Annotated in this window: 197 protein-coding genes, 3 pseudogenes and 2 riboswitches (2 of these 202 only partly in view); of the genes and pseudogenes, 93 read left to right on the top strand and 107 right to left on the bottom strand. The window is 58.3% G+C overall.

What is annotated here, in order from left to right:
- On the top strand, nucleotides 1-838 hold the end of the coding sequence (gene ptsP, locus E8L22_RS12320) for a phosphoenolpyruvate--protein phosphotransferase (protein ID WP_136525457.1). The gene continues 1505 nt to the left of window position 1, outside the view; the window shows 838 of its 2343 coding nt (coding positions 1506-2343); the start codon falls outside the window, past its left edge; it ends in the stop codon at nucleotides 836-838.
- Nucleotides 839-881: 43 nt separating this feature from the next.
- Here ptsP and E8L22_RS12325 read toward each other — a convergent pair whose 3' ends face one another.
- Nucleotides 882-1112, bottom strand: a complete 231-nt coding sequence (locus E8L22_RS12325) for a YtxH domain-containing protein (RefSeq protein WP_129128280.1) — start codon at nucleotides 1110-1112, stop codon at nucleotides 882-884.
- Between the two features lie 190 nt (nucleotides 1113-1302).
- Between E8L22_RS12325 and E8L22_RS12330 the strand changes: the two genes are divergently transcribed.
- On the top strand, nucleotides 1303-2334 hold the full coding sequence (locus E8L22_RS12330) for a peptidylprolyl isomerase (RefSeq protein WP_136525458.1): 1032 nt from the start codon (nucleotides 1303-1305) through the stop codon (nucleotides 2332-2334).
- Nucleotides 2335-2443: 109 nt separating this feature from the next.
- Here E8L22_RS12330 and E8L22_RS12335 read toward each other — a convergent pair whose 3' ends face one another.
- From E8L22_RS12335 to E8L22_RS12345, 3 genes are all read right to left on the bottom strand, one after another.
- Nucleotides 2444-2959 (bottom strand): ferritin, encoded by a 516-nt coding sequence (locus tag E8L22_RS12335; protein ID WP_136525459.1) that lies wholly within the window; start codon nucleotides 2957-2959, stop codon nucleotides 2444-2446.
- Nucleotides 2960-3117: 158 nt separating this feature from the next.
- On the bottom strand, nucleotides 3118-3936 hold the full coding sequence (locus tag E8L22_RS12340; protein WP_136525460.1) for a glycosyltransferase: 819 nt from the start codon (nucleotides 3934-3936) through the stop codon (nucleotides 3118-3120).
- Nucleotides 3937-4021: 85 nt separating this feature from the next.
- Nucleotides 4022-4789, bottom strand: a complete 768-nt coding sequence (locus E8L22_RS12345) for a slipin family protein (RefSeq protein WP_198420154.1) — start codon at nucleotides 4787-4789, stop codon at nucleotides 4022-4024.
- A gap of 142 nt (nucleotides 4790-4931) precedes the next feature.
- Between E8L22_RS12345 and E8L22_RS12350 the strand changes: the two genes are divergently transcribed.
- On the top strand, nucleotides 4932-6308 hold the full coding sequence (locus E8L22_RS12350) for a sigma-54-dependent transcriptional regulator (protein WP_136525462.1): 1377 nt from the start codon (nucleotides 4932-4934) through the stop codon (nucleotides 6306-6308).
- Nucleotides 6309-6973: 665 nt separating this feature from the next.
- Here the strand turns inward: E8L22_RS12350 and E8L22_RS12355 are convergent.
- On the bottom strand, nucleotides 6974-8524 hold the full coding sequence (locus E8L22_RS12355; RefSeq protein WP_162604823.1) for a recombinase family protein: 1551 nt from the start codon (nucleotides 8522-8524) through the stop codon (nucleotides 6974-6976).
- Between the two features lie 163 nt (nucleotides 8525-8687).
- Nucleotides 8688-9356, bottom strand: a complete 669-nt coding sequence (locus E8L22_RS12360; protein WP_136525464.1) for a response regulator transcription factor — start codon at nucleotides 9354-9356, stop codon at nucleotides 8688-8690.
- A gap of 124 nt (nucleotides 9357-9480) precedes the next feature.
- Between E8L22_RS12360 and E8L22_RS12365 the strand changes: the two genes are divergently transcribed.
- From E8L22_RS12365 to E8L22_RS22065, 3 genes are all read left to right on the top strand, one after another.
- Entirely contained in the window at nucleotides 9481-9792 is a 312-nt protein-coding gene (locus tag E8L22_RS12365; RefSeq protein WP_136525465.1) for a type I restriction-modification system subunit M, read from the top strand.
- An 84-nt stretch (nucleotides 9793-9876) separates the two neighbouring features.
- On the top strand, nucleotides 9877-10008 hold the full coding sequence (locus tag E8L22_RS22060; RefSeq protein WP_246044630.1) for a sigma 54-interacting transcriptional regulator: 132 nt from the start codon (nucleotides 9877-9879) through the stop codon (nucleotides 10006-10008).
- A gap of 58 nt (nucleotides 10009-10066) precedes the next feature.
- Entirely contained in the window at nucleotides 10067-10357 is a 291-nt protein-coding gene (locus tag E8L22_RS22065; RefSeq protein ID WP_456237324.1) for an AAA-type ATPase lid domain-containing protein, read from the top strand.
- Nucleotides 10358-10585: 228 nt separating this feature from the next.
- Here the strand turns inward: E8L22_RS22065 and E8L22_RS12375 are convergent, their stop codons facing one another.
- From E8L22_RS12375 to E8L22_RS12430, 12 genes are all read right to left on the bottom strand, one after another.
- Complete coding sequence (locus E8L22_RS12375) at nucleotides 10586-11155, bottom strand: SDR family NAD(P)-dependent oxidoreductase (RefSeq protein ID WP_162604824.1); 570 nt, start codon at nucleotides 11153-11155, stop codon at nucleotides 10586-10588.
- 90 nt (nucleotides 11156-11245) lie between these two features.
- Nucleotides 11246-12862, bottom strand: a complete 1617-nt coding sequence (locus tag E8L22_RS12380; protein WP_136525467.1) for a hypothetical protein — start codon at nucleotides 12860-12862, stop codon at nucleotides 11246-11248.
- A 23-nt stretch (nucleotides 12863-12885) separates the two neighbouring features.
- Nucleotides 12886-13581, bottom strand: coding sequence for a cytochrome c3 family protein (locus tag E8L22_RS12385; RefSeq protein WP_136525468.1), 696 nt, complete (start codon nucleotides 13579-13581; stop codon nucleotides 12886-12888).
- 14 nt (nucleotides 13582-13595) lie between these two features.
- The gene (locus E8L22_RS12390; RefSeq protein WP_136526101.1) at nucleotides 13596-14810 is read right to left on the bottom strand and encodes a hypothetical protein; all 1215 of its coding nucleotides are present in this window, start codon (nucleotides 14808-14810) and stop codon (nucleotides 13596-13598) included.
- A 342-nt stretch (nucleotides 14811-15152) separates the two neighbouring features.
- On the bottom strand, nucleotides 15153-15506 hold the full coding sequence (locus tag E8L22_RS12395) for a hemerythrin domain-containing protein (RefSeq protein ID WP_136525469.1): 354 nt from the start codon (nucleotides 15504-15506) through the stop codon (nucleotides 15153-15155).
- A 96-nt stretch (nucleotides 15507-15602) separates the two neighbouring features.
- On the bottom strand, nucleotides 15603-16235 hold the full coding sequence (locus E8L22_RS12400) for an FMN-dependent NADH-azoreductase (protein ID WP_136513156.1): 633 nt from the start codon (nucleotides 16233-16235) through the stop codon (nucleotides 15603-15605).
- Nucleotides 16236-16385: 150 nt separating this feature from the next.
- Nucleotides 16386-17462, bottom strand: coding sequence for an HlyD family secretion protein (locus E8L22_RS12405; RefSeq protein WP_136513155.1), 1077 nt, complete (start codon nucleotides 17460-17462; stop codon nucleotides 16386-16388).
- A gap of 4 nt (nucleotides 17463-17466) precedes the next feature.
- Entirely contained in the window at nucleotides 17467-19035 is a 1569-nt protein-coding gene (locus E8L22_RS12410; RefSeq protein WP_136525470.1) for an MFS transporter, read from the bottom strand.
- The gene (locus E8L22_RS12415) at nucleotides 19032-20519 is read right to left on the bottom strand and encodes an efflux transporter outer membrane subunit (protein ID WP_246044631.1); all 1488 of its coding nucleotides are present in this window, start codon (nucleotides 20517-20519) and stop codon (nucleotides 19032-19034) included. Before E8L22_RS12415 ends, E8L22_RS12410 begins: the two co-directional genes overlap by 4 nt.
- An 80-nt stretch (nucleotides 20520-20599) precedes the next feature.
- Nucleotides 20600-20917: a DUF190 domain-containing protein gene (locus E8L22_RS12420; RefSeq protein ID WP_136513152.1), complete on the bottom strand. Its 318-nt coding sequence runs from the start codon at nucleotides 20915-20917 to the stop codon at nucleotides 20600-20602.
- Nucleotides 20918-21401: 484 nt separating this feature from the next.
- A complete protein-coding gene (locus E8L22_RS12425) occupies nucleotides 21402-22007 on the bottom strand; it encodes an isochorismatase family protein (RefSeq protein WP_136513151.1) in 606 nt (201 codons plus the stop codon).
- Nucleotides 22008-22093: 86 nt separating this feature from the next.
- Entirely contained in the window at nucleotides 22094-22996 is a 903-nt protein-coding gene (locus tag E8L22_RS12430; protein ID WP_136525472.1) for a DsbA family oxidoreductase, read from the bottom strand.
- A 444-nt stretch (nucleotides 22997-23440) separates the two neighbouring features.
- Here E8L22_RS12430 and E8L22_RS12435 point away from each other — a divergent pair, with 444 nt between their 5' ends.
- Together E8L22_RS12435 and E8L22_RS12440 are read left to right on the top strand one after the other, a co-directional pair.
- Nucleotides 23441-24970, top strand: coding sequence for a sigma 54-interacting transcriptional regulator (locus E8L22_RS12435; protein WP_136513149.1), 1530 nt, complete (start codon nucleotides 23441-23443; stop codon nucleotides 24968-24970).
- A gap of 444 nt (nucleotides 24971-25414) precedes the next feature.
- Nucleotides 25415-25798: pseudogene (locus tag E8L22_RS12440) on the top strand (tyrosine-type recombinase/integrase); the annotation flags it as partial.
- Between the two features lie 98 nt (nucleotides 25799-25896).
- On the opposite strand, the gene E8L22_RS12445 reads toward E8L22_RS12440, so the two are convergent.
- The 9 genes from E8L22_RS12445 to E8L22_RS12485 all read right to left on the bottom strand — a co-directional run bounded on the left by E8L22_RS12445 (nucleotide 25897) and on the right by E8L22_RS12485 (nucleotide 35695).
- Complete coding sequence (locus tag E8L22_RS12445) at nucleotides 25897-27024, bottom strand: carboxymuconolactone decarboxylase family protein (RefSeq protein ID WP_136525474.1); 1128 nt, start codon at nucleotides 27022-27024, stop codon at nucleotides 25897-25899.
- Between the two features lie 115 nt (nucleotides 27025-27139).
- Nucleotides 27140-28123, bottom strand: a complete 984-nt coding sequence (locus E8L22_RS12450; protein WP_136525475.1) for an aldo/keto reductase — start codon at nucleotides 28121-28123, stop codon at nucleotides 27140-27142.
- A gap of 82 nt (nucleotides 28124-28205) precedes the next feature.
- On the bottom strand, nucleotides 28206-29057 hold the full coding sequence (locus tag E8L22_RS12455) for an aldo/keto reductase (RefSeq protein WP_136525476.1): 852 nt from the start codon (nucleotides 29055-29057) through the stop codon (nucleotides 28206-28208).
- A 31-nt stretch (nucleotides 29058-29088) separates the two neighbouring features.
- Complete coding sequence (locus E8L22_RS12460) at nucleotides 29089-30324, bottom strand: multidrug effflux MFS transporter (RefSeq protein ID WP_136525477.1); 1236 nt, start codon at nucleotides 30322-30324, stop codon at nucleotides 29089-29091.
- A gap of 138 nt (nucleotides 30325-30462) precedes the next feature.
- Nucleotides 30463-31083: a flavodoxin family protein gene (locus E8L22_RS12465; protein ID WP_136513143.1), complete on the bottom strand. Its 621-nt coding sequence runs from the start codon at nucleotides 31081-31083 to the stop codon at nucleotides 30463-30465.
- Nucleotides 31084-31106: 23 nt separating this feature from the next.
- Nucleotides 31107-32294 (bottom strand): iron-containing alcohol dehydrogenase, encoded by a 1188-nt coding sequence (locus E8L22_RS12470; protein WP_136525478.1) that lies wholly within the window; start codon nucleotides 32292-32294, stop codon nucleotides 31107-31109.
- Between the two features lie 66 nt (nucleotides 32295-32360).
- The gene (locus tag E8L22_RS12475; protein WP_136525479.1) at nucleotides 32361-33188 is read right to left on the bottom strand and encodes an SDR family oxidoreductase; all 828 of its coding nucleotides are present in this window, start codon (nucleotides 33186-33188) and stop codon (nucleotides 32361-32363) included.
- 34 nt (nucleotides 33189-33222) lie between these two features.
- The gene (locus E8L22_RS12480; protein ID WP_136525480.1) at nucleotides 33223-34203 is read right to left on the bottom strand and encodes an aldo/keto reductase; all 981 of its coding nucleotides are present in this window, start codon (nucleotides 34201-34203) and stop codon (nucleotides 33223-33225) included.
- A 595-nt stretch (nucleotides 34204-34798) separates the two neighbouring features.
- Nucleotides 34799-35695 carry an AraC family transcriptional regulator gene (locus E8L22_RS12485; protein WP_136525481.1) on the bottom strand — a complete coding sequence of 299 codons (897 nt, stop codon included), beginning with the start codon at nucleotides 35693-35695 and terminating at the stop codon, nucleotides 34799-34801.
- 247 nt (nucleotides 35696-35942) lie between these two features.
- Between E8L22_RS12485 and E8L22_RS12490 the strand changes: the two genes are divergently transcribed.
- The 16 genes and pseudogenes from E8L22_RS12490 to E8L22_RS12560 all read left to right on the top strand — a co-directional run bounded on the left by E8L22_RS12490 (nucleotide 35943) and on the right by E8L22_RS12560 (nucleotide 53219).
- Nucleotides 35943-36467, top strand: coding sequence for a flavodoxin (locus E8L22_RS12490; RefSeq protein ID WP_136525482.1), 525 nt, complete (start codon nucleotides 35943-35945; stop codon nucleotides 36465-36467).
- 30 nt (nucleotides 36468-36497) lie between these two features.
- On the top strand, nucleotides 36498-37304 hold the full coding sequence (larE, locus tag E8L22_RS12495; RefSeq protein WP_136525483.1) for an ATP-dependent sacrificial sulfur transferase LarE: 807 nt from the start codon (nucleotides 36498-36500) through the stop codon (nucleotides 37302-37304).
- Between the two features lie 167 nt (nucleotides 37305-37471).
- The gene (locus E8L22_RS12500; protein WP_136525484.1) at nucleotides 37472-38452 is read left to right on the top strand and encodes a DUF362 domain-containing protein; all 981 of its coding nucleotides are present in this window, start codon (nucleotides 37472-37474) and stop codon (nucleotides 38450-38452) included.
- Nucleotides 38453-38455: 3 nt separating this feature from the next.
- Nucleotides 38456-39106 carry a nickel pincer cofactor biosynthesis protein LarB gene (gene larB / locus E8L22_RS12505; protein ID WP_136525485.1) on the top strand — a complete coding sequence of 217 codons (651 nt, stop codon included), beginning with the start codon at nucleotides 38456-38458 and terminating at the stop codon, nucleotides 39104-39106.
- Between the two features lie 23 nt (nucleotides 39107-39129).
- A complete protein-coding gene (larC, locus tag E8L22_RS12510) occupies nucleotides 39130-39921 on the top strand; it encodes a nickel pincer cofactor biosynthesis protein LarC (RefSeq protein WP_281282964.1) in 792 nt (263 codons plus the stop codon).
- Between the two features lie 559 nt (nucleotides 39922-40480).
- Nucleotides 40481-41383 carry a TnsA endonuclease N-terminal domain-containing protein gene (locus E8L22_RS12515; protein WP_136525487.1) on the top strand — a complete coding sequence of 301 codons (903 nt, stop codon included), beginning with the start codon at nucleotides 40481-40483 and terminating at the stop codon, nucleotides 41381-41383.
- Nucleotides 41362-43518: a DDE-type integrase/transposase/recombinase gene (locus E8L22_RS12520; RefSeq protein ID WP_136525488.1), complete on the top strand. Its 2157-nt coding sequence runs from the start codon at nucleotides 41362-41364 to the stop codon at nucleotides 43516-43518. The genes E8L22_RS12515 and E8L22_RS12520 overlap by 22 nt, the downstream gene beginning before the upstream one ends.
- On the top strand, nucleotides 43496-44167 hold the full coding sequence (locus tag E8L22_RS12525; protein WP_136525489.1) for a hypothetical protein: 672 nt from the start codon (nucleotides 43496-43498) through the stop codon (nucleotides 44165-44167). The genes E8L22_RS12520 and E8L22_RS12525 overlap by 23 nt, the downstream gene beginning before the upstream one ends.
- 14 nt (nucleotides 44168-44181) lie before the next feature.
- Nucleotides 44182-44319: pseudogene (locus E8L22_RS22020) on the top strand (TniB family NTP-binding protein); the annotation flags it as partial.
- 189 nt (nucleotides 44320-44508) lie between these two features.
- Nucleotides 44509-45078: a hypothetical protein gene (locus E8L22_RS12530; RefSeq protein ID WP_246044632.1), complete on the top strand. Its 570-nt coding sequence runs from the start codon at nucleotides 44509-44511 to the stop codon at nucleotides 45076-45078.
- Nucleotides 45079-45099: 21 nt separating this feature from the next.
- A complete protein-coding gene (locus E8L22_RS12535) occupies nucleotides 45100-46896 on the top strand; it encodes a TnsD family Tn7-like transposition protein (protein ID WP_136525491.1) in 1797 nt (598 codons plus the stop codon).
- Nucleotides 46893-48527: a TnsD family Tn7-like transposition protein gene (locus E8L22_RS12540; protein ID WP_136525492.1), complete on the top strand. Its 1635-nt coding sequence runs from the start codon at nucleotides 46893-46895 to the stop codon at nucleotides 48525-48527. Before E8L22_RS12535 ends, E8L22_RS12540 begins: the two co-directional genes overlap by 4 nt.
- On the top strand, nucleotides 48517-48882 hold the full coding sequence (locus tag E8L22_RS12545; RefSeq protein WP_136525493.1) for an SANTA domain-containing protein: 366 nt from the start codon (nucleotides 48517-48519) through the stop codon (nucleotides 48880-48882). The genes E8L22_RS12540 and E8L22_RS12545 overlap by 11 nt, the downstream gene beginning before the upstream one ends.
- A gap of 65 nt (nucleotides 48883-48947) precedes the next feature.
- Entirely contained in the window at nucleotides 48948-49214 is a 267-nt protein-coding gene (locus tag E8L22_RS12550) for a hypothetical protein (RefSeq protein WP_136525494.1), read from the top strand.
- A 136-nt stretch (nucleotides 49215-49350) separates the two neighbouring features.
- A complete protein-coding gene (locus E8L22_RS12555) occupies nucleotides 49351-51300 on the top strand; it encodes an ATP-dependent nuclease (RefSeq protein ID WP_136525495.1) in 1950 nt (649 codons plus the stop codon).
- Entirely contained in the window at nucleotides 51297-53219 is a 1923-nt protein-coding gene (locus tag E8L22_RS12560) for a UvrD-helicase domain-containing protein (protein WP_136525496.1), read from the top strand. Before E8L22_RS12555 ends, E8L22_RS12560 begins: the two co-directional genes overlap by 4 nt.
- A 215-nt stretch (nucleotides 53220-53434) precedes the next feature.
- Here E8L22_RS12560 and E8L22_RS12565 read toward each other — a convergent pair.
- Nucleotides 53435-53653: pseudogene (locus E8L22_RS12565) on the bottom strand (IS3 family transposase); the annotation flags it as partial.
- 255 nt (nucleotides 53654-53908) lie between these two features.
- Here E8L22_RS12565 and E8L22_RS12570 point away from each other — a divergent pair.
- From E8L22_RS12570 to murJ, 6 genes are all read left to right on the top strand, one after another.
- Complete coding sequence (locus E8L22_RS12570; protein ID WP_136525497.1) at nucleotides 53909-57736, top strand: SIR2 family protein; 3828 nt, start codon at nucleotides 53909-53911, stop codon at nucleotides 57734-57736.
- A gap of 560 nt (nucleotides 57737-58296) precedes the next feature.
- Nucleotides 58297-59754, top strand: a complete 1458-nt coding sequence (locus tag E8L22_RS12575) for a GumC family protein (RefSeq protein ID WP_162604826.1) — start codon at nucleotides 58297-58299, stop codon at nucleotides 59752-59754.
- 33 nt (nucleotides 59755-59787) lie between these two features.
- Entirely contained in the window at nucleotides 59788-60525 is a 738-nt protein-coding gene (locus E8L22_RS12580) for a tyrosine-protein kinase family protein (RefSeq protein ID WP_246044682.1), read from the top strand.
- A gap of 31 nt (nucleotides 60526-60556) precedes the next feature.
- On the top strand, nucleotides 60557-61663 hold the full coding sequence (locus tag E8L22_RS12585) for a glycosyltransferase (protein WP_162604827.1): 1107 nt from the start codon (nucleotides 60557-60559) through the stop codon (nucleotides 61661-61663).
- Nucleotides 61664-61687: 24 nt separating this feature from the next.
- Nucleotides 61688-62944 (top strand): O-antigen ligase family protein, encoded by a 1257-nt coding sequence (locus tag E8L22_RS12590; protein WP_136525501.1) that lies wholly within the window; start codon nucleotides 61688-61690, stop codon nucleotides 62942-62944.
- 2 nt (nucleotides 62945-62946) lie between these two features.
- Nucleotides 62947-64527, top strand: coding sequence for a murein biosynthesis integral membrane protein MurJ (murJ, locus tag E8L22_RS12595; protein ID WP_136525502.1), 1581 nt, complete (start codon nucleotides 62947-62949; stop codon nucleotides 64525-64527).
- 110 nt (nucleotides 64528-64637) lie between these two features.
- Here murJ and E8L22_RS12600 read toward each other — a convergent pair whose 3' ends face one another.
- Nucleotides 64638-66362, bottom strand: a complete 1725-nt coding sequence (locus E8L22_RS12600) for a right-handed parallel beta-helix repeat-containing protein (RefSeq protein WP_162604828.1) — start codon at nucleotides 66360-66362, stop codon at nucleotides 64638-64640.
- A 72-nt stretch (nucleotides 66363-66434) separates the two neighbouring features.
- On the bottom strand, nucleotides 66435-67544 hold the full coding sequence (locus E8L22_RS12605; RefSeq protein WP_162604829.1) for a fibronectin type III domain-containing protein: 1110 nt from the start codon (nucleotides 67542-67544) through the stop codon (nucleotides 66435-66437).
- Between the two features lie 179 nt (nucleotides 67545-67723).
- A riboswitch (cyclic di-GMP riboswitch) is annotated at nucleotides 67724-67800 on the bottom strand.
- A gap of 299 nt (nucleotides 67801-68099) precedes the next feature.
- Between E8L22_RS12605 and E8L22_RS12610 the strand changes: the two genes are divergently transcribed.
- The 4 genes from E8L22_RS12610 to E8L22_RS12625 are packed head-to-tail and all read left to right on the top strand — an operon-like array spanning nucleotide 68100 to nucleotide 72507.
- Entirely contained in the window at nucleotides 68100-69314 is a 1215-nt protein-coding gene (locus E8L22_RS12610; protein WP_162604830.1) for a glycosyltransferase family 4 protein, read from the top strand.
- Nucleotides 69315-69317: 3 nt separating this feature from the next.
- Complete coding sequence (locus E8L22_RS12615) at nucleotides 69318-70172, top strand: polysaccharide deacetylase family protein (RefSeq protein ID WP_136525505.1); 855 nt, start codon at nucleotides 69318-69320, stop codon at nucleotides 70170-70172.
- Between the two features lie 60 nt (nucleotides 70173-70232).
- A complete protein-coding gene (locus tag E8L22_RS12620) occupies nucleotides 70233-71489 on the top strand; it encodes a glycosyltransferase family 4 protein (RefSeq protein ID WP_136525506.1) in 1257 nt (418 codons plus the stop codon).
- Entirely contained in the window at nucleotides 71479-72507 is a 1029-nt protein-coding gene (locus E8L22_RS12625; protein ID WP_136525507.1) for a glycosyltransferase, read from the top strand. The genes E8L22_RS12620 and E8L22_RS12625 overlap by 11 nt, the downstream gene beginning before the upstream one ends.
- Here E8L22_RS12625 and E8L22_RS12630 read toward each other — a convergent pair.
- The 17 genes from E8L22_RS12630 to E8L22_RS12715 form a co-directional block, all read right to left on the bottom strand.
- The gene (locus tag E8L22_RS12630; protein WP_136525508.1) at nucleotides 72504-74414 is read right to left on the bottom strand and encodes a hypothetical protein; all 1911 of its coding nucleotides are present in this window, start codon (nucleotides 74412-74414) and stop codon (nucleotides 72504-72506) included. The two genes, E8L22_RS12625 and E8L22_RS12630, sit on opposite strands and share 4 nt — an antisense overlap.
- Nucleotides 74415-74898: 484 nt before the next feature.
- Nucleotides 74899-76389 carry a hypothetical protein gene (locus E8L22_RS12635; RefSeq protein ID WP_246044633.1) on the bottom strand — a complete coding sequence of 497 codons (1491 nt, stop codon included), beginning with the start codon at nucleotides 76387-76389 and terminating at the stop codon, nucleotides 74899-74901.
- A 127-nt stretch (nucleotides 76390-76516) separates the two neighbouring features.
- Entirely contained in the window at nucleotides 76517-77479 is a 963-nt protein-coding gene (locus tag E8L22_RS12640) for a glycosyltransferase family 2 protein (RefSeq protein WP_246044634.1), read from the bottom strand.
- An 86-nt stretch (nucleotides 77480-77565) separates the two neighbouring features.
- Nucleotides 77566-79179, bottom strand: coding sequence for a hypothetical protein (locus E8L22_RS12645; protein ID WP_136525511.1), 1614 nt, complete (start codon nucleotides 79177-79179; stop codon nucleotides 77566-77568).
- Between the two features lie 26 nt (nucleotides 79180-79205).
- Nucleotides 79206-79586, bottom strand: coding sequence for a DUF192 domain-containing protein (locus E8L22_RS12650; RefSeq protein WP_246044635.1), 381 nt, complete (start codon nucleotides 79584-79586; stop codon nucleotides 79206-79208).
- Nucleotides 79549-80097 (bottom strand): porin family protein, encoded by a 549-nt coding sequence (locus tag E8L22_RS12655; protein WP_162604831.1) that lies wholly within the window; start codon nucleotides 80095-80097, stop codon nucleotides 79549-79551. Before E8L22_RS12655 ends, E8L22_RS12650 begins: the two co-directional genes overlap by 38 nt.
- Before the next feature lie 91 nt (nucleotides 80098-80188).
- A complete protein-coding gene (locus E8L22_RS12660; protein ID WP_162604832.1) occupies nucleotides 80189-81907 on the bottom strand; it encodes an Ig-like domain-containing protein in 1719 nt (572 codons plus the stop codon).
- 346 nt (nucleotides 81908-82253) lie between these two features.
- Nucleotides 82254-83165 carry a type II secretion system F family protein gene (locus tag E8L22_RS12665; protein ID WP_136525514.1) on the bottom strand — a complete coding sequence of 304 codons (912 nt, stop codon included), beginning with the start codon at nucleotides 83163-83165 and terminating at the stop codon, nucleotides 82254-82256.
- 10 nt (nucleotides 83166-83175) lie between these two features.
- Nucleotides 83176-84141, bottom strand: coding sequence for a type II secretion system F family protein (locus tag E8L22_RS12670; protein ID WP_136525515.1), 966 nt, complete (start codon nucleotides 84139-84141; stop codon nucleotides 83176-83178).
- A 12-nt stretch (nucleotides 84142-84153) separates the two neighbouring features.
- A complete protein-coding gene (locus tag E8L22_RS12675; protein ID WP_136525516.1) occupies nucleotides 84154-85458 on the bottom strand; it encodes a CpaF family protein in 1305 nt (434 codons plus the stop codon).
- Between the two features lie 61 nt (nucleotides 85459-85519).
- Entirely contained in the window at nucleotides 85520-86647 is a 1128-nt protein-coding gene (locus E8L22_RS12680) for a response regulator (RefSeq protein ID WP_136525517.1), read from the bottom strand.
- A gap of 24 nt (nucleotides 86648-86671) precedes the next feature.
- Nucleotides 86672-87730: a pilus assembly protein TadG-related protein gene (locus E8L22_RS12685; protein ID WP_136525518.1), complete on the bottom strand. Its 1059-nt coding sequence runs from the start codon at nucleotides 87728-87730 to the stop codon at nucleotides 86672-86674.
- Nucleotides 87709-89163 carry a type II and III secretion system protein family protein gene (locus tag E8L22_RS12690; protein WP_136525519.1) on the bottom strand — a complete coding sequence of 485 codons (1455 nt, stop codon included), beginning with the start codon at nucleotides 89161-89163 and terminating at the stop codon, nucleotides 87709-87711. The genes E8L22_RS12685 and E8L22_RS12690 overlap by 22 nt, the downstream gene beginning before the upstream one ends.
- Before the next feature lie 34 nt (nucleotides 89164-89197).
- Nucleotides 89198-90124, bottom strand: a complete 927-nt coding sequence (cpaB, locus tag E8L22_RS12695) for a Flp pilus assembly protein CpaB (protein ID WP_136525520.1) — start codon at nucleotides 90122-90124, stop codon at nucleotides 89198-89200.
- Between the two features lie 23 nt (nucleotides 90125-90147).
- Nucleotides 90148-90630 (bottom strand): TadE/TadG family type IV pilus assembly protein, encoded by a 483-nt coding sequence (locus tag E8L22_RS12700; protein ID WP_136525521.1) that lies wholly within the window; start codon nucleotides 90628-90630, stop codon nucleotides 90148-90150.
- A gap of 191 nt (nucleotides 90631-90821) precedes the next feature.
- Nucleotides 90822-91022 (bottom strand): Flp family type IVb pilin, encoded by a 201-nt coding sequence (locus E8L22_RS12705; protein WP_136525522.1) that lies wholly within the window; start codon nucleotides 91020-91022, stop codon nucleotides 90822-90824.
- 621 nt (nucleotides 91023-91643) lie between these two features.
- Entirely contained in the window at nucleotides 91644-93128 is a 1485-nt protein-coding gene (locus tag E8L22_RS12715; protein ID WP_136525524.1) for a sigma-54 interaction domain-containing protein, read from the bottom strand.
- A 189-nt stretch (nucleotides 93129-93317) separates the two neighbouring features.
- Between E8L22_RS12715 and E8L22_RS12720 the strand changes: the two genes are divergently transcribed.
- From E8L22_RS12720 to E8L22_RS12810, 20 genes are all read left to right on the top strand, one after another.
- The gene (locus E8L22_RS12720) at nucleotides 93318-94730 is read left to right on the top strand and encodes an ATP-binding protein (protein WP_136525525.1); all 1413 of its coding nucleotides are present in this window, start codon (nucleotides 93318-93320) and stop codon (nucleotides 94728-94730) included.
- A gap of 154 nt (nucleotides 94731-94884) precedes the next feature.
- The gene (locus E8L22_RS12725; protein ID WP_136525526.1) at nucleotides 94885-95202 is read left to right on the top strand and encodes a hypothetical protein; all 318 of its coding nucleotides are present in this window, start codon (nucleotides 94885-94887) and stop codon (nucleotides 95200-95202) included.
- Between the two features lie 2 nt (nucleotides 95203-95204).
- Nucleotides 95205-97082 (top strand): V-type ATP synthase subunit I, encoded by a 1878-nt coding sequence (locus E8L22_RS12730; RefSeq protein ID WP_136525527.1) that lies wholly within the window; start codon nucleotides 95205-95207, stop codon nucleotides 97080-97082.
- A gap of 26 nt (nucleotides 97083-97108) precedes the next feature.
- Nucleotides 97109-97321 (top strand): ATPase, encoded by a 213-nt coding sequence (locus E8L22_RS12735; RefSeq protein ID WP_136525528.1) that lies wholly within the window; start codon nucleotides 97109-97111, stop codon nucleotides 97319-97321.
- 11 nt (nucleotides 97322-97332) lie between these two features.
- Nucleotides 97333-97896 carry a V-type ATP synthase subunit E gene (locus tag E8L22_RS12740; protein ID WP_136525529.1) on the top strand — a complete coding sequence of 188 codons (564 nt, stop codon included), beginning with the start codon at nucleotides 97333-97335 and terminating at the stop codon, nucleotides 97894-97896.
- Nucleotides 97889-98830, top strand: a complete 942-nt coding sequence (locus E8L22_RS12745) for a hypothetical protein (RefSeq protein WP_136525530.1) — start codon at nucleotides 97889-97891, stop codon at nucleotides 98828-98830. Before E8L22_RS12740 ends, E8L22_RS12745 begins: the two co-directional genes overlap by 8 nt.
- Nucleotides 98827-99144, top strand: coding sequence for a V-type ATP synthase subunit F (locus tag E8L22_RS12750; RefSeq protein ID WP_136525531.1), 318 nt, complete (start codon nucleotides 98827-98829; stop codon nucleotides 99142-99144). The genes E8L22_RS12745 and E8L22_RS12750 overlap by 4 nt, the downstream gene beginning before the upstream one ends.
- The gene (locus E8L22_RS12755; protein WP_136525532.1) at nucleotides 99141-100760 is read left to right on the top strand and encodes a V-type ATP synthase subunit A; all 1620 of its coding nucleotides are present in this window, start codon (nucleotides 99141-99143) and stop codon (nucleotides 100758-100760) included. The genes E8L22_RS12750 and E8L22_RS12755 overlap by 4 nt, the downstream gene beginning before the upstream one ends.
- Before the next feature lie 3 nt (nucleotides 100761-100763).
- Nucleotides 100764-102086 (top strand): V-type ATP synthase subunit B, encoded by a 1323-nt coding sequence (locus E8L22_RS12760; RefSeq protein ID WP_136525533.1) that lies wholly within the window; start codon nucleotides 100764-100766, stop codon nucleotides 102084-102086.
- Nucleotides 102083-102751: a V-type ATP synthase subunit D gene (locus E8L22_RS12765; protein WP_136525534.1), complete on the top strand. Its 669-nt coding sequence runs from the start codon at nucleotides 102083-102085 to the stop codon at nucleotides 102749-102751. The genes E8L22_RS12760 and E8L22_RS12765 overlap by 4 nt, the downstream gene beginning before the upstream one ends.
- A gap of 23 nt (nucleotides 102752-102774) precedes the next feature.
- Nucleotides 102775-103095: a hypothetical protein gene (locus E8L22_RS12770; RefSeq protein WP_136525535.1), complete on the top strand. Its 321-nt coding sequence runs from the start codon at nucleotides 102775-102777 to the stop codon at nucleotides 103093-103095.
- 336 nt (nucleotides 103096-103431) lie between these two features.
- Nucleotides 103432-104067: a DUF4255 domain-containing protein gene (locus E8L22_RS12775; protein ID WP_136525536.1), complete on the top strand. Its 636-nt coding sequence runs from the start codon at nucleotides 103432-103434 to the stop codon at nucleotides 104065-104067.
- A 51-nt stretch (nucleotides 104068-104118) separates the two neighbouring features.
- A complete protein-coding gene (locus E8L22_RS12780; RefSeq protein WP_136525537.1) occupies nucleotides 104119-105555 on the top strand; it encodes a phage tail sheath family protein in 1437 nt (478 codons plus the stop codon).
- A gap of 127 nt (nucleotides 105556-105682) precedes the next feature.
- Nucleotides 105683-106120: a phage tail protein gene (locus E8L22_RS12785; protein ID WP_136525538.1), complete on the top strand. Its 438-nt coding sequence runs from the start codon at nucleotides 105683-105685 to the stop codon at nucleotides 106118-106120.
- A 10-nt stretch (nucleotides 106121-106130) separates the two neighbouring features.
- Entirely contained in the window at nucleotides 106131-106568 is a 438-nt protein-coding gene (locus tag E8L22_RS12790) for a phage tail protein (protein ID WP_136525539.1), read from the top strand.
- Between the two features lie 168 nt (nucleotides 106569-106736).
- Entirely contained in the window at nucleotides 106737-106892 is a 156-nt protein-coding gene (locus E8L22_RS21550; protein ID WP_198420156.1) for a DUF5908 family protein, read from the top strand.
- Nucleotides 106892-107599 (top strand): CIS tube protein, encoded by a 708-nt coding sequence (locus tag E8L22_RS12795; RefSeq protein WP_136525540.1) that lies wholly within the window; start codon nucleotides 106892-106894, stop codon nucleotides 107597-107599. Before E8L22_RS21550 ends, E8L22_RS12795 begins: the two co-directional genes overlap by 1 nt.
- Entirely contained in the window at nucleotides 107596-109365 is a 1770-nt protein-coding gene (vgrG, locus tag E8L22_RS12800) for a type VI secretion system tip protein VgrG (protein ID WP_136525541.1), read from the top strand. Before E8L22_RS12795 ends, vgrG begins: the two co-directional genes overlap by 4 nt.
- Before the next feature lie 134 nt (nucleotides 109366-109499).
- Nucleotides 109500-109769, top strand: a complete 270-nt coding sequence (locus tag E8L22_RS12805) for a PAAR domain-containing protein (RefSeq protein WP_136525542.1) — start codon at nucleotides 109500-109502, stop codon at nucleotides 109767-109769.
- A gap of 2 nt (nucleotides 109770-109771) precedes the next feature.
- Entirely contained in the window at nucleotides 109772-110215 is a 444-nt protein-coding gene (locus E8L22_RS12810; RefSeq protein WP_136525543.1) for a GPW/gp25 family protein, read from the top strand.
- A gap of 564 nt (nucleotides 110216-110779) precedes the next feature.
- Here the strand turns inward: E8L22_RS12810 and E8L22_RS21735 are convergent.
- Complete coding sequence (locus E8L22_RS21735; RefSeq protein ID WP_246044636.1) at nucleotides 110780-111394, bottom strand: helix-turn-helix domain-containing protein; 615 nt, start codon at nucleotides 111392-111394, stop codon at nucleotides 110780-110782.
- A gap of 160 nt (nucleotides 111395-111554) precedes the next feature.
- On the opposite strand from E8L22_RS21735, the gene E8L22_RS21740 reads away from it, so the two are divergent.
- From E8L22_RS21740 to E8L22_RS12845, 7 genes are all read left to right on the top strand, one after another.
- Nucleotides 111555-113939, top strand: coding sequence for a baseplate J/gp47 family protein (locus E8L22_RS21740; RefSeq protein ID WP_246044637.1), 2385 nt, complete (start codon nucleotides 111555-111557; stop codon nucleotides 113937-113939).
- On the top strand, nucleotides 113936-117343 hold the full coding sequence (locus E8L22_RS12820) for a hypothetical protein (RefSeq protein ID WP_136525544.1): 3408 nt from the start codon (nucleotides 113936-113938) through the stop codon (nucleotides 117341-117343). Before E8L22_RS21740 ends, E8L22_RS12820 begins: the two co-directional genes overlap by 4 nt.
- A 15-nt stretch (nucleotides 117344-117358) precedes the next feature.
- The gene (locus E8L22_RS12825; RefSeq protein ID WP_136525545.1) at nucleotides 117359-121771 is read left to right on the top strand and encodes a hypothetical protein; all 4413 of its coding nucleotides are present in this window, start codon (nucleotides 117359-117361) and stop codon (nucleotides 121769-121771) included.
- A 78-nt stretch (nucleotides 121772-121849) separates the two neighbouring features.
- Nucleotides 121850-123265, top strand: coding sequence for a contractile injection system tape measure protein (locus E8L22_RS12830; RefSeq protein ID WP_136525546.1), 1416 nt, complete (start codon nucleotides 121850-121852; stop codon nucleotides 123263-123265).
- A gap of 10 nt (nucleotides 123266-123275) precedes the next feature.
- Nucleotides 123276-126926, top strand: a complete 3651-nt coding sequence (locus E8L22_RS12835) for an eCIS core domain-containing protein (RefSeq protein ID WP_136525547.1) — start codon at nucleotides 123276-123278, stop codon at nucleotides 126924-126926.
- Nucleotides 126923-127552: a hypothetical protein gene (locus tag E8L22_RS12840; RefSeq protein ID WP_136525548.1), complete on the top strand. Its 630-nt coding sequence runs from the start codon at nucleotides 126923-126925 to the stop codon at nucleotides 127550-127552. The genes E8L22_RS12835 and E8L22_RS12840 overlap by 4 nt, the downstream gene beginning before the upstream one ends.
- Nucleotides 127539-128891, top strand: coding sequence for an ATP-binding protein (locus tag E8L22_RS12845; protein WP_136525549.1), 1353 nt, complete (start codon nucleotides 127539-127541; stop codon nucleotides 128889-128891). Before E8L22_RS12840 ends, E8L22_RS12845 begins: the two co-directional genes overlap by 14 nt.
- Before the next feature lie 95 nt (nucleotides 128892-128986).
- On the opposite strand, the gene E8L22_RS12850 is transcribed toward E8L22_RS12845, so the two are convergent.
- Nucleotides 128987-129463: a hypothetical protein gene (locus E8L22_RS12850; RefSeq protein ID WP_246044638.1), complete on the bottom strand. Its 477-nt coding sequence runs from the start codon at nucleotides 129461-129463 to the stop codon at nucleotides 128987-128989.
- Between the two features lie 146 nt (nucleotides 129464-129609).
- On the opposite strand from E8L22_RS12850, the gene E8L22_RS12855 reads away from it, so the two are divergent.
- The 8 genes from E8L22_RS12855 to E8L22_RS12890 all read left to right on the top strand — a co-directional run bounded on the left by E8L22_RS12855 (nucleotide 129610) and on the right by E8L22_RS12890 (nucleotide 140542).
- Nucleotides 129610-130824, top strand: coding sequence for a molybdopterin molybdotransferase MoeA (locus E8L22_RS12855; protein WP_136525551.1), 1215 nt, complete (start codon nucleotides 129610-129612; stop codon nucleotides 130822-130824).
- A gap of 426 nt (nucleotides 130825-131250) precedes the next feature.
- Nucleotides 131251-132033, top strand: coding sequence for a c-type cytochrome (locus E8L22_RS12860; protein WP_246044639.1), 783 nt, complete (start codon nucleotides 131251-131253; stop codon nucleotides 132031-132033).
- On the top strand, nucleotides 132033-135605 hold the full coding sequence (locus tag E8L22_RS12865; protein ID WP_136525553.1) for a nitrate reductase subunit alpha: 3573 nt from the start codon (nucleotides 132033-132035) through the stop codon (nucleotides 135603-135605). Before E8L22_RS12860 ends, E8L22_RS12865 begins: the two co-directional genes overlap by 1 nt.
- A 16-nt stretch (nucleotides 135606-135621) precedes the next feature.
- The gene (gene narH / locus E8L22_RS12870; protein WP_136525554.1) at nucleotides 135622-137076 is read left to right on the top strand and encodes a nitrate reductase subunit beta; all 1455 of its coding nucleotides are present in this window, start codon (nucleotides 135622-135624) and stop codon (nucleotides 137074-137076) included.
- Nucleotides 137073-137618, top strand: coding sequence for a nitrate reductase molybdenum cofactor assembly chaperone (gene narJ, locus E8L22_RS12875; RefSeq protein ID WP_136525555.1), 546 nt, complete (start codon nucleotides 137073-137075; stop codon nucleotides 137616-137618). Before narH ends, narJ begins: the two co-directional genes overlap by 4 nt.
- A complete protein-coding gene (locus E8L22_RS12880; RefSeq protein WP_136525556.1) occupies nucleotides 137612-138277 on the top strand; it encodes a respiratory nitrate reductase subunit gamma in 666 nt (221 codons plus the stop codon). Before narJ ends, E8L22_RS12880 begins: the two co-directional genes overlap by 7 nt.
- A 26-nt stretch (nucleotides 138278-138303) precedes the next feature.
- Complete coding sequence (locus tag E8L22_RS12885) at nucleotides 138304-139689, top strand: NarK family nitrate/nitrite MFS transporter (RefSeq protein WP_136525557.1); 1386 nt, start codon at nucleotides 138304-138306, stop codon at nucleotides 139687-139689.
- A 115-nt stretch (nucleotides 139690-139804) separates the two neighbouring features.
- Complete coding sequence (locus tag E8L22_RS12890; RefSeq protein ID WP_135869774.1) at nucleotides 139805-140542, top strand: sulfite exporter TauE/SafE family protein; 738 nt, start codon at nucleotides 139805-139807, stop codon at nucleotides 140540-140542.
- A gap of 9 nt (nucleotides 140543-140551) precedes the next feature.
- On the opposite strand, the gene E8L22_RS12895 is transcribed toward E8L22_RS12890, so the two are convergent.
- From E8L22_RS12895 to rnr, 39 genes are all read right to left on the bottom strand, one after another.
- Nucleotides 140552-141316, bottom strand: a complete 765-nt coding sequence (locus tag E8L22_RS12895) for an undecaprenyl-diphosphate phosphatase (RefSeq protein WP_136525558.1) — start codon at nucleotides 141314-141316, stop codon at nucleotides 140552-140554.
- A 244-nt stretch (nucleotides 141317-141560) separates the two neighbouring features.
- Nucleotides 141561-141971 carry a hemerythrin domain-containing protein gene (locus tag E8L22_RS12900; RefSeq protein ID WP_136525559.1) on the bottom strand — a complete coding sequence of 137 codons (411 nt, stop codon included), beginning with the start codon at nucleotides 141969-141971 and terminating at the stop codon, nucleotides 141561-141563.
- Between the two features lie 148 nt (nucleotides 141972-142119).
- Nucleotides 142120-143559, bottom strand: coding sequence for a hypothetical protein (locus tag E8L22_RS12905; protein ID WP_246044640.1), 1440 nt, complete (start codon nucleotides 143557-143559; stop codon nucleotides 142120-142122).
- Between the two features lie 320 nt (nucleotides 143560-143879).
- The gene (locus tag E8L22_RS12915; protein ID WP_136525562.1) at nucleotides 143880-144563 is read right to left on the bottom strand and encodes a glycosyltransferase family 2 protein; all 684 of its coding nucleotides are present in this window, start codon (nucleotides 144561-144563) and stop codon (nucleotides 143880-143882) included.
- A gap of 222 nt (nucleotides 144564-144785) precedes the next feature.
- Nucleotides 144786-145838, bottom strand: a complete 1053-nt coding sequence (locus tag E8L22_RS12920; RefSeq protein WP_136525563.1) for a hypothetical protein — start codon at nucleotides 145836-145838, stop codon at nucleotides 144786-144788.
- A complete protein-coding gene (locus E8L22_RS12925; protein WP_136525564.1) occupies nucleotides 145835-147046 on the bottom strand; it encodes a glycosyltransferase family 4 protein in 1212 nt (403 codons plus the stop codon). The genes E8L22_RS12920 and E8L22_RS12925 overlap by 4 nt, the downstream gene beginning before the upstream one ends.
- A 58-nt stretch (nucleotides 147047-147104) precedes the next feature.
- Entirely contained in the window at nucleotides 147105-148262 is a 1158-nt protein-coding gene (locus E8L22_RS12930) for a DegT/DnrJ/EryC1/StrS family aminotransferase (RefSeq protein WP_136525565.1), read from the bottom strand.
- Nucleotides 148255-148695: a cupin domain-containing protein gene (locus E8L22_RS12935; RefSeq protein WP_136525566.1), complete on the bottom strand. Its 441-nt coding sequence runs from the start codon at nucleotides 148693-148695 to the stop codon at nucleotides 148255-148257. Before E8L22_RS12935 ends, E8L22_RS12930 begins: the two co-directional genes overlap by 8 nt.
- An 11-nt stretch (nucleotides 148696-148706) precedes the next feature.
- On the bottom strand, nucleotides 148707-149636 hold the full coding sequence (locus tag E8L22_RS12940; RefSeq protein WP_136525567.1) for a glycosyltransferase family 2 protein: 930 nt from the start codon (nucleotides 149634-149636) through the stop codon (nucleotides 148707-148709).
- 65 nt (nucleotides 149637-149701) lie between these two features.
- Nucleotides 149702-150847, bottom strand: a complete 1146-nt coding sequence (gene wecB / locus E8L22_RS12945; protein ID WP_136525568.1) for a non-hydrolyzing UDP-N-acetylglucosamine 2-epimerase — start codon at nucleotides 150845-150847, stop codon at nucleotides 149702-149704.
- A 121-nt stretch (nucleotides 150848-150968) separates the two neighbouring features.
- Nucleotides 150969-152207 (bottom strand): glycosyltransferase family 4 protein, encoded by a 1239-nt coding sequence (locus E8L22_RS12950; RefSeq protein ID WP_136525569.1) that lies wholly within the window; start codon nucleotides 152205-152207, stop codon nucleotides 150969-150971.
- A gap of 69 nt (nucleotides 152208-152276) precedes the next feature.
- Nucleotides 152277-153059: a methyltransferase domain-containing protein gene (locus E8L22_RS12955; RefSeq protein WP_136525570.1), complete on the bottom strand. Its 783-nt coding sequence runs from the start codon at nucleotides 153057-153059 to the stop codon at nucleotides 152277-152279.
- Nucleotides 153056-154138, bottom strand: a complete 1083-nt coding sequence (locus tag E8L22_RS12960; protein WP_136525571.1) for a glycosyltransferase family protein — start codon at nucleotides 154136-154138, stop codon at nucleotides 153056-153058. Before E8L22_RS12960 ends, E8L22_RS12955 begins: the two co-directional genes overlap by 4 nt.
- Nucleotides 154135-155745 (bottom strand): class I SAM-dependent methyltransferase, encoded by a 1611-nt coding sequence (locus E8L22_RS12965; protein ID WP_136525572.1) that lies wholly within the window; start codon nucleotides 155743-155745, stop codon nucleotides 154135-154137. Before E8L22_RS12965 ends, E8L22_RS12960 begins: the two co-directional genes overlap by 4 nt.
- Nucleotides 155732-156520 (bottom strand): glycosyltransferase family 2 protein, encoded by a 789-nt coding sequence (locus E8L22_RS12970; protein WP_162604833.1) that lies wholly within the window; start codon nucleotides 156518-156520, stop codon nucleotides 155732-155734. Before E8L22_RS12970 ends, E8L22_RS12965 begins: the two co-directional genes overlap by 14 nt.
- A 59-nt stretch (nucleotides 156521-156579) precedes the next feature.
- Nucleotides 156580-157851, bottom strand: coding sequence for an ABC transporter ATP-binding protein (locus E8L22_RS12975; protein WP_136525574.1), 1272 nt, complete (start codon nucleotides 157849-157851; stop codon nucleotides 156580-156582).
- Nucleotides 157852-158682: an ABC transporter permease gene (locus tag E8L22_RS12980; protein WP_136525575.1), complete on the bottom strand. Its 831-nt coding sequence runs from the start codon at nucleotides 158680-158682 to the stop codon at nucleotides 157852-157854.
- 42 nt (nucleotides 158683-158724) lie between these two features.
- Nucleotides 158725-159492, bottom strand: a complete 768-nt coding sequence (locus E8L22_RS12985; RefSeq protein ID WP_136525576.1) for a glycosyltransferase family 2 protein — start codon at nucleotides 159490-159492, stop codon at nucleotides 158725-158727.
- Nucleotides 159489-160286, bottom strand: coding sequence for a glycosyltransferase family 2 protein (locus tag E8L22_RS12990; RefSeq protein ID WP_136525577.1), 798 nt, complete (start codon nucleotides 160284-160286; stop codon nucleotides 159489-159491). Before E8L22_RS12990 ends, E8L22_RS12985 begins: the two co-directional genes overlap by 4 nt.
- 7 nt (nucleotides 160287-160293) lie before the next feature.
- Entirely contained in the window at nucleotides 160294-161271 is a 978-nt protein-coding gene (locus tag E8L22_RS12995; protein ID WP_198420157.1) for a class I SAM-dependent methyltransferase, read from the bottom strand.
- 10 nt (nucleotides 161272-161281) lie between these two features.
- The gene (locus E8L22_RS13000; RefSeq protein WP_136525578.1) at nucleotides 161282-162262 is read right to left on the bottom strand and encodes a glycosyltransferase family 2 protein; all 981 of its coding nucleotides are present in this window, start codon (nucleotides 162260-162262) and stop codon (nucleotides 161282-161284) included.
- Nucleotides 162259-163098: a decaprenyl-phosphate phosphoribosyltransferase gene (locus tag E8L22_RS13005; protein WP_136525579.1), complete on the bottom strand. Its 840-nt coding sequence runs from the start codon at nucleotides 163096-163098 to the stop codon at nucleotides 162259-162261. The genes E8L22_RS13000 and E8L22_RS13005 overlap by 4 nt, the downstream gene beginning before the upstream one ends.
- Nucleotides 163095-164843, bottom strand: a complete 1749-nt coding sequence (locus tag E8L22_RS13010) for a glycosyltransferase family 39 protein (protein ID WP_136525580.1) — start codon at nucleotides 164841-164843, stop codon at nucleotides 163095-163097. The genes E8L22_RS13005 and E8L22_RS13010 overlap by 4 nt, the downstream gene beginning before the upstream one ends.
- Nucleotides 164806-165684, bottom strand: coding sequence for an ABC transporter ATP-binding protein (locus tag E8L22_RS13015; protein ID WP_136525581.1), 879 nt, complete (start codon nucleotides 165682-165684; stop codon nucleotides 164806-164808). Before E8L22_RS13015 ends, E8L22_RS13010 begins: the two co-directional genes overlap by 38 nt.
- Before the next feature lie 18 nt (nucleotides 165685-165702).
- The gene (locus tag E8L22_RS13020; protein WP_136525582.1) at nucleotides 165703-166566 is read right to left on the bottom strand and encodes a hypothetical protein; all 864 of its coding nucleotides are present in this window, start codon (nucleotides 166564-166566) and stop codon (nucleotides 165703-165705) included.
- The gene (locus E8L22_RS13025) at nucleotides 166563-167366 is read right to left on the bottom strand and encodes an ABC transporter permease (protein ID WP_136525583.1); all 804 of its coding nucleotides are present in this window, start codon (nucleotides 167364-167366) and stop codon (nucleotides 166563-166565) included. The genes E8L22_RS13020 and E8L22_RS13025 overlap by 4 nt, the downstream gene beginning before the upstream one ends.
- A 78-nt stretch (nucleotides 167367-167444) precedes the next feature.
- Nucleotides 167445-167822, bottom strand: coding sequence for a hypothetical protein (locus E8L22_RS13030; protein WP_136525584.1), 378 nt, complete (start codon nucleotides 167820-167822; stop codon nucleotides 167445-167447).
- A gap of 28 nt (nucleotides 167823-167850) precedes the next feature.
- The gene (locus E8L22_RS21895) at nucleotides 167851-168060 is read right to left on the bottom strand and encodes a type IV pilin protein (RefSeq protein WP_136525585.1); all 210 of its coding nucleotides are present in this window, start codon (nucleotides 168058-168060) and stop codon (nucleotides 167851-167853) included.
- Between the two features lie 216 nt (nucleotides 168061-168276).
- The gene (locus E8L22_RS13040) at nucleotides 168277-169650 is read right to left on the bottom strand and encodes a sigma-54-dependent transcriptional regulator (RefSeq protein ID WP_136525586.1); all 1374 of its coding nucleotides are present in this window, start codon (nucleotides 169648-169650) and stop codon (nucleotides 168277-168279) included.
- Between the two features lie 62 nt (nucleotides 169651-169712).
- Entirely contained in the window at nucleotides 169713-171338 is a 1626-nt protein-coding gene (locus tag E8L22_RS13045) for a two-component system sensor histidine kinase NtrB (protein ID WP_136525587.1), read from the bottom strand.
- A gap of 4 nt (nucleotides 171339-171342) precedes the next feature.
- Nucleotides 171343-172566 (bottom strand): type II secretion system F family protein, encoded by a 1224-nt coding sequence (locus tag E8L22_RS13050; protein WP_136525588.1) that lies wholly within the window; start codon nucleotides 172564-172566, stop codon nucleotides 171343-171345.
- A gap of 39 nt (nucleotides 172567-172605) precedes the next feature.
- Nucleotides 172606-173706, bottom strand: a complete 1101-nt coding sequence (locus E8L22_RS13055) for a type IV pilus twitching motility protein PilT (RefSeq protein WP_136525589.1) — start codon at nucleotides 173704-173706, stop codon at nucleotides 172606-172608.
- 35 nt (nucleotides 173707-173741) lie between these two features.
- The gene (gene pilB / locus E8L22_RS13060; RefSeq protein ID WP_136525590.1) at nucleotides 173742-175448 is read right to left on the bottom strand and encodes a type IV-A pilus assembly ATPase PilB; all 1707 of its coding nucleotides are present in this window, start codon (nucleotides 175446-175448) and stop codon (nucleotides 173742-173744) included.
- A gap of 57 nt (nucleotides 175449-175505) precedes the next feature.
- Nucleotides 175506-176378, bottom strand: a complete 873-nt coding sequence (gene aroE / locus E8L22_RS13065; RefSeq protein ID WP_136525591.1) for a shikimate dehydrogenase — start codon at nucleotides 176376-176378, stop codon at nucleotides 175506-175508.
- Complete coding sequence (locus E8L22_RS13070) at nucleotides 176375-178234, bottom strand: glycosyltransferase family 117 protein (RefSeq protein ID WP_136525592.1); 1860 nt, start codon at nucleotides 178232-178234, stop codon at nucleotides 176375-176377. Before E8L22_RS13070 ends, aroE begins: the two co-directional genes overlap by 4 nt.
- The gene (locus tag E8L22_RS13075; RefSeq protein WP_198420158.1) at nucleotides 178224-179252 is read right to left on the bottom strand and encodes a lysylphosphatidylglycerol synthase transmembrane domain-containing protein; all 1029 of its coding nucleotides are present in this window, start codon (nucleotides 179250-179252) and stop codon (nucleotides 178224-178226) included. The genes E8L22_RS13070 and E8L22_RS13075 overlap by 11 nt, the downstream gene beginning before the upstream one ends.
- 26 nt (nucleotides 179253-179278) lie before the next feature.
- Nucleotides 179279-180271 (bottom strand): bifunctional riboflavin kinase/FAD synthetase, encoded by a 993-nt coding sequence (locus E8L22_RS13080; RefSeq protein WP_136525594.1) that lies wholly within the window; start codon nucleotides 180269-180271, stop codon nucleotides 179279-179281.
- 15 nt (nucleotides 180272-180286) lie between these two features.
- Nucleotides 180287-181132, bottom strand: a complete 846-nt coding sequence (gene tatC, locus E8L22_RS13085; RefSeq protein WP_136525595.1) for a twin-arginine translocase subunit TatC — start codon at nucleotides 181130-181132, stop codon at nucleotides 180287-180289.
- 81 nt (nucleotides 181133-181213) lie between these two features.
- Entirely contained in the window at nucleotides 181214-183427 is a 2214-nt protein-coding gene (gene rnr, locus E8L22_RS13090; RefSeq protein WP_136525596.1) for a ribonuclease R, read from the bottom strand.
- Between the two features lie 37 nt (nucleotides 183428-183464).
- On the opposite strand from rnr, the gene E8L22_RS13095 reads away from it, so the two are divergent.
- From E8L22_RS13095 to E8L22_RS13120, 6 genes are all read left to right on the top strand, one after another.
- Nucleotides 183465-183986 carry a methyl-accepting chemotaxis protein gene (locus tag E8L22_RS13095; RefSeq protein WP_136525597.1) on the top strand — a complete coding sequence of 174 codons (522 nt, stop codon included), beginning with the start codon at nucleotides 183465-183467 and terminating at the stop codon, nucleotides 183984-183986.
- A 128-nt stretch (nucleotides 183987-184114) separates the two neighbouring features.
- Nucleotides 184115-186256: a lytic transglycosylase domain-containing protein gene (locus tag E8L22_RS13100; protein WP_136525598.1), complete on the top strand. Its 2142-nt coding sequence runs from the start codon at nucleotides 184115-184117 to the stop codon at nucleotides 186254-186256.
- A gap of 212 nt (nucleotides 186257-186468) precedes the next feature.
- Entirely contained in the window at nucleotides 186469-186903 is a 435-nt protein-coding gene (locus E8L22_RS13105) for a MarR family winged helix-turn-helix transcriptional regulator (protein WP_136525599.1), read from the top strand.
- 13 nt (nucleotides 186904-186916) lie between these two features.
- Entirely contained in the window at nucleotides 186917-188182 is a 1266-nt protein-coding gene (locus tag E8L22_RS13110) for a TolC family protein (protein WP_136525600.1), read from the top strand.
- Nucleotides 188183-188243: 61 nt separating this feature from the next.
- The gene (locus E8L22_RS13115; RefSeq protein ID WP_136525601.1) at nucleotides 188244-189320 is read left to right on the top strand and encodes an HlyD family secretion protein; all 1077 of its coding nucleotides are present in this window, start codon (nucleotides 188244-188246) and stop codon (nucleotides 189318-189320) included.
- Between the two features lie 20 nt (nucleotides 189321-189340).
- Nucleotides 189341-190897, top strand: a complete 1557-nt coding sequence (locus E8L22_RS13120) for a DHA2 family efflux MFS transporter permease subunit (RefSeq protein ID WP_136525602.1) — start codon at nucleotides 189341-189343, stop codon at nucleotides 190895-190897.
- Between the two features lie 89 nt (nucleotides 190898-190986).
- Here E8L22_RS13120 and E8L22_RS13125 read toward each other — a convergent pair whose 3' ends face one another.
- Nucleotides 190987-191493: a MucR family transcriptional regulator gene (locus E8L22_RS13125; protein WP_136525603.1), complete on the bottom strand. Its 507-nt coding sequence runs from the start codon at nucleotides 191491-191493 to the stop codon at nucleotides 190987-190989.
- Nucleotides 191494-191616: 123 nt separating this feature from the next.
- On the opposite strand from E8L22_RS13125, the gene E8L22_RS21390 reads away from it, so the two are divergent.
- The 3 genes from E8L22_RS21390 to E8L22_RS13135 all read left to right on the top strand — a co-directional run bounded on the left by E8L22_RS21390 (nucleotide 191617) and on the right by E8L22_RS13135 (nucleotide 194403).
- Nucleotides 191617-191775, top strand: a complete 159-nt coding sequence (locus E8L22_RS21390) for a hypothetical protein (protein WP_162604834.1) — start codon at nucleotides 191617-191619, stop codon at nucleotides 191773-191775.
- A gap of 171 nt (nucleotides 191776-191946) precedes the next feature.
- A riboswitch (SAM riboswitch) is annotated at nucleotides 191947-192053 on the top strand.
- A gap of 68 nt (nucleotides 192054-192121) precedes the next feature.
- A complete protein-coding gene (locus E8L22_RS13130) occupies nucleotides 192122-193255 on the top strand; it encodes a trans-sulfuration enzyme family protein (protein WP_136525604.1) in 1134 nt (377 codons plus the stop codon).
- 11 nt (nucleotides 193256-193266) lie between these two features.
- Nucleotides 193267-194403, top strand: a complete 1137-nt coding sequence (locus tag E8L22_RS13135) for a trans-sulfuration enzyme family protein (protein ID WP_136525605.1) — start codon at nucleotides 193267-193269, stop codon at nucleotides 194401-194403.
- A gap of 91 nt (nucleotides 194404-194494) precedes the next feature.
- Here the strand turns inward: E8L22_RS13135 and E8L22_RS13140 are convergent, their stop codons facing one another.
- Complete coding sequence (locus tag E8L22_RS13140; protein ID WP_136525606.1) at nucleotides 194495-195850, bottom strand: J domain-containing protein; 1356 nt, start codon at nucleotides 195848-195850, stop codon at nucleotides 194495-194497.
- Between the two features lie 467 nt (nucleotides 195851-196317).
- Between E8L22_RS13140 and E8L22_RS13145 the strand changes: the two genes are divergently transcribed.
- A complete protein-coding gene (locus E8L22_RS13145) occupies nucleotides 196318-196518 on the top strand; it encodes a cold-shock protein (protein ID WP_129126184.1) in 201 nt (66 codons plus the stop codon).
- Nucleotides 196519-196584: 66 nt separating this feature from the next.
- Here the strand turns inward: E8L22_RS13145 and E8L22_RS13150 are convergent, their stop codons facing one another.
- From E8L22_RS13150 to E8L22_RS13160, 3 genes are read right to left on the bottom strand one after another with little or no spacing between them, the layout of a single operon-like run.
- Nucleotides 196585-197334, bottom strand: coding sequence for an energy-coupling factor ABC transporter ATP-binding protein (locus E8L22_RS13150; RefSeq protein ID WP_136525607.1), 750 nt, complete (start codon nucleotides 197332-197334; stop codon nucleotides 196585-196587).
- Entirely contained in the window at nucleotides 197331-198143 is an 813-nt protein-coding gene (cbiQ, locus tag E8L22_RS13155) for a cobalt ECF transporter T component CbiQ (protein ID WP_136525608.1), read from the bottom strand. Before cbiQ ends, E8L22_RS13150 begins: the two co-directional genes overlap by 4 nt.
- A gap of 34 nt (nucleotides 198144-198177) precedes the next feature.
- Entirely contained in the window at nucleotides 198178-199188 is a 1011-nt protein-coding gene (locus E8L22_RS13160; protein ID WP_136525609.1) for an energy-coupling factor ABC transporter permease, read from the bottom strand.
- 294 nt (nucleotides 199189-199482) lie between these two features.
- Here E8L22_RS13160 and E8L22_RS13165 point away from each other — a divergent pair, with 294 nt between their 5' ends.
- Together E8L22_RS13165 and E8L22_RS13170 are read left to right on the top strand one after the other, a co-directional pair.
- Complete coding sequence (locus E8L22_RS13165; RefSeq protein ID WP_136525610.1) at nucleotides 199483-201879, top strand: hybrid sensor histidine kinase/response regulator; 2397 nt, start codon at nucleotides 199483-199485, stop codon at nucleotides 201877-201879.
- Nucleotides 201880-201966: 87 nt separating this feature from the next.
- Complete coding sequence (locus E8L22_RS13170) at nucleotides 201967-203619, top strand: DUF3300 domain-containing protein (protein ID WP_136525611.1); 1653 nt, start codon at nucleotides 201967-201969, stop codon at nucleotides 203617-203619.
- 266 nt (nucleotides 203620-203885) lie between these two features.
- Here E8L22_RS13170 and E8L22_RS13175 read toward each other — a convergent pair whose 3' ends face one another.
- Nucleotides 203886-205184: an amidohydrolase gene (locus tag E8L22_RS13175; RefSeq protein ID WP_136525612.1), complete on the bottom strand. Its 1299-nt coding sequence runs from the start codon at nucleotides 205182-205184 to the stop codon at nucleotides 203886-203888.
- 458 nt (nucleotides 205185-205642) lie between these two features.
- Between E8L22_RS13175 and E8L22_RS13180 the strand changes: the two genes are divergently transcribed.
- The 7 genes from E8L22_RS13180 (at nucleotide 205643) to E8L22_RS13210 (ending at nucleotide 210437) form a co-directional block, all read left to right on the top strand.
- The gene (locus E8L22_RS13180; protein ID WP_136525613.1) at nucleotides 205643-205885 is read left to right on the top strand and encodes a hypothetical protein; all 243 of its coding nucleotides are present in this window, start codon (nucleotides 205643-205645) and stop codon (nucleotides 205883-205885) included.
- Nucleotides 205886-205893: 8 nt separating this feature from the next.
- Nucleotides 205894-206193, top strand: a complete 300-nt coding sequence (locus E8L22_RS13185; protein WP_136525614.1) for a hypothetical protein — start codon at nucleotides 205894-205896, stop codon at nucleotides 206191-206193.
- 114 nt (nucleotides 206194-206307) lie between these two features.
- Nucleotides 206308-206883, top strand: a complete 576-nt coding sequence (locus E8L22_RS13190) for a hypothetical protein (protein WP_136525615.1) — start codon at nucleotides 206308-206310, stop codon at nucleotides 206881-206883.
- 167 nt (nucleotides 206884-207050) lie between these two features.
- Nucleotides 207051-207572 (top strand): SixA phosphatase family protein, encoded by a 522-nt coding sequence (locus E8L22_RS13195; RefSeq protein WP_136525616.1) that lies wholly within the window; start codon nucleotides 207051-207053, stop codon nucleotides 207570-207572.
- A 26-nt stretch (nucleotides 207573-207598) separates the two neighbouring features.
- Nucleotides 207599-208123, top strand: a complete 525-nt coding sequence (locus E8L22_RS13200; RefSeq protein ID WP_136525617.1) for a helix-hairpin-helix domain-containing protein — start codon at nucleotides 207599-207601, stop codon at nucleotides 208121-208123.
- Nucleotides 208124-208164: 41 nt separating this feature from the next.
- A complete protein-coding gene (locus E8L22_RS13205; protein ID WP_136525618.1) occupies nucleotides 208165-209706 on the top strand; it encodes a Ppx/GppA phosphatase family protein in 1542 nt (513 codons plus the stop codon).
- A gap of 26 nt (nucleotides 209707-209732) precedes the next feature.
- Nucleotides 209733-210437 (top strand): zinc ribbon domain-containing protein, encoded by a 705-nt coding sequence (locus E8L22_RS13210; protein ID WP_136525619.1) that lies wholly within the window; start codon nucleotides 209733-209735, stop codon nucleotides 210435-210437.
- A 140-nt stretch (nucleotides 210438-210577) separates the two neighbouring features.
- Here the strand turns inward: E8L22_RS13210 and E8L22_RS13215 are convergent, their stop codons facing one another.
- From E8L22_RS13215 to E8L22_RS13245, 7 genes are all read right to left on the bottom strand, one after another.
- Nucleotides 210578-210760: a hypothetical protein gene (locus E8L22_RS13215; RefSeq protein WP_135869719.1), complete on the bottom strand. Its 183-nt coding sequence runs from the start codon at nucleotides 210758-210760 to the stop codon at nucleotides 210578-210580.
- A 265-nt stretch (nucleotides 210761-211025) separates the two neighbouring features.
- Nucleotides 211026-211229 (bottom strand): 2-hydroxymuconate tautomerase family protein, encoded by a 204-nt coding sequence (locus tag E8L22_RS13220; protein WP_136513529.1) that lies wholly within the window; start codon nucleotides 211227-211229, stop codon nucleotides 211026-211028.
- A gap of 837 nt (nucleotides 211230-212066) precedes the next feature.
- Nucleotides 212067-212564 (bottom strand): chemotaxis protein CheW, encoded by a 498-nt coding sequence (locus tag E8L22_RS13225; RefSeq protein WP_129126199.1) that lies wholly within the window; start codon nucleotides 212562-212564, stop codon nucleotides 212067-212069.
- A gap of 141 nt (nucleotides 212565-212705) precedes the next feature.
- The gene (locus E8L22_RS13230; protein ID WP_136525620.1) at nucleotides 212706-215204 is read right to left on the bottom strand and encodes a glycogen/starch/alpha-glucan phosphorylase; all 2499 of its coding nucleotides are present in this window, start codon (nucleotides 215202-215204) and stop codon (nucleotides 212706-212708) included.
- Between the two features lie 100 nt (nucleotides 215205-215304).
- Nucleotides 215305-217284: a monovalent cation:proton antiporter family protein gene (locus tag E8L22_RS13235; protein ID WP_136525621.1), complete on the bottom strand. Its 1980-nt coding sequence runs from the start codon at nucleotides 217282-217284 to the stop codon at nucleotides 215305-215307.
- Nucleotides 217285-217334: 50 nt separating this feature from the next.
- Nucleotides 217335-220067: a cation-translocating P-type ATPase gene (locus tag E8L22_RS13240; protein WP_246044641.1), complete on the bottom strand. Its 2733-nt coding sequence runs from the start codon at nucleotides 220065-220067 to the stop codon at nucleotides 217335-217337.
- A 54-nt stretch (nucleotides 220068-220121) separates the two neighbouring features.
- Nucleotides 220122-220601 carry a DUF3124 domain-containing protein gene (locus E8L22_RS13245; RefSeq protein WP_136525623.1) on the bottom strand — a complete coding sequence of 160 codons (480 nt, stop codon included), beginning with the start codon at nucleotides 220599-220601 and terminating at the stop codon, nucleotides 220122-220124.
- Between the two features lie 483 nt (nucleotides 220602-221084).
- Between E8L22_RS13245 and E8L22_RS13250 the strand changes: the two genes are divergently transcribed.
- From E8L22_RS13250 to E8L22_RS13260, 3 genes are read left to right on the top strand one after another with little or no spacing between them, the layout of a single operon-like run.
- Nucleotides 221085-222461: a sigma-54-dependent transcriptional regulator gene (locus E8L22_RS13250; RefSeq protein WP_136525624.1), complete on the top strand. Its 1377-nt coding sequence runs from the start codon at nucleotides 221085-221087 to the stop codon at nucleotides 222459-222461.
- Nucleotides 222461-224461 (top strand): cache domain-containing protein, encoded by a 2001-nt coding sequence (locus tag E8L22_RS13255; protein ID WP_136525625.1) that lies wholly within the window; start codon nucleotides 222461-222463, stop codon nucleotides 224459-224461. Before E8L22_RS13250 ends, E8L22_RS13255 begins: the two co-directional genes overlap by 1 nt.
- A 60-nt stretch (nucleotides 224462-224521) precedes the next feature.
- A complete protein-coding gene (locus E8L22_RS13260) occupies nucleotides 224522-224932 on the top strand; it encodes a bacteriohemerythrin (RefSeq protein ID WP_136525626.1) in 411 nt (136 codons plus the stop codon).
- A gap of 150 nt (nucleotides 224933-225082) precedes the next feature.
- Here E8L22_RS13260 and E8L22_RS13265 read toward each other — a convergent pair whose 3' ends face one another.
- Both E8L22_RS13265 and E8L22_RS13270 read right to left on the bottom strand, forming a co-directional pair.
- The gene (locus tag E8L22_RS13265; protein WP_136525627.1) at nucleotides 225083-225961 is read right to left on the bottom strand and encodes a hypothetical protein; all 879 of its coding nucleotides are present in this window, start codon (nucleotides 225959-225961) and stop codon (nucleotides 225083-225085) included.
- Between the two features lie 464 nt (nucleotides 225962-226425).
- Nucleotides 226426-226782 carry a response regulator gene (locus E8L22_RS13270; RefSeq protein ID WP_136525628.1) on the bottom strand — a complete coding sequence of 119 codons (357 nt, stop codon included), beginning with the start codon at nucleotides 226780-226782 and terminating at the stop codon, nucleotides 226426-226428.
- A gap of 456 nt (nucleotides 226783-227238) precedes the next feature.
- Between E8L22_RS13270 and E8L22_RS13275 the strand changes: the two genes are divergently transcribed.
- On the top strand, nucleotides 227239-227418 hold the full coding sequence (locus tag E8L22_RS13275; RefSeq protein WP_136525629.1) for a putative signal transducing protein: 180 nt from the start codon (nucleotides 227239-227241) through the stop codon (nucleotides 227416-227418).
- 15 nt (nucleotides 227419-227433) lie between these two features.
- On the opposite strand, the gene E8L22_RS13280 is transcribed toward E8L22_RS13275, so the two are convergent.
- The gene (locus E8L22_RS13280; RefSeq protein ID WP_246044642.1) at nucleotides 227434-227967 is read right to left on the bottom strand and encodes a pyridoxamine 5'-phosphate oxidase family protein; all 534 of its coding nucleotides are present in this window, start codon (nucleotides 227965-227967) and stop codon (nucleotides 227434-227436) included.
- Nucleotides 227968-228120: 153 nt separating this feature from the next.
- Here E8L22_RS13280 and E8L22_RS13285 point away from each other — a divergent pair, with 153 nt between their 5' ends.
- Nucleotides 228121-229131, top strand: a complete 1011-nt coding sequence (locus E8L22_RS13285) for a rhomboid family intramembrane serine protease (protein ID WP_246044643.1) — start codon at nucleotides 228121-228123, stop codon at nucleotides 229129-229131.
- A gap of 4 nt (nucleotides 229132-229135) precedes the next feature.
- On the opposite strand, the gene E8L22_RS13290 is transcribed toward E8L22_RS13285, so the two are convergent.
- The 3 genes from E8L22_RS13290 to E8L22_RS13300 form a co-directional block, all read right to left on the bottom strand.
- A complete protein-coding gene (locus E8L22_RS13290; protein ID WP_136525631.1) occupies nucleotides 229136-229570 on the bottom strand; it encodes a hypothetical protein in 435 nt (144 codons plus the stop codon).
- Nucleotides 229571-229800: 230 nt separating this feature from the next.
- Nucleotides 229801-230214: a PaaI family thioesterase gene (locus E8L22_RS13295; RefSeq protein ID WP_246044683.1), complete on the bottom strand. Its 414-nt coding sequence runs from the start codon at nucleotides 230212-230214 to the stop codon at nucleotides 229801-229803.
- 272 nt (nucleotides 230215-230486) lie between these two features.
- On the bottom strand, nucleotides 230487-230686 hold the 3' portion of the coding sequence (locus tag E8L22_RS13300) for a response regulator (protein WP_136525633.1). Its footprint extends 196 nt past the window's final position; only the last 200 of its 396 coding nucleotides appear in the window; its start codon lies beyond the right edge, outside the window; its stop codon occupies nucleotides 230487-230489.

The following is a 230686-nucleotide window of genomic DNA, read 5'->3' on the forward strand; positions in this document are numbered from 1 at the left end:
CACCGAGTTTCCCTTCATGACCAGAAGCTCCTTTCCGACCAGGCAGGTGCAGGCCGCGGTGTACCGCAAGGTGCTGGAGGGGTTTCCTGGACTGCCGGTCAACATAAGGACGCTGGACATAGGCGGCGACAAGGAGCTTTCCTACTTTCCTCATCCGAGAGAGGACAACCCGTTTCTCGGATGGCGCTCCATGCGCCTGTCCCTGGACCGCGAGGAGATCCTTCGGGAGCAGTTGGCCGCGGTGCTCATCGCCTCGGTGGGGGGGAGGTGCAACCTGATGTTCCCTATGATCTCGGGGGTGGACGAAGTGCGCCGCATCAAGGGGATTCTGGAACAGGTAAAAGAGGATTTGCTGCGCGAAGGGAAGGCGTTCGCCCCGGACATCGGCCTGGGTGTGATGGTGGAACTCCCGGCAGCCGTGCTCGGCGCGGAGATGCTGGTGAAGGAGGTGGACTACCTCTCCATCGGGACCAACGACCTTATCCAGTACACGCTGGCCTGCGACAGGAACAACCCGCTGGTAAGGAAATGGTACGATCCGTACCATCCCGCGGTGCTTCACTCGATCAAGAAGGTGGCCGATGCGGCGATGGCCGCTGGAAAGCCTGCCTCTCTGTGCGGCGAGATGGCGGGCGAACCGATCAATGCGATGCTGCTCATGGGGCTCGGCCTGCGCAGCTTCAGCCTCTCGGCCCCCAGCATCCCGAGGGTGAAAGAGGCTATACGCCGGATTACCCTTGAAAGGGCGCAGCTGGTCGCCGACCGTGTGCTCGCCATGGAGAGCGCGCATTCGATCCGGAGTTTTCTGGAGGCGACGCAGCGCGAACTCGGGCTGTAGACGAAAAAGGCCGGAGCCCTTTCGGACTCCGGCCCCCTTCCCTTTATATCCAGCAGTCTCCACCGTCGTAGTTGAGCGGATCGGAGGCGCCCTTCCTGGAACGGAGCTTGGCGCTGCAGCTCTTCAGTTTGTCGAGCGCATCGTCCTTCGCTTCGCTCAGCTTCTCGCGAACCTCGCGACCGGTTTTGGGGGTAAAGAGGAGAGCGGCACCCGCAGCTACCGCGGCTCCGGCCAGGAAGGCCAGCAGAGCGGCCTGTTCGCTTTTCTTCGACATGTCGTATGCTCCTTTTGGTTCTGGAAGTGACGGGCAGAAAAATAGTGCAGTCATTCTTATCACATTCCGGCGCGCAATAAAACCCCCCAAGATTGAGTAATGAAGTTTTCCCGCACATATGTTTTCTGATTTGAATTAGCTTTGATTAGATGCTACCATCGCGTCTTAAATTTTCCCAAAGGAGATACATATGTTTTCCTTCAAAAGAACAGTGACACCGGCAGTTGCAGCAGTCGCAGCGACCTTGATGCTTTCCGCCGGTGTCTTTGCCGGCGAAAAGGCTGATGCTGCTGCGAAACCGGCCGACCAGCAGACGGTTGCCAAGGAGGCTGACGCCAAGGGTCAGGCCGTCGTCATCAAGGTCAACGGCCAGGCCATCACCAAGCACGAGGTGGACCGCGCCATGAAGGTCATGCTGGCACAAAACCAGGTCCAGGAACCCCTTGCCCCGGATGCACAGAAACAGGCCGAAGCGGCGGTCATCGACCAGCTCACCGCGGCTGAGCTTTTGTACCAGGAAGCGGCAAAGGTCAAAGTAGCCGACCTGGACAAGCTCGTCGATGAGAAAGTGGCCCAGAATCGAGCCAAGTTCAAATCGGTGCAGGATTTCGTCGAGGCCCTCAAAGGGATCGACATGACCATGAAGGACATGCAGGATTTCACCCGCAAGGACATCCTCATCAACAACTTCATCGAGCAGCGCTTCGTCGCCAAGGCGGTCGCGACCGATGAAGACGCCAAGAAGTTCTACGAACAGAACATCGACCGTTTCAAGAAGGAAGAAGCGGTCAAGGCGAGCCACATCCTGATCGGCGCAGACCAGAAGGCGAGCCCCGAGGAGCGGAAAAAGGCTAAAGAGAAGGCCGAGGCGCTGCTCAAGCGGGTGAAGGCGGGCGAGGATTTCGCGGCGATCGCCAAGGCGGAGTCATCCTGCCCGTCGGCCAGCCAGGGGGGCGACCTGGGCGCCTTCACCCGCGGCCAGACCGTCCCGGCCTTCGAGAAGGCCGCATTCGGCCTCAAGCCGGGCGAGGTGAGCGGCGTGGTGGAGACTGAATTCGGCTATCACATCATCAAGGTGGTGGAGAAACAGGAACCGAGCACCGAAAAGTTCGACACGGTGAAGGAGAAAATCCTGAACTACCTGAAGCAGCAGAAAGTACAGCAGGAACTCTCGAACTACATCGACGAGCTGAAGAAGACCGCGAAGATCGAGAAGAACTAGCTTAATTCCGAAAAATCATCTCAATCATAAACAGAAAGGGCCCCGTACTTTGGGGCCCTTTTCTTATCCGTTAACGCGACATCGGGACAAGGAGTATCCGAGGTCCTGCCTACGGCGTCGTTGTCGGCGGCGGAATGAAAACGCGCGCGGCGAGCTCGTTGTCCAGCATGAGGAGTCCCTGGCCGTTGTCCCCGATCAGCTTCAGTTTGCCGATGATGTCCCTGTCGTTCTCCTCCTCCTCGATCTGCTCGGTAACGAACCACTGAAGGAAGATGTTGGTGGCGTGATCCTTCTCGGCGAGCGCGAGATCGGTAAGGTCGTTAATGGAGGCGGTGATGGAGAGTTCGTGCTTGAGGGTCTGCTCGAACATGTCGAGCAGGCTCTTGAACTCGGCGGGGGGTGCGGCGATAGCCTGCAGCTTGACATGCTCGCCGCGGCTGTTGATGTAGTTGTAAAACTTCATTGCATGGACCATCTCTTCCTGGTATTGCACCATGAACCAGTTGGCGCTCCCCTTGAGTCCGATGGACCCCGCATAAGAAGACATGGACAGGTAGAGATAGGCAGAATAGAGTTCGTTGTTCAACTGGTTGTTCAAGGCCTGGCAGAGCTTCTCGGTCAACATCAATATCCCCCCTTGTATTGTCTAGTGCATGATTGTCTAATACATTCAGCACAGACTATCAATGACGGTAAGATCTTACCCCAGACATAGACCTTTGCAACTACACAAACCGTAAACAAATTACGCCAGTCCCTTTTCCTCTTGAATAAAAGATCAGGTCAGGTTCTGGATGGCAGCGGTTCCGTTTGAGCTTCCTGGAGGTAACGTCGGTAAGTCTTGCCCGCAGGGGACCGCAGATAAAGGAGAAGAATGCCGAATTCCAGGGAAGCTTTGAAGTAATCGGAGACGGTGACCTTGGACCCCTTTACGTCCACCCATTCCCGCAGAGGGTACTCGACCCATCTTTCGGCGCCCATGTTATCAGGCGCCTCCATGACGAGCGGAAACCGGGCGAGCAGCTCGACGTCGAAGATCCATCTCACCTTGAACGGCACTGAGAGGACGGCCCTCAGGGCTGAGCTGTTCCGGAAGAGTTTGGCTCCGCACTGAGTGTCGTAGATGTTAAGACGAAGCAGCAAAGAGGCGCAGGTGGCGAAAACCCTCCCGAGATAATGCCTCGCGGGTCTGCGCCTGATATTTCTCCCAAGCAGGCGCACCCTCGAGCCGAAGACCGCATCCACATCCTTGTTTTCGAACACGCTGCAGAGATCACCTATGGCGGATAATGGTGTTGCCAGGTCGGCATCCCAGTATCCTACGAAGTCATAGGGTCCGTGGGTCGCATCGAGCATCCCCAAGCGGACCGCCTCCGCCTTGCCGCTGTTTCTTTCCAGATTCATAACCGCGATGCGTGCCGGGGCTTCGGACTGCAGCGCGCGGAGTACCTCGAAAGTGGCGTCGGTGCTGCCATCGTTGACAAACAGAAAGGAAAGATCCGGATCGTCCTCGAGCGCGACAAGAAAAGCCTCAGGCTTCAGCCTTTTCGCCTCGTTGTAGCAGGGGACCACGATCCTTGTCTTCGTCAATGCAGCCGTCATGAGGTCCTTTGCAATCCGGGAAAGGTGTAAGAGCGTTGGATTTCGCATATGCCATAACAGGAGTCAACCTTTCCGACGACACGACTCATTTTGCTTTTTCGCTCCGGTCCAGGAAAATCTTGATGAGATCGATCGGTACTGGGAAGATGGTCGTGGAGTTCTTTTCCGCGGCAATCTCGGTGAGGGTCTGCAGGTAGCGCAACTGAAGCGACATGGGCTCTCCTGCCATCACCTGAGCGGCAAGCGCGAGTTTTTCGGATGCCTGCAGCTCCCCTTCGGCGTGGATCACCTTGGCGCGGCGCTCCCTCTCTGCCTCGGCCTGCCGCGCGATGGCACGCTGCATCTCCTGCGGAAGGTCGATGTTTTTGACCTCGACCGTAGAGACCTTCACCCCCCAGGGTTCCGTCTGCCGGTCAAGGATTTCCTGCAGCTCCTTATTGATCTTGTCGCGATTGGCGAGCAGCTCATCCAGGTCCACCTGTCCCAAGACACTGCGCAAGGTGGTCTGGGCGAGCTGACTCGTGGCGTACAGGTAGTTCTCCATCTCCACGACCGCCCGCACGGCATCGACCACACGGAAATAGATGACGGCGGAGACCTTGACGGTCACGTTGTCGTGGGTGATCACGTCCTGCGAGGGGACGTCCATCGCGACGATGCGCAGGGACACCCGCACCAGCCTGTCGATCCCGGGGATGATCAGCACCAGGCCGGGACCCCGCACCTTTTTGACCCGCCCCAGGCGAAAGAGCACGCCACGCTCGTATTCGGGGAGGATGCGGATGGCGTTGGCAAGGAAAATCACGACAAGAAACAGAACAAACAGCACCGGGAAAAGGTTCACCACGTTCATGATTGCCTCCTGTTTTGGCTCACCATACAGACAGTAAAAGCCCGCCCAAGTATATCGGAGCAGCCCTGCACGTCAATTTGCCATATTGCCAAAATCTCTTATCCATGTTATTGAAGAAACCTCTAACAATCAGGAATTTTCTATGAAGCAGAGTATAAAAATACTGATTATCGAAGACGATGACGGGAGCCGGGAGGCGCTGCTCATCCTGCTTAAGGCGAGCGGCTTTGCCGTAAAAGGGTGTTCCAGCGGGAAAGACGGCCTCGACTTCCTGGCAGGCGAGCCTTTTGACATCGTCATCAGCGACCTGTTTTTGCCGGATATGAACGGGATCGACATCCTGTCACGGGTGAAGCAGGACTCGCCGCGTACCGAGGTAATCCTGGTTACCGGGCACGGCTCCGCAGAAACCGCGGTGCAGGCGATGAAGAAAGGCGCCTACGACTACATCACGAAACCCCTTAACATAGACGAGCTCCGCATCATCATCGACAAGGCGGTCGAAAAGGGGCAGCTGGTCAGTGAGAACGTCTACCTAAGGAAACAGCTTCGTGAGAAGTACGAATTCGCCAACATCATCGGCAATTCGCAGGCGATGCAGCAGCTCTTCTCGCGTATGCAGAGGATCATAAAGACCGACTCCACGGTGCTGATCCTCGGTGAGTCCGGCACCGGCAAGGAACTGGTTGCCAAAGCGATCCACTTCAACGGCAGCCGCAAGGACAAGCCGTTCATCGCCGTCAACTGCTCCGCCATCCCGGAAAACCTGCTTGAGAGCGAACTCTTCGGGCACGTCAAGGGAGCATTCACAGGGGCGGTAAAGGAAAAGGTAGGGAAGTTCGAAGCTGCCAACTACGGGACTATCTTCCTGGACGAAATCGGGACACTCCCGATGCACCTGCAAACGAAGCTTTTGCGCGTCCTTCAGGAGCAGGAAGTGGAGCGGGTCGGTTCCAACAAGCAGATCAAGCTCGATGTGCGGGTCGTTTCGGCGACCAACGTGAACCTCGAGGAGGAAGTCGCCCGCGGGAACTTCCGCGAGGACCTTTTCTATCGACTGAACGTCATCCCGGTTCAGATCCCCCCGCTCAGGGAGCGGGTCGAAGATATCCTTCCACTCACCAAGCACTTCCTGGAGAAGAACTGCCGTGCGATGCAGCGCCCCATCATGCACCTCGACAAGGAGGCGCTGGAGGCACTGGAGGCGTACCCGTGGAATGGGAACGTGCGCGAACTTGAGAACATCATGGAACGCATCGTCGCGCTTACCGAAAGCGACGTAATCACCCTGCGCGACCTACCAGCCAACATAGCGAAGAACTATATCGAAGGCTCCCACTCCACCAGTGTCACGCCAGCAGGTATCGACATGGTCCAGGCGATCAACGAGATAGAGAAGCGGATGATCACCGAAGCGCTGCAGCTTTCCGGCGGGGTGAAGGCCCGCGCTGCCGTTATGCTGAGCATCAACCGGACCACCCTGGTCGAAAAGATGCGCCGCCTCGGCATGCCGCTTTGATATAAGTCGTCTGTCGGGAGACAATTAAGTCGTTACATCGACAATTAAGTTGTTACATCGACAAATAAGTCCTTACATTTTTCATTAACCAGCTCACCTATTCGAGCTCACCACAAATGCCTCACCTTGGTTGCTGATGTAAAACGGGGGACACTCGCCCTGCCCCCCTTACCCCTCTCCTCCCCCCCCCTCTTCCGGCCAAACAGCTAGAGTGTTTTTTGCCATTGATCACAATTAAAAAAGGTTATACTTTCAGGGCGGCAAGAATGGTGCAGGTAATTGAGCAGAAAACCGCTCATCGAGCCGAATGGAACATTTGTTCCAAGAGACAAGCGATTTAATACGGTGGGTTAGCCTAGTTGCTCCGCCGCTCACCCGCAACCAGTTGTGCAAAAAAGGATAATTTGATGTTCATTCCTGGTTAACTATAGATCGACTCGGCTTCGCTTCTGCCGGTGTATGTGTTCAAGCCATCTATCTTATTATCGTGTCCTCCCTCACATCTGGGGCGAACGTTTTTAATAATAACTTTAAGTGACTAGGAGGCAACTGATGGATACTCAGTATTTTGCAGTAAAAGCCGACACAAAAAGCACTGCTGAACTTAACCTCCATCCCACGTGGAAACTCAGGTTTGAAACAAATTCCTGCAGTTACAGATGGAACTACTTAAACAGGTGTCTAAGGCATCCATGGTCATCGTATTCGAGGCTCAGTCTAGGCCCTAATTTGAACTGGACCTCGACCTTAGAAGGTGCAATCACAATATAATCACACAGTGCTCTAAGAATCAAGTTCACACGTTCACGGTCTAGAGTCTCTTTTGTCACCACTTCTACTAAATCATTAGCATATCTGTGCATTTTGTTAAATTCTATATCTTTATGGGTGGACATTAAACCCACAATTTCAGCTTGGCATCTTATGATCACTTCTTGCAATTTACTGAGTTTGTCTATAAAATCTTGACCATTGAACGTACCACCATTAGTTATTTTTACATCACATGTATGATGTTTACTTTTGCTCGTGTCTTTGGATAAATTTAATTGTTTTTTGATATCGTCAATTTCATGATAAGCTTGATTGATTACCGGATTTATTTTTAGAAATGAGAACAATGCTTTAGTGAATTCTGGTATAAAAATGATTTCCAGCCGTTCATATCTAACTGTTTGCACACTACAGCCTTGGCCGTGATGAGCGTTAGTGCAAGCCATGTAGCTTGTTTTTCTCCCCTTACCTAAATGTATCATTCTGCTTCCACATTTATAGCAGCGCCCTAACATGAAAAAAATATTGTTTAGTTTGGCTGCTGCATATGGAACTTTCTTAAAAGAATCCCCAATTCTTTGAACAGAATTAAATAACTCCTCCGTAATTGCCGGAGGATAGTATCCTCTAACTTCGTCTAAAGGGATTCGCCTTACGCCATTGGTATGGTCCATTTTGTGCGGAATAAGAGTTCCTATTATTGCAGGACTTTTGAGAATTTTGTGAACATAATGCTTACGCCAAACAGAGACCTCACCTTTTTTCCGTGTCCACGTAGGAACACCGTCTTCACGGAGGCCTCTAGCAATCGCCAAACAACCTTTCCCATTTAAACGTTCGTGATATATACGATTTATTATGGCTACCCTTTCCGGGATAAGTTCGAATTTTTTAGCTTTGCGATTTAATTTTAGCCAACCAGGACAACTTGAGGTAAGAGGTTTTGATGTTATATTATTGCGTTTATTGGCCCATGCTTCTTTCATTCGCATCGACTTGGTTTGAGATTCTTCGTTTGCTCGAATGAGAATTACTATTGCCTCTATCAATAAAAACGGCGCACTGTTGACCAACTCTGCCGAATAAATCTTTTTATCCGAAAGTGTAACTATTGTTACACCTTCAAGTATAATTTGTGTGAAAATATTTTGAGCTGGGAGTATTAACTCACGACTTATACGATCTAGAGACTCTACAAGTAAATAGCTTCCTGATTCTACTTCCTTCCTCCTAATAGCCTCCATAAATTGTCCGAGCCTACCAATTTCGACATTAGCACCTCGAAAGGCTGACACACCGTAATCACGGTATGTCAATTTGTCGTCTAGATCCAAACCATTGGCAGCCGCATACTCTTCAGCCTGTTGGATCTGCCGTCGTTTGCTATCCCCCTTTTCTTGTTCTGGAGTGCTGAACCTCATATAACTGTAAGCTTTAGGCACGGTGCCCTCCCCTCCCTCGGCCATACCAATTAATACATACCTCAGGGAACGGTCTAACGACACATGTTGCGCATGAAAGGCTTAAGCACTTTTGAACGACAAGAGGAACAAGACATCTCGCTGAGAGTAAATAGTGGCGCTAAAGAGATTGGTGCATAAGGCCTTATTGTGGTCCACTTAAGCTAAAAATATATCCAACCCCCCTTAACGTATGTATCAATTTTGTGTCAGCATCTTTATCTACTTTTTTTCTCAAATAATTGACATAAACATCGATTATGTTTGTAAAACTATCCAGCTCGTGTTCCCAAACAGTGCTTGATATATCAGGTCTTGTAACAGTCATCTCTGCATGTTCAACAAAATAAAGTAATAGTTTGTACTCTATTTGTGTTAACTCAATTTCTTTTCCATCTCTCCAAACTTTGTGCGTGACCGGATCGAGACGGATCGGGCCGTACACTAATTCTGCCCCTCTTTTATTTTTAACCCTACGCAACATTGCCTTTATTTTAGCCACCAAGATCTTAGGGTCAAATGGTCTCGAGACGCAATTATCTGCTCCTGAATCCAAAGAAAAAATGACATTTTGAACAGAACTATCTTCTGTTAACGCCATGACAGGCACAGACCGGTTATGGCTCCGTATGACGCTCACAAGGTCCAAACCATCTTGTCTGGATATGGCCAAGTCCACTATTACCAAATCAAATTTATTTTGCTCAAAGGATCTAGTTCCTAGTTCTCTCTCGTTGGCATGAATAACCTCTGGAAAATTTTTTTCAGCAATTTTTTTCAGTTTTGCATCCCTGCTGATAAGTAGCGTTCTCAACTCGCCCTCCGGCTTTATTGTTTGACAAAGTTAATTTAAAACATACACTCTTTTTTAAATATTTGTCAACATTAACATTCAGTACTGATTTTTTTTACGCTAACCACAGGGGATTGGACACCACATGAGTGGCGAACGATGCTTCACGGGGGACCAAGACCACATCCGGGAGAACCGCGACAGCTTTGTCAAGGCATTCCCCCCTGCTGTCCGCGATATCTTCGATCGGTTCGACTTACACGCCCAAGTGGCCCGTACCCACAAGTGCGGCTTTCTGTCCCAGGTGGAAGATAAATTCTCCAAAGTCGACCTGCACCTTGGGGAGGTGGACTACCACCAAGTGGGGATAGTTTTCCAGGAGCAGATCAGGAAGTTCGCTGAGATCTCGAGTGAAACGGCATGCAAGCATTTCACCCAACGTCAGATGTCTGCCTGAAGGTTCGAGCGGGCTAACGGGGGGACTCTTTCCTTGGATGAAATTGGCGAGCTGCCGTAGCACGCACAAGTTAGGCTCTTGCGCGTGTTACAGACAAAAGAGATAGAACGGGTTGGTGGCGAGAGGAGCATCCCGGTCGATGTCCGAATTATCGCGGCAACCCACCGGAACCTTGAACTGATGGTGTCGGAAAATCAATTTCGTGAGGACCTGTGATTTAGGCTTAATGTTTTCCCAATTATGATCCCCCCCACGGCGACAACGAAGAGAGGAAATGTCAGCACTTACATGGCATTTTGTGAATCTAAAGTCGCGTGAACTCGGATTTGCAGCGTCTCCACCTATAGAGCTTGGGGTATTAGAGAGATTAGTGGATTATGAGTGGCCTGGGAACGTGCGTGAACTGGAAAACCTAGTGGAGAGAGAACTCATCAGGCATCGAGGAGGTCAACTTAAATTTGACATACTGATTACTTCCGACACGGGAGGTGACCAACCACCTTTTGACAGTGATAAAAGGGGCGAACCACTAAACCCATGGCCTTACACATCTGCAGGGTTGTGAAGCTTGCCAAAGGTAAGATTTTCGGTCCGGGTGGTGCTGCTGCATTGCTAGGGATAAATCCCAATACCCTGAGAGCGCATGAACAAACTTGGCATCAAACATGGCCGCAGTACTAAGTGATATATAAAAAACCAGATATTGCTAAGCCTAACACAAGGATCGACAATTGATTTAAGTGTGAATTAGATTCATACAAAGGGACTGCGTTAGATATCCTTGTTACTGTAATCAGCTAAGTATTTTATCGATTGCTAGTTTGAAATTTGCTTTTTCGGGCTGCTCGTAATAAATAGTTAGAGCTTGACTGTTTTCAAGGATTATCGCGACCACTCGGATATTTCGCGCTTCCAGTGACCTACGATAGAGACCATTTAGTTGCTTTTCAATGAGGCTCGCGTGAGAGCAGATGTCAACAATCAATCCTCCACCACGTTCTGCCATACCGGGTGCCAACGCTAAGCACAGAGCAAGGGTTCCTGTTGATTCTGCTAGTGCAGCTCTCCTTACGGCATTTAATCCGAGCGGACCAGCCACCGGATCCTCATGATCTATGGATGTGGTATTGAAGAACACCTCTACATCGCGAAACTGCTTGACTGCAGCCGCAACCGTTGCGGGGTTTGTTACATCCAGCTGAATCCGAATGACTTTATCAGAAGTTAAACCATCCTCCCTGCCAATTGGTTCTGACTTACTCGCAGCATAAACCTTGGCCACCCCCCTTTCTAGCAGTGCACAAACTAAAGCTTGCCCCAAGCGTTTGTGTGCGTCAGTTACCAAGATAATCTTGCCCTTCAAATTACGATTCCTACAGTTTCCCATGCGCAGTCCTAAACGTAATGAGCCCCACCTTGGGAGGTAGGGCTCATTATGACAACAAAAGTCTTTTTAAGGCCTAGTACCTATGTAGCCTCTAGCGGCCGAGACCGGAACAGTGGCGCTGGAGAACGAACTGAAGCTGATGGCCCCAGTCACTTTACCGTGCTGCAGGTAGTCGACTGAGTCGAAGATCAGCCGTTTAGCGTAGATCTGATTGTGTGCGAAGGCGCCGGGTTCATGCTTTAGCAGGCTGAAGTTGAAAGCAGCCCCCATGTTTTGCCTGCCGTTCCCACCAATTGGGCCGACTGCATTCCAGTTCTTCGTTGCGAAGTAAGGGTAATTCGATGTGTAGCTCATTCCATAGTAGGAGAGCATGGCCTGCAAGAAATCAAGCGATGCCTGGTACCCTGCCTTCTCCTCTTCCAGTTTTGTGGCAGTCATTGCAAAACCACCCTGATGGCATTTAGTGCAGATTCCGCCGGCCTGCATGCCGGGCACGACCGAAAGGGTGTGGGTGCCGTTCGTCATGTGGCAGGAGACACAAGGACCATCTGTACCGGTGGCTCCGAAGCTGAATCCTGGAATGGACAGAGGCAACACGTAGTTGTTGATGCCGATGTTTTTGTGAGAGAAATGGGTGTTGCTGAAATCAAGCGACGGATCATATGCAGCCGGATCGCTGTAGTACTTGAATCCTACCTTGCTGTAGAGGATGGCTGCGGCGGCAAGATAATGCGGGTTGACAGCCGAAAAATCAGCATTGCCGAAGTCAGTTACTGCTTCGATGCCGGCCTCGTTAATCAAGCCGGTGTGGCACGGTACGCAAAGGTTGGAGGTCGCAGCGTCAGCATAGGCTACGGTCTGCTGGGGGCCGGCTACCCCATAGGAGGCGGTATAGGCCCCAACGCGACGTACCCGATTCTTGAAGTTGTAGTCGGTGTGGCAAGCCTTACAGGTAAGAACTTCCCTGCTGGTGTCACCAGTTTGTGCCCAAGTCGTCGTGGGGAAGGGTGACGCGAAATTTCCGTCCACGAAGTGGATGAAGCCTGTCGAAGTGTGGCAGCGCAGGCAGGTGTAGCTGTTGCCGATCTTTCGGTTCTTAAAGTCGTAAGTTGCCCAGGCGGCCCCCTTTACGTTTCCGTGCCCGGACTCAGCCCAATCCGAATGCTGGGTCCCCTTCGCCTGACCGGTCAGCGTGTTCACCTTGCCGTCTAGGATGCCGTTGTTGCCGAGATGGGGATCATGGCAACTCGTGCAAGAGGTTTGATAATTCTTGCTGACGTACATCGCGTCCGCCGCAGTGAGAACGTCGCTGGTGGTGGCCGCGGCGTAGTGTGCAGCGCTCAAGTGGCCGGTATGGCAGGAAAAACACTTGCCGGATGCATCTGGGTTGGTGTAGGGGATAGGGCCGACGCCGTTGTGCTGCGCACCGCCGCCATGGCAGTCCTGACAGCCGACCACGTGGAAGTTGTTGGTATAATGTGACGACGCCAGGTACGCTTGGTATATCGGTGTTCCTGCAACCGGGTCGATGGCGGTGCTATGGCACTGGGCGCATGCTGCCTCGCTGATTTTAGACACATCAGCAGAGGAGCCCCCTTCCTTGTTGCTCGAACCGCATCCTGCGATGAAAGCGGTCGAAAGCATCGTTATGGCCGCCGAAAATCTTACTACCTTATTGATCATTCTGAATCCTCCTTGGCTGTGTATCAAAATGTTCCTGGTATGTGGCATTTAAGGCAGACCTTGTTTCCGGCCTTGTCCTTGTAGTTCGAGCTGATCCCTTTCCAATTGCGCGGATGCGGATTGGTCTTGCCGCTGGAGTGACACTGGATGCAAACGTCACCTTCCGGGTGGCAGACCTGGCAGGATTGCAAGTTGCGCCGAGCCTCGATGACATGTTCGTTGATTGCAGGTGCGTACCGTTGGTTATTCGGCCCAAGCATCAAGTGCGACTTGATCCTCATGCTACCTTTCGGAAAGCGAGCATGGCAGGAGTTGCAGTATTTCTGGTCGTGGCAGCGGTAGCAGGTCTGCGGGTTCTCCTGGGCCTTGATCGGGTGCAGGTTCACGAAGTCACTGCGATGGCTCTTAGGCACATAGTCACGACCGTAGTTGGACCTGGTGAGATCCGAGTTGATGCCGCCGCCCTGATGACAATCAAGACAGTAGGCCTGGGTGTGGCATTGGGCGCAGTTGTTGTTGGCTTTGCTTGCTAAGGTGCGATGGCCGCGCACCCAGTCCCTATCGTGGTTAAGTGCGACGCCCTCGCCCTTGTGGCAATCGTTGCACTCAGAGAGTGTCACCTGGGCGTATTCCTTGTGCTGCTGCTTTTCAGCCAATGCCTGTTTGGTATACAAGACGGGCAGGAGGCACAGCATACACATAAACAACAAGTTCCTCACTGTAGTACCCCTTTCTAGAAGTCGATATCAAAGCTCACGCGCCCCGACACGTTGGTCTCGTAGCGGGCGTTCACGTCGTCCTGGATCCTTCCTGAGACCCCCATATTGCTGGCAAGCTTGTAGGAGCTACCGAGCCAGTACCTGCGCGCGGTTTCCTCGTTGGTCATGGAATCGCGCTGGTACACATCGTAGGTAAACCCTGCGGCAACCTGGGAAACCTTGTTGAGGTCGTAGGTCGCATCGATGATTACACCGTTCGTGTTGCCGTAGTAACCGTTTCGGTTGTCATACTCGATGTTCACCTTCAAAGGCTCGATCGGGCGGATGCCGGTGCCTACATGGTAGACGTTGGCATGGCCGCCGTCGCCGTACCACTGACGGTTGTACCCAAAGTTCATCGACAACCTGTCATTCAAGGTGTAGTCGGCTCTGAACAGCGCCTCGGTGTAGTCGTTCACAGCAAACACAGAGTAGATTGAAGTTGTATCAAAGGTCGCATAGCTCCTGTAGTACTCCCCGGTAAAGATGAGATCCGATGTGGGGAAGTACTTTACCCCGCCCAGAACCTCGTTGAATGCCTCGGCAGTGATGTCGTATTTTGCATTGCCGTACAGCTTCACGTTGTTGAAGAGGTACTGCTTAAACGAGCCACCGATGATGTCTCTCGTGATATCACTGCCATCGAATTTTCGGAGCCAACTGACCTCCGCATCGGTTTCTCGGAAACCGCTCAAGTATGCAGCGAGACCGAATACGGTATTGCCAGCGTTTCCCGTTTCGCCGTTAAGGCCGAACACCACGTCGTGGCCACCAAGCACCGTAAACGCAACAGGTCCTACGTTTTTCACCCCGATCAGTGCCCCGTCAACGATGGCACTGCCAGCTGAGACATCTACGAACTGGCGACCAATCCTAAGATCGATCTTTTCATAAAGGTCACGGTAGTCCCCATAGAAGTAGTAGAGTCTGCCATTGAGGCCGTCGCCATTGGTGAAGTCCTGAGACCCCCTGCCATAGCCATGAATAGTGAACTTTCCCTCCTTGTCGATGTTAGTGATTGAGAACCGCAGATATTCGGCCAGCTCAATCTGTCGTTTGCCATTCAGCATTTCATCGCTGAATGACTGAAACTGCGTGGAACTCCTGCCATGTATCTCCGTCGCCATACTCGTTGAGGCGGCGAACAGCGAGCAGAAGAACAACACTCCTTGCAACCCTCTAACCCCCATCAAATAAGCCTCCTTACTTTGCATTGGAACAACTGGTGAATCAGAAGACCCTGTAATTGACCACCTCCTCCAGTTTGATAAATGGTGAAACATCACTACGATGTGAGAGATGCAAAAATAGGGGGGCACGATTTCCGGCAGCTTAAGAGCTAGAATTGTGCCATTGCGTAACATACTAATTTAAAACGATTGGGGATTTTTGAACGGTGGGAGGATACCAAATGCGGTGATATGTTCACCGCATTTGGTAATATTGATTTATTGTGTCAAATACCGTAAAACAGAAGGATTTGAAATTACGACATATCACTAAGATGGAAATATCGGGGTTCGCGTGAGTGTTTAGTAGTCGCAATCAAATTTTCGAACGTGCTCAAGCCACTGCGCCTTGAGAAAATGCAGTTCGCGGGCAGGGACGTTGTCGCCGTAGCCATGCCCGTGGACAATCCTAGCGGCAAGTCTGCAGATGAACCTATGGTGCTCGCAGTGCTGCTGATAGTTCGGTAACCCGAGCACCTTCAGGTGGTCCTCCTCATCTTGAACATGAGCTACCATCTGCAAAAGTAGGAGGGCAATGGATTCTCTCCAATTGTGCTGTCTACCTTCGACCACATGGCACGCCACGTCATCTATCACGTTGACGATCCGGTGGAATCGGCTGTCCGTTCCCTGGTACACCATAGAAGACATTCCCATGAAGATCGTTCCTCAACGCTCTCTTTTGTAGAAAAAAGCTACAAGACAGACGCCGACCCAGACGAGCAAAGTGAGCAAGACTACGACTTTCATCCTCTAAAAGCTCAGTGCGGCCAAGCGGGCCTTTATCATAGCTGCTTCTTTGTATTCTTCAGCCAGGTCCGGCATGGCATCGACGCCTTCCAGCACGATTGCTTCGAAGTTTTCGATCCCCATGAAGCCCATAATCGACTTAAGGTAGGGTACCGAATGGTCCTCTTCATTGCCATAGTGGAAGCCCCCATTCGAGTGAATATGGAGACATTTTCTACCCTGATTTTTCAGCAGGCCCACAGCGCCGGTCGGAGTGTAGGTGAATGTTTTGCCAACCACGCATACCGTATCTATGTACATCTTTAATTCCGCAGGGAACCCGAGATTGAACATCGGTGTCACGAACACATACTTGTCTGCTGCAATGAATTGGTCTGCATGCTTCCAGATGCGGTCGACTTTGCGTCCTTCGTGGTAGGAGAGGGATGCGAGACCGTCTCCACTACGCAATTTCCCCCAACCAGACAGCACATCGGCATCGATGCGTTGAATGTTGTCTCGGTAAAGGTCAAGAAAATGCACCTCGTCCTCCGGGTTATGCTTTATGTACTCGTTTAGAAACTCATTCCCCACTGAAAGACTGCGGGAAATTTCCATAGGTTTAAGGTTGCAGGTCACGTAGAGTAATTTTGCCATGATGTTCTCCTTCATAGTGTTTTTCCTGTTGGCTTTCGCCTGGTGTTCCCATATCCCCATTTTGCAGATGACAGCACTGATGCGGACATAGACCAAAGCAGTTAATATCTAATGATCAATTGGAGGCATTCTCGACTTTTCATTGGTTGTTTATCCTTCCTCATCATCCTTCGATTGCTTTTTTGCGTTCGGACCTGTTCCAATCTCAATCGTTGGCTGCACAGACATGCCAACTCGTAATTGCTTGCTTGCGACCTGGCCGGGGGCAATACTTATGCGCACAGGCAAACGCTGAATTATTTTGGTGAAATTGCCTGTTGCGTTCTGCGGTGCGACTGGGGCAAATGAAGCACCGCTTGCTGGTGACAAGCTTGCGACGCTGCCCGAAAGGACCACGCCAGGCAGTGTGTCAACGCGGATCGTAACGGATTGTCCTGGGCGAATACGGGCAAGCTGCGTTTCCCGGAAGTTGGCTTCGATATAGACCTTATCCAGCGGCACCACTGCCAGCAGAGGCATACCGGTGGTGACGAAGGCACCCTGGCGCACGGAACGGCGTGCTATGGTCCCGTCTATGGGAGCGACGATCTTGGTGTAGGAAAGGTTGAGTTCGGCCGCAGCTTGTACGGCCTTGGCCCGCTGCAGCGAGCTTTCCGCTTTTTTCAGATCGGCTTCAAGTATCGATGTTTGCTGTCGGGCCGCTTCTACGCCGGCCTTGTCGCGGTCGAGCGCTGCCAGGTGCACCTGTAATTGGGTCTCCGCATTCTGGGCCTCCTGGCGAGTTCCTGAACCATCAGTTGACAGGTTGCGATAACGCTCAGTATTGGCTTTCGCGAGGGCAATCGAAGCTTCATCCGACCTAACGGCAGCTTGAGCCTGCTGGATAGTTGACGCATTTCGCTTGATGGTTGCCTTCAGGCTTTCAATGGCGGCCTGTGCTGCTCCTGCCTCTGCTTGAGCGCTCTGGACGGAAACCTTCAGGTCGTGGTCGTCGATTACCGCCAGTAGCTGACCAGCCTTTACGGTTTCGTTATCGTCCACAAGAACACGAGCTATCTGCCCGTTAACTCGCGGGGCTACCAGGGTAAAATCCGCCCGTACATATGCATCATCGGTTGATTGCCTATCCGCATCGGATTGGTGATGATTGAGAAGGTAAATACCCGCTCCGACTACGGACACAAGAAGGAGACCGGAAATGATCATTGCTGTTTTTGGAAATGCCATTGTCTTATCCTTTGTTTGTGATAGGTGCTGAGGTTTGCCGAGCCGGAGCCGCTATGTAATCCATTCGTAATACGAAAGGTATGAGCAGGACCGCCAGCGCGGCGAGCATCAGATAGCTGTCAGCATTGGCCAAAACAAAAGCCTGCTGACGAGCACTGTCAGTTAATGCGGCTAGGTTGTCTTGGGATAGCGGTATATTCGCAGAAATCCGGCCGATGCGATCCACAAGCATCTCCGAATGAAAATGCTGACGTAGACGGAAAAAATGACCGATCATAGCACCGCCAAAAATTACCCCAAAGGCGCGCAGGGTATTGATGGTGCCGGCCACAAAGGGGCCTTCCATCGGTTGCACCACGCTGGTCGTCAAGAACAACAGACCAACCACCGCCATGGCCTGCCCGGCGGCCTGCAGCATCTGTGCTAGTACGAACTGATCAACAATCCAACTGGCCGTTATATGCGTGCAGAGCAGACATGCGACTGCGATCAAACCTATTCCAGAAGCCATAACTATGCGGGCGTCCACCCACTTCCGGTAAAATAGCGAGGCTACGGCAAGCGATAGAACCGGCTGAGGCAAAGCGATCAGGAGCCCGATCGGGGCGCTCTGCAAGCTGCGGTAGCCCCATAAAGCTTCAAGATGCATCCCCGGCAACTTCGAGCTGGACATCATGACCATCAGCAGGAAAACGAAGACTGAAAAACCCACGCCCAAGTTTCGTTTTTGCAGCAACAGTTGCGGCTTTATGAACGGGGCCGGGTAATACCACTGGCGGATCAGGAAGACGACCATCATGGAAATGCCGCCACCGATCAACCAGCAGAGCAAGTCAGAGTGCCACCAATCCAGGCGCTCCCCCTGGTCCAGCCCGATGGCTAGCATTCCCAAGGCCGCCGCGCCGCATACCATGCCGAACCAGTCGGTCTGTCCTAGACGCTCTGGCCGTGTCGGGTCCTGTGGAATTCCCCACCATCCCATCCCCATCGCCAGTAACCCGAAAGGCAGGTTTTGCCAATAAAGCAGGCGCCAATCAAACCAAACATCAGTCCAGTTACTGGCCATCCAGAGCCCTAGATTGGGCGAAAAAGTGGCCGTCAAGGCGTACAGCGACATACCGTACAGGCGAATTGGTATTGGGAAAAACCGCAACGCCGATAGCATGAGAATCGGGATCAGCATCCCCCCCGCAACTCCCTGAAAGCTGCGCAGCAACAGCAAGGCAGACAGGTCGTGTACTAAGGGGATGATGAAAGAGAGCAGGACAAACAGTCCCGTCATCAACATGTGGAAACGCCTAAGGGAAATGATCGTTGCCAACCAGATAGAGAAAGGCATCGCGATCAATTCCGCGGCAACGTACACGGTGTTGAGCCAGCTACCCTCATCTGCCCCAAGGCCAAGTACCCCGCGCACGTCGGCCAGCGCCAGAGAGCCGATGCGATTGCTTAGGCCTGCTACCATGGCGGAAATGAGGATGCCCAGGAAACCAGTGAACAGGCGCCCACTGAATGGAGTCGCTGGTGCGTTACCGGGAGGTGCGGGAGTTGATGTAGCCTGATTCGCACTCATTGTTGCGGGCCTCCAGATTCACCCGTCTGGGATGCCCATCCCCCCCCGAGCGCCTTGTACAGGTTGACCATGGCGATGGAGACACGGCTCGTGTTGTCGGCGAGTTCCATCTGGCTGGCCAGCAATGAGCGCTGCGCTGTCAACACCATCAGATATTCGGCGGCGCCCTGCTCATAGCGCCTCAGCGCGACAGCATAGGCCTTGCGGTACTCGTCGAAGGCGAGTGTGAGTTGCTCCCTGCGCCTTTGGACATCGGCGTAGGCGCTGAGCGTGTCATCAACTTCATGCCAGGCGTGCAGTACCGTTTGCTGGTAGGCGATCGCCGCTTCCTGTTGACGAGCCTCACTCAAGGCAAGCGTGCCTTTTAGCCTGCCACCTTCGAAGAGGGGCAGGTAGAGAGTCGGTCCCACTGCGAAGGTGCGCGATGCCCAGTTGCCGAAGGTGTCCAGGTTGAGGGACTGAAAACCGAGACTGCCGTTCAGGCTTATGCGCGGATAGAAATCAGCTTTGGCTACACCGATGGCAGCTGTCGCAGCATGCAGGCGTGCTTCGGCTTGGAGGATGTCGGGGCGACGGCGCGCAAGTTCAGAGGACAATCCGATTGGCACTTTGCTTGGCACGGGCGGGATTTGGTGCGTTGGTGTCAACAAGGAATTCAGTGCACGAGGAGGTTCACCAAGCAGCAATGCCAGGGCATTCATCAGCGCGTCACGTTGTTCCTCGAGACGCGGGACCAGCGCCTTTGTCGATGCCAACTGTGCAGCCGATGCCGACGACTCGAAGCGGGTGGCTACGCCATTTTTCACGCGACTGTCCGCCAGCTTAAGAGCATTTTCGGCAATGGCCAGGTTTTGGCGGGTAATGTCCAATTGCGTCTGGACGTGGCGCAACTGAATGTAGGCGCGAGCGACCTCTGCGGCAATGGATACGCGCACCCCTTCTCGTTGGAACGCGCTTGCCTGCAGCGATGCCGCAGCAGACTCGCCGGTCCTCCGGGCGTGCCCCCACAAGTCGATTTCCCAACTCGCGTTGAATCCCGCCTGCATAATATCGTACGGACTGTCGGGAGCGCCAAGTAGCGCCATTTGGCCGTTTGCACTGTCCGCGGCCCGCGCATAGGAACCGCCTAGGCTGAGATGCGGAAGCCCTACAGAATTGGCGACGCCGGTCTGCGCACGGCTTTGCGCCAGACGCGCAGCCGCCAACTGCAGATCGAGGTTCCCTTTCTGAGCGCGTTCTTGAAGTTCGCTCAGGATCTCGTCGTTGAACAGCGTCCACCATGCTGTCTCCATCTTCCCCGTCACTACTTGGCTCTGCCTGCCGATTTCGTCGGTGGTCTCCATGAGGTGCGCGGGAGGCGTGCTCACCGGCCTCTTGAAATCAGGGCCGACGGCGCATGCGCTCAGGAAGGCGAGGCTCAGGAACACGGGCAAGTGGCGGATGTATTTTCTTCCATCCGGCCGGTTTGTGAACTTTCTAGTCATGTCAAAAACGTTTTCATTTCCAAACCGCATGATCTACCCCAGACAAGTGTTAAACGAAGCTTGTAAAGTCGCCGGATCGCTTATCGATTCCTCGTTGTGCCGAATTCGATGGGCGACTTGATGTAAAAGACATCGATCCCTTCCTGCTTCAAATGCTCTAAAAATATGCTGGCCGCCTCCTCGCTGACTGCCATGGAGACCTCTATAGGTTGATCGGAGACATCAAAATATCCTACGAAGTGTAGTTTTCGCTCTCTACCAAAACCTTCTGCGGCAGTGAACAGCGTTGCGCCTTTGATGCCCATGCAAAGCGCCTCCTCAATGAGCCATTCCCCCAGGCACCGATTCTTATGTGTTCGGTCCTGCTGGGTAAAAAATGTCAGCTGATATCCATACATTGTCTTTCCCTCCCATTTTGTTTCATGAATGGTAGCGAGATCAGGATTTACAGAGGGGGGGCACTTGGTAATTCCCCAGTCTTGCTAAATCACTTATCATTGCTATAGCGACATTCATGCCAAAGAAATTGTTATGTAATAACAGGTATTTAAAAACAAGCGTTTAGACAATCACCAAATAAAGCAAAACTGCGGGGCTTGCCTTTGTTAAATTCAGCAATTTACTAAATAAGGGAATGCCGTTGGGCTTTGCTCCTGCCTGTGCGATATGCCTGCATACTGCAGGTTATTGCCCAGGAGGCGTAAGTGGGGGGCAATTCACGTTCTGGGGGGGATAGAACAAACTAGTGATGAAAGATGGTGTGGTTAAGGAGAACAACTAGGAGATCGACTCGGTCCGCTCCGAATGATACCTCTGATGGCATTTTGCCCCACAGGATGGCTCCTGAGGGGCAAAATGTCATGCAACTTGCACAGAATCCTTTTAGGTAGACGGTTTGCCGAGGTGCACCAGCACTTCCTCGAACAATATCTGAATCAGTTTTGAGCCGCCTTCGGTTGTCCATGATCCAGCCAACTCGGCTATAAGCTGATTTGTTGAGGTAAGAGTCACCCCCGCACGCTCCATGCGCCTTAGAGCGGTCTCATCTGCAATCTGGGTTGGAGAGCCACCAGCATCCACTACCACCTGTACGTTGAAGCCCTCCTCTACCGCACTCATCGCGGGATAAACGATGCATACGTCATTGGTGAGACCCGCAATAATCAAGTTCCGCCGTCCGGTAGCCATGACCGCCGCCTTGTAGTTGGGATCATCCCAAGCATTCACCACCCCAAAACGCTTCACTCTGCGAGCGTGCTCTTCCGGTGCGATCTCTTCCAGATCCTTGAGCAGAGGCCCCTGTGTGTACTCTTCCATACTGCTTGTGAGAATCAGGGGCATATCCAGGGCCTTCGCTGCTCGAGCCAACGCACGCGTGTTATTCTTGATTAATTCCTGTGGGATGTTGCAGCACCAACTTAAGGTTCCAACCTGATGATCGATGAGAAGCATGGCTGCGTTTGTTGCTGTGAATTTTTCCGTTTTCATAATTGTCTCCTTCTGTATCAAATTCATACATCTGATTTGACTACGCCTGCTGGTCCCGATGGGGACTAACGTTTTCTAGGTTATGATCAAACTGCTGTGCAGGTGCCGGCTACGGTATCGCAAACCGCACCGCCGGTTTTGGGTGAGACAAAGTATCCATTTCCCGCTTCACGGCGCACAATCATTCCTTTTGCCAGCAGCGAATCCAACATCGAATCCCATTCGGCATCGGCCAGGTCAAAGGTCATTTTTATTTCAACCGGCGCTACCGAGAGATAGGTTCTTATAAACGCCATGACAGCCTCTTCGCTGGGCGAAATCGGCAGCTCAGCGATCTCTCCTTCTGTCATCAGCCCAATCACAGCCTTGAAATCCTCATACCTCCTGTATCCGCGTAAAAGAGTCTCCTTCCCTTCGAATCGAACGAGAAATGTGGGGAAACCTCGGGCATTATATCGTTGCGTTATCGCGAGATCCTGCTCGAATGCCTTTTGGGCGGCCCCGTTGGAAAAATCCTCCACGAAGCGGGCGACATCCAGGCCTACTTCTGAGGCCAATTCCACCAACACCTCGGTGGTATTTGTCAACTTCGCCTCGGCAGCCGATGCTTCACGAACGCGCCTAAGAAATCTGTCCGCTAGGTTTTGATCCTGCATTTGTGCAGATTTGTAAGCCACATTCAACGGGTAGGAAGACACGCGCTCCCGTGAAAACAAGCTGAATCCATCGATTTTCACAGGCATCCCGTGACGCTGGGAAGCCTCAAGCCAGTGCTTGGCGATTTGCCTATTGGAGCGGACCGGGTCCCCTCCAATGTCATTGTAACTGTCGTAAAATGCAGTGATGTCTTTAACCAAACCTGCCATGATAAAACTGACTTTTACCTGTTCTCCAAATCTAGTTTCCAGCTTACGCAGAACAGGCTCGCTGCCCCAGCACCAGGTGCAGACCGGATCGGTGAATTCGACGATTTCAATTATTTTGTTCATTGTACACCTCAATTTTATATTCGAAAAACCAAGCATATGCCTCCGACGAGGCGTTGACGGTTTAAGCAAAGCCACATTCGTGCCAATCAACAATATCGTTGTTTTTTGATTATTTACGATTATAGCCGCAAAGTTAAAAACCAAATATGACAAATTGCCATTGCCTTAAATTGCGCGATCTGGTAAATCGTTAAATATAACAATTGTTGGGCAAAACAAAAACACACCCACACGTGTAGAGGAGTTACCGGTTGCAGATCTCCGTGGGCTACGAGCTCATCTTCACCCCCATCAAGACCAGCGGCCCCCTCCATTATCGGTATGACCAACCAAGCTGGCTGTTGTCACAAGATATTGGTTATTGCTGGGCAATTTATCTAACAACAGGACAGAAAGTCCTCCACCGGCTCATGAGCAAGTCGGTTTAGCGGAGCTCACATCGTTATGGCAGTCAATAAAGATGAATTTTTCAGAGAGGTTACCCTCAAGATATGCAGCAGCCTGGACATCCGGGTTGCCGTGAAACGCGCATTTGACTACTTGCGGGAGCATTTCCCCTTGGATGAGATTTATCTCGACATCATGGACAGCCAACTCGGAGCTATCCGGCGGATAGCACACTTTGCGAACAGTGACGGAGAGGCGGCAAAAGAGATCGTGCCGTTGCCGGAACTTGTGTGGGGGTGGGGCCAAAAGCTTTCAGGACCACTAATTATGGATGCCCGAGCCTTAAGCGGTCCTGCAAAAATGATTAGTGAGCTTGTCGAATTAGCTGGGAATTCAGACCTTGTCCTACCCCTCCGTGTAGAAAACGAATTAATAGGGGTTCTTGCTTTACGAGCATACGGTGAAGGCAGATACAATCAAGGAGATGCAGAGCTTCTGTCTACGGTGGCAGATCCGTTTGCATTAGCACTAGCGAACGCCCTCTCTTATGGAGAGGTGCTTCGTTACCGGGATACCCTTCTGGACGACAACCGCTTCTTGCGTAGCGAATTGGTGCCCCGTTTGGGGGACGAAATCATCGGGGGGAATTCAGGACTGCGAAATGTTATGGAGATGGCTCAGCAAATCGCTCCACTTTCCAACACGGTTCTCCTGATGGGGGAGACCGGGACAGGAAAAGACGTCATTGCCAACGCCATCCATTTCGCCTCTTCGCGCAAAGATGGCCCATTTATCAAGGTTAACTGTGGCGCCATTTCCGAGAGCCTTATAGACAGCGAACTCTTCGGTCACGAAAAGGGAGCCTTCACTGGGGCTATTACAGAAAAGCGCGGACGTTTTGAACGGGCAGATGGCGGGACCATCTTCCTGGATGAGATCGGCGAACTGCCGCCCCAAGCACAAGTGAGGCTTTTGCGCGTGCTACAGCATAAAGAGATAGAACGAGTAGGAGGAGATCGGGCAATCCCTGTTGACATCCGCGTGATCGCTGCGACGCACCGCAACCTAGAAGGTATGGTGGCAGAAAACCAATTTAGGGAGGACCTTTGGTTCAGATTGAACGTGTTTCCGATCATCGTGCCGCCGCTCAGGCAAAGAAGAGAGGATGTCCCAGCCCTCGCACGGCATTTCGTAGAGGTTAAGTGCAGGGAATTTGGCATCTCCTCCCCCCCTGCCATTGCGCCAGGCGTGTTGGAAAGAATGATGAACTACTGGTGGCCCGGGAATGTTAGAGAGCTGGAAAATCTCGTGGAGAGAGAACTGATCCGGTACAGAGGCGGTCAATTGAAATTTGATTCACTGCTGCTGGACGAAAAGAGTGCAAAAACACCATCCATAAGTGAGGAACTTACCGGGGGGGCAATAAATCTTGATGAAGCTATGGCTGCGCATATAAGTAAAGTTTTGAAAATGGCAAAAGGAAAGGTCCATGGTCCTGGAGGTGCAGCAGAACTACTCGGCATTAACCCTAACACTTTAAGGGGGAGGATGAGCAAACTCGGCTTAAAATATGGGAAAAGAACCTGATAGTGGTAGATGAATTTACCTACCTCCGTTTACTGGCCGGTAAATTCACGCCACAGTTTTTGTTGCCTAATGCCAGGAAACGACTGTAAGCCGTGTAATCAGAACCTCGTATTGTCGTCTGGCTTGCCGCCGGCCAGAAGTATTTTGACAGCTCTAGGCGCCTTGATTATTGTAGTTTCCTGTTCATGTCCAACAGTTGAAGGCTCATCTGCTTTTCGGCTTTGTTTGATGCAGGAGCGGCTCTTCAAGGGGTAATTAGCGCCCGAGCGGCCCCTGAAAGGAACCTGCACACATGGTTCAAATTCTTCTTTGCCGCGTCAATCGTAATGGCATTGTTTTTACGGTCGGCTTCCGTCTCCAATAAGCTTTTCATCACTTCCTCCGTCACATCAGTTTCATTGGTGACTTGGTTCATCGTGCGTTGCAGACAGGGTAACTAAGACCCAACGACAGGCACTTGTGAATGCATCTACAGCAATAAGAGATAAGGCCATTATTGCCTTGGCGGTAACCGCCCTTTTACATCGAACAGAAATTGCCAACATTGACATCGAGGACATAACCTGTCACGGCAACACGAGTATCGTGACCATTCGACACAGCAAGGGTAGCGAAAATGAGCGTATTTCGATAATTCCGGAGGCAATGGAACATATCAGTAATTACCTCAAGAGCCTTGAGCCCTTAAATGCATTATTGCCGCCCAAATCAGCACGAAATGCTCTCTTTGTTGGTTTGGAAAACAGGAATTTTGGCGTACTGGATGGCAATGACCGCCGCAACTGCCGAACCAACTATGACGTAGAAGCTCTGCCATGTGGAAAGTAATGGAGTGAATGCCTGGCTCACGCTCGTTTTGTCAACCCACGCGTTGGCGTTCATTTTGTACCGCGTTCTCTATAGCCGTCATCGCTCGACTGATTTGATCACTTCGGCAACCGGGTGTATGCCTCGTCGGACACCGGCACAAGCCATTCGGTGGAACCGCCCTCTGCGGGGACTTCTACTGCCACATGGGAGAACCAGCTATCTTTAGCCGCTCCATGCCAATGCTTGGTTTCTGGTGCAATATTAACCACGTCACCGGCCCTGAGTTCCTTCGCGGCTTTTCCCCATTCCTGATACCAGCCGCGTCCGCCAGTGACGAGCAATATCTGTCCCCCTTTGTGATGGATATGCCAGAAATTGCGGCACCCCGGCTCAAAGGTCACATTGCCTATAAACGTCCTTTCCGTCGACAACATCTTAAGATAGCTTGTGCCGGTAAAGTATTTGGCATATTTTTCGTTTTTCTCTCCGACAGGGAAAACACCGCCATTGCGGAGATCACTGTGTTGCTGACTCATGTTCTTCTCCTTTTGGAGGTTCGCAGTAGCCTCGACGTTATCCATAACAGGACGTTCTCCCACCGGTACTTGCTTTCTGGACGCTAGAACGTCCTCAAAAACCACTACAGCGTTCTCCGCAACCTTCGGGCCGCACTTTGTCCTCAGAACACCGATAAGATCCCGCAGTTGTTCTGGGGACAGGCCGTTGTGAAGAGCGATAGCCAGATGTCCACGCAATTGGGGATTAACGCCCTCGATATTCGCCAAAGCCGCCACCGTCGCCACCTCACGGTCCTGCCAAGTCAACACATCGCGCTGAAAGATATCGCCGAAGAGGTGGGCCTTCAAGTATTGGTCGATCGCCGGGGCAAAATCAAAAACAGGGCCTGTCACAGGTTGTCCCACTAGCCTGGTCTGGTTTTCGGTGCCAAATTCGAGGCTGTTTCGCTTCGTTGGCAGAGGACTTGATTCCCTCCCCTTCTCGTCCCTGATACCTTCTTTTTCTCGCTCGTTTATGAGAGTCATGAAGGTGCCAATGCCGTTAAGGCTTCGGGGAAAGCCGGCGTAGGCGTAAAGTTGGACCAGGATTTCCTTGATCTCACTAACCGTAAGCCCGGCATCGAGGCCATCACTTAGCGCCACTCTTAACTTGTCGAGATCGCCGTTGGCAGTGAAAGCAGCGATGGGGATCATTGCCCGTTGTTTCGCGTTTAGATGGTTTTGCATGGTCTGCGCCTCCGATATACCAGTGATCAACATCGCGATACAAGTGGATGCTAGGATAAGAAGTGGTCTCATGTCCCTCATTAACTCCTCAGCGGCCCGGGGGCTGTCATTTCAGTTAGCGCCCCACCCTCTTCTGCAGGTGGGCAGGGTATCTATCGCCACGCACCTCTATTTTTGCTAAGGCACGCGCGATGGTGCCGAGATCCGTAGACGACAGCTCAACGTCGGCTGCGCCAAGATTTTCCACCAGACGTTGGAGTTTGGTGGTACCCGGTATCGGCACAATCCACGGTTTTTGCGCCAACACCCAAGCTAGAGCAACCTGGGCAGGTGTCGCTTGTTTATCAGCCGCAATTTCCTTTACGAGGTTGACCAGTGCCTGGTTGGCATCAAGATTCGCAGGTGAGAAACGCGGGACGATGCTGCGAAAATCTGAGCTGTCAAAGGTGGAGTTTTTGTCAAAGCGACCGGTTAAAAAACCTTTGCCGAGCGGACTGAAGGGCACAAAGCCTATGCCGAGTTCCTCAAGGACAGGCAGCAGTTCGTCTTCAGGCTGTCGCCACATCATGGAATACTCGCTCTCGACCGCTGTTACTGGTAGGACCGCGTGGGCGCGGCGGATGGTCTCGACGCCGGCCTCTGATAGGCCGAAATGCTTCACCTTCCCCTCGGCAATCAAGTCTTTTATCGTGCCGGCAACCTCCTCGATCGGGACATTGGGGTCAACCCGGTGCTGGTAGTAGAGATCAATGGCCTCGACCCGGAGTCGTTTTAACGACCCCTCGGTGACCTCACGGATATACTCCGGCCGGCTGCAGAGAACCTGTCGGTTGTCTGTGCGCCCGAGTTCGAATCCGAACTTTGTGGCGATCACCACCTCTCCACGCAGAGGTGCAAGGGCCTCGCCCACGATCTCTTCGTTCTCCGCGCCGTAAATCTGTGCTGTATCGAAGAAGGTCACGCCTCGCTCGGCGGCCGCGCGTACCAGCTCAATAGCCTGCTGCTTGTCGGTTGCCGGTCCATATCCATGACTAAGCCCCATGGCACCGTAACCTATGGCTGAGACTTCCAAATCCTTTCCTAGCAATCGCTTCTTCATGGCTATTCTCCTTTAACATCGCTCGAGCAGAAACGGTTATGGCGCCCCGTCGAGGCGATGAGCTGTTGTGGGGTCCTATGTGTTAGAGATCGAGTTTTCGTTCACCCAACCACTTGACCATCACAGGGTCGCGGTGATCGAAGAAGCTGCTCTGTTTCTGGTCCAGGGTCGCGATTGCCGCCATGTCCTCGACGCTGAGTTCAAAATTGAACACATCGAAGTTTTCCCGGATGCGGTGAGGGTGCACCGACTTTGGGATTGAGACTACGCCACGCTGGATCAGCCAGCGAAGTACAACCTGCGCGATACTTTTGCCGTATTTCTCGCCGATGGACCTCAACAGCTCGTTGGCGAACAGATCGTTCTTCCCCTCTGCAAATGGCCCCCAAGATTCGATCTGGATGCGGTTCTCCTCCAGGAACTTTTGGGTCTCGACCTGCTGGCAAAACGGGTGGGTTTCGATCTGGTTAATGGCAGGTATCACCGAGTTGTGGACGACGAGGTCCATGACCCGGTCCGGGTGAAAGTTGCTGATACCAATAGCCCTGATTTTTCCGGCCCGGTAGAGTTCTTCCATTGCCCGCCACGAGCCGTAGACGTCGCCAAAGGGCTGATGGATCAGATAGAGGTCCAGGTAATCGAGCTGCAGCTTGTTGAGAGATCTTTCAAAAGCCTGCTTGGTGCTATCGTAACCAGCATCTTGAACCCACAGCTTTGTTGTTACGAAAAGCTCCTCTCTGGTAACGCTGCATTTCCTGAGCGCATTGCCGACAGCTTCCTCGTTCATGTACGCAGCCGCAGTGTCTATCAGTCGGTACCCCGCCTCGAGGGCATCGCAGACGCTCCGCTCACACTCCACTGAGTCGGGCACCTGAAAAACGCCAAAGCCCAAGATAGGCATTTCTACGCCGTTATTCAGAACAACTTTTTTCATGATTGAAACCTCCCTGTGACGCACACCGTTTTCATTTTCTAGAGGGTAACAGCAACACAATCGACAACAGGCAGCCGACGCCGCTCAGCACAACGACCAGCCCCAGCGGCCAGGGAGTGCCGTCCGCCCACAGTCCAACGAGTCCAGAACCAAAGATGCCACTTCCGTACTGAACAGCACCCGTCAATGCCGAGACGGCGCCGGCCCGCTGTGGGAAATCGGCCAGTGCGCCGGTGATAGAGTTGGCGACAATGAGTCCCGTCGTGGAAGCGAACAGAAACAACGGCATCACGAGTCCCCAAAGCCCTCCCAGACCGCTGTGCGCGGCGAACCCGGCCCATATGCCAGAGGCTGAGGCCGCAATGGCTCCCACCACGAGAATCCGGTCATAGCCGAAGCGCCCAATCAGCCACCGGTTCACGATGTTGGCCCCCATTATACCGATGATCCCCATGCCAAACAGCAGACCATACAGGCGAGCAGGGAAATGGTAGTAGCTTATGTAGACAAAGGGTGTGCCCGCAACGTAGGCGAACATACCGGCATACAGAAAGCCACCCGCTCCCAAATACCCAAGCAGCCTGCGATTCTGCAGCAGCTCAAAATAGCTGAGAAGCGCCTTACCGAGCGGATCTTTGTTGCGGCTGCTTAGGGGCAGGGTTTCGGGGATGGTGCAAAGCGCCCCAAGGGTAAAGAGCCCGACTGCAACCAAGCACCAGAAGATCGCGCGCCAACCCGACATCGAAACAATCTGCCCGCCCAACAGGGGTCCTACCAGGGGCATGACGGCCATCACCGTAATCAGCGTGGACAGCATCTGAGCGGCTTTAGTCCCCTGGTAAAGATCACGCACCATGGCACGGGAAAGAGCAACACTTGCACAGGCGCCCAACGCCTGCACCACCCGCCATCCGATCAACGTCAGGACATCGTTGGAGAGTGCACAACCAATTGAGCCGAGCACGAACAGGATCAACCCGCTGCCGATAGCCAAGCGACGACCGTAGCGGTCGCTGAGCGGCCCCCACAACAACTGCCCAAAGCTGAATCCGACCAGATATCCAGAAATGGTCCACTCTATCATCCCGGTATCGGCGTGCAGGGAGCTAGTCATCAACGGCATGGCGGGTAGGTAAAGGTCAGTCGATATAGATGCGAAACCCATCAAAAGGCTGAGCACGCCGAGCACATACCATCCCGGTCTGGGTTCCTCAAAAACTGAAACCTCGCTATCCACCCACAAATCAAGTTGATCCACGTCTTCCATTTAAAGCTCCTAGGCTAAAGACGTAACCCCGTTGCAGTCCGCCGGTTCCGGTTCGGGGTTACGTCTTTTGTGCCTTTGATGGTTCACATGCAGTAGTTGTTGCTAAGCCGGCTGTTCGCCGGTCCTTTTCCCTTCTACCTAATGCAGCTCAACTGCAACTTTCGGGAAAGGAGCAGCGGCAGAGGCTGCCGCAGTGCCCCTGGCAAGCCAGGCGATGGTCTGGCCGAGATGCTCCATATTTTGAATAGCCTCTGCGTCTTCATGCACCTCTTCCTTGGCACAGCCCACGCCGAGATTCCAGTAGAGGGAGCCAGGCACGATCATCGATGAGGTGAGGAACATGTGGTTGATGGTGTCGAAAACGTGCGTCCCCCCACCGCGGCGCACCGCCACCACTGCAGCACCGATCTTGCCGCTGAAGGCGCCGCCATTAGCCAAGGCAACGAAGCCTGCCCGATCAATCAGGGCCTTCAGTTCGGAGGTGACATCGGCGAAGTAAGTCGGCGAGCCAAGTATGATCGCATCGGCGGCGAACATCTTTTCGATCACCTCGTTCATGCCGTCGGTTTCTATGGCGCACTTGCCGTTCTGTTTCTCAACGCACTTCATGCAGGCTATACAGCCCCTAAGGGGCTTCCCGCCGATACGCAGGTACTCAGTCTCCCAGCCGGCGGCTTCTAACGGCTCAAGAGTCTTCTTGAGCAGGATTTCTGTATTGCCGCCCGGTCTGGGGCTGCCGTTTATCGCAATTGCTTTCATTTCATTATCCTTCTACTTTGGCTTTAGAATGCCATCTGCATGATTTGAAGCGCCTCTTCCTTACCAATCGATGTCAGTATGCCCAGTTTCCCGTTTTCCACAGCTTTGGCTGCCATCATCTCAAGGTCTTCTTCCTTTACCCCTGCCTCGCGCAGGTTCGCCGGCATCTTGATGACGGAATAAAAGGCTTCGAGCTTTCTAACGCCTTCTTCTGCCGCTTTAGCATCGTCAGCTTCACGGACATCCATCACATTGCGGGCGAACTTTGCGAAGACTGGCAGGTGCTCCGGAGCTGTAGTCATGGTATGACGCATCCAGGCTGGCGTCAGCAGCGCAAGAGTGACACCATGGGTCATGTCGTACCTGCTGGAAAGCTCGTGCCCCATCCCGTGCAGCGGGAAGGGAAATCCAGGCTTACCGAGCACAAACTGGAATCCAGCCAAGGCCATAGAACTGGCCCACATGATGTTGGCACGGGCGTCGTAATTCTTCGGGTTAGCAAGGATCTTCGGTGCCTCCTCCAGAACCGCCTTCATGACCCCCTCGTTCATGCGATCCTGAACGGTCGTCGCGGCCTCAGGAGTAAAGTATTGCTCCATCAGGTGGCAGAAGATATCGGCGACTCCGGCCATCGAATGATATTCAGGCACGGTATAGGTGTACTCGGGGTCAAGGATGGAAAACTTGGGATTGAGTAGAGGATGCAGGACGACCTTTTTCTTGTGATCGTCGCCAACGGTGATGACACCCCCCATATCCAGTTCCGACCCAGTTCCCGCCATGGTCAGGATAGTCGCCAGCGGAGCAACGGCAGCGATCTTTGACGAGATGCCCGATTCATCGACGAAAAGATCCGTCACGGGGCCATGGTATTTCACGCCGGCAGCGATGGCCTTGCAGGCGTCCAGGGTCGACCCGCCCCCTACTGCCAGGATGAAGTCACAGCCACTTTCACTGTAGACCCGAATCCCTGCCTCGACGCTTTCGATCCTCGGGTTGGGTTGGATCCCGCTCAGTTCCACATGTGCGAGGCTGGCCTTGCGGAACTGCTCAAGAATCACCTCGTAGATGCCGTTTTGCTTAATGCTCCCGCCGCCATACGCCAACAGAACCTTGGATCCGCCATGGTTCTTGATAGTTTCACCGAGGACCTGGATTTGGCCCTTTCCGAAATAAGCCGTGGTGGGAATACTGTAAACGAAGTTATTCATGTTGATTCTCCTGTTCATTATTAGTGGTCTACAAAAATATCTTGGTGGCTACCGGCAAACGTTCCTTCACTTTGGAGCTAGTTCGCCGTACCAGTAAGCAGCGGTTACACCGCCATCCATGAGAAAATCGCTGCCGGTGATGAACGTACCCTCCGGTCCCATCAGCAGGGCTGCGACGGCGCCCACCTCGTCCGGAGTGCCGATACGCCCAGCCGCGGAAAGTTCGATCATGCGCCTGTACCCGGGGCCGCGGGGGCCGGCCAATTCGTCCTTAGCAAGAGGTGTGCAGATAATGCCGGGGCTAATGGTGTTGACCCGCGCACCACGTTTGCCCCATCGCACCGCCTCTGCCATAACCCGTAGCGAATTACCGCGTTTAGATAACTGATAAGCATTAAGCGGGTCGGTCACCACATCTAGCTGAAGCATGGGCAAGGCGAGCAATTCTTCGGTCGGTGTAGTTGCCAGAGCCTTGTTCTGTTCAGGCGACAGTGCTGGAAGGCGGTGTCCCGACTGAGAGGCTATCACAATGCCCGCTCCGCCAGGGGCGATGACACGGCCGAATTCTTCGAGCACCAGTGCGGTGCCATAGAGATCAACCTTCAGGATCGTCTCCGGAGCCGCCTGCGTAGGGGACACACCTGCAGCATGAACGACTCCGGCTATAGCGCCAATCGCTGTTGCAGTTTCGACAAGTGCGTGGACCGAAGCACGAGACGAAACGTCAACGGTTGCGGTGCTCACCTCGAAACCGGCATCGCTTAGGACTTTCGCTGCAACCTCAACATTTCCCTGCCGCAAATCTGCCAGCAGGACGTGTTTGCCTGCGCCAACCCGCCGAGCGATAGCTTGACCGATCAATCCAGCACCAATGACTACGATGACGTTCTTCATAATTGACTCCTTCATTGAGCAATGCCTGACAGGCTTACTCCTCTGAGAGTGACAGCAACTCCTTGGAAAGCCGATCTCCTTGAATGGAGATGCCGGCGAGCCGCTCTTCTATCTCCTTCAGGTCGGCCGCAGTCAGCGCCAGATCAGCCGACTTGATGTTGTCTTCGATGTATTCAAGCTTGTCCATCCCGGGAATGGGCACGATGAACGGCTTTTGAGCCAGCAGCCAAGCCAAGGCGATCTGCACTGTGGACGCGCCTTTGCTGCGGGCAATGTCGTTCAACATTTCAACCAGAGGCATGTTGGCCTTAAGCGCTTCATGGGTGAAACGCGGGAAAGAAGCCCTGAGATCTGTTGCGCTGTCGAATTTGGTGTCCGGAGTAATGGCTCCTGTCAGGAAGCCTGTCCCAAGGGGGCCCCAGGGGACAAACCCAATTCCCAGCTCTTCACAAACCGGCAGCACCTCCTTCTCCGGTTCTCTGGTCCAGATCGAGTACTGATTTTGGACCGCGGCCACCGGTTGAACAGCATGAGCGCGGCGGATGGTGTCTGCTCCCGCCTCAGAAAGCCCGAAGTATTTGACTTTTCCTTCCTGTATCAGCTCTTTTACCGCACCGGCAACATCCTCGATTGGGACGTTGGGGTCGACCCGGTGTTGGTAAAACAAGTCGATATAGTCCGTTCTCAGCCGTTTCAGGGAAGCTTCAAGGACTTTTTTGATATGCTCGGGCCGACTATTGAGGCAGCCCTCCTCGGAGATCATGCCAAACTTCGTGGCAATGATGACCTTCTTCCGGAAGGGCTCCAGGGCCTGACCAACCAACTCCTCATTGGTGAAAGGGCCGTACGCCTCTGCAGTATCAAAGAAGGTGATGCCTTTTTCGTATCCAGCACGAATGACCTGAACTCCTTCGCTGATATCTACCGCTTTCCCGGTACCAAAGCTGAGGTTCATGCACCCCATGCCAATAGCGGAAACTTCAAGTCCATTGTTGCCCAATTTTCGCGTTTTCATTTTTTTCTCCCTGTAATCATAATTCCGACTGTTGAAATTATAAGTTAACTGCCACCGACTCCGTTACCCCGATCCTGCTTGATATTTGCACGATTCTACGATTTGTGCCTTTTTACTAGAGGCATTACAGCTATCCCCGGATGCCACCACGACCTAACACCGTCGAATTATTAGCCTGTTAGAAGACTACACGACGCTCGTCATTTTCCACTTCCAAGCCAGGACATTGCCTTATTGCCCATGGCCTTTCACTATTTAAAATATACATAAGTTGCAGACAGGGGGATATTTCGATCCTGTCTCATTTTTGCCTGATCGTCCGAATCGTTATAAAAAGTCATGCGCAGGGGAGAGAATGTGGCAATGGGAGGTCGCAACTACGGGGGGAGCGCACTACAGCTAGAGTCTCGGTTTACAAACAATTGCCCGGAGGCTATGGAGGCGAATGGGCTGGTCAGCCTAAAGAGGCCTACGGCTTTGAGCGAAAGAGGATACGGAGGAAAAACGGCAGGACAGCAAGTACACAAAAAATGGAGAGACCTCTGCGGTGTCCCTCCATCCGAACCGCCCCCCCTGCTCAGAACATTTGAGGTACTTATGCTGCTGCAGCGGTCTGCCGCATTCGGTTAATGTCCCTCAGCGGAGGCGCACCAAAGACGCGGCCGTACTCCCGGGAAAACTGCGAAGCACTCTCGTACCCTACGTTAAAGGCTGCCGTTGTAGCATCGAGTCGCTCGGCCAGCATCAGGCGCCGGGCCTCGTTCAGGCGCAGCATTTTCTGGTATTGCAGCGGGCTCATGGCAGTTAGGGTACGGAAATGATGGTGGAAAGTCGAAGTGCTCATGTTGACTTTGCTCGCCAAATCTTCGATTCGTAATGGGCTGCTGAAATTCCCCTTCAGCCAGTCGATCGCCCGGGCTATCTGACTGCTCTGGCTGCCAGTTGAAGCAATCTGACGTAACCGCTCTCCCTGATCCCCCGTCAGGAGGCGATAGACGATCTCCCTCTGGATGACTGGGGTCATAATGGGGATATCCATAGGATCATCAAGCAAAGCAAGCAATCGCTCAAAGGCCCCGATCAGTTGCGGCGTGACCTCACCGGTCGCCATACCACGACTGGTTTGTTGAGCACGCGGTTTAGGGAGGTTGGAGTCGAGCATCAGTTGTGAGACCTCCCGCAAGTCGAGTTTCAGCCTGAGTCCAAGGTAGGGCTTTTCAGGGCTCGCCTCGGTTACCCTAACCAGCGTCGGTATATGAACAGCCGTGATCAGGTAGTGCTCGGCGTCATAGACCAAAGACTCTTCACCAAACTGGACCACCTTTGCTCCTTGAGTCACAACACATACGCTCGGCTCGTAGATGCCGCTTACCGGCTCGGAAGGTTCCTGCCGCCTAAACAGCGCAAGACCGGGGATCGCAGTGGTGTGCTGCTCGCCATGTTCGGTCCATCGAGCAATAGTATCGTTTAAAGACTCCATCTTCTTTTCCATAAGGTCCTCCATTTTCTGCATTTACTTAAGTGGTTACCTAATTCCAAACTCTGCCCACATGTTACTCCCCCCACATACAGCTTTCAACAACATACAGTGCATCAAGCGGATTGGGCAATAATACAACAGAATCGTGATATTACTGCGCGATGTTCCTGAGGTAATATCACTCTGCACCAAAGCCGGGACCCCGACGACCTGGATGATACTCGGGTGGTGCACTAAACAAATGGAGGGAGAAGCCCACATGGACAAAGGAAAAATCTTGATCGCCTACTATTCGCGCGCCGGCAACAATTATGTCGGCGGTGACATCGTCAATCTGGCAGTTGGGAATACCGAGGTTGCCGCTCAGATCATCCAAAAGCTCACCGGTGCCACAGTACATAAAATCGATACGTTAAAAAAATACCCCATTGACTACCACGAGACGACGGAGGTCTCCAAAAAGGAACTAAAACAGAATGCACGTCCGGAACTGTCTTCGCACCTGGAGGATGTTTCGGGGTATGAGGTGATCTACCTCGGGTTTCCAAATTGGTGGGGAACCATGCCAATGGCCGTCCTCACCTTTTTAGAAGAGCATGATTTCTCAGGAAAAACCATCGTGCCATTTTGCACCCACGAAGGTAGTGGAATGGGTAGCAGCGAGAAGGATATTCGGAGGGTTTGCCCCGGTGCAACAGTCATGCGGGGGCTACCCATCGTGGGTGGCTCTGTTCGCTCCGCGGAGGACCGGATCCGGGAATGGATCGGGCTTCCACGCCGCTAGAACCAAAAGTACCACTTTATGGGAGATCCGATGCTTCAGAAATATCAAAACCTCCTTAACAACCTGCGCACCATGCAACGCGTAATTGTGGCCTTTTCGGGGGGAGTTGACAGCACCCTTTTACTCTATGCTGCTCGTGAGGCCCTTGGCGACGAAGTTCTAGCCGTGACTCTTGCCCCTCCTTACGTTCCCCAAGCCGAGGTCCACGAAGCAAGAAAGGTCGCGGATCACGTGGGAGTCCGGCACCTCGTTGTCGACCACCCCTTCCCTGAGGTGATCCGCAACAACCCGCCTGACCACTGCTACCTGTGCAAGCACCACCTGTTCTCTTTACTCAAGGGAATGGCAACGGACCTTAGGGCCAATGATGTACTGGAAGGGACCAACCTCGACGATCTAGACGATTATCGCCCCGGCTTCAAAGCGCTCAAGGAACTCGGGATCAAAAGTCCACTGTTACAAGCAGAGCTCACCAAAACTGAGGTTCGTGCGCTCCTAAGGACATTCGGGCTCCATGGATGGGATAAACCGGCAAAAGCCTGCCTCTTGTCTCGTTTGCCGGTTGATAGGAGAGTTGACGAGGCTGAACTACGGCGGGTTGAAGCAGGAGAAACTCTGTTGGCACGAGCGGGTTTCCCCTCCGCACGGCTGAGGAGTCACGGAGCTATCGCCCGTATAGAAGTCGCGGTGGAAGAAATTCCTGCACTGGTCGCGGCCTCCATCGAGCAATCTGAGGGACTTGAAGAAGCTCTGAGGAGTCTAGGATACCGTCACGTCACTGTAGATTTGGCAGGTTACCGTATGGGAAGCATGAATGCTCTCCCAACCACACCGTAGTACACCAATTTAGTGCACGACTCGCCAACAACAGCACTATCGGGCAATGATTGCGTAGGATCAGGCTAACCGTTTCCATTTTTTTCGCACATAGTGTGATGACAAGCAGCCGCTTCCACCCATGTCTGTTTCAATCTGCACTGCTGCTATTCCCCAGGAGGTGTTACATGGCCAAAGATATTTCTCGTCGTCGGTTCCTACAAAACGGTGCTCTCGCCCTCGGAACAGTTGCCGTTTGCAACGTCCCTGGGATGCGCTCAGTTTTTGCGGCCCAGGAAGAAAGGGCTCCCGTCTTCTTTACTCAAGAGATTACTCCCGAAAGCTTGGTGAAAGTGTATTCCCGGATAAACCGAAATATCTCGGGGAAGGTTGGGATCAAGATGCACACCGGCGAACCGCACGGTCCCAACATCTTGCCTAAAAACATTGTGAAAGCCCTCCAGCAGACCATTCCCAACAGCAATCTTGTCGAGACCAATACCCTCTACAAGGGAAAAAGATTCACCACGGCTGATCATCGAGAAACCATCAGGATCAACGGCTGGGATTTTTGTCCAGTTGACATAATGGACGAGAACGGGGCGACGATGCTCCCGGTGCGTGGAGGAAAGCACTTCAAGGAGATGTCCATGGGCAAAAACCTGCTCAATTACGACTCGCTTGTGGTGCTGACACATTTCAAGGGGCACGCCAGTGGCGGCTACGGCGGTTCTCTCAAGAATATTGCCATAGGTTGCGCTGACGGGACCATCGGCAAGAAAATGATCCATGGTGCCCCTGACAATGTTCGATATGAGCTCTGGCTCAAGGGCGAACCTTTCCAGGAAAACATGGTTGAGTCGGCTAAAGCCACCATGGATCACTTCGGGAAAAAGATTGTGTACGTAAATGTGATGCGCAATATGTCCGTGGACTGTGACTGCGCCGGCACCAGCGCAGCCCCGGTAAAGGCACACGATCTTGGGATCCTGGCATCTACCGACCTACTCGCACTGGAGCAAGCCTCCATCGACATGGTTTACCGGTTGCCTGAGGCTGAACTTCACGACCTCCGGGAACGGATCGAGTCACGTAAAGGCCTACGCCAGTTGTCCTATATGAAAGAATTGCGGATGGGCAATGACCGCTACGAGCTCATCAGGATTTAAAAGATGAATAACATTCTCTTCGACCACGGCCGTACTGCCCGCATTGGGCTCCCAGAGGCGGTTTTCTGTGAGGGGAAATCTAGGGAAGCACTCATTGAACTGCTGTCCCGGTTCGTCAAGGGATCAGGACAGCCTGTTCTTTTTACCCGGCTGGCCCACGACTTGTTCGCTGAACTTCCCGAAATGATCAGATCCGGCTACGATTATCACCCCCTTTCGCGCACCGCTTTCGGGACGGCTCTGCCAATGCACCCCGAAGGTAAGGTTGCCGTGGTATCTGCCGGGACAGCCGATGGCTCAGTGGCTTGGGAGGCAGCCCGTACCCTTACCTATCTTGGGATACGCTGCGACGTTTACGAAGACTGCGGAGTCGCCGGCCTGTGGCGACTAACTGAGCGACTGGACGAAATCAACGCTTGCGATGCGGTCATCGTTATTGCCGGGTTGGATGCGGCGCTACTGAGTGTTATGGGTGGGCTCACCGCCAAGCCGATCTTCGGAGTCCCGACGTCGGTCGGGTACGGAGTGGCTCGCCAAGGGCAGGCTGCGCTAGCCAGCATGCTTTCAAGCTGTGCGCCCGGGGTGGGAATCATGAATATCGACAACGGGTACGGAGCGGCCTGCGCCGCGGCAAGGATCATCAACGCATTATGAGGAGAGGAAAAATTACAAACCATATGGACCGCCACCATAACCACAGCCATGCAGGAGAGCACTACCATGCCCACTTGAAGTATGGTGAAACAGTCTTGACTGTACGGGCACATTCCGGTCTGTCTGGAGACATGCTGGTGGCGGGACTGATGCGGGTTGCCGGACCTAGCGACGAGGAGATCGATCGACTGCTCGCCGCAATTCTACCTGAGCTGACAGGAACACTACGCCTTACAAAACGGAAGGTAAACCAGGTCACAGGTTGGACTGCTACTGTTGCACTTCCCGAGGAGCATCAGCACCGATCGCTACGCGATATCTGCACCGTCATCTCCCAAAGTGGCCTCACCGATCAGGCAAAGCAGTTGGCCACAGACGCCTTCACGCTGCTAGCTCGAGCCGAGGCTGCGGTCCATGATAAGAATCCGGAGGAGGTGCACTTCCACGAGGTCGGAGCCCTAGATAGTATTCTCGACATCTGCCTGGCCGCGGAGCTGTTCACTCGCCTTGCTCCTGGACGTTTCGTGGTAAGCCCGCTGCCGCTGGCCGACGGTCATGTAACCTGTGCCCACGGCGTGCTGCCTGTTCCTGCTCCCGCAGTTCTTGAGCTGTTGGAAGGCGTTTCTGTTTGTCGATTCCCCGGGAACGGCGAAACCATCACACCCACGGCGATTGCGCTGCTACGAGCATTCGGCGCCATTTTCGGGGGATGGCCCGATATGCGCGTGGAGAGGCGAGCTCTCGTTTACGGCAGCCATGATTTCCCGAGCGCCCCCAATGGGGCAATCTTTGCCTTTGGGCCCACAAAACAATAGCTGCGTGATGGCCTAGGTGCAATGCCCCCCCCTCACAAATCCAATCATTATTTGGTTCGCAAGCGCCCTCTTCTTCCCTGCCCAAAGTGAACCTTCACTGACATAACTTTCGTTCGGCAATGCGAACGCACACAAACAAAAGCGGCGCCCCCTTCCCTCCTTCGCCCCACGTGCCTTCCCTCTTGGAAATGAACAGTATTTATGATCGAAGGTCACCTCGAATCCCATACCAAGAGCCTTAAACAAGTCCACTGTTGAAACCTAAAGTACCGCTTAGATGATCGCGGCGTAGTCGCCGGTCGGGCCCAAGCGGCAACTCTTCCTATCGCTCAGCTTATGACGCATATCTTAACTTCACCTTAGCGTAACTGTACGCTAAGGTGAAGTAAATTCAATATGTTACGTTGCTTTCCACATGAAATATTGTATAATAGTGCTATGGACAGAAAACCTAGATAGAAGGTTGCTGAATGTTGACAGGAGAGCGGAACGGGGTCTAACACCGAGCACATAGACAACTCGGTAGCAGGGAGTTCATTTTGTCTTGGGGGAATGGACCATGGCTAGAAGAAAATATGGTCTTAATGAGCAGAAAATCCTGAGATTTATGAAGGAAGGTAGAGGGACGGGAGTTGGACGCAACTACAAACCCTGGTTCACAGTTTCGGATGTCCCCTCTCGCGGAAGGAGTCATCGCGTATTTTGGTCAATAACCGAACGGACTCACCATCTTCTCAGCGACACCGAATATCTTGTATTCCTCCATCTTATTTGGGGCTCGGACCTACTCGAAGACATGCAGGGCGAATTACAGTTGCCAGGAGAAGGGACGGCATGGGTGGACGACATCAGGGAACAATTTCCCCTGCCGAGAAGGGCCACAGTTCGCATAGCGAAAATGCTGGGCATTAGGCATCCCATTGATCCGCAATCAAAGGCTTTATGGGTGGTTACAACAGATTTTGTGGTCACTATCAAAAACCAAGGTAAACCACTGATGGTAGCAGTGGCAGTAAAGACAAGCGACGCTTTCGCAAAACGAAGGGTTTTCAAAAATCTTGAAATCGAGAGAATGTATTGGGAAGGACGTCACATACGTTGGTTTGTAGTATCTGATACCCAGGTAAAAACCAGAGTAGGAAGGAACCTTAAATGGATATTTGACGGGAGTTCTTCACCTAACTGCATCACTGACTCTGACAAAAAAATTTGGCAAATGCTGGCTAAAAGAAAAAATTCGTACCCTTATGTCCCGATCAAAGAGATATGCAAGTCGATCGATCAGGAACTGTCTTACGCTGAAGGAACAGCGCTTGGGACTCTGCGCCGGCTGTTAGGTTGGAAACTCATAACAGTTGATCTCCATGTGCGCCAGATACAAGATCTTCCCATACGACAATTCTACTTCCTTAACGCCATCGGTGCAAAAGGCGGTGCAATATGTCAGAGCGACACTTCTTAATAGTTCAAAACATGGTCCTAAAAATAGGTGATTCAAAGTTCAGAGTTGTATATATCGAAGTCAATAAAATTTGGGTTATTAGACTGGATAATGATGATTGGGCGGTGCCTTATGACCCAGTAATATTACAGACACAAGTAGATTGCGGGGATATAAAAATAATCCCAGACCCATTCGCCGAACCGGCATGTATTGATGAAAGCAGTCAATCATACAAAGTCGAAGTGAGACGATTCGAGTTACTGAAGAAGTATGTCACTGATATTAAGAAGCTTGTTTATAAACCCGAACGCATTCGGATCATTGTATCACTGCAAAGTACAAGGCAAACAGCGACTCATCTGATTAAACAGTACCTCAAACGGGGAATGAATCAGAATGCGCTCCGGCCAGATTTCTCTAATTGTGGGGCCAAAGGCAAAAGAAACCCAGCCGTAAATTGGAAGAAAATTGGGGCGCCACGAACGATTAGCCCAGGTACAGGCATTAATATTACCGAGGAGGTCAGAAAACAGCTTCAGTTAGGCGCAGACTTATGGTTAGTATCCAAAGATGCAACTCTTAAAACAGCCAACGATCTGGTTATTGAGACATATTATTCAAAAAAACTTATTGATCCAAATAGTGGGATTGCAGGGTTCAAGACAGAAGAAGATAAAAAACCGACAGTAAGACAACTTCAGTATTTTATTAAGACTGAGTACCCTGAGGAGTACACACGTCGCAAACGCAATGGCGAAGTCCAGTATGAGATAAATGAAAGAGCGATCCTGGGATGGGCTGATTGCACGGTACAGGGCCCAGGGGATGAATTCCAAGCCGATGCAGCCGTTGCTAACATCCCATTGGTAAGCCAATTCGACCGACGAAGAATAGTCGGATATCCCGTGATTTATCTTACGACTGACACTTTCAGCCGGTTAATAACAGGAGTAAGCGCTGGTTTTGAGGGTCCTTCATGGCCTGGCGCAATGATAGTCCTCATAAATATGGTAACTGACAAAGTAGAATTTTGCAGAAGATACGGAATAACAATTATAAATAGGCAGTGGCCATCACAACATGCACCTAAACTATTACTAGCTGACAAAGGTGAATTATTCAGCGTTAAACTAGGTCAAAACATAGTTAACAATCTTGGAGTCGACATAGACAATACACCGTCTGGACGACCTGACTACAAGGCATTTATTGAAAGAAGGTTTGGGGTGGTGAAAACTGAATTTCGTTCCTTTGCCCCCGGATACGTAAAACAAGAATTTAGTACCGTACCTAACATGAAAGATTCACGATTGAAAGCTATTTTGAACATCTACGAGTTTATGCAGGTACTAATACGAGCGGTGTTAGTTCACAACATGACACCAATAAGAAATCTTATACTTCCTCCTGAGATGGTTGCAGAGGGACTGTCCGCGACGCCGTTAGACCTATGGAACTGGGGTATTGCTAATCGCTCGGGTTCCCTTCACCAATTGAGTGTTGAGAAGACGATGATTAACGTAATGCATAGGGATCACGCTAGGGTCACGAGTAAAGGCATCTTTTATCGTGGAGCGTATTACAAGTCTGACACGAGCATCAGGGACGAGTGGTTCGCTAAGGCTCGCCGCCACGAATGGACAGTCGAAATCGGAATAGAACCGTCCAATCTGGGGAAACTGCTCCTTTTCGACAAAAAACTGCCACGAGGTTATGAGTTATGTGAATTGATTGAATCCAATATCGATCATACCTTTAAGACTCTCTACGAAATCGAAGAGTTGGAGATGGCAAAAAAGAAGAATAAGGCGGCAACAGAAGATAGGATACAATCGGAACGCATAACACAAGAACATGAGATAAGAAACATCATATCGTCAGCTGTAAAAATGAAACAGCAACTCCCGGACACACGGTCTAATACACAAAAGTTAAGTGGTATCAGAGATAGTCGGAATGAAGAGAGAGCAGCACAGCGCAATAATACTTCAATTATTACAAACCTAACTGTTACTGACTATGATGAAGATAACAAGAAAATATTGATGCAAGAAGATTATTCGACTTTTGAGGAAGATATTTTAGAGCGCCTGAACAAGGAAAAGGATAGTCGTGATCAGGAGGCAAACCATGACCGTTCCAAAAAGAAATGAATATCCTCCAAACATGGTAGTTGCAGAGTATAAACAAGCAGAGATACTAAAACAACAAGGGAATCCCCTCATCGAGGCCCTGCGGATCAGTGATCGAATAACTGACATAACATCATCATTTGGACATTACCCTGACATGTCACCACAGCTATCCGACTGGGGACGAATGCAAATGGCCGATTTGCTCGACCAGGAATTTTTCCAGCCGCTACCCTATCACTTTGAGGTAATCCAACAGTTATTTTTATCAATAACCTCTGGATACACCTCAAAAAACCCTGCATCGAAGGAATATAGAAAGTTACTGGTAGGATACTACAGAAACGTAAGAAAAGGTGAAATACTGCCGCTCTATCCCTGGCAACCACCGAACCTACTAGGTTTTGCTCTGCTCGGGTCATCAGGAGTAGGAAAATCCGTAGTGATAGAAAATGCTTTAAAATACATTCCGCAAGGAATAATCCACCCAAAACACAAACTAGCACAGGTTGTATGGATAAAACTGGATTGCCCAGGCGATGGATCATTAAAACAGTTTCTGCAGTCGGTTATTAAAGAATTCGATAGAATTTTGAGCACCGATTATTACGGTGGTTACAAGCGTCTTGGTACAGATGGATTAATCCAGGGGTTGGGTTCCTGTCACTAAACCACCACCTCGGCATACTAGTCATCGACGAAATTCAAAATCTTTTGGATGCCAAAAGAAACAGTGATGCAGTCTTATTGAACTTCTTAGTGTCCCTGTCGAACGCAATTCGTCTTCCTATCGTAACAATTGGAACTATAAGAGCTATGGAATTGTGCCAAATGGCATTCAGACAAGCTAGACGTACAGGTCCACCTTTTATATGGGACAGGTTGCAGAGAGATAGCAAATTATGGTCTTTGTTACTGGAAAACCTTTGGAGGTACCAGTGGAGCCAGCCAGTAATTTTATCTCAGGAACTATCTGATAAAATGTATTTTCATACGCAAGGAGTTCATGCCTTGGTCGTACTATTGTTCAAACTGGCTCAGATAGAAGCTATTCGTAATAAAACAAGTATAAGCATTAAAATAATTGATAAAATTGCGAAGGAAAGGTTTGTGTTATTAGAGCCAATGTTGGATTCCATGAGGAGATTTACACAGGGCCCACTTGAGTACGAGAAGCAGTGTATGAAAAAAGAGGCAAAGCTTTACGAAGATCTTCTTTACAAGGTTACTACACAACCAGGTGTACCCATATCCGAACAACCACCCGTTCGCTCGAAAAGTCGTGAATTGGACCTCACCTTTAAATCATTAAAACAAATGGGATACGAAAAGTCACTATTTGAACCTTTTGTGCTTTCGCTGTTTGCTCAAGACCCGAGCCTAACGGCAGATATAGCTGTAAAGGAATTCATGGTTGGAGTTGAAGAAGCTGATCCCCAAAAGCCCCCCACCAGGCGCTCATTACAGGAGATCACCGAAGCTGCGATAGCCTCGGGAAAAACCCCATTGGAAGGGTTGCAAGAAGCCGGGTTGTCACCGAGGAAGAAAATGCACGTAGGCTCGAGGAGACGTAAGACTTAAAATTTCTCGGAGGACAGGGACATGTTTACTTATCTCCCGGAACCATATGAAGACGAACTGCTTTTCAGTGTCGTGGCAAGACATCTTGCCTATAGGGGAAGCAGGAACACTATAAATATAATTTCTTCGCTCTTTGGGAGAAAATGGGAGCACAACGTCGGCCTTCCAAGAGGCTTGTCAATTGTTGCCGAGCAAACGTGGCCTTTATGGCAGATGACTGGACGTGACATTGCCATAGGTTTAACAATGTATCCTTTCTATGTTGCATTCCTCCCACCAGATGAAAAAGACAGAGTGATGGAAGCCATACTTTATAGAAGTCGTTCCGAACCTGTCATGTATCTCACAACATTAATGCCTAAAACTTTGCGTATTTGCCTAAAATGCAGAGCAGAAGACCTACAGAGCAAACAGGAAACGTATTGGAGACGAAGTCATCAGATTAAGGGGATCGTTTTATGCCCAATGCATGGCGAAGAACTCGTCAACAGTGGAGTACAGAGAGATCACAAGCTAGGCCATTTCACTGATGCAACAGACGCAATTAATGCTGTTGGAGAGCCGACTCTCCAACTGAATTTTCAAGAACGAAAGCAGGCGTGGGCGCTGGCACGACGGTGCCAGATGATACTGAATGGCCGACTGGAAAAACAGTGGGGGGGCGCCACGCCTTCTTTGTATAAAAAGATTGCGATTGAGAAAGGTTTTTTCCAAGACCGCTCAAGTGACTTAGAAAAATTTGTGAAAGCTTTCCAAAAGATGTACAGCATCCAGTTGATGGCCACTACAGAGCTACCTCAAACCTCACCCACAGCCTTGTGGCTAAAAAGAATTTTAAATCCGCATCAACCGTACGTCTTTCAACCTATTGCACATGCCGTTTTACAAGAATTTTTATTGAACGTACCTCAACAAGCGGTCAGCACTGAGCTATATGGCAATGGCCCTTGGAAATGCCCTAACCCATTTTCGAAACACAACGATCCACTGCCTATAAAAAAAATCAAGATGGTGCGGGACGGACGTACAGGTAGGCCCATCGCACAAGGAAGATGCTGCTGCGGTTTCTACTTCTCTTTCTTTGGTACTGAGAAAGCTGACGCATCTATGCCTATCGTTCATAGAATACAGCAGCACGGGCCAACATGGAAGCGAGAGATAAATCGCCTACGTAATGCTGGTTTCACCGTAACGAGAGTATGCAAGCAACTAAACATAAATGTGAGAGTGTTCTATTCGATCCAAAGAGGAACCAAATTTCAAGAACACCTTCAATCTCTTAGAAAACAGTGGCAAGACATTCTCGTCCATACAGAAAGCAAGAATATTACTGAAGCTCGACGCCAAAATCCGCACCTATATCGGCAACTTAAAAGACGCGACCCTTGTTTTGTTTATCTTTCAACCAAAAGGAAACCATTCTCACATAAGAAAAGGAATATGGCAGGTTATTGGAAGAATCGTGACACAGTTTTGAGTTCACAGCTAAGAACAAAAGTTCGTGAAATAATGGAGTTGAAACCGCCTGTTCGAGCAGCAGCTACTACTATACTGAGCAAATGTGATTTTTTAATGATTTTCAACATCCATCGCCGTAACCTGCCAATATGCGAAAAAACGCTTAAAGATGTGGCCGAGACCGCAGATGCCTTTCAAAAAAGACGTCTTAAGTACGTGCTAGAAAGGTCAAATAATGAAGATAAGTCCTTAACAAAAAGCCAACTTTTTCAGAAAGCAGGAATTAGGCGAAAGGAGGATAAACAAAGACTAGAAAGTTATATTAATTCATTGCAATCAACACAGAGGAAGCAGAAATGATCCGGCCACGATTCATTTACCTTCCTTTCCCATATCAAGACGAACTGCTTTATAGCGTGTTAGCACGATACTGCTCCCGGTCCAATCAAAGACCTCATAAATTAGCATGCCTCATCTTTGATAAATGTTTTGTTATTCTCCGCGCTGACCTCCCGTGTGCCCTTTCTGCAGTGGCCCGGAAAACCAAGCCGACATGGGGAATGACCGCAGAAACCATCCTGAAAGAACTGACCCTCTTCCCCTTCTACGAGCCGTTTCTACCAAAACCAGTGCGAGATAATCGAATGCATGCTCTTCTTTTGGGGCCATGTCGGTGCAACATAGGAACCAAAGCTTACCGTGTAAAATCACCTATATTTTTACGCTTGTGTGTGAAGTGCGCTGAAAGCGACCGGGAGGAATTAGCAGAGACCTACTGGCGCAGGGTTCACCAGTTACCCGGTGTAATCGTCTGTCCGCAACACGGTACACCACTCGTTTCTACTTTGGCGCGTATTCAGCCAGGTCGTACCGAATGCGTAGATGCATCGTCGGCTACGTTTGGCAATACTGAACCTCTGGACAATCTTGATATAGAAATCATCCAGATGATTGCAATGCGGTGTAAGGATGTCCTATTTGGCAAAAAAAACGAATGGGATGGCAAGACATCTGCCACAGACTACCGCGACGCTGCTTTGAAAAGGGGAATTCAGAGACTACCTGGCATTTGTTCACCCAATTTGTTTGTTGAAAAATTTCTCGCCCACTACGGAGCTCCTCTGCTCACGAAACTTGGCATGCTGGGGGCCGAAGGCAAGGCACCTTGGTTAAGGAACATGTTTCAGAATAACAGCAAGCAAATCTTCCATCCTATCGAGCACATACTTGTACAGCTGTACCTGGAGTCTTTGCCAGAGGTAGCATCAGCATATCCCTTCGGGCTAGGTCCATGGATGTGCCCCAACCCCTACGCCACTCACACAGAAAAATACCCTATCCAAAAATTGTCGATAAGGAGCAGGCAGGATAAGACCTATTATGGTCGTGCCAAGTGTTCGTGCGGTTTCACCTTTACTACCCATGGAACGGAAAGGGATAACCCTAGAATGCCAGTTGTGGAACAAATATCCTCGTACGGCTGTACCCGCTACCTGTACGCACAAAAATTATTGAGAGGAGGCTCTAGCACTGATCAAATCGCCAAGATACTTAAGGTTAATCCTTGGTATTTACAGTGCATTCTCAGAGCCGGAAGCAGGAAATGTGAAGATCCGCGAGGTAAGATCCTCAAAGCACGGGAAGAGTGGCTGGACCTCCTTAAACAGGACCCAGAGTGTCGGGTAACTGTCGCTCGAAAGAAACATTGCGGTTTGTACCAGTTTTTAAGAAAGTACGACAGGGACTGGCTTCTCTGTCAGAAGGTTCCTCATAATGCTCACATTGATTGGCAAAAAAGAGACGTTGAGTGGAGCAACCTGATCGCCACCACGATGAAAACGCTAGGCCAAGGAGTTGCCAAGACGACCATTGCCAGAGTTGCAGGGCTAAATCTCAGAATTTTCAACCAGTTTGGAAAGCTGCCATTATGCGAGCAAGCCTTTAATAAAGCGAAACACTGCGGCAAAAGGAGACAAAACGATGAAAAATGAGAAAGATGTCCTAGAGGAAGCTGGCGGAAGCATCTGGAAAACACCACCGGTGTCAGAACAGCCATGCGTTTACCTCACACGATGGTCTGTGATGGAAACCCAAGATGGGGCACGCCATTTGGTCGGTTACAACTCCGACAATTTCGAAGGCCGTGTAAGCACGCCTATCAAGAGCTTCGACTCCGTCACAGCTCGTGTTATCACGCAATCAGGTAGAATTTATGAACTTGTAGGCCCGCCTGGCTATGATCCTGACGCGGACTGGGTTTGGGCAAGATATGCATCAGCGATGAAGATTAAATGGCGTGACGTGACAGATGAGTTTTCTCAGTACTGCCCGAAAAGAGAGGCGTAGAAACTGTGATATTCTGGCTGCCACCAGTGGCTACTTTGCCGTAACCCATCCTAATTGAGGTCAAAATGAGCACTAATAAAAGAGAAAAAAAGAACGTTTCTCGAGTGTATCTTTCACGACGGAACCTACTCACGCTACTGTCAAAGCTGGATCGCAGAGCATCAGGCCAGCAAACAGCATGTACGATAGTAAAACGCGACAATGCCAACCGCCTTTACCCACAAACAATGAAAAATATTGAAGTCATTGCTGTTGAAGATGAAGAATATTACAAAGAGAGGGATCCAGGTCCTGTACTTGATGTAGATACCCCTGCACGAAAACGGTCATGAATCCTATATATTGCACTTACGGAATACTGCGAATGGGGGAACGCCGCCGCTTAAATGCTGTATTTGAATAAATGTTCATGGTATAAGGCTTATGTCTACTGTGGCTACCTTCTAGGTCCCCAAAAAGGAGGGCATATTGTACCTGCACCGCATCTACGCCGAAAATTTCCGTGCCTTTGGTGATGGCACATCTTCTCCAGTCTTAGACTGGGAATTGAATAAAGGCCTTAACGTCCTCATTGGCGAAAATGATGCAGGCAAGTCAGCAATAATAGACGCAATCCGACAAGTCCTATGGACGACAAGCTTCGAAATAATCCGCATCTTAGATTACGACTTTCATGTGGCGGGTGCTGATCGCACTGACACTCTCATCATCGAGGCGACTCTTAAGGATCTTTCTCCTGAGCAAGAATCAGCAGTCCTAGAGTGGCTAACTTACGAGACGGACGGGTCGCGTAGCCTCATCTTGAACCTGGAAGCCAGGAGGTTACCTCCCCAAGGCAAACGACGCGGACGGGTGCAGACGGTTGTCCGTTCTGGAAAAAGCGGGACTGGCCCTGAAATCGGTTTTGCAGTAAGGGAGCTTGTACGGGCTACATATCTTCGCCCCCTTCGAGATGCTGAGGCTGAACTCAAGCCCGGCCGTCAGTCCCGTCTTTCCCAGATTCTAGGGGCCCACGAGAAGATAGCGGAACATGAAGAAAGTGATTTTGACCGTTCTGCCCCAGAAACGGTCCCCAAAACGCTTGTTGGCCTTATGGAGCATGCCCAACACCACATCGGGGAGCACCCAGTTATCTCTGAAGTCGCGGGTGACATAAACGAAAACTACCTTAGCCGAATGAGCTTTGCCGGCGATGAACTGGCGTCCGCGATTCGCCTTGCGGGTGACACGAATCTCAATCAGATTCTCCAGCGATTCGAACTCACTTTGCTTCCGCCTGGGAGCGTTGCACCAAACGAACATTGTCAGCGGGGCCTCGGGTATAACAACGCTCTGTTTATGGCCACCGAATTGGTGCTGCTCCGCAGCGGGGAAGAATTAGGGTTACTCCTCGTGGAGGAACCTGAAGCCCATCTGCACCCGCAGTTGCAGGTCAGGGTTATGGAGCTTTTACACCAGCCTCCGCAGGCTGATGAGTACCAAGTGCAAGTGGTGATGAGTACTCATAGTCCAACCCTTGCTGCTGGTGGCAGGATAGAGTCGATGACTCTGGTGCATAAGGCAAGGACATACCCTCTACGGGCCAACTGCACACGCCTGGCTGCTTCCGATTATGAGTACTTGAGACGTTTCATTGACTCGACCAAGTCAAACCTCTTTTTTGCCAGAGGGGTAGCGATTGTAGAGGGACCTGCCGAGGCATTACTGCTTCCTGCTATCGCAGAAATGGCAGGTATTGCATTTTCTACTCACGGAGTTTCCATCGTCAATGTCGGGGATGTCGGACTCTATCACTATGCCCGGATCTTCCAAAGAAAGAAGCCTGAAGAATTTATACCAATCCCGGTAGCATGCATCACAGACCGAGATATCGTTCCAGACATTGCCAACAGCTACGTGGGAAAACCAGCCAAAGGGAAGCGCTTCCATAGCGATTATACTGAACTTGAGGCAAAGGCTGTCGTCACGCGCAAGATCGAACGAGTCGAGTCACCTGATGACGAAGGCGTAAAGGTATTCGTGTCCGATTTCTGGACCCTTGAATACGATTTAGCAGAGGCTGGACTGGCTGAACTGATGTATCACGCCATAGCACTGGCGCGAAAAACCAGTGAAAAAGGGCTGGATGAGGCTACTGAAGCCACGATCCTGGCAGACGCTGCAACAGAATGGGCGAAACTTCTGGCGATGAAACTTCCCACGGAAACTCTCGCGGCCATGATATACCAACCGCTTTATGAGAAGGACGCATCAAAAGCGGTGACCGCACAATACGCAGCGAAATTGCTGCGAACGGGCAAGTACGGAACTGGGAATGATCTACTTGAGTCGCTCCCTAGGTACCTACAGGCCGCCTTAGTTCATGTCACAGGTACTTCTTTAGAACAGATTCCAGGTGCCCCTGGAGAACTGCCATGACGATCCCAGTTATCGAACAGGCTGATTTAGAGCTTCTGGCCACAGCCTATCCTGATCTGGATTTTACAGATCCAGAGCGGCAAGCTGTTTTGCTAGAAAATGCGACCAAAGATGTCCAGGCAGCTCCGGGCAGCGGCAAAACAACACTATTAGCAGCAAAGCTCTTCCTCCTGTCACAGAAATGGTGCCATAGTAATCGTGGGATATGCGTCCTTAGCCATACAAATGTGGCAGGAGAAGAAATCAAGAAGCGCCTCAGCGTCACCCCCACAGGCGCTAAGCTTCTTGACTACCCACATTTCATTGGGACAATTCACGCCTTCGTCAATCATTTTCTGGCCTTGCCGCTTCTTCGGAGCCAAGGATCATCCGTCGATGTCATAGATAACGATATATTTGCAGCACGCGCCACCTCTCTCCTGCCAAGAAAATTCAAATTACATGAATGGGTAAAACGCAATCCGAACCAAGGTCCGGACGCCATAAAAACACTCCATTATGAAGGTGCTGATTTGAAACTGGCGTGGGCGACCGGTAAACTACCAGGTGAGGGCTCAGCCTCCCACCGTTTAGCCTATGATCTAAAAAACGATCTCGCAGGACGTGGGGTCTTCTGTCACGATGACATGTTTGCCTTTGCAGAGCGGCTCTTGCGACAGTGGCCTGACATCACAAAGAGACTATCCTGGCGATTTCCACTCCTGCTCATAGATGAAATGCAAGACACGAGTTGGGCACAAGAGGACCTTCTAACCCGCCTTTTCGACGATACTGTTGTAATACAGCGATATGGAGATCGCAATCAACGCATCTTGAGTTCAGCGAAGGACTCCAATAAGCTCAGTTTTCCGAAGGCTGAATTCTTGAGTGTAAAGACAACAAAACGATTCCCGAAATCGATTGCAGAAGCGGTGAGTGCAGTCCAAGAACATGGTGAGGCAGTAGAGGCTGCCCAGCGTCATAACGCACCCTCGCCGGTGCTTATGCTTTACGAGACGCCATCAGCAACCTCGGTTATCGAGCAATTCGGCAAGATAGTTCTAAGAACGTTACCGGACGAAACTTTAAGACTGGGGGCGGTAAAAGCAATTTGTGCTCGTAAGCAAGGCGCCGCAAACGCGGACCCCGGACGGCACCTTATGGATTACTGGCCATCCTACATGCTCACGGGGCCCGCGGTAGCAGGGGAGGAAAGCGCATTTCGGTTGCTTTCTGCCCCCCCAGCTATGGGGGTATCACATCTCAATCTCGATCGCAGAGCCCGCGACGTGAAAAGGGCAATTCTTCTGGCTTTAAGAAAAGCCGGAAATAAGGCTGTCGCAGATGTGAGAGACGCATCCGGCCTTATACGAGCCCTTGAAGCTGCAGGTGAGGACTCCTCATCTGTTCGGCTACTGTGTCACGAATTGGCAGTCGGACGAGGACATGCGGTTGATGCTACGAGTTGGTCTGCCACATTGGATTTGATGTATACCAGACTCACCCCTCTACTGCCGGCCGGCTTGAATCGCATCGGTTTCCATGCCCTTCCCATCTTTGAAGTCCCCCAAGCGACCCCAACAGCGGCATTACCTGCTAATGAATGCGTGGCTAGAGTAGGCGACCGACAAGTCCGCGTGCAAATAGGGACTGTGGCATCGGTGAAAGGCGAAACCCATGTGGCAACCCTCGTCCTTGAAGCACATGGCGGCCTTGCCCGCTGCTTCGATCTGCAAACAGCGCTAGGCAATATTAGCGACGGAAACCGGATTGACGCGAGGACAACGGACACAGTGAGGGGGCTCTATCGAAATCTCTACGTAGCCATGTCACGTCCGACACACTTACTATGCTTGGCTATGAATAGGGATAGAGCCAAAAAACAACACGTCGACAACTTGGCTGCGAAGGGGTGGACTGTTGTGATTGTCCCGCCATAACATCAGCCCCTATGAACGGCAGACACCGTAATTCAAGCGGCCATTCGCGCCTTGTCATGAGATATGGACGTTTCAAAAGGTGCATAGGATTGCAGAGCGGGAACTGTAAAGCACGGTGCGCAGACGGCGGAAACCACCATCCATTTTCACACCATCACTATGTTTACATCGCGATGTAAACGCTCAAGGCGCCTCCCCCTCACAACAAGAGATTGATAGGAGAAGCTGATGTCATTAGCTGAACTGCGTCGGGTGATCGCCACCCCTCTGAGCAGGTAAGGATAGATCTTGTGCTCTGGATGCGGACGGCTGGTGTTGGGTCCCGGAGCCATCCCTGCGAGGCCCAGAATGCGCATCAATCGCTGTATTCTCTTACGGTTGACGATGTGCCCCAATTGGACCAGAAACACCACCATCCGTCGACTGCCGAAGAACAGAAGCCGAAAGGCTATATGGCAACAGAATAACAGGCTACTCGATACCAACTGTAGAATTCCGAGCCGTTCCAGCGCCTTTCCTTCAAAAGCTTACGGTATAACAGCTACGATTTCCGTATATTCAGCAGTTTACTCGGGACGTAAAGTCTTATATAACGTCGTTGAGTCCGTTGAGTTACTGCAGAAGAAACATGGAAAGCGGTTAATATTTTTTTCTGCCCCATAACCGTCCCGAATGCGGAGTAAATAGAAATGCGATTCCTTGCGAATGGTCCTTCTATACCAGATGAGCTCCTGGTTGCCAGAGATGAGGGACGAGTCATTTTTTTCTGTGGTGCAGGCGTGTCTCGTGCTCGTGCAGGGCTGTCAGATTTTTTCGGATTAGCTGAAAAAGTGACGGGTAACTTGAGGGTCCCCGCCGGCAGTCCGATACGAAAGCTGATTTCCGAAGCACGAGAACTTGATGAAAGGCTTGGAATTAGCGGACTTATTTCTGCGGATAGGATTTTCGGGCTCCTCGAGAGAGATTTTCTCGTTCGCGAAATAGAAGCATCAGTCGCAAGGGCACTGAAACCAGAACCTGATGTTGACCTTTCGGCACATAAGATCATACTCGATCTGGCTAGGTTCCATGATGGGAAAACGACGCTAGTAACGACCAATTTCGACTTGCTTTTCGAGTCATGCGACACTTCAGTCCCCTACCACAAACCACCTCGTTTACCTGACCCGCAGTATACCGATGCCTTTGAAGGCATCATCCACCTACACGGACATGTCGATAGTGAGTATTGCACCTCGTCTGACGGCTTCGTATTATCAAGTTCTGAATTCGGTCACGCTTATCTGGCGGATGGCTGGGCCACCGAATTTATCCGCTCCGTTCTCGAACGATACACAGTAGTTTTTATTGGCTATGCTGCAGATGACCCACCAGTACTATACCTACTGGAGGCTTTGAACAGGCATAGCAACGCTTCATACGTAATGTATGCCTTCCAGGCTGGTTCCCCAGATACTGCGGAAGCAAAATGGCGTCATAAGGGTGTCACTCCCATACCCTACGAAGAGGCTGGCGGCCATAAAAGCCTGTGGGAAACCTTGGGTGCTTGGGCTACCAGAGCAAAGAACCCAGATCAATGGTATGAAGATGTGATAGATATGGCCAGGAAAGGTCCCGAGGAACTACTTCCACATGAACGAGGGCAGGTGGCTCATGTTGTATCAACCCTTGCAGGGGCAAAAAAGTTCGCTTCTTCTGAAAATCCCCCCCCTGCCGCATGGCTATGTGTTTTTGACCCCCTCCTTCGCTATTTAAAGCCAGGCTATCTTGGGTCATACATAGACCGAGGTCCATATTTTGATCCTTTCCAGGCTTTTGGATTAGATAGCGATCCGAGACCTTCGGAAATTGATCCTGAAGATTACGGAGCCAAACGAGAAGTGCCGAAGGGTGTATGGGACTGTTTTGCTATTACTAAGCCTGACAGGCAGGATCTTGGTGAGGGGAATTTCGCTACATTAAGAGGCCATTATTCAATCAATACAGCTATTTTGCCTAATAGATTACGGCAAATAGGCCTTTGGATAGGGGCCGTTTCATACCAGCCAGCGGCACCTTGGTGGGCATCTCATCAAACTGGAATACACCCCGATATACAAAGGCATGTAAGATATGAACTTGAGCGAAGGAAGCTAGATTCCACACCGGAAGTCCGGCGGGCATGGCGCTACATTTTTGCGGGATGGAAGAGCCCGAAGAAAAATTACCATGATTGGTTTCAACTAAAGCCATCCATCGATCTTGATGGTTGGTCGGACGCTGCCGTAAGAGAAGTTGCCTTAATTTGGCGACCATACTTAAGCATCGGATGGCCTTATAGCAGCGGTCCAAAACCACCTTCCACCACTGAAGATATCGACTTTAGACATTTGGTAAATGCAACGGTGGAGTATCCCGATTTCCATGAAACGTTGGAGATACCCAACGAACATCTTCTAACCATTGTTCGTGAGTTTAGAAAGAATCTCGAATATTCTGTATCCCTTGAAAAGGAGCTCGATACCCTCTGTTTTCTCTCCTTGTGCCCAATAGAAGCTGACCCGGATCTGGAAGGTGAATCATCCGAGCGGCATTACGGACTCTCACGGCTATTTCTCTTTTATGTCGAACTTGTTGATCGACTCACTCGATTGGACCCGAAAGCAGCGAAACGCGAGGCTCTGGCATGGTGGCAAGAGGATGAAAAAATCTTCGCTCGCTTACGAATTTGGGCCGCCGGTCGGCAAAGTCTCTTCTCCACCATAGAAGCTGGCGAACAACTTTGTAGCCTCACCGATGAGGTCTTTTGGGATAGTTATCACCAAAGAGACCTTATGCTTGTTCTTAGCCAGCTATGGAATCAATTACCGGTCCGTTTCCGAAAACGGCTTGAGAGAAGATTGCTTCGGGGACGTCGGCGTTGGACGGGGGAAAAAACAAGTGAGCACCGCGTTAGACGTGCCTGGAATATTTTAAACCGCATACATTGGCTCTCTGACAAGGGCTGCAAATTTAGTTTCGATATTGAAAAAGAATCGCTGAAATTACAGGATTTAGCGCCAGAATGGCAGCAACAATATTCAGCCAAGGCTGCGGCGTCCTTCGAAGGCCGTGGTGGAACTGTCGCTACCGATACAGACTATATAGAACTTCTCAACGAGCCCTTAGCCACTGTTCTCGATAGAGCTAGAGAGCTGAGTGGGCGATTCTCTGAGCGACTAGTCACCAAGGATCCATTCGCCGGCTTAGCTGCTGAGCGGCCTATTCGTGCCTTTTTGGCACTTAAGTTCTCAGCTAAGAAAAGCGGGGAAATGCAAGAATGGGCATGGAAAAAATTCCTATTTTCCCCGGCCAGAGAGCATGACAGACCACGTTTCTCTGCCTTAATTGCCCGTAGACTGGCAGCAGCGGGCGCAAATGCTATTGCAGGACTGACATATGCGATATCTGATTGGTTTGTGAAATCTTGTCAAACTCTTTTTAGTCGGGACCAAGAGGGATTTGAACAATTATGGTCTAAGATACTGAATGTGCTGGGGATAAACGTTGCCGTTGCTAAAACTGCTCTCGTCGGGGGGAATAAAGAACGAGCGTGGGCTACCGAGGCATTGAATTCCCCTGTCGGAAAACTGGTACAGGGCATAATGTTGCATCCATTGAAAGAAAACTTGGTTGGAGGGAAAGGGCTGCCTTGTAAATGGACGAGCTATGCTGAAGACCTACTTGCGCTGCCTGATGACCATCGACGCTATGCAATCGTAACTTTTACGTACAACCTCAGTTGGTTCTTCTTTATTGATCCAGAGTGGACGGAAAAACATCTTCTTTCTGCTCTCGAGGGCGACAAGGAGGATCTAGAGGCATTCTGGGCTGGTTTTTTCTGGGCCGGCAAAGTCCCAGATATCAGTCTTTACATTCGGTTAAAGCAGGCTCTATTACAACTTGCATTAAAAAGGCCGCTAGTAGAGAAACGGGAGGCTAGCACTCTTCCGGCAATTCTTCTAGCCGGTTGGGCAACCTTACATCCTGGAACGGACGAGCGCCTTATCACAAGCGAAGAGATGCGTAATGTCTTGCTTTCCGCGGGTGATTCCTTCAGAGAGCAGGTACTCTGGCATTGGGAGCGGTGGTGTTCTGGTGGGAAAAATCCGGCGTGGAAGGCAACTCTCCCTCTATTCCTTAAAGAGGTTTGGCCACGACAGAAACAGGCAAAGACCCCACGGACATCTGCAAGGCTTTGTGACCTAGCATTCTCGAGTGAAACCGACTTTCCTACCATTGCCGACGCCATCTTACCACTGATAAGCAAGATTGATGTGGAAGAAATTATTTTCCCTCATCTCAGAGGTGCTAGTAACCAAATAGTCGAGAAATACCCGGAGGGTACCCTCACACTTCTTTGGGAAATACTCCCTGAAAATGCAACGAAATGGCCGTATGGGCTTGGTGAGGTCTTATCGAAACTTGGTGAAGCGAATTCGTCTCTGACAAGCGATAACCGTTTGGCGTTATTAAAGCATCGATGGAACAACAGGTAACCCTTTGGCAGTGTAGTTTTGGCACTGAGAGGGGGACGCCCCTGCGTTATGCGTTCCCGTAACCACACGGGCGTTAGCCTCCGTTACCCAAAACGTAAGGACTTTATTGTCTTGGGAAATGGCCCTTTAATGATGGGAACAGGGAAAAAGTAAGGACTTTGCATTAGGCACGACGGGACAGCTATCACCGAAAACCAAATACCTAGACCATCTTTTTGTTAAGGACCTAATTGCCTCCCGACACGTCTCTGTTGTCGTATCGCCCCCCTACCCCTTTTCCCCCCCCTAATGCCTATAGTGGCCGAGCTCCGTGGTCCGACCACGTTCTTCGTCATGACGACCTTGTTCTTCAACGACCGCGTTCTTCGTCCTAGCGACCGCGCATCACTACGCTCTCCCCTTCGCAGAAATTCTTAGCACCCTTCCACCTGAGGCCCAACTGTTGACACCGTAACCAGAGGGGCTATCATCTTCGCTGTCTTAAATAAAACTAACCCATAGCATTTAAGCCAGGCGGTCCCACTGCGACATCGGATCAACCCAAATCCAGGGAAATGATTATGAAAACCGAGGAAACCCAGATCAGACAGGATGCGGCTTTCAGCGCCAGAGACCTGCTCGTCATCCTTTTCCGGTTCAGATACAGGATGCTGATGGCGTTCACAGCGACGACCCTCGCACTGACCGCGCTCCCCCTTTCAAAGCCCCCCGTCTACGAAGCGAAGTCCACGCTGCTTATCAAGATCGGCAGGGAGTTCCGCAACCGTACCGAGGTGGACGGTGGCAGGCAGTTGACGATCAGCCAGGACGGAATCATCAATTCCGAGATCCAGGTCCTGACCAGCCTCGATTCCGTGAAGAAGGTGATCAACACCATAAAGCTGGAAAACCTCTACCCGGAACTCCTCGACCTCCCAGACCAGAAAGACAGGCTGGAGGCCGCAGCCTTGAACTTCAACCGGAGTCTCACGGTGCAGGAGGTTAAGAATTCCAACGTGATAGAGATCTCCTTCAAGCACCAGAATCCCCAACTCGCAGCTCTCGCGGTGAACCTTATGGTGGAGGCCTTCAAGGAGAAGCATCTCGAGGTCTTCAGCGATGCGGATACCGCATTCATCGAAAACCAGTTGGCCCGCTACCAGTCGAAACTCCTCGATTCGGGCAACACGCTGCAAAAGTACAAAGAAAGTAACGGCATCGTTTCGCAGGAAGAGCAGGCGCGGCTCCTGCTTACCAGATCAGCTTCGATCGAGAGTGAAAAGATAGAAGTAGAAAACCGCATCAATGCGCTGGCAGCCCGTGTTCCCATCCTCAAATCCAGAGCGCAAAAGGTGCTGGCGTTGGGTTCAACCGCCTCGGAACCAGGGACTCAGAGGCCGATGGACGAGGCTGAGGCAAAGCTGCTCAACATGCAGCTGGAAGAGGAGCAGTTGCTGGCAAGCTATCCCGACTCAAGCCCGCTGGTACCGATCGCCAAAGAGCGACTGGCAGCGGTGAAAGCATCGCTTAAAGAGCTGGAAGCCAGAAGAAATCGCAGGCCGGGAGAGGCGGACCCGGCGTACCGGAGCGCAGAAGCGGAGTTGGTCAACGCGGAAACCGAACTCAAGGCGCTGAGGGCAAAGCTTGTCGCGTTGCAAGAAGAAGGTAAAAGCGTGTCCCAGCGAATTCAACTGTTGGAACAGAGTTCTGAGGAAATCCAGAGGCTGAAACGACAGCAGGAGATCGATGAAAAGAACTACCAATCATTCGTTGCCCGTGCGGAAGAGGCCCGCATCTCCAACGCCATGGACAGACTTAAGTTAGCCAATGTAAGCGTGATACAGAAGGCCAGTGTTCCCGTTGAGCCGGTAGAGCCCAAGGTCTTGAAGGTTCTGTTGCTGGGCCTGGGCCTCGGCCTCGCGGCAGGGGTCGGGCTTGCCATCGTGTCGGAGTTTTACACCCCCGGTCTCGCCACCCCTCAGGCGGTGGAAAGGCGTTTAGGACTCAAGGTTCTGCTGAGCATACGGCAGCGGCTCTAGCCGCCAAGCGATGTCAAAGGAGCGAGATTGAAGATGATCCATTGGCCATGGCAGCACGACAAAAAAGTTGAGCCGGAGGCCTGCGATTGCCAGGAGCAGGGCGCCGGGCCGATGAAAAATGCGGATAGCTGGGGCAGGTTCACGACGGACACGGAGATGCTCACGCTTTGTCGCAGCATCGACAACCTTGTGCCGGCGCACGCCCCGAGGGTCATCCAGTTCATCGGCATCAAGGGCAAGGAAGGCGTTTCCACCGTGGTCCGCGAGCTTGCGGTTGCGGCGACTCGCATGCTCAAGAAGCGGGTTCTGATCCTGGATGCGGCACACCACGCCCCTTCACAGCACGCCCACTTCGGACTGGATGAGCCATATGGCTGGATCGAGGCAATGGCAAATGGGGAGCCGGTGACCAGGGCCTGCTATCCGGTTGAAGCGGAGGAGCAGTCCCTTCATCTGGCACCGATAGCCCCCAAAGCTTCACTCCCCCATTGGTGCGCGGACGGCGCGACACTCGCTCCACTTTTTCGCGGACTCAAAGAGAGCTTCGATCTTGTCCTGATCGACTCGGCACCTGCCCTACTCTCTGCCGATACCCTCGCCACCTGCCGGTTCTGCGACGGGGTGATCCTGGTGTTCGCCGCGGAAGGGAGCTGGCGTCTAGCTGAGGCCGCGAAAATGAGGATCGCCGAGCATGGAGGCGCCATCCTCGGCGTGGTCTTCAACAAAAGGACCTTCCACATCCCCGAGTGCATCTACAAGCGTCTGTACTGAACGGCTGCAGTTGGCCTACCGGAGGGAACCGATGCAATGGAAGCTGCCACTGACCGTGCTTTTCGCCCCGATCGAGCGGGCGATCAGTTCACGATGGCCCATCCAGGTGCTCTTCGTGGTGCGGGGTGATCCCCTCGACGCTCCGAGCAGCAGGTACCGCGTCTTCCAGTACCTCCAGGATTTCGACCGAAACGCCATCTCCTACCGCGTCGTGAAGCCCCCCAGGCGCAAGAGGGTCCATTGCCACCTCTGGATTCCGTGGTTTTGGCGCACCTTCTTCTGGGGGCTACGCAGCAGGTCCATCTTCATTCAGAAAGACATCTTCTGGCTTCCGTTGTGGAGTTTCTTCAAAAGGCTCGGCAAAAGAGTCCTCTACGATTTCGACGATGCCGTCTTCGCCGAGCAGCCCGGGCAGGTTTACAACCTGCCGCTGGAGCGCAGGCCCGGGTGGGAGACGGTAAGAGAAATGGTGCGTCTGAGCGACGTCACCATGGTCGCTAACGACTACCTCGCAGGTTTCGCCCGTCCCCATGGGGCGAACGTGATGGTGGTCCCCATGGTGCTCGACCTTGAGAGTTACCCGGTAAAGACACATCGCCCAGCTGCGAAGGTGATCATCGGGTGGATCGGGTCCCCGCAGACATCAGGGTTTCTGGAGCTGGTGCAGGTTGCCTTGGAGCGGCTCGGCGAAAGGCTGGGCGAGAGGGTGGAAATAAGGATCGTAACCAACGGCGAGGTGGCGCTGCCTCGTGTGCCCCATACCCGCATGAGGTGGGAGGCAGCCAGGGAGATGTCCGATCTCCTCTCCTTCGACATCGGTATCGTGCCGCTGCCGGAGACCCCCTTCACCCTCGGAAAGAGCAGTTTCAAACTCCTCCAGTTCATGGGGTGCGGTCTTCCCGTCGTCTGCTCACGGATGGGCTTCAATGTTGAGGCGATTAACGACGGGGAGAACGGTTTCCTGGCGGACGGTAGCGAGGAGTGGTGCGAGAAGCTATCGCTGCTGGTAACCCACGAAGAGATGAGGCGGGCCATGGGGGCTCAGGCGCGCCGCACGGTCGAGGAAAGATATTCGCTGCAAAGCCAGGCCCCCGTGGTACGTCAGGTAGTGATGCCCGTCGATGCCAGACCGGCGTAGCGGCATGGCAACCGGGGCATAATCATGATCAAGCCGATACTATTTCTCGCCATCTTCGCCATCCCGATCTCCATAGACTACACGCTATTCGAGCCGTCCAGGGACGCGTTCAGCGGATGGGCCGGGGGGATGCTGCTTACCCTGTCGGACCTGATCTTTCTGAGCCTGCTCGTGGCATGGAAGCTTGAGACCCTGCACCTCCCCCGCCCCCGCACGAGGATCGTCTTCTGGCGCCCGATCGCCTTTTTCATCGCAGCCTGCCTGATCTCCGTCCCCGGCTCGATCTGGTCCGTCTACGGATACATCGCCGTGTTCCAGCTCGGAAAATTGGCGCTGATATACTACGGCATCAGCCGGGTCGTGCTCCAGGATCGCAGGTACATCCCGATCGCCTGCTCCGCACTCATCGCCGCACTCTTCTTCCAATCCTGCCTGGCGACCGTGCAGTTCGTCACCCAGGATTACTACAGCTTCCTGCGCACCGGATCCCATGCCGCTCTCACGCGCTTCGGCGACCTGATCCGCAGCCATGGCACCATCGGGGTCCCCAACGCGCTCGCCGCCTTCATCATCCCGGTTCTGCTTCTCGTAGTGGTGAAGTTGCTTCTTGATGATCAGGCAAACCGGCCAGCCTACTTTTTCATCCTCTGCATCGGCTCGGCGGCCCTACTTTTCACCTTCTCCCGGAGCGGCTGGTGCACCTTCGCTCTCAGCGCTTTGGCCCTTTTCGTGCGCAGCGCCCGCTTCAAGCGCCCCCCACCCTACGTCTACCCGCTGCTGGCGATAGGCGTCGCCGTGGTGCTTTTGTCCGGCATCGTCGACTCACGCATTTCCTCGGACGACCAGGGGTCCGCCCAGGACAGATGGTATCTGATGCTGATCGCCGCCCGGATGATCCGCGCCCACTTCGTGACCGGTGTCGGCATAAATAACTACTGGTTCGCCATGAACCACTACATCCCCCCGGATTACGGTTGGTCTTTCGTCTATGTCGTGCACAACGTATTTCTTTTGGTCTTCGCCGAGACCGGCATCATAGGGTTCATCGCCGTCATCCTTCTGTTCGCGACGCCGGTTATCAGGCTTTACCCGCTTGCCCGGAGCAGCACCGACGAGCAAGGACGCCTCGCGCTCTGGATCGTCACCTCCATCGTCGGTATCGCCTTTCTGAACCTGGTCGAATTCACCTGGGCCTCATCGATCATCTGTTCCTTTTATTTCCTGATGCTCGGACTGGGTGACGCCCTGGTGAACACGGCAGAAGGCGCCGCCAAGGAGTGATCATGAATGACACGAAGGGACAACAAAGACGCGGCGTGCGGCGCCTGGTGCACTCATCGGCGGGGATCACCCTCTGCACGCTTCTCTCCACCGCCATCGGTTTTGCCACCCAGGTGATCCTCGCGTCCTACTTCGGCACCACCGAACAGATGGACGCCTACCTCGTTTCGCTGACCATCCCGGCCATGGTGGTGGCGGTCTTCGGCGGTTCACTGAACTACACCTTCATCCCCGTCTTCGTGGAGAAACTCTCTTCCGGGGAAGAGTCCGCGGCGTGGCGCATAGTGAACGACATGTTCAGCATCTCCCTGATGGTGCTCCTGCCGATCACCTTGTTGAGCTCCCTCTTGGCGCTGGACGTCATCGGGGCGACTGCTCCCGGACTCGCCAACTCCACCAAGGGAGAGGCTGCCTCCTTTTTCCGTGTGCAGACGCCGGTTATCGTCTTCTCCGGCCTCTCAGCGCTTCTGGGCAGTACCTACTATGCCCGGAAACGCTTTCTCTACCCCGCGTTCGCCCAGGTCGCAAACAGCGCCACCATCCTGCTCGTCGTCTCGCTTTTCGCCAAGGGGTTCGGCATCAGGGCCGCCGCATGGGGAGGGCTTGCCGGCAGCGCGCTCGCCTTTTTCATGCTGGTCCCGGTGCTGCGGCACATACCGCGCTTTCGTCTCTCCCCTTTCCCCCTGACCCAGGGCACCCGCAGGGTGATCAGGCTCATCATGCCCCTTTTATGCGGCGCGCTCTTCTACCGGGGAGACGACCTCATTCAGCGCTTCATCGCCTCCTCGTTCACCGCCGGAAGCATCTCCTCGCTTGCCTACGCCTTCAAGCTGGTAACCACGTGCAGCAGCCTGGTCGTCTCGGGGATATCCATCGTTTTGCTGCAGCACGTCTCCGAGCTCGCCTCACGAAAGGAGGAGGGTGAGATCGGCGGCACCTTCGGCGGTACCTTCCGCTGGCTTACCTTCTTCATGATGCTGGTGATATGCTGTGCCGTGGTGAGCGGCGAGGACGGGATCGCCGTTCTTTTCCAGCGGGGCAAGTTCGACGCAGCCTCCTCGCACCTCACCTGGCAGTGCCTCGTTCTCTACGCCGGGGTCATGTACGGCGGCGTCATCGGCGCCATCACCACTCCCGTCTTCTACGCCTACAAGGACACCATGCTGGTGGTGAAGGTCGGCATCGCCGGGGCGCTCCTGCAACTCGCCTTCTCATTTCTTCTCTCTAGAATCTGGTCGGAGCTTGGGCTACCCCTGGCCTATTCCCTCTCGAGCCTTGCCACCATTTCGGCCTTCCTGGCGATTCTGAACCGCAAGTACGTAGCCCTCCCCTTGCGTGAGATGGGACGATCTCTTCTCACTTCTGGGCTCGCGGCGGCCGTCGCGATGCCGTTTTTGCGCCTTGCGGGAAACGCCTTCCTCCCTCCCCTCGCCCCGCTGGCGAGGCTTGCCATCATGGTTCCCCTCACCTCCCTCGCCTACCTCACCCTGGCGATACTCCTGAAAAATGAAGAGGCCATGCAAACCGCACGGGGAGCCGCCATGATGCGGCAGAGAAAACCCGCGCGCTCCCTCCTCAAATGAAGAATTTCGGCTGCGGGCGATGAACAAAAAAGAGGCCCCGAAGTAAGTTCCGGGGCCTCTTTGGTCTGTGCCGGCGGCTCGCGCCGCCTCAATCGGCTCTCAACCGGTTATCAGGATGCGGAGAGAAGTACCGGGGCGGAGGGGGTCTTGGCGGAGGTAGTCGGTGCCTTGATCACCCCGATGTCGAGCTTCTGGTTCGGCCACGGCATCCATACGCCTTTGCCGCTCTGCCATGTCGCCACCGTGGTGAGGGTGACCTGGTTAGCGCTCGGAACGGAGGCGATCTGGTACCTACCGCTCCCCTCGATCTGGATGGTGTCGCCGGGGCGGAAAACCATGCGCGCGTCGATGTCGGAGACCAACTTGTTCAGCGTGATGGTCGTGCCGGACCCGGAGGCCGAGGTGGTGAAGGGGAACACCCCCTTGTTTAACGCCGGAGAACTCGACTGCAGTTGCAGGTTCGTGGTGTCCCAGGTCGACCCGAGCAAGGTGTAGAGCGGGTCGGAGGACATGCAGGACACCCCATTCCATCCACCGGTTGCACTGACTACGTTGGATGAAGTGTAGTTTGCAGACTTGTCGGTGACCACGTAGCCGCCATATGTGGAGTTGAAAAGGCTGTTGTAGTATTTGACCGAGTAACTTCTGCCGGAGTAGTCGTTCTCCACCTGCACGCTCTTGCCGGTGTCGCCGGAAGAGACGTTGTTAATCAGGTAGATGTTGTAGGTGCCGGAAGCGAGATTGTAATAGGCACCCCACCAGGCGATGCCGTAGCCGAAGTCGTTGCTCGCGGCGCTTGTGTTGTTGATGAAGAAGACCCTGTTACCCCCTTCGTACACCTGGAAGTTGCCGTCCCCCTTCTCGCTCTCGGCGGTATCCCAGGCGGTGTTGTTGATGAAGTAGATGTCGCGGGAGGAGGAGTTGGAATCGAAGTTCTGCTTGTAGTTGCTGTAGCCGATGCAGTCCCTCACCGTCACATTCCAGGAGTCGTCGCGGTACTTGTTGTCACCGTCCTTGGAGACGTCGACCCCCTGCTCGCCGTTGTTGTGCACGATGCAGTTAAGCACCCAGCTGTTGGTGCAGGAGCCCAGGTGGATACCGTCGGAACCTGTGTTGGAATCATACGCGGTGCAGTTGGAGATCACGGCGTTGTTGACGTAAGTTAGGAAGATGTTGGCGGCCCAGTCGTCGTTGATCCCGGTTTTGTGGGCGACGACGCGTTCGATGGTTGCTCCCTGCAAGAAGGTGGTCGGGTAGCTGGGGGAGACGAAGATCACGTTCGCCCATATCGAGTTGTACACCTCCACGTTACGCAGGGTGTTGTAATTGCCGGTGGTCTGGAAACCGTTGTAGCCGGAGTTCTGCACCTTGATACCGTTGGCCCCGCCATCGAAGACGATGTAATCCCTTTTCGAGATGTTGACGAGCCCGGACCAGTTGGGGACGGTAATGCCGGAACCGTCGATTATGCTCTGTCCGGTCCCCCAGGTGGGGTCCCCCTTGATGGTGATCGGGCTGGAGGCTGTGCCGTTATCGTACCAGGTGGAGTCGATCTGGATCATGCCGCCGCCCTGCGAGGTGTGCTTCGTCCCTCCCTTCACAACCAGCACGTCCCCGGCCACCAGGCGTTTCCAGCCGCCGGCGCTCAGAAAGCCGCCGTTGCCGGTGGTTTTGGTCCCGGGAATGTTCTTCCAGCTCGAGGTGGTGGCGAGGCCGTTCGCGGCGTCGCTGCCGTAGTCGAAATCGACGTAGTAAGTGGTTGCCTGGGCCTGCTGCAGGTAGCCGAACAGCATGAAACCGAGCAACATCATGGAAAGTCTCAACGACTTCTTCATCTTTTCTCCTTCTGCCGCAGTTTTCACAGCGGTCAAGTCTAGCGTATTTTCCTTCATCTTACAGGCTGCAGGTTACTGGATGTACATGCTAGCGTTGAGGAGCTTGCCGCCCCACCTTCCCGAGGGTAATGCCGCGGGAAGCCCGCTGCCGTAAGAGTTGGGCGCCTCGTACCCGCCCGTAGTCGACCCGCAGGCGAACCGGTACAACATGCTTGATGCGGCCTGAGCAGCTATGTAGTAGGTCGCCCCTTGGGTAACGTATGCCGCAGGAACGGACACAGTGGCATAGCCAGCCGCTGCGACGGTCATGGTCCCCTCAGTGAGCTTCGCGCCGCCCGCCGAGTAAAGCGCCAGCCGGATCGCGGTCGGGGCACCGTACTGGTAGATTCTCACCCGCAGTGCGGTCACCTTGCCGGTAGTGTCGGCCGTCATCGGGCTGAACTCCATGTAACTCGGTGTGGCGTCCTGGTAAGCGGAGGTGCCGGTGGTGATGTCGTCCCAGTGCCCCGTCGGAGTGGTGGTCGTGGTCGAGGTGGTGGTCGATGCGAAGGTTGCCGATACCGTATGGTTGGCTATGACGTTGCTGAAGGTGTAGCTGGAGACCGCGCCGACCGAGGCACCATCAACGGTGACCCCGGAAATGGCGTACCCCGATGCCGGAGCAACGGAGAGGCTAAGGCTGCCTCCTTGTGGTACCGAGGCGGTCTTGATGACGGAGCTGCCGCTGGTGGCAGTACTTACGCTGACGCCCGAGGGGAAGTTGATGCTTCCGCCAGGCCCGGAGGTGGCCGTAATGGAATAGGTCGCACCGAAAGACTTGGACATCTCGTTGGAATAGGCGCTTTCCGTTTTGGCCCCGTCATAGGCGGTGACGGCGAAGTAATAGGTCGACCCGTTCACGAGGTTTGCGAGCGTGTAGCTGGTCTGATTGCCAACGTCGACGCTTTGCGTGTAGGACCCTTTCGCAGTGCCCTGGTAGACCTTGTAGCCGTTCACCGTCATCGCGGTGCCGTCGGCGTAGGTAGAAGGCGCAGACCAGGACAGGGTGGTCTGAGCGGCGCTGGCTTTTGAAGCTGGGATGAGCGAGATACACGCGAGGAAAAAGGCGGCAATGGTGAGGAATGTTACAGGGTTAACTGGAAAACGTTGCCACAGTGGCAGCTTACACTTCTTTGTTTGCACTTCTACCTCCCTGGTGCTGGGTTTGTCCGGGAGGTACCTCGTATCGCCGGGGACGGAGCCGTCGGCCGCAGTTATTGAAGGTAAAGGAATTGTCCGTAACGGGCGGGGGGGTGTTCCCGAGCTCCAGATGGACCGAACCTGATCTGCGGCGGCAGACGTGAATCGTCTGAGGGCGATAGTTCGGCATCCCGGCTGTCTCGGTGAGACCCTATAGGCTTTCCGTCCCACCCTCGCGGGTGGTCTAGTCTTATCGTTATCGGCGTATTCGTTTGTGTTCGTTGCATGGGTACCTTAGTAGACTTTCGCGCCCCCGCTGGTGACGACCGTCACACTTAGGGCAGCTTTTTGGACCTACGCGGCTGGTGAACCGCTGCTCACTTCCGAACCGAGAACCATCGCCAGGGCTCTCTTGACACACTGAGGGGTAAGGATATACTCGCCACGGTGAATTTATTTTAATCTTTTTTAGCCGTCATGAATGAGGGCCTATCGTCATCCAGCGGTGCTGGAAGATCCCTTTGCGGGCTGACGCTTCGCGGCCGGAGGAGGAACTCGATGCAAGGGTCGAAAGAGAAACAACTGCGGGCCTGCTTCGTTTACTACCAAAGCTTCTCACAACTCCTTTATCGAGAAGCTATCACGCTTAAAAGAGGTGGGTTCTACGTGGACGTCATCTGTCTCAGGGCGAATCCCGGTGAGGAGGTCGACAGCCTCTTCGAAGGAATGCGGGTGCGGAAGATAGTGCCGCGGTACGGTGCCGAAAAAAGCACCTTCGCCTATTTTGCCAGGCTCATCTACTTTTTCACAAAGACCTTCCTGCTGCTTTCCTATCTGAGTTTCAGCAAGAGATACCATCTGATTCACATCACGGCACCGCCTGACGCCGCAATATTCACCACAGTGATCGGGAAGCTGCTTGGCGCAAAGGTCATCCTCGACATCCACGATATCGGACCGGAACTCTATATGCGCAAGCTGGGTGTCAAGGAAAGTCATCCGGTAGTACGCATGCTGAAGGCAATGGAGAAAGCTTCCGCATCTTTTGCAGACCACGTAATCACGGTGACCCATCTATGGCGAAACGCACTCATCTCTCGCTCGACCACTCCGGAAAAATGCTCGGTCATGCTGAACGTGCCGGACAACGGGATTTTCCGCTTCGTCGAACGCGAGCCACGTGCCGAGAGATTTAACCTCTTCTACCACGGCTCCGTCGAGGAGCACTTTGGAGTCGACACCCTGTTGGACGCCATGCCGCTCATCAAGCTGCAAATTCCGCATGTGAAGCTCCACATCTACCCGGCCAAGAGGGGAAGACTGCTCGAATCGCTTCAAACCAAAAACGAGGCCCTCAAACTGCAGGACTCCGTTTTCTTTCACGAATCGGTTCCCTTCTACGAGCTTCCAGGGGTGCTCGCAGACGCGGATTTAGGCATCGTCCCCACCAAAAACCACATATTTTCCGATGACGCGGTGAGCAGCAAGTCCTTCGACTACATCTTCTCCGGCATCCCCATCGTCATATCCAGGACCGCCGGCCACAGCTTCTACTACACCGATGATATGGTGAAGTTCTTCGAGCCGTGCAACAGTGCGGATCTCGCGGCTGCAGTGACCGATCTATACAGGAACAAGGAAATGCGCCAGAGACAGGTGCGGCAATCACTTAAATTCATCGAGGACAACAGCTGGGACCGCATTCAGTTGAGCTACCTGAACATAGTTAAGGAATTGATCGATCCGGCCGCCCCTGGCGCCGACAGGACCTAGGAAATGACTGCGGAAAAAGAGATATCCGTACTGCTCTCCGAGGCACGCAATTTGATCAACATCCTCCCTGCCCCGGTCGCCACCATGCTGGTCTACCACCGCATCGAGGACGGTAGTGCCCCCTCGCTGCCCGATTCGGTATTGCTTACCGAATTCCAGGAGCAGATGAGGTACATAACCGAGGAGGGGTATTCTCCGATGACCGTGCGGGAACTGGCCGCGCTGGTGGAGGCTGGCGAGGAACCGCCCGAGAAAAGCGTAGTGGTTACCTTCGACGACGGGTATCTCGATACCTACACCCACGCGTTTCCAGAGCTCGACTTCTTCAGAATGCCAGCCACCGTCTTCCTGGCGACCGGGCATATCGGCGCCTCCACACCTTTCCCATGGCTTGGTGGCAACGGCGGCAAACCGATGGATTGGCAACAGGTCAGCAAGCTGCACAGGGCGGGGATCGAGATCGCCTCCCATACCTATTCACACCCCTTCACCCCGAACCTCACAAAAAGGGAGCTGTGCCTCGAACTTGAACGCTCGAAAGGGAAGATCGAGGAAAAGCTCGGGGCCCAGGTTCATTCGCTTGCGCTCCCTTACTCTTTTCCGCTGCGCCATCCACGCTGGCCGTCTTTCAAGGCCCGCCTGAGGGAAGCGCTGAACGCCAACGGCTACGTTTGCTGCTGCACGATGCAAAGGGGGCACATTAGTCCCAAAGACGACGTGTTCGCACTGAGAAGGATACCCGTGGGCCGTGACGATGACCTGCCGCTGTTCCGGGCCAAGCTCGAGGGTTGCTTCGCATGGACCGCCCCGCTGCAGGCCTTCTACCAGAGGTTCCTCAAGAGTTATCCCACGCCATGACAGAGCTTTCGTCGGCGCAGGCAGGCCGGCCGCAATCCCCCTCAGCTCGACGGAGACCGCATGAAAAGGCTCGCCTACCTCGCCAATTACTTCCCATCCCTCACGGAAACCTTCATCTATCGCGAAGTTATAGAGCTGAAAAGGCGCAACGTCGCGGTGACCCTGTATTCACTACGTAAACCCGGTGAAACCGAAGTCTCCGAAGAGGCCCTAAAGCTGCGAGAGGAGACTTCCTACCTGCTGCCGGTACCAGCCGGCGAGCTGCTGGCAAGCCATGCGTGGTTTTTCAGCCGCGCGCCTCTCACCTATATCGGGACCGTGTTGAAGATGGTCACCGGCACGCACAACAGTTTCCGCGACCGGGTCCGCAGCCTCACTCATTTCGGGGAGGGGACGGTGCTCGCCCGCCGCATGTTGCGCGAAGGAATCACTCACATCCACTCACATTACGCCTCGCAGTCCACCTCCGTAGCCCGGGTGGTGCACCTGCTGACCGGCATCCCCTACAGCTTCACCGGCCACGCCCACGACATCTGGCATGACCGGCTGCTTCTTCCAGAGAAACTGAGGGAAGCCGCCTTCGTGGCGACATGCTCCACCTTCGCCAAAGAGTTCATCGCGCGGGAAGACAAGACGTGTGATGAAAAGATCCACGTCGTCTACCACGGCCTGGACGTGAGGAAGTTCACCCCGCCGGCCGGGGAGAAACTGAGGATTCGCAACCGGATCCTCAGCGTGGGGAGCCTGGGACCTACCAAAGGGTTCCCGGACCTGATCAGGGCATGTGCCATGCTGCGGCAAAAGCTGACTGACTTCGAATGCGTGATCGTCGGCGAGGGACCGATGCGGGAGGAACTGGAACGGCTCATCTCCGATATGGGGCTTTCCGGGACGGTCCGGCTGGTAGGGAGCGTACCGCAGGAAGGGCTCATCGATTTTTACCACGAGGCCTGGATCTTCGTCCTTCCCTGCGTCATAGCCGATGACGGTAGACGCGACGGCCTCCCCAACGTTCTCATGGAGGCGATGGCGACAGGACTGCCGGTCATCACCACCAGAAGCACCGCACAGGAAGAGCTGATCGAAGAAGGCAGGCATGGGATGTTGGTAGCGCCGCACGCCCCGGAGGAACTTGCTTCGGCGATCTGCACGCTTTGTCGCGACGACGGGTTGCGGGAGAGCCTGGGGACGGGGGGACGCAGGAGGATAGTGAGGGATTTCGACAACCGGACCACCATCGAGCCGCTGCTGAGACTTTTCGACAAGTACGTTTTCGGTGCGGACAGGAGTTCGGCGGGGGTGCCATATGAACGCTAACGGCAGGGAGCGGGGGATCGTCTTTCTCAAGTGGTTTCCCTATGACAAGAGAAACGAAACCATCGCGGCGGCTCTGGGCGCGGAATGCCATTTCATCTGCTCGCTGAAGAGGAGAACGCCCTGGAACGCTCCGCTTCGCTACCTGGTGCAGATCTTCAAGACGTTGTTTTTATTGTGGCGCAAGCGTCCCGGAACGATCCTCATCACCAATCCTCCCGTATTCGCTGCCGCGACGGTCGCTTTGCACTGCGCGATCTTCGGTGGCCGTTTCATCATGGACAGCCATTCCGGCGCGCTGGCGGAGCGATGGCGCCTCTTCCAGGGACTGCACCGCCTTGTCGCCCGCAAGGCGGCTCTCGTTGTGATCACCAACGAGACCTTTCAGGCTGTGTACCGCGAATGGGGTGCGCAGACGCGCATCATCTCCGATATCGTGATGAACATACCGTGCCGCAAGCCCACCGCGCTCGGCGACGGCTTCCATGTCATGGTCATCTGCTCCTTCGATCCCGACGAGCCGATCGCCGAGATACTCGCCGCCGCGGCGGGGCTTCCCGAGGTCTCGTTCATGGTCACCGGGAACTTCGGGCGCCTCGACCCGGAGCTGATTGGAAGCAGTACTCCGAACGTCACCTTCACCGGTTTCCTGCCCGATGACGCATATTTCGCCCTTTTGCATGCCTGCAACGCGGTGATGGTCCTCGTGGACACGGAGGACACCATGCAGCAGGGAGCCTACGAGGCGGTCTCGGTGAAAAAGCCCATGGTGCTCTCGGACTGGCGTCTGCTGCGGGAGAGTTATCCAAGCGGCGCGGTCTTCGTGGCCAACGAGCCAGAGGCGATCCGGGCCGGGGTGCTTCACCTCATCGAGCAGTACGACGAGTACCTTGCCGGAGCTGAGCGAACATACAGGGAACGTGTCGCGATCTGGGAGGAGAATTGCCATTTCCTGGCTGGTTTTTGCATGGAAGCTCCCGCCGGTAACAGGGACACTTCCGCGACCTCGCTCGACGCCTAGGGCGCATACTCCTTCCAGACGAGCCCGGTGTCTGAGATAAATTTGGTGACCCCGTCGGAGTCCTGCATGCTGCCGGTAAAAGCGCCATCGTCTTCCCAGACGATCCCATCCGGCATGAGCACCCTCGCCACCACGGTCTTGCCGGTAATCGCCTTGGAACCAAGCCGTCTGGTTTTCCCAGTCTTGCTTTTTTCGTAGACCTTCACGATGCAGCTCGCCTGGGCAGCGCTTCCTCCTTCACCTTCTGCGACAAAGGTGTAGATACCTTCCGCGGTCTTCTCGACGATGGCCTCCTCGGCATGATCGGGGGTCTTCACGACGATGGGGGACAGCTTCTGCTCGCGCCGCGACTCGTTGCGGGAAAGCGGCCTGCTTCGTTTCGACCTCGGGTACTCCCTGAAAAGAACCGTGAGCTTTAGATCGCCGGCACTCTGCACGATGACTTTCAAGTCCCCATAAATGATCGGCAATACAAGCCCTTTCTCCTCAGCAGGTTTCGGTTTCTGGGTAACGGTTTCCGCCGATTTTGATGCCGGTTTGGGAGGCTGCGATGCCTGTTTTGGCGCGGTGCCGGAGGCAGAACCGGAAACTGCAGGACTGCTGGCCTGGGCGACACGCAGCTTGCGCTCCATTGCGGCAACACGTTCCCGTTCAGCTTTCTCGGCCGCAAGACGCTCGCGCTCACGGGCGAGACGCTCCGCTTCCGCCTTCTGTGCAGCCTTTCTCTCCTGTTCCGCCCTCAACCTTTCCTGCAGCGCCTGCTCGGCCTGTCTCTTCTTCTCAAGGGCGGCACCCCGCTCCCGCTCCGTCTTCTCGGCGGCTAACCGCTCGCGCTCACGAGCGAGACGCTCCGCTTCCGCCTTCTGTGCCGCCTTTCTCTCCTGCTCCGCCTTCTTCTTTTCCTGCAACGCCTGTTCGGCGGCTTTCTTCTTCTCGAGCGCTGCAACCCGTTCCAGCTCCGTCTTCTCGGCGGCAAGCCGCTCGCGCTCACGGGCCAACCGTTCCGCTTCCGCCTTCTGTGCAGCCTTCTTCTCTTGTTCCGCCCTCAATTTTTCCTGCAAAGCCAGTTCTTTGATCTTCTTTTTCTGTGCTGCGAGGATCCGCTCCTGCTCGGCCTGTTCTGCCGCCGCCCGCTTGCGCATCCGGGACAGCCTCTCTTTTTCCTCTCGCTCCGCAGCCCTCTGCTCCTGTTCGGCGAGGCGTTTTTGCAACTCCTGCTCTTCCTGCCTTTTCCTCTCCGCCGCCGCCAAGCGCTCCAGAGCAGCTTTTTCCTCAGCGCGCACACGCGCGAGCTTTTCCTGCTCAGCACGTTCGGCGATTCGTTGCTCCTGCTCCAACCTGGTCTTCTCGCGACGCGCCAGCTCAGCCTTTTTGGATCGATCTGAAGCAGCCAAACGCTCCTGTTCAGCCTTTTCCTCAGCCATACGTTCACGTTCACGGGCAATACGTTTCTGCTCCGCCAGTGCCGCAGCTTTTCGTTCCAGCTCCGCCATCCTCTTATCCTGCAGTTCCTGCTCGGCACGCTTTTTCTGCAGCGCCGCGGCACGCTCCTTTTCCGCCTTTTCCGCGGCGACCCGTTCCCTCTCCTGGGCAAGCCGCTGCCGCCGCTCACGTTCCGCAGCCTTGCGCTCCTCGGCAGCTTTTTTCTTCTCTTGCGCCTGCTGTTCCTTGCGCTGGCGTTCGGCTGTCTTGCGCTCCTCTAACGCCCGGGCCTTCGCCGCCGCAGCCGCCGCGCGTTCGGCTTCTTTCTGCTCCGCATCGGCCTTTGCTGCAGGAGTCTCGTCTTCGGTCGTCGCTTCAGACTGCTCTTCGTCCTCTTCTTCATCGGTGGACTTCGCGGTCAGTGCAGCGACCTTCTTAGGCTCAGGAGGCGGCGCTTTCTGCAGCAGCGCTTTTTTAACCACCAACCGCGTGGTCGTCACCTCCATCGCCGGCTCAGCATCAGGAGTATCCTGCTGCAAGAGTGGGTCGGATGCAGGAGGAGTAGCCGCCGTTTCAGATGTGGCCGTTTCAGGAGGTGCCACGTCAGTTTTTTCCGACGCATCCGCCGCCAGAACAGCATCAGAGGAGGCCGCCGTTTGGGAAACCGGGGTAACATTGGGAGCGGGTGGTACTTCGGATGGAATAGACGAGGCGGAGAGCCAGAGTACATCGAACCTGGGGGTGTTGCCGGTCTGGGGATAATAGAGGGAACTGACCGACGCCATGGCAATAAGCATCGTGTGCACGGCAATCGATCCCAAAACCGCCCACCACACGTCTTGTCGCGCTACCCTTCTTGTGAGCCAGACACGGTCTTCCATAGTTCCCCACAGCTAAGGTGCCACCCTTTTCAAGAGATAGCCGTTAGATGATGGGGCGAATGGTTAACGCCCCCCCTAACGTGTCACCTCAAGCAGGTTCTTTCTTGTCGTCCACGATGACAGGCGTCACGGCGGGGTACCTGTCGATCAGATTTTTATACTGCGGGATGTTCTTGACGAAGATGTTGGCAGCCCGGTCCGCATAGATCAGCTTCCAGTCCCTGTTCTTCAGCAGATAGCGAGACAGGTGCGAATCCGCCTCGAATATGACCCACGTCATGCCGTACTTCTCAAAAACCTTTTCCCACCCCTGGTGAAACCCCGTCACTTGACGAAATTCCTTCAGGCGGTCTGCGCCGTACATATCGAGCCTGCCGTCAACGAACACCTTGTACGCCGGAGCGGCCGCGTAGATAAGGTAGTCCCCGAACTCGTCGCTGTTAAACATGTTGCCGGCTATTCGCTCTTTTTTTATGAATTCGGTGGCAGCCACCGGCTTGCTTTTCGGATCGAAACCGTAAGTGATCCTCCCGGTTGCAGCGAAATACGCGACAAGAACAACAGAGGCCGCAGGCCACAGATACCTCACGGCCTTGGCATCGAGTCTGGAGATGTTCTCCGACCGCCTTTGCATGAAGCGGGAGAAGCGATTGTCTTTTTCGTAGAGATTATCGTTAAGCATGCCCGAAAGGATGCGAGCGGCTACGATGGCGAAGAGCGGGATGTATCGTGCGGAGTAGAGTGACATGTGCAGAAAGAGAGCGACCAACATCACGTCGATGAAGTCGAGCTTTTTCCTCGACCAGGCAAAAGCCGCGACCAAGAGCACCAGGTAGAGCTCGAATCCCTTTGCGTACTTCTCGTGGAAGTTGGGAGACATGAATTCGGATATTGAATCCATGAGATAGCCGGAGGATGTGAGTTTGAAGGGGAAAAGAAGTATGTAGTAGCCGTAAGGGTTCACAAGACATACCGCCAAGCACGCTGCTGCCGCTACCGCAAGCGCCTTGAGCCTTACCAGGGCCGTTTGCCTATCTTCGACGGAAAAGAGCGCTTTGATGGCGTTCCCCGCGACGAAGATGAAAAGCACGATGAAACCGCCCATAAATCCGCCATGGAGGTTGACCCACAAAAGCATGAGCAAAGGAAGCGCGTAGAGCAAGTTCCTGTTTTTGTACTGGTACAGACAAAGGATGTGATACCACGCAAGAGTGAGGATAAAGGAAAAGATGTGCGGCCTAGCGAGCCAGTGCAGTCCGGAAGAGGCCGTAGCCAGTATCACCACCGCAAGAGAAATAAGGATGTTCTTGTCCCTTGCATGGATCGTTTCGAAGAGGAGCATGGCGGTCAGGGCGATGAAAAAGCTGAAGAAGACGACGACTCCGGTCAGGCCGAAGGCGCTGTGGACGAGGGCCATGATCACCTCGGAGAGCCATTCGTGGGCGGTCCAGGGCAAGGGAGGCGTCAGGTAGGAGAACATGTCGTGCTGCGGCACCTTCATCGTCTTCATGATGTATTCGCCGGCGCGAATGTGGTATCCGGTGTCGCCGTCGTTCAGCAGGCTCTGTCCCAAATGCACAGAGACCAGCAAAAAAATCGCGACAAAGAGAAAGTCCGCGATGGACGGAAGCAAAGAAGTGCGTTTGGTAGTCTCTGTAGTGGTCAATAGAATCACCTTTTGCAAAAGATTGCGGCAACGGTCGAGGTTAACCTTGCAAAGGATCTCGTTGTGTCAATTGACGGGGCGCTCTGGGCTTTCTCCACCCCGCAACAAGCCCGAATATCATCCTGCTCCCAACCGCCAGGGCCTTCAGATTACTGGAATTTCCGCCTTTGCTGAGGCCGACCCGGTTGTGGAAGGTGATCGGACACTCAACGACCGCGAGACCTTGAGCCAGCGCGGTATCAAGAAAATGGGCGTTGAATTCCAGGTTGATCTCAGGGTTCAGGTACGGCATGAGGACCTCAAGCGCCTGGTTCCTGCAGAGCTTGTAGGTGGTTCCCACGTCGGTGAAAGTCCCACGTCCCAGATGCTTCACCTCGAGCAGCTTTCCAGCGAAGAAATTGCCGTAGTACATGAAGGTGCTGAGCTGCGTGCGCCGCTCGCGCAGTTGCTCGCTTATGCGTGTTCCGTTGACGATATCGGCGTGCGGCAGGTATGCCAGGAACTTCTCGATGTCGTAGGCCCGGAAGGTCATATCACCTTCGCATAAAAGGGTCAGCTCGGTATCTTTAAAGCTGAGCCCCTCGCTCAAGGCGCGATAGACGCAGTTGCCGTACCCCTGGAGCGGTTCGTTCACGACGAGCGCTCCTGCGGTTCGCGCGCATTGTGAGGTTCTGTCCGAGCTGTTGTTGTCCACCACGATGACGCGCCTGACCAACGGGTGCGCTTTGAAGTCCTCAACCGCGGCACCGATGCTGAGCTCGTCGTTGTAGGCCGAAAGCACAACGGTCACGCCGCAGTTGGAGGGTGGAGCCCAGCGAACCGGCGTCGTGCGGCGCTTGGAAGGGAAGAGCACGAAGAGGTCGTAACAGATGAGCAGTCCCCCGGCGACCACGGGCATGCCGCTGTACCAGACGACCCGATCGGCCACCCATAGCCACTGCCCGTCGCCTTGGCACAGCAGTCTTAGGAAACCGATGAAAACGCCGGTCAGATACACGCACATCCCGGCCAGCGCGAGCAATATCCCGTACAGAAAAGCGGGAAAGGTCGCAATTTGGTGCAGCGCGGACTTTAGAGGGGAGTGTTCTCTCATCGTCTTTTGTACAGAAACCACATGTCTGATTCGGCCGCGAGGAAAAACCTGTGGTCAAGTCCGGACCGGTAGTTCTTGAGTAACCCGTCAATGGGGGAAGCCGGCCGCTTCGGAACCATGACGATGTCGGCATCGCCGAAATACCACGCCTCGGATGGGCGATGCCCGTCGCTGAAGGTGTAATTGTAGGTCGCAGCAGCCATCCCCCCCCTCGGAGCGCTTCTTCCCATGGAGTACGGGAACGGGTTCATCATGTCCATGGTCAGGACCTTGTCGGACGGACGGGAATGCTCAAGCAAGATGCGGATGCCGCTGTTGACGTATTCCACGTATCTTTTCCCGTTGCTGTTTGGCTCCCACTTGTCGTCATACATAAGCAGGGGACTCAGGCGCGGTTCGGTGAACCTCACGAGCGAAGAGCTGTCCGAAGGCCAGGTTTTCTGTACAAGACCGTAGGCGAGACCGTAGAACTGGGTGAAGAATGAAATGAAAAAGAACGTTACGCCGGCAACCAGCGCGAGCCTTTCCACACGAAACGGGGCCTTCTTCCGCGCACGAAACTTATTGCCGCTGCGCCGGTGCACCTCGATGACCAGCAAGAAGGAGTAAAGAACGGTGAGAGGCAGTTCGGTGTATTGCTGGTTGCTGCAAAGAAGCACCATGTCCAGTGCAAAAAAGAAAAAGCCCAGCAACACATAGGTAAAGCCGGGAGCATCGCTGCCTTGACGGCTCATCGTTATCGAGCTTTGCCAGGACAACAGGACGATGAAAAGCAGGTAGACCGCGTTGCCTGATAATTTGATCAACAACTCCTTATAGCTGAAGCTCATCGCTCTGGCCCCTGCCGCAAGCTGAAGATCGTGATAAAAGGCGGCTGCGTCGAAGTCAAGGTACGTCAGAAAAGCCAGAGACGTCAGGAAGAACCCGAGCGTCATGGCAGACAGACGCGCTTTCGAACGCCGGCCGAGCAAAAAGGAGGCCCCGATCATCAGCACCACCACCCCGAAGTAATTCGCCTTGAGAAACAGCAGCAGTGCGGCAACCACCCCCGTCGATGCACCGCCGATCTTTTCCTCCCATTCAGTAGCCGCTCTCAGCCGGAACGCCTCGATCATCACAAGCCCCAGCAGTACGTACCCGTAACGGTTGTAGTACATCGCGTGGCTGGAATTGACCGTCCCCCACCCGAGAGGATAGGGAGAAACCAGCAGCAAGGCGAGGTAAAGGCAGATGAAGAATCTAGGAACAAACGAAACGGCATCGCGGCTCAGGCGATACCCCCAAAGTGACAGGACAAACGCGAAGAGCGCGTTAGCGTACCCGATCGCGTTCACCGAACCGTGCGAAAGGGCCATCCCGGCGCCCACCACCAGGAAGGAGAGCGCCCCCCATGGGCTGGTGAAGTCCAGGTGCGGACGCTGGCCGTTGAACACGCGCCACCCATTATCAAGCAGGAAAAAGAGGTCGTGCCCGAACTTGCGTGTGGGAACCGCGCCCACATACGCGGCGGCAGCGCACACCGCACCGAGACAGGCGAGAAAGAGCACATTCCGGCGTTGCCTGGCCGCGCCGTAACCGTCTCGTGATGGATTTGTGAGGTCACTGCGCATGGAGAATGGTACCTGCCTCGCGGAGTCTAAGTGATTTCAATCCGATTACCGATGACGGTGGCGGCGGCGTCAAGGACGCCGACGGGGAGTTCGAGGACGCTGTAGGCCTTGACCGGGGGAGCCGATACCCGGCCGGGTCGAAGCCCCTTCGTCATCGCCACCACCCGCATGTCGCGATCCAGGAACACCACGTCGATGGGGAATTTCATTCCGAAGCTGTGGACGCTGCGGCAGGGCCTGATCCACATCGCTTCTCCAGGCGGGAGCTCCTCCCTGCCGAGGAGCCCCTTTAGCCTGGAGAAAAAAGTGTCGGCGACCGCGACGCGGCTGGCGATCTCTCTCCCTGAGGTCGCGTCGATCGCCCTCATGTCACCTGAACATGTTCTCGGGGAGAAAAAGCCTGACACCTACCGCGCCGAGGAAGCTGGTCGGATCATACTCACTGGCAGTGCCCTTGACGTCACCCTTCGGCGCGAAGACCCCCTTGACTTCAGCGGTGAGCGCGACCCCCTTGGTGACGAAATAATCCACACCCGCATTTATGTGCCCACCCGTGGTCCACTCGAAATCAAACTTCTGGCCGGACTGGTACTGGAAATCGCCGGTGATGAAATCGACTCCTGCCCCGAGGTAAGGGACCAGGCGGTTATCCGGGTTGAACCGGTACTGAAGCCCGAGGGAGACATCGGTGAAAGCAGCCTCGCCGACTTTCAATCCGTTCACCTCGAGATCTATGGTCGGCACCTGGGTGATATCAAGCTCGGCCGCGAGGTTTTTGCTCAAGCCGTAGATGAGACCTCCTCCTGCAGCCAGTCCGGTTTTCGAATCGGTGGCCCCGGTGATGAAATCGTCCTGCAGAGGAACGGCGAAACCGACCTTTCCGGTGATACCCAACCTGCCGTCAATGTCTGCCGCCATGACACTCCCCGCCGAGAGTGAAAAGATAAAAAATACCAAGAAAATGAATTTGCGCATCATGCCTCCTGTAGCTGTAGGTTCAGAGGGAAACTTACGGCGTGGTCGCAGCCGCCTTCTCCTGGGTGAGCGAGGCTATAAATCCTCCATAAGACCTCAGTGTTATTCCATCGACGGTGGCCGTCGCCTGGTAAATGATGGACTCAGCGTTGAACCCACCAGGTCCTGGCGCCTCCAGCGACACATTGCAGGTGAATATTCCCATGCCGTGATCGTCGGTCCTGACCGTTACGATTAAGGGGTCGGCGCCCGGGTATGTCACAGGCAAGCCCGGCAGCGGCGGTATCAGTTGAATCAGGGTATCCGGATTCCTCCCGGTGTTGTTTATCTCTATGGAGACGTCGAGATTCGGCAAAGGAACACCGTTGTTGTCGAGCGCCTGGAAAGGCACGAGTTGCTTGAAGGTGAAAAGTCCGGCGGCATCGGCGGGCAGGGACGCGGAAAGCGTGTTCAGGGTGCCGTCGGGATCGGTAGGCGCTTTCGAGGTGAGGAAATTTATCACATAGCTGTTCTGACGCACGACTTCGATGGTGGTGTACGCGGTCACGAGAGTGTCGTTCACGGTTGTGGTGGCCTGAACGATGATACTGGAGCTGGAATTAACGGTTCCCGACCTCAGGCGGCAAACCGCATTGCCAACGGAGTCGGTGCTTGCGAGGGTGGCGACACCCTGCGCCAAAACGTTGCCTGAGTAATCCACCATGTTGCCCGGGCCTGCCAGGACTTTGAAGGAAACCTCCTTGTTTTGCACCGGCTTCGGAGGAGACTGCAAGTCGGTGACGGAGGCGGTTAAAATGACGTCGCTGTTGACACCCACCGAAGCCTTGTCGCTGACCAGCGTCATCTTGATGATGGACGCGGACAAAGGCTGCGTTGTTATCTGCACCGGCGCCAACGCCGTGACCGTGGTGTTATCAATGGTGGCTGATGCCTGCAAGATGACGGCAGAGGTAGAGGCGGGGTTTAATGCGCGAATGCGTGCGAAGCACTCGCCTGACGAACCAGTGGTGGCGGCGGCGGTTATGACGGAGGCTTCGCCGGTAGCGACGCTGAAGTTGACCGTTTTGCCGGGAACCGGGGTTCCTCCGCTGTCTTTCAGAAAAGCGGTGACGTAAAACTCCTCGTTGTTGTCTACAACCTGCTTGCTCGGAGTCATGGTCAACCGGTAACTGACCGTCGAGTTCGCCGTAGGTACCACCTGGAATGGAACGTTGGCGACGATCTGATCGGTATTTACCGTGGTCGTCGCTTCGACGATAACGTTCGCTACGGCTGACGGGTTACCGGCTTTCACTATCGCCGTAGCCTGACCGTTGGAATCGGTGACGGAACTTGCCGTGAGCATCGTGGCAGGTCCGGCGGCGACTCTGAAGCTCACGGGGAGATTGGCAACCGGATTGTTCGAGCCGTCGCGAGCGGTCGCGGTGATAAGGAGTTCCTGGTTGGGGCTGACCGCGCTGGAACTGGTGGCAAGGGACAACCGGGCGCTGTTGAGGTTGACGTCCGCCGGTGAGACCTGGAAGCTTCCGTAGCCGACAACGCTCTTTCCGGAAACGGTGGACGCTCCCTGAACTATGACGTTGGTCGTGACGGCGGTTGCGCCGGCCTTTATGAAGGCCAGAGCGACGCCGTTGGAATCGGTCTTGGCGGATGCGATGACAGCCGTCGCGGGTCCCGCCGCTATGGAGAAGTTGACGGTCTGATCGGCAACGGGACGGCTGTTGGCGTCCTTAAGGGTCGCCGTCACTATCATCTCCTCGTTGACCAACGCCGCTGTCTTGGCCGGAATAAGGGTCAGAGTATAAGGGGCGGTTCCCGTGTCGGTCCCGCCGATGGTCCCGCCAGGATTGAACGGATCGGCATTTCCGCTGGAACTACTGCCACACCCCGCCAAAGTCAGCACCAGAACCGGCAACAGTAGCAGTGCCGCCCTCACTATGTATCGCATGTCCCCTCCTCGTAATGCAGTTGAACCTGCAAAAAGTTACTTCCTGCAAAGCCGCGAATAGATGAGAGCCAGTTCCACGGCGATAACCAGTAGAATTACGCTGTCGAAATCGATGTGCATCGTGTGCGCCTCCTTTCTAGGTGCAGTTCCGTCATTTAAGCAGAGTCCTGCTGATCTGTACGTAAGCCGGCCCGAGGATGACAACCAGAAGAGCGGGGAAGACAAACAGGATCAGCGGGAAGATCATCTTGATGGTGGTCTTTGCGGCGGCCTCCTCGGCGATCTGCCTCCTCTTGGTGCGCAAGGTGTCGGCATGGACGGCAAGCGCCTGGCTGAGGCTTGTGCCGAAGCGCTCGGTCTGAGCCAGCATGGTGACGAAGGACTTCACGTCGTCGACCATGGTCCGCTCTGCCATGTCCTTTAACGATTCTATGCGCGGCTTGCCCGCCCGCGTCTCCATAGTCGCCACCTTGATCTCTTTCGCCAGAGGGTCTTCAGCGAACTGCGGGGTTTCCGTCGTCTTGATGAGGGCGGCGTCCATGCTGAGCCCCGCGTCGACGCAGACGGTCAGAAGATCGAGGATGTCCGGCAGGGTATGGAAGATCTTCAGCTGACGTTCGTTGTACTGGTGGTAGAGCCAGTAACTGGGTGCCAGATACCCCACTATCGCGAGGATGATGAGAACCAGCAGCAGTTGCAAATCGAGCTCGAGCCCCTTGGCCATGACGTAGACCAGGAAGAAAGCGCCGGGCAAAAGGCAGGTGAGCAGCAGCTTCGCCCCGAAGAAGACATAGACGCTCTCCTTGCGGTAACCGGCGGCGACGAGCATCTTCGAGTACTTCCCCTGCTCCTTGGAGGAGAGGCTCAGCATCTTCCCCAGCTCTCCCAGTTGGTCGTACCACTGCGGGGCTTCCTCGACCAGTTCGACCTTGCTCACAGGCTTCACCTCAAACTTGTCGAGCCTGTTCTGTACGATGCTGCGCCGCGACATGTACGGGTAGACCAGGGCCGCCGTCAGGAGCAGTATGGCGATGAATACCGTTGCGGTAATTGCGTAGACCATCGAGCTCCTCCTAGATCCTTATCCTGATGATCTTTCTAATGACGAACAGCCCTACGACCTGCAGGCAGACGGCAAGGCCCAGGACGTAAAGCCCTCTGGTTTCCTTGTATAGGACCGACTCGTAATGCGGGTTCAGGATGTTGAACATGAAGAAGGTGAATACCGGCAGAACGCCGAGCACGTACCCGGTCATGCGCCCCTGGGCGGTGTAGACCCTGACCTGCCGCCTTATCTTCAACCGTTCCCGGATCGTCTTGGCCAGATTTTCCAGGATCTCCGAGAGGTTGCCGCCGACGTCGTTGTTGATGGCGATCGCGGTGGTGAAGAACCTGAGATCCAGGCTCTCGATCCTCTCGTTCATGTTGTTCAGGCTCTCGGTAATCCTCAAGCCCAAAAGCTGCTGATCATATGCGGTTTTGAAAAGCTCACCCACGGGGTTCTGGATCTCCTCACCCACGAGTTGGATGGCGCTCGTAAAGGAGTGCCCCGCGCGCAGCGAGCGTGAGATCATGGTGAGGGCATCAGGAAAAAGCTCGGTGAACTTTTCAAAGCGCTGTGTGATCTTGAAGTTCAGGAAGATGAACGGAGAGAGCGAGAACCCCACCGCAATGAGCAGGGAAATGAGGATGGACTTGATCATAAAGAGCGAGATGACGAAGCCGAACAGGATAAGCCCGGCCGTCAGCATGACAAAGCGCGACGAGGTGATCTCAAGGCCTGCGTGGTCGAGCTTCTTGTCCAGGTCACGGGTGAGAGGGAAAGAGGCAAGGATACGGTCTAGGGGCGGGGTCTCCCTGATGATCTCGGCGCGCAGATCCTCGGGTATCCCCTGGGCGTCTGTATCGCGGGCGAGACGCTGCAGGCGCCTTTTGAGCTCGTACTTGGGCGAGGTCCTGACCGCTGCGACGCCGAGATAGACGGTGAGGCAGAGGCAGAAGACCGCCAGGAAGGTCACGATCACGATCGGTAGCAGCAAGGCTCCCTCCTCCTAGTTCTCGAAGATCCCCTGGGGGAGTTCGAAGCCGTAGACCCTGAAGCGCTCGGCGAACATGGGGCGCACCCCGGTCGCGCGATACACGCCGACCACCCTCCCCTCCTTGTCGATGCCGCGCTGGTCGAAGACGAATATGTCGTGCATGACGATGGTGTTTCCTTCCATGCCGGTTATCTCGGAGAGCTTGACCACCTTCCTGGTCCCGTCCGAGAAACGCACGAGCTGAACGACTATGTTCAGTGCCGAGGCCACCTGTTCCCGGATGGCGCGTTCCGGCAGATCCATGCCGGCCATGAGCACCATGGTCTCGATACGTGCGAGCGCGTCCCTCGTGGTGTTCGCGTGGACCGTGGATATCGAGCCGTCGTGACCGGTGTTCATCGCCTGGAGCATGTCGAGCGCCTCGCCGCCACGGATCTCGCCAAGGATGATACGGTCCGGCCGCATCCTGAGGGCGTTGCGCACGAGATCGCGCTGGGTGACTTCTCCACGACCCTCGATGTTCGCTGGGCGCGTTTCGAGCCGCACCACGTGGTCCTGTTTCAGGTGGAGCTCGGCGGAGTCCTCTATGGTGATCACACGCTCGTCATGGGGGATGTATTCGGACAGGACGTTCAGCATGGTCGTCTTACCGGTACCGGTACCCCCGGAAACGAGGATGTTGAGCCTGGTCTTCACCGCCCCTTCGAGCATTTTCTCCATGCGGGCGTCGAGCGTGCCGAGGTTCAAAAGATCGCTCATCTTGAGCGGGTCCTGCCCGAAGCGGCGGATGGAGAGGACGGGGCCGTCCAGGGCCAGCGGCGGGATGATGGCGTTCACGCGCGAGCCGTCAGGGAGCCTCGCGTCGACGTAGGGTGAGGACTCGTCGATGCGCCTTCCCACCTTAGAGACGATACGCTCGATGATCTGGAGCAGATGGGCGTTGTCCTTGAAGCAGACCTCGGAGCGGACCAGCTTGCCGAAGCGCTCGACGTAGACCTGCGAACTTTTGTTCACCAGGATATCGGAGACGTGCGGGTCGGCGAGCAGGGGTTCCAGTGGGCCCAGACCGAAGGTCTCGTGCTGGATCTCGACGACCAGGCGGTCCCTCTCGAACTGGTTGAGGGGAACCCCTTCCTCGATGATCAGGTTTTCAATGACGAAACCGATCTCCCGGTTCAGTTCGTTGGCGCCAAGCAGGTCCAGTTTGGCGAGGTCGAGCCTCTCGATCAGGCGCCGGTGGATGCGGCTTTTGAGGTCCTGGAAGAATTCCTGGTCCTTCATGCTGCCCGGCATTTGAAATGGGTTGTTGGGAACCATAGAAGAACCTCTCGTTTTCCGGCAGCCGCGGGAAGCCTCACCTTTGGTGAGGCCGCGGGCGCTACTGTTTCGTCATCATCTCGGCCAGGTTGAGGATCGCCTTACTCACGGCGGAGCCGGGGGAAATCCTGACCACGGGCATCCCCTTGTTGATCGACCCCACCACATCCATGTAATCGTTGGGTATGGTCTGGTAGACGGTATGGCCTAGCACCTTTTCGGCGTCCTTCACCTGGATGTCCGCCTTCGGCAGGTAGCGGTTCACCACGAGCTTCACACGGTCCTTTCTCAGCCCCTTTCTTTCCATCGCCGAGAGGTAACGCTTGCTGTTTTTGAGCGCGGGGAGGCTGAGCGTAGTGGTGAAGAGAATCAGGTCGGAGGATTCGAAAATCGCCATGTTGCATCCGATAAGCGGGCCGCCGCAATCCACGACGACATAGGTGAAGACCCCCCGCAGGAACTCGAGGATGCGGCGCACCTGGTCCGGGGTGATCAAGATGGCGTCGTCCACCTCGTTGGGTTCCGTGAGAACGAAGGGACCGGAACTGTGCCTGGTCATCACCGTCATGAGGAAGTTCGCGTCGAGTCGATCTATGTTGCTCGTGACGCTGCTCAGCGTGTAGGTCGGGCTGACATCGAGAAAGGTGCTGATGTCGCCGGAGTAGAGGTTCAGGTCGACAAGGGCGACCCTGGTCCCTTCCGAGGCAAGGCTCGCGGCGAGGTTTACCGCTACCGTCGTGGTACCTACCCCTCCGGTCGGGTAGTAGACCGAGAAGATCCTCCCCCTGGGGGTGTCGTCGGCGCCCTTGGCGAAGAGGAAGCGTCCCACCTTCTGCAGCGCCTGTTTAAGTTCCTCCTGGGTGATGGGGCGCAGCATGTATTCCACGGCACCGGCGCGCATGAGCGACAGGATCCAGTCCGAGCTCTTCTCGGCGGCGCTCACGATGACCGAGGTCCTCGGGAACTTGGCGCAGATGAGCTGCACTTCCTGCATACCCTTTTGTATGTCGTCCACCTCGAGCATGACGACGTTCGGGGATGACTTCTCGATCATCCGCAGCCCCTCGGAGAAGTCGCTCGCCGAGCCGACTATCCCTATCGTTTCCGAAAAAGGGCGCAGGGTGGCTTCTATCGCGGTCCTGGCGGAGTGATCGCTATCTATGATGACCAGTGAGATGTGTGGCTGCATGCAACGGTCCTTTTGGCTGCGGCGTTATTTCACGAGTACCGGAGATTTCCCCATGAGGGAGGGATCTCCGCAGGGAAGACAATCGAGCCTGCTAAAGGTGACCCCCGGGGTGGCACCTCGGTCCACGTCGACGATCCAGGCGATGGCGAAGGTGTTCAGCGGGTACGGGATGGGCTGATCGCCAGGCGGGCAGGAAGGAACCGGCGCCCCGTACTTGTCGACGCCCGGGCTAAGTATCGGGACAATGACCTCCCATTTGCCGTCGGCGTCTTTTTGGCTGTTGAATTCATCCTGCAGTTCCTTAACCGCCTCCCCCACACCGTTGTTGGTGTAAATCCCCTTGTTGCAGACATCGGCAGGGTGCATTTCGCCGTGGATGTACTTGGCGATGTCGCTTTGCGGCCCGAGATCGGTCGCCGCCGAGGTGAAGGAAAAATCGGTCCACCCGACGGTGAGCTCAGGCGGGGGTGCGGTGGCCCCGGACTGCTTGAAGAAGAACTTGACCGGCGCCGCAACGCTCGGAGGCGTGGGCATGCTGCACGGCGTCAGGCAAAGGGCGATCGGAATGGTCGGCCTCGGCGGCCGCATGGCAATCGCCTCTGCGGAAGCGGACATCTCGGGCCACCCCTCCCCTCCGCCCGGCAAGAGGGCGAAGATCTTGCCGAAAAAAAGCTGCACCTTGCCCTGTTCAGCGGCGCTTGCTCCGGCAACCGTCCTGCGCGCAACCACCCGGACGGCGTTGATCGGAAATCTGGCCGTTGAGAAGCTCGGCGTCGCGGTGGCGGTCCAGTTCCCGATGGTTACGTCCCCTTCGGTGACCGCCACATCGTCTCCCGCCGCCTTGTTCTTCGCCGCGAATTCGATCGCCTTCTGCTTTACCGACGCGCTGTCGCCAAGGTTCATGGCAGCACCGGCCAAAGCCGCGGCATCGGCAGCATTTTGCAGCTGCCCTCGCGTCACGTACATGTAGCCCAGGTCGACGGCGAGACTGACGAAGCCGACCAGCACCACGATCATGAGCGCAAGGTAGACGACGGCAAATCCCCTATGATCGCTTTTTCTTATTCGCCTGTTGGCATCCATGACAGTTCCCTCTCCTGTTCAGGAGTAAGCTTCTTGTCGGTAGGCAGTGCGGTCTTTACTCCCGGCGCCGTCGGTTTCACGATCTTCGGTGTGATGAAGAAAACAAGTTCCTTCTCTTTCATGTCCTTGGTGCTGGAACGAAACAACGCGCCCAGGATCGGGATATCTCCGAGCAGCGGGATCTTGGACATGTTCTTGATCTCCTCCTCCTGAAGCAGCCCGGCAAGGACCAGGCTCTCGCCGTCCTTGAGCTCCACGCTCGTATCCACGTTTCTCGTATCGATGATCGGATACCCGTTCACTGGGAGATATCCCTGGATGCTGCTCACCTCGGCGGGGTTGATCTTCAACGAGATCAAGCCGTTCTCCATGACTTCAGGCTTGAACTTGAGCTTGATGCCGACCGTCTCGTACCGGATGGTCGTTGCCGCGGTACCGTTGGAGCTTTCGACTACGCTGAGAGGTATCTTGGTCCCGGCAAGGAAGTTCCCCTCCTGGTTGCTTTTGACCAGCAGGTTCGGTTCCGCCAGCACCTTGGCCAGCCCCTTGGTGCTAAGGGCCTGGAGGACCGCGCCGATGCCGGCGGGAAAGTAGGAGACCCCGGCCTGGAAGGCCCCCAACGAGGCGAGGTCTCCCATGGCGGGTGAGGTTCCCGTAAGAGCCCCGTCAGGCCCGGCAACGAGGTTCGAGTACCCCTCGGCGGAACTTCCTTTCACCAGGAAACTGATGCCGAGTTTTTTGAGGGATGTTTTGTCGACCTGGGCCACTTTCACCTGAAGCAGCACCTGCTGTGGCTCGTTCACCGTGATGTTGTTGATCACCTTCCCCGAGTAGGCCTTGGCGAGCTCGAACGCCTTCGTCCTTGTCTGGTCGTTGGCGACGTTGCCGGAGAGGACCACGGTGTCGTTGGCGTACTGGACCTCGATGCCGTCGCCGGGTGCCATTTCCTTCAACTGGGCCTGGATCGCATCACGGTCGCCGACCACCCTGAGGTCGAAGAAGGTCGGGACCGGACGTTCGTCGCCGTCCCCCTTGGTCCATATGATCATGCTGGTGTTGCCGATGGAAATCCCGTCCAGTTTCAGCACGTACTCGGACAGGATCTCGGGCACGACGAACTTATTGGTGTTTCCCGCATCCGCTTCGGAACTTCTTTTTCTCGCGGCGGCGGCGGGGACGACGTTAGATGCGTCGGCAGTCCCGGGTCGGGCGGCGGCCACCGTCACTTCCGTATCCCTGTCCGTCGCCTCTTTCCTCGTGTTGGCCAGCGTCACAAGCACGATCCTCTTGTTCTGGCTTTTGAAGTCCACCAGGATGCTCTTGTACAGGCCGACCTCCAGGGGAACGCCGGCACGCGCCACGGTCACATATGTGCAGGTCACCAACAACGCCCAGACCAAAAGCCGCAGTTGTTTTTTCAGGACGGTTATCATCAATGCACCTCATTTGAGCTTATGTGGTTAGCACCTATTGAAGAACGAACTCCTTGGTCGTGCGGACACCGCCGTCGATCAAGGTGACGGTGTGTCCTGACCGCTGCGGCTGGACCTGCACCTGGGCCTTGGGCTTTGGCGCCGATACCGGGCGCGGGGCCTTGCGCACCGGGCGCTTGGCAACTGCCTTCACAGGTTGTGGTGCGGCCGGGGGGGCCTCCGCCTGAACGGGGGGCATCGAGGAGCCGGCAAGAACCTTCGCTACGGTGGCCCCCTTGGCGTAGATGGGGCCGGTGTCGGCGATGTTTCTCAACAGAAGCTGAAGCGAGCCCTTGCTGCCACCGACGACGAGTTTCTCCGCGTCGTCCGGCACGAGGTCGAGGGTGACCGTCGGGACGACGACGGGCTTGCCCTCTTTCTGGTCGGTGATTTGCCCGGTGGCGAGCACCGGGATGTTCTGGAGGATGATCTTGCTGATGTTCTCGCCTTGAGATCCTGGCAGGGGGGTGGTGAGGACTACGTCGACGCGGTCATTGGGCGTGATGAAACCGGCGACCCCGGCGACCTCGTTCACAGCGACGGTAACGGCTCGGTGCCCAAGGGGGATGATGTAGGTCATGAAGCCGGACCCGGGAACACCGGCCCTCGGCTTCAGCTTCTGCTCGGTTACCGCGTCACCGCTTGAGATGGGGCGTATGGCCACGCGCCCGACCAGGGACTTTACCTCGGAGCTGCTGCCGGGGGGAATGCTGTCCTTTGGCCAAGTCGTCACCTTCAACTGCGGCTCGGTAATGGTGCCGCCAATGGGGATGTCACCTGCGGCCACCACGATACTCTGTGGCTGGACCGCCTTGGTCTTATTCATCTCCGTTTGCAGATAGTGGAAGGTGAGCCAGGCCGCGATTCCCGCGAAAACAAGCGCAAGAACCGCTACAACGATTACCGCCTTCGGTCGAGTCATAGCACCTCCTGAGGGTAGGCAGATTATTCATAACGCATCGAGGCCTCACCGGTGACAATGTTGGTGATGGGTATCAGTTTGGGGAGGATTGCCTCGTATTTATCCCAGGTTACTTCTACGCTGACGCTGTCGCCGGCGCTAAGCCCCGCAGGAGTCGCCAGTTCGGCATATGCGATATTGACGACCACTTCGTTTTTCGGAATGCCATTGTAGATGGATTCGCAGATGGTCTTGTACACTGCACCATTGCCGGGGGATGCGACAAACTCGGCATCGGTGCAGGACAGGGTGTGGGTGGTGGCACTGGCCGCCATGCCATCCTTATGTGTCGTTGCGTCGTACTTAGGGGTGACGACCGCGGTCCTTGCCGCCGCCCGCGCGGCATTGTTGAGCGTGTTCTTCAGATACATGTATCTGCCGAACTCGAATAGTCCCATGATCAATAAAATCAGCACGGGAAGTATTATTGCTGTCTCAACTATTGCTTGACCTTTTTGCCGGTTCATTATTTTTCCCTAACAACATATGTCGGCTACTGTATTTGTATTGGTAAACTTTTATACAAATAAACAAAGATGTCAAGTGATATGGGACAAAAAAAGGAGAACCGGACTTTATGAAAGATTAATACTCTCTCAGTACGTCCAGTTCTCCGTCTTGAGTGATAGGCCCGTCAAAAACAGTCGTCAACGACAGGCTATTTGACAGTCATCGAGCTGTCGACCTTGCTGAAGACCTGACTCGTCTTATTCCCCAGAGAGGTCATGATGGCGATAACCACGACCGCGATGAGCACGAGGATGAGGGCGTACTCGACAAGCCCTTGGCCCTTCTGGCTCTTAAGGGCTGCAAATCCGGCAAGCAGGCGAACGTACAAAGCTTTGATCCATTCAGTCATGGCACATCTCCTTTTCGGCTTGATATATTCCGCACTCAAAAGTTGAGATGCAGGCGAATCAGGTTCATTTTATAGTGCTTGCCACACTGGAGTTGATGACCTCGTATGTGTCATTAACTCGGTTACCGAACCCTAAGACGGCAAGGAAAACGGTTACGGCTACGAGAAAGAGAATCAGCGCATACTCAACAAGTCCCTGCCCACTACTGTCAAACCGAAAACGCGTCTTGGCAAATTCTTTGAGGTTGACTGCTGGCATAAATCTCCGTGGTCGTGCGCGGCTGCCGGTTCGGGTAACTTGTAAATCAGTTATTAAATTAAGTCAACTTAGTGGGCTAAAATAATAAAATTATTTTTTTATAATATCACCGTATACGACTTATATTTTATTAAATATGTTTAAAACTGTACTGTAATTGTTAGATTCAGTATATCCTGAGCACATTGTGTGCCGCCGAAGCAGCGCACCGAACAGGTACACGGCAAGCCACTGATATCATGCTGTTTTACAGTTGATAAGTGGGGATGAGTTTGAAAGAATGACCAGGCGGGTGTAAGCGAACTGTAACGGAAAAGTGTAAAGAGAGTGTAAAGCTGTTGTAAACAGCCCCAGCGGCGTCGTTACTTCGCGCCGTCCTTTTTTATGCCGTATTTCTTGATGAGGGCGTACATGCTCGGTCTGCTTATCTGAAGCTGGCGTGCGGCCCTTGCGACGACGTAGTCATTTTGCTCAAGCGCACGAACGACGCTCTCGCGCCTGGTCTCAGCACGGTGAGGCCCCGGCTGCGGATCAGGTGAAGGCTGCGCAGCAGCATAGTGGCAGTCCTCTTCCAGTTCCATGCACGCAGGCTCGATGAGCCCCTCGCTGGCCATCAGGAACCCCCTGCGCACCTTGTTTTCAAGCTCCCTCACATTACCCGGCCATCGGTGTTGACGGATCGCCTCGACGGAAGCGGCGGAGAAATCGATGCGCCGGTTCTCGGCAGCGGCAAATCTCTCCAGGAAATGCCTGGCCAGGCGGATCTTATCCTCGCCTCTCTCCCTCAGCGGGGGGAGCTTGATGGTAAAGGAGTTCAGGCGGTAGTAGAGGTCGGCCCTGAAGCCCCCTTCGGCCATCGCCTTCTGCAGGTCGCGGTTGGTTGCGGCGACGATCCTCACGTCGATCTTTCTGGAGCCGGAGCCGCCGACCCTTTCGATGAGCCTGTCTTCGAGAAAGCGCAGGAGCTTCGCCTGGAGCGTCGCGGGGATGTCGCCGATCTCGTCGAGGAAGAGCGTGCCGCCATCGGCGGCCTCGAAGCGCCCCTTTTTCGTGGCGTAAGCTCCCGTGAACGCGCCCTTCTCGTAACCGAAGAGCTCCGCCTCAAGCAGGGTTTCAGGGATGGCTGCGCAGTTGACCGCGACAAACGGCCCATCCCTGCGCGCGCTCAGGTCGTGCAGGGCCTTTGCCGTCAGTTCCTTCCCGGTGCCGCTTTCGCCAAGAAGGAGGACACTCATCTCGGTCGGGGCAACCTTGCGGATCATCGCGAAGACGGAGAGCATCCCCTCCGAAGTGCCTATGAACTCGCTGTCGGGAGAGCGATGTTTGATCTTCAGCAGCTTGGAATCCACGAAATCGATGATCTTATCGATGTGCTCGAGGTTGAGCCGATTCAGGCGTATGTTTAGGCGCTGCGCGAAGGTGTTCTCGATGTGGCGTTCCAGGTAGCTGTCCTTGCCGAAATTGAGGTACAGGTTGCATCTGTCGCAGGAGCCTTCACGGGAATCGTCGGGATGGCCGCAATACGGGCAATCATCACTCGGCGCGAGCTTCCCCTTGATGTGCTCCCAAAGCGCCTGCATGGTTTTCTTGTCGGAATAGAAAATACGGATGGCGGCGCCGTTTTCGCTACGTCGCACCAACCTGGCCCGCAGTTCCACCTTGCCTGCTCCTGGCAGTACCGGTCGGATGGCGAAGAGCTCGGGGAGCTGGGTGGTGAGGCCGGACACCAAAGCCCCGCTGAGGCTCAGCTCCTTGATGGTCACCGCTTCGCAGTGGCGCTCATCCCTTGAGATGTATTGAACGACAGAGTCCAGGTTAGTCCGGACTCTCACATCGAGTCTGCCCATATGGTCCCCGCACGATTTCACTGTATCAGGTGGACGCAAGCGTTAAAATATGTCAACATATCTCTCGGCTTTTGTGTACCACGTTAAGACAGGAATCAGCCGACCCTGTCTCACACCCTTTACATATAGCGGATTTGATCTAGAATTCTACCCGTCGACACAGAATTATCCCCACATTTGAGGACACCAATGCTAGTACTCGGCGAAAAATTGCTTAAGGAAAACGTGATAACGAAGGCCCAACTTGATGCGGGGGTGGAGAGACAGCGCCACTACGGCGGGAGACTGGGGCAGAACCTCATCGCGCTCGGCTTTGTGACTGAGAGAGACATCAAAAAGCTGTACCAGAAGGACCCCCCTCCCCCGCGCACCGTTGAAGACACCGGGCTCGACCTCTCCTTCATCGCCGACCTGATCACGAAGCACATCCTCTTCATGGGGGAGTTCCGGATGGCCGACGTGGTCGAGCGGGTGAAGCTCCCTCTCTCCGTGGTGGGGGCGGTGCTGGAAGTGCTTAAGCGGGAGCGCCTGGTCGAGATCAAGGGAGCCACAAGCTACGCTTCGGCAACCTACACCTTCAAGATCACCGAACTCGGACAGAAGAGGAGTTCCGAGCTCATGGAGCTCTGCCGGTACGCGGGCCCGGCACCGGTATCGATCGAGGACTACCGGAACATGGTGGAACTGCAGACGATAAGATCGGTGGCGATAAACGACGCCAGCCTGCGGCAAGGTTTCTCGCACCTCGTGTGCAGCGAGGACCTCTTCAAACGCCTTGGACCTGCCGTCACCTCGGGCAAGACCGTTTTCATCTACGGCCCCCCAGGAAACGGCAAGACCGCCATCGCCGAGGCGATCGGGCACGTACCGGAGGACCTCGTCTACGTCCCGTACGCCATCGACATAGGCGGGCAGATCATCACCGTGTACGACCCGGTGAACCACATGCCGGTGGTGCCGGTGCTGCCGCAGGAAAGCGTCGACCAGCGCTGGGTCCTCGTGCGCCGGCCGGTGGTCATGGTGGGGGGCGAGCTCACCATGAGGATGCTCGACCTGGACTTCAACGTCATCTCGAAGTACTACGAGGCGTCGCTGCAGTTGAAGGCGAACAACGGCATCTTCATCCTCGACGACTTCGGACGCCAGCAGGTGGAGCCGAGGCAGATCCTGAACCGCTGGATCGTCCCCCTCGATCGCAACATCGACTTCATGACGCTGCACACGGGTATGAAGTTCGTCGTTCCCTTCGACATGCTGGTCCTCTTCGCCACGAACCTCGACCCGAACAGCCTGCTGGACGAGGCGTTTCTGCGCAGGATCAGGTACAAGGTCGCCATCGACCGTCCCACAAAGGAGCAGTTTCAGCTCATATTCAAGATGGTCTGTCAGGGCGCCGAGGTCCCTTACGACCAGGCGGTGTTCGATTATCTGATGAACGAGTGCTACCCGAGGTACGGGGCGGTTCCGAATGCGTGTCACCCGCGCGACCTCATCGAGCAGATCGTGGTTGAATCCAGGTACAACAGCGTCCCGGCGAGGCTCACCCGGGAAAACATCGACATGGCATGCGCCAACTACTTCGTCAAAGGCGGCGTCGAGTGATCACATGAAGCTATCCGTTCAGCAGGCCTACAGGCAAACAGGCTGACAGGAAAGGAGTTGAACATGGGGGGCAGGTTCCAACCGTCATCTAGCACGTGGAGCTTCGCCCCCTTTGTCATGCCCGCAAAGCGCCCGGGGGACACCGGTTACCGTCATGGATAGCGAGATACTGGCAAAAGTCGTCGCGGCGGAGCGCGAGATACAGAAGGGTCTCGAAGCGGAGGAACTTGCCGCAGCATGCATGCTGGAGGAGCTTCGCCAGGAGCTGGACCGGCGGACCGGGCAGGAAGAGGAGGCACTCGCGGCCGAGCGCGGCGAGGCACTGGCGGGTGCGCGACGCGATGTGGCCGCAAAAGCGCGGCAGACGATCGCGGAGGCGCGGCAAAAAGCGCGGCGCTTGGCAGAACTCCCCGCCCCGCTCCTTGAACGCCACGTGCTGCGCCATATAGTGGGCATCATTCCGGAGCGGTAGCGATGATCGCCAGAATGGTAAAAGTCGAGATCGTGGGCCCGGCGGGCCTGGCGGTCGAAGTCCTCTCTCTTTTGCGGGAACTCGGCGTATTCCAGATCGAGCCGGACAGCGCCGCTTTCATCTCCGTCGAGGACCGGGACAAGGTGCACTCGCTGCTGCTTGACGAGAAAACCATGGGCGAGCGGATGTACTACGAGGAGCTGAAAGAGAGGATCGACGAGCTCTTCGCCTGTCTTCCGCGCGGCGAGCCCCGGCGCAGTTACCTCGCACCGCTCACCGTGCTCGACTCCGTCGCCCAGACGGTGCGCAGACACCTGGGGTTGTGCCGCGAGTGGTGCCGCGCCAGGGAGTCGCTGCAGCGGGAACTGATCGAGCTCGAGCGCTACGGCACCGTTTTGGACGCGCTCGAGCCGCACCTGGCCGGGCTGGACGGCAGAAGCGGCCTCGAATTCATCGCCGTGACGCTCACCGGCCGCGACGCGCTCGAGGAGTTCGTGCGCATGCTGGCGCACCTCACCCAGAACCGGTTCGAGATCGCCACCCCGCGCACGGACGACGGCACCCTGATGGCTCTCGTCACCCTGGAGAAGGGGGCGGCGGACAGGGTACGCACGGCCCTGGGAGAGCAGCGCGTGCCGGAACTCACCCCGCCTGCGACGCTGGCGGCGGTCCCCCTCGCCGAGAAGGCGACGGCGCTTCGACGCAGAAAGGAGGCGCTCGGCCGCGAGTTGAGCGACATTGACAAAAAGCGCGCGGCTTTTGCCGCCCAGTGGGGGGCGCTCTACTGGGGGGTCCGCAACTGGCTCGATGAGCGCCTCACACTGATGAAAAACATCCCCTACCTCATGCAGAGCGACATGTGCTTTTTCATCCACGGCTGGACCCCGGAACAGGAGCTTGAGCGTCTGGAGGAGGAAGCAGGCAGGCGCTTCGTCGGTGCCGTGGTGGTCGAGCGCAGGGAGATCCTGGAACAGGACCTGGACCAGGTGCCGGTAACCCTGCGCAACCCCCCGTTTCTTCGCCCCTTCGAACTCTTTGCAAGGCTGCTGCCCCTCCCCCGCTACGCGACCCTCGACCCGACACCTTTTTTGGCGATAGGCTTCCCGCTCTTTTTCGGGATGATCCTCGGAGACGCGGGGTACGGCCTCTTGCTGCTGCTCCTCTCCCTTGTCGTAGTGAGGCGCACGCCGCGGGGGGACCTACGGGACGCCAGCAAGATCCTGCTCATCTGTTCCTGCTACGCCATCGTCTTCGGGTTCCTCTACGGGGAGTGTTTCGGCGCGTGGGGGGCGCAACTGCTCGGGATGGAAAAGGCGCTTCTGGTCGAGAGGCGCCAGGCCATCCTCCCCATGCTCCTTCTGGCCGTATCGATCGGAGCGGTCCACGTCGTCATCGGCCTGGCGCTGGGGGTCGTGACGGCGCTGCGGCGCAGGACCGGAAAGGAAGCTCTTTTCAAGGTGGTGAACATCGCCGCCATCCTCTGCATGGCAGGGGCGATCCTTTCGCTCGTCGAGATCTTCCCAAGGGCGTTTGCGCCCCCGCTCGTCTTCGCCCTGCTCGCGCTCATACCGGCGCTTATCTTCTCCGGGGGGATCCTGGCACCGCTCGAGCTCATGAAACACGTCGGCAACATCGTCTCGTACACGCGGATCATGGCGATCGGGCTCGCCTCGGTGCTCCTCGCGCGCGTCGCCAACAGCTTCGCCGGGCTCACCGGCAACGTGGTGGCCGGGGTGCTGCTCGCCCTGCTCTTTCACGCCATTAATCTGGTGCTCGGGGTCTTCTCGCCCGCGCTCCACGCCCTGCGCCTGCACTACGTGGAGTTTTACAGCAAGTTCATGATCAGCGGCGGCAGGAAGTTCGAACCGCTGAAGAAGTAGAGCCGCCGAAACCACAGGAGGTCGACATGGAAAAGTGCTACCTGGCTCTTGCAGCCGCCCTGGCCGTCGGGCTTTCGGCCATAGCCACCGCGTGGGCGCAGTCGCGCATCGGCGCGGCCGGTGCGGGCACCATCGCGGAAAAACCCGAACTGACCGGTACGGTGATCATCATGCTCGCCATACCGGAAACCATGGTGATCCTCGGTTTCGTCGTGGCGGTCATGATCCTTGGGGGCTAGCGGGAGGGGACGTGGGGACCGAAGAGCTGCTGGCCGCCCTGCGCCAGGAAGGGGAGCGCAAGGCGCGTGAGATAAGGGACCAAGCCGAGGCCTCGGCGCAGCGCCTGAGGGAAGAGGCGAAGGAGCGGTCCGCCAACGTTCGGGAGGCGCACCGGCGCGAACTGGAGGCCATGGTCAACTCCGAGCGGCAGCGGTGCGACGCCGCCGCACGGCGGGCCGCGCGACTACTCCTTCTGAAGGGGTACGACGGGCTCGCCCGAAGGCTCTGGGACATCTCCGTGGAGCTTTTGCCGGCGCTGCGGAACGAGGGGTACCCGGAACTCTTCGAACGCCTGGCCGCCGAGCTTCCTCCCAGGGAGTGGCGCACGGTCCGGGTGAACCCTCAGGACGTGGATTTAGCCGCCGTGCTCTTCCCCGATGCGGATATCGTCGCGGACTGGGAGATCAGCGGAGGCCTTGTCGCCGTCTCCCAAAAAGAGGAGCTGCAGGTCATCAACACCCTGGAAAAGCGCCTCGAGCGGGGATGGGCCGAACTGCTCCCATTGATCCTCAAGGAGGTGGACGCGGATGCATGACGGCACGGCCTTTCTGGCGTCGCCTCCGGAAGGGTTCCCCACGGACTACCTTCTGGCAAGGCTGAAAAGAAGGCGCCATCGCCTCGATGTGTCGCAGTCCCCGGGCATCAGGGAGCGCGCCCTCACCCGGGAAACGCAGTCATCTCCGGAGGTGCCGCAGGACGGGGTGCGCGAGGAGTACCGCTGGGTCTACCGGCAGATGAACCCGTGTCTTAGAAAACGGTTCGCCCCCTACTTCCTCTGGTTTGAACTGAGAAGCATCCTCATCGCACTGCGGCACCTGAGGTCCGGGGAGAAGGAACTGGCCGACCTGTCCCTTGCCGGGAGCATGCTTTCGCCCGACGTGCGCGTACTCTTCTCCTCCGCCGCCGCTCCCTTTGCCGATGCGAGCCCCCTGATCCGCATCCTGCAGGCGCAGGTAAGCGAGGCGCGTCAGCTGGCCGCGTGGTATCGCGAGGGCAAGGGTCGGGAATACGAGCGTAAGATGGTCTCCCTTTACCTCGAAGGGGTTGGCCGGGAACAGCTTTCCCCACCCGTGGGGTTGTTCTTCGCCCTGCTGACCGACGTGAAGAACCTCGTGGCGCTCGCCAAGCAGCTGCGCTGGGGCGTCCCCGACGCCGCCGCCTTCATGGACGGCGGAACCATCCACCGGCGGCTGCTGTGCGAGGAGCTCCAAAAGGGGGGGCGGGAGCTGGGCCAACTGCTGCGCAAGACGCTCCGGCGCGGTACTCCCGAGTCGGTGCCGGAAAGGGTCGAGCACGCGCTCTTGACGCACCTTACCGGCCGGATACGCAGGGAAGCGAGGACGCGATCAGGGGAAGCGTTCATCCTCGCCTACCTCTGGGAGTGCCACCTGCGCGCGACAAACGAGGCGCTGCGCTTTCGCGCAGGGAGTTTCGGAGAGGAAGGACTGGCAACGGAGTTAATCGCATGAAGAGAATCGTGGTGATAACGCCTCCGGACGCGCTCTTTGGCTTCACAATGGCCGGGGTGTCCCAGACGGTCACCTCTTCCGACGAGGCGGAGGCCGCGGTGCGCCGCCACATCGAAGACCCTGAATGCGGCGTGGTGATCGTGGACGAACGGCTTCTTTCCGGGATCGATGAGGCGCACCTGCAGGAGATGGAGAAACGCTGGTTCGGGGTGCTGGTGATTCTCCCTGCCCCTGAAAAGGGTGCGGTGGAGGAGGACTACGCTGAACGCCTGATCCGCAGGGTGATCGGCTACCACGTGAGGCTCGCGCCGTGACAGGGCGGATCCTCGGCATAGCGGGGCCGACGGTCGCCGTCGATCTGCCCGGGCTCAGGCTGTACGACCTGGTGCAGGTAGGCGAGTCGCGCCTGATCGGAGAGGCAGTGCGGCTCGAGCCGGGACGGGCGATCCTCCAGGTGTACGAGGACACGCGCGGCCTGGCCGTGGGCGAGCCCGCCGCGAGCCTCGGGCGGCCCCTCACCGTGCAGCTCGGCCCCGGGCTACTGTCCGGGATGTACGACGGTCTGCAGCGCCCCCTGGAGCGCCTGGCGCGCATCACCGGGCCGTTCGTCGCCAGCGGGGCGTCCCTCTCCCCGCTCGACCCTGAGCTGCGCTGTCGCTTTACCACGGACCGAAAGCCCGGCGACGTGGTGCGCGCCGGGGAGTGCCTGGGCGAGCTGCACGAAGGACGTTTCCGGCACCCGGTGCTCGCACAGGCATCGGGCACCATCGCCGCCATCGCGGAGGGCGAAGTGAACCCGGCGCAGGGTGTGGGGCACATGACCGACGGCAGCAGCATCTCCGCCTGCACCTTTTGGCCGGTGCGCCGCCCCCGCCCCTGCCTAAAAAAGCTCTCCCCCTCCCTGCCGCTCGTTACCGGGCAGCGCGTCATCGACTTCCTGTTTCCCATGGCACGTGGCGGGACGGCGATCTTCCCCGGCGGCTTCGGGACCGGAAAGACCATCCTGGAACAGAACATAGCGAAGTTCGCTTCGGTGGACGTCGTGGTGTACGTCGGCTGCGGCGAGCGCGGCAACGAGATGGCGGAACTCCTAGAGGAGTTCGCTGGACTGAGCGACCCATGGAGCAGCAGACCGCTCATGGAGCGGACCGTGGTCATCGCGAACACCTCGAACATGCCGGTCGCAGCGCGCGAGGCCTCCATCTACACGGCGGTCGCCATGGCCGAGTACTACCGCGATCTCGGGTGCCACGTGCTGCTTCTGGCCGACAGCATCTCCCGCTGGGCCGAGGCTCTGAGAGAGATCTCAGCCTCCCTAGAGGAGATGCCCGGGGAGGAGAGCTATCCCACCTACCTGAGCTCCCGGCTCGCCGCCTTCTTCGAGCGAGCGGGGACGGTGCGGACCCTGGACGGCAGAACGGGCTCCCTCTCCATGATCCTCTCCGTCTCGCCGCCAGGAGGTGACTTCACCGAGCCGGTGACCCAGGCCTGCCTGCGCACCGCGGGGGCGTTCTTCATGCTGGACACCTCCCTCGCCCACCGCCGCCACTTCCCCGCCATCAACTGGTTCCAGAGCTACTCCCTCTACACGGCGGAAATGGTGCGGCATTTCTCGGACGAGATCTCGGCGCAATGGGGAGAACTGCGCGGCCGTTGTCTGGATCTGCTCCAGCGCGAGGAGGCCCTGCGCGAGGTGGCAGAGATCGTGGGGGTCGAGGGGTTGCAGGATGCGGACCGGCTGCTGATGCGGCTGGCCGAGCGCATCCGGCAGGAGTTTCTCTGCCAGAACGCCTACGGCCAAGATGCCTTCTCCCCGCCGGAGCACACCGTCGCCCTGATCCGAAAGCTGGTGGAGCGCTACGACGCGGCACTGGCAAGGCTGAAAGAGGGGGCGCTGCCGGACGAACTGCTGAGCACCGAAACGGAGTGATCCATGCGTCTTTCCGAGCACATATACAAGACCGTCGCCTCGATCCGTGGGCCGCTGCTCTTCGCGGAGCGGATCGCCTGCGCGCGCATCGGCGAGGTGGTCCGCATCGCGTGCCCCGGCGGGGATACCGTTGAAGGCGAGATCCTGAAGATCGAGGGCGAGACCGTGCTCATACAGGTATTCGGGGAGACCAGAGGGCTGAGCCTCGGCGCGAGCGTCGTCTTTACCGACCAGGTGAAGAAGGCTCCCCTCTCCGATGAGGCGATCGGCCGTATCTTCGACGGCTCCTTCACCCCCATCGACGGCGCCCCCATGTACGCGGCGAAACAATGGGGCGCCATCACCGGCGCGCCGATCAACCCGACCTCGCGCGCACGCCCCGAGGAGTTCATCGAAACCGGGATCACCTCGATCGACCTTTTGAACACCCTGGTGAAGGGACAGAAGCTCCCGATCTTCTCCTGCGCCGGCCTTCCCGCCAAAGAGATGGCGGCGGCGATCCTGCGCAACGCGCGCCTTCCCGCCGGGGGCTCCTTCGTCACCGTCTTCGTGGCCCTCGGCCTGCCGCACCACGAGTTCTCCTTCTACATGGACGTCCTCTCGGGGATGCAGGGGAACTTCGTCGCCTTCATCAACCGCGCCGGCGAGCCGGTAATGGGGAGGCTCCTCGCGCCGCGCCTTGGCCTCGCGGTGGCAGAGTACCTCGCCTTCGCGCACGGCATGGACGTCCTGGTCCTCATCACCGACATGACCAACTACTGCGACGCGCTGCGCGAGGTTTCCACGGCCCGGGAGGAGCTTCCAGGCAGGCGCGGGTACCCGGGTTACATGTACTCCGATCTCGCCTCGCTCTACGAGAGGGCCGGGCGCATCAAGGGTGTCGCCGGTTCGGTCACCATGCTCCCGGTGGTGACCATGCCCGAAGACGACATCACTCACCCGATCCCGGACCTCACCGGCTACATCACCGAGGGGCAGATCGTCCTGTCAAGGGAGCTGCACCGCAGGGGTATCTTCCCGCCGGTGGACGTGCTCCCGTGCCTCTCCAGGCTGATGCAGCGCGGCATCGGCGCCGGGCGGACCAGGGAGGATCACCGGGCCATAGCCGACACGCTTTACAAGCTCTACGCCAAGGGGCGCGACCTGCGCAGGCTGGAGGCGATCGTCGGTCGCGAGGGGATGGCCGAGGGGGATCGCGCCCTCCTGGACTTCGCGGAAAAGATGGAGCGCGAACTGGTGCACCAGGGCGACGAGCGCCGCGATATCGTGGAAAGCCTTGACAAGGGAGCCGCCCTGGCGGCGAGGTTCGCCGGGAGAGGGCCATGATTCCCCCGACCCGCACCAACCTGCTGCTGTCCCGGGAAAAGATCCGATCGGTCTCCGGGAGCATCGCGATCCTGAAGGCGCGCAGGCTCGCCCTGATCCGGGAATTCCTTGCGATGTCGGCCCCGTTTCTCCGCTCGCGCGAGGAGGTGAAGGGGGCATACGGCCTGGCCCTGGCACGGCTGCATCTGGCCCTGGGGCACGAGGGGGAGGAATTCATCGCCTCGCTGGCGTCCCCCACGGCAAGGCCCCTTGACGTGGAGGTAGTAGAGCGAAGCGTGATGGGACTTTCCTACCGCGAGATCAGGGTGGCCGGGGAAACGGTGCGTCCTCCCGACCGGCGCGGTTACGACCACCTTTCGACAAGCCCACACCTGGAGGAGGCCATAGCCGGTTTCGAGGCGATTCTCGCGGAGATGCTGCAGGTCGCCATATTCGAAAGCAGGATGAAAAGGATCGGCGAGGAGATCCTGCGCGGTTCCCGCCGCATCCGGGTACTGGAAGAGCGGCACCTCCCGTCGCTGCGAAGCGACGTCAAGAAGATCGCCGAATACATCGGCGAACGGGAGAGGGAGTCGTACTGCCGTCTCAAGCAGTTCAAGCAGCTCATGATCGAGCGATGCCCCCAGGGTACCGGCTCTGAACGCGCCTGTCCCCCTTCCGGGTGAAGGTGGGAGGAGACGGAACCGAAATGACCACGAACCTTTACCAGATAGGCATGGGGCTGAGAAGCATACGGCGCCGCCGCAAGATGCTCTGGATCGTTATCGGAATCTACTTCCCCCAGATCTGGCTGACCATCGAGTTCAGTGGTTCCAACACTGCCGTCACCATCGTCTTCATCGTATGGTTCATCATGCTCTGGAACTGCGTCATGCTGGTTGCATTTGCCAAGTGCCCGAGCTGCGACAACTACTTCCACATCAAGTCCTTCTTCCCCACCTATCACAAGCGCCACTGCCTGCACTGCGGACTCTCGCTGCGCGCAGACCTCGATTCCAAGTCCATCTGAAATCCAACCAAGGCAAATCCCCCCCGTCCCCCCTTCGCGGAGGCGCTACGGGGGGCAGGCTCCCCCTTCGCAAAGGGGGGAACGCTAGGTCACCTGCGGCGCTTCGTGGACATACTTTTCGCCTGAATCCTTTTTTTGTCGGTGTAGTTGACATCTTTTCGAGTCGCGTTATTTTTAACCAATATTAATTATTTTATTCAAATCCAACTCTTCATTACCACGTCGGCACATTCGCTCGTACCTTTCGCGATGCGCAGTTTGGTCCATACGGCACCAAAGAGAGCAGGATTTATATCGTATTTCACCCAGGCAGCGCCCGGCGCAGCGAGAGAAGCCATGATATCCCACGCCCTCACCATCATAATGAACGAGCTGAACAAACATCTTCATGATGTGTACAACATGACCGACGGCGTGAACCTTGGCAACGTTTCCGACATCTTCGCATCAGGCGGGGGCAGCGGCAGCGTATCGCGGGACAAGTTGTATATCTCGGCGGTGAACGTTAAGGAGGAGAAGACGCTCAAGAACGTCCCCAACTACGTGCGCAACGAGGCAACGCTCAAGGCAACCTACGAGAACCCGCCGGTATTCCTGAACTTCCTGATCCTGATGACGGCAACGCACAGCGACTACGTGAACGCCCTTTCGATACTCTCCCGCGTAATCCGGTACTTCCAGTTCAGAAACGTTTTCACTGAAACAAGCGTCGATCCTTCCTCCATCACCACTTCCAGCGTTCCGATCAACCCACTCGATCAGTTACAGAGCTTCAGGCTGATCCTCGACATATACTCGCCGACACTGGAAGAGGTGAACCATCTATGGGGGACACTCGGAGGCAAACAGTATCCGTTCGTCCTCTACGTCCTGCGCATGCTCGACCTGAAGTTCGCCTTCGTGGAACGGGAAGAGAGCCTGATCCTGGAGATAGTGCGCAATATACATCACAAACCGGCGGTAACGGTATAACGGCTGGCGCTTCAAGCACAAAGCCTCTCACGCAAAAAGGAGGAAGCACCCATGGCCACACTTTACAAAACACCGGGAGTCTACATCGAAGAGATACCCAAGTTTCCTCCTTCCGTGGCCCCGGTAGAAACCGCGATTCCGGCCTTCGTCGGCTACACGGAAAAGGCGGAAGACGTCACTCCCGGTGACCTCACCCTGAAACCGACGCGCATCTCATCGCTGGTCGAGTACGAGAAGTATTTCGGCGGACCTCAGAAAGAACAGGACATCAACGTTGACGTCCAGGAAACACAGGTAAACAGCGTCACCGTCGACCTGAAGTCGACCGCTACCGTGGCGGAGAGCGCGCGCTCCAAGCACATCATGTACTACGCGATGCAGATGTTTTTCGCCAACGGCGGAGGCCCCTGCTACATCGTCTCGGTGGGCGCCTACAAGGCGACTTTCGGGGGTGCACTAGTCGAAACCGAGCTGAAGGCGGGACTGGACACCCTGGCGAAAAAAGACGAACCGACCCTCATCATCTTCCCGGAGGCCCAGAGTCTCTCCATCGCCGACTTCAAGGCGCTGCACGACGCGGCCCTTGCGCAATGCGCCGACCTGAAGGACCGCTTCGTGATCATGGACCTTCACGGCGACTCAATCTCGCTCTCCGATCCGGGGGCGAACCTTTTGAACGCGGTGAACAACTTCCGCTCCAACGGCATCGGCGTGAACAACCTGAAGTACGGAGCGGTGTACGCGCCGAACATCGACACCATCCTCGATTTCGCTTACGACGACACCGCGGTTGACGTCACCATAACGACGAACGGTACCGCTGCCGCGCCGGTGAAGCTGGACACCCTCAAGGGTGGTAACAACAGGGTCTATGAGCAGGCGAAGGCGGCGATCACCGACATGGCCTGCAGGCTCCCCCCGTCCACGACGATGGCCGGGATCTACGCTGCGGTCGACAACAGCCGCGGCGTCTGGAAGGCGCCCGCCAACGTGAGCGTGAACTCGGTGATCCAGCCGACCATTGAGTTCTCCAACGTGGAACAGGACCAGATGAACGTCGACCCCGTGGCGGGAAAATCTGTCAACGCGATCCGCGCCTTCACCGGCAAGGGGACCCTGGTCTGGGGAGCGCGTACCCTCGCCGGCAACGACAACGAATGGCGCTACGTGAACGTGCGCCGGCTCTTCAATTTCGTGGAGGAGTCGGTCAAGCGCTCCACCGAGCCCTTCGTTTTCGAGGCGAACGACGCCAACACATGGGTCCGTGTGCAGGGGATGGTGGAGAATTTCCTCACCGTGATCTGGCGCCAAGGGGCGCTGCAAGGAATTAAACCGGAGCACGCGTTTTTCGTGGCGGTGGGGCTTGGCAAGACCATGACAGCGATCGACATCCTGGAGGGGCGCATGATCGTCGAGGTGGGACTCGCCGCCGTGCGCCCCGCCGAATTCATAATCTTCCGGTTCTCGCACAAGATGGCGGAATCCTGATCCTCCTCCCCCCGGAGGGGGGAGGTCGGGAGGGGGGAAGGAAGCAGGGTGCCGACGCTACGCGCCCCCTCCCTGCCCTCCCCCTCCGGGGGCGGGAACATGAGTTCAACACTGAAAGGAGAAAGACATGGCGCAAGAATACCCACTACCGCGGTTTCATTTCCAGGTCGACTGGGGCGGGGCGAAGATCAGCTTCACCGAGGTGACCGGGCTCGTCATGGAGCGGGAAAAGATCGAATACCGCCACAGCGACAGCCGGGATTTCAACAAGATCGCCATGCCCGGCCTGGTGAAGAACAACAACCTCACCCTGAAGCGCGGCAAGTTCGAGAAGGACTTCGACTACAATACATGGCTCGAGGCGGTGGCCAACGAGCGGGTTGATGGGCGGCGCGACATCATCATCAGGCTTTTGAACGAGAAGCACGAACCGGTGGCGGCGTGGACCGCGACCCGCTGTTTCCCCGTCAAGGTCACCGCCCCGGATCTTAAGTCGGACGCGAACGAGGCGGCCATAGAGACCCTTGAGGTCGCCCACGAGGGGCTGAAGTTGATGAAGGTCTAGGGGTACCGTCATGGTGGACTACTATCCCCCTTGGGCCTTCTATTTCCGGGTCGAGTTCGGCATCAGCAAGAAGAAGGACGACGTCCGTTTCCAGATGGTCTCAGGGCTGTCGGTCGAGTACGACACCGAGGAATACAAGGAGGGGGGCGAGAACCGCTTCACCCATAAGCTCCCGGTGCGCACGAAGTACGCCGACCTGGTGTTGAAGCGCGGCATGCTGATCGATTCCGAAGTGATCAAGTGGTTCTTGCGGGCCTTCCGGGACCGGCAATTCGAGCCCACCGACCTGAACGTCATCCTGATGAACGAAAAGGGTGAGCCGTTGAAGACGTGGCAGGTATCGCACGCCATACCGAGGAAGTGGCAGGTGAGCGACCTGAATTCGGGGGAAAACGCGCTGGTGATCGAGACGCTGGAGCTTACCTATCGGTATTTCACCGTGGCGTAGCCGGAAATCCGTTCAGTTGTGTCCCCTTTTAAAAAGGGAGGCCTTCAAGCTCCCCCCTTCGCGAAGGGGGGAACGCTAGGGCAGATTCAGCGCATTGTGGACACTGTTACTGTACGTTCACGTGCATTCTCGGAAAGACATTGCAGGGACTAAGTGCCGGAGCAATTCATGCCCATCGAGATCAAGGAACTGCACATCCGGGTCGCGCTGACCACCTCCCCTGCCCCACCTCCTTCAGCGGGAGGCGGCGCAGAACGGGACGCGATCGTGAGCGAGTGCATCGAACAGGTGCTGCAGATCCTGCAAAACAAGGCGGAACGCTGATGGCGGACAACGGCAAGCTGGAAAAACTCCTGATCCTCGCCTTCGACACCTCGGAGGATGCGGAGCGCGGCAGCAAGGCAGAGGCGAAGGAGAGCTTCGAGGCCCTCATCAACCCGGAGAGCTACACCCTCGAGTACAAGGTGAAGACCTCGGACGGCCAGGGCCAAGGGACCAGCGGCGCACAGGCGAAGTACGAATTCACCCTGCCGGAGGAGCTCACCTTCGAGTTCCTCTTCGACAACACCGGCATCATCGACGGCAAGCCGAACAAGGAAGGGGTGCAAAAGGACGTCGACCGGCTGCGCAAGATGCTGACCGGCTACCAGGGTAAATCGCACGAGCCTTACCATTTGAAACTTGTATGGGGGAGCCTCGTCTTCACCGGCCGCGCCACGGAACTTTCCCTGACGCACAAGCTGTTCAACCCGGACGGACAGCCGATACGCACCGTCGCCAAGGTCAAATTCAAGAAGAGCATTGAGGAGAAGAAACGCGCGCGGAAAGAGGATAAGTCCTCCCCGGACCTGACCCACAAGCGCACCGTGAAGGCGGGCGACACCCTGCCGCTTCTCTGTTACCGGATCTACGGCGACCCGAGGTACTACCTGCAGGTGGCGCAGGTGAACGGGCTCGACAACTTCAGGAAGCTAACGCCGAACACGAGCCTCCTCTTTCCCCCCATCGACAAGAAAGGCGCCAACCCGTGAGCACCGAATCGACCATCCCCACTCCAGCCACGCCGGACGTCTGCACGATCGAACTTCTCATGGACGGGGCGGCGGTGCCGGGGGAATACCACGTGATGTCGGTGGCGGTCAGAAAAGAGGTGAACCGCATCCCGACTGCGACGATCCGGATCCGGGACGGCGAGGCGGCGAAGGCGACTTTCAGCGCCAGCAACGCCGACCTCTTCCTTCCCGGGAAGAAGATCGAGATCAAGCTAGGTTACCGCTCGAAGAACGACACCGTCTTCAAGGGGGTCGTGGTCAGGCACGGCATCAGCGTGCGCAAAAGCGGCAGCCTCCTCACCCTCGAGTGCCGGGACGAGGCTGTAAAGATGAGCGCGGGGCTTAAGAGCCGCTACTTCGTGGACATGAAGGACAGCGACGTCATCGAGCAGATCATCGACTCCTACAAGCTCGGAAAAGAGGTCGATGCGACGAAGCCCGACCTCAAGGAAGTCACGCAGTACAACTCGACCGACTGGGACTTCCTGCAGCTTCGTGCTGAGGCGAACGGGCTCGTGGTAATCGCTAGCGACGGCAAGGTGACCGTGACGGCGCCCGGCACAAGCACCGATCCGGTCCTGACCGTCGGCTTCGGCTCCACGCTACTTGAGCTCGACGCCGACATCGACGCGCGCAGGCAGAGCAAGGGAATCGTGGCGAAAAGCTGGGACGCGTCGGAACAGAAGGTCCTTGAGGCGGAAGCTCGGGAACCATCGGCTTCTTCCAGCGGCAACCTCAAACCCGCCGATCTCGCGTCCATCTTGGGCAGCGACCCGCACGAACTCCGACACGGCGGCAGACTGGGACAGCCCGAGCTGCAGGCCTGGGCGGATGGGAGGCTGCGGACCGAGCGTTTGGCGCAGGTGCGGGGGCGGGCGAGGTTTCAGGGCTTCGCCGCCGTCGCCCCCGGCAAGGTCATCGAGATCACCGGCGTGGGGGAGCGGTTTCAAGGAAAAGTGTACGTCTCCGGCGTGCGCCACCAGGTGGACAACGGCAACTGGGAGACCGATGTGCAGTTCGGTCTCTGCACCGAGACCTTCGCCGAGAGCTTCGAGGTGAGGCCCTTACCCGCCGCCGGTCTCATACCGGGGGTGACCGGGCTGCAGATGGGTGTGGTCACCGTTTTGGAAAAGGACCCGCAGGGGGAGGACCGCATCAAGGTGCGGCTGCCGCTCGTCAGCAAGGCCGAGGAAGGGCTCTGGGCGCGGCTTGCCACCCTCGACGCCGGAAAGGAGCGCGGCACCTTTTTCAGGCCCGAGATCGGCGACGAGGTCGTGGTCGGCTTTCTTTGGGACGACCCGCGCCACCCGGTGGTCCTCGGGATGTGCCACAGCTCCGCGAAGCCCGCGCCCGAAGCAGCCAAAGACAAGAACCACCGCAAGGGGTACGTGAGCCGCTCCAAGATGAAGTTCACCTTCGATGACGAGAAGAAGTCGGTGCAGATGGAGACCCCCAAGGGAAACCGGCTGACGCTCTCCGAGGATAAAAAGGGCGTGGTGATAGAGGACCAAAACGGCAACAAGATCACCATGGACGACCAGGGGGTGCGCATTGAAAGCGCCAAGGACCTCACCCTGAAGGCAGCCAAGAACCTGAAGATCGAGTGCGGCTCCAATCTGGATTTGAGCGCGCAGGCCGCGCTGAAGGCAGCCGGTGCCTCGAGCGCCGAGGTGTCCGGCGCGAGCACGACGATCAAGGGAAGCGCGAAAACCGTGATCCAGGGGGGGATCGTGCAGATCAACTAGAGGCAGAGCGTACAGTTGCATCAATGGCTGCACAAGCCCTAGCGTCCCCCCCTTCGCAAAGGGGGGAACGTAATAGCCGCGTTACCGCAAAAAAGCTCGCGTTCTCGTTTCAATGCCGTTTAAGGAGCCCCAACATGCTTCCTGCCGCACGCATCACCGATCTCATCGTCAGCACGGCCACGCAGGGGGTGCCGACGCCGATCATACCGCCGGGGGCTACCACCGTGCTTATCGGGGGACTTCCCGCGGCGCGCATGGGGGACTCCTGCGGCGCGGACGCCATCATCAAGGGCTCGGCCACGGTAATGATCGGCGGACTGCCTGCGGCACGCATGTCGGACTCGACCGCGGGCGGAGGGCTCATCCTCCCGCCATGCGCCCTCACCGTGCTGATCGGAGGCTAACCATGAACCTCGACTTTTTGGGCCGCGGCTGGTCCTTTCCTCCCGAATTCGACAAGTCACTCCCCGGTGTCGCCATGCTGGAAGAGGAGGCGGACATCGTCGCAAGCCTGCAGACCTTACTCAGCACCTCGCAGGGGGAGCGGGCCATGCTTCCGCAGTACGGCTGCAACCTGGACGACCTGATCTTCGAAAGCCTCGACACCGGCACCAAGGCGCTCATGGCGGACAAGATCGAGACTGCGATCCTCTACCACGAGCCGCGCATCGAGTTGGAGAGCATCAACCTGGACGATACCCGCGAGCTCGAAGGGGTCGTCCTCATCGAGGTGGTCTACCGGGTCAAGACAACCAACTCGCGCTTCAATTTCGTCTTCCCCTACTACAGGCTGGAAGGAACCGACCTCGATCTCGGGGTGACGGTAAACCTCCTGCCGGAAAACGACTAGGTCCCTATGCCTGAATCCACCGACTGCAAACAGAACAGGGATGCACTGAAGCCGCTCCGGGAAGGGACCAGCCAGGACCAGCGCCTCGCCCTCCCCCTCGACCCGAACTTCGCACCGGTGGACCAGCGCGACGTGGCGCACGGCATGGTCTTCGCGCAGGCCTACGCCTCCTTCCTGAACTACTTCAACACCAACAATGTGAAAGACGGCGACTGGACCTCTTTCTTCGGCACCGACGTCTCGGTGCAGCTGGCACTCACGGCGGTGCAGGACGTGGAATTCTACCGCGGCAGGATCAAGGAGTTCCTGGACTTCCTGAAGGATCTCGGCTTCGGCTCGGACGAGACCAAGGCGAAGGATTATCTCGGCTACCTCTTCAGCAGCGTCGGGAGCCTCGCGCGCCAGTTCGACCGACTGAAAGACACGCTCCCACAGGATCTCGCCCTGAAGGGGATGCTGCAGGGGCTCATCGTGAATCAGCTCGCCCCGGCGCTGAACCGGCTCATCTCCTACTACAAGGCGGACCTCGCGGTGACGCCCGATTCGGAGCGCCTCATCGCGGACTTACAGCCTGGAATTGAGCTGTTCGGAGCCCAGACCGTTTCCTTCAGCACGATCTTCAATTCCGGTCTGGGCAAGGAGTGGATCACCGATGCCTCCCCCGACTGGGCGAGCTACACCGGCGCCATCGCCGCAGACGCCTCGGTGTACGGGACCGGCATCGAGCCGTTCCAGAGGATCAACCACATCGCGACGCACAACATGTTCACCTCGGTCCTGGATCAGTTCCTGAAAAGCTATGCAAAAGTGACGAGCGAGGGTAAACAGGCACTGGAGAAGAGCCTGACTGATCGGGACGACCACCAACCCCATTACGCGCTGTTTCTCGCCTTTCTGCGCCTCTTCGCCTACGCGCGTGAAGCCGCCAACACACTCACCGCACGCCATCTCGACTTCTATTACCGGGAGATCCTGCGGCTGAAGGAGAAGCCGGCCCGCCCTGGACAGGTGCACCTCCTGGCGGAGCTTGCCCGGCAGGTGGAAGAGCGGCTCTTCCCGGCTGGTGAGCTTTTCAAGGCGGGAAAGGATGCCCAGGGAAAGGACGCCTTCTACACGGGTGATGCCGATTTCGTCGCGAACCAGGCCAAGGTGGCGGAGCTTAGGACCGTGTACCGTCACGGCTCGGAAAAAGTGGGACTCCTTAATCCCAGCGGCGTGGATCAGGGACGTCTCTTCGCATCCCCGGTCGCCAACTCGGCCGACGGCAAGGGGGCGGAGCTCACCAGCGAGGACAAGTCCTGGCACCCATTCCACAACAAGCGCTACCAGGGCGGCTCGCTTGCCGCGATCGAAATGCCCCGCGCCGAAACAGGTTTCGCCGTCGCCTCGCACTACCTTTTACTGGCCCAGGGGAGCCGCACCGTCACGGTCACCTTCCAACAGCCGGCGCCGGCATCGCGGGGATTTCACGGCCGACGTCATCTGTTCCTTCACCACGAAAAAGGGGTGGCTCGACAAGTCCCCCCTCTCCTTCAGCCAGGTGACTGGGGGGCTCAGCATAGTGGTCGCGCTCACCGGCGCCGATCCCGCGGTCACTCCGTACCTGCCGGAAACGCACGGCTACAACTTCGACACCCCCCTCCCCGTCCTCATGGTCAGACTCAGGCACCGCGACGACGGGAGGTTCAAGTACGAAAGCCTCGAGGACGTGACCATCACCGGCCTGGAACTGGCCGTGGAGGTGCAAGACCTGAAGGGAGCCGCCCTGGCGAACGACTTCGGACCGGTGGATGCCTCGAAGCCCTTCCAGCCTTTCGGCCCCTCGCCGCTTGCGAACAGCGCCTTCATCATCGGCTCGAAGGAGCTTTTCCAGAAGAAGCTGACCAGCGCGACGCTGCACCTTACCTGGCAGGGTACGCCCGCCCCCTACGGCGGCAAGACGGTCAACGCGGTGACCGAATACCTCCAGGGTGGGCGCTGGCACCCGTATCTGACGGCGGTGCAGACTTCGGTGACCGGCTCGAGCTTCACCCTGCTCGGGGACCCGCAATCCTCCGACGTTCCTCCCTACCTGGACGCGCCCGACCCGACAGAGGACGAGCAGTTCACGACCGGTTCCCGAAACGGCTTCGTCCGCCTGAGGCTCGACGACGATTTCGGGCAGGCGAGCTACGAGCAGGCGCTCATCGATTACATCAAGCGGGTGACCGACGCCGACCCGAACAACGACGGCACGAGGCCGACGCCGCCGACAGGACCGTTAGTCACCGAACTCACTCTCGATTACGCGGCGACCCAGACCATCCCCTTCGACAAGGCGGACGCGGACCAGTTCGCCGGGCGCCCGGCCCGCTTCTTCAATCTCGCCCCCTTCGGCACCGCCGAGCAGCACCCTTACCTCAAGGCGAGCGTCCCATCGGCGGACGCCGCCATTTACCTTTTGCCCCAGTTCGAACATCGAAACCGGGACGACCTGAAGCTCCCGCAGGGGCAAAAGGTGAAGCACGAGGCGGAGTTCTACATCGGCATCAACGGACTGGAGCCCCCCCGCAATCTCGCCCTCCTCTTCCAGGTGGTGGACGGCAGCGCGGATCCCCTCTCGGTGAAACCCAAGCCGCACATCGAGTGGAGTTACCTGCGGCAAAACGAGTGGGTCCCCTTTGCCAAGGACGGGGTGGGCGACCGCACCGCAGAACTGATCGACTCGGGCATCGTCACGTTTGCCGTGTCGCGCGAGGCATCAGCCGACAACACCGTCCTCCCCGCCGGGATGCACTGGCTGCGCGCGGCGGTGGCGGAAAACGCCGACTCGGTCTGCCGCCTGATCATGGTCGCGGCGCAGGCACTCAGGGCGACCTTCGCCGACCGCGGCAACGACCCGGCCTTCCCCGCGACGCCCCTTCCCGCCGGGACCATCTCAAAACTGGACCAGCCGGACGCCGCCGTGAAGGGGCTCACCCAGCCCTTCCCCGGATTCGGAGGGCGCGGCAAGGAGTCCCCCGGGGACTTCTACACGCGCATTTCGGAGAGGCTCAGGCACAAAGACCGCGCCATCGCACAGTGGGACTACGAGCACCTGATCCTTGAAGCGTTTCCTCAGGTCTACCGGGTCAAGTGCCTGAACCACACCCAGTACGAGCCGGACGCAAGCGGCACCGGGGTCTACCGGGAGCTGGCGCCGGGACACGTCACCGTGGTCGCCATACCGAACCAGCGCTTCACGCATCTGCGCGATCCCCTGCGCCCCTACACGAGCCTTGGGCTGTTGGAAGAGATCGCCAGTTTCGTTGAAGCGCGCACCTCCTGCTTCGTGAAGCTCCACGTCAAGAACCCGCAGTTCGAGGAGGTGCGCGTCGACTGCAAGGTGCGCCTTTTCCCGGGCCTCGACCAGTCCTTCTACGGGCAGAAAATCTCGGAGGCGATCACCCGGTTTCTTTCCCCCTGGGCTTTCCCCGGTGGGGGGAGCCCCACCTTCGGCGGGGTGGTGCGCAAGTCGGTCCTGATCAACTTCCTGGAGGATCTCCCGTACGTCGACTGCGTCACCGATTTCCGCCTCTTCCACACCTACCGGGATGAACATGACCTGCAAAGGACGGTGGAGGTTAACGAGGCAACCGGGTCCAAGGCTGTATCGGTCCTCGTCTCGGCCAGGAAGCACACCATCGCCTTCATCGACCCTGCCGGGGTATCCGCTCCCGCCGAGGTGTGCAGGTGCGCGGTATGAGCCGGGTCTCCACAACCATAGCGAAACAGCCGCCGCTTCCTCCCGCCCAGGATTTCTACCGCCTGCGCCGGGAGGGGATCGCCTTCATCGAGCAGATGGCGAGCGCCGTTTGGACCGACTACAACGAGAGCGATTCCGGCATCGCCATCCACGAGGCCCTCTGCTACGCCATCACCGATCTCGGCTACCGCACCGGCTGGGACATCAGGGACATCCTGGCCCCCGCAGCCCCTTCAGGCGATCCGGCGCACCCCTTTCCGAACCAACCCTTCTTCACGGCGCGCACCATCCTCACCGTCAACCCGTGGACGGAGAAGGACTTCCGTCGCCTGTTGATCGACCTGGAGCCGGTGCGCAACGCCTGGATCATCTGCAAGGAGTGCGCGTGCGACACGAGTTATTGGGCCTGGTGCGAAGAGGAGGATGGGCTTGCCCTCTCCTACCGCCCGCCTGAGTCCGGGAGGCGCGGCATGGTTCAGGTCTGGCCGCTCGGGCTGTACGAGGCACTACTGGAACTGGAGGAGGATCCTGACGCCGGGGATCTGAACTACAGGAAGATCGAGGCGGCCGCGGTGTTAAACGAAACGGCGGCAAGCGCCCCCGTCATACTCGAGCTCCGTTTCCCGGAGGTGTCGCTTGCCGACCGGGAGCAGTGGGAACTCTTCCTGGAAAGCGACGACGGCTTCGACGGGAAAAACGGCGCCTCCGTGAACCTCAAGCTGCTCCGCTTCGGGGCGACCAGGAACTACGACCTGCTGAGCGACCCGCATCTCGACGAGCAGGGACGCGACGAGTATCTGAGGCGCCACTGGCGCACCATCTTCTACGCGACGTTCGAGATCGAGATCCTCCCTTCCGGGGCGAAGATCGTGCTGCAGGATGCTGCGCTCCGTCTGCTCGGGACGAGCGCCGCGCGGAACGCCGCCACGGTCGCGACACTGAAAGCGATACTGGAGGATAAGACGGCTAACGGCCTGATCCAACGCTACCGGCGCAAGGAGCGGCTGAAGGCCTCCGCGATTGATCTCGCCCGGAAAGAGCTGATCGCGCACCGCAACCTGGACGAGGATTTCTGCCGGGTAGGCGTGATCGGCATCGAGGAAGTGGCGGCCTGCGCCGACGTCGAGGTGGCGCCGGACGCCGACAATGAACTGGTCCAGGCGCGCATCTGGTTCGAGATCGAGCGCTACTTCAACCCGCCCATCCCCTTCTACACGCTGCAGGAACTCCTGGACCGGGGGGTGCCGGCGGAGGATATCTTCAACGGCCCGGAGCTCGCGAGCGGTTTCCTGAGCAACGAGGACCTCGAGGCGGCTTCGCTTAAGAGCGCGCTCTGCGTCTCCGACCTCATCAACCGGCTCATGGACATCGATGGGGTCGTCGCGGTGAACCAGTTGCAGCTCACGAAGTACGACGCCGAGGGGAACCCGGTCCGTGGCGCCTACGACCCGATCTACGGCAGCGACGGCAAACCGATCTTCGACCAGGGGAAGGCGAGCGCTTCCTGGCTCCTCTACCTGTTGCCGCAGCACCAGCCGAGGCTATACCGCAACGCTTCGCGTTTTCTCTTTTACAAAAACGGGCTTCCCTTCCTCCCGAGGATGGACGAGGCGCTGGACACGCTCACGCGCCTGCGCGGCGAGGCGGAGCGCTCCGCAATCCGCGGTGCGATGAACGACCTCCCGATCCCGACCGGGAAATACCGGACCCCGGATCGGTACTTCCCGGTGCAATACAGCTTCCCGCTCACCTACGGCGTGGGTCCCGACCAGCTCCCCACCACGGCCTCGGCCCGGCGCAGGGCGCAGGCGCGCCAGATGAAGGCCTACCTGATGGTGTTCGAGCAGATACTCGCCGACGCTTTCGCTCAACTCGCCCACACCGCCGATCTCTTCTCTCTCGACACCGCGGTGAGCCGGACCTACTTCGCAGCCGAGCTCTCGGATTCGGTAATACAGGGTTACTCCGAGCTCGTTACCGGCCTCAGCAAAACGTTGCTGGAGGCGATGCTGGAGACGCCGGAGGAATTCAGGGAGCGGCGCAACCTGTTCCTGGACCACCTGCTCGCCCGCTTCGGCGAAGACTTCAGCGCATACGGTCTGCTGCTCGCGAAGGTGCTCGGGCAGGACATCGCCCTGGACCAGTTGATCAAGGACAAGATCGCCTTCCTTTCGGACTACCCGAGGATCAGCCACGACCGCGCAAGGGCCTTCGACTACCGGCACGACCCGTGCGGCGCGGAGAACCAGCCGGGGATCAGGCGGCGCATCGCCCTGCTTCTCGGCTATCCGGAGCTCGACAAGAGGATAATCGTGGTGGAGCACCTGCTGCTCCGCCCGAAGTTCCCGGGTGACGCCCTCTACCCCGCCTGCACCGACGGGGCCTGCAACACTTGCGGCGCCGAGGATCCCTACTCCTTCCGGCTCACCTTCGTCATGCCCGGCTGGCTCGACCCCTTTAATGCCGATCTGGAGATGCGCGGCTACGCGGACCGGGTGATCCGCGAGGAGGTCCCGTCGCACCTCGTCGCCAAGATCTGCTGGGTGGGAAACGACGGCTACGTCGAGGACCCGTGCGATCCTGTGCTCGGGCGGCTCGCGGCACTTCTGGAGCGCGAGGGGCACAAGGCGGACGGTCTTTCGCCCAGCGAGGACGAGGCCTGCGCCTGCGCCATCGCCATTCACAAGGAGTTCGCGCAGGTCTTCCGGCTCTGGTACCAGGAGAACGCGAAGAAGCACTTCCACGCGGACGCCCTGAAGATGGAACTTGAACTCACGTTCGGCGACAAGGTGAAGCCTGAGGAGATCGCCTGCGGCGTGGCGCTTCCCATCGAGCTCTGGACCCAGGTTTTGGCAGTGGAGGTCGAACACTTCGGGCAGATCGCCCTTTACGGGCTGCAGTACGAGCGTTTCCAAGCGGCCTGGTGCGACTGGCTCGCTGCGAACGCCGGCTTTGACTGGACGGAGGAGCGCCTGGAAGAAAGGGTGGAAGCGATCCTGGAGCGGAACCACCTGTCACCGAGTGAGACGGTGAACCGGAGCGGCGTCAACCTTTGCCACTGCGCCCGGGGCATCCTGACCGGCTTCGGGATGGAGTTCTACCAATGGATGGACGGCCTCTTCCGCTCCGGGAGTTTCACGCCCGATGCGCAGCTTCCCACCTTCCCCATCGATCTCGGGCAGGCCTGCCCGGGCGTTTCCTTCCAGGCGGGGACGACTGAAAGGATACGCGCCCTGCTCGAGGAGAGGTACCACGCCTACCGCGAGGTCTCATACCGCCTGCGCGTGGTGCTCGACCTGTTGGGCGCATTGAGCAACAGCTATCCCCCCGCGACGCTGCACGACTGCGACGAGGGCAACGACAAAAACCCGGTACGTCTGGGTACAACGGCTCTAGGAAACTGATCGAGGTGCTCCGCGATGAAACCTTCACAAGATAACTTCCCCGTCTTCGAGGCGAACCAGGTGCTCTCCTTCTCACACCTGAACCAGGTCTTCGACTACCTGGACGAGCAGGAGCGGCTCACCCGCGCGAACCTGATCGGCATCGGCATCGTCTGCGGGCTGGAGATCACCCTTTCCCAGAACGTCGACGGAGGCCTTGCCATAACGCTCACCAGGGGATGCGGCGTCACCTCCCAGGGGTACCTGATCGTGGAGCCTGAGGACGCGTTTCTCGTCAGTTACCGGCAGTACCTCCCCCCCACCGATCTCCCCTACCCTCTCTTCATGAAGGGGGACGCCCCCTATCCCATATGGGAGCTTTTTCCCGCCGGTGAGCCGGACACGGTCCCCATCACCACCCCGGAAGGCTTTCTGGCCGACAAGGCGGTGCTCCTATTCTTGGAGCTGAAAAAGGAGGGGCTGCGCAACTGCAGCATGAACAACTGCGACGACAGGGGAAGCGAGATCACGGTAACGGTGCGCCGCCTCCTTATCGGCATTAACGACCTGAAGGAGATCATCGCGCGGGCGAACGCCCTGGAGGGAAACGGCACCGTCACCGATCTCGCCCAAACGCTCTTGGAGCGACTGAACATCCCGGAAGTGCACCTGCCAAGAATCGACGTGCCGAACACGGCCCCCGCCACCTCGCAGGACGTGTACGCAGCCTTCCAGGCAGCATTCACGGGAGAAAAACTCGTGCAGCAGACGGCGACGGCGCTCACCGCCGCATACGAAGCGTTCAAGCCGCTGGTGCAGCAGAAGTACCCGGACAACCCCTTCGCCGATTTCACCGGCCGCTTCGGGTCCCTGGACAACACGCCAGGCTCCACGGCACAGGTCAAATTCCTGCAGTACTACTACGATTTCTTCGACGACATCTCGAAGGGGCTGCGCGACCTCACCCTTGCGGGCGCTGAGCTTTTCGCGGTCTGCTGCCCGCCCGAAGGTCTCTTCCCGCGCCACCTGATGCTCGGAGTCCTCTTCCCGAACCAGGTGAGCACGCCGGAGCTGTACCGGACCCCGTTCTGGCCTTCCCCTGCGCTCTCGGGCGGCGAGGAGCGTATCGTAGAACTGGAAGAACTCTTCGAGCGCCTCGTGGAGATGACCACGCGCTTCACCGATGCCCCGCCGCTCCCCCTTCCAGCTTTCTCGCGCCTCCCCTCGACCGACGGCTCGATCAGGATCACCCCGAGCAGGCTCGGCGACGCCCCCCTTTCCGGGAAGGCGATCCCCTATTACTACCTTTTCACCGGCACCCCGCCACTGTACCGGCTCTGGGACCCCGAGAAGACGCGGCGCAACCGCGCCAACCGGAACCTCGGCTACCGTTCCGACTCGTACCAGCCCCCTGCCCCCACCTTCGTGACGCAGGCGCTGCGCTACGATCTGGAGCCGAACAACTTCCTGCGCGTCGAGGGGCACCTCGGCAAGAACTACCAGCGCGTGATGACGACGCTCCTGACGCTCAAATCGCGCTACCGCCTCCCCATCGAGTTGATCGCGCTGCGCACCGGCGCCTTCGACGAGAAGGTGACCGTCGATCTCTCCAAAAACGGTTGCCGTTTCCAGGACCTGGAAACGCTCTACGAGAGCGTGAAGGCGGAATCGGCCTGCTTTCTCTGCGCCGAGTTGCGCTATTTTTACGCGCTACCCTTCGAGACCCGTTCCCCGGTCACCACCCCGGTCAAGCCGCAGCTCGCCGTACTCGCCAACTGCGCCCCCGATTTCCTGGTGCAGCCCCAGACGCTGGGACGGCTCTTCGAAGACTTCCTGGCGAACCAGCCAGGCGGGGCAGTCCCGGAGATCGATCCGAACGTCATCATCAACTTCCTGAACAGCCAGAACGCGGGACAGTCAAACCTGATCATCTTCTACGTCATCGCCTGCGTGGCGAAGCTTTTCGAGCAGTACGCGGCGACGCTCGCCGAGCTTGACTACACGTCCTTCGAAAAGCGTTACCAGGATCTTTTGCGGGTGACCGAGGCGGTGGAGAAGGAACGGGAGGACGCGGCCGGAGCCATCGAAGGAACCATCAACCTGCTCCGCTGGGAGGAGCTTGACGACCGGCTCGAGGCGATCCTGTACCACTGCCGCCTGGATGTAGTAAAGGCGCTGGAGGGAGAGTTCCAGGACCGGCTGAGGGAGGTGAAGCAGAGGCTCTACCTCGGAACTTTCCTGCGCGATCACCCCGGCATCCAACATAAAGCCGGGGTTCCGTTAGGTGGCACCTTCATCGTCGTCTATCACGAAGAACCGGCGAGGGTGCTCAAGCCCGGAGGCGGGAGCGACCTCGGCGGCCTCAGGGACCGCTTCCGCTTCGACGGACGCGTGGCATCCGAGGGCGTTACCGGCAGAACGGGACCCCTAGCACCTTCGGGAACGGCCACCATCTGCGCCGACGTGGAGCCCGCCGCCATGATGGACGCCTTCACCCGGATGGCAAGCAAGCCCGAGCTCGCAGCGGACCCTGACGTACGGCTCGTGCTGGGGGCTTTCACGGGACGCGTGCCGGACCTTGGTGTGACGCGCCCGCCGCGGACCGGCGCCGAAGACATCATCGAACAGACGGTACGGGAGCTGGAGGACGGCGCAGTTATCGCCGACTTCTACCTCCCTTATCTCTGCTGCTCGGACTGCGCACCCGTACAGTTCGTGCTTCCCACGCCGCCGCTAAGCTTCACCGTGCAGACCGGCTGTACCAACGCCAACAACCAGGCCGAGGTGACCATCACCCCCGAAGGGGGAACGGCGCCCTACAGCGTGAAGGTGGACCAACAGGACTTCACGCCGCTGAACGGTGTGCTTGCCCTCTCCGCTGGAACCCACGTCATCTCGATACGCGACCAGGAGGCAACGGTCTCCGCGCCGCAGACGGTATCGATCCCGGCGCAACTCGTCCTCGGGGAGCCGCGTTTCGACTGCATCGGCGACACCGGAACTTACGTCGCCGTCCTGGACATAAAGGGCGGCACCCCCCCTTACACGCCGAACCGCGGCTCGGTCAACGGGACGGTTTATTCCAGCGGCAACCTCCCCGGCGACACCGACGTCGAGATCGTCATCACCGATGCACGCAACTGCAGCGCCTCGGCCACCCTCAGGCACACCTGCACCCAGCCGCTCGCCTTCAGCGCCACGGTCGGCTGTACCGGCCCGGACAACCAGGCGCCGGTCCAGGTGAAAGTGACCGGCGGGACCGCGCCGTACAACGTGCAGGTCGACACCGCGCCCCCCGCTCCGGCAAACCAGGCGTTGAAACTGAGCGTCGGCGGGCACAGCATCATCGTGCATGACGCCGCCGGGGGAGCAACCGCGCCGCAGACCATTGTGGTGCCGCCGCCTCTCGTACTTCGGGAAACCGATTTCAGTTGCGAAGGGAATACGAGCTACCGCTCCTTCATCCGCATCGAAGGAGGGACGCCCCCCTTCACGGCGAACGACAAGCCGGTCACCGGGAATTTCTTCAACACCGATCCCATCCCGAGCGGAAGCAGTTTCTCTGTTACCGTTGCCGACCACAACAACTGCACCGCGTCGCTCCAGGTGCAGCACAACTGCGAACAGGCCTGCGACCTTCCTTGCGGCGGCCTGTCGCGGCGCTGTGCCTACCGGCTCTGGATTCAGCCCCCCTTCCAGGACGCGCGCTACGAGAGCTATCGACAGGAGCGCGAGGTGCGGCTGCGGTTCAACGGTCGGGACATCACCCTGCGCGCCGACGGGCTCCCCATACCGGACGCAGGCCAGTTGAACGAGAGCTTCAACGATGCCGTCGGGCGCTACGTGAAGGCGTTGAATGAGGTGGTAGATCATGCCCTGGTCGAGCAGGCGGGGGCGGCACCGGGACGTCTGGTCTTCAGCTTCCAGCCCGACGATGCCCTCCCCTTCGCCGTGCTCTTCATCGAGTACTTCACCTGCGACAGCTTCAACCTCGAGTTCCGTTTCAGCTTCGCCAGGCCGAACCCGGCCTTCTCGATGGTGATCCGTTACACCAACGAGCCGGCACCGACCGGCGCGCCCTTCGACGGCGCCGTCTTCATCAACCAGCGCCTGAACAACAAGGAGACCAGGGTTCCCTCCTTCGACTGCAGCGAGCGCAACCAGTGCACACACACCGACTACCATAAGCTCTGCGAAGGGCCGCAACCGGAACTGGACATGAATGTGGAGCGCGCGGCGGAGAACAGTTTGCGGCTGGCGGGAAAGGTGGGGAACCTGCCGAGAGAGGAAGTAGCCGCCTGGGTGTGGGACCTGCCGCTCGCGAACAGCAGCGAGCCCTTCTACGAAGGGGAGCAGGTCGAAGCCCAGGTGCAGCGTCCTACCGGCCCCGTGCAGTTTGCCGCGATAACCCGCAAGGGGTGCTTCGGGGCGGCTAGGAAAGAGCTTTAAGCAGCCTCAACGTCAGACCAGTCAGACCCGTCTGACTAGTCCGACAGGTCCGACTGTCCGACAAAACTGGAGCCCCAAATGCCGCACGTTATCCGCAAAAAGCGCCTCCACGTCGAGTTCGACGGCCCCGAGTCCGAGGTCTCGGCGCTGCAGCGCCGCCTGGAGCGCTTCTGCTACGACTGCCTCGTGCCGGTGATGGAGGTGGCCCTGAACGGGCAGATCCCGGAAGACGAACACCTTCTCATGGAGGAGGTCGTCATCGACGCCGGGACCATTCCGCTTGACCGCATGGAGCTGGACCTCACCGGCACGGTCCAGGAAGGGCTCAGGCAGGCGCTCCGCGAGGAGTTGCTCGCCCCACGCACCGGTTCGCGACGCAGGAACAACCTGCAGGCAATGACCGAGGTATTTCTCCATTTCCTCGAGTACGGCTCGCTCCCTTGGTGGTTTCAACTGCCGGCAGGCAGGGACCTGCAGCAGGTGCTTCTGGAACGCTGGCAAGACCCGAAACTCCCGGCTGGGGCGGTAAGCCTCGTGCTCGAGGATGCCTTGGTAACCCTGCGCAGGGAGGAGGCACGTACGAGGCTCGTGCTGCAGTTCTCCGAGACGTTTTGTTCCTTTTTGCTGTCGCTGGTCGCCCCGTCCGCCGCGCTGCGGGTGCAGGCGGTGCTGGACGGTCTTGAGGGGACGGGGGCGCCGGCCGAGCGGCTCCTACCGATGCGCAGGAAACTCTGGGATCACGCATTCGCCGCAGCTGCGAGCCATTGCGGAGTAACGGAACGGGAGCTGGTGAGACATGCCTGGTTCGAATCCCCGTGCGCCCTGCGCGCAACCCCAGGATTGGCCGCCGCACTGGAGCGGCAATGGCCGGAAGTGACGCAGCGGGACAAAAAAGGACCGCGTGCGCCCAGCGAAGGCGAGTCAGCCGCACCGCTGGACAAGAATACATCCACACCCGCGCGTACACCGAAAGCGATACGGCAAGACCAAGAAGCCATTGAGGAGCTCTACATCGATCACGCAGGGCTCGTGCTTCTGCACCCGTACTTGCCGCAACTTTTCGAGTCACAGCAGATAGCTAAGGGAAACCGTATCATCGACCAGGAGCGCTGCCTGGCCATGCTGCACTATCTAGCTGCCGGGGATGTCGACCAACCGGAGCATCTGCTTGTTTTGCCGAAACTGCTGTGCAACATCCCGCTCCATGTTCCGGCCGCGAAAGACACCGAACTGAGCGATGAGGAACGCGAGGAGTGCGACGCCCTCCTCTACGTCATGCTCCAGCACTGGGGGGCCCTGCGCAACAGTTCAGCGGACGGGCTGCGCGGCTCCTTCCTGATGCGCCAGGCCAAGCTAACCATGTGCGAAAACGACGAGTGGCTGCTGCAGGTCGAGAGAAACAGCTACGACATACTGCTGGACCAACTCCCTTACAGCATCTCGATGGTCAAACTCCCATGGATGGAAAAGCTCTTGTGGGTGCAGTGGGACTAGGAGTGCGGCGATGAAATCGTGCGCGGAAAAATCTTCCTCTGCTTCGACCGCTTCGGCTCAAGTCGCCAGAGAGCCGTTTCTTTCCCCTGCCGTGCAGAGGAAGATGACGGTCAGCAAGCCGGGCGACAAGCTCGAGCAGCAAGCGGACCGGACCGCGGACCAGGTCATGCGCATGACCGCTCCGGGAGGCCCGAAGGAAGAAATCCCCAGGCAACAGGAGCCTCTCCAGCGCCAGGAAGATCGTCTCCAAAAGCAGGGAAACGAGGAGAAAGTACGGCGGCTTCCTGACGAGCGCCTGCAGCGGCAGGAGGAACGCCTTCAGAAACAGGGTACTGAGGAGCGTCTGCAGAAGCAGCAGGATGACAAGCCCCAGCGTGAACAGGATCGTCTTTCCCGGCAGGGGAACGAAGAGAAGCTGAGACGCAAGGAGGACGAAAAGCTCGGCAAGGAGGGGGCGGATAAGGACAACGTCCAGCGCGCCGAGGCCGGTGCCCCTCCTGCGGTCGGCGAGGCGACCCAGTCCGCAGTTAAAAGCGGGGCATCCGGCGGGCGCCCGTTGGCAAGCGAGGTGCGGGATTTCATGGAGCCGCGCTTCGGCAGCGACTTCGGCGCGGTCCGTGTCCATGACGACGAGCACTCCGCCCGGCTCTCGAATGACCTGTCCGCCCGCGCCTTCACCTATGGAAACCACGTCTTCTTCTCCCGAGACGCCTACCAGCCGGGCACGAGCGATGGGAAACGGCTCTTAGCCCACGAACTGGCCCACACCGTACAACAGGGCGAGGGGGTCGCCCGCCAGGGGAACCCGCACAAGGAAAAGCGCGACGAGTCCCGAATCATGCGGGCACCCACCCCCGCTCCCCCAAAGGCCGCGCCTGCGGCAGATGCGGGTCCGGTTAGTTCCGAAGTGGTGGATCTATCCTCCTCCATCTTCGCCCCCTCGCAAAAGGTTAAAGACGAGATCGAGGCTTCCAAGTACAAGGGCCTGGAAGTACGAGTGATCGTGAAGGGATTGACCGCCGAGGGACGGGTCAAGGTCCGCATGGACAGCAAGAAGAATCTCGACTCGGTCGGCAAGGGGACCATGCCCCTGCAAAACCCGTGGACCGACCAGATCGGCGGGATGCACATCAACTTCAACATCAAGAACAACGAGGTGACCGGCGGCTACGCGTCGCTGAAACCAAAGGGGGGCGACACCAACGACTGGCTGCGGGCGCTGCAGAAAAACGCGGAGCTGCTGGGAGGGCTCGGCCTCAAGGTCGAAAGGCTCCCGAAACCAAAGAACACCTTCGAGTCGGGAAAGCTCACCCTGGGTGTCGAAAACCTGAAGGTGGAAATCGGCGGGTTCCTGGACGCCGACTTCAACATCCTGGTGGAAAACGTCGCCAAGCCGAAAATAGACGCCTCCGCCACCGTCGACGTGAAGGGGATGGTGAAGGGGGACCTCAAGGTGGACAACACCAAGGGGCCCCTCACCGGCCAGCTCACCCTGGCGGTCAGCCACAAGTCCTTCTCCGGTTCCGCGACGGTCACCTACAAGCCGGACGGCAGCGTCGACATCGGCGGCAAGGCGGCCTACAACGCGGACAAGCTCTCCGGCGAGGTCTCTTTCATCGCCACCGACCTCGACTCGGCGAACAAGTTCGCCAAGGACGCCATCGCCGCGGCAGGAGGCAAGGAGAACATCGAGGCGACCGGCCCTCCCCCGCCGATACCTGCGCCGAAACCTGAGAAGAAAAACCGCGCCATCGCCGCCACGGGGCAGTTGCAATTCCATCTTACCCAGTGGTTCGCCGGCACCGTCTGGGTCGTGGTAGACGGCCGCGGCCTGTTGACCGTGGTGAGCAAGATCGCGCCCCCCGGCGAGATCCCACTCTTCCCGCAGAAGAACTTCGACCGGGAGATCGTCAAGTTAGAGGCGAAGGCATATTACGGCATCCCCGTGGTCGGCAACCTGAACCTCTTCGCCAACATAAGCCTCTGGGCGCTGGCGCGGCTTGGCCCTGCCAAGATCTATAACATCGAGATCCTGGGGACCTACTCGACCGACCCGGAGGTCCAGAAGTTCATCCAGATCTCCGCCTCCTTCAACATCTCCGCCTATGCCGGTCTTAGACTGCGCGCCGAGGGGGGTGCCGGGATCGAGATCGCATCTCACGACCTGAAGTTCGGCGTAGGGATCCAGGTGGACGTGGGGCTCATGGCCTACGCCGACGCCCGCCCCACCATCGGCTATCGCGACCCCGGGGTTTTCTACGTCGGCGGCACGCTGGACATCGTCGCCCAGCCCATGCTCGACCTCGGCGGCGATTTCTTCATTGCTCTCGAAGCGCCATGGTGGTCGCCGATCTCGGACCATCGCTGGACCTGGCCACTTTTCTCGAAGCAGTGGCCCCTCTCCGACCCGGTCGGCATCAGCGCAGTGGTGAAGGAGTACGTGCTCGGCTCGGGCACCGTCCCGGAGATCGAACTGAAAAAGCCGGAGTTCGACCCGTCCAAGTTCATGACGAGCATGGTCGACGACAAGCTCCCCGAGAAGTCGGGCGCCAAGGGAAGCGGCAGCGGCACCTTCAAAGACGACGGGAGCATCCCGCCCCCCACCATCCCCCCGAAAAAACCGGCACCGAAGAAGCCGGAGGCTAAACCGACGAAGAAAGGAAAGACACCACCTGCCGGGACCAAATCGGCCAAACCGGACCCGAAGGCAGCCAAGGACCAGGAGACGGCGAAGATCTTCCAGGCTGCAGCGAAGCCCCTGGGCTCGCTCCGGTCGGGCGGCCCTTTCACCCGCGCCATGCTGGATGCGGAACTCGGCAAGATCAAGGGATCGGTGAAGGGGGTGACCTTCGACGTGCAGGCCAAGGGGGAAAACTGGTTGGTTACCCCGAAGGCGGGCGGGAAGAGCGCGAAACCGGTCCAACTGAAGGGAAAAGGGATCGACAAGGACGCCAAGGAGGGAAAAAAGGACGCGCGAAGCGATGCACAGAAGCAAGCCGACCTCGACGCGGCCCTCGCCGACGCCACAGCCCTTCTGGAGGACGAGAACAAGGACGCCGCTGAAATAAAGCAGGCGCTCCCGGCGATAAAGACGAAGTACCACCTGATCCTGATCGAACTGGTCGAAGCTGATGCGGACGAGGACGAGGTCTACGACAGCATACGCGCCACCGTCAACCCGACAAAGAGCGGCACGAAAAAGAAACGTCTCAGAAAGCACAAGTCGCAGTACGTTACGCGCAAGGGGCATCAGTACGTACTCAAGCCGGAATTCAGCACCAAGGAGTACATCCGCGACAGCTTCTACGCCAAGGGCTACCGCACCGACGTGTACGAATGGCGCGACGACCAGGTGAATGATCCCAAAAAGCTGAGACACCCGACCAAGCCCAATCTTTACAAGTGGAACAACAAGTGGTGGGACAAGACACTCAAGTACAAGGAGTCCCCCACCATCGACCACAAAAAGCAGGCTGTGGTCCAGCACTGGAATGAAACAGGGAGAACGACCTATCACAAAAAACGCCTAGATTACTTCAATGACATAAAGGGGATGGAGGTCGTTCCCTACAGCGAGAACAGTTCTATGGGGTCAAAGCTCCCCGACAGTTATTCAAAGCGAGTCACCATCAAATTCAGAGGTCCGGGAGAAGGGACATGAGCATGTTGTATCTGTGGCATCCGTCGGTAAGCGGGGACGGCAAGGTCCTCGATTGCATTCTGACGCGTGGGGATTCGGACCAGATCGGAGGCGGCTCGGAGCGCTTCGTGAGCGCGCTGGCTTCCACACTGGAGATTGGCACCATTCCGCTCAAGTGGTCGATAAAGCCTTACCGCTGCAACTTCTACAGCGAGTACTGGTCCGAGGGGGGATGGGAGTCGAGTTGGGACTTCATCTGGCGTGTGACCGTTCATTTCAAGGCCCAAGTGGCGATACGACCGCTGAAGCTGGGATATCTCGGGATCGACGATATCGACGACTATTCGCCGCTAGTGGAGAGCTACAAGTTCGAGCCCTTTTCGTGCCTGGTCGCCGGAAGCTTCGCCTCAGAAGAAAAGGCGCGGGAAACGGCGCGGCGCCTCGCTAACGATAAGGAATTGGTAGCGGCAAGAAAGAGTGCGGCGGCCCCGGACCCGGTCATACAGGTGGTCCGCGTCGATGAGAAAGCATTCCACCTGCGCGCGGCGCTAGGTTCCGGCGACGCCTCCTTTTTCCAGGGAGAGTACCCCGACCTCACGCTCTCCTTTCTCGAGGCCGCCGGGGCGGTGACTCATGTCCAAGGATAGGAAGGCTCAGCACCCAAGCGCGGAAGCGGCGAACCTCGGCCTCGCCCTGGACTGGATCGAGCAGCTGGTAACGGGCTATCTCGCCCTTCGTTTTGAGCGGGCCGAAAGCTTCGAGCCGCCTCCGCTCGAGTTCTGCAGCGAGGATTCGCCGCTGGAGCTCTTCATAAAGAGCCAGGACCCGGGCATGGAGGAATTCGCCGTGGTGATGATGGCGCTGGCACCCCACCTGCGCCCCGGCTTCTACAACAGGATACTCGCGCAGTTTCTTCCCGAGGGTGGCGAGGTGCACGAGTTCGGCGGGGCACGCGGCGCTGATCACCGGGCCATCCTCCCTACCGGGGAGACCGCCCAATTCATCCTCGCAGGCAATGACGTGCGCAAGAGGATCGAGGTGCAGCGCATGTTCGGCGCGGAGCACTGGTTCGCCAAGAAAAAGGTCGTCTGGCTCGACACGGTGCGTCCCGGCGAGCCGATGATGAGCGGGCGCCTTTGCATAGACCCGGAACTGGTGGAATGGGTGACCCTCGGCACGGTGGGAAAGCCGCGCTTCGGCATCGAGTTCCCGGCCCAGGCGATCGAGACGGAGATGGGATGGGAGGACCTGGTGCTGCACCCGGACACGCTGCGCCAGATCCGCGAGATCGAGAGCTGGGTCCGGCACAAGGACGTCCTCATGGAAGAATGGGGGATGAAGAAGAAGCTGGCGCACGGCTACCGCGCCTTCTTCCACGGCCCCCCCGGCACCGGCAAGACCCTGACTGCGACGCTGTTGGGAAAGTACACCGGACGGGACGTGTTCCGCATCGATCTGTCGCGGGTGGTTTCCAAGTACATCGGGGAGACCGAGAAGAACTTGGCCCTTTTGTTCGAGAAGGCCGAGTACAAGGAGTGGATCCTCTTTTTCGATGAAGCCGATGCCCTCTTCGGCAAGAGGACCGACGTTCGCGACGCCCACGACCGTTTCGCGAACCAGGAGATCTCCTACCTGTTGCAGCGCATCGAGCAGTACCGTGGGCTCGTGATCCTCGCAAGCAACAAGCGCAACCAGCTTGACGGGGCCTTCGTGCGGCGTTTCCAGGCCATCATCCACTTTCCCATCCCGCGGCCGGAAGAACGCTACCGGATCTGGAGCGGTGCCTTCCCGCCGCAGGTTGAGATCGCACCCGAAATCGACTGGCGGCAGATTGCGTCGAAGTACGAGCTCTCCGGCGCCGGGATAATGAACGTCATGCAGTACTGTGCCCTGGAGGTGTTGGCCGACCAGTCGCGCCGCCTGGATCTCAAAAGGCTGGAAGGGGCGATATTGAGGGAGTACGTGAAGGAAGGAAAGGTCGTGTGAAGAAGAGGCCGTTCTAAGTTCTACGTTCTATGTTCTATGTTAGAAGCCTGGTCTTTAACTTAGAACGTAGAACATAGAACGTAGAACCTCGCTTCTTAAAACCTTCTGCTGTCGTATGCCCAGTGCAAAAGCGCCTGGCGCTGCCTGCGGCGGCAGGTGAGCACTCCTTCCGGGCAGTTATTCCTGATCTGGGCGATGTGCCTCGTCATCGCCTTCCACCGCTTGATCTGCCGCGCGTCATCCGGGCACCTGCGCCCCATATAGTAGCGGCAGTACCACTGAAACCAGCCGCGCGGGTCGTCGCTATAGATCCACCCTTTCTCGCGCCAGTACGAAAGCGGCTTCGATGCATTCACCCCGAAAAAGTTGTACTCAGCCACATGCCGCTCGTGACAGAGCCTCGCTTTCTCAAACCAGTCCTCGGGAAACTCATCCCGGCAATCGGTCATGTACTTGCCGCCAAAAACTCCCATCTCCAGCATCTCTTTAGGCGTCAGATCGGGTTTGAACTCCGGATTGAAGTTCTCACCAGCCGGCTCGGTACGGTAATAGACGTAGTCTCTCTGCATCATGTCATTGACACAAACACGAATCTTTTTCACTTTGACTTTGACTCTCCATGGAAAGCGGTAGAATATCCCGACAAAATGTACAGTGACCGGCTGCAGTGTCAAGCAGAGGAACAGGCATATATTCACATTCAGGAGGCAGCGTCGCCATGGTGAGTATCGAAGAAGCACAGCGGATCATCCTGGAACAGATCGTTCCGCTCGAGATCGAGAAAGTGACCGTCTTCCACGGACTGAACCGCATCACGCCTGAGGATCACATAGCACCGTGGGACATCCCCGCCGCGGACAACTCGGCGATGGACGGCTTCGCCTTTCTCCACTCGTCGGTCCAGAACAACCGGCTGAGCGTCTGCGGCTTTCTCCCCGCCGGTGAAGTGCGCAGCGAGGCGGTGCCGCCGGGTAGCGCGGTGCGCATCATGACCGGTGCCCCGATCCCGCCGGGGTGCGACACCGTGGTGCCGATCGAGGACGTGGAAACGGACGGCGACGCCATCGTCATCCGAGGCAAGGTGAAAGCAGGCGACCATGTCCGCCGGCGCGGCGAGGACATCTCCCGCGGCGACGTCGTCATCCCGACCGGCTCGCTCTTGCGCCCGCAGGAGATCGGCATGCTATCCGCCATGGGCAACACCTCGCTCGCCGTGTACCGGCGCACCCGCGTCGCCATCCTCGCCACCGGCGACGAACTTCTCGAGCCCGGGGCCACGCCCGAACCGGGCAAACTCATCAACAGCAACAGCTACAGCCTGGCCGCACAGGTGCTCGACGCCGGCGGCGACCCGGTGCTCCTCGGTATCGCCACCGACAACCTCGAGGCCACCTGCGAAAAGATAAGAGCGGGGCTCAACGCGGACTTCCTTGTCATAACCGGCGGGGTCTCGGTCGGCGACCGCGACTTCGTGAAGGCGGCCATCGAGGAGTTGGGCGGCAGCGTGAACTTCTGGAAGGTGAACATGAAGCCGGGCAAGCCGCTCGCCTACGCGACGCTGCAGGGGAAACCCGTCTTCGCCCTTCCCGGCAACCCGGTGGCGGCCATGGTTTCGTTCGAGCTTTTCGTGCGCCCTTCCCTTTTGAAGGCGATGGGGCACCGGCGCGTGTTCCGGCCGACGGTCCTGGCCGAGTTGCAGGAGCCTGCGGTCAACAAGGGAACCCGCCCCCACCTCGTGCGCGGCATAGTGTCGAAGTGCGACGGGCGTTATCTCGTCTCCACCACCGGGAACCAAAGCTCGGGGCGTCTTTCCTCACTCACCCTGGGCAACGGCCTCATGAAGCTCGCGCCGGAATCCAGGATTGAGCCCGGCAACGAGGTGGAGGTCATGCTGCTCGACCGCAATTTCGAGATGGGCCTGTTGCAGGAGTAACCCGGACCGTTCCGTCTCTCCCATCCAGAGCTCCCCTCCCCTTTCCGAGGCGACCGTCGCTACGTGAACGACGGCCGCCTCCATTTTTCCGCTTCAACCTGCAAATCCTCTTCATCTTGTTATAATTAGCACCCGATCCTTCCAGGCCTAATTAACTAAATGTCCCCTGCTACATTTTTCCCAGGATCGGTCTTGCTCGCGGTATCGCCTCAGTCCGCGAAGCGCAGGAATGCAGCCTTATCGCTTTTTTTGATCTAGGTCAAAATTATCGACAGAATAGTGTTCTAGAGTCGTCTTGCTCCGAAACCTTTACACTACCGGGCCGAAGGCTTCCTCAAGAGCCCCTCCCCGTACAACCAACCTGGAAGCACAAGGAGAAAATCCATGCAGCCTGCCTTTTCAAAACTCGGCCGTTTGATTTTGTCGATGACATTGGTGCTTTTCGCCTCGGGAACCGTTCGCGCCGATGCGGGCAAGGACCTTTTCGACAAGATGTGTGCCTCCTGTCACAGTATCGGCGGCGGTGACGGGGCCGGCCCCGATCTCAAAGGGGTGGGTGCCAAGCACTCCTCCGATTGGCTGGTGCAGATCATCACCGACCCGGCGAAGCTCACCGCATCGAAGGACCCGGCTCAGGCCGAGCTCGTGAAAAAGTACGGCATGGAGATGCCGGGCCTCGGGGTGAGCCGCCCGGATGCCGAGAAGATCGTCGCCTTCCTGGGTGGCGGCGCTCCCGCGCCGGGCGCCGCTGCGGGTTCCGCTGCGCCAGGTAGTGCTTCCGCTCCGGCGGAAACCAAGGCCGCCCCGCCTGCCGAGGTCGTGGTCACCAAGGAGCTCCTCGCGACGGGACGGGACCTCTTCACCGGAAAACAGCGCTTCGCCAAAGGGGGCGCCCCTTGCGTCTCCTGCCATCACTTCGACTATCCCGGGATCCACAGCGGAGCCCTTGCCGCCGACCTTACCGGTCTCTACAGCAAGATGGGCGAGAACAGCGTGCGCGGCGTGCTGAAAAGCCTCAACTTCCCTGTGATGAAAAAGATCTACGCGGACCGCCCGCTGACCGAGGATGAGGCGACCGCGCTCACCGCGCTTTTCAAGGACGCCTCCGCCCGAAAGCAGGCCCAAAGTGATCCCTACCCCATTGCCGGCCTTGGCTTCTTTGCCTTCTGCCTTATCGCCGCGCTCGCCTTCAAGAGGAGATACAAATAATGTCACACGACAGGATCAAGGACGAACGTTCCCCGCAAAACCGGCAATGGGAGGAGTTCTACCGCAACCGCCACCAGTACGACAAGGTGGTGCGCAGCACCCACGGCGTCAACTGTACCGGCGGCTGTAGCTGGATGGTGCACGTGAAGGACGGCATCGTCGGCTGGGAGCTGCAGGCGAACGACTACCCGCAGTTCGACGGCACCATCCCGAACCACGAGCCACGCGGATGCACGCGCGGCATCACCTTCTCCTGGTACCTCTACAGCCCGCTGAGGGTTAAGCACCCCTACTTGCGCGGCGCGCTGCTCGATCGCTGGATCGAGGCGAGAAAGCTCCACGCAGACCCGGTGGACGCCTGGGCGAGCATCGTCGAGGACAAGGAGAAACGCGCATCCTACACCGGACAGCGCGGCATGGGTGGTTTCAGGCGCGGCGACTGGGATACCGTGACCGAGATCATCGCCGCCTCCAACATCTACACCGCGAAGAAGCACGGCCCGGACCGCGTCGTCGGATTTTCCCCCATTCCCGCCATGTCGATGATCAGCTATGCGGCGGGAACGCGCTTCCTGCAGCTCTTCGGCGGCGTCGCCATGAGCTTCTACGACTGGTACTGCGACCTTCCCCCCGCCTCCCCACAGGTCTGGGGCGAGCAGACTGACGTGAATGAGTCGGCGGACTGGTACAACGCCTCCTACATCGTCCTTTGCGGCTCCAACGTCCCGATGACCCGCACCCCGGACGCCCACTACCTGACCGAGGCGCGCTACCGCGGCACCAAGGTGGTGGTGATGTCGCCGGACTTCTCCATAGCGACCAAGTTCGCCGACGCCTGGCTCCCGGTGGAACAGGGGCACGACGGCGCCTTCTGGATGGCGGTGAACCACGTGCTCCTCAAGGAGTTCTACGCCGAGCGCGAGGTCCCCTTCTTCAAAGACTACGTCACCAAGTACACCGATTTCCCTTTCCTCGTGCAGCTAACGGAACAGGACGGCGTCTGGCGCCAGGGTGAACTGGTGCGCGCCGCCCAGTTCGAGCGCTCGGCAAACCTCGAACATGCGGAATGGTGCCTGTGCGTTGCGGATCAGGACGGCTCGGTGCGAGTCCCCAACGGGAGCCTCGGCACGCGCTGGAGCAAACAGGAGGGAAACTGGAACCTCGAGATGAAGGACGTGGTGGACGGCGGCGCGATCAACCCAGCCCTCACCTTCCTTGGGGGGGAGACCCGCAGGGTCCTCTTCCGTTTCGAGGGGGAAACCGATGCGGTCCGCGAGGTCCCGGTGCAGCGCGTCACCACCGACAAGGGCGAGATCGTGGTCACCACGGTCTTCGACCTTTTGATGGCGCAGTTCGGCGTCTCCCGCGGCCTTTCCGGTGACTACCCGGCCGGGTACCATTCCGAGCTTCCCTTCACCCCGAAATGGCAGGAAAAGCACACCGGCATCGACGCCGAGACGGTTCTGAAGATCGCACGCGAATGGGGCGAGAACGGCGAGAAGAGCAACGGGCGCAACATGGTCATCATCGGCGCTGGCGTGAACCACTGGTACCACCAAGACCTCATCTATCGCGCCGCGATCACCGCCCTCATCCTGACCGGGAGCGTCGGGAGAAACGGCGCAGGCCTTGCCCATTACGTCGGGCAGGAGAAGGTCCAACCGCTCTCCCCCTGGACCTCCATCGCCATGGCGCACGACTGGATCAAGGGTTCCCGTCTGCAGAACACCCCGAGCTTTTGGTACATGCACTCGGACCAGTGGCGCTACGACCGCAGCTTCGTGGATTACTTCAAGCCGGAGACCGGCGAGAAAATGCCGGTGCACGCCGCGGACTTCAACGCGAAAGCGGTGCGGCTTGGCTGGCTCCCCTTCGCCCCGCATTTCAACGAGAACCCCCTTTCGCTCATGAAACAGGCGAAGGAGGCGGGGTGCGAGGACGACGCGGCGACGCGCGCGTGGCTCGTGCAGCGCCTTAAAAGCGGCACCACCCGCTTCGCCATCGAGGACCCGGACGCCGAGGGGAACTGCCCCAAGGTGTGGTTCATCTGGCGCGGCAACGCGATCTCGGCAAGCGCCAAGGGGCACGAGTTCTTCCTGAAGCACGTGCTCGGCGCCCCGAACGCGAGCTGCACCGCGCGCGAGGCCGCCAAGGGCGAGGTGCAGGACATCGTCTGGCACGAAAAGGCCCCCGAGGGGAAGGTCGACCTCGTCGTCGATCTCAACTTCAGGATGGACACCTCGACCATGTACTCGGACATCGTCCTTCCGGCGGCGACCTGGTACGAGAAGAGTGACCTGAACACCACCGACATGCACTCCTTCGTGAACTGCATGGACGCGGCGGTCCCCCCTTCCTGGGAATCCAAGTCGGACTGGAAGATCTTCACCATGATCGCCAAGAAGGTGAGCGAACTCGCCGCGACGCACCTCCCCGAGCCGGTACGCGACGTGATCGCCGCACCGCTTTTGCACGACACCCCGGGCGAGATCGCACAGCGCACGGTAAAGGACTGGAAACTCGGCGAGTGTGAGCCGGTGCCGGGCAAGACCATGCCCAACCTCGCCATCGTCGAGCGGGACTACGTGAACCTCTACAACCGCTACCTTTCGGTAGGGCCCGAGATCGGGCACCTCGGTTCGCACGGAAACTACTACGACGCCAATGACGAACACGAGAAACTGCGGGAAACCCTTCCCAACCGTAGCTGGAACGGCAAGAGCTTCATCGACATCGCCGACGAGAAGGTGGTGGCGGACGTGATCCTGTCGCTTGCCCCCGAGACCAACGGGGAACTAGCGCACCGCGCCTACCGCAACCTGGAGAAGAGGGTCGGCAAGCCGCTCGCGCAGCTAGCCGAAGGGTCGCGCGATGTGCGGATCAAATGGGAGGACGTGACCCAGAAACCGCGCCGGGTGCTGAACTCCCCGATCTGGAGCGGGCTCGTGAACGGCGGTCGCCCGTACGCGCCGTTCACGCTGAACGTCGAGCACGAGGTCCCCTGGCGCACCCTGACCGGGCGTCAATCGCTCTACCTGGATCACCCGTACTACCGTGAGTTCCACGAGGGGCTCCCGACCTTCAAGGGGAAACTGAACCCGGCGCTTCTGGACGAGACCGAGGGGGAACAGGGGCTCGTGCTGAACTTCCTCACCCCGCACGGGAAATGGGGCATCCACTCCACCTACAGCGACAACCTGAGGATGCTCACCCTCTCCCGCGGCGGGCAGGCGATATGGCTGAACCATCTGGACGCGGCCGGTGCCGGTATCGAAGACAACGAGACCATCGAGGTGTACAACGCAAACGGCGCGGTCGTCTGCCGCTCCATCGTCTCGTCCCGCATACCGCGCGGCGCAGCGATCATGTACCACGCACCGGAGCGGACCCTGAACATCAAGAAGTCGAAGAAAAGCGGGAAAAGGGGCGGCGTTCACAACAGCCTCTCCCGCATCCGCCTGAAGCCGACCCTGATGCTCGGTGGGTACGCGCAGTTCAGCTACTACTTCAACTACTGGGGCCCAACCGGCGTGAACCGCGACAGTTACGTGGTGGTCAGGAAACTGAAATAGGATCAAGGAGCCATAAATGGATGTTAGAGCCCAAATAGTCATGGTGTTCAACCTGGACAAGTGCATCGGCTGCCACACCTGTTCCATTTCCTGCAAGAACATCTGGACCGACAGGAAGGGCGCCGAATACATGTGGTGGAACAACGTCGAGACCAAGCCCGGCGTCGGTTACCCGCGGCAGTGGGAGGACCAGGAGCGCTTCAAAGGGGGCTGGGTGGTCGACGGCAAGAAGCTGAAGCTGAAGGCCATGGGCAAGGGCCCCACCCTCGCCAACATGTTCTTCCAGCCCAACATGCCGAAGATCGAGGACTACTACGAGCCCTTCGACTTCGATTACGGGAACTTGGCTGGAGCCAAGGAGTCGAAGGACCAGCCGGTGGCAGAGGCCTTCTCCCAGATCTCCGGGAAGAAGATCGAGGAGATCCAGGGAGGCCCCAACTGGGACGACGACCTCTCCGGCTCACAGGTCTACGCGGCCAAGGACCTGAACCTCAAAGACAAGAAGGTGATCGAGTCCTACGATTCGATGTTCATGCAGTACCTGCCGCGCATCTGCAACCACTGCCTGAACCCGGCCTGCGTCGCCTCCTGCCCGTCGCGCGCCCTCTACAAGCGCGGCGAAGACGGCATCGTCCTCGTCGACCAGGAGGTGTGCAAGGGGTGGCGCTTCTGCACCAGCGCCTGCCCGTACAAGAAGGTCTACTTCAACTGGAGTACCGGCAAGGCCGAGAAGTGCATCTTCTGCTACCCCCGCGTCGAGGGTGGGCAGTGCAACGCCTGCGCCCACAGCTGCGTCGGACGCATCCGCTACGTGGGCGTGCTCCTTTACGACGCGAAAGCCGTCGAGGCGGCGGCGCTGAAGGGAGATGCCGAACTCGTCGAGGCGCACCGCGACGTGATCCTCGACCCGCGCGACCCGGAGGTCTGCAGACAGGCCAAGGAGAACGGCATCTCCGACCAGTGGCTGGACGCCGCTGCCGCCTCCCCGGTCTACGCGCTGGTGAAGGAGTTCCGCGTTGCCCTCCCGCTGCACCCGGAATTCAGGACGCTCCCGATGGCGTACTACATCCCTTCCCTCTCCCCGGTCCTTTCCACCTGGGGCGATACCCACAAGCTCCTGGAGCACGGCATGATCCCGGCGCTCGAGACCTTAAGGGTCCCCATCGGTTACCTGGCGAGCCTTCTTTCCGGTGGGAACCACGCCGTGATCGAGGAGGCACTTAAAAAGCTGATCGCGATCAGGGTGCAGATGCGGGCGGAAAACCTCGGGCTCCCGGCCGACCCGGAGCTCCTTGCAGACGCGGGGCTCGACGAAGCGGCGGCAAAGAGGCTGTACCGGCTCTTCACCATCGCGGGCTACAACGAGCGCAACGTGATCCCGCCGCAGCAGCGCGAGGAGAACGATCCGGAGAAACGCAGGCAGGAGGGAGGCTTCGGCATCCTTAAGAAGACCAGGAGGGGCGGCAAATGAGCATTCAGCAGAGCTATGACGCCCTGGCGAGACTGTTCGAGTATCCAAAGCAAAGGGAGGAGCTGCAGGCATCCTTCGCCAATGTCGCTGGCTACCTGCGGCAAAACGAGATCCAGTCACGGCTGAACCTTTTCGGCGAGCTGGTGACCGGATCGACGCTGGAAAAACTGCAGGAAGAGTACGTCGCCCGCTTCGACTTCAACCCGGCGGCTGCGCCCTACCTGGGGCATCACCTGTACGGCGACAACCAGAAAAAGGGTGGATACATGATCCAGGTGAAACAGGAGTACGCACGACACGGCTTCGTCGCTCCCGAAGAGGAACTCCCGGACCACCTGGCGGTGCTTCTCTCCTTCCTCTCGCATCTGGCACGGCACGGGGAGGATGAAGCGCGCCGCGAGTTCATCGCGAAACTGGTGCTACCCGGCATCAACAAGCTGCTCGGGGCCCAGGCCCCGCGCGACACGTCCCCATGGTTAACCCTGGTCGAGGCGGCCGAGCTCCTTTGCAGCGCGGACTGCCGGGAGGTTCCCTCATGCTGAACGATCTGATCTTCATAGCGCTCCCCTACGCCGCGCTCGCGCTGGTGCTCCTGGTAACGCCGTACCGCTTTTTGAGCAACCGGCTCACCTGGTCGGCCTACTCGACGCAGTTTCTCGAGCGAAAATTCCTCTACTGGGGGATCAACCCGTGGCACTACGGCATCCTCCCGATCCTCTTGGCCCATGTCGTAGGCTTCGCCTTCCCCGGTTTTTTCAAGGGGGTCCTCGGCAACCAGCAGACCCTTTTCGCGACGGAAAGCGTCCTCTTCGGGCTAGGCGCTTTCGCCTTTTTCGGCGTGCTGCTTCTTTTGCTGAGGCGCGTGAACTCGGGGATGCTGAAGCGGGTCACCTTCAGTTCGGACTGGCTCGTGCTATACCTGCTCGCCTTCCAGGCGGGTACCGGGATCTACATCGGCTACTTCATGCGCTGGGGCTCGCAGTGGTACCTGTACACCGCGGTCCCCTACCTCTGGTCGATCGTCTCGTTCCGCCCGCAGATCGAGTACGTTGCCGACCTGCCGCTCGTGTTCAAGCTGCACGCCGCCTGCGCCTTCCTGATCGTCGCGGTGCTTCCGTTCACGAAACTCGTGCACATGCTCTACCTCCCCGTAGATTTCCTGAAGGACCCGCCGCTTCTGTACCGCTGGCGATCGAAATAACTATTTAATAATTTACAGGAGGGTAGATGTCGTCACGAGTATTGGCAGTATGGAGCCCGGAGGATGCAACATTCTGGGAGGATCAGGGCAAGGCGGTCGCCTATCGAAACCTGTGGATCTCGATCCCCGCCCTGTTCATCTCGTTCGCGGTATGGATGGTCTGGAGCGTGGTGGTGGTTAACCTGCAGTCGATCGGTTTCGCCTTCGACGCGGATAAACTTTTCTGGCTGGCGGCGCTTCCGGGACTCTCCGGCGCCACCCTGAGGATCTTCTACTCTTTCATGGTCCCCATCTTCGGCGGCAGGACCTGGACCACGATCAGCACCGCTTCACTTCTCATCCCCGCGGTCGGCATCGGCTTCGCCGTGCGCGACCCGAGCACGAGCTACACGACCATGCTGCTGCTCGCCTTTCTCTGCGGCCTGGGAGGGGGAAACTTCGCGTCTAGCATGTCCAACATCAGCTTTTTCTTCCCGAAATCGCTGAAGGGAACCGCCCTCGGCCTGAACGCGGGGCTCGGCAACCTGGGCGTCAGCGCCATGCAGTTCCTGGTACCGATCGTCATCACAACCGGTACCTTCCGTGCGCTCTGCGGCAACCCCCAGCTTTGCGTCATCAAGGGGACGGCGGAGTCGGTATGGATGCAGAACGCCGGCTTCATCTGGGTCCCCTTCATCGTGCTCGCCACCCTCGCCGCCTGGTTCGGCATGAACGATATCGCCGATGCGAAGGCGTCCTTCAAGGAGCAGTCGGTCATCTTCAAGCGCAAGCACAACTGGATCATGTGCTGGCTCTACCTCGGCACCTTCGGCTCCTTCATCGGCTACTCGGCCGGTCTGCCGCTCTTGATCAAATCCCAGTTCCCAGCGGTCAGCCCGACCCAATACGCCTTCATCGGCCCGCTGCTGGGCGCCCTGTTCCGTCCGGTCGGCGGCTGGATCTCCGACAAGCTGGGCGGCGCGCGGGTCACCTTCTGGAACTTCATCGCCATGGCGGCGGCCGCCGTCGGCGTGCTGTACTACCTCCCAAGCCAGGGAAACGCCGGCAATTTCTGGGGCTTTCTCGCCATGTTCATCCTGATGTTCATCACCACCGGGATCGGCAACGGTTCCACATTCAGGATGATACCGGTTATCTTCTTGACCGAGCGCCAGCGCGCCGCGCAGGATGGCGGCCCGAAAGCGCAGGCCCAGGCGACGGCCGAGGCGGGCAAAGAAGCGGCGGCGGTTTTAGGCTTCAGCTCGGCGTTCGCAGCCTACGGGGCCTTCTTCATACCCAAGGCCTTCGGAAGCTCGATAACCCACACCGGAGCCCCGCATCTGGCCCTGTACGGCTTTCTGGCCTTTTACCTGAGCTGCCTGGCTCTCACCTGGTACTGTTATTCGCGGAAAAACGCCGAGATGCCTTGTTGAGTTAAGCGCTGTGAAGGGAACGGGGAAGCGTGGTATCTTTCCCCGGTGTCTCCAGCAGAGTTGGGGCGGGGCGACGGCCACGGAGCCGTCCCCCCGCCGCCCGCCGGAGGGTTACATGATCCTGCAACTTCTCATACCGATGCTTTTCTGTACGCTGCTGGTGGCGCTTCTGTACTCCTGCGTCGGCCACGGCGGCGCGTCCGGATACATCGCGGTACTCGCTTTGTTCAGCGTGTCGCCCGAGGTCTTCAAGCCGACCGCTCTCACCCTGAACCTGCTGGTCGCCGGAATCACCACGTGGTCGTTTTTCCGCGCCGGGCATTTCTCGTGGCGGCTTTTCTGGCCCTTCGCCGCGACCTCGATCCCGTTCAGTTTCCTCGGCGGATACCTCACCCTCCCCGCCCACATCTACCGGCCGCTGGTCGGGGTGGTGCTGCTCCTGTCGGCGTCGCGTCTTTTGCTGCAGAAAAACGCCGCCCCAGTCCGCACCACTCCCCCGTCCCTGCCGGTCGCTCTCGTCATCGGGGCCGCGCTCGGGCTTCTCTCCGGGCTGACCGGAGTCGGCGGCGGCATTTTCCTGAGTCCCCTTCTGCTGCTCTGCAAATGGGGCGAACTGCGGGAGGTATCAGCGGTTGCCGCCCTGTTCATCCTGGTGAACTCCTGCGCCGGACTACTCGGGCACCTGAGCGGCGTACAGGCGATACCGAGCTACGCTCCGCTCATGGCGGGAAGCGCCCTTCTGGGCGGCGCCATCGGGTCCCTGCTGGGTAGCCGCCACCTCCCCGTCCCCACCATCATGCGGGTCCTATCGCTCGTACTCACCATCGCCGGGTTCAAGCTGTTGTTGGTTTAAACCCAAAATCTAAAACATGAAAACCAGGAAGATGACGCCGGCGGCGATGCGGTAGATGCCAAAGGGGATGAAGGTGTGGCTGGTGACGAACTTGAGGAGCGCCTTGATGCCGATCACGCCGAAGATGAACGAAACGACGAACCCGACGGCGATGTTCTGCCAGTCCCCCATGTGAAACACTGAGTGGTTCTTGTATATGTCGTAGCAGGTGGCGGCGAACATGGTGGGAAGCGCGAGGAGAAAGGAAAATTCGGCGGCGTCCTTGCGGTCGAGCCCGCAGACAAGCCCGCCGATGATGGTGGCGCCTGATCGCGATACACCGGGGACCATGGAGAGACACTGCACGAGGCCGATGATGAAGGCCTGCCGGTAGCTGACTTCGTCAAGGGTATGGGTCGTGGCCGGGCGGTCCTTCATCCAGAGCTCAATGACGATGAAGGCGACGCCGCCAGCGATGAGCATGTAGCTCACCAGGGAGGGCTGGAAGAAAGACTTGACCAGTTTGTAAAGGAGAAACCCAATGGTGCCGGTCGGCAGGAATGCCCAGCAAAGCTTCTTGAGCAGTTCCGGGCGGGCGAAGAGCTGTTTTCGGTACACCTCGACGACGGCGAGCATCGCCCCGAGTTGGATGACCACCTCGAATACCTTGTGAGCATCGGTTTGCGGCAGTTTCAAAAGCGCGGAAGCCAGGATGAGATGACCAGTTGATGAAATCGGAAGAAACTCGCTAAGCCCTTCCACGATGCCAAGTATGATCGCGTCAAAAATCCCCACGGAAAACACTCCTCGGACGGCCGCTACGGCTGTCGCTGGTTATTTAAGCGACACAACATACCTGATCGTCTCCGCCTTGTAAAGGCGTCACTTCCCGCCTTCAGACACCTAGGTCCGTCAGTCAAAGACTTGTGAAACATTGCACGGAGCAACTGGTCAGCGAAGGACCAATTGACTTCGAGCCGGAAGCGTTTTACTCCGAACCGGAACCGATCAGACTTTCCGGTTCGGAGTGAGGCGGTCCTCAAACCGGGCTCAGTTTGTCATAGGCTGCGTAAAGGGTGTTCTCCTCGCTGCGCAGTCGCCTGGAGATGGTCGCAAAGAGACGCCCGAGCGCTCTCGCGAACTCTATGTCGATCTGCGCATCGTCTGCCGCATACTTTTTGAAAAACGCGATGGCGTTGCTAGAGATCTCGTCCATGTCCTTCGCGTAGAAGTCCACGGTGCGCTTTAGTGCCTGGTCTGTCTGTGAGGCACGGTTCAGCACCGGATAGAGCTGCGCATCTTCCTTCCTCAAGTGGGCGAGCAGCGTGTTCTGCGCCGCAACGAGGATCCTGTGCGCTTCTTTGTTCGTGATGGTGGTATCCTTCACGCGATTGAGCATCTCCTCGATTTGCACGTGGTCCTTTTTCAACTCATCGATCAGTCTGGACATCAGTTACCTCTCCTTGCAGCTTTCGTTGGCCTTTCTCTTGATCACACCATAGCCGGAGTGTAAACCCGGCAACAGCCGGGTAGCTTGATGCAGGTCAAGAAAGGCGAAGTTGCAAAACTTTTGAGAGGCAGATGAACGCTGTAGTATCCTAACCCCGGACCTGCACGGTGTTCTCTATGGTCCCCACATGGCGGTCTGTGAACAGCGAGAAAGCAGCGGCAAGCAGCATGATGTGAACGGGGAGCATTGTCCTGTCGCCGGTTGGGAGATGGAAGGACATCAGATCGAAAGGGGTCGCAAGGTATATCGCCACGATCCCGCAGAAATAGATCAGTGCGGAAAGCATGCAAAACGGCCCTCCACACCCCAGGTGCTCCTTTTTAGCAACCTTGTAAACCAGGGCGAGGAGGAAGATACCGAGACTCAGGTTGACGTTGTCTGTGACGTAAAGGTGTTTCAAAATAACCGGAAGTGCACCGTTCGACAAGCGGTGCTGAGCGGTCACCAACGATCCCAGGCCGAGTTGGAGATCGTTCTTCAGATGGAAAAGATGCTTTTGCTTTTCCCAAAGTATCCATCCCGACGCTATGACAAATAGAATCGAACTGCCCTCCCACCATCTCATCATGCCGGGGGGTGAGAGCCGTCCCCTTTTCAGGAGCAGAAAACAGCAGACTAAGACTGTCACAACCAGTACATAAAGCATCCCCTCGTTTTTCAAGCCCAGTACGATCCCGGCAGCGAGGACGCCCGAAATGAGGTCAAGCCGGCCCCAACGGTCAAGCCATCGCCCGAGAAAGAAACAGCCGAAACCGGCGTAAAGGGCTACATATCCGTCCATATAGCCATTGGTGAGCCACGGTCCCAGGAATAACAGCGGAAGGGAGATGAAGATCACGTGCCACCACTTCCCGCCTAGAATAGACAGGAACAACAGCATGGCCGGCAAAAGAAGCGCGACAAGGCCCATCTTGGGGAGATATTCGTTCCAGTACCCGGCAACCGAAGCGATCTGGGCAGCGAGAATGGGGAAAAGCAGGGGGTAGTCCGTGTGGGAAAAGGCGATGGACGGGAGGGTCCAGTCTCCTCCCGCTTCCACTGAACGGTTGTAGAAGATCATCTTCGCGTGGAAGAACCAGATGGACCTGGCGTCCCACCCCGAGACAGGATCGCATACGACAAGATAGCAACAGCCGAGATAGAGTGCCAAGGTCGGGACCAGCCAACGGACGGCAACCATAGGCACCCCGCTTTTTTTAAAGGCAAGGGCGAGCAAGGCGGCAACGGAAAGAAAGCAGCCCGCCATGGTTGCTGATTTAAGGTCTGACAGCAGCAGGACGAGGAAATGATTTATCAAAACTCCGAACATCAGCGCCGTGGCAAGTTTTTGCTGGGCGGAACCGTCCGAAGAAGAGGCATCCGTCTCCCCCCCCCTACATATGAGAAAGAGTGATGCACCGAGTCCGAGCAGGTATGGAAGCATGAGGCTAACGGCAGCTGGCAATGCGAATCCTTTTCGTTTCCTTCTGTGATACACAGCCGGCCGGTAGAGGTTCTGCGAGAGATGAAACGTAAAGTTCACCGTCATCCGTGACCACCGCCGGGTAAATGCTTTCGGTGATGGGTTGTGCGAGGAACCTGTTATCGGAAAGGGGCTTTGACAAAGTGATGGATTTCGCCCCGCTTCGCCTCACCCAATCCAACACGGAGAGAGCTTCAGGCGGCAACACCTCCGTCTCACCGCAACGGGGCGTGGAAAGGTTATGCAGCACCTGCCCTACACCCGCCGACCTATAGCTGACGGTGAAACACAAAGCTGCGATGAGAAGCGCGCCAAGCCGGCTTGTTCGGAAAAAGGCACCGTATTTCATGTGCACCTGCAACGGCCTTCGCCGCATGAATGTGACATCATCTGAAAAGGTTGTATTTAAGAATGCATCTGAGGGCGGAAAAACCGTCCTTCCATCCGATTTTCTTCCCTTCGTGGTAAGTTCTCCCTGAGTAGGAGATGCCGGTTTCATAGATCCGGATGCCCAGTTTGGAGAGCTTTGCCGTTATCTCGGGCTCGAACCCGAAGCGGCTTTCCTCAATGACAACCTGGTCGAGAACCTCTTTTCTGAAGGCCTTGTAGCAGGTCTCCATATCGGTAAGGTTGAGATTGGTCAGCATGTTGGAAAGGAGGGTCAGGAATGAGTTGCCCACCATGTGCCAAAAATACAGCACCCGGCGGTAGTCTCCGGACACGAAGCGTGAGCCGTACACGACGTCGGCCTTCCCATCGAGTATGGGGAGTATCAGTTTCGGATACTGCGCAGGATCGTATTCGAGGTCCGCGTCCTGAACTATGACGATGTCCCCTGTGGCATGGCGAAAGCCGGTCCTTAGGGCGGCGCCTTTACCCATGTTCCGTTCGTGCAGCAGAACGCGGGTCATTTTGTCCGCCAGTCCCTGCACGATCGCCCCGGTTCCGTCCGTCGAACCGTCGTCGACCACGATGATTTCGGAAACAATGTCAATTTTCCTGACAGCTTCGTGAATCAGCTTGATGGTGTCTTTCTCGTTGTAGACAGGTATTACTACGGACAGTCTCATCCAGGCTCCAGATTGGGAATTGGGCCAAGCCAGTGCGGGAAGCCCCATACAACATGCTTTCACAGGGGGGCCCACACCATGCAGGTTAGAGAGGATAAACTACTTCGTCTGATCCGACATGTAAAGAGAAACACATAAGTTTCATTGGAGCCGAGCTTACACAATCCGGACCCAGCGCTCTGTTCCCCGGCATAGGGCGGCTGTCATTCTTTTTGCGAGGCATCAGCGGAAGGCTCCCCCGTCCCACCATATGCGGTTGGTGAAAATCTCGCGGAAATCGCGCTGTTTGAAAAAATGCCGGTACACCTCGAGACGTGTGTACACTCCGGAAAGTCGGCTGAAAATAGAGCCGAACCGATAGGGGTAGGTCTGCTCGACCAGATGGTTGGCAAGCCTTCCCCTCTCCCAGGGCATGAACCTCTTCCTGAACAGGTAGGTGGATAGGTAGAGGTTGAAGTCGCATTGCATGTGCCAGGTGAGGACCCGTTTGCCACCCAGGTAATCTATGCCGGACCTCCGCTCGTAGGTTATCGGGCGGGAAAATTCGTTGAACGTGCCGCCGTGCAGGTAGAGCGGGTTTTCGAAAACCGCGTAAGGGGAAAGGATACCCGCCAGTTGCGACGGCCTGTCCTGCGGAATCCGGTCGGTGTGGATCAGGTGGGAGAGCAGGTCCTGGTCGCTGGAGATCACCTCACGAGAGCGCTGCCCGGCCCACTTCTCCGCGTACGAGACGGGCCATCCTTCGCGCTCCCGCCATGCGCGGGCCGAGTAGCCGTCGATGTCTGCGGCGAACAGCCTCAACTCACTTAAGTAGCGGACGAACCACTCCGGATCGCTGATGCATGTGAGGGCCGGGCACCCTTGCATCACAAAGGTCCGCCCAGCGAGCAACCGGCCGATCAGCGCCGGGTCCTCGTTGAAAATGATGTCACCATCATAATGAATGAGCGACTCCCCCGGAAAAAGGGAGGAGATGACTGGCCACCTAAGGAAACAATTTTTCTCGTACACCCCGAATCGGTCCAGCGCGCGGAACCGGGCGGCAGTGTCCCAGTAGACACTCCCGGCATCAATCAGCCGGTACCCGGTATCCCGCAACTCACCCTGGTAGCGGTCGTCGAGAAGCTCGTACCCGTTAAGAAAGACGAGATCGAATTCGTTGTCGAAGCCAAGTTCCAGATTCCTGCGTCCGGCAAAGAGCAGGGGCACCTGCCTCTCGAAATGTTCCGGCCCTTTCGCACACCAGCAACAGATTACCTTCCGCATTTCGTTCATCCTCTCTCCGACAGAGGCAGCGTCTGGGCGGCCTTCAGCGCTGTCACCTTCTCGATGATCTCCGCGAGCCTTGCCGCGAACTGCGACGGCCCCCAGGCTGCGGCGCGCCCTTTGCCGCGCCTGGAAAGTTCGGCGCAGAGAGAATCGTCGGTCCAGAGCCTTCTGATGCAGTCACAAAGTTCCTCAACCGACTCCGGGTCGAAAAGAAGCGCGGCGCCCCCCGCCTGCTCCGGCATCGCGTATCGATCGGACAGGGCTACCGGGCATCCGGCAGCGAACGCCTCCAGTGGAGGGAGATTGGTCGGACCGCAGAAGGTCGGCATCACCAGTGCGCGAGCCCTGCGGTAGAGTTCCGGCACATCGGGGTCGGGAACATACCCAAGGAAAAGCACGTTGTCTTCAAGCCCCAGTTCGGTCACTCGTGCCACAACCCTGTCGTAGGCGTTTTTCTTGGTTCCCACCAGGACAAGCTTGAGGTCCGGAAGCTCGCGTTTGAGCCGGGATACGCCTTCGATGAGGAGCAGGTGGTTCTTGTGCTCCCAGAACTGGGCCGGGTAAAAAAGAAACTTGGGCGGAAGCGTGTAGCGCCCGTCGAATCCCGGTGGGGGCGCAGCGCGCCAGGCGTGTGGCGGGGCGATATATGGAAGCACGTGGATTCTCTCCGGCGCCATGCCGTACGACTCGATCACCTGACGCCCTCCCAGTTCGGAATCGACCAGAACTCCCCGAGCCCAGCGGCAAATGGAGCGGTACTGAGCCTCGCGGATCTTGACCTCCCCCGGCGCACCCATCTCCGGAAAACGCGCTTCGTAACGATGCATGAGGTCGAGGATTGTGATCAAAGCAGGGACGTCGAACTCGCAGCCGCGGGTATCCTGGGACGGGAAGATCCAGAGGTCGCAGCGCTCCCTCAGGAGATCCTGCGCCATCGAATGAAAAAGAGGGTTGATCGCCCGCCAAGGACCAAGCGGCAGACCGAGCTTGTGCCAGATGAAGCCGACGCCTCGTCCGAATATCGCCTTGCGGAGCAGCAATTTCTTTACCGGGAAACTCTCGAGATACTCCTGCCACAGGACGGAAGTGTAGGCGACGACCACCTCGTACCTGTCCGAGGGCAGCGCAACCAAAGCGTCGACTACGGCTTGACAGTACTGGAAGGTCCCCCCCCCACTCGGCTCGATGTTTAGGAAAAGGCCGATCCGTTTCATGACCTGCTCCCGTCGCCAAGGTCATCCTCGCGACAGAAGGCGCGCGCTCCGAAGAAGGTCATGCCGCCCCCTCTCCTACGCTCACCCCGCTTCCCTCGCCGGACATCACGGATGCAAGCGCCCCCGCCACACGTTTCATCCCGGCTTCGGTCAGACTGAGGCCGCTGGGTAAATAAAATCCGCGGCGCGCGAGCCGCTCCGCAACCGGGTGATGTTCGTCGGCGAACAGACCCATTTTGCAAAATACCGGCTGCTCGTGCATGGGCCAGAAAAAGGGGCGGGTACCGATCCCGAGCGCGCCCAGGCGTCGCATCGCCTGGGCCGCGTCAAAGGGAACGTCATCCTTGAGCACAACGCCGTAAACCCAATAGATGCTCTCTGCGTAGTCGCGCCGCGGCTCAGGCAGCTCGAGACCGGGGACCGCGGACAGCAGTTTGCCGTAGCACTCCCCCATGTGCCTCTTGCGCTCGACAAAAGCGTCCAGGCGCTCCAGTTGGGCCACCCCCAGCGCGGCCTGCAGATTTGACATGCGGTAGTTCCAACCTAGTTCCTCGTGGACGAAACGCTTGCTTGCCTGGAAGCAGAGGTTGCGCAGACTGCGGCAGCGCCCGGCCAACTCCGGGTCGTCGCAAACCAGCATCCCCCCCTCCCCTGTCGTGACGTGCTTGTTCGGGTAGAAGCTGAAGGTGCTGACGTCGCCGAAGCTGCCGCACGGCCTGCCGCGGTAGCTTTGGCCGTGCATCTGGGCGGCATCCTCGATCACCTTCAGACCGTGGCGGCGAGCGATTTCAAGCAGTGGATCGAGATCTGCGGGCAGGCCGTAGAGGTGCACCACCATGATCGCCTTTGTACGCGGCGTGATACGTCTGGCCACCTGGGCCGGATCCATGTTCCAGGTAACCGGATCCGCATCGACGAGGACCGGTACCGCCCCGGCGCGTACGACGGCAGCGGCACAGGAGATGATGGTAAAGGTCGGCAGGATCACCTCGTCCCCCGGGCCCAGGCGCAGCGCGGCGACGGCGATATCGAGCGCACCGGATCCGTTGGCGACCGCAATACCGTGTGCTCGACCGACACGCTTGGAGAAGCGCTCCTCCAGCTGTTGCACGAAGGGCCCCTCCGAGGAGATCCAGCCGGTGTCGATGCACTCCATGAGGTAACGCTTCTCGTTGCCGTCCAGAAGCGGCTCGTTTACGGGGATGAAATCATCCATTGTTATTCACCATCCGTACCTGTGATGCGGAGATGCCCGCAAAGCGGGTCTTATCCTCTTCACCAGCGTAGGGCCCCTGTTTCACCTCTATCATCTCCAACTCCTCAAGCGCCTCGAAACCGTGTCCGCCGCTGGCCAGCAAAATCACGTCCCCCTTTGCAAGGATGCGGCTTTCCAGGTAGTTCTGCGCGTCATCGTAGAAATCTACGCGCAACTTGCCGCTCTTGATGAAGAGAACCTCCCGTGTGTACTTAACCTCGCGCGGCACCGGTTTATGAACGTGGGCAGGGATCTCCTTCCCTGCAGGATGCCGCATGTAAGCGACCTGTTGGGAAAACTCGTTCGGTGTGAAAAAGTGGATACCGGGCGCGGTGAAGCTGTCGGGAATGATGATTGCCAACAGAGTGTCGTTGTGGGTTATTTGTTCTATCATCGTTTGCTCCTTTATTTGCCGCAAAAAACGGTTTTTAAGCGGAAAAGCCGCGTGGGGCTGAGATGTAGTAGCCGGCAGAGTTGCAAAATCCTGAAATTGAAATCCTTAGGGTGGATGCAGGAAAGATATCGGTCCGATTGACGCCAGAATCCGTAGCTAAGACAGGCGAATAACTGTCGCCTATGGTGGAAATGCCAAACGTCCTCTCCGCACGCCCTCCTGATCTCCGGCTCGAATTTGTCGATTATGTATTGATAACCGCGGATGTCCCGTTCTTTGTCCTTCGATATCGTTTCCCCGCCATGAAGGTGGTAGATGAACAGCGGCTCCCTTAGATGAATGAAGCGACAGATACCCGCCAACCTGATCGAGGTGTCCCACTCCTGGTACGCTGGAACCATCTCGTCCAGATACCCTATCCGCTCCAGCGCACCTTTGGAGACGAGAAGCGACGGAAAACAGGGGCCGGGCCTTGAAAGGAGCAGAGAGTGGACATCATCACCTTCCACCAACGGAAGCTCTACGGAAATGTTGTCGCCCGCCGGGTCGAGCGAAACATAGTCACCGTGAACGACGGTCAGCGGATCGAAGTCGCAAAGCCGCAGGGCCTCAATCTGTTTTTCAAGCTTTGACGGCAGCCATTCGTCATCCGAATCCTGGAAGGCTATCCACTCTCCCTTTGCCTCCCTGATGCCTCGATTTCGTGCGGCCTGTGCTCCGCTGTTTTTCTGAAGCCTTATGCAACGGACCCTTGGATCGGGATACTTCATGACCGTTTCCACCGTCGCGTCGGATGAACAATCATCCACCACGAGCACCTCATCAGGGAGAACAGTTTGCCTGAAGATGCTGTCGAGACAGTATCCTATGGTGCCTGCTCTGTTATATGCGGGTATCACAACAGAGACAGAAGGAGCGGCTAAATATTCAGAAGTATCCATGGCGGCTCAACGCAATTCGCTCAAAAGTACACACTTTACCATCTGCTGCCTGTAATCCTGTCGGGTCATACTTCGCCTTTAAAGAAAGCAGCGAGGTGCTTTCCGATCCTCGAAGCGGCGGCGCCGTCCCCGTATGGGCTGTGGGCGAAGGACATGGAACGGTAGGCAGTGCTGTCATGAAGCAGTTCGGTCGCTTCCTTCACGAGCGCCGCCCCGTCGGTCCCCACCAGTCTTACGGTACCTGCCGCTACCGCTTCCGTACGTTCGGTACGTTCCCTCATCACCAGCACAGGCTTGCCCAGCAAAGGCGCTTCTTCCTGAACACCTCCAGAGTCGGTAATGACCAGGAAGGATCGGTTCATCAGGTAGACGAAAGTCGAGTAATTCACAGGAGGTATCAGATGAACGTTTCCTGAAGGGGTCGATCCGAGGATGCGCCTTACCGGTTCCTGCACCTCAGGGTTCAGGTGCACGGGGTAGAGGATTTCGATGTCGGGGTTGTCTGATGCGAGTTTGGCCAACGCTCGGCAGATCCGCTCGAAACCGGCACCGAAATTCTCCCTGCGGTGGCCTGTAACCAGTATCAGCTTTTTCGCGGGGTCCAAAAAGAAGAATTCTTCGGCCAGTTTACGCTGCAACAACTGGTCGCTTTCGATCATGTGGCGCACCCAACAAAGCGCGTCCACCACCGTGTTCCCGGTAACGAAGATGGCGGCGTCATTGATCCCTTCCCTGAGCAGATTTTGCCTGGCTGCCTCCGTCGGCGCGAAGTGCAGGTCGGCGAGGGCGGTTGTCAGGCGACGGTTCATTTCTTCCGGGAAAGGGGCGAACTTGTCGTGCGTCCTGAGCCCCGCTTCCACGTGCCCGACCCGTATCCGGAAGTAGTGAGCCGACAGCGAGGCCGCCATGGTGGTCGTGGTGTCACCATGCACCAAAACCAGATCGGGCTGCTCTTTCTCGAGAACACCTTTCAACTGCCGCATCACCTCGCAGGTCACGTCAAAAAGATCCTGCCCCGGACGCATGACGCGGAGGTCGTAATCAGGCCGGATGCCGAAGAGGTCGAGCACCTGGTCCAGCAGTTCGCGGTGCTGTCCGGTGACACAGACCAGGCTCTGAAAGCTCGCGGGATGCATTTCCAGCTCTCTGACCACCGGGGCCATCTTGATCGCCTCAGGGCGGGTACCGAACACCGTTAGCACTTTTAGCATCTGCACTTCCATTTAGCGGCTCCTGCTGCATGCGGACCGCAGTCGCCAAGACTGGTAAATCCCTGCTGCGACATCGCTCTTCGCAGAAGCCAGATCCGCATAAGCTCGCGACGCGCAAGGGTCATGGTTTGAACAGGTGCGCGTTGAGCAGTTTCCGGATGTCATTGAGAATTTTGAAGCGTTTTGGGTAAAGCAGATACAGTCTCATCGTGAGCGTAAGACGCCTTGCCTCGTAGTGCCGCGCAAGCTGTTGCGCCACGGACTTGTCCAGGCGACGGCTTGAAGCCATGTCGGAGAACAGTTCCGGAAGCCGCACGCTGTTCTTGCTCCAATCCAGATGGCGCTCTGCATACAGTCGTGCCGCCGACTTGCACTGCGGCAAACGGTCGATCCGGTCCACGAAGTACTGCATCTGTTCGACCAAGTCATCGATGGAAACGGTACAGCACGGCCAGTAGTAACCGTCGGCACGTGCGTGGTGGCGCTCAATGCGCACCAGCCTGCCGTTATCCTCATGCACCACCTCGTTCATGGGGGGACAGTCCCCCGTGACGACGGGTAAGCCGCAGGCGAGGGCCTCCGCCACGGTGAGTCCGATGCCATCAAGGCGCGACGGATAGACATAGACATCGCCAAGGTGATACCCCCCCGGCGCAGGGATGGTCTCCTCGATGCAGGTCACCCTTCCGGCAGCAGTCAACCGCTCCAACAAGGGCTTTAACCGCGGGAAGCTTTCAGCTATGCCGGTTTGGGCATGGAGCACCAGGCGTGCCGGTCCCACCACCCTTTCGAATGCCTCGAGAAGGAGATCGGTCCCCTTTCGATCGGGACTCATCCCCGCAGAGTGGAAGAAAGTGACTTGGCCCGGTTGCACCGGTGCAGCACCGTTAAAGGCAAACAGGTCCAGATCGGTCCCCCAGGGGACGTAGAAGGCATGGGGGTGCCAGGCGAAAACATCGAAGTGGCGACGAGTATTGCAGATCAGGAAGTCGTAGCAGCCGAAAAGAGGGATGGTTTCCTCGGTGTAGTAGTCGACATAGGCACCGGTCAGCACCCCCAGCCTATTGCACAACAACACCGGCTCCCACCATTGCTGTTCGTTGAAAAAGACCGCGTCGAGCCGGTTGTCCTCTATCCAGCGATGCAGATCGTTCAGTTCTATGAACGTCGGCACCGGCACGTCCAGCTTTTTGCCCCAGGTTACCGAAGGATCGTCCCATTCGGGATTCCCGACTGCGTACGACTCGCCACCGCGTGCATAGATGAAGACCCGGTGGTGCCGGGCAAGGACGTCCCGGTACTGCCGCGAGACGTAGGCCGCACCGCGTTCGAACCAAGTGGTCACGATCCCGATATTCACCGTTGCCCCCCCTGCAGCAGTTTGGCGACCGCAAAGCTCACCTTCCTTGGGGAACGCATCGCTTGCTCCTTAACATGCAACGGCGGAGATCGCCAAATCCGCGTTGGGTCTGAACACTTCCACTTTCAAGTCGCAGAATCCTCCGGCGCAGTCGAACAACTCACGCACCATCTCGGGCACCAGGTACAACGTGTGGGTCGGGTCCTTTGTGTTAACATCGTCGCTCAACCCGTCCGGTACGAAGAGAAAAATTGCGCCTCCTTCGCGCAACATGCGACGAGCCTGACGCAGCGCCGTTACCGGTTGGAATACGTGCTCATAGGAATGGGAAGCCGCGACCATGTCGAAGCTGCCGATCAGTTCCGGCCGCGCAAATCTCTCCGCCAGGGTTTCCCACGTGCCGTGACTGATTGCATTCTCGGGGTATTTGCCGCGTCCCCAGAGTTGTTCCCTGAACCTGATCGTGTCTCCGTCCAGATATTTGTCGACGCCGTGCCAGTTCGGGTAGTCCCATGGCGGGAAGATGGGATGATCACCGGGGCCTATTTCCAGAATGCGGGAATCGCGGCTTAGGCCGGGAAACCCGGCCAGGATGAGTCGTCGCATGTAGCTGTGGGGCGGAACCCCCTCTTCAAAAAAGTACAGCCCGAGCTCCCGTCTTTCATATAGGATACTCCGCGCCCGGGCGCAGCATCCGACCGACAGGCCGGTGACGCGTGCGCACGTTTCAACGGTTCGAAAATCGTCGTAATGCACGAAGAATTCACGGACCAAAGACAGTTCCGCCTCGGAAACCGCGACCTTGTCCCCTCTCCCGGTGAATTTCTTTATCAGGCTCGAAAAACGGCTCATGACTCTGACCTTCCGCTCCCCTTTGCGAGACGCCTTGCCTTAACCGCAGCCCCGACGGATCCGCGCGCTCCGGCAAGCCCGCCGGAAACCTTTGCAACCACGGATGCGTCGATCAGACGCTTCACTGACGCCAACTGCCTGATGACGCCTTCCTTGACCGAATAAGCAGCCACTTTTTTCCTATCCAGTGCGGGTGCCGAGGTCGCGCTTGCGTGCGCGAGGAAAATCCCTGCAAGCCACTCCGCTCTTTTCGCATAGGTGTGCCCGGCCAACGCAGCCCGGTGTCCGGAGTCGGCGATCCGCTGTCTTTGCTGTCCGTGCTCCAGGTAATGTGAAATCGCCGCGGCCATCTGTTCCACGTCCTCGACCTGCACGAGGTGATCCAGGTCCGAAAACGGATTCTCCGCCGACAGGGTTTCGGTGAGCAGGAAAGCGCCGCACCCCAGCGCCTCGAAGACGCGTGTTTCCGTGTCAGGGTACTCCTCGGCATGGATGTTCAGCACGATCTTGGCCCTGTTCAGGAACTGCGTCATCTCGCTGCCGAAAGCGTTGACAATCGTGACAGGGAAATCCGCCTTCAAACGCTCAAGCCAGCGCCGCCGCCTCGGTGTGAGGTTTCCCAAAAACAGCAGGTCGATATCCTTTTCGGCTGCGGGAATGGCAAAATGCACGCTTTCATCGAAACCGTTCAGCAAAACCGACACGGCATGCTCCGGCATCCAACCGTTGCGCACGACGATATCCTTGCACTGCTTGGAGTGTACGAAGATGTGCTGGAAGAGCCCTGACCGTAAAAGCCTGTTCTGGTCTTCGTTACGTGAGACAAGTTCGCTGGCCCAAAAAAAACGTGGTCTGCGCACACTTTTGAGGAGCTCAATGGGAAACCAGTCCCCTCTTTGCAGAAACAACACATCGAAATCGCCGTCGAGCGCCAGGAAGTGGCGGGAAAGATCGTGACGATGTTTCCTGTAATCAAGGGTGACGGTCCGGTGCCCCTGTCCGACAAAGGCACGGTTCACGAAGACTTCTGCGCCCCATCCCGCATGCTGCTCGATGACACTCAGGTAAAAGATCTTCATACCGAATCACCGCCAGCCCGATCGAACCCCGCCGTCACCTCTTCGTAAAGCGTAATCTTGTTGATATCGGCCAAGCACTCCCTGAACGGGGAGAGCAGTTCCCCAATGCGGTGTCCCACGGGGAGGCCGGACTTTGAGGCAACGAAACCTATATTGAGGGCGATATCCTCACCTGGATAACAGTAGTTGAAGATAACGTGGTTCTCGAAACCGGACTCTAACAGCAGCTTTTGGACAGATCTCTTGTCGAACAGCGATTTATGTAGCTGTTCCAGCCAGTAGTCTTGGGCGATCTCCGGGTCACCGTGCGTGTACCGGTACACGTGGTACAAGTCGAAGGATTCATCTTTTTTGAGATGGCTCGGGGCACCCTCCATGTAGCATCCGGCTATCACCTCGAAATCGGGAAGCCCAAGGAAAATGATGGTTCCATCGGCGGAAAGGACCCTGAAGCAATCAAGTAAAAGGGGCAGTTGCTGCGGCCTGTAGAGATGTTCGAAAAAAGCATGGGAGAAGATCTGGTCTACGGTGTGGTCGCCAAACATGGTGAGCCTGCTGCAGTCGAGAACTAGATCAGCAGCACGTGTGGTGCGGCATTCGCAGTTGAGCATGTCTTGGTACCGCTTCTCGCCGCAGCCAAGATGGAGCCTAAGCCCCGGTCCGGCCTTCAGCTTCGCCACGCGGAGCCTCCAAGTACAGGCGAGTCTTGCTCTGCGCAACGGTAGCAGCAGATTCCGGAGCCCCCCCCGCACCAGCTCGAATGCATGCTTTGCTCTGCCCTGCAGTGCCCCCAAGAGCGAGACCGACGGCTTGACGGTGATCTGCGGAGAAACAAAGCCCCGTAGCACTTCAGGCAGATCGCCCGTGTACCTAACTGCTTTCTGCCACTCCCTGGGCTGAACAGGGTGTAGATTCCCGAGACCCTCATGCCAGCTGAGCCATTTGTCACGGTACCATTTTTGGGTATCGAACTGGTGAGCGTGTCCCCAAGTGTTTATCTTGCGCAGCACCTGATCGTCGGTGAGAACATAAGAGAGATGAAAACATGTCCCCTTGAGGGTAAACACCCTCGCTGCATCCGTGCTTCTCGCCCTGACGAATTTTCCTTCTGTTTTGCAGTTGATGGCGAATTCGGGATGGCCGAGCAGATGCCCCCCGTCCTTGTAGACCAGTATGTAATCCAGGCTCTTCCAGAAGGAACACCATGGGGTCTTGTACAGGTCGAAATCGGGGTTCTCCTCAATGGTGCGGATGTTATCGCGATAGTCGGCGAAGCGGTAAAACTCGTCGGCGTCGTGAACGATCAGATAGTCGAAACCGTCCCGTCTGGCACGTTCGAGACAGCTGTTCCGTTGATCCTCTTCGTAGGCCCAGTCTCCCTCGATCAGCTCGATCTTTTCGAAGTGCTTTGACAGTTTCAGGATGTCCTTGTCGGACTGGTTTTGAAACTGCTGCCGCGCTTCGGAATTGTACTGCCATGGCAGCTGACTGCGGGCAATATAGATCTTTTCCACGAACGGAGCACAATTTTCTATGGCCCTGAGGATGAACTGGTCACAGTCAAAAAAAAGTATGTGGGCCGCGAAGCGTTTCTTACTCTGGGTCATGGATGAGGAAGCCGTTTGCATTCAGGTTGTTGTAGCGGGACAGGTCGCGTCCCCATTTTTCAAGCAGCAGTTGATGCGATGCATCGAGATCGGTCCCGGAGCCGACTAAATACCTGGACTGTGCCTCGTGGTGGTAGACCATCGTCTTCTTGCTGACTATGATCCTCCAATTGCACGTGAGCAGCTTCAAGGCGAGATCGACGTCTTCGCAGCTGTTGCTGTAACGTTCATCGAAAAAGCCGACTTCCTCCATAGCCTCCCTTGCTGCCATGAAACAAAAGCCGTTGATTACCGAGGTGAAGGCGTCGGAGGTTATCTTGTGATGCAGCGGCACGAGCGGAACTTCCGCGTCGCCTAGTTTCCAGACTGCGTAGCTTTTGGGAAAGAACCTGTTCCCGACCAGCATCACCGGCATGGCAACCGCAGTCCTTGGGTGCTCTTCCAGACACGAAACCATTTCCTCCACGCACCCCGGAGCGGGGACGGTGTCGTCATTTATCGTGCCAAGGTAGGCAAGCGAAGGATACAGCTTTATCAGGTGGCGCCACCCCGCGTTGTTCGCACCTGCGAATCGGCGATTTTCGGGCAAATCGAGCAGGTGCACCTGCGCCGGAAGCTTCCTGCCCGCCATGTATTTCGCCACCTCTTCCTTGCCGTCATTGACGATACAGATGGCGAGGTCGGTGCGCCGGCACCCTTTAAGGAGTTTCTCAACCAGCGCCAGTACGAATTTGGTCTGGACCACGGGAATGACAAGGCCGATTTTCACCGACATTCCGGCTCCGGATTCTGCGGTAAAAACGCCCGACGCGCGTAAAAAGGGGGACGCTTCAATCATTCACTCCATGAATGCGGTATGTGGAACAGCCCGAAGCCATGTTTCCTCTCGATGTTGTAACCGGTGCCGTAGGGATCGCACTCCCTGATCTCGAAGCGGTAAGCGCTCTGCAGCTCATCGATAACCTCCTTGAAGGGGATGTTCAGGCTGCAATTGATGCGGTAATTGCCGGCGTACAATTGCAAGGGCCCGACACTGCATTCGATGGTCGAGGTCCCCTTGGGAAGCGTGTAAATCTTGTTGTGAAGCGTGCCGGAATCCAGGTAACTCAGAGGCTGCATATCGTCGCAAATGACGATTTGTGCGCTGCATTTGACTTCAGTCAGGGCCGCCACCGTCAGGCGAACGGTGAAGACCTCCTTGCCGTCCAAGAACGAAGGATTGACGGCTGAGGAGGCGACGACCGCGACATCGACGATCTTCGCTCGCAGGGAGCATTTCGCATCCCTCACCATATCAGCTGCGGAGATCAACGGCCCGCGGGCATCAAAACCGGAGTTGTAAAGGTCGATGGTCCGTGCCACGTCACCCTGAAAGCTGATTCTGCCCTGCTCCAAGAGAATGCAGCGCTCGCAGAGTGATCTGATGGTGGTCATGTTATGGCTCACGAACAGCACGGTCCGCCCTTCACGGCCCACATCCTCCATTTTGCCCAAGCACTTCTTCTGGAACTGGGCGTCTCCCACCGCCAGGACCTCATCCACGACGAGGATGTCCGGTTCGAGGTGGGCCGCGACGGCGAACGCCAACCGAACGTACATCCCCGATGAGTAGCGCTTGACCGGCGTGTCGATGAACCTTTCCATTTCAGCGAAGTCGACGATCTCGTCGAATTTGCTTTTGATCTCTTGCCGCGACATGCCCAGGATGGCACCGTTCAGGAAGATGTTTTCACGACCTGACAACTCCGGGTGAAATCCGGTCCCCACCTCAAGCAGGCTCACCACCCTTCCCCTGATGCGAACCCGTCCGGAGGTCGGCTCGGTGATGCGCGACAGCACCTTCAGCAGGGTCGATTTCCCTGCCCCGTTTCTGCCGATGATACCGACCCGGTCCCCTTGGTTGATCTTGAAGGAGATGTCCCTGAGCGCCCAGAAAGGCTCCTGGGCGCTCCCGGATACCTCGGGGCGACGCAGGGGGTGCAACATCCTCGAGGTGATGCGCCGGGCCTGTCCCGCAATGACGTCGCGCAGTGCCAGCCCCCCTTCCTGCCGGTGGGAAAGGACGTACCGCTTGCTTAGATTTTCGACGGTTATCACAGCGCTCATTCAGATCACGTCGGCGAGCACCCGCTCGGTGCTCCGGAAATACCGGACGCCGCAAAGAAACAACAGCACGGCGATCAACAGGGATACCAGTGTTCCGGGCAGGTACAGGGAGGCCTCCCCTCCCAAAAGCGCCCAACGAAAACCGTCGATCACTCCCACCATCGGGTTGATGCTGTATAGGAGGCGCCAGTGACCAGGGATTATGTCGCTGGAAAAACCGACCGGCGAGACGTACAGGCCGAACTGGACGATAAAGGGAAGCACGAGCCGGAAATCCCGATACTTCACGCTGAGAGCCGCAAGCCACAGCCCGCAGCCGAAGGAGGCGAGGCAGGCCAGTGCGAAGAAGAGCGGCAAGGCGAGTATGCGCCAGTCGGGGACGAATCGGTACACCCCCATGAGGAGGCCGAGGATGACGAACGATACCAAGAAGTCGACCGCGCTCACGATGATCGCCGAGGCGGGCACGACCATCCTTGGGAAGTAGACCTTGCTAAGCATGGAACCGTTGGCGACCAGGGAGTTGGCGCTGTCGGTGAGGGCGCTGGAGAAAAACTGCCATGGGAGCATGGCGGCGAATACCAGGATCGGGTAGGGAACCCGGCCCGAGGGGAGTTGCGCCAGCTTGCCGAAAACGACCGTGAAGACCACCATGGTCAAAAGCGGCCGGATCACGCTCCAGGCGACGCCGATGACGGTCTGTTTGTAGCGCACAAGGATGTCCCGCCAGGCGAGAAAATAGAAGAGCTCTCGATAGCGCCACAGATCGCGCCAGTAGGTCCCCTCGGCTTTTCCCGCCTCTATGATCAGTTCTTCTTCACAATGGGGCATGCTTGATTTGTTCCGATACTGTCTTTACCGGCGTGTTTTTGTTTAATAGACGGAACATCCGCGCAGTCGGGTTGCCAAGAGTCGAAAGCATTTTGTCATGAGGTGATGAAGATTCTTCAGATACAGTCTTTTGTGTCTCAGCATGATGAGACTCATCATGGCGAGCTTGTGAATAAACCGCATCGAATGATCGCGCGACTCGCTGCGAATCCGGTAATAGTACAGCAGCTCCGGTATCTTTGTCACCTCTTTCTTCAGACTGGACATGGAGATCCAGAAGTCCCAGTCCTCCCACCCGTAGACGAAGCCGGAACAGTATCCTCCCACCTTCTCCCAGTCGCTCTTCCTGAAAAAGGCGGACGGAAAGATATGGTTGTCGAAGAGGAGCGCGACCGGATCATACTCGGGCATGATCCAGACATCATTGCGCTCCCCGAACATCTGCTCGTCGCAATAAACGATGCCCACCTCGGGGCGGGTATCGAGAATAGCGACTCCCTTCTCGATGTAGCTCGGGGCGACGCGGTCGTCGGCATCGAGAGGAAGGATGTACTCCCCCCTGGCGGCTGCGATGCCGCTGTTCCTCGCGCTGGAGACGCCGGCGTTTTCGGTGTGCAGGACCCGCGTTTTCGGGCGGTGATAACGCGCAAGGAGATCTTTAGTGAAGGGATCGGTGGACCCGTCATTGACGATGACGATCTCGAAGTCGTCAAAACTTTGTGCAAGGATGGAGTCCACCGCCTCGTCGAGGTAGATGCCGTGGTTGTAGCAGGGAATCACCACCGACACCTTCGGTCGCAACCCGGTCACGGGGCCTCCTCTGAGGGTGCGTCAGCCGCGGCGAAAAGCCTGCGCACAAAGAGCCGATTAAGCCTCTTCTTGACCAGGTACTCGAGCCGGTAGGGAAACTGCCACATGGAGCGGCTCTTCAGAAAATCCAGGCGCACCTTGAACTCCTCTGCGTAGGCAGCCTCGGCCTGGGACAGCGAACGGCTGCCGCCGTGGACGCCGAAGCAGGCGACGGCCCGTCGAATCGGAACCGGGGCCCCCATGATTCCGAGCCTAAGCCAGAGGTGGTAGTCCATACAATACTTGACGGAAAGGTTGAAACCTCCGGCGGCGAGAAAGGCATCGCGCCTGATGAAGGTGGCCGGGTGCAGTATGATGTTCGAGTGAATCAGCCTCCAGTAAAAGTAGCGGCGCACCTTGATCTCCCTGAGAAAACGCCCCTTCGAATCGACGAAGTGGAACCCGCCGGTGGCCCAGAGTGCGTCCGGAGAACGGCGGAAGATTCCTGCCACTTCGGCCAGCACCTCCCGGTCCAGGTAATACTCGTCAGAGTGCAGGTGCGCAATCACCTCCCCGGTGGCGAGTTCCACACCCTTGTTCATGGCGTCGGAAATGCCGCGGTCGGGCTCGGACACCCAACGTATGCGCGTGTCCCGCGCCGCGTGATCACGGATGATCTCGACGGTGCCGTCGCTCGATCCGCCGTCGACGATGACGTACTCGAGCTCCGGGTGGGACTGCGAAAGGACGCTCGCGATCGTTTTTTCGATGTGGCAGGCGCTGTTATAGCAGATGGTGATCACGCTTATCTTCATAGCCTGTCTAATTCCTCATGAGCCAGATGGAGCCGGGAGCGCCCCCTTGTTGTCGTGCGAAGACCGGACAGCAGGCACATAGGAGCTCGAAGTGATTCGACTTCAGGTAGTTCAGCGCGGCGATCACGCTGAAGTCTCGGTTGAGGGTCAGGAACGCCTCCAGGAGGTACTGCTCGTTCCAGAACTTCACTTCGTCTACCACCCACTCCCTGGGGTAGTCGCACGGCGAGAATATATCATGGACGTGAACCAGAACGCCTGGGCGCAGCAGAGGAAGGATCTCCAGGTAAATGGCGAGCACATCCCCCTGCGGCCTGATCATATGCGACGAGTCGACGAAGAGGATGTCCCCCGCCTCCAGGGTCGAGAACAGCTCGCGATCAACGCTCTCCACCGTTTCGCGCAGCACGGTGACGCCGGTCCGCTCAAGCCATGGCATCTCGTACGGCTCGATGCAAATATGGCGGCAGCGGTAGTCTTCCTCTTCCTCAGCGTTCTTCTTCAGCGCGTTTAACGCCATAAGGGTGGAGTTCCCGCTCCCGATCTCCACGATGCTTTTGGGGCGGAAATGCCGCACCATGCCGTAGAGAATCTCTGCATCTCCGGGGGGGAACATCGCGTTGTCGTAATGGAACTCGATACGCCCGTCGCGGGGCCTTTGAGGAAACTCGAGCAGTTCATCCGCAAAGCTGAAGCGGCGCAAAAGCTCAAGCTGCCCCTGCTCGTTCCAGTCGATGCCGGGGAGCGGGCGCTCGGCATCCAGCGGGCGACGCATCCAGCGATGGTCGAATTGCGGTTCGTAGTAGTGGCGTGTGACGGGGAAGACCCCGACCCGGAGGAGGATTCTGCGGGTAAGCGCCATCCGCTCGATCCCGCCCCTCCGGATCAGGGCGAAAAGAAGTGCGCTCAAAAGCGTGAAGGGGGCCAGGCACCATTCCAAAAAAGGGAGCATCCGGCGCAGCAGGATGACTGATTTATCCTTCATGTCGCTCAACTTATTCCCCTTCCCGCCCGGTGAGAACGCGCGCTATCATAGCCGCCCGAGACCACCTGCCGAGTAGCAGCCGCGTTACGAGCGTGCCGAACAAAAGCAGGTAAACCGTAGGCAGCGCTTCGGGAAAGAAGCGTCTGGTGAAAAAGATGCGATTCCTCGCGTTCCAGTAATCGCAGACGGCGCTCTTTCGGGCCGGGTTGCTGCTCGTTCCGATGCTGGCACCCACCTTGTGGTAGACCAGGCTCTCCGGCGCCCAGCAGAGCGCGAATGCCCCCTTGGCACGCAGCACCCAGTCGAGCTCCTCGAAAAAGAGGAAGTACTCCTCACACATGAGCCCCACGGCGTCGATGAAGTCACGGCTCGCCATGAGCGACGCACCGACTGGGTAGCTCATGCGGTGTTCCACGCGGCCGCGCTCGACGCGCGCAGGCCAACGTCCGAGCCTCCCCAGGTGCCAGGCGAGGCCGAGCCACTTGCAGTACCAGCCCCCCCCAAGGGCCTGAACCCGGTCACTGGCCTCGTAATGCAAAAGCGTCGATCCGCACAGACCGCTTCCCCCGCTCTCCTCGAGCCGGTGCACCATCCGCCGCATGGCGTCCGGCGCCACCACGGTGTCGTTGTTGAGTAGCCAGGCGTAGTCGAGATCGCCGCGGGAAAGGGCGTAGCGCAGCGCCACGTTGTTGCCGCCGGCAAAGCCCAGGTTATCGCCGCAGTCGATGAGGACGAGGGGGGCGGACTCCTCGTGAATACCGCCCGACTCTGCCTCGCTCCGACGGTAACGCGCAAAGGGGGTCTTCCCCATAGCGGAAAGACGGGCGTTTTCCCGCGCCCATGATTCGATCCGGTCCAGCGATCCGTCCCGCGACCCGTTGTCGCAGACCACCACCCGGAATCCGGGAAGATCGGAGCGGAAAACGCTCTCCAGGCACTCGACGGTGTCCCGCCAGCCGTTGTAGTTGACCAGGACGACGTAAACGCTCATCGGTAGATCCCGGAGGCAACCATGATCACCCAGAGAAGGCCGGTGACGAAAAGCGGGAAATCCTTCAAAAGTGCCTCAGTCGGGTCTCCCCCCTCCCCCGCCTTCACCCTGAGTGCGTAACGGAAAAGCCCGAAGGTGCAAAGCGGCACCGTGTAGATGAGGTACGCCTTGGAGAGGGAGTACATGGTGTAGGTGACGAGCACCGCGGCCCCGGTCATTGCCATGGCGATGTCGAGGAAACCCGGCGGGTATCCATCCAAGCTCTTGCGGTGGAACCCAGCCCCCTCTCCCAATCCGCGCTGTTCGCACAGCCGTTTGCCGGTACTGAGGAACACGGAAAGGAGGAACACGGTGAGAAAGAGCCATTCGGAGATCGTCACACCGAGGGTCCCCCCCCCCGCCTCGAGCCTGAGGATGAAGCCGGCGGCGATGCAGAAAATGTCAACGATCGCAACATCCTTCAACTTCAGCGAATAGCAGACGGAGATCAACAGGTAGCTCACGAGGAGCACGGGGAAAATCCCTGGAACGAGTAGAGCGATGCCTAACGCGCCGACGACGAGCAGCAGCGCGAAGATTACCGCCGACCGTGGCCTGACCATACCGGAGGCGATAGGGCGCCTGCTCTTCCTGGGGTGGTTGCGGTCCCTGGGGGCGTCTAGCAGGTCGTTGAAAACATAGGTGGCGCTGGATCCCAGACAGAAGGCGATCATTGGGAGCACCCCTCGCTGAGCTACTCCGGGTTGAACGATGCTCCCGGACAAAAATGCGGGGAAGAAGATCATCAGGTTCTTCAGCCACTGGTGCGGCCGTATGAGTCTCCAGCAGGCGGTCATATAGCCCCTCCGCCTAGTTTTTCAGCGAGTTTTTGGGCCGCCACCCTGTAGTGGGCCCACTCTGGCGCCTTATGGGAACTTTCTGCGAAGCACTCGGCGGCACGTTTCCGGTTGCCCCTCTCCAGCCACAACTGACCGTTGTTGTACAAAAGGAATGGATCGGATTTCCGCGCGTAAAGCGCCTGATTGACCTCGATCAGCTCCTCGACGACCGAGTCCCTCTCTGCGCCTGCCGGCAACGTCTTGAACAGTCCGTCGTCGGTCAGCTTCCACGCTTCCAGAATCTCGGTATCCTCCTGCGATTTGTCCAGAGCGTACAGGTTGAAAAAGCGTCGCGATTCCTGCCGCGACCTCCCCGTCAGGTCGATAAGGAACATGTTCCTCCGGATCAGCCCCTTGAGCAGTGCGCTTGGCTCCAGGGAGGAGGCGAGGTTCAACTCGTGCCGGGCTTCGGAGAGCCTTCCGGCCTGAATCAGCGTTACGGCAAGGGTGTTGTGCAGCATGGCGAAGTCAGGAGACTTGGCAACTGTGTCGCGGTACAGGGCGAGGTTGCTCTGCCAGATGAGGGTTCTCTGCAAAGAGGCGAAGGCGGCGATGGCTAGGACCAGAGAAACCACGGCCGCCAGCACACCGCGCCGCCGCACGCGTGCGGTCACCTGCGACAGATACCCGGTTGCCCCCAGACAGAAAAACGCACACGGGAGATAGAGATAGCGCTCGGCGACCACGGTCCAGGCTAAGTCGAAGACTCCCACCACCAGCGCGGGGGCCAGGAACAGGAGGCCGATCAACACCATGTGAAAATGAGGGTTCTTCCGGGGCAGGAAAAACAGGGCCGAAAGCGAGAGGAGCGCGGGCACCGCGTACCACCGCGACACCGAGATGATGCCGAAGTTGAGGGGCCATGGGAACAAAAGCTTCTTCAGGTAAAAGCCGAGGAGGCTCAAACCGAGAGGAACCGCGTCGGCCAGGCGCTCCGCGCCGCCGGAGAGGAGCTTCGAGAGGCTATTTCCGTCGCTGCTCGCCCGCACAAGAAGAAGGAGCGCAAAGGCAAGGGAGATCCCGCAGTAGGAAAGAAAGAGAACCCTCGACTGCCGCCGCGCCCCACGACCCGCTTCGGGATCCTCCGAACGGGTGAAAAGCCATCCACGGATCAGCAAAAACGAACCGGGCACAAAGAGCAGGGCGGTCTCTTTCGCGAGGACGCCGGCTGCTAAAAACAGCACGGAAAGGATGGTGTAGCCCGTCCGCGCCCCCTCCACCCCCTTTAAAAGCGCAAGAGAGGAAAGAAGCACGAACAAAAGCGCCAGCGGGTCGGTCCGCCCGGCAATCCAGTTTACAGCCTCCACATTCACCGGGTGGGTTGCGAAAAGAAGGGCCGCGACCAGGGGGAGCATGCGGGATGCGGGCGGCAACATTCGCTTGGCAAGCAGGAAAAGCAGGACCGTGTTCGCCGCGTGAACCAGGATGTTCTCCAGGTGGAGAAGATAGCTGTTCTGGTTCAGGAGGAGGTGATCCAGGTAGAAGCTGAGCGAGATGAGCGGCCGGTAGTAGTACCCGGAGCCGGGCCTGACCACGTCGAGAAACCCCAGTCGGGGATCGCGGTAGAACTTGAGGATGCCGGCGTCATCTATGAGGTTTATGGGGGCCGATACGGCAAATACGTAAAGGGAGAGGACGACAAAGATCAGAAATAGAATCTGCCGCCTATCGTTTGCCGGCACGCCCTTGGCCAAGTATGTCAAGGAAGAACGCCTCCATGTCCTTGCGCACCGGTTCGATACGCTCTATAACGGCGCCGTTTGCGATAAGCTCCGCCAAGTACGGTTGCAGGTTTTCCGTTCCGACCTGCAGACTCTGCAACTCACCGGACCGGTTAACTTCTATCTCGTAGCCTTCCACGCCACTTTGCAGGATATTGGCCACACTGTCAACGGACCTCAGCTCTCCGGCGGCGACTATCCCGACCCTGTCGCAGACGATCTCTATGTCTGCCGTGATGTGTGTGCTGAAAAAGACAGCCTTGCCCCGCCTCTTCAGATCCTTGATGATCTCTTTGACCAGCGACCTCCCGACGGGGTCGAGACCGCTCATCGGCTCGTCCAGGATGTAGAGGTCGGGGTCGTGCAGCATTGCCTGGGCCAGACCCAGCCGCTGTACCATACCCTTGCTGTAGCCGCCGATGGGGCGATCGGCGGCGGCGGCCAGATCCAGAAGCTCAAGCACCTTGGCGGATTCCGTCCTGATCGCGTCGTCGGTCATGCCGAAGGTCCTGCCGACGAACCCCAAATATTCGCGGGCGGTGAGGAAATCGTAGAAGGAAGGATTCTCGGGGAGGTACCCGATCCGGCGGCGGGATGCGGCGTCGTCGACGGATTTGCCGAAGACGGATACCGATCCCGTGCCTGGACGCACGAGTCCCATGACCACTTTGATGGTGGTGCTCTTGCCGGCGCCGTTAGGCCCCAGGAAACCGAAGATCTCTCCCGCCTCGACCTCCAACGACAGGTCTTTGAGCGCCTGCACCTTCCCGAATTTTTTGGCGCGGTACTCCTTGGAAAGGTTCGAAATTGCCAGTGCTTTCATGCTCTGCTCTCCTGCCGTTTACTGTTTTTTACGCTGGGCCTCGGGAACTGGAAAGGAGAACTTGCTCGTGCTGCGCACTTTTCCGGCTCCATCAAGATAGAATTGGCCGCCGTAAGGATCGACGGGGATGCTGGAAATGACGCCGGAGGAAACCAGATCGGAAATCCGCTCCGGCTTTTTGCCGAATCTGCGCTGGTAGCCGAGCGCCGCCTCTTCCAGGGTCATCACGCCTAGGAGCGCCTTTTTCCTCACCTCATAGACCGCAACCACTTTGCTGTCGGTAGTGTGCTTGGCCATGTAATCGATGAAGCTCAGGGCGAGCCGGTTTTGTCCCGACTCGTAGAAATAGCGCGACGAAAGGTTGGCCAGAAGCGGGTCCCCTCTCAGTTGCGCCGCCTTCTCGAAGTAGGACGCCGCCTTCTTGTAATCCTTCAGGAAGTACGCCGAGTTGAACCCGGCGAAGAACGGCAGTTGATAGTCCCAGGTCCGGTAACGCATGCCGTAGTCCAGAAGCCCATTCACCTCATTGATCTTGTTGAGTTCCCACGTGAAGGCAGCCTGGGTGAAGTAGTAGACATCCGCGTTCCAGGGGTCGAGCTTGGAGGCGGTGATCAGCGTCCGGTACATGTTGTAGTATTCGGGCGTGATGCGCACTTTCCGCTGAAACTTCTCCACCAGGGTACCGTAGTAAAAAAGAACCTTCACGACGGCACTTTGCGCGACCAGGAAACGCTGATCCCCCGAGATGATGCGCAATACCTCCGGCTCCGGAAGGGTTCCGAGTTTGACCAGTACGGGCCGGTTCACCAGTGAGGAGCTGAAGGGGACCGCCAAGGCGAGATAGCCCGCAAGCATGATGCAGAAAAGAATTCTGCCGGTCATGACAGCTCTCGACGGGAAAAGCTCCAGACGGCAATGCAGAGCATGATGCCCGTATAGCAGACGAAGTAGCCTAGTGTGAGGAGCAAGGTGCCGCCAACCAGGGGGAGCGAGTATATCGCCTGGGCGCTGAGGTCGAAGGCGGTGAAATTCGGGAGAAGGTAGTAGATTCCCTTTGTGAGGGCCTTGGTCGTGGGAGCGATGCGTTCCCCGTAGGGCCCGAGCATGTACTCGTACACCTCTTGGCTCGCGCTGCCGGCGATGAAAACCGCGACCGAGGCAAGAAACGGGAAATAGAACGAGGTACTCACCGCGGAGAACACGAAGGCGAGCGACAACAATAGAACGTACTTCAAATAGGTGAAGAGGACGGCGATCGCGAACGTTCCCCATTGCGTGGGGATTTCGGACGGATAAAGAGCAGTCGAGACTTTGACGGCGGCAAACGATCCAGCGGCGAACAAAAGCGAGACGACGGCCAAGAGCGTGCAGATGGCGCAGAATTTACCCAGCACGAAATCCCGACGGGGCAGCGGAAGCCCGAGAACCGAGACTGCGTAGCGCTTCTCAAGGTCTCGCCAGATTGAGGAGGAGCCGGTAAGAACTGTGACCACCAGGAGGAAGAAGGAGAGCGCTGAGAGGCACAGCGTCACCGAGAGTTCCTGAACCTGACGCATCGAGAACATGCTGAAAGGAGGAATCAAAACGAGGGCAAGAACAGCCAGGGAAAAGACGAGATAGAGCAGGCGGTCGCGCACAAGCGAGGCGACGCTCAGCCGATACAAGTTTTGAAACGTATCCATGGGAACCTTCGGAGCATCGAAAAAACGGGGTGCATTCTGCGGATGCACCCCGTTTGGGTCAGGCAGTTGTCGTGATCTTTACTTGCTGGCGGACCAGCCACCGTTGGTGCTCCAGTCAACACCAGCAGGGGGTGCCGGCGGATCCGGGAGGGTTACCGTGGACAGCGCGGTGCCGATACCAGGTGCCGTGATGTTCAGGTAGAAGATGTTGGTATCGGTCGAGCTGGTTGCGTAGCACCTGCTCCCCTGCGCGTGGTAGGAAGCGACGGTGTAGGCAACGCCTGCGGAGCCGCCGTTGTAGGCGAAACCGACGTTGGCAGACGGCTTGATGTCGAGGGACTTGGTGCCGCCCATAGTAAATACGCCGCTGGTGCCGTAGGACCAGTTTGTAGAGGCGGCGCCGTAAGCGGCCCCGGCCGAGACCAAGAGAGCAATGATCGCTATAATTTTCTTCATGACATTCTCCTTTAAGGAATTAGGCTGATTAGTAGGGGTAGCACTGGTTGTCCGCATAGAAGGACTCGAGCGAGGTCTTGGTGTTCTTCAGGTCGCTCTGAGAAGCGGAGTTGTAAGCCTTCTGCCTGTACGCGGAGAATTGCGGGATCGCGATGGCTGCGAGAATACCGATGATCGCAACGACGATCAGCAGCTCGATCAGTGTGAAGCCCTTTTTGCTTCTGAGTTTGTTTAACATCTAGTTTCTCCTTTTCGTGGTGGATTACCGACTGATGCTTCGGGTTTACTGAGAGCTAACGAAAACGAGACTCTTTCAGCAATATGCGGGCCAATTCACTAAAAAGAAAAAAGTCATTGTCTTTACTACTTTTTCAGTCAGAGCGGCCAAGACTGAGAGGGAACCAAAAACGTCACAGCGACACTTTTGTCAGCGCCAAAGTGACATTTTTTGTCACTACTCCTCGTCCATGCCGAATTTCGCCAAACGGTAGCGGAAGGAACGAAAGGTCATCCCTAGCAGGGCGGCGGCATGCTTTTTCACGCCGCCGCACTTTTCCAGAGCCTGTACGAGGAGCTTCTGTTCGAGACAGTCCAGGTAGGCCTGCAGGTCCATTCCCTCTTCGGGAATTTCCAACTCTCCGGAGCAGGCCGGAGCGGCGCGTTGCTCACGCACCGCCGCGGGGAGGCATTCGAGGGCGATCACCCTGGAGCCTAGCACGACGCAGCGCTCCACCAGATTTTCAAGTTCCCGAACATTGCCGGGGAAGGGGTAGTTGAACAGAGCGCGCAAAGCGTCCGGCGTTATGATCTCCCCGGAACCGGTCCAGAGCGAGTACTTCTTATAGAAGTGCTCCACGAGCACGGGAATGTCCTCGGTGCGTTCGCTGAGTGAAGGCATACGGAGCTGAACTACGTTCAGACGATAAAAGAGGTCCTCCCGGAAGCCTCCCCCCCGCACCTGCTCTTCGAGGTTGCGATTGGAGGCGGCGACGATGCGCACGTCGGCCTTCAAGGAAACTCCACCGCCGACTCTGCGGAATTCACGCTCCTGGAGCACGCGCAAAAGCTTCGCCTGGAGCAACAGAGGAAGTTCGCCGATCTCATCCAGGAAGAGGGTCCCTCCCTCGGCCTGCTCGAAGAGGCCGGGGCGATCCGCGATGGCTCCGGTGAAGCTCCCTTTGGTATGGCCGAAAAGTTCGCTCTCGATCAGAGTCTCCGGTATGGCGCCGCAATTCACTGCTATGAAGGGGGCATTTTTCCTCGGGCTGTTGTAGTGGATCGCCTTAGCCGCAAGCTCCTTGCCGGTGCCGCTCTCGCCGCTGATGAGAACGTTGGCCATGCTGTCGGCCACCTTGCCGATGAGATCGTATACCTCTCGCATCTGCTTGCTTTTGCCGACAAGCCCGCTGAAACCGAAACGCTCCTGCACCTCGGCCTTTAGCCGCTTGTTTTCCTGGACGAGGCTCCGTTTTTCCAAAGCTTTGCGGACCAGCACCTTCACTTCTTCGACCTTGAAGGGCTTGCCGATGTAATCGTACGCGCCGAGTTTCATCGCTTCCACCGCCTGCTCCGCAGTGGTAAACGCGGTGATCATCAACACGGCGGTATCCGGAGAGCCGGTCTTGATCCGGCTCAGGAGTTCGAGTCCCCCGAGACCGGGCATGCTGACATCCGACAGCACGAGGTCGTAGTGTTGCCGTGCCATGAACGAAAGAGCGTCCTCCGCGCTCTCCGCCTGGTCCACCAGGAAACCTTCGCCATCGAGCAAAATGGCGAGAAATTCCCGCATGCTAAGTTCGTCATCTACAACCAAAATTCTGGCCTGCATCTCCTAAAACCTCGCTGGCTGTTCGCCTGAAAAATCCGACTACCGCTCCACTTGACCGATCTCTAGGCAGGCAAGTGCAGCGTAACCGTAGTCCCTTTGCCTTGTGTGCTGTTTATGGTCATCCTTCCGCCGTTGGCCTGGACAATACGATAGACCGTAGCGAGTCCGAGGCCGGTCCCCCCCTTCTTGGTGGTGAAGAAGGGTTCGAACACACGTTTGACGTCTTCAGGGTTCATCCCTGCTCCGTTGTCGCGGATCCTGATGCACACCTCGCCGCTACCGCCGTTTTCTCTTGTAATGCCGCCGGAGATCCAGACTTGCCCTTCCCCGCTCATGGCCTCGCCACTGTTGACGAGAAGATTCCAGAATACCTGTGAGCACTGATCCTTGTCGAATTGCACCGAAAGGTCGTTAGGGACCTGGTTATCGATCTCGACGCGCTCCAAACGCGGGTCAGTGGCGAGCAGCGCACAAATGTCGACGATCACCCTACGCAGGTTCAACTCCACCTTGGCCGGTTGGTTCGGCCGCGCATAAAAGAGGAAATCACGCAGCAGTCCGTCAAGGCGATCGGTCTCCCTGACGATGATGGAGAAAAGCCGCTGGTCCTTTTCGTCGACCCACGGCCGCAGGGAGACCAGTTGAACGGAACCGCTAATGGCGGCGAGCGGGTTGCGGATCTCGTGCGCCATGCGCGCGGACAGTTCGCCGAGCGCAGCCAGACGGTCCGCCCGTTTCAGTTCGGCGGCCATCCGTTTCATCTCGGTCAGGTCGTGCAGGTCGAACAGGGCCCCGACCGTCCCCCCTTCCTTGTCCAGCAGCGGCACCGACTTGAACGACAGTAACAGCTCCCTGCCGTCGATCGCACCATGACGAAACTCGCCCTGCCCCGGCTCAAAAAAAGAGGATTCGAAGCCGGCAATCCCTGGAAGCACCTCCGCAAGCGAGCGGTCGTAGGCATCGGTCTGTGAGACCCCCGTCAGGACCTCAGCGAAACGGTTGAATACGCGGATCCTGCCGGCTGTGTTGATGGTAAGAAGGCCACTGTCTATGGTGGAAACTATGGAGGAGTTAAGCCGCTCCAGTTCCTCGTAGTCAATCGCCTTTTCCTTCAGCGCGCTCTCGGAAACGCGGGCCCTCTCCGCCATGTGTCCGGCGAGCACGGCAGTGAGAAAGAATGAGGCGCCGTGCAAGAAAATGAGATAAAAGAGGTACCCCGCTCCCCACTGCTGTGCCGGAGCTGAATCAATGCCTAGGGGGGCGAGCTTGTCGTAGTACTGGAAGTCGAGGATGGCGCCATAAAGAATGACACAAAGAGACGCGGTATAGTACGCCTGCGAGCGCGCTAAAAGGGCGCAAGCGCTGATGATGGACAGAAAATAGAGAAAGGAATAGTGAGAAGTGACCCCGCCCGAAACGAGGATCAGCACCGTGACGAGAATCAGGTCCCAGACGATCTGGAGGTATGCCAAGGTGCGCACGAGGCGCGGGGCTGCGGGACGAAGAGCGACAAGCGATAGAAGCGAGAACAGGTAGGTGGCGCCGATAAGGCGCAACAGTACTGTTCCCGCCACTTCGCCGCTTACATCGTAGGTGTGGACGTCAAGATAAACGGTGGTGACCAGAAAGACGGACACCACCAGAAGTCTCAGCAGTATGAACCAGAAGACCTTCTTCTTTTCGATCATCCAATTAACCGCCGACGGCGCCGGCAAGCTTGAAGATAGGCAGGTACATGGCGATGACCAAGCCGCCGACCGTGGTGCCTAGGAAGACCATCAGCAAAGGCTCCATCATCGAGGTCAGAGCTCCGACCGCATCGTCCACCTCGTCATCGTAGAAGTCGGCGATCTTGTTGAGCATCGCGTCCATGGCGCCGGTCGCCTCGCCCACCGAAATCATCTGCACCACCATCGGGGGGAAGACACCGCAGTCGGCGAGAGGCTCGGCGATAGTCTTGCCTTCGGAAATGGACTGGCGCACCTTGTAGATGGCCTCTTCCACGACTTTGTTTCCGGCGGTTTTGGCGACGATCTCCAGGCCGTCCATGATCGGAACGCCCGAGCTGATCATGGTCCCCAACGTACGGGTGAACTTGGCGACGGACACCTTGCGGATGAGCGGCCCGGCGATGGGTGCTTTCAGGGCGAAGGTGTCTATCACCTTGCGGCCGTTGGCTGTGTTGTAGTATTTGCCGATGGCGTACTTGATGCCGAACATGATGGCGATGATGACGACGATGTACTTCACCAGGAAATTGGAGAGTGCGATGACGAACTTCGTCGGAGCGGGCAGATCCCCACCGAAATCGGCGAACATCTTGGCGAAAGTCGGGATGACGAAGATCAGGATGACGCCCACGACGATGACCGCGATGGACATGATGGTGATCGGGTAAACCATGGCCCCTTTCACCTGCTTCTTGAGCTTCATCGCCTTCTCGATGTAGGCGGCCAGACGGGAGAGGATGGTGTCGAGGATACCGCCCACCTCACCTGCGGCAACCAGGTTCACGTAGAGCTGATCGAAGGCCTTGGGGTGCTTGGCGAGCGCATCGGCGAAGGTGGAGCCGCTCTCCACGCTTTCCTTCACCTTGACGAGGATGTCCTTGAAGGTCTTGTTTTCCTGCTGGCTGGAGAGGATATCGAGACACTGCACGAGCGGCAGGCCGGAGTCGATCATGGTGGCGAACTGCCTGGTGAAGACCACGAGGTCCTTGGTATCGATCTTCTTCGGTCCGCCGAGCCCCGGTATCTTGAGCTCCATGGAGAGCCCCTTGCCCGCCTCCTTCACTGTGATGCCGGTAAAGCCGTATCTCTTAAGCTGCGCCTCGACCATGGCGGCGCTGGCGGCTTCCATGACGCCCTTCTGGACGCTTCCCGCCTTGCTTCTTGCTTCCCAATCAAATTTTGTCATCAGTTACTCCTTTCCCGGCTGAGCCGGGACTGGCTGTTGCTATCTTTGCGGCGGCCTTCTGATCTGCCCCGCCGCCCCGCCGGGGGCCAGCATCTGCTTCAGCTCGTCAGGCTCGGAGGAGCGCCCCAGCGCGTCGTCCACGGTTATGATGCGCTTGGACAGCAGGCCCATCAGGCACTGGTTCAAGGTCTGCATGCCGAACTTCTCCTGGCCGACCTGCATCTGGGAGTAGATCTGGTGCACCTTGTCCTCGCGGATCAGGTTCCTGATCGCGGGGTTCGGCACCATCACCTCGAGGGCGAGGGCGCGCCCGGGTCCGTTCGCCCTCGGGATCAGGGTCTGGGACATGACCCCTTCGAGCACGAAGGAGAGCTGGGTCCTCACCTGGGTCTGCTGGTAAGGCGGGAAGACGTCGATGATCCTGTTGATGGTCTGGGCACAGGAGTTCGTGTGGAGCGTCGCGAAGCAGAGGTGGCCGGTCTCGGCCAGGGTCAGCGCCGCCTCGATGGTCTCCAGGTCGCGCAACTCGCCGATCAGGACGACGTCGGGGTCCTGGCGCAGTACGTACTTGAGGGCATGCTTGAAGCTCTTCGTATCCGCCCCCACCTCGCGCTGGTTCACGATGCACCCCTTGTGCGGGTGCAGGTACTCGATCGGGTCCTCAACGGTGACGATGTGGTCGTGACGGTTGATGTTGATGTGGTCGATCATGGAGGCGAGCGTGGTCGATTTACCGCTGCCGGTAGGCCCGGTGACGAGGATCAGGCCGCGCGGCTTGTCGCAAAGCGCCCGTACCACGGGGGGAAGCCCGAGCTCCTCGAAGGTGAGGATCTTGTACGGGATCACCCTGAAGACGCCGGCCACGGCGCCGCGCTGGACGAAGATGTTCCCCCTGAAGCGAGAGAGCCCCTTCACGCCGAAGGAGAGGTCGAGCTCGTTGTCCTCCTCGAAGCGGTGTTTTTGGGCGTCGGTCAGGATGCTATAGCAAAGCTGCTTGGTCTCGATGGCGTTGAGCGGAGGAACGTCCATCGGGGTCAACTGGCCGTCGATGCGGATCTGCGGCGAGGTGTTTGTGGTGATGTGCAGGTCGGAGCCGCCCCTCTCCACAAGTTCCTTGAGCATTTGGTGAAAGTTGATCATGAAAACCCTCGTCTCAGTTTGTCTTCTTAAGAGCGTTAGTCATCGGCCACGGTCACCCTGAGCACTTCCTCGAAGGAGGTGACCCCTTCGATCAGCTTGGTGAGCCCGGACTGGCGCATGGTCTTGATTCCCAGGCGCATGGACTCCCTCTTGATCTCCGCGGTGTTGGCGCCGTTCAGGATCATCTCCTTGATCGGCTCGAGCATCGGCATGACCTGGTAGAAGCCCACCCTCCCCTTGTAGCCGGTGCCGTTGCATTTGGGACAGCCGGTGCCGCGATAGCATACCACGGAAGGAGCCTGTTCGGCTGGGATGCCCGCTTCGATGAGCGCTTGAACCGGCACCTCCTCGACCACCTTGCACTCGCCGCAGACGCGGCGCGCGAGGCGCTGGGCGGAAATGAGGTTGACGGCGGAGGCGACCAGGAACGGCTCGATCCCCATGTTGAGGAGACGGTTGATGGTCGATGGGGCGTCGTTCGTATGCAGCGTCGAGAGGACCAGGTGGCCGGTGAGCGCCGCCTTAACGCCGATCTCGGCGGTCTCGAAGTCACGGATCTCACCTATCATGATCACGTCCGGGTCCTGGCGCAGGAAGGCCCTGAGCGCTGCAGCGAAGTTGAGGCCGATGTCCTCGTGCATCTGCACCTGGTTGATCCCGGCGAAGTTGAACTCGACCGGGTCTTCGGCGGTGGAGATGTTCTCGGTTACCTTGTTCAGTTCGGAGAGCGCAGAGTAGAGCGAAACGGTCTTGCCGCTGCCGGTAGGGCCCGTGACGAGCACCATGCCGAAAGGCTTGTGTATTTCGCGTTTGAAGTGGGAGAGCGCCTCGGGCTCGTATCCCAGTTTGGACATGTCCAGCTGCAGGTTGCTCTTGTCCAGAAGACGCAGAACGATCTTTTCGCCGAAGAGGGTCGGGAGCACCGAGACACGGTAGTCCATGTCCTTGCCGCCTCCGAGCTTGATCTTGATGCGGCCGTCCTGCGGCAGGCGGCGCTCGGCGATGTCCAGCTCGCTCATGATCTTGATGCGGGAGGTGATGGCGTTTTTCAGCTTCAGAGGCGGTTTCATCACCTCGTAGAGCACGCCGTCGATGCGGTAGCGCACCCGGAAGAACTTCTCGTACGGCTCGATATGGATATCGGAGGCCTTCTTCTTGATGGCGTCGGTTAGGATCAGGTTGACCAGCTTGACGACCGGGGCGTCCTCGGTGGCGCGCTCTAAAGAGCCGACATCTACATCCTCTTCCTCCCCGATGACCTCGAGGTCCTCCATATCCAGGTCGTTCATTACGTCGGCGAGCGACGCGCTCTGGTCGTAGAGCTTGTCGATGGCGGCCTTTATCGCGCTCTCGGCGACCACGACGACCTCGACGTTGTAGCCGGTCATGAACTTTATGTCGTCGATGGCGAAGATGTTGGAGGGATCACTCATCGCGATGATGAGTGTGGAGCCGGCTCGGTTCACCGGAACGATCTGGTATTTGTGGGCGATTTCCGCGGGTATGACCTTCACCACCGCGGCATCGACCTCATAGTCGGCAAGGTTTATGGTGGGAACGCCGTACTGCTTGGAAAGAAATGAGGTGAGGTCAGCCTCGTTGATCAGTCCGTCCCTGACCAGGATGGACCCAAGGCGCAGTTGCCCCCCCGCCGCCTTCTGTTCAGCGAGGGCCTGCTTCAGCTGTTCCTTGTTGATCAGATTGTTCGTGACCAGCAGCTCACCGAGTCTGCTTACATGCATATACTACCTCAGGGGGGTGGAGAATCCTGTGAATGGTATTTTGTAATCGCGTTAATGTCAAGGCTTACATGGTTCGGGCAGAAACGCCGCCAGAGCCAGTTCCATGCACCCTTCGGGCGGCGCGACCCCGGTCCAGATGCGAAAGGCCGCTTCGCCCTGCGCCACAAGCATGCCGAGGCCGTTGGCGCAAGGGATGCCAAAGGTGCGGCATTGCGCCAAAAGCGGCGTAACCGGCGGTGCATAGACCATATCGTAAATACAGGCACCGGACTTTAGCAGGGAAGGATCGAGCCCGGGGAAAGAGTCACCGGACATGCCGACCGAGGTGGTGTTGACCACGAGGTCGAAGGAGCCTATGAAGGCCGGGTCGGCGAGAGCGTCGAGGGAACCGGCGGCGAAGGCGGTTTCCTTCAGCCTTTCTGCGACGAGGCCGACTAGGGCGAGCGCCGCATCCGTGGTGCGGTTCGCGACATGCACCCGCGCCGCGCCGGCACGCGCGAGCGATACGACGGCGCTTCTGGCGGCCCCGCCCGCCCCGAGCACGAGGACGCTCTTGCCGCGTGGGTCGAAGGAAAGCTTCCCCGCGAGCGCCGCCACGAGACCAAGGCCGTCGGTGTTGTAGCCGGTGAGCCTACCTTCCCGTACGAGCACCGTGTTCACCGCGCCGATCAGTTCCGCGTCCGGATCGATTTCGTCCAAAAACGGCATGATGGCGACCTTGTGCGGAATGGTGACGTTGAAGCCGGCGACTCCCGCTGCGGCAAGCCCGGCCACCGCAGCCTCAAGACGTGCGGGGGGGACGGGGAAAGGGACGTAGACCCAGTCAAGCCCGAGAGCCCCGAAGGCAGCGTTGTGCATCACCGGCGAAAGCGAGTGGGCAACCGGGGCACCGATGATACCGGTAACCGTGGTCTTTCCGGTAATGGTCATTGGGCCACTCCGTTCGCACTCAAAAGTGCTGCGACGCGCTGCCTGATCTCAGGCGCTATGCTTGCAGCCACTTCCAGGTCGCGTGCCCCCGCCTCGCGCTGCCCCATACGAAGGCGCGTCTCCCCCGACTCCATGAGGGAAGCTGCATAGATGAGGATCGCCTTCCCCGTGTCGAGGTCCCGGAAGAACATGTCGCGGTCTCCGAGCACGCCCCGCAGGGAGAAAAGAGGCCATACGTCGAGGTCCGGTGGAGCCGCGGGGGTGCCGGCCGCCTGGAGCGCGAAAAGGATGCCGCGCTGGTGCACCACGAAATCCTTGAACTCGATGGAGTACTTGGTGGAGAAGTCCACGTAAACCGGCCGTTTGCCGTACTGCTCCCCGACCGCAATCATGAGCGTCCCGTCCGAGGTGCGCTGATCCATGGGTAGCTCGTACAGCCGCGAGTTCTTGAACAGGCGCGGCATGCTGTCCAGGTACCAGTCAAAGACGAGGTGCGGGGTGTGCGGCAGGTCGACATCCTCGCGCATCCTTTCCACCCCCTGCAAATACCAAAGCGGAAAGGCTCCCGAATCCCCCCACGTGAAGAGCACGGCGTCCTGCGGCAGGGACCTGAGCGTGTTGGAGGCGTAGTCGAAGGCGATGTAGTTTTTATGCTGGTCGTTCTCCCGGTAGTTCAAAAGACAGACGGCGAGCGGCAGCACGAAGAGGAGCGCGGGTAAAAAAAGGCGTGCGGCAGGTGCGTCGGGAAGATGCTGCACCGCCTCCTTGATGAGGGTGATGAGCCCGACACCGATGAAGACCGCAGAGAGGAGGTAAAGCGGGGTGAAGAACTCCTCGGTCAGGAAGATCATCTCGCCTGGCGTGTTGAAGTAGCCGACGATGACGAGCAGGAACGAGCCGAGTGCGATCAGGTAGCCAAGTACCAGGTCGCGCTTTGTCCGCATCAGGGCCCACAGACCGAACAGCAAAAGGACAAGGCCAACAACGGTGAACTCGTGCGGGATGTTGAAGGCGTTCATCTGCGCCCAGAGGAGATCGAGGTCGCGGTGCGGCTTGTCGACCGGGTATCCCTTGCGCAGGATGTTCCAGAGGAACTGGGTGAGGTTCTTCGAGTCGCCCCAGTTCAGAATCGGTTTCCTGAGCGCCCGGACCACGAGGTGCAGGTGGATGCCGAAGCCCAACAGGCCGAAGGCGAAGGCGATGAAGAACTCGCGCACCCGGAAGATGACGCGCCGGTCCGCGGACCAGATCAGGAAGGCGTAGGTCGGAATCATCAGCACCATGATCTGGTGCGCACCGGTCCCAAGCCCGCAGAGAAAGGCGCCCAGGTAGACGTAGGCAGGGCGCTCCCGTCCCTCGAGGTAGCTCTCCCGCCAAAGGAGCATCAGGTAGAAGATGATGGCACAGATGAAGGCGAGCAGCGGATAAGGCTTGTCGTGGTTTGACTGCAGCCAAAGCCTCGGCGTGAAGGCGAAGGTGAGCGCCGCCGCGACACCGGCAAGCTTGGAGGCAAGCGCACCGAACCGTCCCTGCCAGGGGGTCTCCTCACCCTTGAGCAATTGGGTGGTGAGCAGATAGACGCCGAAACAGGCAAGCCCCGCGGAAACTGCGGTCGCGAAGTTCACCCGGAAGGCGATGTTGCCGAGCGGGAGAAAGGTGAACGGCTTAGCGTAGTTGATGAAGAGCGGATACCCCGGCGAGTGCGCCGTGCCGAGAGAGGAGATGGCGGTCAGAAACTCACCGCTGTCGAAGAAGGTGACCGTGGGCGCCAGGGTAAGGAGATACACGAACAGCGGGATGACGAAGGCCGCGATGGCGCACGGGTCGAGCCTGCGCAGGATTCCGTTATGGTTCACGCAACTGCTCCTCGGTGTTAGTGACGCCGATGCTCCTGATGGAGACCTTGTCCCGCCAGAGGCAGTACAGCCCGACGACGGTGACCGGGAAAAAGCCCATGGCGTGAATGACGATGGCGATGCTGAGCGCCTTTTCGCTGCCAATCTGGAATGCGGAAAGTGCAGTGACGCAGGCGATGTGATACGTCCCGATAAAACCCGGAGATGCCGGTACCATCACGGCGAAGACCAGGAAGACCATGATGAACATGGCCGCCGAGGGAGGGAGAAACAGGCCGAAGGAGCGCAGCATCAGGTCGACCGGCCAGATTGCCGTGGCCCACACGAGAAGCGAGCTGACCGCGACACCGGTAATGCCGGAGATACTGGTCGGAATGCGGATACCGGAGATGAAGGAGACCAGCAGAGCGCCGGCATGCTCGGCCAACCGCGCGGAGAAAGGATGCAGCACACGGGTCACCACCTTGACGGTGAAGTCGGTGCGCCACCTGAGCAGGAACAGAAAGGCAAGGACAAAAAGGTAGAGGGCGAAGGTGACGTACCCGCCGGTGACGAGCCCGTGCTGCACGCGTTCCATCCCGCTTGGCAGCTTTATGGTGAAGAAGGTAATCAGGAGCACGAGGAGGACGGTGAAGCCGTCACAGAGCCGGTCAAGCACCAGGGAGGCAAAGACCGCGCTGGTGCCGATCCCCTCCTTCTGTCCGAGCGAGTGGGCCCGCACCAGCTCCCCCAGGCGCGCCGGAAGAAGGTTGTTCGCCATGTATCCGATGAGGGTCGAGGGGAAGAGGTTCCCAAGGCGCGTGTTTTTTATCGGGGCTAGCAGGAACTTCCAGCGCACCGCGCGCAGGTAGTAGCTCACAAAGGTGAGCACCAGCGCGGGCACAAGGTAGCGGTAATCCATCGCGGCAAAGGCGTCGGCCATCTTTCCGAAGTCGATCTTCCTGAAGAGGAGAAAGAGGCAAAGAGCGCTGATTGCGATGCCGAGCAAGAGCTTCTTATCTGGTTTTTGCGTGGTCAATCGGGCTCCTGTCATCGGTTGCGTTGTCAATCGGGGCGGCCCGAACCATGGTTTGCGCAATCCCAGTCACCGCCACTTTCGGACAGAACCGGGCGGGCACCGCTGAGGATCTCACGGCAACGCGCGACATCCGCGGCGATCGCCTCTTTCAGTTCGTCAAGCCCGGAGAAACGTTTCTCCCCCCTGAGCCTCTCGATGAAGAAAAGGGTCAGCTCGCGTCCGTAAAGGTCGCCTTCGAAGTCGAGGAGGAACACCTCGATGGATAGGTGCTGGTTGCCGAAGGTCGGGTTGGGGCCGATGTTGCAGGCGCCGTCGAAGAGCCGATCCCCCATGCAGACCTTCACCGCGTAGACCCCGACCGACGGGATGAGGTCCTTTTCCGTTTCGATGTTGGCGGTGGGAAAGCCGAGGCTGCGGCCACGCTCGTGGCCGTGCACCACCTTGCCGGAGATGGAGAAGTGCCGTCCCAAGAGGCTCGCGGCGCAGGAGACGTTTCCGGCGCTCACCATCCTGCGCACCGCGGTGGAGCTGTAGACGGTGGAGCCGTCCGAGATCGGCTCCAGCTCTTCCACGGTATAGCCGTGAAGCTCGCCAAGCCTGCGCAAAAGCGCGACGTCCCCTTCCCTGCCGCGGCCGAAGGCGTAATCGTAGCCGATCACCAGGCGCTGGACACCGATGGCGCCGACCAGCACCTTTTCCACGAAGACGGCGGCCGGCACGGAGGCAAATTCCTTGTCGAAAGGGATCTCGAGGAGGTAGTCGATGCCGGACCCCTCGATGAGGGCTTCCTTCTCGCGGCTTGTGGTGATGAGCCGCACCTCCTTGTGGGCCGCGACGACCTTGAGCGGGTGCGGCACGAAGGTGATCACCACGGAAACGCCGCCGATCTCGCGGGCGATTTGCCGCACCCTCTTGAAGATCTCGCGGTGCCCCAGGTGCACGCCGTCGAAGTTGCCGATGGTGACCACCGGATGGCGCAGTTTTTCCCTGATCTCAGAGATGCTTCTAAAAATTTCCATGGACTATGGGGGTCCTCAGGCTTCCGCCGCCTCGGTCTCCACCTGGGGTGCCTTCTTCTTCCCGAATACCAGGGCAACCCAGATGCTGATCTCGTACATGAGGTAGAGCGGGATCATGATGACGAACATGGTGACCAGGTCGGCATGGAAGGCGGCAACGATGGCGCTAGCCAGGAGCGCGTACTTCCTGCGCGTGGCGAGCATCCGGTAGTTGACGATGCCGAAACGGGCCAAAAGGAGCGCAAGGATCGGGAGCTCGAAGATGAGGCCGAACATCAGGATCAAGCGCAGACAGAAATTTATGTAGGCCGAGATGTTGTACCAGCTCTGCAGCCCGGTCGCCTCGTAGGAGAGGGAGAAGTTTATGATGACGGGCCAGATGATGAGCAGGAAGAACATCGCCCCGACGCAGAAGGCGACGGTGGCCGTGGTGACGAAGGGAACCACCAGGCGCCGCTCCTTGCGGGTTAGCCCGGGCGCTACGAAGAGCCAGAACTGGTGAAAGAGCACCGGCAGCACGATGACGAAACCGGCCAGCATGGAGATCTTGCATTGCACGAAGAACGGCTCGAGCGGCGCGCTGTAGTTCAGCATGCGCGGCTTCTCGGCCACCTGGTGCTCCTCCCCGAGCTTCATCTGCTGGTACGCCTCGGGGTAGCGCTTTTTGACTTTCTCGTAGAAGGATTTCTTCATGTCGGTCAGGTAGGTGTGACCGGTGAGCGGCTGTTCCACGAACTTCAAGAGGTCGGTGGAGAAGTTCCAGGCGATCCCCATGCCGATGACGATGGCAATTACGCTGACGATGAGCCGTTTTCTGAGTTCAACCAGGTGCTCCATGAACGGCAATACCTTTTCTTCCATATACCTCGCTTCTCCTAATTAATGCCGTGCAGAGCTCAAACAGCTTTTATATCACAGCGCTTAAATCCAGCGCAACAGCTTTCAGCGCCGTTTCGGCTTGGGGCGCTTCCCCTTTATCGGGATGCGCTGGTAGGCGTTCCGGACGTCGGCGATCGGCTCGATGGGTCGCTTTTCCAGGGTCCCGACCAAGGCGAATTCCACCTGGCGCGCCGGCTCGTTCACCCCCGCCACCTTCACCCGGATCTTGTCCGCGATGCGGTACATGGCGCGGCTTCTCTCCCCGACCAGGGCGTGGCTCTTCTCCAGGTGCACGTAGTAGTCCTGCGGGAGAGTGGCGACCGGCACCATCCCTTCCACAAAGAGGTCGACGAGCTCCACGAAGAAACCGAAGGGGGCGACCCCGGTGATGTAGCCGTCGTACTCCTCGCCGATCTTGTCGCGCATGAACTGCATCTTCTTGAGATCGACCATCTCGCGCTCCGCCTCCATGGCGACCCGCTCGCGCTTGCTCGTGTGCAGCGCGGTCTCGGGGAGCCGCGCCTCGAGCCGGTCCTTATCCGCCTTATTCATCTTCCCGGAAAGCACGCGCTTCAGGATGCGGTGCACCACGAGGTCGGGATAGCGGCGAATCGGGGAGGTGAAGTGGGTGTAGCTTGCGGCGGCGAGGCCGAAGTGCCCCAGGTTCTCGGCGCTGTAGCGCGCCTGCTTCATGCAGCGCAGCAGCACCTCGTTGATGAGCCGCTCCTCCGGCTTTCCGGCCACCTCTTCCAGGAGTTTTTGCAGCGCGTGGGGGCTTACCTTCTCCTCCACCACTTTCAGGATGTAGCCGAAACCGAAGACGAACTCGGACAGGTCCTGGAGCTTGACCGGGTCGGGATTCTCGTGGATCCGGTAGAGCGAAGGAACCGGCGTCGTTTCGAGAAAGTGCGACACCGCCTCGTTCGCGGCGAGCATGAACTCCTCGATGATGCGGTGCGCAAGGTTTCTCTCGGCGCGCACGATCGCCGTGGTTTCCCCCTGCGTGTCCAGTATGATCTGGGGTTCCGGCAGATCGAAATCGATGCTCCCCCGTCCAGCGCGCACCTTATTTAGCCTGAGTGAAAGATCCTCCATCACCTTGAGATCCTCGACCAAGTGCCGGTTCGCGGTGATGGTCTCCTCGTCACGGTCCACAAGGATCTTTTTCACCGTCGTATAGGTGAGACGGGCGGAGCTTTTGATGACGCTGGCGTAGAACTTCTGGTCCACGCGGTCGCCGGTCGCGTCGAAAAGCATCTCGGCGGTCATGGTCAGACGGTCCACCTGCGGGTTTAGCGAGCAGATGCCGTTGGAGAGTTCTTCCGGGAGCATCGGTATGCAGCGGTCCGGGAAGTAGACCGACGTCCCGCGCAGGTACGCCTCGGTGTCCAAACGCGAACCCTCGGTGACGTAGTGCGCGACGTCCGCAATGGAGACCCAGAGGCGGATCTTGTCCCCCTCGCGAGAGACGGAGACCGCGTCGTCGAAGTCGCGTGCCGTCTCGCCGTCGATGGTAACGATGAGCCGCTCGCGCAGATCCACCCGCCCCTGCCGTGCCTCCTCGCTTACCTCCTGCGGCTCGCGCTCGGCCTCCTCCATCACCTTCGCGTCGAAGACATGCGGAAGCTCGTACTTCTTGATGACGGAAAGGACTTCCACTTCGGGGTCGTTCGCCTCCCCGAGCACCTCCACGATGCGCCCCTCAAGCGGGCGCACCCCGGAAGGGTACGAGGTGATCTGGGCAAGAACGACCTGCCCTGTGCGCGCCTTGGCAGCCCCACCGGAGGCCCCGGGGGTCACGAAGAGGTCGCGGCCGAGCTTCGGATCGTCCGGGATGACACGTCCCCCCTTCCCGGCCGCCTCGAAGCGGCCGACGATCTCGGTGACGCCACGCTTCACGATGCCGGTGACACGCCCTTCCCTTTTCCCGTCACGACGCGTGGAAACCACCTGGGCGTCCACGATGTCGCCGTTCATATATTCGGTGAGGTATCGGGCCGGGACGAAGAGGTCATCGCCCCCGTCCTCCGGCATCACGAAACCGTAGCCGTCGCGGTGCATGGAGAGTTTGCCGCGCACCGAGCCACCCGCTCCCGCCATGGTGTAAATACGCCCCGGAAGCTTGGCGATCTCCCCTGTTTCAACCAGGTAATCGAGCTGATCGTCCAGGTGTTCCCGCTCGTGACGGGAGACGTTGAGGGCCTTGAGCATCTGCCGGTAAGGCACCGGCTCCCCCTTGCCCAGCAGCCTCATGATCGCGTCCTTGCCTTTGCGCATATCTAAACCTCCGGGAAAAACAATAAAATCAGCACCGTTGGATAATGCAGAAGGGGCGACGGAAAGTCAAGAAAGGCGATTCGGCACGAATGACACGGCAGACGACTCGTCGAGAGGGATCAATGACTCGACAGGCGCGATCAACGACTCGTCCGGTGCGATCAACGATTCGTCCGGTGCGATCAACGACTCATCAGGTGCGATCAACGACTCGTTCGGTGCGATCAACGACTCGTCAGGCGCGATCAACGACTCGTCAGGCGCGATCAACGACTCGTCAGGTGCGACCAACGACTCGTCCGGTGCGATCAACGACTCGTCAGGTGCGATCAACGACTCGTCAGGTGCGATCAACGACTCGTCAGGTGCGATCAACGACTCGTCAGGTGCGATCAACGACTCGTCAGGTGCGATCAACGACTCGTCAGGTGCGACCAATGAGTCGTCAGGTGCGAGCAACGATTCGTCCGGTGGGACCAACGACTCGTCGGGTGCGATGAAGGACTCGATCGGCGCGACTGGCCACTCGCTGGAGGTCACGTGCCTGTGGACCCCGTAGGAACAAAATTCGGAGATAACCGATGAGAAGTTGGGATTCGTTGTGATTGGTCAATACATTAACAATTGCCTTTTGCGCCGCGCTTCGGTACAAATACGGGGTTAGTTTTGCAACGTAAGGGAGTCTCCATGTTTTGCCGTACCATCGCAGCAGCAGCACTGATGCTTTGCGCCACCCTTCCCGCCTCCGCAGCAAACCTCAGCAAACCGGCCGACGAGGCTCTCACCACAGCCGCCAAGCGCATGCAGGTCAAGGACTACCGCGCCGCCCGTGACGCAGCCCTTACCATAAACGACCCGCCAATCCGCTCCTTCATGGCGGGAATCGCCGCCGCCAAAATGGAGCAGTGGGAAGAGGCCGCGGCACAGCTACCCGCCGCTGCGGAAGGTTATCCGCTCTTAGCCGACTACGCCCTCTACTATCAGGGGCTCGCCCTTTCCAAGCTGCAACGCCACGCGCAGGCACTCCCGCCGCTTTACAAGCTTCTCAAGGACTTCCCCGCGAGCCGGCTTGCGCGCCAGGCACTCATCCTTTATGCCGATTCGCTCGCAGCGGCCGGCTACCCGAAGGAAGCGCAGCAAAGCTACGCCACCTTCGTCGAGCGCTACCCCTCCGGCAGCGATTCCATCTCGGCCCTTTACGGCTCCGCCCTCTCCCGCGAGAAACTCGGGGACACGGCGACCGCAGTAACCGTTTTACGCACCATCTACCTCAGCTATCCCGCCTCCCCCTATGCCGACAAAGCGGCCGCCGAACTGCAGAATCTAGCGGCTACCGGCGTCAAGGCCGAGCCTTACAGCAGCGCCGAACTCTACAAGCGCGCCTGCACCCTCTACGATCTCGGGCGCCATCTCAAAGCCGCCGAGGCCTTTGCCGCGATCCAGTTAAACGGCGAGTGCGACGATTTCATCCGCAAGGTGACCTTCAAAAAGGGGCAAGCGCTGTACAAGGCAAGGCGCTACCAGCAGGCACAGAGCACCTTCGCCGCCCTTTCCGGATACGGCGATGCCGACCTGTGGTTTGCCCGCACCCTGGACAAGGAAGGCAAGGGAGAAGAGGCTTTCCAGCTTTATCAAAAGCTTTCTCAGGACGCGAAGCGTGGAACGGTGGCCCAGGAAGCGATGCTCGAGGCAGCCTACTTGAAACGTTTCCAGAGGAAATGGAGTGAAGCGGCTTCGTTGTTCAAGCAATACCTTGCCGCGGCGCCGAATCAGAAGAACGTCAACGTCCTCTGGGAAGCCGCTTGGTGCAGCTACCAGTCCCGCGACTACGCCGATGCCGCGGCACAGTTCAGGAAACTTGCCGAGCGCGACGACCTGCGCGACAAGGCGCTTTACTGGCTCGGCAGAACCCTTGCCCTCACCGGCGATGAGAAGAGCGCACAGGTGATGTTCACCGCGCTGGTCGCGGAATACCCGCTCGGATACTACACGCTGATCTGCAACCAGAACCAGAGCGCAGCCTCGCTCCCCCAGCCCCCCCAGAACTTGGCCGACGTCCTGCCGATGCCGTCGGGCTTCGAGCGGGAGAAGGCGCTCATCGCGCTCGGACTCTTCGAGGAAGCGGCAAGGGAACTGTCGCTTTCAAAGAAAGGGAAGAACCCCGCGGGTATCGCACGTCTGTACCTCGAGATGGGGAACTACAACGGCGCCTATCACGCACTCGGGAACGAAAAGCCCAAGCGCGGCGACAACGCCACCGTGCTCGGCGCCACATTCCCGCTCGCCTTCCGCGAAGAGGTCGCCAAACACGCCGCCGCGGCCGCGGTCCCCGAAAGCCTGGTTTACGCAGTGATGCGCACCGAGAGCAACTATTTCCCCGCCGCACTTTCACCGGTGGGCGCCGTCGGTCTCATGCAGATCATGCCGGCCACCGCCGAGTCGATCTCCAAGGGGGACTCGAACCGTTTGACCACCCCGGCCCTCAACATCAAGCTCGGCGCACGCCACCTGAAGGACTTGCTGCAGCTGTACGACAAGAACCTCACCCTCACGGTCGCCGCCTACAACGCGGGCTCGGGCAACGTGAAGCGCTGGCAGAAGGCGTACGGCGGCCTTCCGCAGGACGAGTTCGTCGAGAGCATCCCCTTCCGGGAGACCCGCGAGTACGTCAAAAAAGTGGTGACCAGCATGCAGATGTACCAGCGGCTGTACCGCCTCCCCCCCTACCAGGAGCCGGGGGCTCCGAAACCGGCCATCCCGCAGCAGGCGGTCGAGGAAAGCAAGGTCGCTCAAGGTGAAGCCGCACAGCCCGCCCCGTCCCAACAATAATTAACACTGGATAGCCGACCTCTCCCCGAAGGGGGAGGTCGGCATGGTCTCTCCCCACCAAAATCACTCACCCGTTACGTCCTTTAAAATCCCGCTCTCCCAGCCTCATTTTTGCTGATTGACAGCATACTGATTATGTGCATAATGCTCACCTTTGCCGGGGCAGCTTTTCGCTCGTGAAATCAGACCGTTGCCCTTCCACGGGAGGAGCTATGGAAGTACAACAACCCCCCAACATGGACATCGAAAAAACCGTGGGCTTCCTGCTGGCAAAGGCTTACCAGCGCGCCTGCCTCATCTTCAAGGAACAGTTCGACCAGTACGAACTGACCCCGCAGCAGTTCGGGCTACTGGGCTTTTTGTGGCAGGAGGACGGCATCAGCCAGTCCCTTCTTTCCGCAAAAAGCCAGATCGATCGGACCACCATGGGGGGTCTCATCGACCGGCTCGAAAAAGAGGGGTTGGTGATGCGTCGCCCCGACCCGGCCGACCGCCGTGCCTATCGCATCTGCCTCACCGAGAAGGGAAAGGCGCTTGAGCCGGAGCTCGTGCCAGTGGCGCTTAGGGCTCAGGCAGAGTTCATAGCGAGACTGGAACCGAACGAAGTCGAAACCCTGACGTCGCTGCTGCAAAAATTGCGCAGCTAATCCCGGAGTTTTCATGCATAAAGTTGTAGTTATACTGGCGCTTCTACTCTGCGCCATTTGCAGTTCTGCGAACGCGGAAACGCTCACGCTGAAGGAATGCCTCGACAATGCGGTCGCCACGAGCCGCGGACTGAAGTCCGCCTCGCACGACGTCGAGATAGCGCGGGAGCAGGTCGGCATCGCCAGGTCGACCCGTCTGCCTCGCGTCGATCTGCAGGCGGGTTACGTGGCACAAGCCAAGGCCCAGGCGTTCAAGTTCGGGTCCCAGTCCCAGGAGACCCAGGACCCGCGCTACCCCTTCGCCAACTTCAGCGTTTACCAGACCCTGTACGACTTCGGGCGTACCGGCGCAGCCGAGGGGATGGCGCGCATGCAGAGCGAGGCCGCCCGCTACTCCTACACCGGAAGCGAGCAGGACGTCTTCATGCAGGTGGTGCAGGCCTACTACGGCATCCTGACCGCGGTGAAGCTCGTCACCGCGGCCGAGGACGAGGTCACCCAGATGCTCTCGCACCAAAAGACCGCTCAGGCGCTCTTCGACGAGGGGGTGGTGACCAGAAACGACCTCTTGCAGGCCGAGGTCCGGGTGGCGTCCAGCCGTCAGAGCCTCTTGAGCGCCAGGAACGAGGTGCAAAAGGGATGGCTGCTGCTGAACTACCTGACCGGCGCCCCCCCCGAGCGCCGCGCGGAATTGAAAGACGACGCGCAGCCCCCCCCTGCCCCTTCCCTCTCCGAGGCTCCCGACATGTCGAAACGGGGCGAGCTTTCCGCGCTCAAGGCCGTGGTAGGCGCCGACGAATACGCGGTCAAAGAGGCGAAGACCATTCACTACCCCGAGTTGTTCGCCAAGTTCGGCATCGACTATCTTTCCAACAGCAAGGTACGCGAGCAGGCCATCGTGGCCGCCACGGTGGGGCTCAAGGTGAACCTCTTCGACGGCCAGGCCTCGACGTCACGCGTAAGACAGGCGGTACAGGCAAGATCGCGTGACGAAGAAAGACTTAGGGACATGGAAGAGCGCACGAGACTTGAATACGCGCTGGCGGTGAGCGACATGCTGGTCGCCCGGGACAGGATCGCGGTGGCGGAAAAGGCGATCACCCAGGGGGTGGAAAACCTCCGCATCACCAAGGATCGCTACCAGGAGCACGTGGGAACGGCGACCGAGGTCATCGACGCGCAGACCCTTCTGACCAGAACGAGAACCGACTACTACCGCAGCATCTTCGACCTGCAGGTCGCCGCCGCCCGGGTGAAGAGGGCAACCGGCGAGCTTTGATTCATCTCTAACCACCCAGGGCCGCCGTCTTACCTGATGCCGGCCCGACCGGAGTTAATACATGGCAGACCAGACCATCGAACAACCGCAGACCCAGACCAAAGGCGGACTGAGCAAGAAGCAGCGCGGCGGCATCATCCTCTTGATCATCATCGTGGTCGGCGGGCTCTTCGGCATGCGCCAGTGGGTACGCAGCAAGACCCATATCGAGACCGACAACGCCTTCATCGAGGCGCATGTCCATTCCGTAGCGAGCCGAGTGCCCGCGATGGTGCAGCGCGTTGCCGTAGTCGACAACCAGTTCGTGCACAAAGGGGACCTGCTGGTCGAGCTCGACCCGGCGGACTACCAGGCGCGGGCGACGAGCGCTGCGGCGTCCCTCGAGATGGCCAAGAACGAAACCTCCGGCGATTACGCAAGCGTCGAGAGCGCACGCGCCAACGTGAACCTCGCGGTGGCACGCCTGGAACAGGCGAGTCTCGATCTCAAGCGCGCCGAGGCGCTGTACGCGAAGGAAGTAATACCGAGAGAGCAGCTTGACCGCACGCGCACCGCGCACAAGGTGGCGGAGGCACAGGTAAGTGAAGCACGCGAAGCTGAGAACCGCGCCAAGGCGATGATCGGCGTTTCAGGCACCGGTTCCAAAGACGCGCGCGTGGCGCAAAAGCAGGGCGAGCTCGAGGCGGCACGGCTCAACCTCTCCTACACCCGCGTCGTCGCGCCGAGCGACGGATACGTCACCCGCAAAGGCGTGGAGGTCGGCAACTACGTCCAGCCCGGACAGGCGCTCATGGCGATCGTTCCGCTCGAGGACGCCTGGATCACCGCCAATTACAAGGAAAGCCAGCTAAACGCCGTGCGTCCCGGACAGGTGGTCGAGTTCACCGTGGACGGCTATCCCGGCCGCCATTTCAGCGGCAAGGTGGAAAGTATCATGGCGGGCACCGGTGCCGCCTTTTCCCTGCTTCCGCCGGAAAACGCCACCGGCAACTACGTGAAAGTCACGCAGAGGATTCCCGTGCGCATCGCCATCGACAAGACGAGCGATCCGGAGCACGTCCTGCGTGTAGGCATGAGCGTGGTACCGACCATCCTGACCGGGCAGAGCTTCGGGCAGGTCGTAGGTTTCGGGCACTAGCACTCTCATTTGGCGGTACCATGAACAGCGCTGAAGAAAAGAACATCAACAAGTGGCTGATCACCATAACGGTGATGCTGCCGGCGATCATGGAGATCGTCGACACCTCGGTCGCCAACGTGGCGCTCCCCCACATGCAGGGGAGCCTGAACGCCGGCACCGACGAGGTCACCTGGGTACTCACCTCCTATCTGGTGAGTAACGCCGTCGTTCTCCCCATGACCGGCTGGCTCGCGGGGATCTTCGGCCGTAAGCGCTTCCTCATCACCTGCATCACCCTCTTCACCCTCGCCTCGCTCATGTGCGGCGCGGCGCCCAACCTAGGTCTCCTCATCTTCTTCCGGGTGCTGCAGGGGGCGGCCGGAGGCGCGCTGATACCGATGAGCCAGGCGATCATGATGGAGACCTTCCCACCGTACCAGCAGGGTATGGCGATGGCCATCTTCGGCGTCGGGGCCATGTTCGGCCCGATCATCGGCCCGGCCCTCGGTGGATGGATCACCGACAACCTGAACTGGCGCTGGATCTTCTACATAAACATACCGATCGGCATAGTCGCCGTGGTCATGGCGACCTTCTTCATCTACGACCCGAGCTACATCAAGCGGGCGCGGACATCGATCGACTACTGGGGATTGCTGCTCCTGACGGTGGGCCTCGGCGCCCTGCAGATCGTACTAGACAAGGGACAGCAGGACGACTGGTTCAACTCCGGCTTCATCGTCGCATGTTCGGTCGTAACCGCCATCGCGCTCAGCGCGCTGATCTACGTTGAGCTAAATCACCCGCACCCGGTCGTCAATCTGCGCCTGTTCAAGAACGTCTCGTTTTCGGCGGGGAACCTGATCATGTTCGCGGTGGGTTTCTGCCTTTACAGCTCCATCATGCTCATACCGATGTTCCTGCAGACCCTCATGGGGTACAACGCGACCATGGCCGGCATGGTGCTCGCCCCCGGGGGTGTAGCGACGCTCATCTGCATGCCCTTCGTCGGTGCGATCATCCAGCGCTACGACGGCAGGAAGGTCGTCTTTGTCGGCCTCATCATCGCCGCCTACTCGATGCACATGATGCAGGGTTTCACGCTGGAGGCCGCCTACCGCGATTTCGTCTGGCCGCGCGTCGTGCTGGGCGTGGGACTTGCCATGATCTTCGTCCCCCTCACCACGGTAACCCTCGCCACCATAACGAAGGAGGAGATGGGGAACGCGACCGGCGTCTTCAGCCTGTTGCGCAACATCGGCGGCAGCGTGGGGATCGCCATCGCCGCCACGCTCCTGGCGCGCTACGGCCAGTTCTACCAGACCAACCTGGTGGCCCACGTGACCCCGTACAACCCGCTCGCGCAGTCACAGATCGCGGTACTCAAGCAGGCCATGATGGGGCGCGGCCTGGGCCCCGTAGCCGCCGAGCAGGGCGCGCTCGCCATCATCTACGGCAAGATCTCGCGACAGGCCTACATGCTCTCCTACAACAGGATCTTCTTCATCGTCGGCATCGCCTTCGTGGTGATCATCCCGCTCTTGCTGCTTCTCAAGAAACCCGTGAAACACCTGCCGCCGGGTGCGGTACATTAACCAGAAGGCGCCTCCGGCACTTATCTCAGGACAAAAAAATGGCCGCCCGTAAAAGGGGCGGCCATTTCCACATGAACCTGTGACGAGCCTTAGGCGGTCTTCGCCTTGGCCGTATCCTTCGGGGCCTTGGAAGCCTTGGCGGCCCTGGGCTTTACCGGGGTGGCTTTCTTCGCCTCGATGTTGGCCATGCGCACACCGCGGGCCTTGGCGAGGTTGTCGGCGAGACCGCGGTCGAGGGCCATCTTGCGGCGCGCCTCGGAATAGTTCTTGGCGGCGAGCGGCTGCTTGCCCGGAATGCCGAACTGCTTTTTGTACTCGCCCGGTTTCATGCCGTGAGCGGTGTTGAGATGCCGCGCCAGCGTCTTGAAACCGCCCTTTCCACACAGCATGCAAACGACTTCGCCCTTCTTGAATGCATCCTTCACAGAAACGGAAGGCTTCGCTTCCTCTAATCCCTCGACTGGTTCACCCGCTTCAAGGTTTTTGAGCGCGTTGTGAACTTTGCTGATTTCGAATATAAGCTGATCCGAGGTCATGGGAGTACTCGACGCATGCGAAGCTACGATCTGTGCCGCGATCTCTACCAAAGTGGCCATTTATTTTCCCTCCATTGATCATTACTTGCTTGCATTATAGTGGCAGGTTTCTTTGCATTGTCAAATTGGTATTTTCAATTATATTACAGAGCGTCTTTAGCTAAGAGACTGAAGCAGCACTTGATGCCCAATGACAGCGGCTTTGTTGTATCTGCCAGTACTGTGACCAAAGAGGATTCACAAACTCAAAGCATTGCTGCAGCAAAGACTGGCGTGCATCGCAAGATGCTCATGAAACAGGACAGGAAGCCGCCACAAGGCATTACATCGGTCACGCTGTGACTTCGCAACGGAGATGCGCTGCCATCACAGCCACGTGCGAGGAAAACATTTGCCGCAAATAACTTTTACTTTAGTCAAGAAGTCGACTTTTAGCGTTGACAGAACTGCACCACTCTTGTATTAGTATCTTCGCAAGTATTCAAGGATTCACCCCATACAACCGAATAGCATGACTTATCCAGAGCGATCGAGGGACTGGCCCTATGACATCGCGGCAACCTCCCCTTAGGGGGGAAGGTGCCAAATCCTGCGGAACCAAAAGTTCCGGAAGATAAGGAAGTGCGGACCGATACGTACGAAGTCCCCTTCCTCCCCCGGAAGGGGACTTTTTGCTTTGGAGGCAAACATGAACATCGCGACAACTGCAGCACAGATCGGCCTGGAGCGCGAGACGAGAACCGGAGCGGTGACGGTGCCGATCTACCAGACGGCGACCTTCCGCCATCCAGGCCTTGGACAGAGCACCGGCTACGACTACAGCCGCTCGGGTAACCCCACCCGGCAGGCCCTCGAAGAGGGCATTGCGCACCTGGAAGGGGGGAGCCGCGGTTTTGCCTACGCCTCCGGCATGGCGGCGATCACGAGCCTCATGTTCCTTTTCGAGCGCGGCGATCACCTTGTGGTCACCGAGGACCTCTACGGCGGGAGCTACCGGCTCTTCGAAAAACTGTTCCAACAGTTCGGCCTGAGCTTCAGCTATGTCGACACGAGCGACGTCGAGCTGGTCAGACAGGCGATCCGCCCCAACACGCGTGCTCTCTTCGTCGAGTCGCTCACCAACCCTCTTCTCAAGGTGGCCGATGTGGCGGCGCTCGCGGCACTCTGCAAGGAAAAGGGGATGCTCTGCATCGTCGACAACACCTTCCTGACGCCGTACCTCGTCCGTTGTCTCGATCTCGGCGCCGACATCACCGTCTACTCGGGTAGCAAGTACCTCTCCGGCCACAACGACACGGTGTGCGGACTCGTAGCCGTGAAGGACGCCGCCCTCGCCGAAAAGGTGTACTTCCACCAAAACGGCGCCGGCGCGGTGCTCGGCCCCCAGGATTCCTGGCTCACCATACGCGGCATCAAGACCCTCACCATCCGGATGGAGCGCCAGCAGGAGAACGCGATTGCCCTCGCCTCATGGCTGAAGGATCACCCCGGCGTCGGGCGGGTCTATTACCCTGGCCTTCCTGAGCATCCCGGCCACGACCTCATGCAGCGCCAGTGCGCCGGTTTCGGTGCGATGATCGCCTTCGAGGTGACCCGTCCCGAACTGGTCGAGCGGCTGCTTATGAAGACACGGCTCATCTCCTTCGCGGAGAGCCTCGGCGGGGTCGAGAGCCTGATCACCTTCCCGAAGGTGCAGACCCACGCGGATATCGAGCCGGAAACGCTGCAGCGCCTCGGCATCAACGACCTGCTGCTGCGGCTCTCGGTAGGCATAGAAGACAAGGACGACCTGATCGCCGACTTGGCGCAGGCATTCGAATAAGGAGAGCACGCATGAAATTCGCAACCGAACTGATCCACGGCGGCGACCCCATCGATCCCCAGCACGGCTCGGTGAGTCACCCCATCTACCACACCTCCACCTTCGCCCAGCAGTCGATGGATCATTTCGGCCGCTTCGACTACGCCCGCTCCGGCAACCCGACCAGGGAGGCGCTGGAGGAGGCGGTCGCGGGACTCGAGAAGGGTGCCACCGGGCTCGCCTTCGCGTCGGGGATGGCGGCCATCGCCTCCACCATCCTCCTCTTCGCCCCTGGGGACCACCTCGTCGTATGCGAGGACGTCTACGGCGGAACCTTCAGGCTCCTGTCGACCCTGTTCAAGGGGTGGGGACTCGAGGCCACCTTCGTGGACGCCACCGACACGGCGGCCCTTGCCGCCGCGATCCGCCCGGAGACCAAGGCGCTCTACCTGGAGACCCCGTCGAACCCGCTCATCAAGATCACCGACCTTTCCGCGGCGGTCGCGCTGGCGGCGGAGCACGGCATCCTGACCATCGTGGACAACACCTTCATGACCCCGTACCTGCAGCGGCCGCTCGAGCTTGGCTGCGACATCGTGCTGCACAGCGGTACCAAGTTCCTGAACGGTCACTCCGACGTGATCTGCGGTTTCGCCGTCGCCCGCGATCCCGAGCTCGGCAAGAGGCTCCGCTTCATCCAGAACGCCTTCGGCGCGGTACTTGGTCCCCAGGACTGCTGGCTCGTGTTGCGCGGCCTGAAAACCCTCAAGGTACGCATGGAGGAACACCAGGCAAGTGCCCAAAAAATAGCGCTATGGCTCAATGAGCAGAAACAGGTGGAGCGAGTGTACTACCCGGGGCTTCCAGACCATCCGGGCTACGAGGTGCACAAGCGCCAATCGAGCGGACCGGGCGCCGTGCTATCCTTCGAGCTTGCAAGCTTCGAGCTCACCACGCGCCTTCTTGAGGGAGTGGAACTCGCCGCCTTTGCCGTCAGCCTCGGAGGCGTAGAGAGCATCCTCTCCTACCCGGCGAAGATGTCACACGCCGCTATGCCCCCTGCAGAAAGGGAAGCCCGCGGCATCAAGGACACCCTGGTGCGACTCTCCGTAGGTCTCGAGGACCCGGACGACCTGATTGCCGACATGGCGCGTTTCCTGGACATCTGATTTCCAGTCCGCCAAGGCCCAACGCAAGAAAGCCCGGGAGAATCCTCTCCCGGGCTTTCTTCTTTCAAAAGAGCTGGCAGCGCCTGTTACCTCAGCGCTTCCACTTGAAACTCACCGTCTTCACCCCCGGGAAGGCCCTCTGGAACCCGGCCAGCCCCTCGTCGGTGATGCTGTTGCCGCTGCTGGTAAGCCCCTGCAGCCCCTGCATTCCCTGCAGGTAGACGAGACCGCGGTCGGAGATGCTTGTCTGGTACAGGTAGATCCTCTTCAACGCGGTAAGCGTCGAAATCCCGAGGAGCGCCGCGTCGGTCAGGGCGGTCCCGCAGAGGTAGAGCTCCTCCAGTCCGGTCAGATGCACGATGTGGTCTAGATCGGCGTCCAGCGCGTCGTAAAGAAAGAGCGCCTGCAGATCCTCCGGGTTCAGACCCTGCAAAAGTCTCAGTTTCTCCCCTACCACGCCCTTCACGTCCAGGCGCAGCGCCTGATCGAGATACACCCGCACCGGACCGATGGCCGGCCCGCTCTTTTTCCAGTCGCTGAAGTTCGCAGAACGCAGGTCGCGCAGGTAAAGGTCGCCGCACGCGGCATCGGCCGGGAAGGAGACGATGCGCGCCTGCCTCGTCGCACCGCGCACGGCGCTGCGCACCTTTTCCCCCTTGAGCGAGGCGAGACGCCTAAGCGCACGGGCGATGTTGATCTCGGCCGCAGCCACCATCTCCGCGAAGAGGTCGCTCCCCGCCGCCATGCTCTCGTCGACACGCAGCTTGAAGCGATGCACGTAGCTGGAGCGAAGTTCCTCGATCTGCTCGTTCACCTCGCGGATCGCCTCCACCTCCACCGCGATCTGCCGTTTCACCCGTGCAAGCTCCGCCCGGATGTCGCTCTGCTCGGCCTGCTCGGGGAAGTGCCGCCGCCAGTTCCTCAGGATCTCCCTCAGGGTGCGGTGATCCTCCTCGGCGTAGGCCCGATTCGCCTTCAGCATCAGTTCGTGCCGCACCGAATTGGGACCGTCACCGGCAAGATCGGGATGAATCGCCTTGGCAACCTCTCGGTAAAGGGACTTGATGTCCTGCTCATCAGCCTTCCAGACCCGGCCCCGGCTTCCGCGCCCATCGCCGCCGCGGAAGGCCTTGCCGCTTTGATAGGTGCGGCCGTCCAGGTAGTCATCCTGGTCGTCCTGCGCGGCGGCGGTCCCCTCGCAGAAGTCCTCTTCCGCAGCGCTGCCGGCCCCGGTGAACCGGTCGATCTCGGCTTCGATCCGTTCAAGCTCGGCCATCCGTTTGCCCAGCGTCTCCTGGTAGTTCAGCTCGAACCCGGCGATCTCCTGGCGCAACTGGTGCAGCACGGCGCTCGCCTCGGCATGGCGGGCGCGCAGCGAAGCAAGCTCGGCGCGCCGCTGCTCGAGTTCTATTTCATCAGGTAGTCTCTGTTGGTAACGGGCGGTCATGGATTGTCACACAGTTCAGGATTGTTTTAAAAACGTATCTTTATCATAACATCCTAACACGACCAGGAGCCCTGACACAAAAAGATTTTATCAGATGAAAGGGAAATTGTCTGAGCGGAGTAAACAACTGTCATTGGCACCAGCACCGACAGGAGGCACCGCGAAGATATGCATCCGCGCCTAGACATGAGATCTTGGCATCCTCATGCAGTGAGTGTAAATGCAAACGCGATGCGACACAGACGTCCCGCATTATCGGCATAAGTACCCGAAGCGTCGTGGCTCTCCTGATAAAGCCGGCAGCGCGGCAAAGCCAAGGCCAGTACAGGCACATGCTGTATACTAAACAGAACACTTTAAACCGATCTTAAAAAAAGATTGACACGGAGTATGCAGACTGGTATGGTTACGCACCCGCGAATTCCCGCAGGTTATAACAAAATGGATGTACAGGGAGAAGTAAGTAAATGGTAAACGGCACGGTAAAATGGTTCAACGACAGCAAGGGGTTTGGTTTTCTTGAGCAGGAGAACGGCGAGGATGTCTTCGTTCACTTCTCCGCCATCAACAGCGACGGCTTCAAATCCCTCACCGAGGGTGACTCCGTGACCTTCGAGATCGTCAAGGGACCGAAAGGTCTTCAGGCGGCCAACGTTTCCAGGGTCTAAGTCAGACATATAGCGTAGAACTTTATCAAAAGCCCCGGAGCAATCCGGGGCTTTTTTCGTTTACCCTCACCCACCACAGACCGGGCATCCCTGCATGGAAAGCGGCTTCTCAAGACGGCACTCCCTCAAAAGCCGCTCGTCCCTGAATATCTCCCGCGTCGGACCGTCCGCGCGCACCGCCCCGCCAGAGAGGACGATGGTCCGCTCACACACCTCAAGCACCATGTCGAGATCATGGCTCGTGATGATCTTGCTGTGCCGAAAATCCTTCAAAAGCCCGATCAGCTGCCTGCGGGCGTAAGGGTCCAAGCCGTTTGTCGGCTCATCCATCACCAGCACGTTGGGGGACATGGAAAGCACCGTCGCTATGGCCACCCGCCGCTTCTCACCTGCGGAGAGATGGTACGGCGCCTTCCCGGCGAGATGCTCCGCGTCCACCCGGCACAGCGCATCGGCCACGCATCGCTTCAGCTCCTCACCTGTGATCCCCAGGTTCATGGGACCAAAGGCAACGTCCTCGCGTACCGTGGGCATGAAAAGCTGGTCATCGGGGTCCTGGAACACCATGCCGACGGTGCGCCGCACCTGGTCGAGGGTCGCGCGGCTGACCGGTACGTGGCCTATGCGCACCTCTCCTGACTTGGAAAGCAGGTGCCCGTTCAGGTGGGCTAAGAGCGTCGACTTTCCCGCCCCGTTCGCTCCGATGACGGCCACGGACTCACCGTGGGTTACGCTGAAGGTTACGTCGTGCAGCGCCTCGGTGCCGTCCGGGTAAACGTGGCGCAGGTGTTCGATCTCGATGATGTGGTGGCTCATGACAGGGTTCCCGTTACCAGCGCCCCGATGAGTCGGGGAAGGTTGCACAGCCTAAGGGTGATGAGGAGGCCGCCCCAGAAAAGGACGAAAAGGAAATCCGAAAGCCCCGGGCGCCTGGACTCGGCCGCGGGAAGCATGCCGTTATAACCGCGGGCCAGCATCGCCATGTGAGTGCGCTCGGCGCGCTGCCAGGTGCGCAAGAGGAGGTGCCCAAGCAGTGGAGCGTAGCTCGCAAGCCCCCTCCCCCTGCCGCCAAAGGAGCGCATCTCCCTCGCGCGCGCCGCACGTCCCCCCTCATCGGCCAGCACGAAGAGGTAGCGGTAGAGAAAGAGGAGCTGCATGGCGAACACCTTGGGCATGCCGAGCCCGACAAGGGCGCGACAGATGGGGACGAAGCCGGTGAGCGCGGTGAGTATGAGTGCGGCAGCCACGGTGAGCGCGGTTCTCAGCATGATGGAGGCGAAGGAGATCCAGCCGCCGGTCACCCCGATGCCGCCTAGACGGAAGAGTACCTCCCGATCGAGAAACGGGTTGAAGATGCCGACCGCGACGACGAAGGGGAAGACCAGAAGAACCCGCGAGGCGAGGTACCCGGCGGGAAGCCGCCCGATGGCGATGAGCACGGCGGGGTAGATCAGGAAGGGAACCAAAGCGGAGAGTTCGTACCTCCCGAAGGAGACGACGCAGAGGATGAAGATGAGGGTGGCGAGCACCTTGGTGCGTGGATCCAGGCGGTGCAGCACGGTATCGCCCCCCGCGAGCCGATCCAGCCGCTTCAAATCAAGCAGTGCCCCATGTACCGATGCCATGCCCTTTTCCTCGCCGAAACCACAGCCGAGCGCGCTACGCCTCGGGAGCGGCCCCTCCCCTTTTCGCCCGGCGCAGAAGCGCCGCCACCGCGACCACGATAAAGAGGGTGATGAGCGTGCCGACCACACCGGCGGCACCCGGGCCTGCCTGTTGAGCGGCCACCCCTTCCCCTGCCGGCATGCGGTACTCGGCGAACCACGCGAGCCGTCCCTGCAGCGCGTGCAGGTAAGCGGTCACGCCGTGCTGAGCAACCGGCGCAGCGGTACCGGCCGCACCGGCGACGGACCACTCAAGCCCGTCAGGCTTATCGGAAGCGAAACGGGAGATCCCGCCTGCAACCAGCAGGGCGCAGACGAGGGCAGCGGCGAGAAACGGCTTAAGCGAAGGCGCGGCCTCTGCGTGAGCCTTTCGGGCGAGCAGCTCCGGACGGGCCTTGCGCAGGAAGGAGACTACGGCGAGGGTAACCGCCCCCTCGACCGCGCCGATGGCGAGGTGGATCGGGAGCATAAGCGCGAGAAACTTCGCAAGCGGCAGCTCGGATACCCCGGAGAGCGCCGTCTCCAGCACCACACAGAGAGCGCCCAGTTGCATGGCGCAGAGCGCTGCGAAAAGCGTCACCGCCGCCTCGCGGCGGGGCCCCGGCGCTGTGCCGATCAGCCTTCTGTACAAAAGCGGATAGATGATGAAGGCGGGGATCACCCCGAGGTTGAAGATGTTGCAGCCGAGGGCCAAGAGGCCGCCGTCGGCGAAGAAGAGTGCCTGCACGACGAGAACCGACGCCACGGTGAGAAAGGCGGCGCTCGGGCCGAGTAGGATGGCAAGGAGCAGACCGCCGGTTAAATGCCCGCTCGAGCCGGTCCCGGGGATGGAGAAGTTGATCATCTGGGCGGCGAAAAGAAAGCCGCCCAGCACACCCATGAGCGGTGCGATGCGATCGTCGCTCTCGCGACCAAGGCGTGCCGATCCCCAGGCAATGGCGCCTGCGGAAACGGCCCACATGGCCCCCCCGACCGACGGGGATAGCAGAGCGTCCGCCATGTGCATCTAGTTTCCTCCGTGTGCTTCCGGGTCGACACCGCGTAGCACGAATTTCAATATAGTGACACGGTTTTTATACAGGATGCCCCCCAGCCTGTCAACGCATATCCCCCCTGGAGCGCGGCCGCCAGAGGGACGATCGCGTATACGTTTCCCAGTCTCTCTATGCGGTCTTTCCTACAAATCACTTCTCTTTTTATTAATACAATGCTAATCTGCGCGCCGAGGTGCAAAGGCGTCCCAGCTGCGGCACCGGACAACGAAGTCCCGCACCTGGTTGATGCGCAAGGAGCGCTCCCCATGACCGGTTCCGAGAAGCAGACAGGCCATTTCACCATCAACTGCACGGTTATTCTCGCCCTTCTCGTAACCCTCTTCTTCCCGTTCGGCTATTTTGCGGTCAGCTACCAGCACGCGCTGGGCAGCCTCGAGACCGAGACCGAGATCAACGCCCGCATCATCACCTCGCTTGGCAATATCCGCCCGGACTCCTGGCACGACGAAGCGCACCGGCTCGATGCCATCCTCTCCAGTCACGGCACCCCCACCACTGCAGAAAGGCACCGCATCCTCGACGCCGGGGGTAGGGAACTGGCAGCAAGCGGGGGGGAGCTCGCAGCACCGGTGATCCTGCGTACCCGTCCCATCTTCTACGGCGACAAGGTCATCGGGAGCGTCGAAATCAGCCGGTCGCTGCGCCCCATCATAAAAAGGGCCGCCCTGGTAGCGGTCGCCGGTTTCAGCCTCTCCCTCATCGTCTTCGTATTACTCCCCTTCCGCGTCATCAACCAGGCCAACCGTCAACTGCAGGACTCCTACACGTTCCTGAAAAAAGTCATGGAAAGCAGCGCCAACGCGCTCATCGTCCTCAACCTCGACGGCACAGTTGACATGGCCAACGCACGCTGTACCGAGCTATCAGGATTTCAGCCTTCGGAATTTATCGGGCGCGACATCGGCGGATTCGTCTGTCCCTACTGCATCGACATGGTGCGGCGACAGCTGCATCTCGTCACGTCCGGCACCGCCGAGATAGTAAAGTTCGAAGCGGAATTTCTCACCAAAGACGGCGGCACCGTCTCGATAGCCTGCGGCGCCACGCCGGTCTACCAGGAGGGGCGCATAGCCTGCACCGTGCTCTCCATCGAAAACATCACCGAGCGCAGGCAATCGGTGGAGGCGCTCACCGCTGCGAAGGAGTACACCGAGAACCTGATCCAGGCCGCCTGCCTGATGATCCTGGGGCTTAACCTCAAAGGGGAGGTAACCCTCATCAACCGCACCGGCGAGGAGATGACCGGCTATCGGCAGGAGGAGCTCCTGGGAAGGAGCTGGTTCGAGACCTTGATGGGTGCCGAGGCCTTCCACAAGATGTGCTGCATCCCGCAGGAGGCGGAGGCCGGCACCGGAGGTTGCGCCTGCGAGGGGCAAATTGTGACCAAGACAGGGGCTATGCGCACCATTTCGTGGCGCAACAGCGCCATCGTGGAAAAGGGAACCGTCGTCGGCACCCTCTGCTTCGGCATCGACATAACCGAGCACAGGAAGGTAGAGGCGCAGTTAAGGCACTCGCAGAAAATGGAGTCGATCGGCCAGTTGGCCGGCGGGGTTGCCCACGACTTCAACAACATGCTGAGCGTCATGCTTGGTTACGCCCAACTCTGCCAGCTCGAAGCGGCCGGTGCCCCCCCCCTCTCCCTGTACCTCGAGGAGGTCATCAAGGCCGGGGAGCGCTCCCGTGACATGGTGCGCAAGCTCCTCGCTTTCTCCCGTAAGGAAATCATCTCCCCGAGGCGGGTGAACCTGAACGATCACTGCCTTGAGATGAAGAAGACGCTAAGCCGCCTGATCGGTGAGGAGATCCGTTTCGATTTCGTCCCGGACGACGCGCTCTGGCCGGTACGCATCGACCCCTCCCAGGTAGACCAGATCCTCATGAATCTGGCGGTAAACGCCCGCGACGCCATGCCCGAAGGAGGCACGCTTACCGTTGCTACCGGAAACGTCACCGTCGATACCGAGTTCTGCGACTTCCGCCTCGATGCGAAACCCGGACCCTATGCGTGCCTGAGCGTCATCGACACCGGCACCGGGATGGAGCGCGAGGTGGTGCGGCGCATCTTCGAGCCCTTTTTCACCACCAAGGAGGTGGGACGTGGCACCGGGCTCGGTCTTGCCACGGTCTACGGCATCGTCACCCAAAACGGCGGCTTCATCGATGTGGAGAGCGAACCGGGACAGGGGACCTGCTTCCAGATCTACCTCCCAATGCTTACCGGCGACGTGGCGGTCCAGCCGGAAAGCAAGCCGGCAGCGATGATTGGATCGGGCACCGTTCTCGTTGTCGAGGACGACGACATGCTGCGCCTCATGGCCACGCAGATGCTCGAGAAGATAGGCTACCAGGTGATCCAGGCAGCCAGTCCCCATCTCGCCCTCGCCATCTGCGGCGACAACAGCAAAAAGATCGACATGGTGCTATCCGACGTGATCATGCCGGAGATGAACGGCTTCGATATGGCCCGTGGCATAGCGGCCCTGCGCCCGGAGACCAAGGTCCTTTTCATGACCGGCTATTCCGATGAGATGATCGCAAGGCGCGGCATCCACCCTGAGAAAGAGCTGCATTACATACAGAAGCCCTTCGACATGGAAGGGCTGCACGAGAAGATCATGGCCATGCAGTCCGGCTGCTGACCAGTCCCGCCCAAGCTTTGCCATCGTCGCGCGACTTTGATAGACTGGGACGGTAATCCTTGATAGTAGATCCCACCGGGAGAAACCATGAAAAGATCCTATATACCGTTGATGCTGGCCCTGCTGTTTTCCCTTTCCTTCGCAGTCACCCCGCTGAGAGCTCAATCAGAACCCGGGTATTACACCGCTTCCGATCAATACCAGTACGAGGAGGATCTCCTCTACCCGGAAGAACTTGACGACCTGCTCGCCCCCATCGCACTCTACGCGGACCCGCTCATCGCCCAGATCCTACCCGCCGCAACCTTCGTGGACCAGATCCACGATGCAGCTCGCTACGTGAGGTTCTACGGCAACACGTCGGACATCGACTACCAGTCCTGGGACATAAGCGTGCGTGCCGTCGCCCACTACCCTCAGATCCTCTACATGATGGACCGGGAGTACCAGTGGACCGCTTCGCTCGGGCAGGCCTACATTGAGCAGCCCCAGGACGTGATGGATTCGATCCAGCGGTTGCGTCGATGGGCGTACGACCAGGGGAACCTCTATTCGACACGCCAGCAGGAGGTGTTTTTCGACGGTGACATGATCAGGATCGTCCCGGCAAGACCGCAGTACGTCTACGTTCCGATTTACGACCCTTACGTGGTCTACGTGGAGCGTTTCTATCCAGCCACCCCGGCCATCTCCTTCGGTATCGCCTTTACACTTGGTCCGTGGCTCAACCGTGACTGCGACTGGCGCGGGCATCGCGTGTACTACCACGGCTGGCGGGGTTCCGGGTGGGTCCGGCGCTCACGTCCCTACGTGCACGACCGGCGCAACATCTACATAAACCGCAGGGCCGCCGTGATCAGCGTGAACGAGCGGGTGATCCAGCGTGATACGCGCACGTACCGCGAGCAGCTCCGCGTCGAGACCCAAAGGCATCGTGACGAGAGAAGGATGCCGCCGCTGCCACCGGGCGTGGCACGCCAGCCAAGGCCTGCGGTGCCTCGCCCCGGCGGCGTACCAACGCCGCGACCAAGAACCGAAAGACGCAGTGAACCCTGGACCGGCAGGGAACCGGCAGCTACCCGCCCCGGAGTGCCGGCAACGACGGCGCCGACGACAAAAGGGGTCATCCCGCCGGCGACGAAACAGCGCGGGCCTTCAGCCACGCAGCCGCGCGCCCCTCAGGCGCCGAAAGGGCAGGCGGTTCCACAGCAAGGGCAACCGCCCCGCGTGCAGCCTGCCGCTCCCGGAAAACCGTCACCGTCGTCCGCAACGCCCCCCACCGGGAAGCCGCAGCCTTCCGCCACTACCGGCGAGCGCGGTGCTGAGCGAGGCAAGGGAGAACCAAGACGCAGGGGCCAGCGTCCTGCCGTCAAGCCGCAACCGCAAGCACCCGCGGCGACGCCTCAGGCTCCCGCGGCAGCGCCCCATACACCCGCAACACCGACAGTCACCGCGCCTACGCCAGTAAAACCGGCCGAGCGCGGTACTGCACCACGCGGAGTACGGCATCCCCCAACTGCCGAGCCTGCGGTAAAAGAACCAGCCGGTGTCCCCGCGCCCCAGACGCGTCCTGTGGTGCCCCATCCGGCCGCAACGCGACCCGCGCCCGTCGTCAAACCGCCGCAGCCACAGACCGTGGAACCGGCACCAAAACGCGCAGAGCCCCCCGCGCGTGAGGCCGAGCCTGCCCATGGACGCGGCCGAGAAGAAGTGCCCCCCCGGCAAAGGGAAGATCGCTGACGCAACACAGCGGCGAAGAAGCAATCACAAATCACAGTTAAGAAGCGCAGCACAAGAAATACGACAGCTAAAGGCGAATAAAAAGGGGCGCACCACGCGGTGCGCCCCTTCTCTTTTGGTTCTGGCGGAGATTCCTCGAAAGCAGGCTTTGTGTCACAACAAGCGCTGCACGCTCCACAGTCGCCCCTTTGCGAAGGGGGAGCCTGCCGCCCGTAGCCTCCGCGAAGGGGGGACAGGGGGGATTTGCTTCTAAGATAAACCGTCTATCAACCCTCATCCGGTTGCAACAGCTCGCACACCGCCGTCGATAGCGCCATCACCCCGCCCTTCAACGTCGGCTCCGGAGCCGGAGCGTAGAGCGGCGAATGCTGCGATGGAAGCGAGCCCCCCGAAGCCGCGAACGCCTCGAAACGTTGCGGGTCCGCAGCGCCCAGCCAGAACATGCAGATGGGAATCTCTCCCCCGAGCCCCCAGGTACCGAAATCCTCGCTCACCATACGTGCCGCCGAGCGGACCACGTTCTCCTCGCCGAGCGCCACACGTAATGCGACGGCCAGGCGCTCGGCGAGCACCGGGTGGTTACAGGTCGCCGGATGCGCGGCAAGCACCCGCACCACGGGAGCCAGTTCCTGCGGCACCCCGGCGGCAAGCGCAGTTCCCTCGCAGATGCGCCGCACCGACTCGATGATGCGGTCGCGCACCCGGTCGTCGAAGCTGCGTATGGAAAGCTGCAGCACCACCTCCTCAGGGATGACGTTGCAGGCGGCTCCGCCGTGAATCGACCCCACGGTGAGTACCGCAGGTTCGTGCGGCGATATCTCCCTGCTCACTATGGTCTGGAAGGCAAGCACGAGTTGCGCGGCAAGCACCACCGGGTCCTTGCCGCATTCGGGTGCCGAACCGTGCGCCCCTACCCCGCGCACCACCACCTCGACCTCGGTGAAACTAGCCAGGAAATTCCCCGGCGCCCAGCCGGCGGTCCCAGCCTTCAGAAACAGCGTGCTGTGCAGCGCAAGCGCGAAGTCGGGCCTCGGGCAGAGCCGATACGCACCATCGTCGATCATCGCCTGGGCCCCGTCGCCCCCCTCTTCTCCCGGCTGAGCGACCAGCACCAGCGTACCGGACCAATTCGCGCGGCAGCGGGAAAGCACATGCGCCGCTCCCAGCAGGCAGGACATGTGCACGTCGTGCCCGCAGGCATGCATGACCGCACCTTCGCTACCGTCCCGGTAAATCCCCTTGGCCCTGCTCGCATAGGGAAGTCCGGTCTTTTCCTCCACCGGAAGCGCGTCCATGTCGGCACGTAAAAGGACCGTCGGTCCATCCCCGTTCTCCAGCACCGCCACGATGCCGTAGCCAGGCCAATCGAAGCGCTGGTACCTGCCGATCCCCTCGGTGACCGTGAAGCCTAGCGTGCGGAACTCACCCGCCAGGAACGCGGCAGTTTCCCGCTCCTGTCCCGAGAGTTCGGGGTGGGCGTGCAGTTTCTTGTACGACTCGACCAGCGAAGGGAGTTCGGCCTCGACCAGCGTCTCCAGGGAGTCGCGCAGCGATTGTGTCAGCATAAAGTCTCTCGGACGTGGCGATGAAAATACCGCCGCAGGTTACTATGTTCCGCCGACGTTATCAACCGCCAACTGCACCCGCCGTTGCAGCCACAAAGGAGACTGGCACCGAAGGTGCCTGTCTCCTTTGCCCCTGCGTTGCGCCCTTTGTGAAGATTCTTCAGGACCCCCCTGAGAAAGCATGAGTGCGTTAGCCTCGAAGCAGTGAGCGTGGCCTTACGTCCCCCCCTTTGCGAAGGGGGGACAGAGGGGATTTGCCTCACCCAGAACAACCATCAACAACCGTTCGTTCTGCTGAATGGAGTGCCCCATGCAGAGCACCATGGCTATTAAATCAGCAACATGCTTATAGCAATACAGAGCGCTTAGCCGCTAACACCCTGAAATACCACACCTGCGATCAAAGAAGCTTGACTGGCATGCTCCGTGTAAAGTCCCAAATTTAAGGAGGGACTGCAATGACCGAGATGATCGACGGGAAAGAACACGTCACAGCCGCCGAAGCCGCGGCGGAGCTCTCAACCACCGAGACGAAGATCCTCATGCTGCTGAAGCAAAAGGCCCTGCATGGAACCCTCTCAGAACAAGGGTGGTTCATCACCAGGGAGTCCCTGGACTGCTTCGACCGACACGCCAGAGACCCGCAAGCACAGCTCACCTGCAGGACGAGCTGCAGCAGTTCCACCTGCGGGTGCCGCTAGGAGGCGCCATGGGGATCACCGTTCACCCCTCAGACCTCAAGTACCGTTATCCGAAAGTGACGGAGCAGAAGTACGAGCCCAAGTTCTCAGGCCCCGGCGATCCCTCACCCTTCAACCGCGACGACCTCTACGACATCGTTCCGATGCTGACCGCGGTAATGGACGAGCTACAGTGCGATGACGCAGACACCCTGCACTTTCTGGAGGACCTCATGAACCGCGACCTGCCGCGTTTTCTGGAGAGCCGTGGCGAGGTCTTCGCCTTTCTCGCAGGATGCGGTAAGGAGATGCTACAGCACCGACCATGAGCGCCCTGCAGGCGCACGAACTACGGGCGGAAGATCCCCCAAATACCTGACGCTCTGTCGCGTCACTGAAATAAAGGAGCGGCAATGAACAGCTTAGCCATGAAAAGAGAGTCAATGACCGGCACAACAATTACCGACTTCGCACAGGCCGGCTTCACCATCGTGCCGATGGCGGCTAGGCCGAACGGCTACCTGCTGGAACTCTACGGCTTTCTGGCCCCCGGTTGGACCGGCAGGCTTGCAGCGGGCCTTGCCGACCACCGCGTCAGCATCATAAGCGGCTCTGCCGAAAAGGTGAACGCCAGCCACTGGCGCTCGCGCTTCGAACTTAAGAGTGCCCCCTTCGCCAAGAGTCCGGAGGGCATCGACTTCCTCGCCCTCGCCGGTACCGAACCGGACCATAAGGCGGCACGGATCGAGTTGCTCGATTTCAGGATGGAACCGCCCCCACGCCACGAAGGAAGCGTGTTCATCGAGATCAAGGGGATCGACCGGCTCGGTTTCCTAGGGGACCTGTTGGACCACTTCAGCATGCGTTGCCTGTTCCCGGTCAAGATGACCATCGACACCTTGGGCGATACCGCGGTAGACCGTTTCTGGCTCAGAGGCGTAGGCGGCTCCCTTCCTTCCGAAGCCATCACCGACTCGGTCAAACAGAGCCTCGCACAGCTTCTGGTTGAAAAGCGCTAGACACCTCCCTCAATCAGTCCCTCCCCCGCAAGGGAGGGACCACACAATACCTTCTCTCCCACACCATCCCTTACCGGTGCGCTTACTGCGCGAAAATGAAAGTGCCGGTTGCAAATCCAGATAGATTGGTTAAAGTCTTTAACGTTGCCTAATTTATGGAGAACACCATGATCATCCATATCGTGCGCCACGCAGAAGCCGTTGAGAGAACACCTGAGATACAGGAAGAGCATCGCTACCTCACCCGTCGCGGCAGACGACGTTTCAGGAAAGCGGCAAAAAGCCTGGCCACTCTGGGTATATCCCCTGTCCTCATCCTCACCAGCCCACTCATTCGCGCCGTGCAGACAGCAGACATACTCGCCGAGAAACTCTCCTACAAGCGCGAACTGATCGTCGCCACGCAACTCGCCCCCGGTTTCCGCCCGGAGGCGCTGGACGAGCTTTTGAGGCTCTACCCGCAGGCCGGTGAAGTGGCTTTGGTCGGGCACGAGCCGGACCTGGGTCTCGTGACACAGGCGCTTTTCGGCGAGACCGACTCCCTCACCCTACCCAAGGGGGGCACCGTTTCATTCAAGCGGGCCGCGGACGGAACGGGCGACGCACATTTCCTGCAACTGGTGACCGGTGGGGGACGCATCGTCACCTCGCGCGGCAAAGCGGTGGACCGCCTGCGCCAAGGCGGATAACAGTACGCAAAGAAGGAGCACTTACGATGGTTCAGTCGGCAGCAGACTTCAGGCAGTTGAAAGGGGTCGGCGCGATCCTTGGCAAACGGTTGTACGACGCAGGTTTTGACAGCTTCGCCAAGATCGCCCAGGCCGGAGAGGACGGGCTGCGCAAGGTACGCGGCATCAATACGCGCCACATCCAGTCCATATTGCAACAGGCGACAGAGCTGGCCGGGATGGCTGAGGAACATCAAAATGCCTCGGCACAGCAGATGCTCGCGCGCGTGAGCGAGGTGCGCGAGAAGGTGGAAAACCTGGCACAGACCACGCGCGACAGGTTCGCCGAGCAGATGTCGGAGAAATGCGGCAGAAAGCTAGGCTCGGACCTGGAGCGGATCGAGAACGCGCTGGCGCAGATGCAGGACGTAGGGCAGAAGCGCTCCAAGCGCCTTGCAAAGGCGCTTCAAAAGGCCGGCAAGAAGGTGACCGGGCTGGAAGAAGCAAGCCTCAAGAAAGTGCGCAAGGGTTTCAAGAAAGCGAGAAAGGTTGTGCTGAGGGCCCTCGCCTAGCGATCCCCCCTCCCCTCCTACCGCAGTCCAAGGAGCAGCAGTTGAAACAGACCAGGCTCGCCGCAATAGACATCGGCACCAACTCCATCCGCAGCATCGTCATAGAGACCTCGGGAAACGGCAAATACAGGATCCTGGACGACGAGAAGGTCCTGGCACGCCTGGGCGAAGGACTGCACCAGACCGGGGCCATAGCGCCCGCGGCGTGGGAGCGCGCCATCGAGGCCCTCACCCGCCAGAAAAAGATCATCGACGGCTACAAGGTGAGCGCCATCGATGCGGTCGCCACCAGCGCCGTGCGCAAGGCGTCCAATGGTGCCGAACTGGTCCGGGCGATAAAGAAAAGCACCGGTCTCGAGATCGAGGTGGTCAGCGGCGAGGAGGAAGCGGAGCTTGCCGCGCTCTCGGCCCAGCACAACTTCGAGCTTGAGGGGGTGCGGCACCTGATCTTCGACATAGGCGGCGGCAGCCTGGAACTCATATCCGCCCTCGGCACGCATACCGAGGAGATGCTCTCCCTTGAGCTTGGCGCCGTGTTCCTCACCGAGAGCTTTTTAAAGAGCGACCCGGTACTCGGCACGGAGCACCAGAAACTGCGCAAGCACATCCGCAAGTCGCTGAAAACCGCCTGCACCGGCGAACGTAGCGGGATGCAGTGCCTGGTCGGTTCTGGAGGCACCGTCACCGCGATCGCCGCCATGGTCGCGGCAGCGCGCAAGGAGAAGTTCGACTCGCTGCACGGCTACGAGTTGCTGCGTTCGGAAGTCGTGCATCTGCTGGCCATGCTCGCCAGAAAGAGCGACAAGGAGAGGCGCGCCATCCCGGGGCTCAACCCGGAGCGCTCCGACATCATCGTCGCGGGAGTGACCGTTGTGGACGAGTTGATGGACTTCTTCCAGGTGAACCACCTGAAGGTGAACGAGCGTGGCATCCGCGAAGGACTCATCCTGCGCGGGCTGCGCAGACGGAACCTCCTGCCGGAGAAGAAACGGCGCTCCTGGCGCGACAGCGCGCTCGAGTTCGCCCACTCCTGCCACATCGACGAAGGACACGCCGAGCATGTGGCGCGGCTCTCCTTGCAGCTCTTCAAGGCCCTCGCCCCACGCTACGGCTGGGGACCTAAGGAGATGCGGCTTTTAGATGCCGCCGCCATCATGCACGACGTCGGCTACTTCATAAGCTATTCGAGCCACCACAAGCACTCCTACCACCTGATCCGCCACGCCGACCTCTTCGGCTTCACGCCGCGTGAGCGCGAGCTGATGGCCAATATCGCGCGGTACCACCGCAAATCGGTCCCGAAGAAGAAGCACGAGGAGTTCACCCGGTTGTCCCCGGACGACCAGCTGCTGGTAGCCCGCCTGGGCGGCATCCTGCGCCTGTGCGACGGCCTCGACCGCCGCCGCAACGCCGTGGTGCAGGGAGTTGACTGCGCCCTCACCCAGGACACCTTGGAACTCACCCTGAACGGTGATGAAGAGATGTCCGTCGAGCTTTACGGTGCCAAGGCGAAGAGCGATCTGCTGCAGGAAGCTTGCAAGGTGAAGCTCGTGCTGCGTTGCGGAGTTTCCGAGCAGCAGTGATCCTACCGGCTACGACAAGGACCCTAATGATCTGCCCGAAATGTGCCCATGCACAGCCCGACGATACCGAGGTATGTCTGCGCTGCGGCGTCATCTTCGCCAAGGTGCGTGTCGACCACTCAGCTTCCCAGTCCCCGCCGACCTCCATCCATGAAGGGAAGATCGAAGAGACGACAGGGGACATGGATACCCTTCAGCTTGCGGGTAGGCTTGTGATCTGGGCGATACTACTCGTGTGGGGCAGCAAGTTCATTTTCATGCCGATCAGTGGCGAAGATTTTTCACGCTCGTACATGCACCTTGTAAACCTCCCCTTCCACGAAGCCGGGCACGTCATCTTTGCTCCGCTCGGGCGCTTCATCCAGGTGCTGGGTGGGACACTAGGCCAATGGCTCATTCCTGCGGTGGTAACCGCTTCCTTTCTGCGAAGGAAGGATCACTTCGCCGCTACGGTAGGTGTTTGGTGGCTCGGCCAGAGTTTCATGGACATAGCGCCATACATGGACGACGCTAGGGCTGGGCAATTGATGCTGCTCGGCGGGGTAACGGGGAGCGAAGTCGAAGACTACCATGACTGGGAAATTATCCTGACACGGTTGGGGCTCCTTCAATACGACCATGTCATCGCGCGGATCTCTTTCTTCTGCGGTACGCTCTTCATGATCGGCGGGCTCGCCTGGGGAGCCGGCATCCTGTACCGGCAGATTCAGTCGAGGCGCCGCCCGATTTAGCGGACTCGACCCCGCCCCTAAGCTCAAATAAACACGAAAGCCGGAAGGTCGCTGAATGACCTATCCGGCTTTAGTTTTAGGTGGCAGAACTCTTCGCCAGTTTCATGCAAGGGAGCGTACTGCGAGACTGCTACGCACCCTTACAGCAGGAAGAAGGCGGCGATGATGATGACGAGCCCGCTGGTTATTCTCACCGGTGTAGATGCGAACAACAGGCGCACGCGGCTATAAAGCATCGGCAGCAGATCCAGAACGAAATGCAGAACCACCAGCAGTAAGACAATCGATAGTATGAACTCGTGGCCATAGCTTAAGTATCCCATTGGCCACCTCCTTCTCTTGGCGGAAACGGTGTCTGACCCGCCCCCGTTTCGGGGTCCGCCGTCTGTTGCCAAACATGTAGCATAGAAGATGCCATGGCAGCATTGGCGTACAGGTTTATTCGCTGCGTTGAAAAGGTCGTAAATACGGCTATCAAGGCCCCGCGCCCGTTCATCGGCGGCGACCTTTACAGTCAACTGAGTAAAGTGTAAAACATTTCGACACTTTTTTTGCACAGAAGTGTCGATAAATTGAACAGATGTCCCGTTATATGCCCGCCTTCCTACGTGCGGTGACGGACTCGCCGCCGATCCCCCAGTTATCCGTATCCACCTCCTCGATGACGACGACCGTTGTAGCCGGGTTCTTGCCGAGGGTATCCACCAGCAACTGCGTTACCCCCTTGATCAGCGTCGCCTTCTGTTCAGCAGTAGCGCCGTCCCTGGTTATCTTGATGTTGACAAATGGCATGTCCCCCCCTTTTCTCACGAAATCCCCCCAGCCGCGGGGAAGCGCCACTCTACCACACAATGCACCTGAGCACACCCCAAAGTTGGTCCTTCAAAACTCAGGCGGAAAGCCGTAGTCACTGAATGACCTGTATGATATCGCCACCTTCGAAGCTCAGTGTCCCCACCCTGCCGGTGACATGCACGGGCACCTTCTCGCCGACAGATAGCAGCCTTCAGCATGTGATCGTCCGAGGCAACGAGAAAGGAGACATCTTCTACGATGACAAGGACAGGAGAGCCTTTCTCGACCGGCTCTCTTCGATGCTGCTCAAGACCATTCGGGCAAAATCGTAGTCATCCGCCAATTTAGCAGGGAAATCGACAGTTACAGGATCAAATCAACAAAGAGAGGGGGTAAACCGTCATATCAGAGCGCAAATCGACGAAGTAGCACTACAATAGTCAAATTGGATGACCAAAACGACAAATTAAGGGGTCAAAGTGACGAATCAGAAGGGTTAAATTGCAAATTAGAGGGGTAAATCTTCAAATTAGAGGGGTAATTTGCAAATTAGAGAGGTAAAAGTGCAAATTAGAGAGGTAAAAGTGCAAATTAGAGTGCAAAGTGACAAATTAAGGAGTCAAAGTGACAGATTGGCGAAGCTACGCGCTCGAACGGGACAAAGGGTTCTGCCTCCGCTCCGCAACGTTGGGAGTCGGTGAACGGTTATTTAAACCATAAGGGGAAGAAGGGCCGGAGCCGTTCTTCCCCTTCATTTTTGAGAGTTCCCCCCTCCCCTGCCCTCCCCCTCCGGGGGAGGGAGCGCTTGAAGGGGCGGGTGTGAAATACGATTGGCTAAGCGAAGCTCGAGAAGGCTTCCTGCTCGGCGCCGGTGAACATGCGGTCGAGCTGCAACATGAGAAGCAGCTGCTCGCCGTGCTTGATGACGCCGCAGATGAAGTCCTGGTCGACGCCGCCGGCGGCGATGCTCGGCGGGGGCTGGATCTCACCGCTGGATATCCTGATCACCTCGGATACACCGTCGACGATGAAACCCATCAGCTTGCCGTCGATGTCCATGACCATGATGCGCGTGTGCTGGTCGTCCTCGGTGCTGTTCATGCCGAACCTGCTCCTGAGCGACACGATAGGTATCACTTTGCCGCGCAGGTTGATGATCCCTTCCACGCTCGGAGGGGTGTTGGGGATATGGGTGATGGGGGTCATCCTGATGATCTCGCGTACCTTGAGCACCTCGACGGCATACTCTTCCGCACCGAGATTGAAGCTCACCAGCTGGATCAGTTCGCTGCTGGACTCACCCTTTTTAACCGGTAAATTTGCCGTAGACATCGCTTCCTCCGCAGTTGCCATGAATGTGTCGACCACTCAAGTAGTTGGCAAGCGGTGATCACTTCCACTACTTTGTCTGACGTATCGGCACCTCTGCGCTTATCTTGAGGAGAAGTTATCGTAATCCTGCGCAGATACCGTTTACCGCTTCGGCTGCACCGGCCTCAGGTGCCATATCCCCTCGTTGTACTCCGAGATGGTCCGGTCCGTGGAGAACTTCCCGCTGCGTGCACTGTTGATGATGCTCATCCTGGTCCAGCCTTCGCGGTCGCGGTACCTCTCTGCGGCCTTGCGCTGCGCCTTCACGTAGCTGCGGAAGTCGGCGGCTACCATCCAGGGATCAGCCGGGCTCATGATGGCGGCGATGATCGGGTCAAAAATCCCTTTTTCGAACATGTTGAAGCGGCCGCTGGCGAGAAGCTGCATGACCCGCTCCAGGTCGGGATAAGAGGCGACGATGCCGGCCGGGTTGTAGCTTTTGCGCAGCCCCTCCACCTCTTCGGCTGTGAGCCCGAAGACGAAGAAGTTGTCGTCCCCCACCTCCTCGCGGATCTCGATATTGGCGCCGTCCAGGGTGCCGATGGTGATGGCGCCGTTCATCATGAACTTCATGTTGCCGGTGCCGGAGGCCTCCTTGCCGGCGGTGGAGATCTGCTCGGAGAGATCGGTCCCGGGGCAGATCACCTCCATTGCGGTGACGCGGTAATTGGGGAGGAAAGCGACCTTCAAGCGGTCACCCACCTCGGGGTCTTCGTTCACCACGCGCGCCACGTTGTTGATCAGCTTTATGATCAGCTTCGCCATGTAATAGCCGGGGGCCGCCTTGCCGCCGATCAGCACGCAGCGGTTGGTCCACTCGGCGGTGTCGCCGCGCTTGATACGGTCGTAGAGGTGTATCACGTGCAGCACGTTCAAAAGCTGGCGCTTGTACTCGTGGATGCGCTTCACCTGGACATCGAAGAGGCCTTCCGTGTTGAAGGCGACACCGCACTGCTCACGCACGAGGGCAGCCAGCCGCTCCTTGTTCGCCTGCTTCACCGCGTGCCACGCCGCGCGGAATTCGGGATCATCGGCAAGTGGCGCGGCCCCGGAGATTTTGGCGAGGTCGGCCACGAAGCCGTCGCCGATTCGAGAGGCGAGGAGCGCGGTGAGGCCCGGGTTGCAGCGCGCAAGCCAGCGGCGCGGCGTGACGCCGTTGGTCTTGTTGTTGAACTTCTCGGGCCAAAACTCGTAGAAGTCACGGAAGAGCCCCTGCACCAGCAGTTCCGAGTGCAGCGCAGCGACGCCGTTAACCGAGAAGCTCCCGACGATAGCGAGGTAGGCCATGCGGACCTGCTGCACCTCCCCTTCCTCGATGATGGACATCCTGGCCAAACGCTCCCCGTCGCCGGGCCAGCGCGCCGCCACCTCGGCTAAGAAGCGCGCGTTGATCTCGAGGATGATATCGAGAAGCCGCGGCATGAGCTGCCTGAAAAGCGGTACCGACCACTTCTCCAGCGCCTCGGGGAGCAGGGTGTGGTTCGTGTAGGCCATGGTGCTCGTGGTGATGGCCCAGGCCTCATCCCAGCCGAGCCCCTGCTCGTCCATGAGTAGCCGCATAAGCTCGGGTACGGCGCAGCTTGGATGGGTGTCGTTCAGTTGGAAGCAGTTGCGCTCGGCGAAGTGGTCGAAGACCTTCCCCTGGCGGTAAATCCAACGCTCCATGACGTCCTGCAGGCTCGCCGAGGCGAGGAAGTACTGCTGCCTCAGGCGCAGGGCCTTGCCGTTTTCGCTCGCGTCGTTGGGGTAGAGCACCATGGTGATGTTCTCCGCCTCGTTCTTCATCGCGACCGATTCGGTGTAGCTTCCCGCGTTGAACTCGTCGAGGTCGAAGACATCGGTTGCCGCCGCCTTCCAGAGCCTCAGGGTGTTGACGGTGCCGTTTCGGTACCCGGGGATCGGGATGTCGTAGGGAACGGCGAGAACGTCATGCGTGTCGAGCCAGCAGTAGCTCTGCGTGCCGTCGTCGTTGCGCCGTATCTCGCAGCGGCCGCCGAAGCGCACCCGCTGGGTGTACTCGGGGCGTTCCATCTCCCACGGGTTGCCGTCTCTAAGCCAGTGATCGGGCTCCTCGACTTGGCGGCCGTCCTTGATATCCTGCCGGAACATGCCGTATTCATAGCGGATGCCGTACCCCATCACTGGCAGCTGCAGCGTGGCGCAACTGTCCAGGAAGCAGGCAGCGAGGCGCCCGAGGCCGCCGTTACCGAGTCCCGCGTCCACCTCCTCTTCTGCCAGTTCCTCGAGATCCATCCCGAGTTGCTGCATGGCCTCGCCGGTCGGACCGCAGATGCCGAGGTTCAAAAGGGCGTTTCCCATGGCGCGCCCCATCAGGAACTCGAGGGATAGGTAATAACCAGTTTTGCAGTCGGCGTTTATGTAGGCGTAGCGCGTGTTGTTCCAGCGTTCAATGAGGCGTTCACGGATGGTGTGGGCGATGGCCTGGTAACGGTAGCGCATGCTGCTGCAGTACTTGTCGCGCCCCAGGTGATGGCAGTAGTGGTGTATGAAATCATCCATGAGCCCCTGCCGGTCCATGGAAAGAGGGGAAAGGTCACAGAAATCTAGCGAAGAAAGCGCCTTGGATTTCTTCTGTTTCATGTCGGATACTCCTTTTGCTGAGAATGCTGGCCCGGAAAAACGGTCCGGCACGTGGTACTTCATTCGGTTGGATGGGTACAAACTTGAAGGAGGAAGGCAATCACCCCGGTTCAAAGAGCCTGGCGGCGACGCGCATCTGCTCGGGAGTGGCAAGGAGCAGCGCGATATCGTCCGTTTGGAACTCCCAGATCGGATCGGGGTTGGCGGTGATCTGGTCTCCACGCTTGATGGCGACCACCGTGGCACCGGACTGGGTGCGCAACAACCCTCCCCGCAGGCTCTCCCCCTCGAGCGGGGCATTCTTGCGCACCCGGAAGCTGCCGATCTCGGCACCGGAGAGAAAGCCCGCAATCCCGACGGCGTGGCTGTGACGCTTTGAAGCGCTGCGCAACATATCGTAGCCGTCGCGCCTCACGTCCGCAATACACTCCTCGATGACATCCTGCGGAATCAGGAATCGCTTGAGCACGCGGGACAGGATCTCCACCGAGGTCTCGAACTCCTCCGGAATCACCTCGTTCGCCCCCAGTTTGAAGAGCGGCTCCATCTCGAGGAGGTAGCGCGTGCGCACGATGACGTGAATGGAAGGATTCATCTGGCGGACGAGGGCGGCGATGCGCCGGCTGGCGGCGGCGTCGGAGATGGCTATGACGACGATGCGGGCGTCCCTGATGGCGGCATGCTCGAGGATCTCCGGCTTCGAGGCGTCGCCGAAGATGATCGATTCACCCTGGATGCGCAGGCTGCGCACCGTGAAGGGATTGGTCTCGATGATGACGCGGGGGATCTCGAGGTTTTTCAGAACGCCCGCCAGATTCTTGCCGTTCACGCCATAGCCTACGACGATAACGTGATCTCGAAAGGCTACCTTGTCGCCGTTTTGCGCCAGGCTGCTCCGGCCGCGGGTCCAGTGGTGCGGCAATACCCCGATGAGAAAATCCGCGACCGGCCCGGAGATCTTCAGGCAGAGCGGAGTCAAGGCCATGGTGGCGATCGACGCCCCGAGAAAGAGCTGGTACGTCTCGCGGGTAAGCAGGCCGTAGGAGAGCCCGCTTCTGGAAAGTACAAAGGAGAATTCACCGATCTGCGCGAGGGAGAGCCCGGCGATCACCGCGATGCGCATGGGAAGCCCGAGGGCGAAACCGACCGCAGTGGTGAGCACGGCTTTTATGAGGATGATCGACACGACGAGGCCGATCAGGAGGAGCGGAAACTTCAGCAGGATGGCCGGTTTCAGGAGCATCCCCACCGAGATGAAAAAGAGGCTCATGAAGGCTTCGCGGAAGGGCATGATGTCGCTTAACGCTTGGTGGCTGTACTCCGATTCGGAGATGGCGAGTCCGGCGATGAAGGCGCCCAGGGCGAGTGAGAGCCCGACCTGAGCGGTGAGCCAGGCCGTCCCCATGCCGATGAAGATGATGGAGAGGACGAAGAGCTCGCGGCTTCTCGTCTTCACCACCTGTTCGAAGAGCCACGGCACCACGAAGCGCGAGCCGTAGTGCGCACCGAGGACGACGGCACCCGCCTTGGCCGAAACGACGGCGATGTCGGCGAGCCCCTCCCCCCCTCCGGCCAGAAACGGAGTGAAGAGCATGAGCGGGACGATGCAGAGGTCCTGAAAGATGAGGATGCCAAGCGCCGCCTTACCCTGCGGGGTGTCCATCTCACCGGCGTCCATCATCAGTTTCATGACGATGGCGGTGGAGGACAGCGCGACCAGAAAGCCGAAGAAAATGGCCTGCGACAGGGGGAAATGGTCCAGCGACCCGATGACGGCGACCGCGATGATGGTGAGAACGAGCTGCAGCCCGCCGCCGATCAGCACCATGTGACGGATGCGCATGAGCTCCTTCAGCGAGAACTCCATGCCGATGGTGAAAAGAAGGAGCACCACGCCGTACTCCGCCATCTGTTCAACCTGGTGCGTGTTCCTGATAAAGCCGAGGGCGTAGGGACCGGCGAGGAAACCGGTGATCAGAAAGCCGATGATGGAGGGGAGCCTGAGCTTGCGCAGCACGACCACGGTAAAGAGGGCAAGTCCGAAGAGGACGACGATATCGCGTAAAGCATGAAAATCCATGAAACCTCGCTATTTTAAAAAGCAACCACTTGCCTATTGAGTTCCCCCTTTTATGAAGGGGGGACAGGTGGGATTTTTTTCTCGGCTTGTTCGGAGCGGCCGGTGTCCCGGCGCCTCAGGACCCACTTGGCCAACTCGAGCACGGGGAAGATCGAGCCTGAGGCAAGAATAATGACGCTCCAGTCGCCCCGGGTCAAGGAGAAGGTGCCGAAGGGGCGGTGCAAAAACGGCAGGTACACCACCACGAGAAGCAGCGCGAACTCCCAGATGATCGCCCCGTTCAGCCACCGGTTGGCGAAGGGACGCCGGAAAACCGAGTGACGGTCCGAGCGGAAGTTGTAGGCCTTGAAAAACTGGATCAGCACCAGTGAGACGAAAGCCATGGTCATCGCCTCGCGCTCGGAGCACCCGGAGGCGCGCGCCCAGGCGAACAGGAGCAGGTTGACCAGCGCCGACCAGATCCCGCCGATGAGGATCAGCGCCACCACTTCTCTGGTGAAGATGCCACCGGAAGCGTTGCGCGGGGGGCGGCGCATGATGTCCGCCTCGGCCGGGTCGACGGCGAGCGCGAGTGCCGGGAGGCCGTCGGTGGCAAGGTTGACGTAAAGGATCTGCACCGCGCTAAGGGGAAGGGGGAGGCCCGCAAGCATCGCACCGGCCATCAGGCCGATCTCCCCGATGTTCGAGGAGAGGAGGTACATAAGGTACTTCCTGATGTTGTCGAAGATGCCGCGCCCTTCCTCCACGGCGGCCACGATGGAGGCGAAGTTGTCGTCGGTAAGGGTCATGGCCGCGGCCTCCTTGCTCACCTCGGTTCCGGTGATCCCCATGGCGATGCCGATATCGGCCTTCTTGAGCGCAGGCGCGTCGTTCACCCCGTCGCCGGTCATGGCGACCACGTGTCCCCGCTTTTGCAGCGCGCTCACCACGCGGAGCTTGTGCTCCGGGGAGACCCGAGCGTAAACCCGGATCTCCTCCGCCTCGCGCTCGAGGAGTTCATCGTCCATGGCGGATAGCTCGGCGCCGGTGACCACGCGGCCGTCCGTGATGAGCCCAAGTTCCCGCGCCACCGCTGCCGCTGTGACCGGGTGATCGCCGGTGATCATGACCGGGATGATGCCCGCCTCCCTGCAGGTGGCAATTGCTTCACGCGCCTCGCTGCGCGGCGGGTCGATCATGCCGACAAGCCCCAAAAAGGTGAGGCCGCTTTCCGCGTCGCTTCGTCCCGTCACGTCCTTGCGCGCGACCGCCAGCACGCGGAGCGCACCTTCGGCCATGACGCGTGCCGCGTCCAAGTGCCGCTGCCGTGATGCTTCATCAAGCGGTCGCTCACCGTCCTCGGCAAGCTCCGAGGCGCAGGCGGCGAGGACCACTTCCGGGGCGCCTTTCATGCAGGCGATGAGTGCGGTTCCGTCCCGGTTCAGGGTAGTCATGCACTTTCGCTCGGAGGTGAAGGGGATCTCGTCGACGCGCGGGTAATGCGCGTGGAGCGCGTCCCTCTCCAAACCGGCCTTGGAGGCCGCCACCACCAGGGCGCCCTCGGTCGGGTCTCCCTGCACGCGGTAGCGCCCGGTCTCCTCGTCCTGCGCAAGGCGCGCGTCGCAGGCAAGGACCCCGACCTTCAAAAGCTCGGCAAGCACGGCCGAAGGGGTCACCACCCTCCCCTCACGCAGGAATTCCCCCTCCGGAGCGTACCCGGAGCCGGTGAGGTCGTACCACGTACCGGCGGCGTAGCAGTTGCGCACCGTCATCTCGTCGCGGGTGAGCGTGCCGGTCTTGTCGGAACAGATCACCGTGGTGCTCCCGAGCGTTTCCACGGCGGCAAGGCGGCGCATGAGCGCATGACGCCGCACCATGCGCTGCACGCCCAGGGCAAGCGAGATGGTGACCACAGCCGGGAGCGCCTCGGGAACGGCGGCGACGCCGAGCGCTACGCCGAAGAGAAGCATCGCAACGAGCGGCTCGCCGCGCCACAACCCGAGGACGACGATGGCCGCCACAACGGCTAGAGCGGCGCGCGCAAGCAGGTTCCCCACCAGGTCGAGGTTCTCCTGCAGCGGCGTCCTGCCGGTCTCGATGCCGGTGAGCATCCGGGCGATGGAGCCGAATTCGGTCCCCATGGCGGTGGCGACAACGACGCCGCGTCCGCGCCCGTTGCTCACTACGGTCCCGGCGTAGGCCATGCACTTCCGCTCGGCCAGCGGGGCGTCCGGGTCGGCAAGGGGCGCGGCATCCTTCTCGACCGGCACCGATTCGCCGGTCAGTGCAGCCTCGTCAAGCTGGAGGTTAACCGCCTCGACAAGGCGCACGTCGGCGGCAACCCGGTCGCCGGGGCGGAGCATGAGCAGGTCCCCCGTCACCAGTTCGCGGGCGGGTGCGGTCACCAGCTTCCCGTCCCTGATGAGTGCTGCGTCGGGGGCCGCCATGAGGCGTAGCGCCTCCAGGGCGCGCTCGGCGCGGTATTCCTGGATGAAACCGAGGAGGACGGCGAAGAGCACGATCACGGCGATCGCCGCGGCCTCCATGGCGTGGCCGAGGAAAGCGGACAACAGGGTGGAAACCAGCAGGATTAAGATGAGGACGTTCTTGAACTGCCGGATAAGGACGGACCACGGCGAGACCGAGCGGGGCGGCTCCAACTCGTTGGGGCCGTAACGGACCAGGCGACGCGCGGCCTCGGCGGCCGTGAGCCCGGCGGGAGAGCTCTCAAGCAGAGATAACACCTCCCCCGATTCAATGGTATGCCAGGAGGGATGTTGCGTGTCCCTTGCGGTTTCGCCCACAGCAACTCCTAGGTACGCCGTCAGACGGCGCTTAGTCATCCCGGCAGCGCCGGATCATCTCACCTCGCGTATCGCCTGCCCAGGACTCACAAAGGAGATCCCCTGCCCGGAAGTGGCACCGATCATGACGCATTCCACGATGGGGGCGTTGACGGCGCGGTCGGCCTGCCACCTGACGATGAAGTTGGCCCCGAAGCCGCCCGCAGTGTCCTTCTCATCGATATGAACGTAGGTGGTGGCAAGCGGAGCGAGCGAGAGCGGTTTGTCATTGTCCTGGTAGCGCCGGATCAGCTTTCCGCTCGTGTCGTAGTATTCGATCGAGGTGATGCGGATCCAGGAGTTGGGATCGGTGTTCCTGACGCCAAGGGTTGCCGCCAACTGGAACGGCAGGCTGCGCGGACCTGTGAAGACGTTGGAGTAAACCGGGACGTACACCGTCTGTCCCTTTGAGAGGCGGATTTCCTGGGTGGCGGAGTAACCGTGCCTTGGGAGTACGAGAAGTGCAAACAGCAGTGCGGTGGTGATGAGACGCATGGGGACCCTCCGTTTAATAGCAGGTGGCATGGCCACGACAGGCTTTAAGAGCTGCGTTGCGACAACGCTGCATCATAGGATAGCAAAAAAATAGCACAGCCGCTGCCGCGACAGGATATTTTGCTGCAGTAGATACTAAAAACGTCACCGGGCACAGGATATGACACCCGCGTGATCTGGTTATGTGGGCCAATACGTGGTATGATCCGGCGCTCGAACAGTAGGGGAACCAACGGCATCAGGCGAATGCCGGCGTGCGAGGCGGCAACCGGGGTAAAATAGCGGACGAGCCCCGGTTTCCATCGTGAGCCGCAGTTGCATAACGGGGGCGCCGCATGAAGGCAAGTAGGGATTTTCCCTTGACAAAGCCGCCTTCGGCGAAAGATAGTGGTCAAATGTTTACAGGACCCTGCTCCCGGCTCTTACGCGAGAGCGCGACGGGAAGGAATCAGGCGGAAAGGCAGCGGCAACAGGTGAAAGAATATGTATAACGGCAAGGTGATCATTTGTGACGACGAGGTCGAGATCCTCAGGTATCTCAGCAAGATACTTTCGGCCAAGGGGCTTGAGCTGGAGGTGTTCAGTTCCGGCACTTCCCTGATGAGCGTCATGGAAAACCGCGGCATGGACGATGCCGACCTGGTGCTGCTCGACGTGAAGATGCCGGACGTTGACGGTCTGGAGATCCTTCAGCGCGTGAAGAGGATGAAGCTTGAGGTGCCGGTCGTGATGATGACCGCCTACGCCTCGATCAACTCGGCCATCGAGGCGATGAAACTCGGCGCCTACGACTACGTTACCAAGCCCTTCCCCAAGGAGAAGATCTTCGGCATCCTGGAAAAGGTGCTGGAGCGCAGGGAGCTTCTCAAGGAGAACTCGGCGCTCAAGGACGAACTCGGCATACCGTCGGGCGCCACCCCGCTCATCTTCACCTCGGAGACCTTCCGGCGCGTGCACGACATGGCGATGCTCGTGGCGCAGAGCGAGTCGAACGTGGTGATCCTCGGGGAATCCGGCACCGGCAAGGAACTCATCGCGAGCCTCATCCATAATAACAGCCCGCGCGCCAAGGAGCGCTTCCTCACCATAAACTGCGCGGCCCTTTCCGACACCCTGCTCGAGAGCCAGCTCTTCGGGCACGTGAAGGGTGCCTTCACCGGCGCCGTCAACGCCCAGAAAGGCCTGCTCGAAGCCGCCAACCACGGCACCCTCTTCCTCGACGAGGTGGGCGACATGAGCCCTGCCATCCAGGCGAAGCTTCTGCGCGTGCTCCAGGAGGGGGACTTCATCCCGGTTGGGGACACCAAGGCGAGGAGCGTGGACATAAGGTTTGTCGCCGCGACGAACAAGGACCTCGAGGAGGAGGTGCGCGAAAAGCGCTTCCGCGAGGACCTTTTCTTCCGCTTGAACGTCATCTCGCTCCACCTCCCCCCGCTGCGCGACCGCGGCGAGGACATCGAGCTTCTCGCTCGGCACTTCCTCGCCAAGTACGCGGCGCGCATGAAGCGTGACATCACCGACTTCACGCGCGAGGCGATGCAGCTGCTCAAATCGTACAACTGGCCCGGCAACATCCGCGAACTGGAAAACGCCATCGAGCGCGCCGCCATCCTTACCCGCGGCAACACCATCACCGCCGAGACCCTGCCGGTCTGGCGCACGGCACCGGTGCCCGAACCGAAGCAAAACGGCGGCAAGAGGCTCGTTTCACTGGAAACCATCGAGCGCGAGCACATCCTGCACGTGCTCAAAGCCACCGGCAACAACAAAAGCCGAGCCGCGAAGATCCTCGAGATCGCCAGGCGTACCCTGGACCGCAAGATCGAAGAGTACGGCCTTGAGGACGAGGGGATTCGCTGATGCTGGGACGCTTCCCGATCCGGGCGAAGCTCACCGTAGGCTCCGTCGCCCCGCTCTTCGTCGCCTTTTTCATCTGCTCCCTGGCCGGGCTCTACATCATAAACGACAAGATCGCAAGCCAGGCCCAGGAGAAGGTCCGGACCGACCTGAACTCCGCCCGCGAGATCTACCGCAACGAACTGGAGCGGATCCGCGAGCTCATGGATCTGACCGCCACCAACCCCTACAACTCCTCCTCCATCGTCGCCGGCGAGGAGAGCATCCGGCAGCTGCTGCGCACCCGCCTGCAGAACAAGCACCTGGACATCCTGACCGCGGTGGACGCAACCGGCAAGGTTCTCTACCGCGCCCATTCTCCGCAACTGCGCGGCGACCGGCAGTCCACCTACTTCGTGGAGCAGGCGCTCAAAGGGGTCGCCGTCACGGGCACCTCGGTGCTCACCCCGGAACAGCTCTCCCAGGAGGGTATCGCCCTCGTAAACCGCGCCACCATCCCGCTCATCAGCACGCCGCACGCACGCCCGCGCGCAGACAAGAGCGAGCGTTCCGGTATGGTCATGGTCTCCGCCTTTCCCCTTAAAAACCGCGACGGGAAGGTGATCGGGGCGCTTTACGGCGGCATCCTTTTGAACAACAACAACGCCCTCGTCGACAAGATCAAGGATATCGTCTACGAGGGGGTCAAGTTCCGTGGCACCGACGTCGGGAGCGCCACCATCTTTCTGGGCGACGCCCGCATCGCCACCAACGTGCGCACCACCGACGGAGCCCGGGCCATCGGCACGCGGGTGTCGCAGGAGGTGTACCAGCGCGTCATCGTCGAGAAGAAGAAGTGGATCCGGCGCGCCTTCGTCGTGAACGACTGGTACTTCACCGCCTACGAGCCGATCCTCGACCTGCAGGGGAAGGCGGTCGGTTCGCTCTACGTGGGTATGCTGGAAAAGCCGTACACCCACATGCAAAAAAGCGTGAACTCGATCCTCTACCTGGTGCTCTTCGTCACCTCGCTGATCGGCATCGCGGTATCAGGCTTCATCGGCACCCTGCTCGCCCGCCCCATCAAGGAGCTGGAAAAACTCGCGCACCGGGTGGCCCGTGGGGAACGCGACCTGCAGATCGAGGTGCACTCAACCGACGAGGTGGGCGATCTCGCCGAGGCCTTCAACCTGATGACCCGAGCCCTCGGGCGCCAGGAGGCGGAGATCGGGCTCTTGCACCGCGCCCTGGAGCTCAAGATTGAGGAGCGCACCGCGCAGCTGTCGGACAAGACGCGGCTCCTTGCCCAGACGCAGGCCGACCTCGCCCGCGCCGAGAAACTAGCCGACTTGGGGATCGTCGCCGCCGGCGTCGCCCACGAGATCAACACGCCGCTTGCCATCATCCGTGGGAACACCGAAGTCCTCGAGATGTGCCTCCCCACTGAGCACCCGAACCGCGAGGAGGTCGAGATCATCAGCCAGCAGACCGAGCGGATGGCGAAGATCGTAGGGAACCTCCTCACCTTTGCGCGCCAGAAGTCGCTCAACCAGCGCCAATTCATGGTGCACGAGGTGCTGGACGACATCGTTTCCCAGATCAGGCACCAGGTCCCGATGGACGCCATCTCGGTCAAGTGGGAGTACGATCTGAACCTCGGCCCGGTGACCGGCGACACGGACCAGTTGCGCCAGGTGTTCAGCAACATCATACTAAACGCCGTGCAGGCGATGCTCCCGGCCGGCGGCACGTTGAGGCTCACCACTCGCCCTCATGGTCCCGGCAACGGCTGCATCATCCAGATATGCGACACCGGCAAGGGGATCGACGCAGAGCACCTGGAAAAGATCTTCACCCCCTTCTTCACCACCAAGGACAGCGGTACCGGGCTCGGTCTCTCGGTCTCCTACGGCATCGTCAAGGACCACGGTGGCGACATCAGGGTCTCGAGCACGCCGGGGATGGGGACCTGTTTCGAGATCGAGCTCCCCGGGGTGGACCCGATGGAACTGGACGAAGGATAGCGACGACCGCCTCGGCGGCATGAGGAGAGGCTGCGAACTACCACCAAAAGGAGCGATCAGATGCATATCGAATGGACCAGCGACCTCGCCATCGGCGTGGACGAAATCGACAACCAGCACAAGGAGATCTTCAGAAGGTTCGACAGCCTTTTCGAAGCCTGTGGCGAGGGAAGGGGCAAGGAGGAAGTGCTCAAACTGCTGCTTTTTCTCGACGACTACGTGAAGGAGCATTTTTCCGCCGAGGAGCGCCTGCAGATGCGCAGCGGCTACCCGGATTACCCCGCGCACAAGGCGGCGCACCAGCAGTTCGTGGCTGACGTGGAGAAACTGACCAGGGAGTTCCGCGACGAGGGGGCGACGCTGCCGCTAGTGATCCAGACGAACAGGACCCTCTCCTCCTGGCTCATCCAGCACATAAAAAGGGTCGACACCGTCTTCGCGGGTTACCTGCGCGAGCAGAAAAAGATATAGGTACCGGCGGTAGCGCCGCTCACTTGAGGCGAGCCGGCGTCACGACACTCTTCCGCTTCGTCTGGAAAGAAAAAGGTCCTCCCTTCATCAAGGGGGGACCTTTTTTCGTCGTTATTTTCACAGGCAGAAAGCAGCCCGGTGGTGAAACGGTTAGGGGGCCTGCGGCTTCCTCGCTTCGGAGGGCTGACCTTCCTTGCGCGCGCCGTCCTTCCCCTGGCGGAAGGACTTCCGGTGCCGGGAACGGCGGCTCCGCTCACCGGCAGGCTTCGCCTGCTGTGGCTGCTGCTGCGCCCCGCCCTTCTCCTTCTCCCTGTCCTTATCCTTCTGTGGCTGCCCTTTTTGCTGCTGGTCCTTCTGCTGCTCGGGGCGGTTGGGGGACTTAAGCCGCGCGATCAGGTCACGGGCCCAGTCGACGTCACCATCGCAGCATTCCTGGGCGACATACTGTACGTCTTCGGGGGTGGCCTTCATGGTCTTGATTTTGAAGAGCCGTTCGATCAGGTCGCGGGACCAGTAGTACTCCCTGATGTATTTCTTGCCGTCGATTTCGTCGTAGCTGTACTCGGTGCAGGGAATAACGCTCTTCAGCCACTGCGGCGTCACCTTGAGACGGGCCGCGGCGGCCTCCTTCTCGTGGTGGTCGTGCTCGACCTTCTTACGGACGATGACGCCACCTTCCGCCTTATCCTCGACCACGGGCGTTTCCTGGGCCAGATGCGCAAGGTAACGGGTGAGGTCCTCCAGCGCGGCTTCGGAAAGATTGGAGACCCGGGCGTCGGCGCGGTAAATGACGCCTGGACGGTCCACCCTGAAATCTACGGTAGCCTCGCTATCCCCCTCCTGTACGCCTACGCTCACCTCGAGATCGAACCTGCCGTCGGAAAGCTGTTCGGCAAGGTCCCCCTCTGCTGCATCGAGGATGATACCGGTCAGGCACTCCTTGAGAGGACCGTCGGTGACCCGGAAATAGGCGTGGCCGTGCAGGTTGTTGAGCTGGTTCGTTACGCTTTGCAGATACTGTGATGTCATGGTGAAATTCCGTCCTGCCGTCCTTGTATTTCGTATCGGCCCGGGCTTTGGGCGCCCTGCCGGGTGCAGCGTCTCTACCCTAACATAAGCCGGCGCATCTCGCAAAAAAAATGGGAGCCGGAGGCTCCCATACACGATGAAAAAACAAAATTAACCAGTCAGTACACGCGGCCACGAACTGCCGCTACATTGAAACTCCTGCGATCTCCATTCAAAACAATAGCATCAAAGACATTGCATTTAAAAGAACATTACATACAACAAATCACATCATAACATCGCAACACATAACACAACAATCATCAACACATGATACAAAGCATTGCATTACAGGTTATCAAATTACAGGACATAACATTAAAATCGCATCTACAGGCATCACAGAACAGAACAGAACAGAACAGAACAGAACAGAACAGAACAGAACATTCATAGCAGAACACTAAAAGCATTACATCAGTACATTAGGCGGCCAAAGCCTGGAACAGTTGCGCGGGGAGGAAGGGCTTACGCAGCAGCATGTTCCCCTCGGTGCGAAGCTCCTGCGGCGGCGTCTCGTACTTGGAGTAACCGCCGGTGCAGAAAACGATCCTGGAGCTTCCCCCCATCGCGCGAATGACTCGGGCCGCTTCGACGCCGGTCATCACCGGCATATCGATGTCCATGATGGTGATGTCGGGGCTGTGCTGGCGGTACTGTTCCACCGCCTCCACGCCGTTGGCGGCCTCAGCCACCACGTCGTACCCTTCTCTTTCCATCATGAAACGCAGCATCAGCCTGATGTCTTCGACATCATCAACTATCAGGACCCTTCTTTTCATTTCAACCCTCATAACAACTGCATAAAACGAAAACCCTGACCGTTGCACGGCATTTGACAAAGTTATTTGCCGAAAACGTGCCCAAATTGTGCAACATTCGAACATTATGCGGCTGTGACGCCATGTTCGAGGGGGGCTGCGCAAACCCGCGTATACCAAATATCGGGAATCCTTAAGGGATTGGTGATTTGGCGTCTTGGCTGTGATTCTCTTCACACATGATGACGCGTTAAAAATATCGTTCAGGGAGGTGTTCCCACCCAAAGCGCACTGCGTCTTTTCACGGTGAAATAACCAAGGCTGTGTGAAATGACGTATAGCAGAGGCAAATGGCGCGGCAAAAGACCGGTGGGGATAAGACGGAAGCAGTGACCGCCTGCAAGCTGTTTTTCTACGCGGCGTAATCTGCTACGATGTATAGGAGGTATCGCACCACGGAAGAAGGAGGAAAGAGCGATGGTGAAATTCTACGATGCCAAAACTGAAGCGGACCTCTCGCGGGTCGAGGCGGTACTGAAACAGGCGGGGATCGAGTATAGCGTAAGCAGCCTGTCCGAGCGTGCCGTATCCGGAGAGATCGAGGTTGCTGAGGAGGACCTTCCCAGGGCGGAAGAGCTCCTCCTCGAGAACAAGTAATACGGAATGGAAGGATCATCCAAGCGGTCGATCGGAGTGGGCATCGGCGCTGAATGCCATGACCTTCTCCACCCTGATCTCCAGCCTCCATTGCACCTGCGGCAAGCCGGGAGGCTCGAGATCGGGGATGTAGCCGTCCAAAACGGCGGTATCCGCACTTCTCTCCACCACCCCCACGAACTGGAAGCCGTTCCCCGTGTCGGGATCGGCCACCACAACCGCGACGTGCCGGTTGTCCTGCAGGTTGCGCATCGTGGTGGGGCAAAACCAGGCCTCGAACACCAGCCGGTTCGGCTCGAAAAGCGCCACTCCCCTCCCCGCCGCAAGGTGCGGGTTTCCTCCCGCATCGGAAGTTGCCACGAAAGCATGCCCTACCCTCTCGGCGAGGTCCTTGACCGCCTGAGTGATCATGTTGACGTACCTCCTCTTGCCGATGCGGATCATCCGCCTATGCCAGCGCAGGCGTATCGGCCACCTGCGCGAGGGGTGGCGATGACGTCCCCCCTGGTTCTCAGTCCCCGCGTGCATCATCATGGGTTTCGATCGCATCGTGGATGCCCCCTTCCGGAACAATCCTTTGCCGCCCCCTTGATTTAACCGCACGTCAGCGTTACGTTCTTGTAGCACCGGGTGATAAATAGTCAAGTTGGGGGCGCCTTAGTGGATGACGGTATGCAGCGGGATCATGAAGAGGGGGGCGGCGTGGCATCCCCTTTGGAGATGACGGCGCAAGAAGGATCTGCCATACTGACCGGCATGATTGGAGACGGGGACCAGGACAAGGAGCTTGGCGACGGCTGGCGCATCGTGCCGGTGTGGCGGGTGGAGGAAAGGGGAAGGAGGCTCACCCTTCGCCAGGCGCGGCTGTGGGCGCTCGTTTTGGAGTCGCGCTTCATCGAGTGCCGCGTGGAGCACGGCCAGAAGGGATGGCAGGTCTGGGTGCCGCCTGAGAGCTACGACGCGGCGTGCCGCGAACTGAACCTCTACGCGCTGGAGAACCGCAACTGGCCCCCCTTCATGCCGCCGGTCCACCCGATGAAGGAGAACACCCTCCCCACCCTATCGGTGCTGATCCTCCTGGCCACCTTCCACAACCTGACCAACCTGGACCTGAAGGTATTGGGGCACTACCCGGTGGACTGGCTCGAGATCGGCAACGCCCATGCCGGACTTATCCTGCATGGTGAGTGGTGGCGCCTCGTCACGGCCCTCACCCTGCACGCCGATGCGCTGCATCTCATCAGCAACCTCGCCATCGGCGGCGTTTTCATCCTCTATCTCTGCCGCGACTTGGGCTCGGGCCTTGCCTGGACCCTCATCCTAGCCTCGGGTATCTGCGGCAATCTCGCCAACGCCTGGTTCCAACTGCCAAGCCACACATCGGTCGGCGCCTCGACGGCGGTCTTCGGGGCCGTCGGCATCCTCGGCGCCATCAGCATGGTGCGTTACCGGCACCACCTGCGCAGGCGCTGGCCGCTTCCCATCGCCGCCGCGCTCTCGCTCCTGGTGCTTCTGGGCACGGAGGGGGAGCGAACCGACCTCGGGGCGCACCTCTTCGGATTCGCGTTCGGAACGCTCGCCGGGCTCCTTGCGGAAATGCTCGTGGGATGGCTCGGCAGGCCGAAACGGCTGGTCAACGCGCTCCTTGCGCTCTCCAGCGCCTCGGTGGTCGTCTGGGCGTGGCGGCTGGCCATCCTGCACTCAGGGCAATGATGCCTCAGTCACCCCGGCCGTGCCCTCGCCCATGCCCCTTCCCCGGCCCATTGCCGCGACCGTGCTCTTTCTTCCACTGCCCGTAGGGGATGTGGTGCTCTCGAGCGTAAGCCTGCCGGTAGTCACCGGGAACACGGTACACGGCGCGCGGTACGGCAGCGCGACGCACCACATGCCACGGTCCGCCGTAATCGCTCGCGCGATACCACCTTTCGCCACGCGGCGACCACCAGTAACCGCCGTAGAAGAAGATGTCGACATCGAAACCGGGGGCGAAGTAGACGCCGGTTCCAGGGACCATCACCATCGCGGAGGGAGGCCCCACGATTACCGGCGGACCTATGTTGATGCTCAGGCTTACCTCGGCCGCCGCGTTACCGGCGATCATCCCGAAAAGCAGCACGGCAGAGAGAAGACGATTTACAAAGGTTCTCTTCATAACTCCTCCTCAACAGGCTCGGCTTTTTTCTCGCGCTACCGGGAAAAATGCACCCGGACCTCACCTTCCCCACACGACTGGGCGACATCCGCCAACTTACCGCAGGGGAGGAACTGCGTCGCACCGACTACAGACCGCGGAGCACAGTCATACAAGGCGCCGGGTCTGGATGCCGAGACTGAACCCATTATATCTCCGCGACATATTACTGTCAGTAGCTACGACATCACTCACATAAACGGGAGTGGTTTGCCGGTCCGGTAGGCAACCGCCTGACACACGGCGATCAGCGTCCCTTTCTGGTCGTGCACCTTTATGTCATAGGTGGCAGTTCGCTTCGTGCCGCTCACTTCGCGCGCCTCCGCCCGCAGTCTGGCGCCTGCTTCCGGACTGGCGACGTAGTTAACCGCCACGTTGAGGGCGACGGTGACGCCCCCAACCGTCTGGCAGACGGTCTCGAACGCCTCGTCGATGAGCGAGAAGATCGCGCCCCCGTGCGCGCGGCCGAACATGTTGTCCATTTCCGCACGGTAGTCCATCTCCACGGCGGAGAACCCTTCCTCCAGTGCCACCAGTTCCATCTTCAGCGCCTGTGCAAACGGCTCTTTTTTCACCTGGCTGAAGATCGCTTCTTTTAGTTGCATCTCCACAGTCGTCCCCCCGCTCGGCAGAAGTCGAAAACGGCAAGAGCCTAGCATGTCCGGAGGTCGCGCTGCAAAGATAAAGACGTGAAGCGGTGAAGCGACCGGTGTGGATGATCCGCGGTCAAGTAGTCGGGGGCGGGAAAGCGGGCCGGGGGTAAGAGCGTGTGCTGCAGGACGCAGCGGAGAGGTACGGGAAAAGACCTTGGAGACAAAGCCGACGACCGGGAGCGACAGCACCGCACCGGGGCTGCCGCTCCACAAGGTTGCGACATCTAACGTTTCATCAGTCCGAGCTTGGAGAGGACGTTGAAGAGCCCTTCCTTGGACACCGGCTTGACCAGGTAGGCTGCCGATTGCGCGTTGCAGAAGGACTCCATGGCGTCGTTGGAGGAGTTGAGCGCGGTGAGCATGACGATGTTCACCCTCTTGGCCGGCTTTTGCTCCTTCTCGATGTGCCTGATGGCCTTTGCTG

This window comes from Geomonas ferrireducens (assembly GCF_004917065.1).
Taxonomy (GTDB): Bacteria; Desulfobacterota; Desulfuromonadia; order Geobacterales; family Geobacteraceae; genus Geomonas; species Geomonas ferrireducens.

Bases quoted from the DNA above. Each gene is read 5' to 3' on its own strand.
- E8L22_RS12830 (WP_136525546.1), top strand. From the start codon at position 121,850: ATGCCGCACGTTATCCGCAAAAAGCGCCTCCACGTCGAGTTCGACGGC.
- E8L22_RS12715 (WP_136525524.1), bottom strand. From the start codon at position 93,128: ATGGGCAGACTCGATGTGAGAGTCCGGACTAACCTGGACTCTGTCGTT.
- E8L22_RS12845 (WP_136525549.1), top strand. From the start codon at position 127,539: ATGTCCAAGGATAGGAAGGCTCAGCACCCAAGCGCGGAAGCGGCGAAC.
- E8L22_RS13050 (WP_136525588.1), bottom strand. From the start codon at position 172,566: ATGACAAAATTTGATTGGGAAGCAAGAAGCAAGGCGGGAAGCGTCCAG.
- aroE (WP_136525591.1), bottom strand. From the start codon at position 176,378: ATGACCATTACCGGAAAGACCACGGTTACCGGTATCATCGGTGCCCCG.
- E8L22_RS12915 (WP_136525562.1), bottom strand. From the start codon at position 144,563: ATGAGACTGTCCGTAGTAATACCTGTCTACAACGAGAAAGACACCATC.
- E8L22_RS12820 (WP_136525544.1), top strand. From the start codon at position 113,936: ATGAGCCGGGTCTCCACAACCATAGCGAAACAGCCGCCGCTTCCTCCC.
- E8L22_RS13215 (WP_135869719.1), bottom strand. From the start codon at position 210,760: ATGGGATACTTAAGCTATGGCCACGAGTTCATACTATCGATTGTCTTA.
- E8L22_RS12660 (WP_162604832.1), bottom strand. From the start codon at position 81,907: ATGATAGTGACGGCGACCCTTAAGGACGCCAACAGCCGTCCCGTTGCC.
- E8L22_RS12430 (WP_136525472.1), bottom strand. From the start codon at position 22,996: ATGAACAAAATAATTGAAATCGTCGAATTCACCGATCCGGTCTGCACC.
- E8L22_RS21895 (WP_136525585.1), bottom strand. From the start codon at position 168,060: ATGTTAAACAAACTCAGAAGCAAAAAGGGCTTCACACTGATCGAGCTG.
- E8L22_RS12380 (WP_136525467.1), bottom strand. From the start codon at position 12,862: ATGATCAATAAGGTAGTAAGATTTTCGGCGGCCATAACGATGCTTTCG.
- E8L22_RS13250 (WP_136525624.1), top strand. From the start codon at position 221,085: ATGTATAACGGCAAGGTGATCATTTGTGACGACGAGGTCGAGATCCTC.
- E8L22_RS12645 (WP_136525511.1), bottom strand. From the start codon at position 79,179: ATGCGCAGTGACCTCACAAATCCATCACGAGACGGTTACGGCGCGGCC.
- E8L22_RS12905 (WP_246044640.1), bottom strand. From the start codon at position 143,559: ATGACGGTGAACTTTACGTTTCATCTCTCGCAGAACCTCTACCGGCCG.
- E8L22_RS13120 (WP_136525602.1), top strand. From the start codon at position 189,341: ATGAACAGCGCTGAAGAAAAGAACATCAACAAGTGGCTGATCACCATA.
- tatC (WP_136525595.1), bottom strand. From the start codon at position 181,132: ATGGAAGAAAAGGTATTGCCGTTCATGGAGCACCTGGTTGAACTCAGA.
- E8L22_RS12425 (WP_136513151.1), bottom strand. From the start codon at position 22,007: ATGAAAACGGAAAAATTCACAGCAACAAACGCAGCCATGCTTCTCATC.
- E8L22_RS13105 (WP_136525599.1), top strand. From the start codon at position 186,469: ATGGAAGTACAACAACCCCCCAACATGGACATCGAAAAAACCGTGGGC.
- E8L22_RS12860 (WP_246044639.1), top strand. From the start codon at position 131,251: ATGACATTGGTGCTTTTCGCCTCGGGAACCGTTCGCGCCGATGCGGGC.
- E8L22_RS13245 (WP_136525623.1), bottom strand. From the start codon at position 220,601: ATGCGTCTCATCACCACCGCACTGCTGTTTGCACTTCTCGTACTCCCA.
- E8L22_RS12450 (WP_136525475.1), bottom strand. From the start codon at position 28,123: ATGAAGAAGCGATTGCTAGGAAAGGATTTGGAAGTCTCAGCCATAGGT.
- E8L22_RS12790 (WP_136525539.1), top strand. From the start codon at position 106,131: ATGGTGGACTACTATCCCCCTTGGGCCTTCTATTTCCGGGTCGAGTTC.
- E8L22_RS12405 (WP_136513155.1), bottom strand. From the start codon at position 17,462: ATGGCATTTCCAAAAACAGCAATGATCATTTCCGGTCTCCTTCTTGTG.
- E8L22_RS12805 (WP_136525542.1), top strand. From the start codon at position 109,500: ATGCTTCCTGCCGCACGCATCACCGATCTCATCGTCAGCACGGCCACG.
- E8L22_RS13100 (WP_136525598.1), top strand. From the start codon at position 184,115: ATGTTTTGCCGTACCATCGCAGCAGCAGCACTGATGCTTTGCGCCACC.
- E8L22_RS12470 (WP_136525478.1), bottom strand. From the start codon at position 32,294: ATGAATAACTTCGTTTACAGTATTCCCACCACGGCTTATTTCGGAAAG.
- E8L22_RS12585 (WP_162604827.1), top strand. From the start codon at position 60,557: ATGCAATGGAAGCTGCCACTGACCGTGCTTTTCGCCCCGATCGAGCGG.
- E8L22_RS12725 (WP_136525526.1), top strand. From the start codon at position 94,885: ATGGATAGCGAGATACTGGCAAAAGTCGTCGCGGCGGAGCGCGAGATA.
- E8L22_RS12760 (WP_136525533.1), top strand. From the start codon at position 100,764: ATGCGTCTTTCCGAGCACATATACAAGACCGTCGCCTCGATCCGTGGG.
- cpaB (WP_136525520.1), bottom strand. From the start codon at position 90,124: ATGACTCGACCGAAGGCGGTAATCGTTGTAGCGGTTCTTGCGCTTGTT.
- E8L22_RS12325 (WP_129128280.1), bottom strand. From the start codon at position 1,112: ATGTCGAAGAAAAGCGAACAGGCCGCTCTGCTGGCCTTCCTGGCCGGA.
- E8L22_RS12500 (WP_136525484.1), top strand. From the start codon at position 37,472: ATGGCCAAAGATATTTCTCGTCGTCGGTTCCTACAAAACGGTGCTCTC.
- E8L22_RS12580 (WP_246044682.1), top strand. From the start codon at position 59,788: ATGATCCATTGGCCATGGCAGCACGACAAAAAAGTTGAGCCGGAGGCC.
- E8L22_RS13115 (WP_136525601.1), top strand. From the start codon at position 188,244: ATGGCAGACCAGACCATCGAACAACCGCAGACCCAGACCAAAGGCGGA.
- E8L22_RS12825 (WP_136525545.1), top strand. From the start codon at position 117,359: ATGAAACCTTCACAAGATAACTTCCCCGTCTTCGAGGCGAACCAGGTG.
- E8L22_RS12335 (WP_136525459.1), bottom strand. From the start codon at position 2,959: ATGTTGACCGAGAAGCTCTGCCAGGCCTTGAACAACCAGTTGAACAAC.
- E8L22_RS12850 (WP_246044638.1), bottom strand. From the start codon at position 129,463: ATGATGCAGAGAGACTACGTCTATTACCGTACCGAGCCGGCTGGTGAG.
- E8L22_RS12345 (WP_198420154.1), bottom strand. From the start codon at position 4,789: ATGAACGTGGTGAACCTTTTCCCGGTGCTGTTTGTTCTGTTTCTTGTC.
- E8L22_RS12560 (WP_136525496.1), top strand. From the start codon at position 51,297: ATGACGATCCCAGTTATCGAACAGGCTGATTTAGAGCTTCTGGCCACA.
- E8L22_RS12655 (WP_162604831.1), bottom strand. From the start codon at position 80,097: ATGGCGGCAGACATTGACGGCAGGTTGGGTATCACCGGAAAGGTCGGT.
- narJ (WP_136525555.1), top strand. From the start codon at position 137,073: ATGAGCATTCAGCAGAGCTATGACGCCCTGGCGAGACTGTTCGAGTAT.
- E8L22_RS13015 (WP_136525581.1), bottom strand. From the start codon at position 165,684: ATGAAAGCACTGGCAATTTCGAACCTTTCCAAGGAGTACCGCGCCAAA.
- E8L22_RS12540 (WP_136525492.1), top strand. From the start codon at position 46,893: ATGATCCGGCCACGATTCATTTACCTTCCTTTCCCATATCAAGACGAA.
- E8L22_RS12990 (WP_136525577.1), bottom strand. From the start codon at position 160,286: ATGAAGATAAGCGTGATCACCATCTGCTATAACAGCGCCTGCCACATC.
- E8L22_RS22065 (WP_456237324.1), top strand. From the start codon at position 10,067: ATGTCAGCACTTACATGGCATTTTGTGAATCTAAAGTCGCGTGAACTC.
- E8L22_RS12840 (WP_136525548.1), top strand. From the start codon at position 126,923: ATGAGCATGTTGTATCTGTGGCATCCGTCGGTAAGCGGGGACGGCAAG.
- E8L22_RS12490 (WP_136525482.1), top strand. From the start codon at position 35,943: ATGGACAAAGGAAAAATCTTGATCGCCTACTATTCGCGCGCCGGCAAC.
- E8L22_RS12570 (WP_136525497.1), top strand. From the start codon at position 53,909: ATGCGATTCCTTGCGAATGGTCCTTCTATACCAGATGAGCTCCTGGTT.
- E8L22_RS12700 (WP_136525521.1), bottom strand. From the start codon at position 90,630: ATGAACCGGCAAAAAGGTCAAGCAATAGTTGAGACAGCAATAATACTT.
- E8L22_RS12885 (WP_136525557.1), top strand. From the start codon at position 138,304: ATGTCGTCACGAGTATTGGCAGTATGGAGCCCGGAGGATGCAACATTC.
- cbiQ (WP_136525608.1), bottom strand. From the start codon at position 198,143: ATGGCATCGGTACATGGGGCACTGCTTGATTTGAAGCGGCTGGATCGG.
- E8L22_RS12705 (WP_136525522.1), bottom strand. From the start codon at position 91,022: ATGACTGAATGGATCAAAGCTTTGTACGTTCGCCTGCTTGCCGGATTT.
- E8L22_RS12925 (WP_136525564.1), bottom strand. From the start codon at position 147,046: ATGAAACGGATCGGCCTTTTCCTAAACATCGAGCCGAGTGGGGGGGGG.
- E8L22_RS12690 (WP_136525519.1), bottom strand. From the start codon at position 89,163: ATGATAACCGTCCTGAAAAAACAACTGCGGCTTTTGGTCTGGGCGTTG.
- E8L22_RS12330 (WP_136525458.1), top strand. From the start codon at position 1,303: ATGTTTTCCTTCAAAAGAACAGTGACACCGGCAGTTGCAGCAGTCGCA.
- E8L22_RS13040 (WP_136525586.1), bottom strand. From the start codon at position 169,650: ATGCAGGCCAGAATTTTGGTTGTAGATGACGAACTTAGCATGCGGGAA.
- E8L22_RS12955 (WP_136525570.1), bottom strand. From the start codon at position 153,059: ATGAGCCGTTTTTCGAGCCTGATAAAGAAATTCACCGGGAGAGGGGAC.
- E8L22_RS12680 (WP_136525517.1), bottom strand. From the start codon at position 86,647: ATGCAGCCACACATCTCACTGGTCATCATAGATAGCGATCACTCCGCC.
- E8L22_RS13000 (WP_136525578.1), bottom strand. From the start codon at position 162,262: ATGAGCGTTTACGTCGTCCTGGTCAACTACAACGGCTGGCGGGACACC.
- E8L22_RS12350 (WP_136525462.1), top strand. From the start codon at position 4,932: ATGAAGCAGAGTATAAAAATACTGATTATCGAAGACGATGACGGGAGC.
- E8L22_RS12460 (WP_136525477.1), bottom strand. From the start codon at position 30,324: ATGGAAGACGTGGATCAACTTGATTTGTGGGTGGATAGCGAGGTTTCA.
- E8L22_RS12435 (WP_136513149.1), top strand. From the start codon at position 23,441: ATGGCAGTCAATAAAGATGAATTTTTCAGAGAGGTTACCCTCAAGATA.
- E8L22_RS12730 (WP_136525527.1), top strand. From the start codon at position 95,205: ATGATCGCCAGAATGGTAAAAGTCGAGATCGTGGGCCCGGCGGGCCTG.
- E8L22_RS12600 (WP_162604828.1), bottom strand. From the start codon at position 66,362: ATGAAGAAGTCGTTGAGACTTTCCATGATGTTGCTCGGTTTCATGCTG.
- E8L22_RS12720 (WP_136525525.1), top strand. From the start codon at position 93,318: ATGCTAGTACTCGGCGAAAAATTGCTTAAGGAAAACGTGATAACGAAG.
- E8L22_RS12785 (WP_136525538.1), top strand. From the start codon at position 105,683: ATGGCGCAAGAATACCCACTACCGCGGTTTCATTTCCAGGTCGACTGG.
- E8L22_RS12745 (WP_136525530.1), top strand. From the start codon at position 97,889: ATGCATGACGGCACGGCCTTTCTGGCGTCGCCTCCGGAAGGGTTCCCC.
- larB (WP_136525485.1), top strand. From the start codon at position 38,456: ATGAATAACATTCTCTTCGACCACGGCCGTACTGCCCGCATTGGGCTC.
- E8L22_RS12415 (WP_246044631.1), bottom strand. From the start codon at position 20,519: ATGACTAGAAAGTTCACAAACCGGCCGGATGGAAGAAAATACATCCGC.
- E8L22_RS12970 (WP_162604833.1), bottom strand. From the start codon at position 156,520: ATGTCGGTGAAAATCGGCCTTGTCATTCCCGTGGTCCAGACCAAATTC.
- E8L22_RS12545 (WP_136525493.1), top strand. From the start codon at position 48,517: ATGAAAAATGAGAAAGATGTCCTAGAGGAAGCTGGCGGAAGCATCTGG.
- E8L22_RS13295 (WP_246044683.1), bottom strand. From the start codon at position 230,214: ATGCAACTAAAAGAAGCGATCTTCAGCCAGGTGAAAAAAGAGCCGTTT.
- E8L22_RS12610 (WP_162604830.1), top strand. From the start codon at position 68,100: ATGCAAGGGTCGAAAGAGAAACAACTGCGGGCCTGCTTCGTTTACTAC.
- E8L22_RS12795 (WP_136525540.1), top strand. From the start codon at position 106,892: ATGGCGGACAACGGCAAGCTGGAAAAACTCCTGATCCTCGCCTTCGAC.
- E8L22_RS13260 (WP_136525626.1), top strand. From the start codon at position 224,522: ATGCATATCGAATGGACCAGCGACCTCGCCATCGGCGTGGACGAAATC.
- E8L22_RS12535 (WP_136525491.1), top strand. From the start codon at position 45,100: ATGTTTACTTATCTCCCGGAACCATATGAAGACGAACTGCTTTTCAGT.
- E8L22_RS12995 (WP_198420157.1), bottom strand. From the start codon at position 161,271: ATGAAGGATAAATCAGTCATCCTGCTGCGCCGGATGCTCCCTTTTTTG.
- E8L22_RS12640 (WP_246044634.1), bottom strand. From the start codon at position 77,479: ATGTGCGTGTATCTGACCGGCGTTTTCATCGGTTTCCTAAGACTGCTG.
- E8L22_RS13110 (WP_136525600.1), top strand. From the start codon at position 186,917: ATGCATAAAGTTGTAGTTATACTGGCGCTTCTACTCTGCGCCATTTGC.
- murJ (WP_136525502.1), top strand. From the start codon at position 62,947: ATGAATGACACGAAGGGACAACAAAGACGCGGCGTGCGGCGCCTGGTG.
- E8L22_RS12965 (WP_136525572.1), bottom strand. From the start codon at position 155,745: ATGACCCAGAGTAAGAAACGCTTCGCGGCCCACATACTTTTTTTTGAC.
- E8L22_RS13255 (WP_136525625.1), top strand. From the start codon at position 222,461: ATGCTGGGACGCTTCCCGATCCGGGCGAAGCTCACCGTAGGCTCCGTC.
- E8L22_RS12735 (WP_136525528.1), top strand. From the start codon at position 97,109: ATGGAAAAGTGCTACCTGGCTCTTGCAGCCGCCCTGGCCGTCGGGCTT.
- E8L22_RS12515 (WP_136525487.1), top strand. From the start codon at position 40,481: ATGGCTAGAAGAAAATATGGTCTTAATGAGCAGAAAATCCTGAGATTT.
- E8L22_RS12980 (WP_136525575.1), bottom strand. From the start codon at position 158,682: ATGCCCCATTGTGAAGAAGAACTGATCATAGAGGCGGGAAAAGCCGAG.
- E8L22_RS12765 (WP_136525534.1), top strand. From the start codon at position 102,083: ATGATTCCCCCGACCCGCACCAACCTGCTGCTGTCCCGGGAAAAGATC.
- E8L22_RS12410 (WP_136525470.1), bottom strand. From the start codon at position 19,035: ATGAGTGCGAATCAGGCTACATCAACTCCCGCACCTCCCGGTAACGCA.
- E8L22_RS12855 (WP_136525551.1), top strand. From the start codon at position 129,610: ATGGTGAGTATCGAAGAAGCACAGCGGATCATCCTGGAACAGATCGTT.
- E8L22_RS12395 (WP_136525469.1), bottom strand. From the start codon at position 15,506: ATGGGAATGTCTTCTATGGTGTACCAGGGAACGGACAGCCGATTCCAC.
- E8L22_RS13210 (WP_136525619.1), top strand. From the start codon at position 209,733: ATGATCTGCCCGAAATGTGCCCATGCACAGCCCGACGATACCGAGGTA.
- E8L22_RS13160 (WP_136525609.1), bottom strand. From the start codon at position 199,188: ATGCACATGGCGGACGCTCTGCTATCCCCGTCGGTCGGGGGGGCCATG.
- E8L22_RS13290 (WP_136525631.1), bottom strand. From the start codon at position 229,570: ATGAAGAGAACCTTTGTAAATCGTCTTCTCTCTGCCGTGCTGCTTTTC.
- E8L22_RS13185 (WP_136525614.1), top strand. From the start codon at position 205,894: ATGGGGATCACCGTTCACCCCTCAGACCTCAAGTACCGTTATCCGAAA.
- E8L22_RS12400 (WP_136513156.1), bottom strand. From the start codon at position 16,235: ATGGCAAAATTACTCTACGTGACCTGCAACCTTAAACCTATGGAAATT.
- E8L22_RS13180 (WP_136525613.1), top strand. From the start codon at position 205,643: ATGACCGAGATGATCGACGGGAAAGAACACGTCACAGCCGCCGAAGCC.
- E8L22_RS12685 (WP_136525518.1), bottom strand. From the start codon at position 87,730: ATGGATGCCAACAGGCGAATAAGAAAAAGCGATCATAGGGGATTTGCC.
- E8L22_RS12340 (WP_136525460.1), bottom strand. From the start codon at position 3,936: ATGACGGCTGCATTGACGAAGACAAGGATCGTGGTCCCCTGCTACAAC.
- E8L22_RS21390 (WP_162604834.1), top strand. From the start codon at position 191,617: ATGCCCAATGACAGCGGCTTTGTTGTATCTGCCAGTACTGTGACCAAA.
- E8L22_RS13135 (WP_136525605.1), top strand. From the start codon at position 193,267: ATGAAATTCGCAACCGAACTGATCCACGGCGGCGACCCCATCGATCCC.
- E8L22_RS12525 (WP_136525489.1), top strand. From the start codon at position 43,496: ATGACCGTTCCAAAAAGAAATGAATATCCTCCAAACATGGTAGTTGCA.
- E8L22_RS12675 (WP_136525516.1), bottom strand. From the start codon at position 85,458: ATGGTTCCCAACAACCCATTTCAAATGCCGGGCAGCATGAAGGACCAG.
- E8L22_RS12900 (WP_136525559.1), bottom strand. From the start codon at position 141,971: ATGTCCAGACTGATCGATGAGTTGAAAAAGGACCACGTGCAAATCGAG.
- E8L22_RS12420 (WP_136513152.1), bottom strand. From the start codon at position 20,917: ATGTATGGATATCAGCTGACATTTTTTACCCAGCAGGACCGAACACAT.
- E8L22_RS13125 (WP_136525603.1), bottom strand. From the start codon at position 191,493: ATGGCCACTTTGGTAGAGATCGCGGCACAGATCGTAGCTTCGCATGCG.
- E8L22_RS12620 (WP_136525506.1), top strand. From the start codon at position 70,233: ATGAAAAGGCTCGCCTACCTCGCCAATTACTTCCCATCCCTCACGGAA.
- E8L22_RS13165 (WP_136525610.1), top strand. From the start codon at position 199,483: ATGACCGGTTCCGAGAAGCAGACAGGCCATTTCACCATCAACTGCACG.
- E8L22_RS12365 (WP_136525465.1), top strand. From the start codon at position 9,481: ATGAGTGGCGAACGATGCTTCACGGGGGACCAAGACCACATCCGGGAG.
- E8L22_RS12390 (WP_136526101.1), bottom strand. From the start codon at position 14,810: ATGGGGGTTAGAGGGTTGCAAGGAGTGTTGTTCTTCTGCTCGCTGTTC.
- E8L22_RS13150 (WP_136525607.1), bottom strand. From the start codon at position 197,334: ATGAGCCACCACATCATCGAGATCGAACACCTGCGCCACGTTTACCCG.
- E8L22_RS13200 (WP_136525617.1), top strand. From the start codon at position 207,599: ATGGTTCAGTCGGCAGCAGACTTCAGGCAGTTGAAAGGGGTCGGCGCG.
- E8L22_RS12465 (WP_136513143.1), bottom strand. From the start codon at position 31,083: ATGAAAGCAATTGCGATAAACGGCAGCCCCAGACCGGGCGGCAATACA.
- E8L22_RS13270 (WP_136525628.1), bottom strand. From the start codon at position 226,782: ATGAAAAGAAGGGTCCTGATAGTTGATGATGTCGAAGACATCAGGCTG.
- rnr (WP_136525596.1), bottom strand. From the start codon at position 183,427: ATGCGCAAAGGCAAGGACGCGATCATGAGGCTGCTGGGCAAGGGGGAG.
- E8L22_RS12810 (WP_136525543.1), top strand. From the start codon at position 109,772: ATGAACCTCGACTTTTTGGGCCGCGGCTGGTCCTTTCCTCCCGAATTC.
- E8L22_RS12665 (WP_136525514.1), bottom strand. From the start codon at position 83,165: ATGGTCTACGCAATTACCGCAACGGTATTCATCGCCATACTGCTCCTG.
- E8L22_RS12960 (WP_136525571.1), bottom strand. From the start codon at position 154,138: ATGAAGATCTTTTACCTGAGTGTCATCGAGCAGCATGCGGGATGGGGC.
- E8L22_RS12615 (WP_136525505.1), top strand. From the start codon at position 69,318: ATGACTGCGGAAAAAGAGATATCCGTACTGCTCTCCGAGGCACGCAAT.
- E8L22_RS12775 (WP_136525536.1), top strand. From the start codon at position 103,432: ATGATATCCCACGCCCTCACCATCATAATGAACGAGCTGAACAAACAT.
- E8L22_RS13030 (WP_136525584.1), bottom strand. From the start codon at position 167,822: ATGAAGAAAATTATAGCGATCATTGCTCTCTTGGTCTCGGCCGGGGCC.
- E8L22_RS13020 (WP_136525582.1), bottom strand. From the start codon at position 166,566: ATGACCGGCAGAATTCTTTTCTGCATCATGCTTGCGGGCTATCTCGCC.
- E8L22_RS13170 (WP_136525611.1), top strand. From the start codon at position 201,967: ATGAAAAGATCCTATATACCGTTGATGCTGGCCCTGCTGTTTTCCCTT.
- E8L22_RS12455 (WP_136525476.1), bottom strand. From the start codon at position 29,057: ATGAAAAAAGTTGTTCTGAATAACGGCGTAGAAATGCCTATCTTGGGC.
- E8L22_RS12890 (WP_135869774.1), top strand. From the start codon at position 139,805: ATGATCCTGCAACTTCTCATACCGATGCTTTTCTGTACGCTGCTGGTG.
- larC (WP_281282964.1), top strand. From the start codon at position 39,130: ATGGACCGCCACCATAACCACAGCCATGCAGGAGAGCACTACCATGCC.
- E8L22_RS13140 (WP_136525606.1), bottom strand. From the start codon at position 195,850: ATGACCGCCCGTTACCAACAGAGACTACCTGATGAAATAGAACTCGAG.
- E8L22_RS12935 (WP_136525566.1), bottom strand. From the start codon at position 148,695: ATGATAGAACAAATAACCCACAACGACACTCTGTTGGCAATCATCATT.
- E8L22_RS12485 (WP_136525481.1), bottom strand. From the start codon at position 35,695: ATGGAAAAGAAGATGGAGTCTTTAAACGATACTATTGCTCGATGGACC.
- E8L22_RS12475 (WP_136525479.1), bottom strand. From the start codon at position 33,188: ATGAAGAACGTCATCGTAGTCATTGGTGCTGGATTGATCGGTCAAGCT.
- E8L22_RS12750 (WP_136525531.1), top strand. From the start codon at position 98,827: ATGAAGAGAATCGTGGTGATAACGCCTCCGGACGCGCTCTTTGGCTTC.
- E8L22_RS12780 (WP_136525537.1), top strand. From the start codon at position 104,119: ATGGCCACACTTTACAAAACACCGGGAGTCTACATCGAAGAGATACCC.
- E8L22_RS12550 (WP_136525494.1), top strand. From the start codon at position 48,948: ATGAGCACTAATAAAAGAGAAAAAAAGAACGTTTCTCGAGTGTATCTT.
- E8L22_RS12880 (WP_136525556.1), top strand. From the start codon at position 137,612: ATGCTGAACGATCTGATCTTCATAGCGCTCCCCTACGCCGCGCTCGCG.
- E8L22_RS13080 (WP_136525594.1), bottom strand. From the start codon at position 180,271: ATGGAAATTTTTAGAAGCATCTCTGAGATCAGGGAAAAACTGCGCCAT.
- E8L22_RS13005 (WP_136525579.1), bottom strand. From the start codon at position 163,098: ATGACCGCCTGCTGGAGACTCATACGGCCGCACCAGTGGCTGAAGAAC.
- E8L22_RS12835 (WP_136525547.1), top strand. From the start codon at position 123,276: ATGAAATCGTGCGCGGAAAAATCTTCCTCTGCTTCGACCGCTTCGGCT.
- E8L22_RS12975 (WP_136525574.1), bottom strand. From the start codon at position 157,851: ATGAGCGCTGTGATAACCGTCGAAAATCTAAGCAAGCGGTACGTCCTT.
- E8L22_RS12575 (WP_162604826.1), top strand. From the start codon at position 58,297: ATGAAAACCGAGGAAACCCAGATCAGACAGGATGCGGCTTTCAGCGCC.
- narH (WP_136525554.1), top strand. From the start codon at position 135,622: ATGGATGTTAGAGCCCAAATAGTCATGGTGTTCAACCTGGACAAGTGC.
- E8L22_RS12590 (WP_136525501.1), top strand. From the start codon at position 61,688: ATGATCAAGCCGATACTATTTCTCGCCATCTTCGCCATCCCGATCTCC.
- E8L22_RS13225 (WP_129126199.1), bottom strand. From the start codon at position 212,564: ATGTCTACGGCAAATTTACCGGTTAAAAAGGGTGAGTCCAGCAGCGAA.
- wecB (WP_136525568.1), bottom strand. From the start codon at position 150,847: ATGCTAAAAGTGCTAACGGTGTTCGGTACCCGCCCTGAGGCGATCAAG.
- E8L22_RS13280 (WP_246044642.1), bottom strand. From the start codon at position 227,967: ATGCGATCGAAACCCATGATGATGCACGCGGGGACTGAGAACCAGGGG.
- E8L22_RS12520 (WP_136525488.1), top strand. From the start codon at position 41,362: ATGTCAGAGCGACACTTCTTAATAGTTCAAAACATGGTCCTAAAAATA.
- E8L22_RS13025 (WP_136525583.1), bottom strand. From the start codon at position 167,366: ATGGATACGTTTCAAAACTTGTATCGGCTGAGCGTCGCCTCGCTTGTG.
- E8L22_RS13230 (WP_136525620.1), bottom strand. From the start codon at position 215,204: ATGAAACAGAAGAAATCCAAGGCGCTTTCTTCGCTAGATTTCTGTGAC.
- E8L22_RS13235 (WP_136525621.1), bottom strand. From the start codon at position 217,284: ATGGATTTTCATGCTTTACGCGATATCGTCGTCCTCTTCGGACTTGCC.
- E8L22_RS12940 (WP_136525567.1), bottom strand. From the start codon at position 149,636: ATGGATACTTCTGAATATTTAGCCGCTCCTTCTGTCTCTGTTGTGATA.
- E8L22_RS13275 (WP_136525629.1), top strand. From the start codon at position 227,239: ATGGTGAAATTCTACGATGCCAAAACTGAAGCGGACCTCTCGCGGGTC.
- E8L22_RS12865 (WP_136525553.1), top strand. From the start codon at position 132,033: ATGTCACACGACAGGATCAAGGACGAACGTTCCCCGCAAAACCGGCAA.
- E8L22_RS13145 (WP_129126184.1), top strand. From the start codon at position 196,318: ATGGTAAACGGCACGGTAAAATGGTTCAACGACAGCAAGGGGTTTGGT.
- E8L22_RS13220 (WP_136513529.1), bottom strand. From the start codon at position 211,229: ATGCCATTTGTCAACATCAAGATAACCAGGGACGGCGCTACTGCTGAA.
- E8L22_RS12930 (WP_136525565.1), bottom strand. From the start codon at position 148,262: ATGGATGATTTCATCCCCGTAAACGAGCCGCTTCTGGACGGCAACGAG.
- E8L22_RS12445 (WP_136525474.1), bottom strand. From the start codon at position 27,024: ATGCAAAACCATCTAAACGCGAAACAACGGGCAATGATCCCCATCGCT.
- E8L22_RS12770 (WP_136525535.1), top strand. From the start codon at position 102,775: ATGACCACGAACCTTTACCAGATAGGCATGGGGCTGAGAAGCATACGG.
- E8L22_RS13045 (WP_136525587.1), bottom strand. From the start codon at position 171,338: ATGATCGAAAAGAAGAAGGTCTTCTGGTTCATACTGCTGAGACTTCTG.
- E8L22_RS13175 (WP_136525612.1), bottom strand. From the start codon at position 205,184: ATGCTGACACAATCGCTGCGCGACTCCCTGGAGACGCTGGTCGAGGCC.
- E8L22_RS21550 (WP_198420156.1), top strand. From the start codon at position 106,737: ATGCCCATCGAGATCAAGGAACTGCACATCCGGGTCGCGCTGACCACC.
- E8L22_RS12480 (WP_136525480.1), bottom strand. From the start codon at position 34,203: ATGAAAACGCGAAAATTGGGCAACAATGGACTTGAAGTTTCCGCTATT.
- E8L22_RS13265 (WP_136525627.1), bottom strand. From the start codon at position 225,961: ATGACATCACAGTATCTGCAAAGCGTAACGAACCAGCTCAACAACCTG.
- E8L22_RS13195 (WP_136525616.1), top strand. From the start codon at position 207,051: ATGATCATCCATATCGTGCGCCACGCAGAAGCCGTTGAGAGAACACCT.
- E8L22_RS12625 (WP_136525507.1), top strand. From the start codon at position 71,479: ATGAACGCTAACGGCAGGGAGCGGGGGATCGTCTTTCTCAAGTGGTTT.
- pilB (WP_136525590.1), bottom strand. From the start codon at position 175,448: ATGCATGTAAGCAGACTCGGTGAGCTGCTGGTCACGAACAATCTGATC.
- E8L22_RS13130 (WP_136525604.1), top strand. From the start codon at position 192,122: ATGAACATCGCGACAACTGCAGCACAGATCGGCCTGGAGCGCGAGACG.
- E8L22_RS13055 (WP_136525589.1), bottom strand. From the start codon at position 173,706: ATGATCAACTTTCACCAAATGCTCAAGGAACTTGTGGAGAGGGGCGGC.
- E8L22_RS12920 (WP_136525563.1), bottom strand. From the start codon at position 145,838: ATGAACGAAATGCGGAAGGTAATCTGTTGCTGGTGTGCGAAAGGGCCG.
- larE (WP_136525483.1), top strand. From the start codon at position 36,498: ATGCTTCAGAAATATCAAAACCTCCTTAACAACCTGCGCACCATGCAA.
- E8L22_RS13190 (WP_136525615.1), top strand. From the start codon at position 206,308: ATGACCGGCACAACAATTACCGACTTCGCACAGGCCGGCTTCACCATC.